At 57.7% G+C, this 182092-nt stretch carries 152 protein-coding genes and 1 tRNA gene; 81 read left to right on the forward strand and 72 right to left on the reverse strand.

Annotated features, from left to right (window positions below):
• Positions 1–281 precede the first annotated feature (281 nt).
• Together G5168_RS09950 and G5168_RS09955 are read left to right on the forward strand one after the other, a co-directional pair.
• Complete coding sequence (locus tag G5168_RS09950) at positions 282–1007, forward strand: MaoC family dehydratase (protein ID WP_204483864.1); 726 nt, start codon at positions 282–284, stop codon at positions 1005–1007.
• A gap of 244 nt (positions 1008–1251) precedes the next feature.
• Positions 1252–2667, forward strand: coding sequence for an SLC13 family permease (locus G5168_RS09955; protein ID WP_421222144.1), 1416 nt, complete (start codon positions 1252–1254; stop codon positions 2665–2667).
• 66 nt (positions 2668–2733) lie between these two features.
• Here G5168_RS09955 and G5168_RS09960 read toward each other — a convergent pair whose 3' ends face one another.
• Both G5168_RS09960 and G5168_RS09965 read right to left on the reverse strand, forming a co-directional pair.
• Complete coding sequence (locus G5168_RS09960) at positions 2734–3723, reverse strand: DUF481 domain-containing protein (RefSeq protein WP_323913161.1); 990 nt, start codon at positions 3721–3723, stop codon at positions 2734–2736.
• A gap of 39 nt (positions 3724–3762) precedes the next feature.
• Positions 3763–4719 carry a L,D-transpeptidase family protein gene (locus G5168_RS09965; RefSeq protein WP_216979181.1) on the reverse strand — a complete coding sequence of 319 codons (957 nt, stop codon included), beginning with the start codon at positions 4717–4719 and terminating at the stop codon, positions 3763–3765.
• A gap of 391 nt (positions 4720–5110) precedes the next feature.
• On the opposite strand from G5168_RS09965, the gene G5168_RS09970 reads away from it, so the two are divergent.
• The 4 genes from G5168_RS09970 (at position 5111) to tsgA (ending at position 8384) form a co-directional block, all read left to right on the forward strand.
• Positions 5111–5200: transfer RNA gene (locus G5168_RS09970), tRNA-Ser, on the forward strand.
• A gap of 365 nt (positions 5201–5565) precedes the next feature.
• Positions 5566–6147 carry a DUF1349 domain-containing protein gene (locus G5168_RS09975; protein ID WP_337072706.1) on the forward strand — a complete coding sequence of 194 codons (582 nt, stop codon included), beginning with the start codon at positions 5566–5568 and terminating at the stop codon, positions 6145–6147.
• A 318-nt stretch (positions 6148–6465) separates the two neighbouring features.
• The gene (gene deoD, locus G5168_RS09980) at positions 6466–7167 is read left to right on the forward strand and encodes a purine-nucleoside phosphorylase (RefSeq protein WP_005303072.1); all 702 of its coding nucleotides are present in this window, start codon (positions 6466–6468) and stop codon (positions 7165–7167) included.
• Positions 7168–7220: 53 nt separating this feature from the next.
• Positions 7221–8384 carry an MFS transporter TsgA gene (gene tsgA, locus G5168_RS09985; protein WP_227340955.1) on the forward strand — a complete coding sequence of 388 codons (1164 nt, stop codon included), beginning with the start codon at positions 7221–7223 and terminating at the stop codon, positions 8382–8384.
• Positions 8385–8481: 97 nt separating this feature from the next.
• On the opposite strand, the gene G5168_RS09990 is transcribed toward tsgA, so the two are convergent.
• Both G5168_RS09990 and rimO read right to left on the reverse strand, forming a co-directional pair.
• Positions 8482–9159, reverse strand: a complete 678-nt coding sequence (locus G5168_RS09990) for a Crp/Fnr family transcriptional regulator (RefSeq protein WP_216951704.1) — start codon at positions 9157–9159, stop codon at positions 8482–8484.
• A gap of 163 nt (positions 9160–9322) precedes the next feature.
• The gene (gene rimO, locus G5168_RS09995; RefSeq protein ID WP_421252153.1) at positions 9323–10651 is read right to left on the reverse strand and encodes a 30S ribosomal protein S12 methylthiotransferase RimO; all 1329 of its coding nucleotides are present in this window, start codon (positions 10649–10651) and stop codon (positions 9323–9325) included.
• Positions 10652–10944: 293 nt separating this feature from the next.
• Here rimO and G5168_RS10000 point away from each other — a divergent pair, with 293 nt between their 5' ends.
• Positions 10945–12069: an HD domain-containing phosphohydrolase gene (locus G5168_RS10000; protein ID WP_216951702.1), complete on the forward strand. Its 1125-nt coding sequence runs from the start codon at positions 10945–10947 to the stop codon at positions 12067–12069.
• Between the two features lie 163 nt (positions 12070–12232).
• Here the strand turns inward: G5168_RS10000 and G5168_RS10005 are convergent, their stop codons facing one another.
• From G5168_RS10005 to G5168_RS10030, 6 genes are all read right to left on the reverse strand, one after another.
• Positions 12233–12418, reverse strand: a complete 186-nt coding sequence (locus G5168_RS10005) for a hypothetical protein (protein ID WP_421207999.1) — start codon at positions 12416–12418, stop codon at positions 12233–12235.
• Positions 12419–12460: 42 nt separating this feature from the next.
• Positions 12461–13036 (reverse strand): NifB/NifX family molybdenum-iron cluster-binding protein, encoded by a 576-nt coding sequence (locus G5168_RS10010; protein WP_421252154.1) that lies wholly within the window; start codon positions 13034–13036, stop codon positions 12461–12463.
• Positions 13033–13347: a DUF134 domain-containing protein gene (locus G5168_RS10015; protein WP_005338107.1), complete on the reverse strand. Its 315-nt coding sequence runs from the start codon at positions 13345–13347 to the stop codon at positions 13033–13035. Before G5168_RS10015 ends, G5168_RS10010 begins: the two co-directional genes overlap by 4 nt.
• A 222-nt stretch (positions 13348–13569) precedes the next feature.
• Positions 13570–14751, reverse strand: a complete 1182-nt coding sequence (locus G5168_RS10020; RefSeq protein ID WP_005359180.1) for a dicarboxylate/amino acid:cation symporter — start codon at positions 14749–14751, stop codon at positions 13570–13572.
• 192 nt (positions 14752–14943) lie between these two features.
• Positions 14944–15507 carry a hypothetical protein gene (locus G5168_RS10025; protein ID WP_337072712.1) on the reverse strand — a complete coding sequence of 188 codons (564 nt, stop codon included), beginning with the start codon at positions 15505–15507 and terminating at the stop codon, positions 14944–14946.
• 105 nt (positions 15508–15612) lie between these two features.
• Entirely contained in the window at positions 15613–16251 is a 639-nt protein-coding gene (locus G5168_RS10030; protein WP_421252155.1) for a TetR family transcriptional regulator, read from the reverse strand.
• 140 nt (positions 16252–16391) lie between these two features.
• Here G5168_RS10030 and G5168_RS10035 point away from each other — a divergent pair, with 140 nt between their 5' ends.
• The 27 genes from G5168_RS10035 to G5168_RS10165 all read left to right on the forward strand — a co-directional run bounded on the left by G5168_RS10035 (position 16392) and on the right by G5168_RS10165 (position 49903).
• Positions 16392–17585 (forward strand): efflux RND transporter periplasmic adaptor subunit, encoded by a 1194-nt coding sequence (locus tag G5168_RS10035; RefSeq protein WP_421252156.1) that lies wholly within the window; start codon positions 16392–16394, stop codon positions 17583–17585.
• A gap of 17 nt (positions 17586–17602) precedes the next feature.
• On the forward strand, positions 17603–20752 hold the full coding sequence (locus G5168_RS10040) for an efflux RND transporter permease subunit (RefSeq protein ID WP_421250512.1): 3150 nt from the start codon (positions 17603–17605) through the stop codon (positions 20750–20752).
• Positions 20753–21341: 589 nt separating this feature from the next.
• Positions 21342–22448 (forward strand): dTDP-glucose 4,6-dehydratase, encoded by a 1107-nt coding sequence (rfbB, locus tag G5168_RS10045; protein ID WP_227340935.1) that lies wholly within the window; start codon positions 21342–21344, stop codon positions 22446–22448.
• The gene (rfbD, locus tag G5168_RS10050; RefSeq protein ID WP_227340934.1) at positions 22448–23335 is read left to right on the forward strand and encodes a dTDP-4-dehydrorhamnose reductase; all 888 of its coding nucleotides are present in this window, start codon (positions 22448–22450) and stop codon (positions 23333–23335) included. Before rfbB ends, rfbD begins: the two co-directional genes overlap by 1 nt.
• A gap of 99 nt (positions 23336–23434) precedes the next feature.
• Positions 23435–24313 (forward strand): glucose-1-phosphate thymidylyltransferase RfbA, encoded by an 879-nt coding sequence (gene rfbA, locus G5168_RS10055; protein ID WP_216954298.1) that lies wholly within the window; start codon positions 23435–23437, stop codon positions 24311–24313.
• Positions 24314–24375: 62 nt separating this feature from the next.
• Positions 24376–24921 carry a dTDP-4-dehydrorhamnose 3,5-epimerase gene (rfbC, locus tag G5168_RS10060; protein ID WP_216954296.1) on the forward strand — a complete coding sequence of 182 codons (546 nt, stop codon included), beginning with the start codon at positions 24376–24378 and terminating at the stop codon, positions 24919–24921.
• A gap of 38 nt (positions 24922–24959) precedes the next feature.
• On the forward strand, positions 24960–26357 hold the full coding sequence (locus G5168_RS10065; protein ID WP_227340933.1) for a mannose-1-phosphate guanylyltransferase/mannose-6-phosphate isomerase: 1398 nt from the start codon (positions 24960–24962) through the stop codon (positions 26355–26357).
• A complete protein-coding gene (locus tag G5168_RS10070) occupies positions 26338–27747 on the forward strand; it encodes a phosphomannomutase CpsG (protein ID WP_302055988.1) in 1410 nt (469 codons plus the stop codon). Before G5168_RS10065 ends, G5168_RS10070 begins: the two co-directional genes overlap by 20 nt.
• Positions 27748–27761: 14 nt before the next feature.
• Positions 27762–28883 carry a GDP-mannose 4,6-dehydratase gene (gmd, locus tag G5168_RS10075; protein WP_227340932.1) on the forward strand — a complete coding sequence of 374 codons (1122 nt, stop codon included), beginning with the start codon at positions 27762–27764 and terminating at the stop codon, positions 28881–28883.
• Between the two features lie 2 nt (positions 28884–28885).
• Complete coding sequence (locus G5168_RS10080) at positions 28886–29974, forward strand: DegT/DnrJ/EryC1/StrS aminotransferase family protein (RefSeq protein ID WP_321537277.1); 1089 nt, start codon at positions 28886–28888, stop codon at positions 29972–29974.
• Between the two features lie 63 nt (positions 29975–30037).
• On the forward strand, positions 30038–30823 hold the full coding sequence (locus tag G5168_RS10085; RefSeq protein ID WP_108539995.1) for an ABC transporter permease: 786 nt from the start codon (positions 30038–30040) through the stop codon (positions 30821–30823).
• A complete protein-coding gene (locus G5168_RS10090; RefSeq protein WP_108539993.1) occupies positions 30820–31578 on the forward strand; it encodes an ABC transporter ATP-binding protein in 759 nt (252 codons plus the stop codon). Before G5168_RS10085 ends, G5168_RS10090 begins: the two co-directional genes overlap by 4 nt.
• Positions 31575–33860 carry a glycosyltransferase gene (locus tag G5168_RS10095; RefSeq protein WP_216954292.1) on the forward strand — a complete coding sequence of 762 codons (2286 nt, stop codon included), beginning with the start codon at positions 31575–31577 and terminating at the stop codon, positions 33858–33860. Before G5168_RS10090 ends, G5168_RS10095 begins: the two co-directional genes overlap by 4 nt.
• Positions 33851–35491 (forward strand): glycosyltransferase, encoded by a 1641-nt coding sequence (locus G5168_RS10100; protein ID WP_421172002.1) that lies wholly within the window; start codon positions 33851–33853, stop codon positions 35489–35491. The genes G5168_RS10095 and G5168_RS10100 overlap by 10 nt, the downstream gene beginning before the upstream one ends.
• Before the next feature lies 1 nt (position 35492).
• Positions 35493–36113, forward strand: a complete 621-nt coding sequence (locus G5168_RS10105; protein ID WP_421252157.1) for an acetyltransferase — start codon at positions 35493–35495, stop codon at positions 36111–36113.
• A gap of 16 nt (positions 36114–36129) precedes the next feature.
• Positions 36130–36618, forward strand: coding sequence for a GDP-mannose mannosyl hydrolase (locus tag G5168_RS10110; protein WP_227340928.1), 489 nt, complete (start codon positions 36130–36132; stop codon positions 36616–36618).
• Complete coding sequence (locus G5168_RS10115) at positions 36596–37720, forward strand: glycosyltransferase family 4 protein (RefSeq protein WP_421208013.1); 1125 nt, start codon at positions 36596–36598, stop codon at positions 37718–37720. Before G5168_RS10110 ends, G5168_RS10115 begins: the two co-directional genes overlap by 23 nt.
• Before the next feature lie 19 nt (positions 37721–37739).
• Positions 37740–38690 (forward strand): UDP-glucose 4-epimerase family protein, encoded by a 951-nt coding sequence (locus G5168_RS10120; protein ID WP_421252190.1) that lies wholly within the window; start codon positions 37740–37742, stop codon positions 38688–38690.
• A complete protein-coding gene (locus G5168_RS10125; RefSeq protein ID WP_421230684.1) occupies positions 38690–39715 on the forward strand; it encodes an MraY family glycosyltransferase in 1026 nt (341 codons plus the stop codon). Before G5168_RS10120 ends, G5168_RS10125 begins: the two co-directional genes overlap by 1 nt.
• Positions 39712–41697, forward strand: coding sequence for a nucleoside-diphosphate sugar epimerase/dehydratase (locus G5168_RS10130; RefSeq protein WP_227340924.1), 1986 nt, complete (start codon positions 39712–39714; stop codon positions 41695–41697). Before G5168_RS10125 ends, G5168_RS10130 begins: the two co-directional genes overlap by 4 nt.
• A 30-nt stretch (positions 41698–41727) precedes the next feature.
• A complete protein-coding gene (locus G5168_RS10135; protein WP_227340923.1) occupies positions 41728–42984 on the forward strand; it encodes a lipopolysaccharide biosynthesis protein in 1257 nt (418 codons plus the stop codon).
• A gap of 8 nt (positions 42985–42992) precedes the next feature.
• Positions 42993–43760, forward strand: a complete 768-nt coding sequence (locus G5168_RS10140; protein WP_421171999.1) for a glycosyltransferase family A protein — start codon at positions 42993–42995, stop codon at positions 43758–43760.
• Position 43761: 1 nt separating this feature from the next.
• Positions 43762–44856 (forward strand): glycosyltransferase, encoded by a 1095-nt coding sequence (locus G5168_RS10145; RefSeq protein ID WP_227340921.1) that lies wholly within the window; start codon positions 43762–43764, stop codon positions 44854–44856.
• On the forward strand, positions 44853–45986 hold the full coding sequence (locus G5168_RS10150) for a glycosyltransferase family 4 protein (RefSeq protein ID WP_227340920.1): 1134 nt from the start codon (positions 44853–44855) through the stop codon (positions 45984–45986). The genes G5168_RS10145 and G5168_RS10150 overlap by 4 nt, the downstream gene beginning before the upstream one ends.
• 18 nt (positions 45987–46004) lie before the next feature.
• Positions 46005–47285, forward strand: a complete 1281-nt coding sequence (locus tag G5168_RS10155; protein WP_421171998.1) for a sugar transferase — start codon at positions 46005–46007, stop codon at positions 47283–47285.
• A gap of 17 nt (positions 47286–47302) precedes the next feature.
• The gene (locus G5168_RS10160) at positions 47303–49030 is read left to right on the forward strand and encodes a PglL family O-oligosaccharyltransferase (protein ID WP_227340918.1); all 1728 of its coding nucleotides are present in this window, start codon (positions 47303–47305) and stop codon (positions 49028–49030) included.
• Positions 49031–49492: 462 nt separating this feature from the next.
• Positions 49493–49903 carry an H-NS family nucleoid-associated regulatory protein gene (locus G5168_RS10165; RefSeq protein WP_216954269.1) on the forward strand — a complete coding sequence of 137 codons (411 nt, stop codon included), beginning with the start codon at positions 49493–49495 and terminating at the stop codon, positions 49901–49903.
• A 562-nt stretch (positions 49904–50465) separates the two neighbouring features.
• Here the strand turns inward: G5168_RS10165 and G5168_RS10170 are convergent.
• From G5168_RS10170 to nadK, 6 genes are all read right to left on the reverse strand, one after another.
• Positions 50466–51830 (reverse strand): efflux transporter outer membrane subunit, encoded by a 1365-nt coding sequence (locus G5168_RS10170; RefSeq protein ID WP_227340917.1) that lies wholly within the window; start codon positions 51828–51830, stop codon positions 50466–50468.
• A 2-nt stretch (positions 51831–51832) separates the two neighbouring features.
• Positions 51833–53806, reverse strand: a complete 1974-nt coding sequence (locus tag G5168_RS10175) for a MacB family efflux pump subunit (protein ID WP_227340916.1) — start codon at positions 53804–53806, stop codon at positions 51833–51835.
• Positions 53803–54966: a macrolide transporter subunit MacA gene (gene macA / locus G5168_RS10180; RefSeq protein ID WP_227340915.1), complete on the reverse strand. Its 1164-nt coding sequence runs from the start codon at positions 54964–54966 to the stop codon at positions 53803–53805. Before macA ends, G5168_RS10175 begins: the two co-directional genes overlap by 4 nt.
• A gap of 250 nt (positions 54967–55216) precedes the next feature.
• On the reverse strand, positions 55217–56107 hold the full coding sequence (locus G5168_RS10185; protein ID WP_227340914.1) for a manganese-dependent inorganic pyrophosphatase: 891 nt from the start codon (positions 56105–56107) through the stop codon (positions 55217–55219).
• Positions 56108–56414: 307 nt separating this feature from the next.
• Positions 56415–58079, reverse strand: a complete 1665-nt coding sequence (gene recN, locus G5168_RS10190; RefSeq protein WP_227340913.1) for a DNA repair protein RecN — start codon at positions 58077–58079, stop codon at positions 56415–56417.
• A 231-nt stretch (positions 58080–58310) separates the two neighbouring features.
• Positions 58311–59195 carry an NAD(+) kinase gene (gene nadK / locus G5168_RS10195; RefSeq protein WP_005338038.1) on the reverse strand — a complete coding sequence of 295 codons (885 nt, stop codon included), beginning with the start codon at positions 59193–59195 and terminating at the stop codon, positions 58311–58313.
• Positions 59196–59486: 291 nt separating this feature from the next.
• Between nadK and grpE the strand changes: the two genes are divergently transcribed.
• The 3 genes from grpE to dnaJ all read left to right on the forward strand — a co-directional run bounded on the left by grpE (position 59487) and on the right by dnaJ (position 63532).
• Positions 59487–60062 carry a nucleotide exchange factor GrpE gene (gene grpE, locus G5168_RS10200; RefSeq protein ID WP_005338036.1) on the forward strand — a complete coding sequence of 192 codons (576 nt, stop codon included), beginning with the start codon at positions 59487–59489 and terminating at the stop codon, positions 60060–60062.
• Positions 60063–60359: 297 nt separating this feature from the next.
• A complete protein-coding gene (gene dnaK / locus G5168_RS10205) occupies positions 60360–62288 on the forward strand; it encodes a molecular chaperone DnaK (protein WP_216979160.1) in 1929 nt (642 codons plus the stop codon).
• A gap of 101 nt (positions 62289–62389) precedes the next feature.
• A complete protein-coding gene (dnaJ, locus tag G5168_RS10210; protein ID WP_421230679.1) occupies positions 62390–63532 on the forward strand; it encodes a molecular chaperone DnaJ in 1143 nt (380 codons plus the stop codon).
• 113 nt (positions 63533–63645) lie between these two features.
• Here dnaJ and mgtE read toward each other — a convergent pair whose 3' ends face one another.
• Positions 63646–65025 (reverse strand): magnesium transporter, encoded by a 1380-nt coding sequence (gene mgtE / locus G5168_RS10215; RefSeq protein WP_216954257.1) that lies wholly within the window; start codon positions 65023–65025, stop codon positions 63646–63648.
• 1192 nt (positions 65026–66217) lie between these two features.
• On the opposite strand from mgtE, the gene G5168_RS10220 reads away from it, so the two are divergent.
• The 5 genes from G5168_RS10220 (at position 66218) to G5168_RS10240 (ending at position 72696) form a co-directional block, all read left to right on the forward strand.
• Positions 66218–67723, forward strand: coding sequence for a carbohydrate porin (locus G5168_RS10220; protein ID WP_421252158.1), 1506 nt, complete (start codon positions 66218–66220; stop codon positions 67721–67723).
• A 115-nt stretch (positions 67724–67838) separates the two neighbouring features.
• The gene (locus G5168_RS10225; RefSeq protein ID WP_421208031.1) at positions 67839–68795 is read left to right on the forward strand and encodes an aminoimidazole riboside kinase; all 957 of its coding nucleotides are present in this window, start codon (positions 67839–67841) and stop codon (positions 68793–68795) included.
• 83 nt (positions 68796–68878) lie between these two features.
• The gene (locus tag G5168_RS10230) at positions 68879–70243 is read left to right on the forward strand and encodes a sucrose-specific PTS transporter subunit IIBC (protein ID WP_421208033.1); all 1365 of its coding nucleotides are present in this window, start codon (positions 68879–68881) and stop codon (positions 70241–70243) included.
• Positions 70243–71658, forward strand: a complete 1416-nt coding sequence (locus G5168_RS10235) for a glycoside hydrolase family 32 protein (RefSeq protein WP_421252159.1) — start codon at positions 70243–70245, stop codon at positions 71656–71658. Before G5168_RS10230 ends, G5168_RS10235 begins: the two co-directional genes overlap by 1 nt.
• 27 nt (positions 71659–71685) lie before the next feature.
• Positions 71686–72696, forward strand: a complete 1011-nt coding sequence (locus G5168_RS10240) for a substrate-binding domain-containing protein (protein ID WP_005359254.1) — start codon at positions 71686–71688, stop codon at positions 72694–72696.
• A 90-nt stretch (positions 72697–72786) separates the two neighbouring features.
• Here G5168_RS10240 and G5168_RS10245 read toward each other — a convergent pair whose 3' ends face one another.
• The 3 genes from G5168_RS10245 to G5168_RS10255 all read right to left on the reverse strand — a co-directional run bounded on the left by G5168_RS10245 (position 72787) and on the right by G5168_RS10255 (position 74756).
• The gene (locus G5168_RS10245) at positions 72787–73515 is read right to left on the reverse strand and encodes an MgtC/SapB family protein (RefSeq protein WP_201990472.1); all 729 of its coding nucleotides are present in this window, start codon (positions 73513–73515) and stop codon (positions 72787–72789) included.
• A 228-nt stretch (positions 73516–73743) separates the two neighbouring features.
• Positions 73744–74148 carry a hypothetical protein gene (locus G5168_RS10250; RefSeq protein WP_227340909.1) on the reverse strand — a complete coding sequence of 135 codons (405 nt, stop codon included), beginning with the start codon at positions 74146–74148 and terminating at the stop codon, positions 73744–73746.
• A 422-nt stretch (positions 74149–74570) separates the two neighbouring features.
• A complete protein-coding gene (locus tag G5168_RS10255) occupies positions 74571–74756 on the reverse strand; it encodes a YgaP family membrane protein (RefSeq protein ID WP_201990468.1) in 186 nt (61 codons plus the stop codon).
• An 88-nt stretch (positions 74757–74844) separates the two neighbouring features.
• On the opposite strand from G5168_RS10255, the gene G5168_RS10260 reads away from it, so the two are divergent.
• From G5168_RS10260 to G5168_RS10300, 9 genes are read left to right on the forward strand one after another with little or no spacing between them, the layout of a single operon-like run.
• Positions 74845–75159, forward strand: a complete 315-nt coding sequence (locus tag G5168_RS10260) for an ArsR/SmtB family transcription factor (protein ID WP_005338008.1) — start codon at positions 74845–74847, stop codon at positions 75157–75159.
• Entirely contained in the window at positions 75159–75572 is a 414-nt protein-coding gene (locus tag G5168_RS10265; protein ID WP_421252160.1) for a YeeE/YedE family protein, read from the forward strand. The genes G5168_RS10260 and G5168_RS10265 overlap by 1 nt, the downstream gene beginning before the upstream one ends.
• A gap of 13 nt (positions 75573–75585) precedes the next feature.
• The gene (locus G5168_RS10270; RefSeq protein ID WP_227340907.1) at positions 75586–76056 is read left to right on the forward strand and encodes a YeeE/YedE family protein; all 471 of its coding nucleotides are present in this window, start codon (positions 75586–75588) and stop codon (positions 76054–76056) included.
• 41 nt (positions 76057–76097) lie between these two features.
• On the forward strand, positions 76098–77132 hold the full coding sequence (locus G5168_RS10275) for an efflux RND transporter periplasmic adaptor subunit (protein ID WP_227343077.1): 1035 nt from the start codon (positions 76098–76100) through the stop codon (positions 77130–77132).
• The gene (locus G5168_RS10280; protein WP_335849298.1) at positions 77125–80289 is read left to right on the forward strand and encodes an efflux RND transporter permease subunit; all 3165 of its coding nucleotides are present in this window, start codon (positions 77125–77127) and stop codon (positions 80287–80289) included. The genes G5168_RS10275 and G5168_RS10280 overlap by 8 nt, the downstream gene beginning before the upstream one ends.
• 27 nt (positions 80290–80316) lie before the next feature.
• The gene (locus G5168_RS10285) at positions 80317–81456 is read left to right on the forward strand and encodes an efflux RND transporter periplasmic adaptor subunit (RefSeq protein ID WP_421252161.1); all 1140 of its coding nucleotides are present in this window, start codon (positions 80317–80319) and stop codon (positions 81454–81456) included.
• Complete coding sequence (locus G5168_RS10290; RefSeq protein WP_421252162.1) at positions 81449–82138, forward strand: ABC transporter ATP-binding protein; 690 nt, start codon at positions 81449–81451, stop codon at positions 82136–82138. Before G5168_RS10285 ends, G5168_RS10290 begins: the two co-directional genes overlap by 8 nt.
• Positions 82139–83353 (forward strand): ABC transporter permease, encoded by a 1215-nt coding sequence (locus G5168_RS10295; RefSeq protein ID WP_106842558.1) that lies wholly within the window; start codon positions 82139–82141, stop codon positions 83351–83353.
• Positions 83353–84552: an ABC transporter permease gene (locus G5168_RS10300; protein WP_106842559.1), complete on the forward strand. Its 1200-nt coding sequence runs from the start codon at positions 83353–83355 to the stop codon at positions 84550–84552. Before G5168_RS10295 ends, G5168_RS10300 begins: the two co-directional genes overlap by 1 nt.
• Positions 84553–84602: 50 nt before the next feature.
• Here G5168_RS10300 and G5168_RS10305 read toward each other — a convergent pair whose 3' ends face one another.
• Positions 84603–87065 (reverse strand): diguanylate cyclase domain-containing protein, encoded by a 2463-nt coding sequence (locus G5168_RS10305; protein WP_421252163.1) that lies wholly within the window; start codon positions 87063–87065, stop codon positions 84603–84605.
• A gap of 430 nt (positions 87066–87495) precedes the next feature.
• Between G5168_RS10305 and G5168_RS10310 the strand changes: the two genes are divergently transcribed.
• Positions 87496–88512 (forward strand): lipoate--protein ligase A, encoded by a 1017-nt coding sequence (locus G5168_RS10310; RefSeq protein ID WP_421235735.1) that lies wholly within the window; start codon positions 87496–87498, stop codon positions 88510–88512.
• 223 nt (positions 88513–88735) lie between these two features.
• Complete coding sequence (locus G5168_RS10315) at positions 88736–90430, forward strand: pyridoxal phosphate-dependent decarboxylase family protein (protein WP_421252164.1); 1695 nt, start codon at positions 88736–88738, stop codon at positions 90428–90430.
• A gap of 144 nt (positions 90431–90574) precedes the next feature.
• Here G5168_RS10315 and G5168_RS10320 read toward each other — a convergent pair whose 3' ends face one another.
• From G5168_RS10320 to yiaY, 3 genes are all read right to left on the reverse strand, one after another.
• Positions 90575–91204 (reverse strand): NAD(P)H-binding protein, encoded by a 630-nt coding sequence (locus tag G5168_RS10320; RefSeq protein ID WP_421252165.1) that lies wholly within the window; start codon positions 91202–91204, stop codon positions 90575–90577.
• 171 nt (positions 91205–91375) lie between these two features.
• On the reverse strand, positions 91376–91714 hold the full coding sequence (gene bamE, locus G5168_RS10325) for an outer membrane protein assembly factor BamE (RefSeq protein ID WP_005337980.1): 339 nt from the start codon (positions 91712–91714) through the stop codon (positions 91376–91378).
• 137 nt (positions 91715–91851) lie between these two features.
• Complete coding sequence (gene yiaY / locus G5168_RS10330; protein WP_071911816.1) at positions 91852–93003, reverse strand: L-threonine dehydrogenase; 1152 nt, start codon at positions 93001–93003, stop codon at positions 91852–91854.
• A gap of 382 nt (positions 93004–93385) precedes the next feature.
• Between yiaY and udp the strand changes: the two genes are divergently transcribed.
• Entirely contained in the window at positions 93386–94141 is a 756-nt protein-coding gene (gene udp, locus G5168_RS10335) for a uridine phosphorylase (RefSeq protein WP_005337975.1), read from the forward strand.
• Positions 94142–94281: 140 nt separating this feature from the next.
• Here udp and G5168_RS10340 read toward each other — a convergent pair whose 3' ends face one another.
• Positions 94282–94977: an RluA family pseudouridine synthase gene (locus G5168_RS10340; RefSeq protein ID WP_421252191.1), complete on the reverse strand. Its 696-nt coding sequence runs from the start codon at positions 94975–94977 to the stop codon at positions 94282–94284.
• Positions 94978–95232: 255 nt separating this feature from the next.
• Between G5168_RS10340 and rihA the strand changes: the two genes are divergently transcribed.
• A complete protein-coding gene (rihA, locus tag G5168_RS10345; RefSeq protein ID WP_421252166.1) occupies positions 95233–96168 on the forward strand; it encodes a pyrimidine-specific ribonucleoside hydrolase RihA in 936 nt (311 codons plus the stop codon).
• 33 nt (positions 96169–96201) lie between these two features.
• Positions 96202–96669, forward strand: a complete 468-nt coding sequence (locus G5168_RS10350) for a hypothetical protein (RefSeq protein WP_421252167.1) — start codon at positions 96202–96204, stop codon at positions 96667–96669.
• Between the two features lie 185 nt (positions 96670–96854).
• Here the strand turns inward: G5168_RS10350 and G5168_RS10355 are convergent, their stop codons facing one another.
• The 3 genes from G5168_RS10355 to G5168_RS10365 form a co-directional block, all read right to left on the reverse strand.
• On the reverse strand, positions 96855–97151 hold the full coding sequence (locus G5168_RS10355; RefSeq protein ID WP_005344341.1) for a winged helix-turn-helix domain-containing protein: 297 nt from the start codon (positions 97149–97151) through the stop codon (positions 96855–96857).
• Entirely contained in the window at positions 97148–97678 is a 531-nt protein-coding gene (locus G5168_RS10360; protein WP_005350438.1) for a DUF1523 family protein, read from the reverse strand. The genes G5168_RS10355 and G5168_RS10360 overlap by 4 nt, the downstream gene beginning before the upstream one ends.
• A gap of 176 nt (positions 97679–97854) precedes the next feature.
• Positions 97855–99477 (reverse strand): methyl-accepting chemotaxis protein, encoded by a 1623-nt coding sequence (locus G5168_RS10365; RefSeq protein ID WP_421252168.1) that lies wholly within the window; start codon positions 99475–99477, stop codon positions 97855–97857.
• Between the two features lie 232 nt (positions 99478–99709).
• On the opposite strand from G5168_RS10365, the gene G5168_RS10370 reads away from it, so the two are divergent.
• Positions 99710–100342, forward strand: coding sequence for a LysE family translocator (locus G5168_RS10370; RefSeq protein WP_216954223.1), 633 nt, complete (start codon positions 99710–99712; stop codon positions 100340–100342).
• A 73-nt stretch (positions 100343–100415) separates the two neighbouring features.
• On the opposite strand, the gene G5168_RS10375 is transcribed toward G5168_RS10370, so the two are convergent.
• The 8 genes from G5168_RS10375 to G5168_RS10410 all read right to left on the reverse strand — a co-directional run bounded on the left by G5168_RS10375 (position 100416) and on the right by G5168_RS10410 (position 107892).
• Positions 100416–101624, reverse strand: a complete 1209-nt coding sequence (locus G5168_RS10375; protein ID WP_421171983.1) for a cation:proton antiporter — start codon at positions 101622–101624, stop codon at positions 100416–100418.
• Positions 101625–101777: 153 nt separating this feature from the next.
• Positions 101778–102881 (reverse strand): beta-N-acetylglucosaminidase domain-containing protein, encoded by a 1104-nt coding sequence (locus tag G5168_RS10380; RefSeq protein WP_421171982.1) that lies wholly within the window; start codon positions 102879–102881, stop codon positions 101778–101780.
• 43 nt (positions 102882–102924) lie between these two features.
• Positions 102925–104652: a potassium/proton antiporter gene (locus tag G5168_RS10385; RefSeq protein WP_421171981.1), complete on the reverse strand. Its 1728-nt coding sequence runs from the start codon at positions 104650–104652 to the stop codon at positions 102925–102927.
• A 280-nt stretch (positions 104653–104932) separates the two neighbouring features.
• Positions 104933–105079: a hypothetical protein gene (locus tag G5168_RS10390; protein ID WP_005337933.1), complete on the reverse strand. Its 147-nt coding sequence runs from the start codon at positions 105077–105079 to the stop codon at positions 104933–104935.
• Positions 105076–105765, reverse strand: coding sequence for a M15 family metallopeptidase (locus G5168_RS10395; protein ID WP_421252169.1), 690 nt, complete (start codon positions 105763–105765; stop codon positions 105076–105078). Before G5168_RS10395 ends, G5168_RS10390 begins: the two co-directional genes overlap by 4 nt.
• Positions 105762–106889, reverse strand: a complete 1128-nt coding sequence (dapE, locus tag G5168_RS10400; RefSeq protein WP_421252170.1) for a succinyl-diaminopimelate desuccinylase — start codon at positions 106887–106889, stop codon at positions 105762–105764. Before dapE ends, G5168_RS10395 begins: the two co-directional genes overlap by 4 nt.
• 19 nt (positions 106890–106908) lie before the next feature.
• The gene (locus G5168_RS10405) at positions 106909–107259 is read right to left on the reverse strand and encodes an ArsC family reductase (protein WP_005337930.1); all 351 of its coding nucleotides are present in this window, start codon (positions 107257–107259) and stop codon (positions 106909–106911) included.
• 318 nt (positions 107260–107577) lie between these two features.
• Positions 107578–107892: a hypothetical protein gene (locus G5168_RS10410; RefSeq protein ID WP_266134434.1), complete on the reverse strand. Its 315-nt coding sequence runs from the start codon at positions 107890–107892 to the stop codon at positions 107578–107580.
• A gap of 285 nt (positions 107893–108177) precedes the next feature.
• Here G5168_RS10410 and dcuC point away from each other — a divergent pair, with 285 nt between their 5' ends.
• Both dcuC and G5168_RS10420 read left to right on the forward strand, forming a co-directional pair.
• Positions 108178–109554 carry a C4-dicarboxylate transporter DcuC gene (gene dcuC / locus G5168_RS10415; RefSeq protein WP_216954209.1) on the forward strand — a complete coding sequence of 459 codons (1377 nt, stop codon included), beginning with the start codon at positions 108178–108180 and terminating at the stop codon, positions 109552–109554.
• Between the two features lie 84 nt (positions 109555–109638).
• The gene (locus tag G5168_RS10420) at positions 109639–110778 is read left to right on the forward strand and encodes a M20 family metallopeptidase (RefSeq protein WP_421171979.1); all 1140 of its coding nucleotides are present in this window, start codon (positions 109639–109641) and stop codon (positions 110776–110778) included.
• 140 nt (positions 110779–110918) lie between these two features.
• Here G5168_RS10420 and G5168_RS10425 read toward each other — a convergent pair whose 3' ends face one another.
• The 4 genes from G5168_RS10425 to asnS form a co-directional block, all read right to left on the reverse strand.
• Positions 110919–111575, reverse strand: a complete 657-nt coding sequence (locus G5168_RS10425; protein WP_421171978.1) for a hypothetical protein — start codon at positions 111573–111575, stop codon at positions 110919–110921.
• A 173-nt stretch (positions 111576–111748) separates the two neighbouring features.
• Entirely contained in the window at positions 111749–113092 is a 1344-nt protein-coding gene (locus G5168_RS10430; protein WP_005337916.1) for an anaerobic C4-dicarboxylate transporter, read from the reverse strand.
• Positions 113093–113465: 373 nt separating this feature from the next.
• A complete protein-coding gene (locus G5168_RS10435) occupies positions 113466–114221 on the reverse strand; it encodes an ABC transporter substrate-binding protein (RefSeq protein ID WP_337073584.1) in 756 nt (251 codons plus the stop codon).
• Positions 114222–114331: 110 nt separating this feature from the next.
• On the reverse strand, positions 114332–115732 hold the full coding sequence (gene asnS, locus G5168_RS10440) for an asparagine--tRNA ligase (protein WP_199416120.1): 1401 nt from the start codon (positions 115730–115732) through the stop codon (positions 114332–114334).
• A gap of 200 nt (positions 115733–115932) precedes the next feature.
• On the opposite strand from asnS, the gene G5168_RS10445 reads away from it, so the two are divergent.
• Positions 115933–116277 (forward strand): hypothetical protein, encoded by a 345-nt coding sequence (locus tag G5168_RS10445; RefSeq protein WP_005359354.1) that lies wholly within the window; start codon positions 115933–115935, stop codon positions 116275–116277.
• 9 nt (positions 116278–116286) lie between these two features.
• Here G5168_RS10445 and G5168_RS10450 read toward each other — a convergent pair whose 3' ends face one another.
• On the reverse strand, positions 116287–117099 hold the full coding sequence (locus G5168_RS10450; RefSeq protein ID WP_005350472.1) for a HAMP domain-containing protein: 813 nt from the start codon (positions 117097–117099) through the stop codon (positions 116287–116289).
• Positions 117100–117275: 176 nt separating this feature from the next.
• Positions 117276–118550: an adenosylmethionine--8-amino-7-oxononanoate transaminase gene (gene bioA, locus G5168_RS10455; RefSeq protein ID WP_421252171.1), complete on the reverse strand. Its 1275-nt coding sequence runs from the start codon at positions 118548–118550 to the stop codon at positions 117276–117278.
• A 208-nt stretch (positions 118551–118758) separates the two neighbouring features.
• Between bioA and bioB the strand changes: the two genes are divergently transcribed.
• The 5 genes from bioB (at position 118759) to htpX (ending at position 123569) form a co-directional block, all read left to right on the forward strand.
• A complete protein-coding gene (gene bioB, locus G5168_RS10460) occupies positions 118759–119847 on the forward strand; it encodes a biotin synthase BioB (RefSeq protein WP_421252172.1) in 1089 nt (362 codons plus the stop codon).
• Positions 119844–121040 carry an 8-amino-7-oxononanoate synthase gene (gene bioF / locus G5168_RS10465; RefSeq protein WP_421252173.1) on the forward strand — a complete coding sequence of 399 codons (1197 nt, stop codon included), beginning with the start codon at positions 119844–119846 and terminating at the stop codon, positions 121038–121040. The genes bioB and bioF overlap by 4 nt, the downstream gene beginning before the upstream one ends.
• The gene (bioC, locus tag G5168_RS10470) at positions 121033–121848 is read left to right on the forward strand and encodes a malonyl-ACP O-methyltransferase BioC (protein ID WP_421252174.1); all 816 of its coding nucleotides are present in this window, start codon (positions 121033–121035) and stop codon (positions 121846–121848) included. Before bioF ends, bioC begins: the two co-directional genes overlap by 8 nt.
• 60 nt (positions 121849–121908) lie before the next feature.
• Positions 121909–122586, forward strand: a complete 678-nt coding sequence (gene bioD / locus G5168_RS10475) for a dethiobiotin synthase (RefSeq protein ID WP_227340888.1) — start codon at positions 121909–121911, stop codon at positions 122584–122586.
• A 110-nt stretch (positions 122587–122696) separates the two neighbouring features.
• Positions 122697–123569 carry a protease HtpX gene (htpX, locus tag G5168_RS10480; protein WP_069527876.1) on the forward strand — a complete coding sequence of 291 codons (873 nt, stop codon included), beginning with the start codon at positions 122697–122699 and terminating at the stop codon, positions 123567–123569.
• Positions 123570–123646: 77 nt separating this feature from the next.
• Here htpX and G5168_RS10485 read toward each other — a convergent pair whose 3' ends face one another.
• Both G5168_RS10485 and G5168_RS10490 read right to left on the reverse strand, forming a co-directional pair.
• The gene (locus G5168_RS10485; RefSeq protein ID WP_421171973.1) at positions 123647–125359 is read right to left on the reverse strand and encodes a methyl-accepting chemotaxis protein; all 1713 of its coding nucleotides are present in this window, start codon (positions 125357–125359) and stop codon (positions 123647–123649) included.
• A 224-nt stretch (positions 125360–125583) separates the two neighbouring features.
• Complete coding sequence (locus tag G5168_RS10490) at positions 125584–127434, reverse strand: MOSC N-terminal beta barrel domain-containing protein (RefSeq protein WP_421252175.1); 1851 nt, start codon at positions 127432–127434, stop codon at positions 125584–125586.
• A gap of 77 nt (positions 127435–127511) precedes the next feature.
• On the opposite strand from G5168_RS10490, the gene G5168_RS10495 reads away from it, so the two are divergent.
• The 6 genes from G5168_RS10495 to yciA all read left to right on the forward strand — a co-directional run bounded on the left by G5168_RS10495 (position 127512) and on the right by yciA (position 136057).
• Complete coding sequence (locus tag G5168_RS10495) at positions 127512–128264, forward strand: substrate-binding periplasmic protein (RefSeq protein ID WP_421235727.1); 753 nt, start codon at positions 127512–127514, stop codon at positions 128262–128264.
• Positions 128265–128440: 176 nt separating this feature from the next.
• Entirely contained in the window at positions 128441–130087 is a 1647-nt protein-coding gene (locus G5168_RS10500) for an NAD(P)-binding protein (protein ID WP_421252176.1), read from the forward strand.
• On the forward strand, positions 130084–133659 hold the full coding sequence (gene nifJ / locus G5168_RS10505; protein WP_421252177.1) for a pyruvate:ferredoxin (flavodoxin) oxidoreductase: 3576 nt from the start codon (positions 130084–130086) through the stop codon (positions 133657–133659). Before G5168_RS10500 ends, nifJ begins: the two co-directional genes overlap by 4 nt.
• A 240-nt stretch (positions 133660–133899) precedes the next feature.
• Complete coding sequence (locus G5168_RS10510) at positions 133900–134550, forward strand: hypothetical protein (RefSeq protein WP_421252178.1); 651 nt, start codon at positions 133900–133902, stop codon at positions 134548–134550.
• A gap of 224 nt (positions 134551–134774) precedes the next feature.
• Complete coding sequence (locus tag G5168_RS10515) at positions 134775–135593, forward strand: NAD-dependent epimerase/dehydratase family protein (protein ID WP_421252179.1); 819 nt, start codon at positions 134775–134777, stop codon at positions 135591–135593.
• A gap of 59 nt (positions 135594–135652) precedes the next feature.
• Positions 135653–136057: an acyl-CoA thioester hydrolase YciA gene (gene yciA, locus G5168_RS10520; RefSeq protein WP_005337875.1), complete on the forward strand. Its 405-nt coding sequence runs from the start codon at positions 135653–135655 to the stop codon at positions 136055–136057.
• On the opposite strand, the gene G5168_RS10525 is transcribed toward yciA, so the two are convergent.
• Entirely contained in the window at positions 136058–136282 is a 225-nt protein-coding gene (locus G5168_RS10525; protein ID WP_005337874.1) for a hypothetical protein, read from the reverse strand.
• Between the two features lie 107 nt (positions 136283–136389).
• Between G5168_RS10525 and G5168_RS10530 the strand changes: the two genes are divergently transcribed.
• Positions 136390–137235, forward strand: coding sequence for an endonuclease/exonuclease/phosphatase family protein (locus G5168_RS10530; RefSeq protein ID WP_005337873.1), 846 nt, complete (start codon positions 136390–136392; stop codon positions 137233–137235).
• A gap of 104 nt (positions 137236–137339) precedes the next feature.
• On the opposite strand, the gene G5168_RS10535 is transcribed toward G5168_RS10530, so the two are convergent.
• The 9 genes from G5168_RS10535 to G5168_RS10575 all read right to left on the reverse strand — a co-directional run bounded on the left by G5168_RS10535 (position 137340) and on the right by G5168_RS10575 (position 148284).
• Positions 137340–137636, reverse strand: coding sequence for a GrxA family glutaredoxin (locus G5168_RS10535; protein ID WP_223849348.1), 297 nt, complete (start codon positions 137634–137636; stop codon positions 137340–137342).
• Between the two features lie 94 nt (positions 137637–137730).
• Positions 137731–139170: a D-alanyl-D-alanine carboxypeptidase/D-alanyl-D-alanine endopeptidase gene (dacB, locus tag G5168_RS10540; RefSeq protein WP_005350510.1), complete on the reverse strand. Its 1440-nt coding sequence runs from the start codon at positions 139168–139170 to the stop codon at positions 137731–137733.
• Between the two features lie 112 nt (positions 139171–139282).
• Entirely contained in the window at positions 139283–141043 is a 1761-nt protein-coding gene (locus tag G5168_RS10545) for a DEAD/DEAH box helicase (RefSeq protein ID WP_421252180.1), read from the reverse strand.
• A 115-nt stretch (positions 141044–141158) separates the two neighbouring features.
• On the reverse strand, positions 141159–142196 hold the full coding sequence (locus tag G5168_RS10550) for an HlyD family secretion protein (protein ID WP_042055557.1): 1038 nt from the start codon (positions 142194–142196) through the stop codon (positions 141159–141161).
• Between the two features lie 3 nt (positions 142197–142199).
• Complete coding sequence (locus tag G5168_RS10555) at positions 142200–142538, reverse strand: DUF3302 domain-containing protein (RefSeq protein ID WP_257124649.1); 339 nt, start codon at positions 142536–142538, stop codon at positions 142200–142202.
• A 223-nt stretch (positions 142539–142761) separates the two neighbouring features.
• On the reverse strand, positions 142762–144183 hold the full coding sequence (locus tag G5168_RS10560; RefSeq protein ID WP_216954174.1) for a carbon starvation protein A: 1422 nt from the start codon (positions 144181–144183) through the stop codon (positions 142762–142764).
• Between the two features lie 140 nt (positions 144184–144323).
• Positions 144324–145028: a two-component system response regulator BtsR gene (gene btsR, locus G5168_RS10565; protein WP_005350523.1), complete on the reverse strand. Its 705-nt coding sequence runs from the start codon at positions 145026–145028 to the stop codon at positions 144324–144326.
• Complete coding sequence (locus G5168_RS10570) at positions 145025–146695, reverse strand: LytS/YhcK type 5TM receptor domain-containing protein (protein ID WP_421252181.1); 1671 nt, start codon at positions 146693–146695, stop codon at positions 145025–145027. The genes btsR and G5168_RS10570 overlap by 4 nt, the downstream gene beginning before the upstream one ends.
• 353 nt (positions 146696–147048) lie before the next feature.
• Complete coding sequence (locus G5168_RS10575; protein ID WP_421171966.1) at positions 147049–148284, reverse strand: HD-GYP domain-containing protein; 1236 nt, start codon at positions 148282–148284, stop codon at positions 147049–147051.
• Positions 148285–148510: 226 nt separating this feature from the next.
• On the opposite strand from G5168_RS10575, the gene G5168_RS10580 reads away from it, so the two are divergent.
• Complete coding sequence (locus tag G5168_RS10580; RefSeq protein WP_421252182.1) at positions 148511–150127, forward strand: phosphoethanolamine transferase; 1617 nt, start codon at positions 148511–148513, stop codon at positions 150125–150127.
• Positions 150128–150198: 71 nt separating this feature from the next.
• Here G5168_RS10580 and nagC read toward each other — a convergent pair whose 3' ends face one another.
• From nagC to nagB, 3 genes are read right to left on the reverse strand one after another with little or no spacing between them, the layout of a single operon-like run.
• Positions 150199–151413, reverse strand: coding sequence for a DNA-binding transcriptional regulator NagC (gene nagC / locus G5168_RS10585; protein ID WP_216954163.1), 1215 nt, complete (start codon positions 151411–151413; stop codon positions 150199–150201).
• A 4-nt stretch (positions 151414–151417) separates the two neighbouring features.
• On the reverse strand, positions 151418–152563 hold the full coding sequence (gene nagA, locus G5168_RS10590) for an N-acetylglucosamine-6-phosphate deacetylase (protein WP_421205779.1): 1146 nt from the start codon (positions 152561–152563) through the stop codon (positions 151418–151420).
• Between the two features lie 9 nt (positions 152564–152572).
• On the reverse strand, positions 152573–153373 hold the full coding sequence (gene nagB, locus G5168_RS10595) for a glucosamine-6-phosphate deaminase (protein WP_005334308.1): 801 nt from the start codon (positions 153371–153373) through the stop codon (positions 152573–152575).
• 273 nt (positions 153374–153646) lie between these two features.
• On the opposite strand from nagB, the gene nagE reads away from it, so the two are divergent.
• The 3 genes from nagE to glnS all read left to right on the forward strand — a co-directional run bounded on the left by nagE (position 153647) and on the right by glnS (position 159927).
• Entirely contained in the window at positions 153647–155125 is a 1479-nt protein-coding gene (gene nagE / locus G5168_RS10600) for an N-acetylglucosamine-specific PTS transporter subunit IIBC (RefSeq protein WP_421252183.1), read from the forward strand.
• 121 nt (positions 155126–155246) lie between these two features.
• Entirely contained in the window at positions 155247–157910 is a 2664-nt protein-coding gene (locus G5168_RS10605; RefSeq protein WP_005334304.1) for a beta-N-acetylhexosaminidase, read from the forward strand.
• A 355-nt stretch (positions 157911–158265) separates the two neighbouring features.
• Positions 158266–159927, forward strand: a complete 1662-nt coding sequence (glnS, locus tag G5168_RS10610; RefSeq protein WP_005350535.1) for a glutamine--tRNA ligase — start codon at positions 158266–158268, stop codon at positions 159925–159927.
• Between the two features lie 115 nt (positions 159928–160042).
• Here glnS and fur read toward each other — a convergent pair whose 3' ends face one another.
• The gene (gene fur / locus G5168_RS10615; RefSeq protein WP_005334301.1) at positions 160043–160471 is read right to left on the reverse strand and encodes a ferric iron uptake transcriptional regulator; all 429 of its coding nucleotides are present in this window, start codon (positions 160469–160471) and stop codon (positions 160043–160045) included.
• Between the two features lie 242 nt (positions 160472–160713).
• Here fur and G5168_RS10620 point away from each other — a divergent pair, with 242 nt between their 5' ends.
• Positions 160714–161187: a DUF4442 domain-containing protein gene (locus tag G5168_RS10620; RefSeq protein ID WP_227340874.1), complete on the forward strand. Its 474-nt coding sequence runs from the start codon at positions 160714–160716 to the stop codon at positions 161185–161187.
• Positions 161188–161277: 90 nt separating this feature from the next.
• Here the strand turns inward: G5168_RS10620 and fldA are convergent, their stop codons facing one another.
• From fldA to G5168_RS10640, 4 genes are read right to left on the reverse strand one after another with little or no spacing between them, the layout of a single operon-like run.
• A complete protein-coding gene (fldA, locus tag G5168_RS10625; RefSeq protein WP_005344430.1) occupies positions 161278–161802 on the reverse strand; it encodes a flavodoxin FldA in 525 nt (174 codons plus the stop codon).
• 39 nt (positions 161803–161841) lie between these two features.
• Positions 161842–162138: a LexA regulated protein gene (ybfE, locus tag G5168_RS10630; RefSeq protein ID WP_005334297.1), complete on the reverse strand. Its 297-nt coding sequence runs from the start codon at positions 162136–162138 to the stop codon at positions 161842–161844.
• Positions 162139–162158: 20 nt separating this feature from the next.
• The gene (locus G5168_RS10635) at positions 162159–162380 is read right to left on the reverse strand and encodes a DUF2788 domain-containing protein (protein WP_005334296.1); all 222 of its coding nucleotides are present in this window, start codon (positions 162378–162380) and stop codon (positions 162159–162161) included.
• A gap of 55 nt (positions 162381–162435) precedes the next feature.
• On the reverse strand, positions 162436–163218 hold the full coding sequence (locus G5168_RS10640; RefSeq protein ID WP_421252184.1) for an alpha/beta fold hydrolase: 783 nt from the start codon (positions 163216–163218) through the stop codon (positions 162436–162438).
• Positions 163219–163492: 274 nt separating this feature from the next.
• Between G5168_RS10640 and seqA the strand changes: the two genes are divergently transcribed.
• Entirely contained in the window at positions 163493–164002 is a 510-nt protein-coding gene (gene seqA, locus G5168_RS10645; protein ID WP_180343400.1) for a replication initiation negative regulator SeqA, read from the forward strand.
• A gap of 58 nt (positions 164003–164060) precedes the next feature.
• Positions 164061–165725: a phosphoglucomutase (alpha-D-glucose-1,6-bisphosphate-dependent) gene (pgm, locus tag G5168_RS10650; protein ID WP_421252185.1), complete on the forward strand. Its 1665-nt coding sequence runs from the start codon at positions 164061–164063 to the stop codon at positions 165723–165725.
• A 102-nt stretch (positions 165726–165827) separates the two neighbouring features.
• Here pgm and mltB read toward each other — a convergent pair whose 3' ends face one another.
• From mltB to G5168_RS10700, 10 genes are all read right to left on the reverse strand, one after another.
• Complete coding sequence (mltB, locus tag G5168_RS10655; RefSeq protein ID WP_058056184.1) at positions 165828–166910, reverse strand: lytic murein transglycosylase B; 1083 nt, start codon at positions 166908–166910, stop codon at positions 165828–165830.
• Positions 166911–167042: 132 nt separating this feature from the next.
• Entirely contained in the window at positions 167043–167657 is a 615-nt protein-coding gene (locus tag G5168_RS10660; RefSeq protein ID WP_421252186.1) for a CDP-alcohol phosphatidyltransferase family protein, read from the reverse strand.
• Between the two features lie 16 nt (positions 167658–167673).
• Positions 167674–168324, reverse strand: coding sequence for an ATP-binding cassette domain-containing protein (locus G5168_RS10665; RefSeq protein ID WP_058056015.1), 651 nt, complete (start codon positions 168322–168324; stop codon positions 167674–167676).
• A gap of 23 nt (positions 168325–168347) precedes the next feature.
• A complete protein-coding gene (locus tag G5168_RS10670) occupies positions 168348–169982 on the reverse strand; it encodes an ABC transporter permease (protein ID WP_141108850.1) in 1635 nt (544 codons plus the stop codon).
• 77 nt (positions 169983–170059) lie between these two features.
• Positions 170060–171280, reverse strand: coding sequence for an ABC transporter substrate-binding protein (locus tag G5168_RS10675; protein WP_421252187.1), 1221 nt, complete (start codon positions 171278–171280; stop codon positions 170060–170062).
• Positions 171281–171297: 17 nt separating this feature from the next.
• Complete coding sequence (locus tag G5168_RS10680; protein ID WP_421252188.1) at positions 171298–173451, reverse strand: FAD-dependent oxidoreductase; 2154 nt, start codon at positions 173449–173451, stop codon at positions 171298–171300.
• Positions 173451–174032, reverse strand: a complete 582-nt coding sequence (locus G5168_RS10685) for a carboxymuconolactone decarboxylase family protein (RefSeq protein WP_021231092.1) — start codon at positions 174030–174032, stop codon at positions 173451–173453. The genes G5168_RS10680 and G5168_RS10685 overlap by 1 nt, the downstream gene beginning before the upstream one ends.
• A gap of 25 nt (positions 174033–174057) precedes the next feature.
• The gene (locus G5168_RS10690; RefSeq protein ID WP_201945503.1) at positions 174058–174732 is read right to left on the reverse strand and encodes a DUF1499 domain-containing protein; all 675 of its coding nucleotides are present in this window, start codon (positions 174730–174732) and stop codon (positions 174058–174060) included.
• Between the two features lie 179 nt (positions 174733–174911).
• The gene (locus G5168_RS10695) at positions 174912–175190 is read right to left on the reverse strand and encodes a peptidylprolyl isomerase (protein ID WP_040066119.1); all 279 of its coding nucleotides are present in this window, start codon (positions 175188–175190) and stop codon (positions 174912–174914) included.
• A gap of 133 nt (positions 175191–175323) precedes the next feature.
• A complete protein-coding gene (locus G5168_RS10700) occupies positions 175324–175698 on the reverse strand; it encodes a hypothetical protein (RefSeq protein ID WP_042052698.1) in 375 nt (124 codons plus the stop codon).
• Between the two features lie 514 nt (positions 175699–176212).
• Here G5168_RS10700 and G5168_RS10705 point away from each other — a divergent pair.
• A complete protein-coding gene (locus tag G5168_RS10705; RefSeq protein ID WP_005334265.1) occupies positions 176213–177988 on the forward strand; it encodes an autotransporter assembly complex protein TamA in 1776 nt (591 codons plus the stop codon).
• Between the two features lie 61 nt (positions 177989–178049).
• Positions 178050–181850 carry a translocation/assembly module TamB domain-containing protein gene (locus G5168_RS10710; RefSeq protein ID WP_421252189.1) on the forward strand — a complete coding sequence of 1267 codons (3801 nt, stop codon included), beginning with the start codon at positions 178050–178052 and terminating at the stop codon, positions 181848–181850.
• Positions 181851–182092: the final 242 nt, after the last annotated feature.

Below are 182092 nucleotides of genomic sequence, written 5' to 3' on the forward strand. Positions count from 1 at the left end.
CCGATGCGGTACATAGGGGGTTCTGAGTAGAAAAATGCTAGTTGAAAATGTGTAAACCTATTTCAGGACTAGACATGAGCCCCGCGAATTTCCCCTGCTGGCGGCATCTTTGGCAATCGATTTCCTCATTGGCAGATCGTGCTGGTTTACATGGTGTAAGTAGTTACTTCCGCCTTGGTACAGGTGTACGCCGAGATTTTTTTGCACTTACAGCTGAAACTTTAATAAAATAGGACTGGTTAGACCTCTTTACAGGCAATGAATCACATAGGGATCGAAACATGAAAGTTGTCGATTTTCTGAAGCGCAAGCGCGAAATTTTGGCGCAGCACCCCTTTGAGCTCAAGGATTGGCTCTCACCGGCGATCCGCGACTACTGGCGTGAGTTTCAGCAAAAGGCACATCTTCACCCTTTGCTGGGTCGTGTACTGGACTTGCAAACCGAGACCCAGAGCGAGCAGCAACAGGATGCAGCAACCGTGGCACGGGTGGCCAACGGTCAGCCTGCCGTGGCTCAGGAACCCGCTGTGGAGCTGGGAGCCGAGGCTGCCGAGCTCTATGCCGCCCTGCAGGCTCGCATTGGTGAAGAGACCCATGTGGGCGAGTGGCTGCACGTCAGCCAGCAGATGATCGATCAGTTTGCTGCCGTGACCGGGGATCATCAGTGGATCCACACCGATCCGGAGCGCGCGGCCGCCGAGTCGCCTTTCAAGACCACCATCGCCCACGGCTTCCTGACCCTGGCGCTGCTGCCGCAGTTGACCGGCTCGGTCGATGAGGCCACCCCCGAGTTCCCGACCGCCCGCATGGTGGTGAACTTCGGGCTGGATCAGGTACGTTTCCCGTACCCCATCAAGGTGGACAGCAACATCCGCGCCCGCACCAAGCTGGCCCGGGTCACCCCCATCAAGGGTGGGCTGGAGCTGCTCAAAGAGATCAAGGTGGAGATCGAAGGGATCCGTCGCCCGGGTTGCGTCATCGAGTCGGTGACCCGCATCTACTTCTGAGCCCCTCATCGGTATGAATGGTGAAACGGGCCCGCTGTCGTGTGCAACGAACAGCGGGCCCGTTTTTTTGCCTGTTTGTTGCAAGGTCTGAGGCGTCAGCCATCGCGCGCCGACCCCAGCTTGATATGACTCACAAAACGGTGCGCCGTGCAGTTAGCCAGCTCTCATTTTGGCGAGTTGGCCGCGTGAGGCGATAGCATGTTATGCCACTATTGGCTTCTTACTCCCGATCCTGGAGACAATAGTGCCCATCAATAACAAGATTATTCTGCCACTGCTGCTGAGCCTCGCCATCCTGCTGATCCCGACCCACTGGATCCCGCTGGAGGGGATCACCGTCATCGAGCAGCGGGTCGTGGCTATTTTCGTGCTGGCCGCCCTCTGCTGGATCCTGGAGCCCATCCCTATCTTCGCCACCTCGGTGCTGATCATCGTGCTGGAGCTGCTGTTGCTCTCCGACAAGGGGCTCTGGTTCATGACTGCCGACAAGGCCGAACCGGGGTTTGGTGAGCTGCTCAAGTCCACCGAGGTGATGGCGACCTTTGCCTCGCCGGTCATCATGCTGTTTCTCGGCGGTTTTTTCCTCGCCATTGCGGCGACCAAATACCATCTGGACGTCAATCTGGCGCGGGTGTTGCTGCGCCCGTTTGGTCAGGATCCCCGGATCGTCATGCTGGGGCTGATGTTGATCACCGCCACCTTCTCCATGTTTATGAGCAATACCGCCACCACCGCCATGATGCTGGCCATCCTTACCCCTGTGCTGGCGGCATTTCCCGACAAGGACCCGGCCAAAGTCGGCTTTGTGCTGGCCATTCCGCTGGCGGCCAACCTCGGCGGGATCGGCACTCCCATCGGTACTCCGCCCAACGCAGTGGCCCTCAAATACCTGACCGGCGAGCATGCCATCTCGTTCGGTCAGTGGATGGGATTTGCGGTGCCCTTTGTGGTGTTGCTGTTGCTGCTTGGCTGGTTCCTGCTGGGGCGCTTCTTCCCGAGTTCCCTCAAGCGGATGGATCTCAAGATTGAGGGGCGCTTTATGCAGACCCCCCGCGCCTGGGTGGTCTACCTCACCTTTATCACCACCATAGTACTCTGGCTGCTGGGGGATCTGCACGGCATGAGCTCCTACGTGGTCGCCATGATCCCGGTGGCAGTGTTCCTGACCACCGGCATCATCACCAAGGACGATCTGCACAAGATCTCCCTCGATGTGCTCTGGCTGGTCTCGGGTGGTATCGCGCTGGGGCTGGCGCTGGAGGACTCCGGGTTGGCCGAGCGGCTCATCACCCACATTCCGTTCCACGAATACTCCACGCTGGCGGTGCTGATTGGTGCCTGTCTGCTGGCAGTGGTGATGGCCAACTTCATGTCCAACACCGCAACCGCCAATCTGTTGCTGCCACTGGTGGCGGCACTGGCGGTCAGCATGCCGGAGCTGGCCGAGTGGGGCGGCAGCCACACCTTGATCCTGGCGGTCACCATTTCGGTTTCGCTCGGGATGTCGCTGCCCATCAGTACCCCGCCCAATGCGCTGGCCCACGCCACCGGTCTGGTGGAGAGTCACCAGATGGTGCGCATCGGCGTCATCATGGGGTTGGTCGGCACCCTGCTGGCGATGGTATGGATCTACCAGATTGCCGCCTGGGGGCTGATCTAGCGAGCCTGTCTGCCTAAAGCAAAGAGGAGCCGAATTGGCTCCTCTTTGCGTGTTGGGGATCCGGGGCTAGAAACTGACGCCAAGGCTGAGCAGGTGTCTTAATTCGCTCTCGCGGGGTTCCGGGCTGCCTGTGTCGACAAGGATGTCAGCATCTTCCCAATTCAGCTCACTCGACCAGGAGAGGCGCAGATGGTCATTGAAGTAGTAGCGCAACCCTATGCTGCCTTTCAGGTCCTGATTACGGGTGACATAGGGGGAGGGTTGTGCCAGATATTTCAGATAGCGCCCCTGGCTGAACAGTTCCATTTTCTCCTGCCAGAGGGAGAAAGGTTGGCGATAATCCCAGTTCAGGCCAGCGAAGGGGTAGTCTATGACCCGTTCACCCAGAAAAACGCCGGTGATCTTGCTATCTTCACGGAAGTAGAGCCGACTTAGCCCCCCTTGGGCCATCAGCTCCAGTCGGCGGCGCTTGTCGTTCCAAAAGCGATAGCCAGGCCCCGAGCCATAGTCCATGTAGAGATAGCGATCTTTATCCAGCATGTCATATTCGGCATCGAGTGAGGTACGCAAGAACCACTGCTGGTTGAAGAAGTAGTCCAGCGTAGGGTTGAGCTGATAATCATGGCTGTCGGTGACGTTGTCAGCGGTCTCATAGGTGTATTCACCGGAGAAGCTGTAACGCCAGTCCAGATTGGCCAGCTCGCTTTTCCACTTGAGGTTGACGTTGTTGGTCTGCTTGTCATTCTGTTTGAGTTTGACATTGAGATCGCCGCTGCCGGTCCAGAGCCAGGCGTTGCGTTCATCCTGGTCATCCTCGAACAGCTTGAGCCCACCCTTTGCCGTCGCCTTGGGTTTGTCCTCTTTATCGATACGCCAGCGTTTGATGGCCTCTCGCTGGACGGTGACTGCGCCGCTGTAGGGAAGGGCGATGCGCACCGACTGTTCGGTCACCTCCTCGATGTTGCCGGTCAGACGATCGCCATTGTTCATCCAGAGAATGTCCTTGGCCCACAAGGAGTGACAGACCAACAGGAGCAGGAGGGGCAGGAATTTCATGAGGTAAGGTGACTCCGGTGCGACTCGGGCGCTGGTGACTTAACCACTGACAAGTTGGCTGCTGATGGGGCGGGGCAGGCCATTTTTGCTCTCCAGCGCCGCCGTCACCTCATCCTGCATCACGTCAGGTGCACTGATAAAGCTCTCTATGGCCGGAGATAGCACCAGCGGGGCGCCATTTTCAAGCTCCTCTTCGGTGCGGGAGAGCGGGGAGTGCACCTCCAGCCAGCGCCTACCATCCGGTTCGATGGCGACCTTGACCGGTTGATTGATGACCCGCACCGGCGTGCCGATCGGCACAATCTTGAACAGGGCCTCAATATCGTCAGGTCGCAGCCGGATGCAGCCTGCACTTACCCGCAGGCCAACGCCAAAATCCTTGTTGGTGCCGTGGATCAGGTAGTCGCGCTTGCCATAGCCAAGGCGCATGGCGAACTTGCCGAGGGGATTCTCCGGGCCGGGGGGCACCACGGCGGGCAGGGTGATCCCTTTTTGCTCCAGCCAGGATTTGCGCACCATGGGGCCGGGAACCCAGGTCGGGTTGGGATTCTTCTCGATGACGGTGGTGGTCATCTCGGGTGTTTCGCGGCCGATATCGCCAATCCCGATGGGCAGCACGATGACCTCGTTCTTCCCTTTGGGGAAGTAGTAGAGGCGCAGTTCGGGCAGATTGATGACGATCCCCTCGCGAGGCACATCAGGCAGCAGCATCTGGGTGGGCAGCGTCAAGCGGGTGCCCGGCTTGGGTAAATAGGGGTCTACACCCGGATTTGCTTCAAGCAGCGCCAAAAATCCAATTTGTGTATTTTTGCCAACCAGCTCCAGATGTTCATTCTGCTGGATGATGTAATCCTCCAGCTCACCGATTAGGCGACTCCCGGCAGGTGGCAGCGGGTAGCGTTTGGCCTCTGCCGGCGTGGCGCAGAGCAGGATCGCTGCCAGCAGCAGGGAAAGGGCGGGCGTTATGGAGAGGGGTATGAGTTTCGGCAATCGCATAAGGAGATCCATCAGTTCAATCGGGGCGGAACATCATCAACACAGCCGCCAGGATGGCGCGATTGTTCCTCAATCAGCCCATGATTACCAGCTTGCCGCGCACCCGCAATGATTTGGGGATACATAGGAAACCAGCCAAAATCGGCATCACCCATAAATTTGAGTGCCAAGCAGGAAAAAGAGGCGCCTCATGGCAATGGGGGAATATCACGACGTGGATAATGGCCGGGTGTGCGAGCGGGTGGATACAGAGCCATACAAGAGTGGCCTCGCAACGCAGGCCGTGCGTGAAGCATTGTGAGCCTGCTCTCAGATAGCTGATTCAGCCATTTGATATATAAGAAATTTATGTTGCATCCTCGGCCCAGCTTGGGTAAAACTCTCTCCCCACGGAGAGATGCCGGAGTGGCCGAACGGGATTGACTCGAAATCAATTGTGGCAGCAATGCCACCCAGGGTTCGAATCCCTGTCTCTCCGCCACATACCAAGCCCAAGCAATTAGATTGCTTGGGCTTTTTCGTTTCGTGTGATGCCTGATATGCCATCTGATGTTGGCTGGCTTGAAGCGTCCCCTCTATCGACCACCTGTTAGTCGACTCGAGCCCATATCGAGATGTCTTATCGTCGTGCAATAGGGGCCCCCTTTTACTTGCCCGATCGCCTATCGGTTGCAAGGTTGGCCCCAACGGCTTGCTCGCCAGTCATGATGGCGACACAATGGAGTCCCTTTGGCTGGCCGCTCGCAGCTGGGGCTCGTGGCCGAATGGCCAGCGATAGTATGAGCGCGCCCGAGTGTTATGGGCCGGTGACAACGGGAAACATGGCGAGAACAGGAGCAAAAGAGGATGAGGGAAGGGCTTGAATGGTGCTGGCTCAATGAACCGGCCGAATGGCACAAAACAAGCGACGGCTTGCTGGTGGTAACGGACAAGCAGACCGATTTTTGGCGCAGCACCTGGTATGGTTTCGAGCGCCACAGTGGGCATCTCTATGGCTGTGAGGTCGAGGGTGAATTTACCTTTCAGGTCTGTGTCGAAGGGGAGTTCACCACCCTCTACGATCAGGCGGGGTTGATGTTGCTGCAAGACGAGGCGCACTGGCTCAAAGCGGGGATAGAGTACAACGATGCCCAACCGATGATCGGCAGCGTGCTCACCAATCTGCGATCTGACTGGGCCACCGGTATTTTCAGCGGCAATCCGCGCCGTTTCTGGCTGCGCCTGACCCGGCTGGCCGATTGTCTGCGTCTGCAATACTCCACCGATGGCGAGGTGTGGCCACTGCTGCGGCTCGCTCCGTTCCCGCCTGGCGAGCGCTGCTTTATCGGAGTGATGTGCTGCACCCCCGAGCGACAGGGGTTGGCGGTGCGTTTTTCGGATCTGCGCCTCACGCCGCCCCTTGGCAAGGCACTGCATGATTTGAGCTAGCCAGCCCATGGCTGGCATTGCGTGTCAACCGGCAGAGTGAACAATGCCATCGGCCCGCAGCGTCAGTTGCAGGGTCTATCGAGCGGGAGGGGCGTTGCCCTCCCGCTTTTTTATGCCGGTAGGTCGGGAATGGCGGGTGGCTGTGATGGGCAAGCCTTGGCAAGCAACGTCGAAAAGCATGCGGTATGCGATGTAGCGACAACAAGTTGCCGGAACTGGGATCTCGATCGGGGCAACAGGACTTTTGTCCTGCAAGGGGCGAGGGGGCGGGGGCTAGGATGCCCTCATCCACACGAGTCAAACTGGAGCACAACAACAATGACCGCTCATATCAATGCCAACCCGGGCGATTTCGCCGAGACCGTCATCATGCCGGGAGACCCGCTGCGGGCCCGCTATATCGCCGAGACCTTTCTGACCGACGCGCGCGAGGTGACCAATGTGCGCAACATGCTGGGCTACACCGGCTACTACAACGGCCAGCGCATCTCGGTGATGGGCCACGGCATGGGGATCCCCTCCATGGTGCTCTACGCCCACGAGCTGGTGAATGACTTCGGCGTCAAGCGCATCATCCGCATCGGCAGTCTGGGGGCGACCCAGCGCCACGTGCAGATGCGTGACGTCATTCTGGCGCAGGCGGCGGGCACCGACTCCCCGACCAACGCCAAGCGCAGCGCCGGTTACCAGATGGCCACCTCGGCCGACTTCGCCCTGCTGCACAAGGCGTTTACCAAGGCGCAGGAGAAGGCCATTCCGGTCAAGGTGGGCAATATTTTCACCGGCGATCTCTATTACGATCCGGACGAAAACCTCATTCCGGCGCTGGAGAAGTTCGGCGTGCTCGGCATCGACATGGAGGTGGCCGGTCTCTACGGGCTGGCCCATCAGCAGGGGATCGAGGCGCTCGCCATCCTGACTGTCTCCGACCACTGCCTGACCGGTGAAGAGACTACCGCAGAAGAGCGGCAACTCTCCTTCAACCAGATGATCGAGCTGGCGCTGCACACCGCGCTGTAAGCGCCGCAGTCCGCCCACCCCTGCACGCACCCTGACCCCAAGAGAGATCCAATATGAACAATAAGCTCTCCCTCACTGCCATCAGCTTCCTGGCCAACTTTGTGATGGCCGGTTTTGCGACCCAGTTCGGCATGCTGATCGACCCCATCGCCGCCAAGTTCGGCGCCGACGTCAATCATGTGGCCTCCATCTTCTCCCTGCTCAACGGCGGGGCGCTGGCGGGCACCATTGCCGCCTTCTTCCTTATCGAGAAGGTGGGGCTCAAGCGGATGACCCTGCTCTGCTACGGCCTGATCGCGCTGGCGGCGGCTTCGCTCCATCTGACCGGCTCGCTCTATGTGGTGATGGCTGCCATGACGGTGATCGGCCTTTGTGGCGGGGTGGGACTCTGCATTGCAGGGACGCTGGTGGTGAGCGTCTGGCAGGCGCGGATGCAGAGCACCATGCTGGTGGTGCAGGATGCCACCTTCAACGTGGCCGGGGTGGTCTTCCCGCTTATCACCACCTACACCCTGACTCACGCCATGGCGTGGAGCTGGAGCTATCTGGCGGTGGGCGTGGTGGCGCTGGCGACCATGCTGGTGGCGGTGCTGACCAACTTCCGCAGCTGCGAGGCGGGTGGCGAGAGCGCAGGCAACGAGCACTCGGAGTGGAACCTCGGCATCATCAGCGGCGGGTTGGGGCTCTTTCTCGGCATGCTGGCGCTCTACACCTTCCTCACCTGGGCGCCCATGTTCGTGAAGAACAAGTTCGGCATCCCCTTCGAGGAGGCGGGCAATATCATCACCCAATACTGGACGGCTGCCCTGCTCGGCGCACTGGTCTCCACCGCCATCGTGACCCGCATTGCGATCCGAACCTTCCTGCTGGTGATCATCACCCTGGCGATGGGGATGACGGCGCTCATCGTTACCACCGATAACCTGAGCCAGTTGCCATACCTCACCTATGGTTACGGCTTTGTCTGCGCGGCGCTCTACAACGCCTTTATCGCCTACGGGGTGTCGTTTGTGCGCCAGGCGTCGAGCAAGAACGTCTCCTACATCCTCATCAGCGGCAGCGCGGGGGCCATGTTCAGCCCGGCCATCAGCGCCATGTTCGAGCAGGTGATCGGCTTGCAGGCGGTGATGTACGCCATCCCGCTTATCTACGCCGTGATCCTCGCCATGCTGGTAGCCTCGCTGCGCATGGCCCGGCCTCAGCCCTGTCTCGCCTGAGCGGGGGAGTAAACAGCAAGAGGGGCGGTATAAACCGCCCCTCTTTTTTGTTGCTGTTCCGCTTGTTGCTGCTCAGTCGGCAACTGAGGCCTGCGACTTATGGCTGCTCCAGAAAGGCCTTGAGCCCCGCCAGATCACGGATCTGCAATCCCTCTTCGCCGCGCTCCACCAGACCCTTCTCCATCAGCTCTTTCACCGCCCGCCGGTAGACCCGGTCGGTCGTGCCGAAGCGTTCCGCCTCCTGATACCCCTTGCGAAAGCCGCTCACCGGGTTGTGGTGGCAGTGGCTGTGATAGAGGTCGAGGGCGATGTTGTAGCTGATGGGGTAGAGCATGCGGCAGGTGAAGATATCCACCGTGTCCTGATAGTCGATGGCAATGGCGGTGGCAAAGAAGAGCGCCACCTTGGGGTGGGCGACCAGCGCCTGCTCCAGCTGCTCGCCGTCGATGCGGGCCACTTCCAGCGGCTCCTCGGCGATGATGTCGAGCTGGCAGCGGTAGCCGGTGAAGAACTCCATCTCGCCAAACAGCTGGTTGTCGCACTCCAGGGTGCCGAGCTGAAAGCGGCGGCCATTCATGGCGGTGTGGCCCATGGCGATGCGGCCGCCCGGTACCAGCACCAGATCCCGCAATAGCTCCCCCTGACGCATCAGGGGCTCCCCCTCGGGGATCAGATGCTGCTCCGTGATGCAGGATTGCACTACCTGCACGATAAGATCATGACTGGCCTGCCAGTGGGGCTGAAAGCGTCCCTTGAGAAGGGGTTTGAGTTGCATGGGATTTCGAGTCGTCGCCAAACAGAAACGACTATTACACACCCTTGCATACGGATATGCCAGTTTTGTACCGCAAAGTGGGGCTTACTGGTGTAGAAGTGCAATCTGGAAGCATAAAAAAGCGCCCGAAGGCGCTTTTTCATTGAGCGGTGGTCAGCAAGGGTTAGCTAATCAGGGTGGCCCACAGGTCATACTCGTCGGATTCGTCGATCCGCACCTTGACCATGTCGCCCGGCTTGAGGCCGGTTTCGCCGTTGAGGTAGACCAGACCATCGATCTCCGGCGCATCGGCGAAGGAGCGGCCAGTGGCACCCTCTTCATCCACTTCGTCGATGATGACGGTCATCTCCTGACCCACTTTGCGGGCCAGCTTGCGGATGGAGACCTGCTGTTGCAGCTCCATAAAGCGCTGGAAGCGCTCTTCCTGAATCGCTTCCGGTACCGGATCCGGCAGCTTGTTGGCCAGCGCCCCTTCGACCGGGCTGTATTTGAAGCAACCGACCCGATCCAGCTCCGCCTTGTCGATAAAGTCCAGCAGCATCTGGAAATCTTCCTCGGTCTCGCCCGGGAAGCCGACGATAAAGGTGGAGCGCAGGGTGATCTGCGGGCAGATCTCGCGCCACTTCTGGATCCGCTCCAGGGTGCGCTCGACCGAACCCGGGCGCTTCATCAGTTTGAGGATGCGCGGGCTGGCGTGCTGCAGCGGGATGTCGAGGTAGGGCAGGATCTTGCCATCACGCATCAGCGGGATGACGTCATCCACGTGCGGGTAGGGGTAGACGTAGTGCAGTCGCACCCAGATATCGAGCTTGGCCAACTCTTCGCACAGGGCGACCATGCTGGTCTTGACCGGCATGCCGTCGTAGAAACCGGTGCGGTGCTTCACATCGACGCCGTAGGCGGAGGTGTCCTGGGAGATCACCAGCAGCTCCTTCACGCCGGCCTCTTTCAGACGCTTGGCTTCGGCCAGCACGTCGCCGATGGGGCGGCTCACCAAATCCCCGCGCATGGAGGGGATGATGCAGAAGGTGCAGCGGTGGTTGCAGCCTTCGGAAATCTTCAGATAGGCGTAGTGGCGCGGGGTCAGCTTGACGCCGTGGGCCGGTACCAGACTGGTGAAGGGGTTGTGCTGCGGCTTCTCCACATATTTGTGGACGTGACCCAGCACCTCTTCATAGGCGTGGGGGCCGGTGATCTCGAGCACCTTGGGGTGGATCTCGCGGATCTGGTTCTCTTTGGCACCCAAGCAGCCGGTGACGATCACCTTGCCGTTCTCGGCTAGTGCTTCGCCGATCGCTTCCAGCGACTCTTGCACCGCGCTGTCGATAAAGCCGCAGGTGTTGACGACGACCAGCTCGGCATCGTCATAGCTGGGCACCACATCGTACCCTTCGGTACGCAGCTGGGTCAGGATGCGTTCTGAATCGACCAGGTTTTTGGGGCAACCCAAGGAGACGAATCCTACTTTGGGGGCCTGTTTTGTGTTGGACATCGCTCAATCACTCTTAGGTGGCTCTTCTTTAAGGGCGCGGATTTTACCGGAATGGTTAACCAAAAACTATACAGCCAGCATGGCAGAACCTAACAATATCTCCGAGTGGGCAGGATTGGGCCGTGCGAATAGCGGCTGATGGTGGAGCCCTGACTGGCGCGCAGTCCCTGCTGCACAGGTTTGTGGCTGGCAATATGCATTGCTGACTTATTAGTCAATTTCGCGGTCTGTGGCTGGGAACCCTGTCACGGGTGCCCCTATACTCCCATCATGGTGATCCGGTGGAGAAGGCAATGGAAAGTTCATTTGGCGAAAGAATGCAGAATCTGCACGCTACGCTACGCGAGCGTTTTGACAAGCTGAGTCGGGTGGCCATTGCGATTTACGATCCCCATACCGATCAGCTCAAGACCTTCGCCCACAGCACCGAGGGGCCCTCGCCGCTGGTGCAGTATGAGGTGAAGCTGAGCGATGTTCCCTCCTTGCGCTATCTGGCGGAGCACAAGCACCCCCGGGTGCTTGGCAATCTCGATGCCCTGCGTGGTTCCGCGTCGGAACACAGCCGCAAGCTGCTGGAGGCGGGCTATGCCTCCAGCTATACCGAGCCGCTGTTGTTCAACAGCAAGCTGTTTGGTTTTCTGTTTTGCGATGCCATGGAGCCGGGCTATTTCGATGAGTCGATCCAAAGCGAGCTGTCGGCCTATGCCCAGATGTTGTCCGCCATCATTGCGGTGGAGTTCTTCTCTATTCAGACCCTCGGCGGCGCGCTGACCACGGCACGGGAGTTCAGTCGCTATCGGGATGAGGAGACCGCCAACCATCTGCATCGGATGTCGGCCTACTCCCGACTGATCGCCAAGACGCTGGCCCCGACTTGCGGGCTGAGCGACGAGGAGGTGGAGTTTGTCTACCTCTTCTCCGAGCTGCACGACATCGGCAAGATCGCGGTGCCGGATGCCATTTTACTCAAGCCGGGCAAGCTGACCCCGGAAGAGTTCGAGATCATGAAGGTTCACACCAGCAAGGGGCGAGAGATGATCAGCCTGATGATCAATGAGTTTGGCCTCGATGGCATTCACCACACCGATATGCTGACCAACATCATCGCAGGCCATCATGAGCGTTTTGATGGCACCGGTTATCCGCTGGGCCTGGCGGGGGAGGCGATCCCGCTGGCGGCGCGTATCGTGACGGTGGCTGATGTTTTTGATGCCCTGACCAGCGAGCGCCCCTACAAGCAGGCCTGGCCGTTCGAGACGGCGTTTGCCTATCTGGAGGAGCATGCCGGCAGCCAGTTTGATCCCACCTGTGTCGCTGCGGCCCTGCACAACAAGGCCGAGTTTTATGCCATCTATCAGCAGTATCAGGATCCCGCCAGTTCATCAGGTGTGGCGGCCAGTGGCGCAGAGCCGGGTTGAGCGCGTGTGATGAGCGTAAGGGGGAAAGAGGCGGTTCAAGCATGACGAGGAATAAATAGAGAGGGGGCACCAGCAGGTGCCCCCTCTCTTTTATGCTCTTCTCGATTTCACGCGCCCTTATTTTGCCGACCTTGTATCTGCGGCTATGGCGTTTGCGCTCAGGTTACTTTTTGGGAGTCGGTTCGCTGATTTGATAGAGGTGATCCGTGCAAGCGCTGGAGCAGCCACAGGGGCGCACCTCTTTATCTTCCCTTTTCTGGGCAAGCTGGTATTGGCGCCACCAGATGATGGAGCCCATAGCCAGGATCAGCACGAATGAGGCGAGCAGGCTCAATAACCAGATGGACATGATCTCTTCTCCCTGATGGTGATGACATGCACGGCGATGGCATCAGTGATGATAGCAGCAACCGCCCTGCTGGTTGGCGCCCTCACTGCCGTGGCAACAAGTATGGCCTTGTCGTGAGCTCTCTGCCTGATTGCCACCACTGGCGCAGCAGTGATCGGAACCACTGTTGCACCCACCGTGACAATGGGGGTGGCCTGCGCCGACGGGCTGGATGGCATGGATAGTCGCCTTGCTCTGATGACGACGAGACGGACGGCCCTGACTTGCCTCGGTAAGAGGTTGCAAATTGGTGGGGGCTAGCAGCGCGGGCAGCGGCAGGCGGGCAGAGCGACACTGCAGCACCCGGATATTGACCGCCAGCAGGCGCCCCAGCATTCGCTCGCCGATATTGCGCACCACCACCTGACCCACCTGATGATGGGCGAGGGCGTCGAGCAGCGCTTGCTTGCCGTGGCAGCCTTCGGCGGCGGCCGGATTGGGCAGGGTGGCGATAACGTTCCCTTCGGGGTTAAGAATTTGCAGCTGCTCGGCACGGGTAAAGTGGCCAGCCAGCAACCCCTGACTCAGCATCAGGGCGCTGTTGCAGAGGGTGGTGGTCATGGTTGTGACAGCATTCATGTCGGCTCTTCTCCACTGGTTGGGTGGTCGGGCTCGGCGGGTTGCATCATCAATGCCTTGCCCAGACTCAGACACTCCACCACCTTGTAGCGCCCTTTTTTCAGGATATTGGCCAGGGTCTGGCGGGAAACCCCCATCACCAGGGCGGCCTCCTGCTGTTGCATTCCTTGAAGGTCGACGAGGCGCAGTGCCTCGAACTCGTCAGGGGCCAGCGTGACCTGTTCCAGCTGATGCATGGGGCGGCCGTTGGGTTTGAAGCAGCTGTTGGCGGGGCGGCCACAGATCTGGCGGGCAATCTTGGGTCTTGGCATGGTGGCTCCTAATTGGCATAAGCCATTTATACGCTCATATGTGGCATATGCCAATAATTTTATCTGATGCAGAGGGTAGCGCCAGTGCTGTTTACGGCAGAGGGGGGTAAAGAGGGGGAGGAGGAATACTAACAAAAGCAGGGAAGGTGGCTGAAACGAATCAGGCCCGAACATGGTTCGGGCCTGCGGTTTTGCAGAGGATGGTCGGGCTATCCGGCGAGCTTACGCCTGTTCGGCCTCGGCCACTGGAGCTGCGCTCTCGCTACCGTTGGCGAAGCGATCCGCCCACAGGGCAATCACGCCGTCACCGGTGACGTTGCAGGCGGTGCCGAAGCTGTCTTGCGCCAGATAGAGGGCGATCATCAGGGCGATGGAGGCCTCACCGAAACCGAGCATGGAGGTGAGCAGGCCCAGCGCCGACATCACGCCACCACCCGGTGCGCCCGGGGCTGCGATCATGATCACCCCCAGCATCATGATGAAGGGGAGCATGGTCTCGATGCCCGGAATGGCCAGATGCTCGGAGAGGAACATCACCGCGGTGGCACAGGTGACCAGGGTAATGGTGGAGCCACAGAGGTGAATGGTGGCACACAGCGGTACGGTAAAGTTGGCGATGCCGTCGCTGACCCCGTTGTTCTTGCTCGACTGCAGCGCGACCGGAATGGTGGCGGCGCTCGACATGGTCCCCAGCGCGGTGAAGTATGCGGGCAGCATGTTCTTGATGAGCTGGGCTGGTGAGCGGCCAAGGGCCAGACCGGTACCCACGAACAGCACGGATAGCCAGATCCAGTGCATCAGGATCGCCATCACCAGCACCACGCCGAAGGTTTTCAGGGTGGCGAATACGGTGCCTTCTACCGTCATCTCGACAAAGACACCGGCGATGTAGAACGGCAGCAGCGGGATGATCACCTTGGCCAGCAGGCGGTCGATGATGTCACGGCCCTGATCGGCGACACGGCGCAGATCGGTGGCCTGGGTGGCGCTGATGCCAATGCCGAACACGAAGGCGGCAGCCAGTGCCGACATCACGCCAAACAGCGGCGGGATCTCGAGATTGACATAGGAGGCGAGCTTGATGGCTGTGGCCGTGGTGGGCTCGGCGGCGGTGGTGAACTGCGGGATCAGGTGGCTCGCCACGGTAAAGGCGAACAGCCCCGCCAGAATGGTAGAGCAGTAGGAGAGGGCCACGGTTTTGCCCAGCAGCTTGCCGGAGTTTTTCGGCAGGCTGGCGATGCCGCTCATGATGAAGAACAGAATGATGAGCGGAATTGTGAAGGTGATCAGCTGACCTATCACTGTCTTGGCCGTAAACAGCACGCGCGCCACCCACTCAGGGGCGTAGAGACCGAGCAAGAGACCGGCAAGGATGCCAGCAATGAGTTTCAGGACAAGTTTCATAAGGAAATCCGGAGTTGGTTGTATTGTCTGTTTTGTTATTAAATTTTGATATTAATCGAACTTTTTAACACGTAAGCCGTGTTATGTCTGCCTTTTATGCGTTAATGCCGAGTTAAATATTGTCGATAGCCAAGATCGCCGACTAGCAGCCGGCTTGGCATTGAATGGGAAAATCCGTGATGAATTAGCCCGTTAGGTGGCCTGATGATCGCCGCGCAGCAACATGACGTACTGGTTGGCATATTGACTTGCGGAGTCTGAGGTGCTGGCTGATACGGCTTCCATCGAAGCCAGTTGCAGCGCTACCCCGGATGAGGTGACGATTTGCTGAAGATGCGGGAGCTGCTGGTCGTGGCTCATTTCGCCGCTTGGCTGTAGGGGGAAACAGAGCGGAGCGCCCGCTTTGAGCAGGGTCGCCAGCTGTTGCAACAGGGGGACAAGAGTGGCCACGTCGCTATCAAGCGGGCGGCTCAGCCAGATGCCATCGTAAGGGAGCACCGAGTGCATCTTCGCCAGCGGGCAGACCCGCACAGCTTGCCCGGATTGCTGCGAGGCGACTTTGGCGTCAGCCAGTACCGCTTCACAGGCGGTGACCACATACCCTTCTGCACGCAGCCAGCACAGATCCTCCCCCATACCGCACTGACCATTGAGCAGGTGAGCGCCGGGTTTGAGGTGTGCCACAAAGGCAGTTCGAACGTGGGCGTGCTGGTCGTTAAATGGCCGGGAAGCGGGGATGGCGTCAGAGTGTGGCACAGGGGTTACCTCAAGCAGGGGGCGCACAGGGTAACAAATCGGGGCCTGACTGCCAAAACGCGCGGTCAGTCCCCGATTTGGATGTGAGGACGTTGCCGGAGCCTGTTAGCGGCCGCAGGCAGGTCCGTGGGGCTGGGCCAGCATGGTAAACATGCTCTCTATCAGGAAGGCTGATTCGCTCTGCAGGTCGATCCGCTCCGGAAAGTGGAGCCAGTTTATGATGTAGCCATCTAGGGTACAGTGGAGCAGGGTGGCTGCACGCTGCAGGTTGAGGTTGGCAGGCAGCTGCCTCCGGCGTACCGCGTTGGCCAGGGTGGTCTCCAGGTCCCGGAAAAAGTTGGCTGACTCGCTGCGGATATGCTCGCGCAGGGAAATGGCTTCCCCCTCCAGCGATTCGAGATTGAACAGGATGGTGAACATCTGCCGCTGGGCCGGATTGTGAATGAAGCTGTGGAGCACCCCTTCGAAGAAGAGGCGCAGTTGTCCCAGCGGATCGGGCTCATCTGGGTTGAGGCAGGCATCGAGCTGGTGGGCGAGGGGGCTGCAGAGTTCCTCCCAGAGCGAAATGAAGAGTTCATCCTTGTTCTTGAAGTGCCAATAGATGGCCCCGCGGGTCAGGTCTGCCGCCCTGGCGATGTCGGTCAGGCTGGTCTTGGCCAGGCCCTGAGAGCAGAACAGATCCAGCGCCGTGCTCATGATGTGGCAGCGGGTTTGCTGCGCCTCTTCTTTGGTTCGTCTGGCCATCGAAATTTGTGCCTCATGCAAGCAAAAAGTCACTTACATACATTTATGAATGTATGTATATTGCCTCATCTTTCGACTATTTACCAACAGGGCCCATGCGGCCCTGATTGTTCATTGACTGGCAAAGGCTCAGGTGTTTCATGCATAAACATATTCTTGCTCGTTCAGTTGGTCTTGCCTTGCTGGCTACAGGCTTGCTGGCAGGTTGTGGTGACAAGGGGGGCGCACCCCAGGGACAGGGCGGCATGCCCCCCGCGGCGGTCAACGTGGTGACCCTGCAGAGCGGCCCGTTGATGTTGACCACCGAGTTGACCGGCCGCAGCGCCCCGTTGCGGGTGGCTGAAGTGCGTCCGCAGGTGAGCGGCATCATCCTCAAGCGCCTCTTTACCGAGGGGAGCGATGTGAAGGCGGGCGACCTGCTCTATCAGATCGATCCGGCTGTCTATCAGGCGGCGGTTGCCAGCGCCAAGGCCAATCTGGCCAAGGCAGAGGCCAACGAGCAGAGTGCCCGTCTCAAGGCACAGCGCTATCAGGAGCTGCTAAAGGTCAAATCCATTAGCCGTCAGGACTATGACGACGCCGACGCCAGCTGGAAGCAGGCCAAGGCCGAGATCATGGCGAGCAAGGCGGCCTTGCGCACTGCAGAGATCAATCTCGGTTACACCCGCATCACCGCCCCCATCAGTGGCCGCATCGGTAAATCCGCGGTGACCGAGGGGGCGCTGGTGACCGCCCAGCAGGCTGACAGCCTGACCGCCATCCAGCAGCTCGATCCCATGTATGTGGATGTGCGTCAGTCCACCGCCGATCTGCTGCGCCTCAAGCGACTGGTCGCCGAGGGCAAGCTGACCCAGGACAAGCAGAAGGGGGCCAGGGTGACCTTCCAGCTGGAAGATGGCTCCACTTATGGCGAAGAGGGCTCGCTGCAGTTCTCCGATGTGACCGTGGATGAGACCTCCGGCATGGTGACCCTGCGGGTGATTGTGCCCAACCCTCACCAGCTGCTGCTGCCCGGCATGTTTATGCGCGCCACCCTGCAAGAGGGAGAGCGGGCACAAGGACTGCTGGTGCCGCAAACTGCGGTGACTCGCACCCCCAATGGCGGCGCCACCGTGATGGTGGTAACCGCTGACAACAAGGTGGAGCTGCGCAACGTGCAGCTGAGCCGTGTCGTCGGCAGCAACTGGGTGGTGGAGTCAGGGCTCACCTCCGGCGAGCGGGTGATCGTGGCTGGCTTGCAGAAAGTGCGACCGGGCGCCGTGGTCAATCCCGCCGAGCAGGGTGCTGATGCACCGTCTGCTCAAGCTGCGTCCAACACCCCGGCCAACAAGTAGGATGGAGTAGTCGCCTCATGGCTCGATTTTTTATAGATAGACCCATTTTTGCCTGGGTGATCGCGCTGGTGATCATGCTGGCGGGCAGCCTGGCCATCATCAAATTGCCGGTCGCCCAGTATCCGAGCATTGCGCCGCCCGCGGTCGGTATTTCCGCCAGCTATCCGGGGGCCTCTGCCAAAACGGTGGAAGACTCGGTCACCCAGATCATCGAACAGAACATGACCGGGCTGGATCACCTGCTCTACATGTCTTCCCAGTCTGACTCTGCGGGACGGGTGTCGGTGACCCTCACCTTCCAGCCGGGGACCGATCCCGACATCGCCCAGGTGCAGGTGCAGAACAAGCTGCAGCAAGCGATGTCGTTGCTGCCGCAAGAGGTGCAGCAGCAAGGGGTTCGGGTACAGAAGACCTCCAGCAGCTTCCTGATGGTCGCGGCGTTCATCTCCAACGATGGCTCGATGAACAACGACGATCTGGCGGACTATGTGGTCTCCAACATCAAGGAGCCCCTGAGTCGTCTGGACGGGGTAGGGGATATCACCTTGTTCGGCAGCCAGTACTCCATGCGGGTCTGGCTCGATCCCAACAAGCTCAACCGGGTGCAGATGACCCCGGGTGATGTGCAGGCGGCCATCAAGGCGCAGAACGCCCAGGTAGCGTTCGGCAAGCTGGGTGGTACTCCGTCGGTGGAAGATCAGCAGTTCACCGCCACCATCATGGGGCAGACCCGTCTCTCTACCGTGGAGCAGTTCAACGACATCCTGCTGCGGGTGAATCAGGATGGCTCCAAGGTACGGCTCAAAGACGTGGCCCGGGTCGAGCTAGCGGGCGAAAGCTATGACGCAGATGCGCTCTACAACGGTCAGTCTACCGCCGCGGTCGCCATCAAGCTGGCTACCGGCGCCAACGCGCTGGATACCGCCGAAAAGGTACGTGCCAAGCTCAATGAGCTGTCGGATTACTTCCCGGCCAACATGGAGATCGTCTACCCCTACGACACCACGCCGTTTGTGAAGATCTCCATCGAGGAGGTGGTGCAGACCCTGATCGAGGCGATCTTCCTGGTGTTCTGCGTCATGTATCTGTTCCTGCAGAACTTCCGCGCCACCCTGATCCCGACCATTGCGGTGCCTGTGGTACTGCTCGGTACCTTCGGGGTGATGGCGGCGTTCGGCTTCTCCATCAACACCCTCACCATGTTCGGTATGGTGCTGGCTATCGGGTTGCTGGTGGATGACGCCATCGTGGTAGTTGAGAACGTGGAGCGGCTGATGAGCGAGGAGGATCTCTCCCCGCTGGAAGCGACCCGCAAGTCGATGACCCAGATCACCGGCGCGTTGGTGGGGATCGCGTTGGTGCTATCCGCCGTGTTCGTGCCGATGGCCTTCTTCGGAGGCTCGACTGGTGCCATCTATCGCCAGTTCTCGCTGACCATCGTCTCGGCCATGGTGCTGTCGGTGCTGGTGGCGTTGATCCTGACCCCGGCCCTCTGTGCCACTCTGCTCAAGCCGATGAAACACGGCGAGTTTGGCGCCCAGCGCGGCTTCTTTGGCTGGTTCAACCGCGCCTTTGATGCCGGTACCCAGCGCTATCAGCGCGGTGTGCGCAAGGTGATCAAGCAGGGCGTGCGTTACAGCATTATCTACGGCGCCATGCTGGCGGTGCTGGCAGTGCTCTTTATGCGGATGCCCACCTCCTTCCTGCCGGAAGAGGATCAGGGGGTCATCATGTCCATGGTGCAACTGCCGGTCGGAGCTACCAAGCAGCGCACCGAGGTGGTGCTGGCCCAGATGCGTGACTACTTCCTGGACAACGAGAAGGATAACGTGGATGCCGTATTGACTGTATCGGGCTTCAGTTTTGCCGGTAGCGGTCAAAATACCGGTATGGCGTTTATCAAACTCAGGGACTGGAGCGAACGCAAGAGTCCTGATCGCAGTGCCAACGCCATTATCGGTCGCGCCATGGGCTATCTGTTCAGCATCAAGGAGGCGCAAGTGTTCGCCTTCAACTTGCCATCTATTCCTGAATTGGGGACGGCGACCGGTTTTGACTTCTTCCTGCAGGATCGTGGCGGTATCGGTCACGACAAGCTGATGGCGGCGCGTAATCAGCTGCTCGGTATGGCGGCGCAGGATCCCACACTGGTGCGGGTACGCCCGAACGGGATGGAAGATACGCCGCAACTCGATATCAAGATCGACTACGAGAAGGCGCTGGCGCAGGGGCTCTCCATCGCGGATATCAACAACACCCTGGCTACTGCCTGGGGTTCCTCCTACGTCAATGACTTCGTGGACCGTGGCCGGGTCAAGAAGGTCTATATGCAGGCGGATGCCCCCTTCCGGATGAACCCGGAAGATCTGAAACTCTGGTATGTGCGCAACAGCGCCGGTCAGATGGTGCCCTTCTCCGCCTTTGCCAGCACCGAGTGGAGCTTCGGCTCGCCGCGTCTTGAGCGTTACAACGGTGTGCCAGCGATGGAGATCGTCGGTGAAGCTGCGCCCGGCAAGAGTACCGGTGATGCAATGGCTGCCATCGAACAGATGGTGAAACAGCTGCCGGAAGGGGTGGGCATCGAGTGGACCGGGCTCTCCTTCCAGGAGCGTCAGGCCGGTTCACAGGCGCCAGCGCTCTACGCCATCTCCTTGCTGGTGGTGTTCCTCTGTCTGGCGGCCCTCTACGAGAGCTGGAGCATTCCGTTCTCGGTGATGCTAGTGGTGCCGCTCGGGGTACTGGGAGCCATTGTGGCCGCCACCCTGCGTGGGCTGGAGAACGACGTCTACTTCCAGGTAGGCCTGCTCACCACCATAGGCTTGTCGGCGAAGAACGCGATTCTGATCGTGGAATTTGCCAAAGAGCTCTATGACAAGGGGATGGGACTGGGTGAAGCCGTAGTGGAGGCGGCGCGCCTGCGCCTGCGTCCGATCCTGATGACTTCGCTCGCCTTTATCCTCGGGGTATTGCCGCTGGTGATCAGCTCCGGTGCCGGTGCCAGCAGCCGTAACGCCATCGGTACCGGCGTAATGGGGGGAATGATCAGTGCCACCGTGCTGGCCATCTTCTTCGTTCCGCTCTTCTTCGTGCTGGTGATGCGCTACTTCACCAGCCACCAGAGCAAAGAGGCGCGCATGGTTGCAGCAGTTGAGTCAAAAGGTGACTGAGCAAAGTAACCCCTGAAGTTCTGGGTGGCAGATCACAATAAGACAAATACATCAGGTATGACTGAGTAATAAATAGAGCGACTTGGAAAGTCGCTCTATTTTTTTTCCGTAAAAACGGTAACTTAAGCGTAATTATTAAGTTAATACTGCTTCTTTTCGAGAAATTATGTCGCCGTGAGGTGGTTTTCTATCGACTCCTTTTCAGAGGTGAGGGGCAAGTCAGTTTCTGCTGTGCAGCTCGGCTGGAAACAAGATAGAATCTGCGTCTTATAGGGTTGGATAGGTAGTGTCCGCTCTTTCTTGGTCTTGGGCCATAAAGCTGTGCTACACACCATCAAGACAGCAAAATGCTGGAGGACATGATGACCAACAGCAGACCTAATTTGGTTAAAAGCAGCAAACTGGGGGCTGTAACCCAAGGGCGGTAGCCTTGAGATTATTCAGCAATTTGCACAAATAATGTTCATCTATTGTTTTGCTGCTGTTTGCGCTGGTTAAATTGCAGTCTATTGGGTGTTTCAATAACGCATCAGTGGATAGCCAGCCTCTCTCTGATGTCATATCAACGCCTCGCAAGAGATACATATTTATGAAAATCCTCGTGACCGGTGGTGCCGGCTTTATCGGCTCTGCCGTGGTGCGCCATATCATCCGTGATACCCAAGATTCCGTTATCAATCTCGATAAACTCACCTATGCCGGTAATCTGGAATCCTTGGCCAATGTATCGACCAGCGATCGTTATGCGTTTGAGCAGGTGGATATCTGCAACCGTGCCGAGCTGGATCGGGTGTTTGCCCTGCACCAGCCGGATGCCGTGATGCATCTGGCGGCTGAAAGCCATGTCGATCGCTCCATTACCGGCCCGGCTGACTTTATCGAGACCAATATCGTCGGCACCTATATGTTGCTGGAAGCGGCTCGCGCTTACTGGAATGGTCTTCATGATCAGCGCAAGGCGGCCTTCCGTTTCCACCATATCTCCACTGACGAGGTATATGGGGATCTGCCCCATCCGGATGAAGTGGCTGCCGGTGAGCCATTGCCGCTCTTTACCGAAACCACCCCCTACGCCCCCAGCAGCCCCTATTCTGCCTCCAAGGCTTCCAGTGACCATCTGGTGCGTGCCTGGCGCCGCACCTACGGCCTGCCCACCATCGTCACCAACTGCTCCAACAACTACGGCCCGTACCACTTCCCCGAGAAGCTAATCCCGTTGGTCATTCTTAACGCGCTGGATGGCAAGCCGTTACCGGTCTATGGCAAGGGCGACCAGGTCCGTGACTGGCTCTACGTGGAAGATCACGCGCGTGCGCTCTACAAGGTAGCGACCACAGGCGTGGTCGGTGAGACCTACAACATCGGCGGTCATAACGAGAAGCAGAATCTGGAGGTGGTACACACCATCTGCGATCTGCTGGACGAGATGGTGCCGAAGGTGGGCTCTTATCGTGAGCAAATCACCTATGTGGCGGATCGCCCTGGCCACGATCGCCGCTATGCCATCGATGCGACCAAGATGAGCGCAGAGCTGGATTGGCAACCGCAAGAGACCTTTGAATCCGGTATTCGCAAAACTGTGCAGTGGTATCTGGATAACCAGCAGTGGGTCAGCAACGTCAAGAGCGGTGCCTACCAGTCCTGGATTGAGCAACACTATTCCTCGATTGCACAGAATGATGGGGTGCGTGCCTGATGCATATTCTGCTGTTTGGCAAAAACGGCCAGGTAGGCTGGGAGCTGCAACGCGCACTGGCGCCGCTGGGGCGCATCACTGCCGTTGATTTTGACTCCACCGACTATTGCGGCGATTTCAGCAACCCGGCAGGGGTGGCCGACACTGTACGTCTGGTCAAGCCGGATGTGATTGTCAACGCTGCGGCCCACACCGCAGTCGACAAGGCGGAGAGCGAGCGTGAATTTGCCGAGCTGCTCAACGCGACCAGCGTGGCAGCGATAGCCAAAGAAGCGGAAGCATTGGGTGCCTGGTTGGTGCATTACTCCACCGACTATGTATTTGATGGCAGCGGTGAGCGCCCCTGGGTGGAAACCGATGCAACCGCCCCGCTCAACGTCTATGGCGAAACCAAGCTTGCGGGTGAGCAAGGGGCCGCACTTTGTTCCCGTCACCTGATCTTCCGCACCAGCTGGGTTTACGCCGCCCGCGGAGCCAATTTTGCCAAGACCATGCTGCGCTTTGGCAAAGAGCGTAGCGAGATGTCAGTGATCAATGACCAGTTTGGCGCTCCGACCGGCGCCGAGTTGCTGGCCGATTGCACCGCCCATGCTCTCCGCGTGGCGCAGCGCAAACCCGAGGTCGCCGGGCTGTACCATCTGATTGCCTCCGGTACCACCACCTGGTTTGACTACGCCCAGCTGGTGTTTGCCAAAGCCAGAGAGGCTGGCGTTGAACTGGCGGTGACACAACTCAATGCGGTGCCGACCAGCGCCTTCCCTACCCCGGCCAAACGCCCCCATAACTCCCGCCTGGATACCGGCAAATTCCAGCGCACCTTCGATCTGGTGCTGCCGGAGTGGACAGTCGGTGTGGAGCGGATGTTGACCGAGATCCTTGGCAAGTAAATTACTGGCTAGGGATGTAGTGACGGCCTCCCTGGCTGGCAGGGATAAAACGGAAAGGTGGCCTAAAGCCATGCTTCCTCTATATAAGAAACAAGCATCATGACCAAACGTAAAGGCATTATTCTGGCCGGCGGCTCAGGCACCCGTCTCTATCCGGTAACCATGGCAGTGAGCAAGCAGCTGTTGCCTATCTATGACAAGCCGATGATCTACTATCCTCTCAGCACCCTGATGCTGGCGGGAATTCGCGATATTTTGATCATCAGCACGCCGCAAGATACCCCCCGTTTTGAGCAATTGCTAGGTGATGGCAGTCAGTGGGGCCTGAGTTTGCAATACAAGGTTCAACCAAGCCCGGACGGGTTGGCACAAGCCTTTATTCTGGGTGCAGAGTTTATCGGTTCAGACCCCTGTGCACTGGTGTTGGGGGACAACATCTTCTACGGCCACGACTTGCAGAAACAGTTGGAGGCGGCAGTGGCCAAAGAGAGCGGTGCTACCGTCTTTGCCTACCATGTGCATGATCCCGAGCGTTATGGGGTGGTTGAATTTGATAAAGAGGGCACCGCGATCTCTCTGGAGGAGAAGCCACTGGAGCCCAAGAGCAACTATGCGGTAACCGGCCTCTATTTCTACGACAACAGCGTGGTCAAGATCGCCAAGAGTCTGACGCCGTCGCCCCGTGGCGAGCTGGAGATAACCGATGTAAACCGTATCTACCTGGAACAAGGTAATCTGTCGGTGGCCATGATGGGCCGTGGTTATGCTTGGCTTGATACCGGTACCCACGAGAGCATGATTGAAGCGAGCAACTTTATTCAGACCATCGAGACCCGTCAGGGGTTGAAAGTCGCTTGTCCTGAAGAGATCGCCTATCGCAAGAAATTCATTGATGCAGAGCAAGTAAAAACGTTGGCGACACCACTTGCGAAAAATGCTTATGGACAATACCTGTTAAAGATGGTTTCGAAAGTATGAGTTGGAGTTAAGGGTATGCACCCGTTCCTGCAAAATAAACTAAATAAAATATGGATATGAAGATGAATGTAATCGAGACCACGATACCTGATGTACTTATTTTTGAGCCAAAAATATTTGGTGATGAGCGTGGCTTTTTCTTTGAGAGTTTCAACCATAAACTGTTCGAAGAAGCAGTAGGATACCCTGTTACTTTTGTTCAAGATAATCATTCTAAATCCTCGAAAAACGTGTTGCGTGGACTGCATTATCAATCATCACCACACGCCCAGGGAAAGCTGGTGCGATGTGTTGTGGGAGAAGTATTTGATGTAGCAGTGGATATTCGTGAAAATTCGCCGACCTTTGGCAAATGGGTCGGTGTTCATCTATCAGCTGAGAATAAGCGGCAATTGTGGATTCCGAAAGGGTTCGCCCATGGTTTTATAACTAGAACAGAAACAGCAGAAGTTTTATATAAAGCAACCAATTATTATAGACCTGATTTTGAACATACAATATGTTGGAATGACCAGCAACTAGGAATAGAGTGGGAGAGTGATATGCTCCCTATATTATCTCTTAAAGATAAAAATGCAAAGCCATTTATGGCAGCTAAACATTTCTGAAAATCATATCAACACATTAAATACATTATGGTGTATCTATGACTGTCTTAATTCCTGCTATTATGTGTGGTGGAAGCGGTTCAAGATTATGGCCTGTTTCACGTGAACAACATCCCAAGCCATTCATTAAACTATCGGATAATCAAAGTTTTTTACAAAAAGCATTTTTACGTGGAGCAAAATTATCAGATGTCAGTGAAGTATTAACTATTACTAATCGAGACCTTTATTTCAAAACACTAGATTCATTTAAAGAAGTTAATAGTAATGAAATTCAGACTTCATTTATTCTTGAACCTTATGGCCGTAACACTGCAGCAGCAGTAGCATCTGCAGCAATTTATGCTCGCGATACATATGGCGATGATGCGGTCTTGTTGGTCTTAGCTGCTGATCACTTGATCACAGAGCAAGTTGCATTCGATGATGCTGTTTCCTGCGCTATTGAATTAGCAAAAGCAGGACGGTTAGTCACATTTGGTATTAAACCCACAATACCTGAAACAGGTTATGGTTACATTGAAGCTCTTGGTACAGAGGTTTTGCGCTTTGTTGAAAAGCCAACATTGGATAAGGCAATTGAGTACTTTGAAAGCGGTCGCTTCTTCTGGAATTCAGGTATGTTTTGCTTTAAAGCAAGTACAATGATTGCAGAGATGGACTTGCATTGTCCGGAAGTATTGATAGCAACAAAAGCTTGCCTTGACAAGTCCGATTCGGTTCAAAGTAAAAAGGTCAAGCATATTGATCTGGACCCTGACACATTTATCCATGTTCCAGACATCTCGATAGATTATGCCGTGATGGAAAAATCAGGAAATGTTTCAGTAGTTCCATGTGACATAGGCTGGAGTGATATTGGGTCTTGGGCTGCAATAAGTGAACTACATCAAGCTGATGACGATGGAAACACCGTTCAGGGGCATGCAATTTTACATGCTACCTCAAATTGTTATATTTCGAGCGAGGATCGGGTTATTGGTGCTGTAGGTGTAGAAAACCTAGTAATTGTTGATACTGCTGATGCTCTATTGGTCGCTCACAAAGAAAGTAGTCAGGATGTAAAATTAATTTATAATCACCTTAAGACGATAAATAATGATGCATATAAAATACATCGTACAGTCTATTGTCCATGGGGACGTTATACGTTACTTGAGGTGGGAGAGCGTTTTAAAATAAAAAGACTTGAAGTTAAACCTGGGGCTAGCTTAACGATGCAAATGCATCATCATAGAAATGAACACTGGGTGGTATTATCTGGTGTTGCAGAGGTTTTCTATGAAGATCAAATTGCCTTGCTAACTGCTAACCAATCTACATATATTCCTGCTGGGCATCGTCACCAATTAAAAAATCCAGGTCTCATCGATTTAGTTATGCTAGAGGTGCAAACGGGTGAATATTTAGGTGAAGATGACATCATTGATTATTGAAAAGGAATTTAATTTAGGGGGCATCATGAATCTTACCTGTTTTAAAGCTTACGATATTCGCGGCAAACTGGGTGATGAGCTGAACACTGAGATTGCATACCGTATTGGCCGTGCAACTGCACAGTATCTAAATGCAACGACAATTGCTGTTGGAGGCGATGTTAGGCTCACGAGCGAAAGCCTAAAGCAAGCACTTGCAAGAGGGATTCTTGATGCCGGTTGTGATGTCATCGACTTAGGGACTACGGGGACTGAAGAAACCTATTTTGCAGCATTTACGTTAGACATTGATGGTGCTATAGAAGTGACGGCCAGTCATAATCCTATGGATTACAATGGCATGAAACTGGTTGGTCGTGATGCTTGTCCAATTAGTGGTGATAGTGGTTTGAATGATATTCGAGCATTGGCTGAAAAGGGTGACTTCATTGCATCCTCCCGGCAAGGAACATTGATTAAAAAATCGATACTAGATGCTTATGTCGATCATTTGCTGACGTATATAAAGCCGCATCAATTACGTCCACTCAAGCTAGTTGTGAATGCCGGTAACGGGGCGGCAGGGCATGTGCTTGATGTTATCGAGCGACGTTTCAATACCCTCAATGTTCCTGTTGAGTTTATAAAAATTCATCATGAGGAAGATGGTAACTTTCCCAATGGTATTCCTAACCCATTGCTTCCTGAAAATAGAAGTGCTACATCGGAAGCGGTAAAGTTCTATCATGCTGATATGGGTATTGCTTGGGATGGTGATTTTGATCGCTGTTTTCTGTTTGATGAAAATGGTGATTTCATCGAAGGATACTATATTGTTGGATTATTAGCAGAGGCATTTTTAGTAGATAATCCTCATGAGAAAATCATTCATGATCCGCGCTTGACATGGAATACTATTGATATCGTTGAAAAGTCTGGTGGTACACCAGTACAAAGCAAAACTGGTCACGCATTTATTAAAGAACGGATGCGCAGTGAGAATGCAATATATGGTGGTGAAATGAGTGCCCATCACTATTTCCGTGACTTTGGCTACTGTGATAGCGGTATGATTCCTTGGTTACTAGTAATTAACTTGCTATCACTAAAAAAATCCACATTGTCTAGTTTAGTTGCTGAACGTGTTAAAGCCTATCCATGCAGTGGTGAGATAAATTATAGAGTTGATAATGCTCTTGAGATAATAAAGAAGCTGGAAGAGGTCTATGCGCCACTTGCTGTCAAGGTAGAATATGTAGATGGTCTTAGTATTGAAATGAATGATTGGCGATTTAATGTTCGCATTTCAAACACAGAACCATTACTAAGGCTTAATGTTGAAAGCAAAAACGATATAAGCAAGTTAACGTCTGGTTTGAATTCATTACATAAAATGATCAACAACTTATAAGGAGAGTACTGAAAATGTCCAAGAAAGTTGCGTTAATTACTGGGGTGACTGGTCAGGATGGTTCATATCTGGCTGAGTTTCTATTAGAGAAGGGGTATGAAGTCCATGGTATTAAGCGCCGTGCATCTCAGTTTAATACACAACGTGTAGACCACATTTATAAAGACCCTCATGAAGAGAACGTTGATTTTAAACTACATTATGGTGACTTAACGGATTCATCAAATCTAACGAGAATTATAGCCGAAGTTCAACCAGATGAAGTTTATAATCTTGGTGCTCAATCTCATGTCGCTGTTAGTTTTGATTCCCCAGAATATACTGCGGATGTTGATGCGATAGGTACTTTACGCTTATTGGAAGCTATTCGTTTCTTGGGACTGACAAAAAAAACTCGTTTTTATCAGGCATCGACATCCGAACTATACGGCCTCGTGCAAGAAATTCCGCAGCGAGAGACAACACCTTTTTATCCGCGCAGCCCTTATGCTGTTGCAAAAATGTATGCGTACTGGATTACGGTGAATTATCGTGAGGCATATGGTATGTATGCTTGTAATGGTATTTTGTTTAATCATGAGTCACCCCGTCGTGGAGAAACATTTGTCACTAGAAAAATTACTCGAGGTTTGTCAAATATTGCTCAAGGCCTCGAAAAGTGCCTGTATATGGGAAACATGGACTCATTGCGTGATTGGGGACATGCAAGAGACTATGTCAAGATGCAATGGATGATGTTGCAACAAGAGCAGCCAGAGGACTTTGTCATTGCAACTGGAGTGCAATATAGTGTCCGTGAATTTATAAAAATGGCCGCTGCTGAGTTAGGTATTGAATTGAACTTTGTTGGAAGCGGCGTCGAGGAAAAAGCTGTCGTTTCGGCGATTTATGGAGATAAGGCGCCGGCATTGAAGGTCGATGATATTATCGTATGTGTTGATCCACGTTATTTCAGACCGGCCGAGGTAGAGACTCTTCTTGGTGACCCATCTAATGCAAAAAATAAGCTGGGTTGGGAGCCGGAAACGACACTCGCAGAAATGGTAAGTGAGATGGTTGCATATGATTTGCAGCAAGCTCGCCAGCATGCCTTGCTGAAATCTCATGGCTTTGATGTTAATGTCAGTGTGGAGTGACTATGATTCCAGTATATCAACCAAGATTATCTGGTAATGAAAAAAAATATGTTAATGAATGCCTTGATTCAACATGGATCTCTTCAAAAGGTGAGTTTATTAACAGATTTGAATCTGCATTTTCAAAGTATATTGGTGCAGAAAATTGTACAACAGTGAGTAATGGTACTGTAGCACTTCATTTGGCGTTGGCTGCTTTAGGTATTGGTCCTGGTGATGAGGTTATTGTTCCTTCATTCACATATATTGCCTCAGTGAATACAATCATTCAGACCGGTGCAAAAGCAGTCTATGTTGACTCGCTACCAGATACATGGAACATCGATGTCAATGATGTAATAGCAAAAATCACAACAAAGACCAAGGCTGTCATGGCTGTGCATCTTTATGGTTTACCATGTGATATGGATGCGTTAGTCGATGTTTGTAAGAAACATGACTTGTTTTTGATAGAAGACTGTGCGGAGGCGTTCGGTACTCTTTATAAGAATAAGCATGTTGGTACATTTGGTGATGTGGCAACATTCAGTTTCTTTGGAAATAAGACAATAACTACCGGCGAAGGTGGCATGGTTGTTTCAAAGGATAAAAATGTCCATGACTTGGCATGCCACTTGAAGAGCCAAGGTGTTTCGAAGGTTAAAGAGTATTGGCATGATGCGTTGGCATTTAATTATCGCATGACAAATATATGTGCTGCGATTGGCCTGGCACAATTAGAGCAAGCAGACGAGATAATTGCAAAAAAAAGAGAGATTGCCAGTTGGTATCAGCGTCGATTAAACCATTTGCCGATAACATTCCACAAAGAGATTGAGAATACCAGGCATTCATTTTGGATGTGCTCGATCCTAGTCGAGAATGCACAAGATAGAGACTTGCTCAGAACTGTTCTAAAGAGTCATGATGTTGAGACAAGGCCATTGTTTCCTTTAGCTAATACGATGCCACATGTATTTACGGAACATAAATTTCCTGTTGCTGAAAATATCAGCTCAAGAGGAATGAATCTACCAAGCTACCCTGAATTATTGGAAAAAGATGTTGATTATATCTGCAACTTAATTTCTGATTTTTATTTAAATAAGTAATGTTAAATAAATAACCCTTCATCTTTCGTTGGTGAAGGGTTATTTTAAGTTGGTGGGAGTTCTATGAGTCTTTATTATGTTAGGGGTATTTGGGATGCTAGATATTTTTGGCAGCATCTCGCTTTATCGGATCTACGCTCTCGTTGGCGGCGGTCTTTTTTCGGTGTATTATGGTCATTTATTCAACCTTTAGGTATGACATTATTAATATCTATAGTTTTTAGTAAAATGTTTAATACGGACATAGTGACGTATGCACCCTATATTTTGTCAGGAATTATAGTCTGGGATTTTGTAGTAGCCAATACCATTGGTGGTTCACTTGCGTTTGTGCAAGCAGATGCCTACATTAAACAATGCAAGCATCCATTAGCAATATATACATTACGAACTGTCTTGAGCAGCATTATAGTACTTGCACTTGCCAGTTTGGCTCTATTTGCTTGGTCAATAGTTGTATTGCCACAAAATATAAATATAACCTGGCTAGCCACCTTAACGGTTTTCCCAATATTGGCACTTATTGCATGGCCATTATCAACATTACTAGCCTATATCGGGGTTAGATTTAGAGATGTACCACATGCGATGGGATTAGTCATGCAAGCGATATGGTTTATCTCTCCGGTATATTTCGAAGAACGTATGTTCCGTTCTGGCGGATTGGATTGGCTAGTCGATTACAATCCTGTGTATCATGTATTGCAAATTATAAGAGCACCACTACTAAAAGGTGAGTGGCCGAGTCTGGAGAACTATACATTTAGTCTGATAACTGCTGCTTTCCTATTTTTGCTTGCGTGGCTGATTGGCCGAAATGCAGAGAAAAAAGTGATCTTCTACCTATGAAAAAGAATAAAATTAAACTTGAGAATGTTAACCTTCATTATGCATCAGTAGCTTACAAAGAGCGGTCACTAAAGTCTCTTTTCTCTGCTGCTTTTAAAAAAGGAAAAGCAGAGCGTTCTGTCTCTGATATTCATGCATTAAAAAATATTACGCTAGAAATAAATAATGGAGAGAGGGTCGGGCTCTTAGGGCATAATGGTGCAGGAAAAAGTACATTTCTTAAAACGGTGGCAGGTCTCTATCCTATATCTAGTGGTAAATTAATTGTTGAAGGGCAAGTTCGTTCTCTTTTTGATTTGAGTCTAGGTTTTGAACCTGATGCAACAGGCCGAGAGAATATTCTCTATCGTGGTCTTCTGCTTGGCCTCTCTCCGACTTTTATGAAAGAGAAAGAAAATGAGATCGTTGAGTTTGCTGGTTTGGGTGAGTTTATTGATTATCCAATTAAAACTTACTCTGCAGGCATGCAGGTAAGACTAGCATTTGCTATATCCACAGCAGTTGGTGGCGATATTTTGCTCCTAGATGAAGTGATTGGTGCTGGTGATGCTCAGTTTATGGCAAAGGCTAAAAGCAGAATAATGAGTTTGATTGAGAATGCTGAAATACTAGTTTTAGCATCACATGATTTCAGCGCATTGAAAAATATTTGTTCAAGAGGGATTGTATTTCATCATGGTGAATACATTTTTGATGGCCCCATTGATGATGCGATCATTGCCTATAAACGAGTCAATAATCTGGATTTAGCATGAAAAATCGAGTGTTGTGGCTGCTTAACCATTCAACATTAAGAAACTTTGAAATACCTCAGCTAATAGAGTTTGGTATTGAAGAAATATATCTTCCAAAAAAGTTTCCATATGATGAGGGAAATTTATCGGCAAGTATTACATTCGATTTTGACGATAAATTGACTATCCCTAGGCATGAACTTGATATTTTAAATGAACAAAATTGGTATGAGTCGCCCAGTAAAAACGCTTGGGATATTGTCAATAAATATTTTGATTATGCGATAATTGGCTTCTTCCCAAAGCAAATTAAGTCAACCATTAAAAATTTTAATGGTGCCGTCATTCTTCGTGTATTTGGATTATCTAAGGGATACAATTATTCTTCTTTACTAAGAAGTGAGTGTGGAGATAATGTAGTATCAACGATTAAATCGATGGGGAAAAGATTCTGGTTTGGTTGTGGCTATGAGCATATTTCCGATGTAGAAATGCCATATTTAGCAAAGCGCTCATGCTATTTGCCTGTTGGTTTAAAAGGTAAATATCAACCTGATAATTGGACTGGAAAAAGAAAGACGATACTATTTGTCTGTCCTAGAATAGGAACATCTCCATACTTTAAAAGTATTTATGAATCCTTTGTTCGTGATTTTAAAGAGTTTGATTATATCATTGGTGGTGCGCAGCCAATAGCTGTTAATGATAAGAAAGTACTCGGCTTTGTATCTAAAGAAGAGCACTCTGATAACATGCAACAATGCAGCGTTATGTTTTATCATTCCACTGAACTAAATCATATACATTATCATCCCTTTGAAGCTATACAAGCTGGTATGCCATTAATATATATGGCTGGGGGAATGCTGGATTTGATGGGTGGCGGGGATTTACCTGGCAGATGTGAAACAATTGCAGAGGCTAAGGCTAAGATTAGAAAAATTTTAAATGGCGATGAACAGTTAATCAATGATATTAGAAAAACACAGCATGTGCTTCTTGAGCAAATGATGCCAGAGTATTGTGCTTCAATATGGAAAAGAAACTTTAGCCTTGTCGTTGATGGATTAAAAGAGCATCGCCTTCAGCAGAAAGCTCGCCCTACATATATCACTAGAAAAAAGCGAATTGGTGTAATTGTTCCGATTGAGTATCGAGGGGGGAGTCTGCGAGGCGCTAAGCTTTTAGCTGATGCCATATTACTTGGTAGTCAACAGGCTAATGAAGAATGTGAGGTCGTTTTTGCGCATCCAACAATTGATGAATTAGAGCATGCTAATGAATTGCGGGATTTAAATCCAAAAATTCAAAGGAGAAGCTTCTATTGGCAACATCTTTCTAAAGATGATGCTACACGTGCTATGCAGTATGCTGGTCATGATGGCTGGTGTGCCGTAGATGAATCATATATGGTGCCCAATGACAGCATCAGTAATTTCTATGATTGTGATATTTGGGTTTTCGTTTCCGACAGGCTGGACAAAACGCTGCTTCCAGTAAGACCGATAGTATTGATGGTATACGATTATTTGCAGCGATATGTTTCAATTTTGCAAGGAGGTGCTGATCATCCCTACTTGAAAGCAGCAACACAAGCTGAGCGAGTCTTGGTTACTACTGAGTTTACTTGCCGAGATGCGCAACAATATGCTGGTATTGAGTCTGACAGAATTGCTAGGTTACCTATGTTGGCACCTGACTTTTCGTTTTCAGATGAGCAGCAAAAAGATGTTGGCGATTATTTCATTTGGACAACTAATCTCAGTCCACATAAGAATCATCTCAATGCTGTCAAAGCATTAGAAATTTATTATAATCAGCTAGCCGGTTCTCTTACATGCTTTATTACTGGAGTTAATACTCAGAGTATAATGGAAAGTAAACTTTCATATTTGAGCGAGTTTGTGAGAACTGTTGATAATAGTAAGTCGTTGAAACGTAAGATAAAATTATGTGGTGAGTTATCCGATTTAGAATATAAAAAAGCACTAAAAAAAGCAGCATTTATATGGCATCCTGCGCGCATTGATAATGGTACTTTTTCGGTTATTGAGGCTGCCTATCTGAATATACCTGCACTCTCCTCTGATTATCCGGCAATGCGTGAAATAGATAGACAGTTTTCACTTAATTTAACATGGTCTGATGCAAACTCGCCGGAGCAAATGGCTTGGCAGCTAAAATATATAGAAGAGCAAGCTTTGCATCTTCGAAAAAATTTGCCTAGTAAAGATATACTGAAAGAACAACGAGTGCAAAATCTGGCTAAGCATTATTGGGGGGTAATACGCGAATGTCTGTGAGAAAATTTGGAATTTATCTTTGCTATGCCCCATCTGTTGATTTACGAAAGGAGGGACTTGGTCGTTACTTGGCTGCCTTTCTTAAAGGTGCTGCAGCACGTGATGATGTAAAGTTTACCTTGGTTTGTCCTAGTTGGTCTACGAAAGATCTATATGACCTTTTTGATAGTGAGAATGTACCACATGACAGTTTTTCGATTCGCTCGCCAGATAAAAGACCACTTTTACTGGATCTTTACCATTGGTACATTAACCGTAAAACGAAAAGACAAAAAAGAAAAACACTCAAATCGTTTTTACTGGAGTTGGTTGCTAGCTTGAAGGAAAATATTTTCCATTATGTGGAAAAGCGTTTGTTAAATGCATACACAAAATTGGATCTGATCCTTTTAGGCATTGAAGGGTGTTTGTTATTTCTGCTGGCTTTAATCATTTTCCCATTATTTTTTATTTTTTCGTTTCCTTTTTTATTGGCGTTCTTTTTTATTCGTAGATTGAAATTAATTGTGCTGGGCAGGTTTTCCAAGTACATAGGCCGTTTCATGAAAATGATTTACTCGCCTAAAGATGATGGATTTGTATTGCGTCTCTACCGTAACATGGAGTTGGTGGAAGGGAAGCGTATAAGCGCATTAATCGATAGTATGCATGATATATCTGCATGGTATTGTCCAACAGCCTATTGGCCTGAGTTTAACAAGATCGATGCCCCTCGATTAATGTGTGTACCTGATGTTGTTTTACGAGAGTTTCCCGTGGCCTTTTCTCAAATTGGTGGTGATAGAACTCTATCGACGTTTAAATTGTTAGAAGAGGCTATCAGAACAGGGGATCACTTTGTAACTTATAGTGAAGTGGTAAAATGGAATACACTTATTGATGGCTATCAAGTATCAATGGACAAGGTGTCTGTAGTACATCACGCCGCTAATAAAGTTGATAGCTTCATTAATATTACTGGTCTACCAGATAATGAAGAGGCAACTACCCATTATGCCAAGTCGTTACTCATGTCCGCTATTCGCAAATCGAATGAGCAGAATTATGTTTCAATATTTAAAAATAAAGATGTAGAGTTTGTTTTTTATGCTAGCCAGATCAGGCCAAATAAAAACATAATAAGTTTATTCAAAGCGTATGAGTATCTTTTACGAAAAAAATTCGTTCAGCACAAACTGATCGTTACCGGCAGTGTTAGTGTTATGCCTGAAGTAAAAGAATTTGTTATTAGTCACAATCTGCAACACGAAATTTTATTTTTGCATGGACTAACAATGCAAGAGCTCGCAGCTTGTTATAAATTGGCAAGTTTGGCAGTTAATCCAAGTCTAAGTGAAGGTGGGTGTCCATTTACATTTACTGAGGCGTTATCTGTTAATACACCAGTTGTTATGGCTCGTATTCCTGTAACTGAAGAAATTCTTACTGACCCTGAGTTACAGGAAATGACATTTTTTGATCCATATGATTGGAGAGATATGGCTAAGAGAATAGAATGGGCACTCCACTATAAGGACATCTTACTACGAAAACAGTTGCAGATATACGATCAGTTATCAATGCGTACATGGTCTGATGTTGTAAATGAGCATATCGATATACTTGAGCGTATTAGTTGCTTGGAGAAATAATGTGGTAGATTCAAAGAAGTTGGCCATTTTAGGATGTGGTGGACATGCAAGAAGTGTGGCTGATATAGCATTATCGTTAGGATTTTCAACGTTATGCTTTATTGATGATAATGCAAAACCTGGCGAGAGTATTTTGGGTTATCCAGTCTTTCCTTCATGGGATGTAATCTCTCCCGATGAGTGGATTTTTTTTTCTGCAGTAGGTGATAATCATAAAAGAAAGTTACAGTTAGAGATATTGGGGAAAATGGGGTGGCAAGTTGCCACCTTGATTTCTGCCACAGCCACGATTGGTATTAACTCTATCATAGGTAAAGGAACATTCGTCGGTCATCATGGGCACATTGGTCCTTCAGTTAAAATTGGTGAGGGATGCATTATCAATTCAGGTGCAATAATTGAACATGACGTCTGTGTTGATGAATTTACGCATGTATCGGTCAACAGTACAGTGGCAGGTTCAGTTAATATTGGGAAGTTATGTTTTATAGGTGCTGGCGCGACTATAATCAACAATATTACTGTTCGCGACGAGATTACTGTTGGTGCCGGTGCGTGTGTTGTAAACACTATAGATCAGCCCGGAATTTATGTGGGTGTGCCAGCAAAGAAATATAAATAACATCTTGGGGCGAGATATGCATCTTACGGATGATGATTTTTTAAAAACAATAAAAAGCACCCCCTTAATCTCGATTGATCTGGTGATTTCAGATAGTTCAGGGAGATATCTTCTCGGTCTCAGAAGAAATAGACCTGCAGCCGATCATTGGTTTGTTTTGGGGGGCAGGATAAAAAAGGGAGAAGCTATATTAGATGCCTTTAAAAGAGTTGCTGAGAATGAGCTTGGTGTGACGTTACAGAGTTCGAAAGCTAAATTTATTGGAGTCTACGAGCATTTTTATAAAGATTCTTTTTATGACGTTATGACTCCAACTCACTATGTTGTTTTAGCGTATTCAATAGAACTAGACCATGATATAAATTCATTCTCTGTTGCTCAGCATTCAAAGTATAAATGGTTTGATATAGTAGACCTTCTTGCATCACCAGATGTTCATCAATACACAAAGAACTATTTTTTAGATAAGGGCTTGGAAGATAATGAAAATTCTTCATTTTTTTAAAACATATTATCCAGATGCTTACGGTGGTGTGCAACAAGTCATATATCAGCTTGCGGAAGGTGCAGTAAAAAGAGGGCATGAGGTTGATGTATTATGTTTAAGTGCTGAGAATGCTGGTCGAAATTTTAACATCGCTAATCATAGTGTGCATGCTGCAAAAGAAGATTTTTATATAGCTTCGACTGGTTTTTCATGGTCTGCGATTGTCGAATTCAGGCGACTGGCTGAGAAAGCTGATATTATTCATTATCATTTTCCGTGGCCCTATATGGATCTTGTTCATTTTTGGGTTAATCCTAAAAAGCCGACGGTGGTCAGTTACCATTCTGACATTGTCAAACAAAAATACCTGCTACAACTTTATAAGCCATTGATGATGTCTTTTCTAAATAAAGTTGATGCTGTGGTCGCTTCTTCACCCAATTATGTCAAGACCAGCCCTGTTCTCTCTAGCCTAAAAAAGGATGTTGAGGTGATACCATTCGGTCTGGAAAAGGTATCTCCAAGTTATGCAGAACTATCGTTATCGAATAAATGGAATGATAAAATAAAAGGGCGTTTTTTTCTTTTTATCGGATTTTTACGATATTATAAGGGGTTGTCATTTGTCCTTGATGCTATGCGTGGACTTGATTATCCTTTGATAATAATTGGTGAAGGCCCATGTGAAAAGGAGTTGAAGTCTCAGGCGGATAAGTTAGGATTAAAAAATACGTTGTTTGTTGGTCCAGTAAGTGACGCTGAAAAGAATATTTTACTGGAGTTATGTTACGCTGTGGTATTTCCATCTCATCTGCGTTCTGAAGCGTTTGGTATGACTTTGTTAGAGGCATCAATGTATGGTAAGCCAATGATTACTTGCGAAATTGGTACAGGCACTACATATATAAATCTGCATGGTGAAACCGGCTTGGCAGTTGAGCCAGCAAATAGTGAGGCTCTCTCATCTGCAATGAAAAAGTTATGGGATGATCAAGATGAAGCTGAGCGTATGGGGAAAAATGCAAAGGCTAGATTTGAACATAACTTTACTGCCGACGTCATGATTGATAAATATATGACGTTATATGAAAAGGTTATCTCAAATTATTATTCATCTTGAAATGCCTATCTCAAACTGTATGTCCATACCTAGAATTCTTGTCACAGGTGCCAACGGATTTGTAGGCAAGGCGGTCTGTGAACACTTGCTGGCTCTGGGGGCGAATGTTAAAGGAGCGGTGCGAAGTCACCCGCTGGCTTCTTACCATCTTCATGCTCCCTCTCTGACTGCGGATGCCAACTGGACAGCCCAATTGCAACAGGTGGATGTGGTTGTTCACTGTGCTGCCAGGGTGCACGTGATGTCGGATACCGCGACAGATCCCCTGGCAGCATTTCGAGCGGTGAATACAGAGGGCACCCTAACGCTTGCTCGACAAGCGGCTGAGGCTGGGGTGAAGCGCTTCATCTTTATCAGCTCGATCAAAGTGAATGGCGAGCAGACCGAGCCAGGCAAGCCATTTGATGAGAATGTGCAAAGTCCGCCAGAAGATCCCTATGGACGCTCGAAGTATGAGGCGGAACAGGGGCTGATGTCACTCGCGAAAGAGTGTGGTATGGCTGTAACCATCATCCGTCCTCCTCTTATTTACGGGGAAGGGGTGAAGGCTAACTTTGCCAGCATGATGACGTGGGTGCGCAAAGGGGTCCCGCTACCCTTTGCCCGTTTGACCAATGCGCGTAGCCTGTTGGCGTTACCTAATTTGTGTGACTTCATTGCCCATGCGATGGAGCACCCTGCCGCAGTGAACCAGGTCTTTTTAGTCGCAGATCCTGTCGCAGTGTCGACGTCTCAGTTGTTGGCGGCGATTGCAGAAGCAGAAGGAGTTAGCTGTCGGCTCTTTTATCTCCCACCAGGAGTAATAAGAGGGCTTGGACGCTGTTTGGGGATTGATGCCAAGCTACAACGGATTTATGGCTCTCTGGAAATGAATACCCGCAAGGCTCAGAGCCGATTACAATGGTCGGCACCCTATTCGCTCTCTCAGACCTTATCTCTGATGGCGTCAATCCATAGTGAGTCGTCTTGATGCTGGCATTTGTTTTGTTGTCGATATTTTGTCTTTTTCTTTCAATTACCATGACCGGCCTGCTCAGGCGCTACGCCCAGACCCGCTTGCTTGACCAACCCAATCATCGCAGTTCGCATCAGGTGCCTACCCCGAGAGGCGGTGGCATGGCTATCGTGGCGACCTTTCTGCTGGCAGCCCCGTTGTTTGTTACCCTAATCCCACTGCCCGCCGGCATATCCCAGAGCAGCTTTGCATTGATATGGGCTGCGGCGCTGGGCATTGCATTGGTTGGTTTTATCGATGACCACATCTCTCTCAAGCCTCGAACCCGCCTGATTGTGCAGAGCATGGCGGCCGCTTTGGTGGTTTCTGCGGTTAATGGTTTGCCAGCGCTGACCTTCTTTGGTTGGCAGCTCGACCTGGCCTGGTTTGGTTACCTGCTGGTCTGGCTGGGGGTGATCTGGTTTATCAATCTCTACAACTTTATGGATGGCATCGATGGCTTGGCGGCAGGTGAAGCCGTTGTCGTCTGTCTGTTCATGACGTTATTTCACTATCTGGTTGGGGGGGAGTGGTCGTCTGCCAGTTTGATCCTGCTACTGGGGATTTCGGCGGCTGGCTTTTTGTGCTGGAATTTTCCACCCGCCATGATCTTTATGGGGGATGGTGGCAGCGGATTTCTTGGCTTGATGCTGGCTTCCCTGATGCTGCTGGATGCCGCTTCTGCGCCTCAATTCCTGTGGGCATGGCTCGTCATGCTCGGAGTCTTTGTGGTTGATGCGACTTGGACGTTACTGAATCGCTATCGTCTGAAATGTCGTCTGAGCGAGGCGCATCGTACTCATGGCTATCAATATCTGGCGAGGCGTTGGCAGAGCCATCGAAACGTGACCTTGGCTGTGCTTCTTATAAATAGCCTCTGGCTTGCGCCGATCGCTGTCATGATTGTATTGGGCCAGCTCGATGGTGTGAGCGGTCTGGTCATTGCCTACTTGCCGTTAGCTTTTCTTGCGTATCACCTGAATGCAGGAGTACCAGAATGAGAAATGAGCTTTTACCCGGTGGGAGCTGGCTACTGACTTGCCTGGGCTCCCTGTCACGAGCCAGCAAGCGTGTCATCTCTGTCGCCGTTGATATGCTCTTGATCACCATGACCTATTGGGGGGCGTACTGGATCCGGCTTGAACACAACTGGCCAATCGATAGCCCGCATCACTGGGCACTGCTTGGCGCAATTATCATTGTCAGCATCAGTTTGTTTGTAAGGCTGGGGCTTTATCGCGCAGTGCTGCGATATGTCAGCTTTCGGGTACTATGGACAATCTCGCTAGGGGCATTTCTTTCAACCTGTTTCTTTGTTCTCTCTGCGTTTTACTTTGATATCTTTCTGCCGAGAACGGTCTCGGTTATCTATCTCTCCTTTTTGGTGTTACTGGTTGGCGGTGTGCGGCTGTTTTTCCGGGCGCTCCTTAATACCACCCGTTTGGCTCGTACCCAGGTGTTGATCTATGGCGCGGGCTCTTCGGGTCGACAACTGCAAATGGCCTTGTTGCAAGGTAATGAGTTTTATCCCGTCGCCTTTATTGATGACGATCCCGCCAAACAGGGATGCGTGATCCAGGGTTGTACCGTTTATCACAGTGCTCAGCTGCCAACTCTGATTGACCACCATGGGGTGCAGAAGATCTTGCTGGCTATGCCGAGCAGCACCAGGGCTCGTCGTCAGGAGGTGATTAATGCACTTGAGCCCCTCTCTTGCGAAGTGCTCTCTATCCCGGGAATGGCTGATCTGGTTAATGGCTCTGCCCGCATAGATCAGCTCAATGAGGTCTCCATCGACGATCTGTTGGGCAGAGATCCGGTAGAGCCTGTGACCACCTTGATGGAAGCCAATATCAAGGGCAAAGCGGTCATGGTGACAGGTGCCGGTGGCTCTATTGGTTCTGAGCTCTGTCGCCAAATCTTGCGGTGCCGTCCATCCACTCTGGTACTGTTCGAACTATCCGAATACGCCCTCTATGTCCTGCACAAGAACCTGCGGGAGCAGTGTCAGCGTGAAGAAATCGAAACGGATCTGGTGCCGTTACTGGGTTCAGTACAGCGCCAGCATCGTCTAAAAACGGTGATGCAGAGCTTCAGGATCCAGACCGTCTACCATACCGCGGCTTACAAACATGTCCCGCTGGTCGAGTTCAATATCATTGAAGGAGTACGTAACAACGTATTCGGCACTCTTTATGCGGCACAGGCGGCCATTGAGGCAGGGGTGGAAACATTCGTGCTGATCTCTACCGATAAAGCCGTGCGGCCAACCAATACCATGGGGGCCAGCAAGCGTCTGGCCGAATTGATCTTGCAAGCCTTGACCCGCGAGAAGCACAGCACCCGTTTTTGTATGGTGCGCTTTGGCAATGTTCTTGGATCTTCCGGCTCAGTGGTGCCGTTATTCAGACAGCAGATAGATAAGGGGGGGCCTATCACCCTGACTCACCCCGATATCATCCGTTACTTCATGACGATACCTGAGGCTGCCCAGTTGGTGATCCAGGCCGGCGCCATGGGGGAGGGGGGCGACGTCTTTGTGCTCGATATGGGGCAACCGGTACGGATCATGGAACTGGCGAAGCGCATGATACGCCTCAGCGGCCTGACACTGCGTGATGAGCAGCGTCCCGATGGTGATATCGCCATAGAGGTGACGGGGTTGCGGCCGGGCGAAAAGCTCTACGAAGAGTTACTGATTGGTGATGATGCCAGAGGAACCGAACACCCCAGGATCATGGTGGCACAAGAGAGCTGGCTGCCCTGGTCCCGACTGCGCCCCTTGCTGGCCTCGCTGGATGATGCTTGTCACCGTTTTGATCAACAGCAAGTGCGCGAGATCCTGATGCATGCTCCTGCTGCATTCGAACCGACGGATGGTATCTGTGATCTGGTGTGGCTAGCGAAGCAGCAGCATACAATAACGGAGAACATCGTGAAGCTACCAGTACACAATGTTAATTTTTTGCTGGCTAGAAATTGAGTTACCTGTTTCTATAATGAGGCAACTTGGATGCGATTAGGCCTGGTTGTGGCATTTTATCGAGAATATGCCGCAATTATTACTAATGTTAGTATTCTATTATTTGAAAAAATGGTGACCATTGGGTTGGTTTTTTTTTGCGAGGGGGTAATTAGTCATCTACTCGGTGTGTCATTATATGGGAAATGGCTATATTCGCTTAATGCCGTCATTTTATTGTCATCAGTTACATTGATTGCCGGCTCGGAAGTTGTTGTTCCGGCATTAGTTCGGCATCCTCATTTGCGTTGGAAGATACTATCTTCAGTATTTGTTTTTCGTCTACTTTTCGCTTTGGTTGCTTTGCTTGTCACATTAATCTACGCAAATTTTATTGTCGCAGATCAAGATGTAAGATTAATGCTAATGCTATTGGCGCTGGCGCTCATTTTTAATGAACCATTTTCAGTAATAGCCAACTACTATCAAGCCACCACAAATATAGGTGTTGTTGTAGCGATTCGTCTTGCAATTTTATTATTAAGGGTGCTTTTGGTAAGCCTCGCTTTTTTACTTTCATCTTATTTCATCATCTATTCAAGCAGGGCAATAGAAGCAATGTTTTTAGCTATGTCACTGAGTTGTGTTATTTATTTTAGAGGTGGCATCTGGGACTGGCATAAAAAAGTGGCAGTGGTAATGTTAAGTCGAGGTGGGGCGCTCTGGGTTCCATTAATGCTGATGCTGATTTATATGAGGATTGATCGCTTTTTCATCGAGCATTACTTAGGGTATGAACAACTAGCCATGTATGGTGTGGCTAGTCAAATGCTAGAGCAGGGCGTACTTGTACTTGGTATAGTTGTGCAGTCTATAGCCCCAATGATGTTATATGGGCGCAGAGTAAAAAAAATACATACGGTTTGTTTAGGGCTGTTATTAGTTGCATGTATCTTGCAATTAATGGGTTGGTTATGGCTACATGAAATTGTCTATTTTATCTTTGGAAAAGATTATGAGTTAGCAGCAGATTTAGCCATTATGATGTTGCCTGCGCTTTCTTTTTTCGCTGTGGATAGCGTTTTAATGCAACGATTATACCGTGACAAAAAATATTTTTTGATAATGTGCAAGTGGTTCTTTCTATTAATTATAAGCATATTCAACTATTGGCTGTTGCTAAAAGTATTTCGTTCCGGTGACATTTACATCGTTTACATAACTAATGCTTTTTTGATGATGGCTGCGACGATGTCGATATACTTCATTCATCAATATAAAGGTTGCGTGTGTAAGGTCGTGCAATGATAACAATAATGACGCCAACTTATAACAGAGCATATGTTTTACCAAGGTTGTATGACAGTTTGTGTCAGCAGACAAGGCGGGACTTTGAATGGCTCGTAATCGATGACGGTAGCACTGATGGTACCGCCGAGCTTATTTTTGATTATAGAGTTAAATCTGACTTTCCAATCAATTATTTTTATAAAGAAAATGGAGGGAAGCATCGCGCTATAAATGAAGGTGTGGTTCATGCGACCGGTGATTGGATTATCATTGTGGATAGTGATGACTTATTAACTGGTGATGCTGTTGCCAAGCTATATGATGTTATGAATCATATTAGCTCGGAATTTGTTGGGATGTGTTTTAGAAGAGCAACATTATCTGGTCATATAATTGGTATCTCCGACACCGCATGGAGCAAGTCAATGGTAATGCAGCCCATCATGGCAGGGCATATATTACAAGGTGACTTGGCTTATGTTTTTCGCACTAATGTTATGCGTGAGTTTCCTTTTCCTCAGTTCCCGGGCGAAAAGTTTGTACCAGAGTTATATATATGGAATAAAATTGCCGATATAGGTAAGATAGTTTTTTATGTAGACCAAGTAATATACTTGTGTGAATATCTTCCTGATGGCTACACCTCAAATTTTAAAAAAAATCTAAGAAGTAATCCATGTGGTTTTGGTTTGTTTTATCGAGACCAGGTGATCCGAGATACTCGATTGTTCGGCAAGGTCAAAGCATGTGTCAGAAGTCTCCAGTGCATTCTTTACTGTTGGTTGAAGAGATAGCATGAAAATTGCGATGGTAATCACAGGCCTTGGTATGGGGGGCGCTGAACGACAAGTGTGCGATTTGGCAGATCAATTTATTAGGTTGGGCCACCATATATTAATTATCTCGATGACCGGTGAAATTAGCAATCGCCCACATTCGACTGCAGCAAACATCGTTTCACTGCAGATGAGGAAAACTCCATTTAGTGTTTTCAAAGCATACTGGCAGGCGATCAGGTTACTTAATCAATATAAACCGGATGTGGTGCATAGCCATATGGTGCATGCAAATATTTTTGCTCGGTTATTACGATTATTTGTATCATTTCCGAAGCTTATCTGCTCTGCACATAGTGTTAATGAGGGAAGAGGGTGGCGGATATTGGCATACCGGCTTACCGAAAGGTTATGTGATCTTAACACAAACGTAAGCCAAGAAGCTGTTGAGGCTTTTATTAAACAAGGTGCGGTATCTGCCGGGCGAATGAAAGTCATGTATAATGGTATTGATACGGAGCGTTTTTATTTTAACGCCACAGTCAGAAATAAATTACGCTCTCAGCTTGGGATTGATGACAATAACATATTGTTAATTTCAGTAGGCAGACTGACCGCTGCCAAGGACTATACAAATTTGCTTGTTGCATTTGCGATGTTATCTTCGAGATCCAATAATGTTAAGTTGGTCATCATAGGTGAGGGTGAGGAAAAAGAATACTTAACCACAATCGCTAGCGCACAAGGGATTAGCGAGCGAGTTCATTTCTTGGGGCTGCGCTATGATGTTGAAGATTGGATGAGTGCAGCAGATATATTTGTGTTGTCATCAGCTTGGGAGGGGTTTGGTTTAGTTGTGGCTGAGGCTATGGCTACTGAGCGGGTAGTGGTTGCCACCGATTGTGGTGGAGTGAGGGAAGTGGTTGGCTCTGCTGGATTGCTTGTCCCCTCTAAAAATAGTCAGCAGCTATTTACCGCGATTGAGCAGGCTATGATGCTTTCGCCGCTTGAGAGAGAGGTGATGACTAGGGAGGCTCGGATTCGGGTTATTAGCCATTATTCAATAGAGACTATCTGTCTGCGTTGGTTAAATTTGTACCAGGACTACACATGAGCAAACATCTTTGTATGGTGAGCAATACAGCGTGGTCAATGTGGAATTTTCGCCGCGGATTATTATCTGCACTTATACAACATGGATATCGCATAACCATTGTTGCTCCACCTGATAATACAGTTTTTTCGCTCTGTGATTTGGGGTGTTCATTTATACCGTTGGCACTATCCCCTAAAGGAGTCAATCCAATTGTTGAACTAAAATTAATATTTGATTTCGTAAGAATATATAGAAAAATTAATGCGGATTTAATTATCCATTATACGGTAAAACCAAATATATATGGTTCTTTTGCTGCACATCTTTGTCGCACACCTGCCTTGGCTATAACCACTGGGTTAGGATATGCCTTTATGAATGATGGTTGGGTGCCCAAAGTAGTAAGGTTGCTTTATAAATTCGCTTTTAAATATCCTAAGCTAGTCATTTTCTTAAATGAAGATGATCGCCTTGAATTTGTATCAAGACAGTTGGTAGATAAAAGAAAGACTCTGTTACTGCCTGGCGAGGGCGTTGATTTGAGTTTTTTTTATCCTTCAGAAAAATTTGCTGAAGATGACTCGGTTAGTTTTTTGCTCATTGCGCGGTTGTTATGGGATAAGGGGATTGGAGAATATGTAGCAGCCGCAAAGCAGATTCATATTCGTCATCCAAACATAAAGTTTAAATTGCTAGGCGATGTTCAGGCTGATAACCCACGAGCGATCGGATATGCACAGTTGCATGAATGGATCAATGACGGTGTGCTGGAATATCTCGGTACTACACATGATGTTAGGCCTATCATAATGGAAAGTGATTGTATTGTGTTACCTTCTTATCGCGAAGGATTGCCAAGAACTATGATCGAAGCTGCTGCAATGGCAAAGCCAATTATTGTTACCGATGTTCCTGGATGTAGAGATGTACTGCTACATGAGAAAACCGGGTTACTCTGTCAAGCTAGAAATGTTTCATCATTGGCTGATGCGATGATGACATTCATACGAATGACTACAGCTCAAAGAACCTTGATGGGTAATGCTGGGAGGCAATTAGTTAGTGCCAGATTCGATGAGAAAAAAATCATTGGCATATATTTTGACATATTGGCTCAGCATATCGATGGCGCTCAGCCCTGTGGTTGATAACTGAATGAGTTTTTCATGATAAATAATAGCTATTATCCATATGGTGGTCGTTGGTATGACCTTGTACGGTTTAATTATACAATAATGTTCTTTTTTACATCCTTGGTATCAACATTATTACCTGCATTTTTGTTTTGGGGCGAGGACTTTTGGAATTTCCTTGATGATGTAAAAATAAATTCACTTTTAGGAATCTTTATAACATGTATTACTGCTGGTTTTTTCCTGAGTCGAGTGCTTTGCTATCCTGGAGTTAATGCTTTATCTTATATGATTCCAACAGTAACCGCTGTGTATGGAATATTATTCGGTGTGTTGCTGCTGTTTCGTCTTGAGTATAGTAGGCCAGTAATTATAAGCTCGTATATATTGGTTTTAGTATCTTGCTGGCTTATTTATTACTTAGGGGCACGATCTGGCAAGGTTAAGTATTCTATCATCCCGGTTGGTAATTATCAGAAACTGTGTGCCTTGACTGCTGTTGAATGGAATATTCTTCACAAACCCGATTTTTCTCTGTTTTGTGGTAATGCCGTAGTTGCTGACTTTCACTCATCTGATTTGACGAGTGAATGGCAAAGGTTATTAACTGATTTCGTTTTGTTAGGGATACCAATCTATCACAGCAAAACTATATATGCATCATTAACAGGCCGAGTGAGCGTTGAGCAATTATATGAAAATGACTTGGGTTCCGCTATTCCCTCGTTGTTTTATTTCTTTTTAAAAAGACTAGCTGATCTTTTGGTTGTTATAATTGCACTCCCCTTTTTTATGCCGGTGTTACTTATAACAGCAATATTAATAAAGCTGGAAAGCCCTGGCCCTGTTTTCTTTAAGCAAAAGAGAGTTGGGCTGGGTAATAAAGATTTTGTAATATATAAATTTCGTAGTATGCATGACAGTTCATCATCAGACAATGCATATTTTGCTCAGGAGGTTGACAAACGGATTACTCGTGTTGGTCATTTTATTCGTAAATATAGAATTGATGAGCTCCCGCAATTCTTTAATGTTCTTAAAGGGGATATGAGCTTGATTGGTCCACGGCCTGAACAGCGTTTTTTTGTGGAGAGGTTTGAGTCTGAATTACCATTCTATATGTATCGTCATATGGTTCGTCCTGGTATAAGTGGATGGGCTCAGGTGATGCATGGCTACTCAGCTGATACAGATAGTACTCGTATAAAATTAGAATATGATTTTTATTATATTAGAAACTTTTCGCTTTGGCTTGATCTATTAATAGTAATCAAAACTATTAAAACAATGCTGACAGGGTTTGGGGCTCGTTGAGTATACGGAAATAATATATGAGCAGCTTGTATTGGATTTTATCTTCATTATACTGGTTACTTGGAGTGCATTTTTTTATGCACAACCCGGGAGGAGCAGGGCTATATCTGCCCTTTAACGCATGGGGATGGGTGTTTGCCTCGCTGGCTATTGGATTAGGATTGTGGCAAGTGACGTTACGCCAGCGTCTGCTCTTTTCTCCATTACAAGCGGGCTTATGGATAGGGGCACTCTTGCTACTGCTGCCGATGTTCTATCCAGGTTTTGCACTCAGGGATTATGCCATTCCCAGATTATTGGGGCTTTTTGCTGGTCTGCTGTTTTTATTCGGGCTCTATCAATGGCGCTTCAATCGGTTGCAGCGAGATCGCTTGCTATATATCGTCCTGATAGCGATCGCGATGGAGGCTTTGCTCGGTCTGATACAGTTCTATCTGTTGACACCCGGTAACTGGATTGGCTACGACACTAAAACCAATCGTCCTTACGGGATCTTTCAACAGCCAAACGTGATGGCAACCTTTATGGCAACTGGTCTTGCCCTTGCTATCTGGCTGGAATTACGCCGAGAGGGTGGTCGTTTGCTGATGGCTCTGCGCTATGGCGTCATTCTATCAGCAACACTGTTGCTGGTTGTTTTGCAATCCCGAGTGGGTCAACTTGGCGGTCTGCTAGCTCTGTTTTTATTGATACCGCAACTCCATCGCCATCGATTGCTATGGCGTATGTTGGCGCTGGTTATTTTTGCGGTGGCCCTTGGCCTGCTATCACAGTACTGGATGGCAGGAGCAAAGCGCGGGTTGGAGATTTATCAATCTGGTGGTATGCGATCTATTTATTGGCCTTATGCAGCCAAGCTGATTGCCGAAGCACCATGGAGTGGTTGGGGATACGGCAGTTTTGAATCTGTTTTTCTCCATCACTACATGGCTGATAAGGCGCTGAATCCATCTATGGTGCAGATTGAGTACAATCTTGACCATCCCCACAACGAATTCCTTTATTGGGCTGTTGAGGGAGGGGTGGCTCCCATGGTTGGTATGGTGATCATGGGGGGCGCATTATTGTGGTGCCTGACGAAGGTGCGTTGGGTAAATGCCATGGCACTGCTTGCCCTGGTGACACCGATATTGCTCCATACTCAGACGGAATATCCCCTTTACCATGCAATCGTGTTGTGGTGGTTGTTGCTGACGCTGATCTATGTCGTTGACACCGAGATTGAAGAAACCCGTTTCGTGAGTTGCGGTAGCCCATCGTGGTTGGACATTGAGTATCGCCCCTGGTTGTTGCTCCGATTTATGGCAATAGCTATCCCTCTATTGGTTGTCCCATTTATGATGACAGCCCTTCATACTGCCTGGGTCGTCACCAAATACGAGCGGGGAGGTTATAAGGAGCCGACGCTCTTGCTGGAGATTATCAATCCTATGGCATGGCTGACACGAGTTGAATTTGATGTGAACTCGGTTCGTCTGATGGTCGGTTTGCAGACAAACAACAAGGCTGAACTGGAAGCTTATCTGGAGTGGGGGCAGGACTTCGTACTTCATACACCACGAGCTAATATATACGCCAATATGGTGACAGCACTTAACGCTCTGGGTCGCAAAGAGGCAGCCGATGCGATGCGTCTGGAAGCGCTCAGACTCTATCCTGCGGAACCTCTGCTGAGTGGCTCTGTAGCTATACCGGTGATCAGTGGTGTTGATCAATCTGCACAAAGTAATGCTCGCGCAAATTAGCGTAATTTAACAACCGGGTAAGATCGGTTATGTTAAAAAACAGATTGTTTATTTGTCTTTAGATATATGGATTGGTGTTGTAAGCTCTTGATTTTTATGGATAAAAATTATGGCTTTTTAAGTCGTCGTTGCTGAGGAATTGCTTTGTGGCTTTTTTATTTCACCTTGCTTGATGGGTAACTGGGCGGGGGGGAGGGCATATCGGGTGTCACTATAAAGAGAATCTTCTGACTGCATGTAGTGGGATATTAATGAGCCCTGTAATATCTGAGATCATCATCTGTCAGATTGTATAGCAATCACAACTGAGCATTGATTTGTTATCACGCTTCGCGTCAAGAGAGTATGGTGAGTGAAAAATAAAAAAAAAGGAGTGTAAATACAGAAAACGGTATGTTGTTATCAATTGTCCATGCTATTCTGACACGGTAATCCCTGTGACCGACTTTTTGTGAGGAAATAATGAACGAGTTTCTGAAAGTTCTGCTGAACATTCGCAGTCTGCGTGCGGCTGTTCGTGAGCTGCCGTTTGAGCAACTGCTGGAAGCTAAAGAGAAGTTTGACCTGGTTTACCAAGAGCGCGCCGATTCTGTTGAACAGGAGCGTGCTGAACAGGAAGAGCGTCAGCGCAAGCTGAATGAATTCACCGAAATGCTGCAGCAGGCTGGTATTGATCCTCGTGAGCTACTGGCGACTGCCGCTGCTCCGGCTGCTGCAACTGGCGCTGCCAAGAGCAAGCGAGCTCCGCGTCCGGCTAAATACAAGTACGAAGAAGATGGCCAGGAAAAAACCTGGACCGGTCAAGGCCGTATGCCGAAAGCCATTGCTGCTCAAGTAGCATTGGGTAAAGACCTGAACGATTTCCTGATCTAATTCGTCAGGTTCAGAGATTGAATAATGCCGCCCTCGGGCGGCATTATTTTTGCCGTTTTACTCGTGGTTATCCAACCAGTATTTCCACCTCATTGTTATCTGCATTCCTCGTTTGTATCCTTTCTCTCTCGCCTTACCCGCAGTTCCTTTACTCAATATCATTCGTTGTTTACGATTAATTTTGTCCTGTGGCTCACCAACGCGATATCGCTATTTGTATGCGTTGTGCTGATACGAGCTTCGGATATGTTTCTCACGATTCACGATTCACGATTCACGATTCACGATTCACGGTGCGTCGCTCGGCAAGAGTAGAGCTCTCTGCTGATGGAATATCCGGTAATCGTTATCTCCGGTCAGGGAGCGTTAGGTATAGAGAGAGCCGCAAGGTATGGCCGGTATATTCAGGGTCGCCGATGCATGTAATTGGCTGCGCTGCCATACCTGCCCCTGATGATGGGCAATGGAGTTCGGCTGCCGTGTGGGAGAGGAAATTCTGTATGGTCTATGGCGATGATATTCCCCACTCTGTAGGCAGAGTGGGGGATAGCCAGGTGAAGCGCTATCGGGGCGTCACGCTATCGCTGCCACCCAGGGCGCGATAGATTTTGGCTGTGGTGGTGAGCTGCTCTTTTTGCTGTGCCAGCAGGCTCTGCTGGGCATCCCACAGTCGGTTCTGCTCATCAAGCCAAGCCTGTACACCGGTCGCACCCGCCTGGAAGCGAGCCTTGGCCAGTCGTTCGGCCTCCCGGGCATAACTCAGTTGTTCCTGCAGATAATCGAGTCGCTGCTGGCCATAGTGGCGGGCGGCCAGATTGTCTTCCACTTCCACCAGTGCAGTGTAGAGCTGCTTGCGAAACTCGGTTTCGGCGATCTGGTAATCCAGCTCCGAGCTTTCAATGGCGAGCTGGGTGCGGTTGTATTCAAGGAAGGGGAGGGCAAGGCTGGCTCCCAGCGTACCAACCGGATTTTGCAGCACTTGCGCCAATCTATCGGATGCGGTGCTGGCGCTGCCGGTCAGGGTCAGGCTGGGGTAGAAGCTGGTGCGGATCTCATCCCCTTTAGCCAGCGTCTTGCTCAGCCGCAATTCGGCCGCTTTGACATCGGGGCGGCGGGCCAGCACATCGGCCGGAATACCCACCGCAAGTTCAGGAATGGCCTGCTTTGCAAGGGAAGCGGGTGCATACTCCAGCGGCCCGCTGCTGCGGCCCAGCAACAGAAGCAGGGCATTGCGAGCCTGTTCCTGCTGCGCCTTGAGGGAGGCCAGCTCAGCCTGCTTGCCTGCCAGTTGCTGGCGTGCCTGCGCCAGATCGAGTCGGGTGATGGCGCCTGCCTGGTATTTGGTTTGGGTCAGCAGCTCGGTTCGCGTCAGGTTGGCCAGCTGCTGTTCTCCGAGTGTGATGGCAGAGCCGAGATAGCCGAGCTGCCAATACTGCTCCAGAGTATTGCCAATCAGCAGGAGTCGGGTGCTGGCGAGATCCTGCTCGCTTGCCGCCGCCTCCCAGCTTGCCTGATCTCGCACCGAGGCAAGCTTGCCCCACAAATCCACTTCGTAACTGAGGCTCAGCGAGGGGCCCAGACTGTTGGTGCCTTTGCCGCTTTTCAGATCCTTGTTGCCACTGGCTGCGATAGTGCCATTGACCGAGGGGGTGAGGTTGGTATCGGCCTGCTCGGCGCCCAGTCTGGCGCTTTTGAGCTTGAGGGCCGCCACATGCATGTCCGGGTTGGCGGCTAGAACCGCCTCGACCAATTTGTCGAGTTGGGGATCATGAAATTCCCGCCACCAGAGGCCAGCCTGCGCAGCCAGTTGGGCGCCCTCGGCCTGTTGCCATGCAGGGGCGATCGCCAGCTCGGGTCTTTGATAGCTGCTGTGCTGACTACAGCCGCTGAGGGCCATGCAGAGAGCCAGCCAGGAGAGTTTGTACATTGTTATTCCCTCGCCAGTGCGACAACAGGGTCGAGCCGCGCCGCATTGCGTGCCGGCAAGTAACCAAACAGGATCCCGATGAGTGACGAGCAGCCAAAGGCCATCAGGATGGAGAAGAGCGAGAACTGCATCTTGATGGAGTCCACCAGCAGTGAAAAGAGCGCGCCAATACCGAGCGAGATGCCGACGCCAAATATCCCCCCCAGCAGGCTCACCATCACAGCTTCAATCAGGAATTGCTGCAGGATATCCGACTGGCGGGCGCCCACGGCCATGCGAATGCCGATCTCGCGGGTGCGCTCGACCACCGACACCAGCATGATGTTCATCACGCCCACCCCGCCGACGATCAGCGAGATCACCGCGATGGCCGAGACCATCAGGGTCATGGTGGCGGTGGTTTTTTCCACCGATTTGATGATGCTGTCGCTGCTGAAGGTGAAGAAATCCTTCACCCCGTGGCGCTTGGTGATCAGCTCGATCACCGCCTGCTCGGCCAGTGCTGGTTGTACCCCGTCTTTGACCCGGATGGTGATCTGGCTGAAGTGGTGCTGCGAGATGAGGCGACTCATCACCGCGCTGTAGGGTAGCCAGATATTGACCGACTGGCTGGTGGGGCCAAAGCCGGTCTCCTGCGAGACCACACCGACAATCCGCACCGGCAAGGTGCCGACCAGTACCACCTTGCCGACCGGATCCTCCTTGCCAAGCAGGCTGGTGATGCTCTTCTTGTCCACTACGGCGACGGCGGCACGCTGCTGGATATCTTGCCACTCCAGTAAGCGACCACTGACCAGCGTCATCCCCTTCACCTTGAAATAGTCGTTACCGACCCCGGTCACGTTGCCGCTGTTGGTCTTGTTGCGATAGCGCAACTGGCCTGAGCTGCCTATCTCGGGGCTGGCGCCCGCAAGATAGGGTTGCCCCAACAGGGCATCGAGATCCCCCTTGTTGAGGGTCTGGATGCTGGCCATCTTCTCATCGCCCCATCCTTTACCCGGGAAGATTTCGATGGTGTTGGTGCCCATCGCATTGATCTGGTCGATCACCTTGGCGCGCGCGCCCTGACCAAGAGCAACCACGCTCACCACGGCGGCGATGCCGATGATGATGCCGAGCATGGTGAGGAAGGTGCGCATCCGGTGGGCGAGCATGGCATGCATCGCCATCCGTCCCGCTTCCCGATAACGATCCCAGTCGTGACCCATGGCGCCTGTAGTGGGCGCTACTTTTTGAGAGGCTACAGCGGTGGCTGGAGCCAACACGGCCGTTTGGCAGGGGCCGCTATCTTGTTCAATCCGACCATCCTTGAGAGTGATGATCCGGTCGGCATGGCTGGCCACGTTCATATCGTGGGTGACCAGAATGATGGTGTGGCCCTGAGCATGCAGCTCCTTGAGGATCGCCATCACCTCCTTGCCGCTCTGGCTATCCAGTGCGCCGGTCGGTTCATCGGCGAGGATCACTTCGCCGCCATTGGCCAGCGCCCGGGCGATACTGACCCGCTGCTGCTGACCGCCGGAGAGCTGGCCCGGGGTATGGTGACTGCGATCGGCCAGTCCCAGTCTGCCCAGCAGCTGACGCGCACGTGCCTGGCGATCCGGGCGGCTGGTGCCGGCATAGACGGCCGGGATCTCCACGTTGGCGGCGGCATCGAGATGGGGCAGCAGGTGGTAGCGCTGAAAGATAAAACCGAAGTGGTGGCAGCGCAGCCGGGCCAGCGCCAACGCATCCATGGTGGCGGTGTCTTGACCGCGAAACAGATACTGGCCGCCGCTCGGGCTATCGAGACAACCCAGCAGGTTCATCAGGGTCGACTTGCCAGAGCCGGACGCGCCGACAATGGCGATCATCTCTCCTGCCGTGATGGTGAGGTCAAGAGGGTGGAGCACGGTGACTTCGCTGTCGCCGCTCTGGTAGCGTCGCTCGACCCCTTTCAGCTGGATCAACGGCAGCTGGTTCAGGGGCTCACTCATAGCATCACCGCCATCTCATCATTGTCGGCGGGGGCACTGTGATTGAGCTGCACCTCCTCCTTCTCACTCAGCCCGCTGATCACCTCAATGCGGATCTCGTCCTTCATACCGGTCTTGATATGACGGGTTTCGGTTGTCTCATCGTCCTTGATCACGGTGACTTCATACTCGTTGTCACCCAGCGACTTGCCGAGGGCGGTTTGCGGCACAGTGAGCACCTGCTTGCGCTCGCCGAGCACAATGGTCACCTGGGTGGTCATTGCGACCCGCAGGGTATGGTCGGGATTGGGTACATCGAACAGGGCGTAGTAGTAGACAGCCGCATTGCTGGTGGTGGTGCCGGTGGTGGCCTGATCGTTGATGTTGGTGGGCGCTAACTCCACGGCGCGAAGCGTACCTTGATAGCGGGTATCCGGATCGCCAATGAGGGTGAAGTAGACTGGCATGCCAGCTTTGACCTTGGTGACATCAGCTTCGGAGATCTGCGCCTTGACCGTCATAGTCTCGAGGTTGGCCAGCTTGAGCACGGTCGGCACCGTCTGGCTGGCTGCCAGGGTTTGGCCCTGACGGGTCACAATGCTGATAACGGTGCCATCCATCGGCGCCAGGATCTTGGTGTAGCCCAGCTCGGTCTTGGCCCGATCAACCTTGATCAGGGCGTTGTCGATATTGGCCTGGCTATTTTGTAGTTCGGCGCGGGTGACCGCCAGCAGTGCCTCGGCACTCTCCAGATCGGCCCTTGAGCTCGCCTCCTGCTTGAACATCTGCTGCTGGCGCCGCCAGGCGAGCTCGTTCTGTTTGAGTTGTGCCTGCTTGATCTTGAGCTGGGCGCGGTTGCTGGCAAGTTCCGCCTCGGCCGTCTTGAGGTTGTTCTGGGCAATCAGGGGATCGATCTCGGCCAGCAGGTCTCCCTGCTTGACCTGATCTCCGGCCTCGACGGCCAGCTTGGTAACCTGACCGGAGACCTGGGCCCCCACATCCACCTGCTCCACGGCCTGCAGCACGCCACTGGCCAGTACGGTCTGGGCGATATCCTCGCGGGTCACTTGAGCGGTCAGCATCGCCTTGGGTGGTTGACTGGGCCAGAGCAGCCAGCCGAGGAGCACCATGGCGATCAGCATGGTGATGGCCAGGGTTCTCTGCTTGGGGGTTATGTTCATCGATCACCTGAATGGAAACGGAAAAGGTTGTGCGCGGCGATTATCCTGCAGCAAAGCCCTGATAAATAACAGCCGCAAATATGTAAGCAAAGTTATGGCGTTAACTGTCAATAAGCCGTGAAAGGAGTAAGCGAGAGACCGCAGTGGTGAGCAAGATGGTCAGCAAGAGGGTGGGGAGTGCGGCTGGCGGTGGCGATGATAAAGCCCTGCGCAGAGGCAGGGCTTTGGAATAGGTAATGGCGAGTGAGGATCAGGCCTTGGCCAGCAGATCCATTACCCAGGGCAGACCCTGCTTCTTGCGGCTGACAAAGCCCGGGTGGTAGCTGGACTCTGCCGGTACTTTGGCGTGCTCGGTAAAGTAGATACGGCTGGCAGCCGCAGTCAGGTCAGTCACCATCAACACGAAGAAGTCGAGCCCTTCACTCGCCACGCGCTGGGCCATCTCCTGCTGTAGGGCTGGCAGGTGCTCGGCCAGCTGCTGCTCGCTGCCCACTTCGATCTGGCTCATGATGAAGTTGCAACCTTCCGCCTGGAACGCTTTCTCATCCTGCTGCAGCAACTGCGCAGGAGTGAGGCCGCTCAGATCGGTTTTCGCCATCAGCAGCTGTTGACCAAACTCGGCCAGCGACACCTCGGCCAGCGGTGCAAGACGCTCGCAGGCGATCTTGTCCTGCTCGGTGGTGGTGGGCGAGGTGAGACAGAGGGTGTCGCTCATGATGGCACCCAGCATCAGGCGAGCCTGGCTGCGGGTCACGGTACCTTGCTGGCTCAGCAGATCGAAGGCGATGGTGCAGGTGCAGCCGACGGCCCGGATCCACGCATCCAGCGGAGATTGGGTGACCAGAGTGCCGAGACGGTGGTGATCCACCAGGCCCAGTACATTGGCTTGTGCCAGTGTGGCAGGGCCCTGTTCCAGATCACTGAAATCCACCAGCCAGACATTTTCACCGGTCATATCTTTGGTCAGCAACTCGGGTTCGCTGACGCCAGCCTGCTCCAGAATAAAACGGGTTTCGGTGCGCAGGTCACCCAGACGCCATGGGGTGGCCTGACGGCCCTGGCCATTGAGCCAGTCGGTGATAACCAGCGCACTGCAGATACTGTCGCTATCAGGATTCTTGTGACCAAAAACGTGGATCATAGACAAAGCCTCACAATTGGATACCCATAAAGGGGGGCAACACTATGCGAAATCCGCTACATGAAGGCAACCGGATCCACGCTCATGTTGCTGCCAGCTTCGCCTAACTCGCCATTTTATTGATCTGGGTCGGTAATCCTGACGTGAGTTCGGTGCTCACAGTTGGCTATTGGCTATTGGCTATTGGCTATTGGCTATTGGCTATTACTGACTGCGCAGGCCATAGCTCTCTCCTGTGCCTGCGCAGTCAGCATGTTCGGTCAGCCCTGTCAGTCGCCATCGCTGCAAATCGGCGTTTTGGCCTGATTCAACGGCGCAGCAGCTCGCGAGCATTGGCCAGGGTGTTGTCGGTGATCTGGTCGCCACCGAGCAGACGTGCCAGCTCATTGAGGCGGGCATTCTGGTCGAGCGAATCCATCCGAGTTTCGGTGGTTTTGCCATCGGTATGCTTGCTCACCACCATATGCTGGTGGCCGTTGCCTGCCACCTGAGGCAAGTGAGTGACCACCATCACCTGAGTGGACTCCCCGAGCTGGCGCAGCAGGCGACCCACCACGGCGGCAGTCGGGCCGCTGATCCCCACATCCACTTCGTCGAAAATCAGAGTCGGGGTTGAGACCTTGCGGGCGCTGATCACCACGATGGCGAGACTGATGCGCGACAGTTCACCGCCTGAGGCCACCTTGCCAAGCGGCTGGATCGGTTGGCCAGGGTTGGTGGTGACCATAAATTCCACCCGATCTATACCCAGCGGAGAGAGGCTGCTCTGGGCATCGGGGCGCACCTCGATGGCAAAGCGGCCATCGGGCATCGCCAGTTCGTGCATGCTGCTGGTTACCTTGGCGCCCAGCTCCTGGGCGTAACGCTGACGGCTCTGACTCAGGGCTTCGGCGGCCTGGACAAAAGCCTGACGGGCCTCGGCCAGCTCATCTTCCATCCCCTCTAACCGCTCTTCATCGGAGTTGAGGCGAGCAAGATCAGAGGCCAGCTCCTGATGGTACTGAGCCAGATCTGCCGGTTTGACGTGGTGCTTGCGGGCCAGATTGATCGCCTTGGAGAGGCGAGCTTCCAGCTCGTTGAACCGCTCGGGATCCAGCTCCAGCCGATCGAGATAGCTGCGCAGCTCGCTGTGGCTCTCCTGCACCCCGATCAGTGCTTCGTTCAGCATCTCCAGTACCGGGGTGAGGCGGCTGTCCATGCTGACCAGCCCCTCGGCCCGATCGACGGCTGATTGCAGCAGCCCAGCGATAGTGGTCTCTTCGTTGTCATAGAGCAGGTCGAGGCAAGCCCCGCACTCTTGCATCAGCTCTGTGCCGTTGGCCAGACGCTGGTGCTCCTCTTCTATTTCTTCAAACTCCCCCGGCTGCAGGGCAAATTCGTCCAGCTCTTGCACCTGATACTCGATCAGCTGGCGGCGGGCTTCCCGCTGCTGCTGCTCGGCCTTGAGCCGGTTCAGCTCGTTTTGTAGTTGACGCCACTGCTGATAGTGCTGGCGCACCTCATCGAGCAGCAGATGGTGGCCGGCGTAGCCGTCGAGCAGGGCGAGCTGGTAGTCGGGTTTGAGCAGCATCTGGTGGGCATGCTGACCGTGTACGTTGACCAGCAGCTGACCCAGATTCTTGAGCTGGGTGAGGGGGACGGGCACGCCGTTGATATAGCTGCGTGAGCGACCCTCGGCGGAGATGACTCGCCGCACGATACACTCCCCTTCGTTTTCCAGTTCGTTGGTGGCGAGCCAGGCGCGGGCGGCCGGGTTGTTGTCCAGCAGGAAGCGGGCGCTGACCTCGCTTTTGTCGCTATCGGGTCGCACCATGCCGGCTTCGGCCCGCTCTCCGAGGCAGAGACCGAGAGCATCGATGGCGATGGATTTACCGGCACCGGTCTCACCTGTGATGCAGGTCATGCCCGGTTGCAGATCGAGTTCGAGAAACTTGACGATGGCGAAGTTGTTGACGGTCAGCTGGGTCAGCATGGTCTCATCCTGTATAGGTCAACATTACTGTGTATGCATCCAGTATATACTGGTCTTATATACAGTAAAGAGGGCGCCGCCATTTTTAACACAGGAAAGCCGCGCCAGTGCGCCATGGCTATGAAAATGCGGTACTGATATGAGGGTGCAGGGGAAGTTGCAATGAAAGAAAAGAGAAGGGCGCCAATTCAGGCGCCCTTCTCTGGTAATGCCGTTGTCGGTCAAAGCTGATTAGAACAGCTTGCTGCCCCAGCCGAGCTTGTTGCGCAGCACATGGAAATAGCTGTAGTCGAGGGGATGCACCAGATGAAGCTGGTGGTGGCTCTTCTTGATCAGGATCTCGTCCCCCGGGTGGACCGCCAGCGTCACCTGGCCGTCACAGCTCACCTGCATGGCATCGTCCTGATTGTCCGGCGAGACCAGCAGCCGCACTTCGCTGTCGGCATCGAGCACGATGGGGCGACTGCTGAGGGTATGCGGGAACATTGGCACCAGCGTGATGGCGTTGAGCTTGGGGGTGAGGATGGCGCCACCTGCTGACAGGGAGTAGGCGGTCGAGCCGGTCGGTGTGGCGACGATGATGCCGTCCGAACGCTGGCTATACATAAAGCTGCCATCGATATAGACCTCGAACTCGATCATATGGGCGATCTTGCCCGGGTGCAGCACCGCCTCGTTGACCGCAAGATTACTCGACTTGCGCTCGCCGTGGCGATAGACCGAGGCCTCAAGCAGGAAGCGGTGTTCGCTCTTGTAGTGGCCGGAGAGCACCTGCTCCAATGGCAGCAGGTAATCCTGCGGCGAGAGATCGGTCAGAAAGCCGAGGTTACCCCGGTTGACCCCGATCACTGCTACATCGAAGCGTGACAGCACTCGCGCCGCCCCCAGCATGTTGCCGTCACCGCCGACCACGATGGCGAGATCGGCCTGCTGGCCCAGTTGTACCAGATCCATCACGTTTTCATCGAGGATGCTCAGGGTCTGGGCGACCCGGCTCTCCACCAGTACCCGAAAGCCGCGGGCGGTCAGGTATTGATGCAGGCCGGTCAGCGTCTGGTTGGCCCCCTCATGGTGGGGTTTGCCAATCAGGGCGATGGTTTTGAACGGAGAATCCATAGTCAGTCAGATCTGGGATGGGTATTGCGGGCCAGTATACAGTGCTTTGCTCCGCTTGTGACGCTCTCCCGTGTGACGGGGCTGGCTATCCCCTTGAGGCTACTGGTTAAACGATGAGCGGTAACCCGGATAAACCGACGGTTGCGGCTATTCAGCAACCCAGATTGCCCTTTACCCCTTGAAAGCCGGGGATGCATCCCCATAATAGCGCCAACATAGTCGGTCTGTTGTCGTCCGGTCGCTCAACCAGACGTCAGGGCCCTCATAAGTAACCCCGGAATTGGAGATGTCATGAACCACGAAGAGCAAAAGGTTGAAGCGATGGAGCAAGTGGAAGCCCAGCCAGTCGAGCCGACCGATGTAGACAGTGAAGTGACAGCCGAGCAGGCCCGCATTGCCGAACTGGAAGCGCAGCTGGAAACCGCCATCCAAAAAGCGGCGGAAGAGCGTGAACGCGCCCTGCGTACCGCCGCCGAGATGGAGAACCTGCGTCGTCGTACCGAGCTGGATGTGGAGAAGGCGCACAAGTTCGCTCTGGAGAAGTTCGCCAATGAACTGCTGCCGGTGCTGGACAACCTTGAGCGAGCCATCGAACTGGCCGACAAGGAGAACGAAGCCCTCAAGCCGATGATCGAAGGTGTCGAGCTGACCCTGAAATCCATGCAGAGCGGCGTGGCCAAGTTTGGTCTGGTAGCGCTCGACCCGATCAACCAGCCGTTTGACCCCAACGCCCATCAGGCGATGAGCATGGTGCCGAGTGCCGATGTGGCCCCGAACACCGTCATTGCAGTGATGCAGAAGGGCTATGACCTCAACGGTCGGGTGATCCGTCCGGCCATGGTGATGATCGCCAAAGCGGTCGACTGATTGGCTGTGGGTGCCCGAGCCCGCCCTGTGGCGGGCTTTTTGTTTCGCAGTGCAGCACCTGTTCATCTTGCCCGGTTTACGGCTCAACGTGATCGCGCAACCATGACAAAGGGTGTGGTTTTTTTAGGTTGGGGCTTGAAGCTGCGTCTGGCGACCCCATATAGGTAGCAAGGCCGCGGCGGCACAAAAAATTTGATGCCGGGAGCTTGAAAGCCAGATTGGCAGCCCCCACCTAGCCGTTAACGCATTAAGGCGAGTTCCTCGCCAGTTTATTCAAAGTATTTGGAGATTCGTCAAATGGGTAAAATCATCGGTATTGACCTGGGTACTACCAACTCCTGCGTCGCTATTCTGGATGGCGACACTGCTCGCGTGATCGAGAACGCAGAAGGCGATCGTACTACTCCGTCCATCATTGCCTATGCCGATGATGGCGAGATCCTGGTTGGTCAGCCGGCCAAGCGTCAGGCAATCACCAACCCGAAAAACACCCTGTTCGCCATCAAGCGTCTGATCGGTCGTCGTTTTGAAGATGAAGAAGTGCAGCGTGACCTGAAAATCATGCCGTACGCCATTGCCAAAGCTGACAACGGTGACGCCTGGGTTGAAGTGAAGGGCAAGAAAATGGCACCGCCGCAGATCTCTGCCGAAGTGCTGAAAAAGATGAAGAAGACCGCCGAAGACTACCTGGGTGAGCCGGTCACCGAAGCCGTTATCACTGTTCCGGCCTACTTCAACGACGCCCAGCGTCAGGCTACCAAGGATGCCGGTCGCATCGCTGGTCTGGATGTAAAACGCATCATCAACGAACCGACTGCAGCTGCTTTCGCCTATGGCGTAAACAAGGTCAAGGGCGAGCGCAAGGTTGCCGTATATGACCTGGGTGGTGGTACTTTCGATATCTCCATCATCGAGATCGACGAAGTGGAAGGTGAAACCACCTTCGAAGTACTGGCGACCAACGGTAACACCCACCTGGGTGGTGAAGACTTTGACAACCGCGTCATCAACTATCTGGTAGACGAGTTCAAGCGTGAGCAGGGTATCGACCTGCGCAACGACCAGCTGGCTCTGCAGCGTCTGAAAGATGCCGCCGAGAAGGCCAAGATCGAGCTATCTTCTGCCCAGCAGACCGACGTCAACCTGCCGTACATCACTGCAGATGCCACCGGTCCGAAGCACATGAACATCAAGGTGACCCGCGCCAAGCTGGAATCCCTGGTAGAAGACATGGTGAAAGATTCTCTGGAGCCGGTTCGTGTCGCCCTGAAAGACTCCGGTCTGGCAGTTGGCGAGATCGACGACGTGATTCTGGTTGGTGGTCAGACCCGTATGCCACTGGTTCAGAAGACCGTTGCCGAGTTCTTTGGCAAAGAGCCGCGTAAAGACGTCAACCCGGACGAAGCCGTGGCCATGGGTGCTGCCATCCAGGGGGCCGTACTGTCCGGTGACAAGACCGACGTACTGCTGCTGGACGTTACCCCGCTCTCTCTGGGTATCGAAACCATGGGCAGCGTGATGACTGCGTTGATCGAGAAGAACACCACCATCCCGACCAAGAAGTCCCAGGTGTTCTCCACTGCCGAAGACAACCAGTCTGCCGTGACCATTCACGTGCTGCAGGGTGAGCGCAAGCGCGCCAGCGACAACAAGTCTCTGGGCCAGTTCAACCTGGAAGGCATCCGTCCGGCTCCGCGTGGTCTGCCGCAGATCGAAGTGACCTTCGACATCGATGCCAACGGTATCCTGCACGTCTCTGCGAAGGACAAAGAGACCAACAAAGAGCAGAAGATCACCATCCAGGCCTCCTCTGGCCTGTCTGATGAGGAGATCGAACGTATGGTACGCGAAGCCGAAGCCAACGCGGCCGAGGACAAGAAGTTTGAAGAGCTGGTACAGGCTCGCAACCAGGCTGATGGTCTGGTCCACTCCGTACGCAAGCAGATCACCGAAGCCGGTGAAGCCCTGCCTGCCGACGACAAGACCAAGATCGAAGCCGCTCTGAGCGAGCTGGAAACCGCCATCAAGGGTGACGACAAGGCTGCTATCGAAGCCAAACAGCAGGCTCTGCTGGAAGCGTCCCAGAAGCTGATGGAGATTGCCCAGCAGCAGGCTCAGGCCCAGGGTGCAGCCGGTGCTGATGCCGGTCAGTCCTCCTCTTCTGCCAAGGCTGACGACGACGTTGTCGACGCCGAGTTCGAAGAAGTGAAAGACGACAAGAAGTAAGCCCGACCCAGATGGGCGAAGCAGGCTTCGCTCATCGGCTTAGTCAATGAATTTACGGGCGTTGGGTGACCAACGCCCGTCTGCGTAACCACAGGATGAGTATGTCGAAGCGCGATTTCTACGAAGTGCTCGGGGTGTCAAAAGGTGCCGACGAGCGCGAGATCAAGAAGGCGTACAAGCGTCTGGCCATGAAGTATCACCCTGACCGCAATCAGGGCGATGCCAGTGCCGAAGAGAAGTTCAAAGAGGTCAAAGAGGCCTACGAGGTGCTGACTGATGCCAACCTGCGCGCCCGCTACGATCAGTACGGTCATGCCGGTGTCGACCCGAGCCAGGGTGGCGGTGGCCACGGTGGCTTTGGCGGCGGTGCCGACTTCGCCGACATGTTTGGTGACGTATTCGGTGACATCTTCGGCGGTGGCCGTGGTGGTGCCCGTCGTGGCCCGGCCCGTGGCTCCGACCTGCGTTATACCATGGAGCTGACGCTTGAAGAGGCGGTGCGCGGGGTCTCCAAGGAGATCAAGGTGCCGACTCTGGTCCACTGCGAAGTCTGTAACGGCTCCGGTGCCCACACCGGCAGCAGCGCCCAGACTTGCCCGACCTGCCACGGCTCCGGCCAGGTGCAGATGCGTCAGGGCTTCTTCGCGGTTCAGCAGGCGTGTCCGCACTGTCACGGTCGCGGCAAGATCATCAAGGATCCGTGCCGCAAGTGCCACGGTGAAGGTCGCTACCAGCGCACCAAGACCCTGTCGGTGAAAATTCCGGCGGGTGTCGATACCGGCGACCGCATCCGTCTCTCCGGTGAAGGGGAAGCGGGGGAAGCGGGAGCTCCGGCAGGGGATCTCTACGTACAGGTGCACGTCAAAGAGCACGAGATCTTCGTGCGTGACGGCAACAACCTCTACTGCGAAGTGCCCATCAGCTTCACCGCAGCTGCCCTGGGTGGCGAGATTGAAGTGCCGACCCTGGATGGCCGCGTCAAGCTCAAGGTCACTCCGGAGACCCAGACCGGCAAGATGTTCCGCATGCGTGGCAAGGGCGTGAAGTCAGTACGCTCCGGTCAGGTAGGGGATCTGATGTGCAAGGTGGTGATCGAGACTCCGGTCAACCTCACTGAGCAGCAGAAAGAGCTGCTGCGCCAGCTGGACGAATCCTTCAGCGGTGCCGCTGCCAAGACTCACAAGCCGAAATCGGAAGGCTTCTTCGAAGGGGTGAAACGCTTCTTCGACGATCTGACCAAGTGATGGCATAGACCCGTGTCGATATAAAGAGAGAGGGAGGCGTGATGCCTCCCTCTCTTTTATCTTGAACTATCGGAGATGGCGGTGGTTTGGCTGCCCCCATCTGCTGTGCGCTGTCAGGCAGCAGCCAGTGACCCACCGAGGAAGGCATAGGCGAAACCAAAATAGATCAGCACGCCCAACAGATCCATGATCGAGGTGAGCATGGGGGAGCTGAGGGTTGCCGGATCAGTCCCCATCTTCCGTGCGGCAAACGGCAGGACCAGACCAAGCAGGCTGCCAACCACAGTCACCGTCATGGCAGAGAGGCTGACAATCATGACGATGTCCCAGCCGATGCTCTTGCTCCAGAATGCCATCACCCCTTCCAGCAGGGCGACACCCAGCCCCAGAGCCATTGCGACGGGCAGATCGCGCCGCAGCACGAAAAAGAAGTCACGCATGCTCAGCTTGATCTGACCCATGCCCATTGCCCGGATCACCAAGGTGGCCGACTGGCTGCCCGAGTTGCCCCCCATGTCGATAATAGGGGCAATAAAGGCTGCGAGGATCAGTACTTCGCTGATGAGTTCTTCCTGAGCGGCGACCAGATTGCTGGTCAGTATGCCGAATACGGTCAAGACCGCCAGCCAGAAGAATCGGGCGCTGAACATGTTAAAGGTGCTGGATGCGCGAAGATCAAGTTCGGGACCTCCCAGCGCAGCCGTACCACCGAAGCGGGCAATCCGGTTGGCATCTTCCTCTTCGGCAACATCCATTGCATCATCCACGGTCACCATGCCGAGCAACTGCTGATCCTGATTCAATACGGGGAGGGCCAGCAGGTTGTAACGGGCGATCATCTCCGCGGCTTCGCCTTTGGGGGCATCGGCCTGAATACTCACCAGCTCGCGCTGCATAATGGCCGAGATGGGGGTTTTGCTGTCGGCGAGAAACAGTTCGCGCAGGGAGACAACCCCGATGAGGCGGCGCATTTCATCCACGACATACAGGGTATAGATGCTCTCCCTGTCGGCAGCAGTGCTGCGCAGCCGTTGCAGCCCCTCTCCCACAGTGATGTCAGCCGTCAGGCTGGCACAATCCGAGCTCATGATGGAGCCGACGAGGTTTTCCGGGTAAGAGGCCAACCGTTGCGTATCCTCACGTTCTTCATCTGTCATCGCATCGAGCAGGGTCTGGCGCAAGGCTGCGGGCAGACGATTGTAGAGATCGGCTCTGTCATCGGGGGATAGGCGGGTACACAACTCCTCCAATTGGGGCTTGGCCATGGAACGTACCAGGCTGGCCTGAATATCGCTGGGCAGATGGCGGAAGATGCGTGCGGCACGCAATGCAGGAACCAGATTGAGAAAGGTATGAATATGTTTATCTGTCAGGCGGTTTATCGCTTGTGCCAGATCGACCTCATGAATATTCAGGCTGAGGCTCTGGATCCCCATACGATCCTTGTTTTGCAGCAGTACATACAGTTGTTGGTGAATATCTTGGTATTGCATTTATATATCCTTTAATACATCAGCCTGGAAAATAGAAAATAGAATTCCGACTGACATCACATCAGCAAAAATAGATAAGGAAATAACGCCCGAAAATTAATCCGGACTAGTCGCCGATACCGGCTCCAGGGTCAGGGTCCATGACACACCTCCTGATTGATGTAAAGAATCGTCATATGCTTACCCGTCAATAGCCACGCATGGGGAATGAACAGGTGTTGCACTCGGCACAAGTAAATGAAGGTGGAGCGGATCGCGGGACGGTCGTCGCCCGGCTAGCGGCTGTTGCCATCTCCCATGCCACCTTGTCAAAAGCCATGTGGCTACTGACCTGCAGCGATAGAGGCTCGCCATCGTTGACGCACGCCAGAGGCGGAAAAACATGGCGTGATGAGGTAACAGTGGTAATGACATGGTGACCCTGATATCAGGAGAAGACCCATGCAGGCATTATTTACGCATCCAGTCTGTAGCATTGGATGGCGTCAGTAACAGACATCGAGTGAATACAGGGAAGGAATTGCACTCAGGTGCAAATAAACCGCTCTCCGCATAGTGCGAGATAGCGGCAGAACAATCTGCGGGGATCTCGCGACTCAGGTATTGGCTGACGAGCTCAACAACCTACTGTCATCTGATGAATTGCCCACTGATGGTCTCCGTTATTAATCAATGCTGCGATGCTACTGGAATGGTTCTTATTGGTAAATAATTAATCCACCGCCAGAAACATTTAGAAACATCTTTATTGATATTTTGGTAATTGAACGACAGGAATGTCGCGTATTCAGCCATATCGCATGCGTGATCGGTATTATTTACGCTGCTTTGTAGCCGAACCTGATGGTGTAATGCGTGTAACAATCTCCACCAACAGAATGACGCATAGGGTATGCCGATACCTGGCAGACCCATCGCCAGCACCCTGATCCGGTTGGTGGTGAGGTGCCCCCCTTCCTATTCACATTGTCAGGGTCGCTGCTCGCAGAATCGGGATCCGCCTTATTGAGTGGATCCTGATGAGGGATCCTCCTCACAACTCCCGCCAATTCCTGCTGTACAAATGTTATCCCGCTCACACTGTTGCTGAAACGGTTTAGTTGTCATATTGAGTTAGCTAAATTGGTTTAGCTATGCTCTGGCTGTCAATAACAACAGCGCCCGTCCGGGCCACAGATGACAGGTGAGGAAGATGATGATGTTCAAGAGCAAGTTGGCGCTGGCGGTAGCGCTGGGATTGGGGATGAGCAGCCCGCTGTGGGCGGCGCAGGCGAGTATTGCAGGTGAGAGTGTCGAGGCCAGATTGGCGGCGCTGGAGGCGCGGGTACAGGCAGCCGAAGCGAGAGCCGAGGCGGCAGAGAGCCGTGCCAGTCAGGCGGAAGTGAAGGCGAGCGCGGCGAGCGAGCAGGCTCAGGTGGCCGACAACCGCAGCCAGCAGGTGGATGAGAAGACCGCAGGTGCCCAGGGCTTCGAGTTTCACGGCTACGCCCGCTCGGGCCTGTTGGTCAACGGCAATGGCAACGGCGGGCGCGGCGGCCCCTACATCACGCCAGCCGGTTCGGTGGGCGGGGCCGTCGGTCGCCTTGGCAATGAGGATGACACCTATATGGAGGCCAACCTGCTGAAAACCCAGACCTTCGAGGATGGCAGCTGGGCCCGCTACAAGCTGATGCTGGCAGACGGGGTGGAGACCAGCAACGACTGGACCGCCAGCGATTCGAGCCTCAATACCCGTCAGGTGTTTGCCGAGATCGGCAATCTGGCGAGCTTCGACGGCCCCTTCAAGAATGCGGTGCTCTGGGCGGGCAAGCGCTTTGATCGCGACAACTTTGACATCCACTGGCTCGATTCCGACGTGGTGTTCCTGGCCGGTACCGGCGGCGGTGTCTACGACGTGCAGCTGGCCGATAGCTGGAAGGCCAATTTCTCCCTCTATGGCCGCGATTACGGCGACATCAGCGCCAGCGGTCTTTCCGATATCGAGAGCTACATCCTCACCATGAACAACCGCGTCGGCAACTGGCAGTGGATGGTGAACGGTCTCTCGGCCAAGGACAATGACGCCCGCATCAATGACAAGGGGGCGGGCAGCGAGGCGGCGGACAAGGGGGCACACACCCTGCTGGCCTACCACGGCGAGAGCTTCTTTGGCCTCAACCCCGGTTTTGCCAGGGCGGCGGTGTTGTATGGTCATGGGCTGGGGGCCGAGGTCAAGGGGCTGGGCTCTGACAGCGAGCTGTTGCCGGACGCCGATGCGGTGCGGGTCGCCGTGTTTGGCGCCACCGATCTCAACTCGCGCTGGCGTTTTGCCCCGGCCCTGCTGGCCGAGCAGAGTCAGGATCGCTACGTGAAAGGGGATGAGTACCGCTGGCTTACCTTCAATACCCGGGTGGCGCAGGTGCTGAGCCAGAACGTCGAGCTGGTCTACGAGGCGGCCTGGCAGTACATGGATCTCGATCCCAAGGGTTACAAGGGACGCCAGGCGGTGAACGGCAACTTCACCAAGCTCACCTTCGCCCCCACCTTCAAGGCGCAGACCGCCGGTTTCTTCGAGCGGCCCGAACTGCGGGTGTTCGCCAGCTGGATGGACTGGTCCTCCGAGCTCGACAACTACGCCAGCGACGATGCCATGGGCCAGAGCAACTTCACCGCCGGTGGCGAGTGGAACTTTGGTGTGCAGATGGAAACCTGGTTCTAGTTCGTTATCCCGATCACAAAAATGGCAGCCGGTGCCGAGATCTGTTGGTTGGCTAAAACGGTTTAGCTGATAATGCCAGCCAACAGAACAGAGTTCGGGTTTGACCGTGGATCCGATGCAGCAGTGGAGTAGCAAGGTGACGAATCGTGTGTGGGTAATGGGGGATGCGGTGGTGGACTTGATCCCGGAAGGGGCGTTGCACTACCTCAAGTGTCCGGGTGGTGCGCCCGCCAATGTGGCGGTTGGCGTGGCACGGCTGGGTGGCGATGCGGCCTTTATCGGCCGGGTTGGTGCTGACCCGTTCGGCCGCTTTATGGCCGATACCCTGAGTGGGGAGGGGGTGGATATCGGTGCGCTGCGGCTCGATCCTGACCATCGCACCTCTACCGTGCTGGTAGAACTGGATGACGAGGGGGAGCGCAGCTTCACCTTTATGGTGCGCCCCAGCGCCGACCAGTTTCTCACCCCAAATGAGTTGCCCCGCTTCAAGGCCGGTCAGTGGCTGCTGACCTGCTCCATCGCGCTCGCCAACGAGCCGGTACGCATCAGCTGCCTGCAGGCCATGGCGGACATCAAGGCGGCAGGCGGGCGGGTCTGCTTCGACCCCAACCTGCGCCCCGAGGTGTGGGGCAACCCCGCCGAGATGTTGTCTCTGGTGCGTCAGGCAATTGCACAGGCGGATGTGATCAAGCTCTCCATCGAGGAGCTGCAACTGCTGAGCGGTGAGGATGATCTGGCTGCCGGGCTTGATACGCTCTCGGGCCCGGCGCTGGTGCTGGTGACCCGGGGCGCGGCCGGGGTGGTGGCGCGTCTGGGTGGCGAGCTGTTGGAGTGGGTGGGGCAGAAAGTGACCCCGCTCGACACCACGGGGGCGGGGGATGCCTTCGTCGCCGGGCTGCTGGCGGCCCTGGCCGGGCGCTCGTCGCTGCCGACTCTGGCCGAGCTGTCCGTCATCCTGGCTCAGGCTCACGGCTGCGGGGCGCTCGCCACCACCGCCAAGGGGGCGATGACGGCGCTGCCGACCCGCTCCGAACTGGATGCCTTTATGCGATCAGGCGCAAGCGGCTGTTGAGCTGCGGCTAGAAGCCCGGCTCGACAGCCCCTACTCTCATGTGACAAGGGCCCGCCAGCGTGGCGGGTCATAAGAGGAAGAATATGAATATCAGTGCGATAGCCAAGGATCTGGTGCCCCTGCTCGGGGGCAAGGAGAACATCGTCAGCGCTGCCCACTGCGCCACCCGGCTGCGGTTGGTGCTGGCCGATGACAGCAAGGTAAACAAGGCCGCCATCGACAAGCTGGAGGGGGTCAAAGGGTGCTTTAGCAACGCGGGCCAAATTCAGGTGATCTTCGGCACCGGTCTGGTCAACAAGGTCTATGCGGAGTTTGTGGCGCTGACCGGTACCGGCACCGCCAGCAAGGCTGAGCTGACCGACATGGCGGCGGCCAAGCTCAACGTGGCCCAGCGGTTGGCGCGAACCCTCTCCAACATCTTCGTGCCGATCATTCCGGCCATCGTCGCCTCAGGTCTGCTGATGGGGCTGCTGGGCATGGTGCGCACCTACGGCTGGGCCAATGCCGACAGCGCCCTGTTTGTGATGCTCGACATGTTCAGCTCGGCGGCCTTTATCATACTGCCGATCCTCATCGGCTTTACGGCGGCGCGGGAATTTGGCGGCAACCCCTATCTCGGGGCGACCCTTGGCGGCATCCTCACCCACCCGGCGTTGACTAACGCCTGGGGCGTGGCCGGTGGTTTCAAGACCATGGACTTTTTCGGGCTGGATGTGGCGATGATCGGCTATCAGGGCACCGTCTTCCCGGTGCTCTTGGCAGTCTGGTTTATGTCCCATCTGGAGAAACAGCTGCGCAAGCGCATTCCGGATGCGCTGGATCTAATCCTCACGCCGTTCCTCACCGTCATCATCACCGGTTTCGTGGCGCTGCTCTTTATCGGCCCAGCGGGTCGGGTATTGGGGGATGGCATCTCGTTCGGTCTGAGCGCCCTCTATGAGCAGGCTGGCTGGTTGGCGGGGCTGGTGTTTGGCGGCACTTACTCGCTTATCGTCATCACCGGTATCCACCACAGCTTCCATGCCATCGAGGCGGGGCTGCTGGCCAATCCGCAAATTGGCGTCAACTTCCTGCTGCCCATCTGGGCCATGGCCAACGTGGCACAGGGTGGGGCTTGCCTCGCGGTCTACTTCAAGACTCGCGACGTGAAGATCAAGGCCATTACCGTGCCGGCTGCCATGTCCTGCCTGCTGGGTATCACGGAAGCGGCGATCTTCGGGGTGAACCTGCGCTACATCAAACCCTTCCTCGCCGGTCTGTTTGGCGGGGCCTGCGGCGGCGCCTACGTGGTGGCGGCCAAGGTGGGGATGACGGCGGTGGGGCTGACCGGTATTCCCGGCATGGCCATCGTCCAGCCCATGAGCCTTGTTCATTACATCATCGGGCTGGTGATCGCCTTTGGCGCCGCCTTCGCCGCTTCCTACCTGCTCAAATACAAGGTGGAGTGATGAAGGAAAGCGATCTTCTCAACCAGATTGTCCGGTCGCTGCTGGCCGGACAGCTCAAGGCGGCGGCCGATCCCCATCGGCCCCGCTGGCATCTGGCAGCCCCGGTGGGGCTGCTCAACGATCCCAACGGCTTTATCGAGCACGACGGGCGCTACCACCTCTTCTACCAGTGGAATCCGCTGGGCTGCGAGCACCGCAACAAGGGCTGGGGCCATGTCACCTCCACCGATCTGCTGCATTGGCAGCACGAGCCGGTGGCGCTGTTGCCCACCGAAGCCTATGAGAGCCACGGCTGCTATTCGGGCTCTGCGGTGAGCGACGAGCAGGGGCGTCTGACCCTTATCTACACCGGCAATGTCAAATACCCGGATGGCAGCCGCACCGCCTATCAGTGTCTGGCCCGCGCCGACGGTGAGGGCGGTTTTGCCAAGCTGGGGCCTGTGCTGGATCTGCCCGCAGGCTACAGCGGCCATGTGCGCGACCCCAAGGTGTGGCACGACGGCCAGCAGTGGCTAATGGTGCTGGGGGCCCGCACCCTGGATGACAAGGGCGAAGTGCTGCTCTATCGCGGCGACACCCTGCAAAGCTGGCAGCGGGTGGGGCCCATCGCCGGTAGCGGGCGCGGGGGGCTGGGTGAGTTTGGCTATATGTGGGAGTGCCCGGATCTCTTCCCGCTGGGGGAGCGCCATGTGCTGATCAGCTGCCCGCAGGGGATTGCCCCGGCAGGCGAGCATTATCGCAACCTCTACCAGTGCGGCTGGCTTTCTGGCAACTTCGACGGCGAGCGCTTCGAGCACGGGGCTTTCCACGAGCTGGACCGGGGCTTCGAGTTCTATGCGCCGCAAACCACCCGAGACAGTCAGGGGCGCCGCCTCCTGTTCGGCTGGCTGGGGCTGCCGGAGGAGAACGAGATGAGCCAGCCTACGATCGCTCACGGCTGGATCCACCAGATGAGCTGCCCGCGGGAGCTGTTCTGGCAGGATGAGTGGCTCTGCCAGCGGCCAGTGGCGGAGCTTGCGGCGCTCAAGGGAGAACTGACCCGTTTCGAGGGGACGCTTGGCGAGTTTCCGGGGCTGGCCATCGACTCGGCCTGGCTCGATATGGAGCTCTGCGATGAGGGGAGCCTCTGGTTCGGTGCCGTGGCCGAGCTGGTGTGGCAGCCGGGGCGCATCACCTTACGGCGCCAGAACTGGCAGAGCGGAGCGTGGGAGACCCGCAGCAGCCCATGGGCTGGCGGGCGGATCACCGTCCTGTGCGATCGCTCCAGTCTCGAGTGTTTCATCGATGAGGGGCGGCACAGCCTGTCGGCGCGCTACTTCCCCGGGGAAAAGCCGCAACTTTCATCAGGTAACGGCGATGATGGCTGCAAAATTTGCCTCAATCACTGGTCGCTGTCGGCGTGCCTAGTACAATAGCCCGGTTCTAGTCAGCCGGGAGGCCAGGTGGAGAAGAAGAAACGGATCACGATTGCCCAGATCGCCGAACTGGCGGGGGTGTCCAAGGCGACCGCCAGTCTGGTGCTCAACGGGAAGAGTGCGGAGTACCGGATTGCCGACGATACCCGCAAGCGCATTCAGGCGGTGGCGGAGGAGTGTCACTACCTGCCGAGCTTTCACGCCCGCTCCCTGCGCGAGACCCGCAGCTACACCTGGGGGTTGGTGATCCCCGATCTCACCAACTTCGGTTTTGCCCGCATTGCCCGTGCCCTCGAGGCCTACTGCCGGGAGGCGGGCATCCAGCTGCTGATCGCCTGCTCCGAGGATGATCCCGCCCTCGAGCAGCGGGTGGTGGACAACCTCATCAGCCGTCAGGTGGATGGGCTTATTGTCGCCTCCAGCGGCCACAGCGATGACATCTATGCCCGCATCCACGACCGCCTGCCGGTAGTACAGCTCGACCGCCATATTGGCGAGTCGCGCCTGCCCATGGTGATCTCCGATGCCTGCAAGGCGACAGCCGAGCTGGTGCGGGACATGGCCAGCGAGTGCGGAGAGGAGATCTACTACTTCGGCGGTTTGCTGGATCTCTCCCCCAGCCGTCACCGGCTGGCGGGCTATGAGCTGGGGCTCCATCGCGCCGGTTTTGAAGCCGATGCCGCCCGGGTGCGCCATCGCGACTACCAGCCGAGCTCCGGTTATCAGCTGATGGCTGAGCTGGTGGCCGAGCTGGGAGCGCCCCCCAAGGGGCTCTTTACCGCCTCCTTTACCCTGCTGGAAGGGGTACTGCGCTACCTCAACGAGGCGGGGTTGATGGAGACAGGGATGCGGCTGTGCACCTTCGACGATCACGACCTGCTCGACTGCATTCCCATGCGAATCGACTCGGTGGCGCAGGATTGTCCGGCGCTGGCCCTCGCCGCTTTCGAGCTGATGCAGCAACTGATAGCGGGCAGTCCTCCCGCACAGACCGCCCAGGTGATCACCCCCAGGGTGCGCTGGCGCAGCCGCCGCTAGCCACTCTTCGCTCATCCATATGAAAAAGCCCCGCCATTGCTGGCGGGGCTTTTTGCTGTGGGCGGGTGGCTCGTTCCTCTGGCCGGCAGCTCAGTCGGTGGTACTGGCGCGCCAGAATATCTGCTTGATATGGGGATGAATGCCGAGTTTCACCATCAGGGCATCCAGTTCGTCGCCATCAATGGAGGTGGCCAGCAGCACCGCCGAGATCTCCAGATCCCTCTCGCCAAATGGCTCGATGTCGAGCTCGCTCATGGGATAGTTGGCCTGCTCCAGCATCTCCTCGAGCCAGTGCAGCACCTCCTTTTGATGCTCACGGGGGGTCAGGGCAGTCACCTTGTAGGTGACTTCAGTATCCAGATTGTCTACCGGGCGACGGTTGATCTGGTTGACCAGCGGTCTCAGCAGGGTGTTGGCGGCCAGCACGAACAGGGCGCCCAGAATGGCCTCCATGGCGAGCCCGGCGCCACAGGCGGCGCCGACCGCAGCGACACCCCACAGGGTGGCGGCGGTGTTGATGCCACGGATATTGCCCGACTCGCGCATGATGACGCCGGCGCCGAGAAAGCCGATGCCGGAGACAATATAGGCCACCACATGGACCACGTTGTAGTTGCCGCCGTGCAGGTCATAGATTCGCTGGGCCAGGCTGACGAACAGGGCGGCTCCCACGGCGACCAGCACGTTGGTGCGCAGGCCCGCGGTACGTTGGCGGTACTGGCGCTCCAGCCCGACCAGACTGCCGAGCACAAAGGCGAGCAGCAGGCTGGCCAGAGTGTCGAGCAGTGAGAGCATGTCTAGTTGTTGCCACATCTTCATGGCGTACTCCTTCTTATGAAAGCTGGCTTGGCACAATCCATGATGAAACGCCGGGTGGCGGATGGATCAGAGGGGGATTGAGCGGATGGCCAGCAGAAAAACGCAGCGTCCCGGGTTTAGCTTCCGGGGCGCGAGCATCATCAGATGCCCTGACGCTCGGAGAGGACGCAACAAGTGGGGCCAGCGTGGCTGGCCCCTTGAACGGTCGTTAGTGCAGCAGGATGCGCGTCAGTTGAGTTCGGGAGTCGTGTCGATGCGCGGACGCAGCTCCCAGCGCACCGGATGCGCTACTCCGACCTGATGAACAAACTGCACCAGATAGCGGCGCTGGGGTGGAGTGCAGTGCACATTGAGCACCAGCTCTCGCCCGCCGCTGCGACCCGGTTTCATCGATTGCATCGGTTGCAGTCCGGCCGGTTGCAGGGTGTGGCTCACCATATCCAGCACCTGCTCCATATCGGCGCGATCCTCGCAGCGGATCTGCAGCCTATAGTGGTGCTGGCGCGGTTTGCCGCCCAGCCAGCGTGGCAACATGCCGCGCCCCAGCTTGCTCAGCAGGGGGTGAGCCCGGGGTGCAACAGAACCTGTTGCGACCGCGCGATCCGCAGCCGGTTTGATTGAGATAAAACGCATAGCAGCCTCCTTGTGGGAAGCAGAAACTATGCAGGCAAGGTGTCATGGCAAAGCCAGATCACCTGACGTCAAGTGTAAAAAGGGAGAAGAGGGGAGTGGATTTCCGCTTCTCGCAGGGTTGCGAGCATGCGGCAGAGAAAGACCTGCGGCTAGCTCGCGACCTTGGTACCGACGATGAGGGTCGGTCTACAACTGTCACTTGATGAGTTGCCCACTGATGGTCTCCGCTGTGTTAAGAACGGCAAAATGGTACTCATCCAGAGCGGTGAGGTAAAGCCTTATCGGCCTTCCAGCAACATTTAGATACAAGTTTGTCAATAATGGGGCCGACTGGCTACCTCCATAAGCATCAGGGAGCGACGATAGCCATCGCCGCGCGATGACGCCCCGCTAGCAGGACCGCCCCTGTCTTGCGCGACCTGTTACTTCAGCCCCAGGCGCTTGAGGAGCATGGCGGCCGGGCAGAAACCGGTGAATGCGCTCTGGATCAGGTTGACCCCGACAAAGGCACTCAACCAGACAAAGCCCGGATGAACCCAGGTGGTAAGGATCAGCGAGAGCAGCAACATGCAACCCGCGACGATTCTGACGCCGTTATCTACTGTCATGGTCTTTCTCCTTATCTACTTTAGATGTTGCTAATTTAGTGTTGTTTTATACAATAGAACAAATATCAGCAATTGCTAATTTACTCTTATGAGCCAATTCGACGAGATGAACAGACATGCGACAGCCGCCGCCTCCCTGCTCAAGGCGTTGGCTCATCCCGAACGCCTGATGGTGCTCTGCCAGCTGGTGGAGGGGGAGAAGGGGGTCGGGGAGCTGCTGGCCCATAGCCAACTCGGGCAGTCGGCCTTCTCCCAGCAACTGTCGGTATTGAAGCGCTACGGCCTGATCCGTTCGCGCAAGGTCTCCCAGCAGATCTACTACTCGCTGGTGAGCGAGGCGGCCGCCGATGTGTTGGGCGCGCTGCAAACCCATTTTTGTCACTCAGAAAATAAGGAATCTTGATGATGGAAAGCCAATGGCTGCTCTCTTTGGGCGGTGGCATGCTGGCGGGGCTGTCGGCCCTGATCCTGATGTTGTTCAACGGCCTGGTGGCCGGGATCAGCGGTATTCTGGCCGGTGCGCTGCAACACCGTGCGCCGTGGCGGGTGCTGTTTCTGCTGGGGCTCGGGGCGGGTGCCTGGTTGGCGCTGAACCTGGGCTGGGCCCGCATGCCCACATTCACCACGCTGCCCGGCTGGCCCGTTGTGCTGCTGGCCGGTCTGCTGGTCGGCATCGGTACCCGTCTTGGCAATGGCTGCACCAGCGGCCACGGCATCTGTGGCATGGGGCGGCTCTCCCTGCGCTCCATCGTCGCCACCCTCACCTTTATGGCGGCAGGCTTTATCACCGTCTTCGTCACTCATCATCTGCTGTAAGGGGCTGATCGCCATGAAGTTGCTGACAAGTTTGTTTGCGGGCCTGCTGTTTGGACTGGGGATGGCCATCTCCGACATGGTGGATCCCGCCCGGGTCACCGGTTTTCTCGATCTGGCAGGCACTTGGGATCCCAGCCTTGCCTTCGTGATGGGGGGCGCCCTGCTGGTCTTTATGCCGGGTTATTTTCTGCTGGTGAAACCCCGTCCCCTGAGCCTGCTGGGGGAACCAATGGCCCGGGTTCCCGCTCCCGTGCTGGATCGCCGCCTGATTGGCGGGGCTGCGCTGTTTGGTATCGGCTGGGGATTGGTGGGCATCTGTCCTGGGCCTGCTCTGAGTCTCATTTCCAGCGGGCAGCCCATGATAATGTTGTTTATCGCGGCCATGGTGGCCGGGATCTTGCTGTTTGACAGAGGGCTGGCCAGGGTGCTGACCAAGGCGCCAGCTCGGGGAAAGGATAAGGTGCGCCAGTCCCATACCGCCTGATCCCGTGAAGTGACTGATGATGCCAGGGAAGGAGAGTAATGATGGAAAAGATCCGGTTGCTGGGGATCACCTTGTTGGTGATGACATCGCAGGCCATGACATCCGCCCTGGCCGCGGAAGGGGAGCCAGAGCCCTTGCTGACAGTGGCGCCACTGCCGGTGACCGACTGGCTGACGCTGGATGGCACCGTCAGTGCCATCCATCAGGGGACGGTGGCGGCCCAGACCAGCGGCCGGGTCTCCCGCATGCTGGTGGATGTAAACGATCAGGTGCAGGCGGGGCAACCGCTGCTGGAGATCAGCGGCAAGGAGCAGTTTGCCGCCGTCACGGGGGCGCAGGCACGGCTGGCGCGGGCGCAGGCCCAGCAGGTGGAGGCAGAGCGCCAGCTCGCCCGCTTTCAGGCGCTGATTGCCAAAGGGGTGATCACCCGCGCCCAGCTCGACAATGCCCAGGCGACTGATCGCGCCGCCCGCGCCGAGGTCAATGCGGCCGATGCGGCCCTCACTCAGGCCCGCGAGGCCTACGGTTATACCCGTATTCTGGCCCCTTACGCCGGAGTGGTGACCAAACGGCTGGTAGAGCTGGGGGAGACTGTCGCCCCCGGCACCCCTCTGCTCTCCGGCTTCTCCCTAGACACACTGCGGGTGGAGGTGGAATTGCCCCAATCCGCCCTGACGCTCGCTCGGTCACCTGCTGATGTGCAGGTGCTGCTGCCGGATGGCAAGTCTGTTATCCCGGTCAAATTGACCCGCTTCAACTATGCCGACAGCCAGAGCCACGCCTTCAGGTTGCGCCTCGACTTGCCGCCGCAAACCACCGGGGTATTGCCCGGCATGTGGCTCAAGGTGCAGCTCAAGCAGGGTGAACGTCAGGTGTTGCAGGTGCCGGATCGCGCCCTGCTGCGGCAAGGGGAGTTCAACGGTGTCTATCTGCAACAGCCCGCTGGCTGGGCCCTGACGCCGGTGCGGGTAGGCCATTGCTTTGAAGGGCAGTGCGAGATCCTGGCCGGTCTGCAAGCCGGTGACAAGCTGGCCCCCGATGGCTGGGCGCAGCAGCAGGAGATGGCCCATGAGTAGCGAACTGAACAGCAACAAGGAGAGGCTGGGGCCTGCCGGTCGGCTGGCTGCGCTGTTTCAGGGCTCGGCCATCACTCCGCTGCTGGCACTGGTGGGGCTGCTGCTCGGCCTGTTTGCAGTGCTGGTGACTCCCAAGGAGGAGGAGCCGCAGATCGATGTCACCTTCGCCGATGTCTACATTCCCTTCCCGGGGGCCAGCCCGGCTGAAGTGGCCTCTCTCGTCACCACCCCTGCCGAGCAGGTGGTTTCCCAGATAAAGGGAATTGATACCCTCTACTCTTTTTCCCAACCCGATGGCGCCCTGCTGGTGGTGGTATTCAAGGTAGGGGTGAGCCGCGAACAGGCCATCGTCGATCTCAACAACCAGCTCGACTCCAACCGCGACTGGTTGCCACAGGGGATCGGAGTCGGTCAGCCGCTGGTGAAACCCCGGGGGATCGATGATGTCCCTATCGTCAGTTTGACCTTATGGAGCAAAGAGGGGAGCAAGCAACTGGGGGCTCCCGAGTTGACCCAGGTCGCCCATGAGCTGGAGACCGAACTCAAGCGCATTCCCGGTACCCGCGATATTTACACGCTGGGCAGCCAGAGCGCCGTGTTGCGGGTGATGCCGGATCCGGCGGCCCTCAGCGCCCACGGCATCAGCTGGGGCGATCTGAGCCAGCGACTTGCGGCCGCCAATCAGGTGGGCCCGACACAGGCCATCGAGCAAGATAACCGGGAGATCAAGGTGCAGGTCGGGCAGTTCCTGCAAAGTGAGCAGGAGGCTAGAGAACTGGTGGTGGGGCTGCACGACGGCAAGCCGGTCTATCTGGGAGAGGTGGCCAAGGTCTCTCTGGGTCAGGAGACTCCGACCAAGCGCAGCTGGATGGGGCTGGGGCAGGCCAGTTATCCGGCGGTGACCCTGGCCATCGGCAAACAGCCGGGCCAGAACGCGGTTGATGTGGCCAAGCGGGTGGAGGCGCGGGTCGAGAGTTTGCAGAACCGACTGATCCCTGCCGGGGTCAAGGTGACGGTGACCCGGGACTACGGCGTTACCGCCGAGACCAAATCCAACACCCTGATCGGCAAGCTGATTTTTGCCACCACGGCGGTGGTGCTGCTGGTACTGGTGAGCATGGGTTGGCGCGAGGCGCTGGTAGTTGGCGTTGCCATCGTCATCACCCTGGCGCTGACCCTGTTTGCCAGCTGGGCCTGGGGCTTTACCCTCAACCGGGTGTCGCTGTTTGCGCTGATCTTCTCCATCGGCATTCTGGTGGATGACGCCATTGTGGTGGTGGAGAACATCCACCGCCATCGCGGTTTGGGCAAGGGGGCGCTCAAGGATCTGATTCCGGGGGCGGTGGACGAGGTGGGGGGGCCGACCATACTGGCGACCCTGACCGTCATCGCGGCCCTGTTGCCGATGGCCTTTGTCAGTGGCCTGATGGGCCCCTACATGAGCCCCATCCCCATCAATGCCAGCATGGGGATGCTTATCTCCCTGCTGGTGGCCTTTATCTTCTCCCCCTGGCTGGCGAGCCATTTGCTCAAGGATTCGGCGCACGGTGCCCACGGCGAGGCCAAGGCGGGTCTTTTTCACCGGCTGATGACCCCTTTCCTGATCGGTGATGGCGCCAAGCGCGCCAGACGCAAGCTCTGGCTGGCGGTGTTGCTGCTGGTCGGGGCGGCTACCGCCATGCCGGTGGTGCAGTGGGTGGTGCTCAAGATGCTCCCCTTTGACAACAAGTCGGAATTTCAGCTGGTGCTCGATATGCCGGAGGGGGCGACCCTGGAGCAGACCGAGCGCACCCTGCTGGCGGTCGGGCGGGAGCTTGCCAAGGTGCCCGAGGTGAAGGATTACCAGATCTATGCCGGTACCGCGGCCCCCATCAACTTCAACGGGTTGGTGCGTCACTACTTTATCCGCAGCGGCGCCAACGTGGGGGATATTCAGGTCAATCTGGTGGACAAGCATGAGCGGGATCGCAGCAGTCACCAGATTGCCCAGTCGGTTCGGGAGCCGCTGCAGGCCATCGCCAGTGCGGCAGGGGGTAACCTGAAAGTCGTTGAGGTGCCGCCCGGCCCGCCGGTCTGGTCCCCCATCGTTGCCGAGATCTATGGCCCGACTCAGGCCGCCCGCGAAGCGGCGGCGCGCGCCGTACAGGCCCGTTTTGTGGCCACGGCGGATCTGGTGGATGTGGATATCTATCTGACCGACCCGCAGCCCAAGTGGCGGCTGGTGGTGGATCGCAGCAAGGCGACCCTGCTCGGGGTCGATCTCGGGGATCTGGTGAATACCCTCAATGGCGGGGTGGGTTATCAGGATGCCAGCTGGCTGCAGGGGCACGGCGCCAAGTATCCGGTGCCGATCCGCATCGAACTGGCTCCCGGTGACAAACGGGATCTGGCGGGCGTACTGGCCCTCAAGGTGCGCAGCCAGAGCGGCCAGCTGGTGCGGGTCTCCGAGCTGGTGAGTCGCCGTGATGAGGTGGCCCCCAGCTATATCATGCACAAGAACATGCAGCCCATGGTGATGGTGGTGGCCGACATGGGCGGCCATACCGACAGTCCGCTCTACGGCATGTTTGCCGCCAGTGCCGATATCGACCTGCCCCAGTATTACGTGCAGCAGCCCGACAAGTTGGGAGAGGTGGCGCTGTTGTGGGACGGGGAGTGGAGGATCACCTACGAGACCTTCCGCGACATGGGGCTAGCCTACGGGGTGGGGATGATCCTCATCTACCTGCTGGTGGTGGCCCAGTTCCGCTCCTATCTGGTGCCGCTCATCATCATGGCCCCCATTCCGCTCACCCTCATCGGGGTGATGCCGGGCCACGCCCTGCTGGGGGCCCAGTTTACCGCCACCTCGATGATCGGGATGATTGCTCTGGCCGGGATCATCGTGCGCAACAGCATCCTGCTGGTGGACTTTATCGAGCAGCAGCGCAGCGCCGGAGTGGCGTTCGAGCAGGCGGTGATCGAAGCGGCACAGGTGCGGGCCAAACCCATCATGCTGACGGCGCTGGCGGCGATGATCGGGGCCCTGTTTATCCTCGATGATCCCATCTTCAACGGACTGGCCATCAGCCTGATTTTCGGGATCCTGGTCTCCACTTTGCTCACCCTGGTGGTGATACCCTTGCTCTATTATGCCCTGCTCTCCCGACGCTCATGACGGGAGTCACTAGCGAAAGGATGCGCGATGAAGAGAGGTTGGTTGTGGTGGGGAAGTGGCGCCGTGGTGGCGGTGGCGGCTGTGGCATGGTGGTGGCGACCGCAGCCGACGCCGATCAGGCTGGCTGAGGTCGGGCGGGGGGATGTGCTGGTCACCGTGGTCAACACCCGGGCTGGCACCATCAAGTCGTGTCAGCGGGCCGGACTCAGTCTGCCCGGTGGCGGCGTGGTGGAGCAGATCGCCGTCAAGGCTGGGGAGCGGGTAGCCCGGGGAGATCTGCTGCTGACCCTCTGGAGTGACGACATTCACGCCGATCTTGCCCGTGCCCGTGCCCAGCAGGCCCTTGGCAAGACCCAGCGCGAGGAGCGTTGCAGCGAGGCGGCCTACTACGAGCGGGAGGCCAACCGGCTGGCCACCTTGCTGGCCAAAAATCTCACCTCCCGCACCCTCGCTGAGCAGGCCCAGAATCTGGCCGATACCCGCCGCTATGTCTGTCAGGCATCCCGTCAGCAGGAGCGGGTCGACGAGGCGCAGGTCGCCCAGGTGGAGGCTCGCTTGAGCGAGCGTCGCCTGCTGGCGCCGTTTGCCGGCGTGGTGGCGGAGGTCAACAGCAAGCTGGGCGAATACATGACCCCCTCACCGCCCGGAGTGGCCATGCCTCCGGTGATCGATCTTATCGATGATAAGTGTCTGTATGTCTCAGCCCCCATCGATGAGGTGGATGCCGCCCGCCTCAAGGTGGGCCAGTCTGCCCGGGTACTGCTCGATGCCATGCCCGGGCGCGATTTTGCCGCTACCGTCACCCGTATCGCCCCCTATGTGAAGGAGCTGGAGAAGCAGGCCCGCACCGTCGAGGTGGAGGCATCGCTCACTGCCCTGCCCACCGATGTGCCCCTGCTTATCGGCTACAGCGCCGATCTTGAGGTCGAGGTGACCCGCGCCACCGATGTGCTGCGGGTAGCGGCCAGCAGCCGGGCCGACGATGGCAGCGTGCTGCGGCTGGAAGGGGATACGCTGGTGCGGGTGGTGCCCCGCTGGGGCGTGGAAAACTGGAACTGGATTGAGGTGGCCGAGGGGCTCGCTGCCGGTGATCGGCTGGCAGCCCAGCCCGGACTGATTGTCGGGGAGGGCCCTTTCAGCGCCGCCACGGAGCAGACGGATGAGTGATCTCATTCGCCTTGATGCCGTCAGCCGTCGTTTCACTCTGGGGGGGAGCGAGGTGGCTGCCCTCGACCGCGTTTCCCTGCGGGTTGCCGAGGGGGAGTATCTGGCGGTGATGGGCCCCTCGGGATCCGGCAAATCGACCCTGCTCAATGTGCTGGGGCTGCTGGATCGGCCCGATGAGGGGCGTTACTGGCTGGGAGGGGAGGATACCGCCACCCTGTCAGAGCCGGCGCTGGCCCAGCTGCGCGGCCATCGCATCGGTTTCGTGTTCCAGTCGTTTCACCTCATCTCCCGCCTCACCGCCCGTGAAAACGTCGAGCTGCCGCTGATGCTGTGCGGGATCGCCCCCGCCGAGCGCCATCACCGAAGCCAGCAGTTGCTGGGAGAGCTGGGGCTGGAGAACCGGGCCGGACACCGCCCTGCCGAGCTTTCCGGCGGTCAGCGTCAGCGGGTAGCCATCGCCCGGGCCATGGCAATGGCGCCGCGGCTGATCCTGGCCGACGAGCCCACCGGCAATCTCGACTCCCGCTCCGGGGAGGAGGTGATTACCCTGCTGGAGGGGCTCAACCGGGAGCAGGGGATCACGCTGGTGGTAGTGACCCACGATCCGCGCCTTGGTGAGCGGGCGGGCAGGCGGATCCTGATGAACGATGGCCGCATCAACATTGATAGCGGCGGTGGCTGAATGCGGCGCCCCGATGTGATCCGCTTTGCCGCCGTGGCCCTGCTGCGCCAGCGCTCACGGGCGCTGGTCTTGATCCTGGCGGTCAGCTTGAGCGTCACCTCTGTGCTGCTGCTCACCGCGCTGGGGGAGGGGGCGAGGCGCTATGTGGCCGACCAGTTCAGCTCCCTTGGCAAGGATCTGCTGGTGATGTTCCCCGGCCGCAAGGAGACCACCGGCGGGCTGCCGCCGGTCACCGGCAACAGTCTGCGGCAGATCACTCTCGATGATATGCACTACCTTGGCCAGCACCAGCCAAACGTGCGGCTGGTGCCGCTGGTGATGGGCTTTGCCGAGGCCAAACAAGGGGCACGGCTGCGCCAGACCATGCTGCTTGGCAGCAGCAACGGGCTGCGCGATACCCACGGGCTGGAGCTGCTCTCCGGCCGCTGGTTGCCGGGGGATGCCGCAGAGGATCGACCGGCCGTCCTGCTCGGGGCCAAGGTGGCCCGTGAGCTGTTCGGTCAGGTCGATCCGGTCGGTCAGTGGCTGCGTTTTGACAATCGCCGCTTTCGGGTGGTGGGGGTATTCACCAGCCAGAGCAGCAATCTGGGGATGGACATGGCCGAGGCCGCGCTGATCCCGGTCGGTAGCGCCATGCGGCTGTTCAACACCGAGGGGCTGTTTCGGCTGCTGATCCAGCCGCTGGCGGGGCAAGCGGTGCCGCCGCTGGTCAAGCGACTGGAGCAGCTGATGCAATCGCGCCACGGGGTGCTCGATGTGACCGTGGTGCGCCGCGACGCCATGCTGGCTACCTTCTCCACCATTCTCTCGACCCTCACCCTGGCAGTTGCCGGCATCGGCGCCATCAGCCTGCTGGTCTCCGGCATCATGATGATGAATCTTGCGCTGATCAGCACTCGCCAGCGCACCGGCGAGATCGGCCTGCTCAAGGCGCTGGGGGCTGACAGTCGCCAGATCCGCCAGCTGTTTTTGTGGGAGGCGCTGCTGCTGAGCGGCAGTGGCGCGCTGTTTGGCACTGTGTTGGGCTATGCCCTGGTTGCCCTCGCCGGAGTGATTTGGCCCGGATTTCCGGCGGCTGTCCCTCTGCTCGCGACCCTCTGCACCATACCGGCGGCCCTGCTGACCGGGCTGTTTTTTAGCTGGCTGCCCGCCTCCCGTGCAGCACGGCAAGATCCGGTCAGCAGCCTGCGCAGCGGGCAGTGGAGCGGTGGCTGATGCGCGCCGCTGATCTGCTGTTCTGGCTCTGGCACGCCTTGCTGGCGGGGCGCAGCCGCAGTCTGCTGTCGGCGCTGGGGATCGCCATCGGGATCGCCTCGGTGACCCTGCTCACCGGCATCGGCGAGGGGCTCAGGCTCTATCTGCTCGACAGCTTCTCCCAATTTGGCACCCGGTTGATCGCCGTGACCCCGGGTAAGACCGAAACCGCAGGCGGCCCGCCAGGCATCCTCTCCAGCAGCCGTCCCCTGCTGCTGGAGGATGCCGATGCCCTCGCCAGATTGGCAGGGGTAGAGGCGGCGCTCCCTGTGGTGCAGGGGCAGGGGGAGGTGCGCAGCCGCGGGCTCACCCGCAGCACCGCTATTTTGGGCACAGGCTCGGCGGCGCTCTCAGGCTGGCGACTCACCCTGGTGCAGGGGCGTTTTCTGCCCGCGGACGACAGTGCCATGCCCCGCGCCTATGCGGTGCTGGGTGCCAAGGTGGCAGCAGAGCTGTTCCCCGGTGGCGATGCACCGGGGAACCTGCTGCGCGCCGGTGATCGCCGTTTTCGGGTGGCCGGGGTTTTGGCCCCCAAGGGGCAATTTCTCGGCTTTGATCTGGACGACATGATCTATCTGCCCGCCGCTCACGCCCAGGCGCTGTTCAACAAGGAGGGGTTGCAGGAGATCGACGTCATCTATCGCGCCGGACAGACGGAAGCCGAGATCACCGCCCAGATCCGGCGCGTGCTGATCGCCCGCCACGGCGCCGAGGATTTCACCCTCACCTCCCAGCAGGACATGCTGACCAGCCTCGACAAGATACTCTCCATCATCAAGCTGGCGGTTGGCGGGCTCGGCATTATCTCACTGCTGATCGGGGCGGTCGGCATCTTCAGCATCATGAGCATCGCCCAGCAGGAGCGGATCCCCGAAGTGGGCTTGCTGATGGCGTTGGGTTGTCCACGGCGGCGCATTCTATTGCTGTTCCTGCTCGAAGCCGTGGTGCTGGCGCTGCTGGGCGGAGCCATGGGGTTGGCCCTGCTCGGCGGGCTCAAGCTGCTGCTCACCCTGCTGGCGGCCGGCTTGCCGCTCACCCTCCATCCTCTCTATCTGCTGCTGGCGCTCGGTTGCAGCGCCCTGGTGGGCCTGCTGGCCGGGGTCGCTCCTGCGCTGCGGGCAGTGCGTCTCGACCCAGTAGTTGCCCTGCGCGGTGACTAGGTCGCCCCTTTCGCAAGAGGCGCGTTACGCTCGGGTCTGAACAGGGGGGACTAGGTGACCACCTCCGCAACCGACAGGCTGCGCTCAGATCTGAACAGAGGGAAGTAGCGGCGATCGGCCTGACTCATGTGGCCGACCACCAGCTCCTGAATGATGAAGTTGAGCAGCTCGTCGTTGCCCAGAGTCCCCGCTTTGGCGGCGTGCAGCAGCTGGCCTGCCTTGTTGAGCAGGCGCTGGTGATCCTGACGGTGGCTGACGAGTTCCCGATAGTCGATCTCCGCCAGCATCTGCTCTTCAAAGGCGAAGTGATGGCGGGCCATGTCGAACAGGCTCTCCAGACTCTCCAGAAACGGGGCCGGATCCTCGTGCTGATCTTTCATCCGCTCCAGCAGCCGGTTGGTCAATACGAAGAGCTGGCGATGCTCGGCATCGATGCGCGGGTGACCGCACTCGTGGCCGGGTTGCCACAGCAGTGCGCCCTGCTCGGGATCAAGGCCTTCGGTATAGAGGCAGACCCGGCCGCGGCCGCGATTCTTCGCCTGATACATGGCCTGATCGGCGTGGTGCATCAGGGTTTTGGCATCCTCCCCGTGCTCGGGATAGAGCGCCAGCCCGATACTGCTGGAGATGAGCAGCTCCTGTCCCTCCAGCTGGAACGGATGACGCAGCTGCTGGTGCAGCTTGTCGGCCACCGCCAGCACTTCGTCGCCGGTCTCCGGCAGCAAGATAACGAACTCGTCGCCCCCCAGCCGTGCCACCAGATCCTGTTTGCGCACGCAGTGGCTCATCCGCTCGGCCACCATATTGAGCAGAATATCCCCGGTTTCATGGCCGAAGGTGTCGTTGATCGGCTTGAAGTGATCGAGATCGATAAACATCAGCGCCAGCGGACGGGGTGCCTCCTGCTCCATCAGCTCCTTGAGCCGTTGCTGCAGCAAGCGGCGATTGGGCAGCCCGGTGAGGGGGTCGTAGAAGGCGAGGCGGCGCATCATCTCCTCTCGCGCTGCCCGCTCGGTGATATCCCGGGTGACCCCGAGGATCGCCTCCGGCTGGGCATTGTGGTTGCCATGGAGGGTGGTGATGGTTTCGGTCGCCACCAGATGGCCATCCTTGTGGCGCAGCTGGGTGCGAATGACCCGGCGAGTCTGGTCATGTTCCCCCCGCTGCCAGGCCTCCAGGGTGGCGGAGATCTCCTCGCGCAGCAGTTGCCTTGAGGCATCCGGCAGCAGCTGTTTGAGGGGCAGGGCAAACAGCTCTGTAGCCTCGTAGCCGCTCAGAGGAGTGATGGCCGGGCTGACGTAGCGAAAGCGCAAGCTGGCGGCATCCATGGTCCAGATCACATCGGCACTGTTCTCCGCCACGAAGCGATAGTGCTGTTCGCTCTGGGCCAGTTCACGGGTCAGCCGCTGGCGATCCCGCGCCTCCTCGCGCAGGCGCAGATAGAGGTGCAAGAAGATGCCGAGCAGGGTCATCAGGGTAAAGGTGATAAGCATGGCCACCGCCACGCTCTTGTCGAGCAGCAGCCGTTGCTGGCGCAGCCGCTCCTGAGCCGGGTCGTAGATAAAGCGGTCGAGGTTGGGCAATACCGTGAGCATGCCCGCTTCCAGATAGGTTTTGGCGATCTGCAGCCAGCGCTCCTGCTGCATGTAGCCGGGTTCGATCAGATCTGGCTGCATCAGCGCTCTGGTTTCGCGAGCTTCGAACTCCAGCTGTTCACGGCCAGCCCCGGTCGGGTACTGCTCCATGATCAGGTTGATCATCTCTTCGGGGTGGTCCATCGCATAGCGCCACCCCTTGAGGCTGGCCTGCTGGAAGGCGTAGACCCGATCCTGTCGAGTGATCAGCTCCCGCTCGGAGGTAAACAGGTTGTCGCCGTAGAAGTCAAAGTCGATGGTGCGCGGACTGAAGACCCGATAGGGGATGCCTCTTTGCTGCAGATAGAAGGGCTCGGTAGTGCTGTAGGCGCTGATGGCATCCACCTTGCCCGCCAGCAGTGCCTCTATCCCCTGTTTGTAGGGAAGGGTGACCCAGTCGCGGCTGCGGGTCTGGTGAGAAAGGTAGGTCAGCAGCTCGTTGGAGCCAGGCTCCAGCATCAGTCGCTTGTTGGCCAGATCGGCCGGGTTGCGAATATCTGGCCGATCCAGCGTGAGCAGAACCAGCGGCGAGTGCTGCAGCAGGGCGGCGAGCACCACCACCGGACGACCGGCAGCCCGATCCAGCAGCAGATCACTGCCGCTGATGCCAAACTGGGCCTTTCCCGAGATCACCTCGCTGACCACATCGGTGCGGGAGTCCGCTTCACGCAAGGTCACATGCAGACCGGCCTCCCGATAAAACCCTTTGGCGATGGCTGCGTAGTAACCGGCAAACTGGAACTGGTGCTGCCACGGCAACTGGACGATGACCTGCTCGCCGGCTCGCACGGGGGAAGAGGTCAGGGTCGTGATGACCATACCGACCAGCATTGGCAGAAACCAGCTCAGGGGCTGGCGGGGGGCTGCGTTCTCCGTCATACAACGTTTCTCTCGGGAGCGGTGTCTAGGCTAGATTCAAGCAATTTTGTGTCACCTGCAAGGGGAGAAAAGGCGTTTGCAATGGGGTATAGGGGGGTTGGAAAGTCATTTTTGTGTCGTTCATCACACGGGATGGATACATGCCGTTTTTTTGCAAGTTATGTGACCAATAAGAGAGTCATATGGCCTATCGAAGTGGTCGCATTCTAGCCACTTTTTCCCGTTTTTATCGTTGGCATTGTGGCTTGACTGCATTTTTTCCGTGGTTGCACGTCAAGCTGTGTCGTTATATCAATAGATACTTTTATGGGGCAGTCAGGTGTGACGCAAATGTATCGCGGCTGCTGCGCACCGGTTAATGTGCGATGGCTCAGTGATGGTACCCCGTCAGTGTTATCATGCTGCCCCCAGTTCCGGATAAGGTCTTTTTATGTCCCGCTTGCGTCTGCTTGTCTCCGACTCTCACGATCCCCTGTTCAATCTGGCCGTTGAGGAGTGCATCTTCCGCCAGATGGACCCCGGCCAGCGGGTGCTGTTCCTCTGGCGCAACGCCAATACCGTGGTGATTGGTCGTGCCCAGAACCCGTGGAAGGAGTGCAATACCCGCCGCATGCAAGAGGATGGGGTGACCCTGGCGCGCCGCAGCAGTGGCGGTGGCGCCGTGTTCCACGACCTTGGCAACAGCTGCTTCACCTTCATGGCGGGCAAGCCGGAGTATGACAAGAGCGTCTCCACCGCCATAGTGCTGGACGGGCTCAAACGATTGGGGATCGAGGCCTTTGCCTCCGGTCGCAACGATCTGCTGGTGGCCACCCTGGATGGGGAGCGCAAAGTGTCCGGGTCGGCCTATCGGGAGACCCTGGATCGGGGTTTTCACCACGGCACCCTGCTGCTGGACGCCGCTCTCGGCCGCCTTGCCAACTACCTCAACCCCGACCCCAAGAAGCTGGCGGCCAAGGGGATCACCTCGGTGCGCAGCCGGGTGGCCAATCTGTGCGAACTGCAGCCGGGGATCGACCATCAACAGGTGAGCGAGGCGCTGCAGGAGGCCTTTTTCCATCATTACGGCGCGCGAGTTGAGCCCGAGCATATCTCCCCCGAGCAGATGCCGGATCTGCCGGGCTTTGCCGAGACCTTCGCCCGTCAGCGCAGTTGGGAGTGGAACTATGGTCATGCCCCGGCGTTCAGCCATCTGCTGGAGGAGCGGTTCAGCTGGGGCGGGGTGGAGCTGCACTTTGATGTGGAGAAGGGGGTCATCACCCGGGCACAGCTCTTTAGCGATACTCTGGAGCCGGCCCCGTTTGATCTGCTGGCGGCCGAACTGGCGGGTTGCGGCTATCGACCGGAGGCGGTTTCCGCGCGCCTGCAGCCCTGGCTGGCGGCCTTCCCGCAGCAGCAGAGCGAGCTGGCGGAGTTTGCCGAGTGGCTGTTGGCCTCCCTGCGTTGAGGGGGACGCTGCGCTGATGGTGGTCTGGTAGTAAGGACTCTGTCAGCCTGGATGGGAGCAAGATCACGAAATATAAAGAGGCGCCTCAAAGGCGCCTTTTTGCCAGCCCTTGTGATGACTGATACATGACAAAAAGTAGGGTAGACCATTAGATATTGTCACTGTCGGCCCCGCTGCCTCAGGGGTATAACGGCCGCACATTTGCTGTACTAATGGTATAAAAATGAGTGACTTAGTTTATCTGCAAGACGAAAGCGTCAATGCCGTCCACCCCGATTTTTCCGCCCGTTTCGCCACCGTCAAAGCCAACTTTTTCTCGCGCAATCCCGATCTCTGGCCCGTTTTTCGCGAACCCGGATTTGCCACCCTCAATGAATTTCGGGCCCGTGGCCTGGCCCCCGATGCCCGTTTGAATGCCTGGCCTGATGGCCGTGCCCGCCTGGCCGATCTCTGCGAGACCATGCCGGTGCCCGCCACCATGCGCACCCCGGGCGAGCCCATGGTCGAGCTGTTGTTTGCCGCCGCGTTGTCGAAGGATTGGGAGAACCCCTCCAGCGTCGAGAACGTCATCACCATGTCGGCAGATCCCGCCATCTACGGCGCCCAGCTGGGCATTCTGGCCAACCCCAATCTGGTCTACTCCGAATACGCCGGGGTGGCCGAGGAGCTGGAGAAGAAGGTGGTGCGCCAGATTGCGCTGCTGGCAGGTTACGACCCGGCTCGTGCCACCGGCATCTTCACCCAGGGGGGGACCTTCTGTAACCTCTATGGCTACCTGCTCGGCATTCGCAAAAGCCTGCCCGAGGCCAAGCACAAGGGGCTCGGCCACTATCAGGATTACCGCATCATCAACTCCCAGGGCGGTCACTACTCCAACATCACCAACCTCTCCCTGCTCGGGGTCGACATCGAGAACAAGACCATCCGCATTCAGGTCGGCGAGAACAATGACATCGATCTCGACCACCTCGAGCGCACCCTGACCGCCTGTTTTGCACTGAAACACGTGGTGCCCACCATCATGCTCACCATGGGCACTACCGACACCTTCGGGGTGGATCAGGTGAAACCCGTTTTCGAGCTGCGCAATCGCCTCTGCGAGCAGTTCGAGGTGGCGGTCAAACCTCACATCCACGTCGATGCCGCCATCGGCTGGTCGATGATCTTCTTCCTGGGTTACGACTTTGCCGCCAACCCGCTCGCCATCAACAGCGCCACTCTGGCGGGGATCGAGCGCAACGTGGTGCGCTTTGCCGAGCTCAAATATGCCGACTCCTTCACCGTCGACTTCCAGAAGTGGGGCTATGTGCCCTACACCTCCAGTCTGGTGATGATCAAGGAGCAGGATGATCTCAAAGCGATGGAGAATGACCCGGAGAACTTCTCCTACTTCGAGCGGGACATTCAGGGCCAGACCCATCTGCAATCCACCATCGAGTGCTCCCGCGGCGCGAGCGGCCTGTTCGGTGCCTATGCGGCGCTCAACTACATGGGGGTCGAGGGATATCGCACCGTGCTGGCCCACTGCCTGCAAAATGCCAACTACTTCCGCTATCGCCTGAGTCAGCTTGGCAACGTCAAGCTGGTGGCGCAGGAGAATCAGGGGCCGAGCGTCGGCTTCAAGATCTACAATCCCGAGTGGGTGAGTGACCCGGAAGCCGAATTCGCCTTCGAGCTGGCCCGCTCCAGCGACCCTGCCTACAAGGCGCGACTGCAGCGCAATACCGACTATCACCGCAGCCTGTTCAAGGGGCGTGGCAAGGTGGGGCTCTACACCAACTGGGTGGAGGCGGTGGCTCACTCCGACTATGACGCCCGCGGCAAGTACTCCTACATCGCCGGGGAGAAGGCGGTATTTATGAACCCTGCCTGCACTCGCGAGCAGATCGACGCCTTTATCGACCATATTCGCGGTTGATGGATGTTGCCCTGACAGTCGAGCGCGGCCTGTGATGGCAAGAGGCTGTCAGGGTACCTCGCCAACAGATAAACAAAGGGCAAGCCAATTGGCTTGCTCTTTTGTTTTTGCAGCACTGTGCGTAAGTAGTGGGGAAGGCCGGGTTCAGAGGGCCAGCAACTGCTCGTTTTCGACAATCTCGCACCCGGCGGGCAGTTTCGAGAGGGCGATCATGGCGCGGGCCACCTGACGGGCCTCGATGGCGCGCCAACGGACGAGCTTGCCCACCAGCAGCGGCCGAAACAGCGGGTAGATGGTCTGAAAGATCTGCTCGGAGAGACGCGGTGACTGGCGATCTCCGAGCAGCATAGCGGGCCGCACGATGGCGAGCCGTGGCCAGGATTGGGCCAGCAGGGCCTGCTCCATCTCCCCCTTGGTACGCGGATAGAGAGCCGGGGACGATGCGCTGGCCCCCATGCTCGAGACCACGATCAGCCGTTGACAACCGTGGCGGCGGGCCAGCTCGGCAAAGGCGACCACATAGTCGAGATCGACCCGGCGAAACGCCTCGGCAGAGCCCGCCTCCTTGCGGGTGGTGCCGAGGGCACAGAAGGCGATATCTACCGGGCGGGAGAGGGTGACGCTGGCCAGATCATCAAAATTGACCGGCAGCCAGTGGTGCGCCTCCTTGCCTGGCTTGCGACAGAGCAGGGTCAGTTCATGTTCGGCAGGCAGTTGCTGCAGCAGTTCGCGACCGATCAGGCCGCTGGCTCCGGCAATCAGGATCCGGCTCATGGGGATTCTCCCTGTGTCATTCGATGGTGTTGATGCCATGGTGGCTGCTCATCAGCATCAGGCAATTTGCGGGCAGCTGCAATGGGGAGAAATGACTCAGTGTTGTCGGGCAAGATGAATTACGCGGGACTGGATAAAACAAAACCGGCGCGAGGCCGGTTTTGCGGGATATCAGAGCGGGGTATTGAAAGCTGCTGGCAGCGGGAAGTCACCCGTTACCGTGGTGAGCCTGTCGTTGGCGAAGGTGACGGTGAGCTCTTTGCGCTCTTTGTCGCCGTGGCCCGGCTGGAATTCATAGAGGTAGTACCAGGTGTTGGGGTCAAAGCCGTCACGCAGCATGGGGGTCCCCAGTACATAGCTGACCTGCTCGCGGGTCATCCCCTGGCGCAGTTTGTCGACCTGTTTTTGTTCCACATAGTTGCCTTGTGGAATATCGATACGATAGACCAGGCTGCAACCGGAGAGGGTGAGGGCGGTCAGGGCCGCGGCAATCAGGTGTTTCATCCGCATAACGAGTTCAGATCATCCATACAGTCTTTTTTGGCTCGGCAAATCATACCGACTCCCTCCACGGAAGTAAAAAGCCATTGATCCATCAGCCAATAAAAAGGGCCGCACTGCGACCCTTTCTGGCAATCCGGCAGCCGTTACATGGCGGCGCGGAAGATGGCGACGATCTCTTCGTGGCTCGCCTGTTTCGGGTTGGTGAAGCCGCAGGCATCTTTCAGGGCGTTGCTGGCCAGGGTATCGAAGTCATCGGCCTTGACGCCGAGCTGCTCCAGACCTGCCGGGATCTTCACATCCAGCGCCAACTGCTTGATGGCGGCAATGGCAGCGGCGGCGCCCTGCTCGTCGCTCATGGCGCTCACGTCAACACCCATGTAGCGGGCCACATCCTTCAGACGAGCCGCGCTCACCTGGGCGTTGAATGCCTGAACGTGGGGCAGCAGCACGGCGTTGCAGACGCCATGGGGCAGGTCATAGAAGCCGCCCAGCTGGTGGGCCATGGCGTGCACATAGCCCAGGCTTGCGTTGTTGAAGGCCATGCCGGCCAGGAACTGGGCATAGGCCATCTGCTCGCGGGCATGCAGGTCGTCACCGTGGTTGACGGCGGTGCGCAGGTGCTTGGCAATCAGCTCGATGGCCATCACGGCGCTGGCATCGGTCACCGGGGTGGCGATGGTGGAGACATAGGCCTCGATGGCGTGGGTCAGGGCATCCATGCCGGTGGCGGCGGTCAGACCGGCCGGCTTGGCCAGCATCAGTTCGGGATCGTTGACCGACATCAGCGGGGTAACGTGCTTGTCGATGATGGCCATTTTCACGTGGCGCGCTTCGTCGGTGATGATGCAGAAGCGGGTCATCTCGGAGGCGGTACCGGCGGTGGTGTTGATGGCGATAAGCGGCAGTTGCGGTTTGGCGGAGCGATCCACCCCTTCGTAATCCTTGATGTTGCCACCGTTGGCGGCCACCAGCGCGATGCCCTTGGCACAGTCGTGGGGCGAGCCGCCACCCAGCGAGATGACGCAGTCGCAGCCGTTGGCCTTGATCATCGCCAGACCCGCTTCGACGTTGCTGGTGGTGGGGTTGGGTTTGGTCTCATCGAAAACTGCGCTTTCAATGCCATGTTCAGCCAGCAGGGTGGTGAGCTTGGCGACCACGCCGATCTGGTTGAGAATTTTGTCGGTGACGATCAGCGCCTTGCGGTAGCCGTAACCCTTGATATCAGCGGCAGCCTCTTGCAGGCAGCCGGCACCCATCAGGTTGATTGCAGGAATATAGAACTTGAATGTAGCCATGATGGACTTCCTATAGTTAGCCATTAAGTGGTAGTTGAGAGCTAGGCTACCATCTAGAAAGGGATACAAAAGCATCTTGTTTACAACTTTACGGGGTCGATCACGAGTCGTTAATTAAGCGCTGAACCAGGCTTGACTTTCCCGCATCTGACTCGATTTGCGGAAAAACGTTTGTCAATTATTTCATTGAGTTAGCAAACGTTTTGCGCAATGTTTGTCACTGTCAATGCGTGGAAGTGTGAGGCGCTTCAAGGAATTGGAAAGCGCTTTCGACCATAGTTGGCGCCTCCCCGAAGAGGGGGGTAAAGGCTTGAAAGTATCATAAAGAATCATCTTAACTTGTGCCCTGACCATGCTGGCAGGGGGCAACCAGGAGTCCAATATGTCTGATGTATTTCACTTGGGTTTGAAGAAAGCGGATCTGCAAGGCGCCACCCTGGCGATCGTCCCCGGTGACCCCGAGCGCGTGAAGCGTATCGCAGAGCTGTTGGATAACCCGGTGCACCTGGCCAGCCATCGTGAATTCACTACCTGGCGCGGCGAGATGGACGGCAAGGCCGTGATCATCTGCTCTACCGGTATCGGTGGCCCGTCCACCTCCATCGCGGTAGAAGAGCTGGCCCAGCTGGGCATCCGCACCTTCCTGCGTATCGGCACCACTGGCGCCATCCAGCCGCACTTGAACGTGGGTGACGTGATCGTGACCACCGGTTCCGTGCGCCTCGACGGTGCCAGCCTGCACTTCGCACCGATGGAGTTCCCGGCTGTTGCCGACTTCGACTGCACCACTGCGCTGGTGAACACCGCCAAAGAGATGGGCTCCAAGCTGCACATCGGTGTGACTGCCTCCTCTGACACCTTCTACCCTGGTCAGGAGCGTTACGACACCGTATCCGGCCGCGTAGTGAGCCGTTTCCAGGGTTCCATGAAAGAGTGGCAAGCCATGGGCGTGCTGAACTATGAGATGGAGTCCGCAACCCTGCTGACCATGTGCTCCAGCCAGGGCCTGCGTGCCGGTATGGTGGCTGGCGTTATCGTCAACCGTACCCAGCAGGAAATCCCGAACGCCGAGACCATGGCGAAGACCGAATCTGATGCCATCAAGATCGTACTGGGCGCTGCCCGCAAGCTGATCTGATAGCACCACAAAGAGTGGGGGGTGGGGGCCGTTGCGAAAGCGCGGCCCCTATCTTTATCCGCCGTTTACCGCTTTTCCTCTCCCGTCACGCCTTTCACTGATCCCGTCGCACTCGCACTTGTTGTCTCTACCCATTGCTTCTAAAACGGCGCTGGACAGCGCACTTGCATCGGCTCGCCGCTCACCGGATGAGCAAAATCCAGCTCGCTGGCATGCAGCATCAGCTGCGGCGCCTGTTCGCAGCCGGGCGGCAGCAAACCGCCATAGAGATCGCAACCGAGAATGGGATGACCCAGCAGCTGACTGTGGATGCGCAGCTGATGGGTGCGACCGGTCTCCGGCACCAGTCGTACCCGGGTCAAAGGCACGGTCTGTCCCTGCATCTGCAACTCCAGCCGCTCAATCACCTGATAGTGGGAGCGGGCGGGTTTGCCACTGGCGGCGCAGATCTTCATCAGCGGAAAGAGGGCCGGATCCTTGGCGATGGGGGCGTCGATAAGCCCTTCGCTGTCAACCAGATGGCCACACAGCAGGGCGCTGTAGGCCTTGCTCACCGCCCGCTGGCTGAACTGCTGGCAGAGCAGGGCATTGATGGTCTTGTTTCTGGCCACCACCATGATGCCTGAGGTACCAAAATCTAGGCGGTGCGCCAGGGTACAGCCGGGGTAATCCTGCACCAAGCGATAGTGCACCGAGTCGAGGTTCTGCGGATTCTTGCCCGAGAGGCTCAGCAGGCCGCTCGGCTTGTTGATGAGCAGCAGGTGCTCATCTTCGAACAGGATCTCGATGGCGGCCTTGCAGGGCGGAGCAATGAAGGTATCGACGATAACGGACATAGGGGGCACGGGCAGAAAACGGGGGGCGATCATACCCGAACCGGCGCGGCCGGGCGAATGGGTGGTGCGCTGCCTCGGAAAATGAACGGGATGACGTCATGCAACCTCTTGATAATGAGCCGCGTTGAGCGAGGTGGCGTGCCGTGCAAACCGCCCAGGTCAGCAACAAGGCCCCGTTTTGTGACCCCTTCCCGAGTTCATCCGAGGCTTGCTTGTTAAGGTATGGCTCCCTGTTATGTTGTAAGGACTCATCCCATGACACTGCCCGTTATTCTCGATTGTGATCCCGGCCACGACGACGCCATCGCCCTCATTCTGGCGCTGGCCAGCCCTGAACTGAAGGTGCTGGCGGTCACCACCAGCGCGGGCAACCAGACACCGGACAAGACCCTCAACAATGCCCTGCGCATCCTCACCTTGCTGGGGCGCGACGATATTCCGGTGGCGGCGGGGGCGCCGAAACCGCTGGCCCGCGAGTTGATCATCGCCGACAACGTCCATGGCGAATCGGGTCTCGATGGCCCCAAACTGCCTGATCCTGCCTTTGCGCCACAGGCCATGACTGGGCTTGAATTGATGGCCAAATGTCTGCGCGAGAGCCTAGAACCTGTGACCCTGGTGCCGACCGGGCCGCTGACCAATATCGCCCTGCTGCTGGCGGCGCATCCCGAGCTCAAACCCAAGATTGCCCGCATTGTCTTGATGGGGGGCACCGCAGGGGCCGGCAACTGGACCCCGGCCGCGGAATTCAATATTTATGTGGACCCGGAAGCTGCCGATATGGTGTTCAAGTCGGGTATCCCCATCACCATGTGTGGCCTCGATGTGACCCATGAGGCGCAGGTGATGGATGAGGATATCGAGCGGGTGCGCGCCATCACCAATCCGGTGGCCCAGTGCGTGGCCGGGCTGCTCGACTTTTTCATGATCTACCATCGGGATCCCAAGTGGGGATTTGCTGGTGCACCGCTCCACGACCCCTGTACCATTGCCTGGTTGCTGGCTCCCGAGCTGTTCCACGGGGTCGAGTGCCGGGTCGATATCGAGACCCGGGGTGAGCATACAGTGGGGATGACGGTGGTGGATCGTTATGGTCTGACCGGCAAGCCAGCCAATGCGCTGGTATTGTTGGGGCTGGATCGTCCGGGCTTTATCGATCTGCTGGTGACGCGGCTGCGGGCGTTTGACTGAGCGCCGGTTCATTTTTGCAAGAAGGGGCGGGGAATGTGGAAGAGAGGCTTGGTGCTGCTGGCCGGGTTGCAACTGACAGGCTGTGCGACGCCATTCGAGCGGATGTGGCAGGGGCTGGCGACCTGTGAATTTACCGATCTCTATGTGGATGAGACGGGCAGGCCCGCCAATCTACAACTGGCCAACTACACCCCCTACAAGGTGAGTGATGGCTTTGCCTGGTACAAGGTGCACGAGGAGCTGCACGGCTTGCCGGTGGTCGGCTTTATCGTGCCCGCTTCCAGCTTCGAAGTGCATGCCCTGTTTGTTGATACCCCCATCGCCAACGCCCGCCGCTTGACCCATAACGCCTACGGCAGCGAGTTTGGCGACAAGCAGAAGCATGACGAGGGCTCAGCCCCTCTGCTTTTGCGCGATCCCAACAACCCCAAGCGCTCCATCATCGATTGCACCCGCGGCGAGTCTGATGGGGAACTTGAGGATTCGGCCATGCCTGAGTAGGACTACCTGTCATGCTATCGGCCTGAAATAGAGGGGCCAGCCTTGCCGGCTGGCCCCTCTTTTTTATTGTTGCTTAGCGCCCTGATCAGGGATAGCTCAGCGTCTCCTTGATAAGAGGCAGCTGGGCCTTGATCCATGCCGGATTGCAATAGGTTCCCCAGTCGCAGGCCTGACTCGACATCATTTCAGGGATAGCTCAAAGTCTCTTTGATAAGCGGCAGTTGAGCCTTGATCCACGCTGGGTTGATGGGGCCCCAGTCGCTGATGCGGTAGTGTCCCTGCAGGTGGCGAGCCCCCTCGGTCTGCTCGAAGGCGCAGCTGATGTCGAGCTCGGCCAGCGCGCTCAGGGTATCCTGCGCTGTGCGGCGCGGCATGCCGGTCGCCTCCATAATGGCAGGCACCGTATCTGTGCCCTGGCTGATCAGCCAGGCCACGTAGAGCCGCCGGTAGAAGCTGGTGCGGGTCTTGCTCGGCTCACTCATAGCTCGTCCTCAAGGCGATCGAAGTAGCGCCAGGTCGCGATGGCGGCTTTGCCCATCACCAGCGCCCAGAGGCCGAACCAGAACCAGCGGAAGAAGCTCCAGGTGGAGGCGTCAGGCTCGGTACTCTCAATCTTGGTGACGTTGGGGAACATGGAGAACATGTTCACGCGCCATCCGTAGGAGGTAATGATGGCCAGGCGTTTCTCGAACTCCATGGACTTGGCCTTGGCCTGGACGTCGGCGGCGTTGAACTTGAAGTAGAAGGGCCAGCCCCACTCGGTATCTTCATTGCGAAACACCCGGATCTTCTCGCCGGGGCGCTCGGTGTAGATGTAATAGACGTCGGTGGTGGGGCCGTCAGCCGGGTTCTTCTGGCTGATGGGGCCATCCTTGTCGGTGCGCTTCACCTCGACCCCTGTGATGGTGGCGATGGTGTGCTCCGGCAGGTAGTAGTCGAGCCAGGCGGCGGAAATGAGGGCGATGAGCCCCAGGGCGATAAAAGCGGGTTTCTTGAATCTCAGGCTCATGGTGTGCTCACGTGAGGGGGGAGTAACGTGCCTCTACCATACCGATATTTGACAGGGCAGCCCAGCCCCTTATGGCACCAACGGCCAAAAAATGGCGTTTAAAACAGAGACAAAGCCATTGCTCCATCAACCAGAAAGGCCCTTGCGGGCCTTTTTGTCTGGTTCACGTCGTGCGCTTACAGCTGGAATTGGGCCAGCTGTTTGCGTTGCTGCTCGGCGAGCTGGGAGAGTTCGTTGCTGGCACTGGCGCTCTGGCTGATGCCGGCGGAACTCTGGCTCACGATCTCGTGAATATTGGTGATGTTGCGATTGATGTCGGCAGTGACGCAGGACTGCTCCTCGGCTGCGGTGGCGACCTGGGCGTTGGCGTCGTTGATCTGGCGTACGGCACCGGTAATGCCACTCAGCAGATCCTGCACCTGAGCTGACAGGCGTTGGTTATGGCTGAGGATCTCCAGGGTCTCCTGCACGCCGTTGTTGGCGGATTGGGACTGGCTCTGCAGCCGCTCGATGATGGCCTGGATCTCCTTGGTGGAGTCCTGGGTACGGGCTGCCAGCATTCTCACCTCGTCGGCCACCACCGCAAAACCACGACCCGTTTCGCCGGCACGGGCCGCTTCGATGGCGGCATTGAGCGCCAGCAGGTTGGTCTGCTCGGAGATCCCCTGGATCACTTCAATTACCTTGCCGATCTGCTCGGACTGGGATTTGAGCTGAGCCACGATGGCGGCAGCATCTTCCAGACTGCCTGCCATCCGGCTATTGGCGGCGATGCTTTCGGTAAAGAGGGCGAGCCCCTGTTCGACCCGGCCATTGGCATCCCGCGCCAGCTCGTCGGCGATGGCGGCGTTGTGGTTGACGTTGTCTGCTGTGCTGGAGAGTTCGGTCACGGCGGAGGCGACCTGTTCGATCTCGCTGTGCTGCTGCTTTGCATTGGCCTCGGACTGGGTCATCACGGCGGCCAGCTCGGTGGCGGCGGAGGCGACGCTGTTGCTGATCCCGGTCAGGTTCTCGATGGTGCTACCAAGTTGCCCCAGAGTGAGGTTGATATCTTTGGCCAGACGGGTCAGCTCGTTGTTGCCATCCGCTTTGGCGCGCACGTTGAAGCGCCCTTGCGCCACGGCGTGCATCACCTCTTGCAACTGACCGATGGGGCTGACGATGCGACCGGAGAGGACCCAGCCACAGATCAGCGCCGCCAGTAGGGTACCGGCGGTGAGCAGCAGGGTACGCAGCAGGGTTGCGTCGTAGTGAGCCTGCTCGTCGGCCAGCTCTTGCTGGATCAGCTGGTTGATGTGGGCCGACATGCTGTCGATCTGTTTGATCAGCTGTTCACCCAGCTCGCGGAAATGGAGGCGGGCCGCCTCGTAGGCGACCGGATCGCCGCCACCCTGATGTTTTTGCGCCAGCAGCGGCAGCATGTTGCTGCGGGTATGGCTGAGGTAGGCCTGCAGGGCGGCAGCGACCTGCCGGTTATCCTGCTCGGCACCGGGGAGCACCAGACGGCCGAGGATTGCGTTGATCTCCTGCTCGGCGCTGTTGAGGTTTGCGGGCAGTGCGGCAAACAGCTTGGCATCGTAGAGGCCATAGATGGCGCTGGTGCGCAGCCGGTAGGTGGCGTGGATCAGTTTGGCAATATCGTCCTTGTTTTGGACCACGCTCTGGGTCGTCTCATCTATGTCATTGATGGCTTCATCCAGCCCCTGTTTACTGATGGCAATCATCACCATCATCAGCAGGCTGGCCAGCAGCAGCGGTATCAGGACCTGGACACGTATTGATAGATTATTCAATGACATAAATGGCTCTAATCCGAAATGGGAGGAGCCGACATATTACACACCTACGTCAGGAGCTGTCACAGGCTTTTATTGCTGAAATTTGCTGAAGAAAAGGTTTTTCCTTGTGAAAAAGGCGCCATATATGCATGATTGAACGCTTGATCCCCTGAATATGTGGTACAACTGGCCGGATTGAGTCAATCCTGTCCCGTTTTCGTGATTCCCCGCTCTTGGCGTATGGAGGTGTGTAGTGTCCAGCTGGATCGATCCGGCCATTCTGGCTCTGTTTATCCCGACCTTTTTCTTTGTCTCGGTGACCCCCGGCATGTGCATGACCCTGTCGATGACGTTGGGGATGAGCCTGGGGGTGCGCCGTACCCTGCACATGATGTGGGGGGAGCTGATCGGAGTCGGGTTGGTCTCGGTGCTGTCGGTGATCGGGGTGGCTGCCATCATGCTCAACTATCCGGGGATCTTTGCCGCCTTCAAATATGTGGGGGGCGCCTATCTGGTGTGGCTCGGTATCCAGATGTGGCAGGCCAAGGGGAAGATGGCCATTCCGGCGGATCTTTCGTCCGGTCAGCAGACCAGCGCCATGGGACTGGCGGTGCAGGGTTTCGTCACCGCCATTGCCAACCCCAAGGGGTGGGCCTTCATGATCTCCCTGCTGCCACCGTTTATTTCGGCCAGCAAGCCGATGGTGCCGCAGATCACTGCGCTGGTGGCGCTTATTCTGGTCATCGAATTCTCCTGCCTGCTGCTCTACGCCAGTGGTGGCCGAACTCTGCGCCACTTCCTCGCCAAGAGCGGCAACGTCACCCTGATGAACCGCATCGCCGGTACTCTGATGCTGGGGGTGGGAGTCTGGCTGGCGCTTGGTTAAGCGCTGTCAGTGACCCCCACCAGACAAGAAAAATGCCACCGGTCGGTGGCATTTTTTATGAGTGCCAAGTGGTTCAGCGGGGTTTGAAACGTGCGACCCAGGGGTTGGCGGTGATGCCATGCAGCAGCACGCTCAATATGATGGTGCAGAGCACAGTGGCGATGATGGGGCGCTGGCCAATCAGGGCAGGCTGGTTTTGCAGCACCATCACTGCAAAGACGATGCTGGCAAGGCCCCGCGGGCCGAACCAGCCGATAAAGAGCTTGAGCTCTGGCTTGAGGCCGGTGCCGAGCAGGCTCAGCCAGACCGGCACCATCCGCAGCAGGGTGAGGCTGGCAATGGCATAGAGCCAGTATTGCCAGTGCATCAGCTCCGACAACATGGGGAGCAGAGTTGCGCCAAACACCATCCAGATCACCACGGAGAGCAGGTCGCCGTAGCCTTCGCAACTGTCCATATAGGCGTGCTTGTGTTCACCGAGTCTGCGCCCGATAAAGAGACCGCCGACAAAGGCGGCGATAAAGCCGCTCCCCCCCAGACTCTGGGCCAGCGCAAAGCAGAGCAGGGCCAGTCCCGGCATGGTGAGCTGGCGCCAGAGCGGCAGTTGCCAGCCGTTGAGATAAGAGATTTTCAGCAGCCGTATGGTTAGGCTGGTCAGCACGAAGGCGACCAGCAGGCCAATGCCGATCTCCTCCAGCATCAGGGTGATGGCCAGCGTGGCTGTGCCTGCGTGCTGCTCTGTGGGGGCGATAAGGGCCAGCAGCAGAAGCAGCACAGGCACACAGATGCCGTCGTTGAGGCCGCTCTCCTGATTGAGCCCTTCGCGCAGTGGCGCCGGTACGGCCGGGTTGCTCACCACCGCCTTGCCGAGCGCCGCATCCGTGGGGGCAAGAATGGTGGAGAGGATGGCCATCTCCAGCAGTGGCAGGTCGGGGAAGATCCAGTGACCAAACAGGGCTCCGGCGATGAGCGTCAGTGGCAGGCCGATCATTAGCAGCCGGATGGGCAGCTGCCGGTTGGCCAGCAATACTTGCCAGTTGGTGTTGGCGGCATCGTTGAACAGCACGATAACCAGAGTCAGCTCGGCCAGCAGCTTGATGCCGGCGCTGTCGATAGAGAGGGAGAGCAGCTCCAGCCCGCCAGGCCCCAGCAACCAGCCGGTCAGTAGAAAGAGCAGGGGGCCGTTGACCAGCTTTGATTCGAAGCGCCCCGCGATCAGGCTGTAGATCAGCAAGAAGGCAGCGATCACCGCCAGATTCTGGTAAAGCAGATGTGTATCCATACAAGCTCCCTTGAAACCATCTTGTCAGGGCTGTTTAACTGCCATCCTGGCCCCGGGTTATGCCCGATATTCTCAGTGATTAACTCTTTGTTGCCGTAACTGTGCGCACACCTTGTCCAGAGTGGCTGTGCCCATCACGCCTGCCGAGGCAGATCAATCGGTCAGGCAGTCGGGGTCGAACACATACTCCCCATCCAGCCAGCGCACGATTTCGTCGACGCAGGCTTGATCCCGAAACGGCAGGTAGCGCGCCTTGAGGGCTGCAATCTTCTCTGGGGTGAGCTGGGCCAGCCCCAGATCCTGAAACAGCGGCAGGTCGGCCTCGATCATCGCGGAGATCTGCGGGCCGCAGGTGGCGTTGAGGGCGGCATGCAGCGCCTTGTCGGGGTCGTACTGCTTGCCGAGGCGGTAGCTCATCGGCAGGGTGGCGAGGGGTAGGGCGGAGAGCGCTGCCTGCTTCATCGGGTTGACCGCGTGGCCACAGACCAGCTCTGCCAGCTCGGCAGGGCGATTCTCGAAGGCGCGCAGGTGCAGGTAGCTGCTCGCCTTGCTGCCATCGTTAACCGGGTAGTTGTCCCACAGGAAGGGCTTGCGGCCGAGCAGTTCGGTCACCTGCTTGAGGTGGCTGGCCGGATATTCGCTGGAGCAGACCTTGGGGCCGGTCCAGAAGATCTCGAAACGGCGATCGAGCTGCTCGCCAAGCTCCTCCAGATAGCGGGGAGGCATGGCGCCAAACACCTTCTCCAGCACCGGATCGGTCGAGTAGTAGCTGGGGCAGAAGATGAGGCGGGTCGCCTTGCTGTGGGCCGCGATATCGTGGGCGATGGTGAGCTGGTGACGGGCCAGATCCGGGGTATCCCCCTTCATATCGTCAAACAGCACCGCCAGAATATCGGGCTGGAGCATCTCGTCGATGAGGCGCACTTTCTCAAGCAGCGCCGGGCGCTGCCGCTTATAGTCGTGATGCGCCCCCATGGGGCTCAAGCCCACCCCGAAGGCGAGTCCGTTGGCGCGGCACTGGCGCGCCAGCTCGGCGAGATCCGCCAGCTGCTGCTCGGGCCAGGGGAGGGCCCAGTGCTTGCGCAGATAGCCATCCTCTTTCGGTGCATAGATATAGAAACCGTAGCCGTGGCGTGGCAGCCACTGGGCGTAGCGGGCACGGGCCTGCCAGCTCCATCCCTTGCCAAAAAAGCCTTCAATCACCCCCAGATTGGCAGCGGGGGGCAGGGGGCCGGACAGCAAACTTTGATATGGCATAACGCTCTCCCTTCTTGCTGGGGACTTGATACGGAACGGTCGGTCAGACCGGGTCCTCTTCCTGAAAACGCACCCCGATCTTGCTCGGCACGCTCTCGTCCATTTCGGCCACGGTCCAGATCAGGCCCTGCCATTCGATGTTGTCACCGACAACCAGATTATCGCCCAACTGGCTGGCAATAAAATCGCCCAGTGTCTGATCCGCCACCTCGCTCACATCCAGCCCGTAAAGAGGGGCGAGATCCACCAGCCGTGCCGCCGCTTCCAGCAGGAAGTCACCGAAGAAGCGGGGGCCGAGATCCTGCTCCGGAGCCTGACTGAACAGCTGGCCGAGGGCAGGGAGGTCACGTTCGTGACCGATCACGCAGAGGATGTCATCGGCCTGTAGACAGGTACTACCCGAGGGGTGGAGCAGCTCGCGGCCTCGAAACAGGGCGCAGATCCGGGTGCCGGTGGGCATCTGCAGATCCCGCAGTGGCGAGCCGATGCACCACTTCTCCTCCCCCAGCTGGTAGACGAAGGTCTCCCACTGGCTGTCGAGATCGATCTCGAGCCCCGAGCGGTTGATGGGCGACGGCGGTGCCGGCACCTCCACTCGCGCCAGCCTTGATGCCAGCGGTAGCGAGCTGCCCTGCAAAATCAGCGAAACCAGCACCACGAAGAAGGCGACGTTGAAGTAGAGCTGGGCGTTGGGCAGCCCCGCCATCATGGGGAACACCGCCAGAATGATGGGCACGGCGCCGCGCAGGCCAACCCAGGAGATAAACCAGCGCTCGCGGGGGGCGAAGTTCTTGAACGGTAGCAGCCCGATCCAGACCGACACCGGGCGGGCAAACAGGATCATCCACATCGCCAGCGCCAGCGCGGGCAGGGCGATAGGCAGCAGGTTGCTCGGGGTAGCGAGCAGCCCCAGCACCAGGAACATGCCGATTTGGCTGAGCCAGGTCAGACCGTCCAGCACCGACAATGTGGTGCTGCGGCTGCGCAGGGCGAGGTTACCGAGCAACAGACCGGTGAGATAGATGGCGAGAATGCCGCTGCCACCGACCGCCGTGGTGAGGGCGAAGATCAGCAGACCGCCGCTGACGGTGAGCAGCGGATAGAGCCCCGGCGCCAAGCGGGCTGTGTTGATGAGGCGCCACAGCAGCCAGCCGCCGCCAAGGCCGATCCCGGCGCCAAGACCAAACTGCTTGACCAGTTGCAGCAGCAGGAAGCCCCCATCCAGCCCTTGCTGGGCGGTGGCGAGCACCTCGATCAGGGTGACGGTAAGAAACACTGCCATAGGATCGTTGCTGCCCGACTCTATCTCCAGCGTCGCGCTCACCCGCTCGTTGAGGCTGCGCCCGCCGAGCAGGGAGAAGACCGCCGCCGCATCGGTGGAGCCGACAATGGCGCCGATCAGCATCCCCTGCATCAGGTTGAGGTCAAACAGCCAGGCTGCGGCAAGCCCCGTCAGGCCGGTGGTGATAGCCACCCCGACTGTCGCCAGCGACAAGGCAGGCCAGAGTGCAACCCGAAACGAGGAGACCCGGGTGCGCATGCCACCGTCGAGCAGAATGATGGCAAGCGCCAGGTTGCCCACCAGATAGGCGATGGAGTAGTCGGCGAAGTGGATGCCACCAGGGCCATCCTCACCGGCCAGCATGCCGACGGCGAGGAAGATAACCAGAATGGGAATACCGAGGCGGGAAGAGAGGGCGCTCAACAGTACGCTGGCTCCCACCAACAGGGCAGCGACAAAAAAGAAACTGTTGATGGTAGCGGCATCCAAGGGCGAACTCCTTCCTGGTAATGTGCAAAGTAGGCACATTATATGCAGTTAGGCCCCCCTTGTGTGGCTTATTTGTGCATCAATTTTCACTTTCTTACATTTTTCATCCCTTTTTTCAGCATGGCCGCGCCATATTCTGACTGTGACGGGGTTAACGAAAGCGGAGTCAAAGGAGCGTCGATTTCAGGATGCGCAGGGAGGAGAGGGCGGGGAAAAGCGAAACGGCACAGCAGAGGGAGAGGGGAGCACAAGGGCGCTCCCCACGGGATGGGGGCGGGATTCAGTCGTCCTCGTCATCCTTTACTTCGCGGATCTTGTCCTTGTAGTTGGGCAACTGCTTCTCCAGCCGTTTCATGTCTTTGATGGCATTGAGAAACAGCCCGAGCAGGAACAGCAGCGGCAACCCTATCCACAGCCAGAGATTCATGGGATTTTCCTTTCGTCAGGACAGGTGGTGACATAACAGGCCAAAATTTCATCAAGGTTGGCCAATATGGTCGACTTGCCTTCAATATCCGCCTGTTGCAGGCAAAGCGCCAGTGCCGCGGGATCAAGTCGCTGCTCGTCGGACTCCAGCGAGAAGCTAATATGCCAGGGCTCGTAGGCGACCCCGCTCTCTGCCCCGACCGGCTTGGCATAAGGGAGGAAGAAGCCGAAGTCGCTCATATGGTCGCTGAGCCACTCGCTCAAGCCTGCAAACCAGCCCCTGGCTTCATACTCCCACGGCTCCAGTGCCAGTTTGGTATTGGCGGGCAGGCAGTCCGGGTCGTAGATATCGAGATCGGTCCCCCAGTGGTGACGGCTGGTGCCGGGCAGGGCGCTCCAGCGCAGGATAGCGTGGAGGCGCTCCTCGTCGCTCAGTTGCAGGGCGTCGATGGGCTGGCTGTGGGCATCGAGCAGTGGCCGTTCGCCGCGCCACTTGCCATTCCAGATGGCGAGTTGGCGCTCGAAGCTGCGCCAGCTGGAGGCCGCCTGCAGGTTGAACCCCTCGTAGGCGGCCGCCACCTGCATGTCGTTGAAGGCCGCCGCGGTGGCGGCGGTCAGCCGATGGGGGCCGCGCCCCACCAGAATAAGGTGGCTCTCGTCGAGCCCCAGCAGTTGTTCCTGCGTCATGCCAGCAATCTCTCGAGCACCCCTTGGTACATGTCGGCCAGCAGATCCAGATCGTCCGCCTTCACGCACTCGTTCACCTTGTGAATGGTGGCGTTGACCGGCCCGAGCTCAATCACCTCGGCGCCGGTGGGGGCGATAAAGCGCCCGTCGGAGGTGCCACCAGTGGTGAGCAGGGCCGGTCGCTGACCGTTCACCGCCTCGATGGCCGCCACGGCCGCATCAAGCAGCGCGCCGGTATCGGTGAGGAAAGGTTGGCCGGAGAGGGTCCAGCTCAGCTGATAATCGAGGCCATGTTTATCCAGCAGCGCCTCGACCCGCTCGCGGATATCCAGGTCGGTCAGTTCGGTGCTGAAGCGGAAGTTGAACTGGACGTGCAATTCGCCCGGAATGACGTTGGAAGCGCCGGTGCCGGCCGAGATGTTGGCAATCTGGAAGCTGGTGGGGGGGAAGTAGGCGTTGCCCTCATCCCACACGGTGGCGGCAAGTTCGGCCAGCGCTGGCGCCGCCTTGTGGATCGGGTTGTCAGCCAGATGGGGATAAGCCACATGGCCCTGCACCCCGCGTACCAGCAGATCGCCGGTGATGGAGCCGCGGCGGCCGTTCTTCACTACATCCCCTACCACGGCGGTAGAGGAGGGCTCGCCGACGATGCACCAGCGGATCTTCTCGTTGCGGGCCTCCAGGGTGTCGATCACCCGGGTGGTGCCATTGATAAAGGGCCCCTCCTCATCGGAGGTGATGAGAAAGGCGATGGACCCGGTGTGATCCGGATGCTCGGCCACGAAGCGCTCTACCGCCACCACCATGGCAGCCAGCGAGCCCTTCATGTCGGCGGCGCCGCGTCCGTAGAGCACGCCATCCTTGATGGTCGGCTCGAACGGCGGGGTGTGCCATTTGTCCAGCGGCCCGGCGGGCACCACGTCGGTGTGACCGGCGAAGCAGAACAGTGGCCCCTCGCTGCCACGACGGGCCCAGAGGTTGGTGGTGTCCTCAAACACCATGGGCTCGATGACAAACCCGAGCTTGGCGAGGCGCTCCGTCATCAGGGTCTGGCACCCTTCATCGAGGGGGGTAACGGAGGGGCGGCGGATCAGATCCTTGGCCAGTGCGATGACATCCGACATCAGTTGTCCTTAGTTGTCCTTAACGGGAAAAGAGGGATTGGTAGTGATCAGCCTTGAAACCCAGGGTCAGTTCGCCGTCACGGTCGAGCAGCGGGCGCTTGATCATGGCCGGATGTTCCAGCAGCAGGGCGCGCGCCTTGGCGGTGTCGAGCCCCTGTTTGGCCTCATCCGGCAGGGCGCGGAAGGTGGTGCCGCGGCTGTTGAGCAGGGCTTCCCAGCCGAGTTTTGCCAGCCAGCTGTCCAGATCGTCCGGGTTCAGGCCGTCGGCGCGGTGGTCGTGAAAGCGGTAGTCGATACCGGCCTCATCCAGCCACTTGCGGGCTTTCTTGATGGTGTCGCAGTTCTTGATGCCATAGAGGGTGATGGCCATGGGGAGTCCTTCTCTTGTGGGCGCTGGCCGTGGCCGCGCCCGAAAATCCGAATCAACAGAGTGCAAGGGCCCGATTCTGGCATTGTGGCAATCCCATGGCAACGCCGATGGTCCGGCTCGCGGGTTTTACCGGAACTGGTCACACCTGAACGGCGATTTTGAGCACAAAGTCAGAAGCAGTGGGGCTGGCGTGCCCGATGGGGTTGGGTATTGCGGGAGAAGATCGACTATTGCAGGAGAAAAAGAGAAGGGGGCAAACGCCAGATAGCCAAAACGCGCCAGTGGGCGCGTTTTGGTCGGCATCATCAAGTACCTCAATCAGTGCAGGGTGGTCCACTCATGGTCAAAGACCCGGGCCCGTTCCCAGGGTGCATCAGGCAGGCTGGAAGAGAGGCCAGTGTATTTGCCCACGTCGTCCACCACGATGGCGGAGAGGATCGGCAGGTTGTTTTCGGTGCAGTACATGCGGATGCGTTGCAGCAGGGTGCGCAGTTCATCCTGGCACTGCTCCAGCCCGGCCTGCTTGGCCAGTTTGGAATAACGAATGGTAGTGCGTTCCTTTGCAGACTCGACGAGGATGTCCCACAGCTTGTAGTCGCAGGTCGAGACACCTGCGGTGGCTTGGCTTGTCATAACTCTCTCCGGCGCGAAATGGTCGCTATATGTCGAAGCGCATCTTCGCCACTTCGGCGCTGTCGTATGTTGATCCAACGCAAAAAAGAGGGGAGTCGCGTCAGACAATTCTCTTTCCGAGAATGGTAAAGGTTTTTCTGTGGGTGAAAAAACGAAAATTTGGCACTTGGCTAACATATTGTGCTGTCAAAGCCCAATGTCGTCACCTTTATTGATGGGGATCAAAGGCAAACAGTAGTCAGATCACTAGATTTCGCTCCTCGATAAATTTATCAGGAGTGAATATTGGAACTTTTATTCGTCTTGCTCGTTCTGGTCGCCGTGGTCTACGGCATCATCAAGGATTACAACCCGCAGGCGGTGCTGGCGCTGGCGGGCATGGCCATTTTTGCAGTGGCCTACTGGTTGGGGCTGCACCCCATTCTCCCCGCTGACAAGAGCACCGGCTTCGCCCTGTTCGACCTGTTCGAAGTGTTCAAGGGGATCTTCTCCTACCGCGCGGCGGGCCTCGGCCTCACCATCATGGCGGTGGCGGGTTTTGCCACTTACATGTCCCATATCGGGGCCTCCCAGGCGCTGGTGCGGGTGGCGGTCAAGCCGGTGGCGGGCATCCAGTCCAGCTACCTGATGCTCGCCATCTGTTATCTGGTGGCGGTCTTTGTCTCCCTGTTCGTCACCTCCGCCACCGGCCTTGGCCTGTTGTTGATGGTCACCATGTATCCGGTGATGCGCAACCTCGGCATCAGCCCGGCCTCCGCCTGTGGTGTCATCGCCACCTCCCAGGCGTTTGAAATTGGCCCGACCCAGACCAACGCCATCTTCTCCGCCGGTCAATCCGGCATGGATCCGACCAGCTATTTCGTCGACTACCAGATCTGGCTGGTGGCCCCCATGCTGCTGGTGACCATGGTGCTGCACTTCTTCTGGCAGCGTCACTGCGATCGCAAGGATGGCTGGGATCCTGCGCTCCATCGCGGCGATCACGCCGAGCTGGACGAGCAGGGCACCGAGAGCGTGCAGGCGCCCACCTGGTATGCCCTGCTGCCGATAATCCCCTTCGTGCTGATGATGACCTTCTCCAAGCTGCTGGTGAGCGACATCAAGATGAGCGTGGAGGTGGCCATGCTGCTGTCGGTCTTTATCGGCATGCTGTGCGAGCTGCTGCGTAGCCGCTCGGTGCGAACCGCATTCGCGGGGCTGTCGAGCTTCCTCGATGGCATGGGCAAGGTGTTTGGCCCTGTGGTGGCGCTCATCGTCTGTGCCGAGCTGTTTGCCGAATCTCTCAAGGCCATCGGCGCCATCGATACCCTGCTGCACTCTGCCAGCAATGCCGGTATCGGCAGCGGCCTGATGACCCTGGTGATGGTGGGCCTCATCATGGTGGCGGCGGTCATCATGGGCTCCGGCAACGCGGCGTTCCTGAGCTTCTCGACCCTGGCACCGGCGGTGGCGGCCAAGTTTGGCGTGCCTGCGGTGACCATGTTGCTGCCGATGCAGCTCGCTTCCAGTATCGGCCGCACCATCTCTCCCATCGCGGCGGTGCTGATCGCCTGTGCGGGGATTGCCAAGGTGTCGCCCTTTACCGTGGTCAAACGCACCAGCGTGCCGATGGCGGGGGCGCTGGTGACGGCGCTGACCCTCAACTATCTGCTGTTTATGTAAGCGGGTGGCGGACGGCACGAGCTGTCCGCCCCTTTCACTCGGCTGTCGGACGGGAGGCCTGCCCTCCCGTCCCAGGAGATGACAATGACAGACTCTCGCAACGCTTTTTCTCTGGATGCCTACCTGGCAGATCTGGCCCCGCTCATCAACCTCGATTGCGGTACTCGCACCCCGGCCGGGGTGGCCAAAGTGGCCGACATCATGACCGAGAAATATGAGGCCATCGGCTGGCAGGTGACCCGCCACCAGTTTGCTGCCGAGTGCGGCCCCTGCCTCGAGGCAACCAATGCACCGGGTGCCGCTCACTACGACGTGATGCTGGTGGGCCACATGGACACCGTCTTCCCCGAGGGAACAGCGGCCAAGCGCCCGTTGAAAATCGAAGGCAATCAAGCCTTTGGCCCCGGTGTCTCGGACATGAAGAGTGGCCTGCTCTCTATCTGGTATGCACTTAAAGAGATGGATCCGGTGCAGCTGGCCAAGCTCAAGGTGCTGGTCTGCTGCAACTGCGACGAAGAGATTGGCTCCCCCTGGTCGAAAGATTGGCTGGTGGAGAAGGCCAAACAGAGCGGCTGCGTGCTGGTGGCCGAAGCGGCGCGCCCCAACGGGGATCTCATCAGCGCCCGCAAGGGCAATGCCAAGTACCGCATCACCTTTCACGGCAAGGCGTCCCACGCCGGTTCGGCCCTGACCGAAGGGATCTCCGCCATCACCGAGCTGGCGCATTGGGTGCTGGCCATTAACGAGCAGGTCAACATGACCACGGGCACCACCATGAACGTCGGCGTGGTACAGGGCGGCACCGGCGTTAACGTGGTGCCCGACTTTGCCGAGGCAATCGTCGATCTGCGTTTCTGGAGTAACGAAGAGGCCGCTGCGGTGCACGAGCGGCTCACCTTTATGGCCAACAACCCCTTCCTTGCGGGCTGTCGGGTCGAGGTGGATCGCCAGACCTTCAAGCCGGCGATGCGCCCGAGCGGCGATACAGAAGCTGTGATGGCGCTGGTGGAGGCGGCTGCGAAAGAGGAGGGGATCTCCTTCAACTGGCTGGAGGCCGGTGGCGGTTCGGATGCCAACTTTACCGCCGCCGCGGGGGTGCCGTCCCTCGATGGTTTCGGCCCCATGGGGGGCGGTTTTCACTCGGAGGCGGAATTCCTGCTGCTGGACAGCATCGAGCCGCGCATCCGCCTGCTGCAGCGGGTGCTGGGCAAGCTGGCGAAATAAGCCGGTTTATCCCTTGTTCGGGTCATCATGGCCCGCTCAAAATTGGTCCGCTCCACTCCAAACGGGAGGCTGTTGCCTCCCTTTTTTTATCTCGATTTTTCGCGCGTCCCTGAACGAGCGCGCCAGATGGCTTGAGGCCGTTACCCCTGTGGCTCAGCCAGATAGGCCAGATGATCCTGCCGTGCTACCTGCCAGCCATCGAGGCGCAGCGGGGCGGCAAAGCCCGGGCCGTCAGTCACCATGGTGTGGTACTCCCCCTGCTCGCCGCAGGCATCGAAGCCCTCGCGCTCGGCCAGTTGTTGTAGCTCGCAGAGGGTGGCGGCATCGAGGGGGCGTCCAGTCCACTCGGGGGCCAGCACCCGGGTATCGATGCAGGAGAGGTGGGCGACGATGCCGCGGGCCAGCATATCCGCCAGCAAGGCTTGGCGAGATTGCTGCCAGAGCGGGGTATGGACGGTGAGCCCGAGCGGGCGGCAGCGTTCGCGGATCCAGTTTGGTGCGCCCCCCACGCTGTCGATATCGCCGGTGACTACGCCATCGAGTTGCCACTCCTCCTTGAGCCGTGCCAGTTCCCGCTCATAACCGAGATCGAACGGCGCTTCTATGGTGACCAGCAGATGGGGCAGCCCGAGGGCTTCCGCCTGACGGCGCACCAGCGGCAAGGGGTGAGCGAGAAATCGGGGCTCTGGCGGCGCAAAGGTGGCCAGTGCCACCACCTGATGGCCCGCTTGACGGGCATGACAGAGAGCCAGCATGGCATCTTTGCCACCGCTCCAGAGCAGGATGACGCGAGACATGGATGAGATTCCGGTGGTGAACGAGGGGGCATGCTACCCAGCGGCGGGGGCAGAGGTAAAGGCATAGTGTCCGGAAATGGCGGCGGGGAAGTGGTTGAGGTAACGGAGCTGGAAAAAAGCAGGCCCCCGAAGCGGGGGCCTGTATTGCAATAGCGTGGTAAACACCGCTGCGATTAGAGCAGGATGCTGGTGAGGATAAAGCCCAGCGAGCAGGAGGTCACCACCCCGATCAGCCCTGGAATGATGAAGCTGTGGTTGATGATGAACTTGCCGATGCGGGTGGTGCCGGAGCGGTCGAAACCGATACAGGCCAGATCGCTCGGGTAGGTCGGCAGCACGAAGTAGCCGTAGCTCGCTGGCAGGAAGGCAATCAGCAGCTTGGGCTCGACACCCAGCGCCAGACCCATGGGGGCGATAGCGGTGAGGGCTGCGGCTTGGCTGTTCACCAGCTTGGAGATAAGGAACAGCACCAGGGCGTAGGTCCAGGGCTGGGCCTGTACCACGTGGGCCAGGGTTTCTTTGAGCAGCGGCATGTGAGCTTGGAAGAAGGTCTCACTCATCCATGCCACCCCGAATACGGAGAAGATGGCGACCATACCCGCCTTGAAGACGGCACCGTTGGCGATCTCGCCCGGCTTGACCTTGCAGCGCATCAGTATGATGGCACCGGCGATCAGCATCATCATCTGGATCACCAGGTTCATGGAGAGCGGGCCAGTTTTGTCCTTGATGGTGAACACCGGACGCAGACCTTCGTTGGCACCGAGCAATACCACGGCGGCGATGGCGGCGAAGAAGATCCAGGTAGACCAGTAGGCCTCTTTCGGGAACTTGGTGTTGAGCAGGGTTTCACCACCGCCGTAGATGAAGGCGCGCTGCTCTGGGTCTTTGATCTTGGCCTGGAACTCTTCGTCCTTGTCCAGATCCTTGCCGCGACGCAGGCTCCACAGGGCTGCCACGATGACACCGGTCAGGGAGGAGGGGATGGCGATCATCAGGATGTCGAGCAGGCCGTAAGCCTGACCGATACCGTGACCAGCCGCCAGAATGGAGACCATGGAGACCACGGCAACGGAGACCGGGGAGGCGCAGATGGCCATCTGGGAGGCAACGGAGGCGACAGCCATCGGGCGCTCGGGACGGATGTTCTTCTGCAGCGCAATGTCAGCGATGATGGGGAACATGGTGTAGACCACGTGGCCGGTACCGCATAGGAAGGTGAGGGTCCAGGTGGTGAGCGGCGCCAGGATAGTGATGTATTGCGGGTGACGGCGCAGCAGGCGCTCGGCCACTTGCATCATCAGGTTGAGGCCACCGGCAGTCTGCAGGGTGGCGGCACAGCCGATCACCGCCAGAATGGTCAGCATTACCTGAACAGGCGGTTCGCCCGGCACCAGGCCGAAGACGAAGGTCAGCAGGAAGAGACCGATACCACTGATGAGACCGAGTCCCATGCCCCCAAAGCGGGTACCCAGCAGCAAGCAGCCGAGTACCACTAAAAATTCCATCAAGATCATTCCGTTACCTCGTGTGATTCAACCCATATTGCCGCGGGTAGCCTGAACCATGAATTGTCATTGTCTGTTTTATTTAGCCCAAAAGGGTTAGTTGCTATTCTGCTCCCCTGAAAAAGTGAAAAAATTGAGTTACTTCAATAACTCGATGAATTTTTGATTAAACCACTTAAAAACCACGTACTAACAAAAACATTATTTTTGTCAACAAGTGGTATCACTCGGGGCCAGCCCATCAGAGTGCAACCAGAGGAGTTGTGATGGGGAATGCGTTGGTAAGGAAGTTGTGGAAAAAGGCCCGGGTCAGGGGAGAAGAGGCTTAAAAACACGGGTTAAAGATATCTTTTTTGGCAAATGGGGTGTTCTGCGACTCTGCTCATCGGGGGGCGGGTGCTGATAGCAGATAGCGACGCTGATACTGTTCGCTCAGCTCCTTGATATCGAGTCTGGCTAGCGCATTGTTCACTCGCTGTTGCAGTTGCTGTTGATCGGGACGGAACATGATGTGCAGGCTCTTGTACCCGAGGATCTTCGGGTTGAACTGCAGCTGTTCGGGGTGGAGTTTGTCATCGTGATAGGTGAGCCAGTAGAAAACATCCCGGTCGATCACAGCCAGATCGAGCCGGTCGCGCTGCAATTTTCGCAGGTTGAGGTGATCGTCGTCCACGGCAAAGGTGTTGAGGCGCTTGCTGGCCATCAGGGCATCAAATTCACGGGTATTGATATAACCTGCGACGACCCCAATCCGGTAGGAAGCGAGATCTTCGAGTCGCTGCCAGTGGATAGGGGGGCCGGCTTGCTGCGCCATGCCCAGCACACTACTGCCCACGCTGGTGGAGATATGCCACCGTTTATCCAGATCATCGGCGAAGTATTTGGGGAAGTAGCCGCTGTAGTGCTGGGCGGGATCGGATGCCAGCAACATGGCTCGATGCCAGGGGTAGAAGTCAAACTGAACCTCCAGCCCCGCTTCGGCAAATGCACGCTTGACGATATGGCCGGTAAGGCCACCATCAGGGAGATGCTGGCTGGTATAGGGGGGCCACTCCAGGGTGGTCAGGTGCACGGGTTCTGCCCGCAATTGCAGGGGGAGCCAGAGCAGCAAGAGTGTCAGAAGCCGACGATATCCCATGAACGACCCATTCCTTGTGTCGATTGGTTCTGAGTATTACCCATAACGGGGGTAATAAAAAAGCCGACCCTGAGGACGGCTTTTGCAATGTAGTGGCAATATGCCGCTGATCAGAACTCGGCGGTACGCGGAGTTCGCGGGAACGGGATCACGTCGCGGACGTTGCCCATACCGGTCACGTAAACCACCAGACGCTCGAAGCCCAGACCGAAGCCGGAGTGCGGCACGGTACCGAAGCGACGCAGGTCGCGATACCACCAGTAATCTTCCTTGTTCAGGCCCATCTCGGCCAGACGGGCATCCAGCACGTCCAGACGCTCTTCACGCTGGGAACCACCGATGATCTCGCCGATGCCCGGTGCCAGTACGTCCATCGCGGCAACGGTCTTGCCGTCGTCGTTGAGGCGCATGTAGAAGGCCTTGATATCTTTCGGGTAGTTCTTTACCACCACCGGAGACTTGAAGTGCTCCTCGGCCAGATAGCGCTCGTGCTCGGAGGAGAGATCGATACCCCAGGAGACCGGGAACTCGAACTTTTTGCCGCAGTTTTTCAGCACTTCGATGGCGTCGGTGTAGTCGATCTGGGCGAAGTCGGAGGAGACGAAACGCTCCAGACGGCCGATGGCATCCTTGTCCACGTGCTGGGCGAAGAACTCCAGATCGTCGCGACGCTCGGTCAGTACGGCGTTGAAGACATACTTCAGCATGGCTTCGGCCAGTGCGGCGTTATCTTCCAGATCGTTGAAGGCCACTTCCGGCTCAACCATCCAGAACTCGGCCAGGTGGCGGCTGGTGTTGGAGTTTTCAGCGCGGAAGGTCGGGCCGAAGGTGTAGACCTTGGAGAGGGCGCAGGCATAGGTTTCGGCGTTCAGCTGGCCGGATACGGTCAGGAAAGCCTCTTTGCCAAAGAAATCTTCGTTGTAGTCCACCTTGCCGGCGTCGGTGCGCGGCAGGTTTTCCAGATCCAGAGTGGAGACGCGGAACATCTCGCCGGCACCTTCGGTGTCAGAAGCGGTGATGAGCGGGGTCGCAACCCAGAGGAAACCCTCTTCGTGGAAGAAGCGGTGGATGGCTTGCGCCAGGCAGTGACGAACGCGGGTCACGGCGCCAACGATGTTGGTGCGCGGGCGCAGGTGGGCCTGTTCACGCAGGTATTCGATGCTGTGGCGCTTGGCAGCCATCGGGTAGGTGTCCGGATCTTCGACCCAACCGACTACCTTCACCTCGGTCGCCTGCAGTTCGAAAGCCTGGCCGCTGCCCTGAGAGGCGGCAACCACGCCGGTCACTTCCACGGAGCAGGCAGTGGTCAGACGCAGCACTTCATTCTCGTAATTGGCCAGGGTATTGGGGACAACTGCCTGTACCGGATGGAAACAGGAGCCATCGGAAATGGCCAAAAATGAGATCCCCGCCTTGGAATCACGGCGAGTCCGGATCCACCCTTTGACAGTTTGGGTGGTGCCGACCGGATACTTACCGGCCAGCACATCTACTACGGATGCGTGCGTCATCGAAATATTGTCTCCAGCTTGTTCTTGCAGCGCTATTTGCAACACTAGGGAGTCTGGCCCGGGCACAGATGGCCCACCATGGCAGACTAAGCCGTCAATCTTACCCGCGCGGGTTTGATAAACAAGCAAAAATGTCGGACTCTGGTGGGGTTTTCGGCATGGTTCACTCAACAAGAGTGTCACGGGCGCAGGAGAGGTGGGTGAAAGATCGGCGGCATGGGCCAGATTGGCTGACGCGGGTGTTGCAGGGGCTGGTGATGCTCTGCTGGGGCGGCTTTATCGTGCTGCTCTCCCTTTACCACTATGCCCGTCCCGAAATTGCCTACGGTTTTCTGGTCTATGGCGGGATCGAGGTGCGCGATTATTGGGACCCGGCCCTTACCCCCTGGCTGGTCTACGGGCTCTGGAGCTGCTGCGCCCTGACGCTGGCGGTGTTGCTGCTGGAGCGCAAGCGCAGCCGCCGTCAGGATGACTCCCGGCATGTCAATCTGGCCATCCTGCTATTGGTGCTGATCGCCAGCTTGCTCTTCTACTACGTCGGTTAAGCGCCCGCCTCAGCGGGGCTGATCCGGCTCCTGCCTGCTGGCCTTGGTGCGCTTGCCGAGCTGGCGCTCCACACTGTCGAGCATCTGGTTGTAGGCCACCGCCACCCGGCCAATCTCGTCGCCGTCATCTCCCTCCAGCCGGTGGCCGAAGTCGTGCAGGTCGGTGGCCTCTTCCATGGAGCGGGTCAACTGGTTGAGAGGGCGCACGATCCAGGTGCGGATGACCCAGAGGGTCAGCAGCAGTCCCATCCCGAAGATGCCGGTGAGAATGAGCGCCGAGGTGAGAATATTCTGCTCGACCCGGGTAAACAGCGAATCGAGGGAGTAGTCAAAGCGCACCGCACCAAGCACGGTGTTCTCCGGCACCAGATGACAGCTGGTGCAGTCGGTGCCGCGAAAATCCTTCTTGGCCAGCAGCGGTCGGGTGACCACCAGACGGCTGTGCATGCCGTTGTGCACCACCTCCAGGCTCCCTTTGCCCGCCAGTGCCAGCTCATCAAACTCATCTTTTACCTGTTCTGTCTCCCGTCCCGGCCCGAACTGTTTGCTCACCGCGTCGCCACGAACGATGCGTGCATCCTCCACATGGGCGTGGTCGAGAAACTTGCCGCGCAGGGTATCGCGGGCATCCATCTTGCCGGTCAGCATCAGCATGTTGAGGCCGTCGAAATAGGCTTCGGTCTGCTCGCGGCTCTGCTCCTTGATGAGCGTCAGGATGAGATCGCGCTCGCGCACCGCCTGATAGGCTGCGGAGAAGACCAGTACCATGGAGAAGATGAAGAGCAGGAAAAAGTTGATTTTGGCAGCAATGGAGAGGCGCATGAGCAGTCTTTCTTGATGGTAAAACCGCAGCAGTTTACCCCTCTTGGGGCCTCAGGTCTGGTGTTTTGCTCACATTACGGCAAGTGAAACTGCACTGAAGTGGATAAAGTTGCCCTCTTTATATATCAAATGCCGGTAGTCAAACGGGCGGCTGCGATGGCCGCCCGCTGCATGCCTTAAAACTCGCCTTCGGAAATGGCCTGACGGATGGCGCCGGTCAATACCCGCAGCTCTTCAGGGGTGATGACGAACGGGGGCATCAGGTAGACCAGCTTGCCAAAGGGGCGGATCCAGGCGCCCAGTTCGACAAACTTGCGCTGGATGCGCGCTACATCCACCCGCTCTTTCATCTCCACCACCCCGATGGCGCCGAGCACTCGCACATCCGCGACCGCCGGGTGCAGGGTCAGCTCTACCAGTTCTGTTCGCAGCTGATGCTCGATGGTGCGCACCCGCTCCTGCCACGGTGAGGCCAGCAGCAACTCGATGGAGGCGTTGGCCACCGCGCAGGCGAGCGGGTTGCCCATAAAAGTGGGGCCGTGCATAAAGACCCCCGCCTTGCCGTCACAGATGGTGCGGGCGACATGCTCGGTGGTCAGGGTCGCCGAGAGGGTGAGGTAGCCGCCGGTCAGCGCCTTGCCCAGACACATGATGTCGGGGCTGATCCCCGCCCAGTCGCAGGCAAACAGCTGGCCGGTGCGGCCAAAGCCGGTGGCAATCTCGTCGGCAATCAGCAGCACGCCGAACTCGTCGCACAGGGCGCGTACCCACTGCAGATAGCGGGGGTGATAGAAGCGCATGCCGCCAGCGCCTTGCACTATGGGCTCAAGCACGATGGCGGCGATCTCCTCGTGGTTATCGGCCATGAGTGTGGCCAGCTCCACCACGCACTGCTCGTCCCACTCGGCGTGGAAGCGACAGCTGGGCGCATCGACAAAATGGTGCTCCGGCAGGAATCCCTTGTAGAGCTCATGCATGCCGCCATCGGGATCGCAGACGCTCATGGCGCCAAAGGTGTCGCCGTGATAGCCGCTGCGCAGGGCGACAAACTTGGCTCTGGGCGTCCCCTTGGCGTGCCAGTATTGCTGCGCCATCTTGAGTGCTACTTCCACCGCTACCGAGCCGGAATCGGCCAGAAAGACCCGATCAAGCCCCTTCGGAGTGATCTCCACCAGCTTGCGGCAGAGCTCGACCGCCGGAGCGTGGGTTAGGCCGCCAAACATCACGTGAGACATCTTGCCGAGCTGGGCGGTGGCGGCGGCGTCCAGTTCCGGCACCTGATAGCCGTGCACGCAAGCCCACCAGGAGCTCATGCCATCCACCAGTTCACGGCCGTCGCTGAGGGTGATGGTCACCCCTTTGGCGCTGGCCACTTCATAGCAGGGCAGGGGGTGAGTGAGGGAGGTATAGGGGTGCCAGATGTGGTGCAGGTCGAATTCTTGGTTGGTCATTTGTTGTTCTGTTGTCAATTGGTTTTATCTGGTCGGTGTTGACAGTCTACGCGTGCTCTCTACACTAGCCAACAATTTCAGCCACTTGGCACTGCGCATCACCTTGAGCGCGCGGGCCCGGCGGCGGGTTTTACGCTCACGCTCTTGCAAAAACCTTTTGCAAGGATGGCGGGCGCAGGATCCCACCAATAACAACCGGAAGCCATGTATGAATGCTCTCACCACGGGCGGTCACGCCCTTCGTCATGACTGGACCCTCGCCGAGGTTCAGGCCCTGTTTGCCCTGCCATTCAACGATCTGCTGTTTCAGGCCCAGAGTGTCCACCGCGCCCACTTTGACCCGAACGAAGTGCAGGTGAGCACCCTGCTCTCCATCAAGACCGGCGCCTGCCCGGAGGATTGCAAATACTGCCCCCAGAGTGCCCGTTATCACACCGGCCTTGAGGCCGAACGGCTGATTGAGGTGGAGAAGGTGCTGGAGCGGGCCCGCGAAGCCAAGGCCAACGGCTCGTCCCGTTTCTGCATGGGGGCCGCCTGGCGCAACCCCAAAGAGAAGGACATGCCCTACATCATCCGGATGATCGAGGAGGTGCGCGGGCTGGGGATGGAGACCTGCATGACGCTGGGGATGCTCACCGCCGATCAGGCGGCGCGTCTGGGGGCTGCGGGGCTCGATTACTACAACCACAACCTCGACACCTCGCCGGAGTTTTACGGCGAGATCATCTCGACCCGTACCTATCAGGACCGGCTCGATACGCTGGAACATGTACGCAGTGCTGGCATGAAGGTCTGCTCCGGTGGCATCGTCGGCATGGGTGAGCAGGCGAAAGATCGGGCGGGCCTCTTGATGGCGCTGGCCAACCTGCCGCGCCACCCGGAGAGTGTGCCCATCAACATGCTGGTCAAGGTGAAGGGGACGCCGCTGGAGGATCAGGAGAACCTCGATCCGTTCGAATTTATCCGCACCATCGCCGTGGCGCGGATCATGATGCCGGCCTCCCATGTACGCCTCTCCGCCGGGCGGGAGAAGATGAACGAGCAGATGCAGGCGATGTGCTTTATGGCTGGGGCCAACTCCATCTTCTATGGCTGCAAGCTGCTGACCACCCCCAACCCGGACGAAAACAGCGATATGCAGATGTTCAAGCGGCTCGGCATTCGTCCCGCCCAGCGGGCCCAGAAGCCGGATCAGGTACAAGAAGAGGAGTTGCTGGCCGAGGTGAGCCGCCAGAGCGAACCTGCCGAGATGTTTTATGACGCTACCCGCCCCCGTGCAGAGACTGCGCGGTCATGACTGGCCCAGCAGTAACAGGCCCTTTTGCATTGGGCGCAGCGCTGGCCGAGCGCGAGCAGGCGGGCCTGCTGCGCAACCGCATCGCGACCGATGGGGCGAGTGGCGGGCGGCTCAGGGTTGCAGGGCGCGAATACTTCAACTTTTCCGCCAACGACTATCTGGGACTGGCGGATCACGGCGCCATCAAGGCCGCCTTCAACGCGGGGATTGAGCGTTATGGCACGGGCTCCGGCGCCTCGCCGCTGGTGACCGGTTACAGCCGTGCCCACCAACAGCTTGAGGAGACCCTGGCCGAGTGGCTCGGGGTGGAGGCGGTGCTGCTGTTCAACTGCGGTTTTTCGGCCAATCAGGCGGTGCTCAAAGCGCTGCTCGGCAAGGAGCATCTGCTGTGGCAGGACAAACTCAACCACGCCTCTTTGCAGGAGATGGGCAGTCAGCTCCCCTGTAAGATGAAGCGCTTTGCCCACAACGATATGGCTGCCCTTGAACGGCAGCTTGAGCCAAATCGCGGATTGATTGTCTCGGAAGGGGTGTTCAGCATGGACGGGGATCAGGCCCCCTGGGGTGAGCTCGCAACCCTCGCCGCCCGGAGCGGCAACTGGCTGATGATCGACGATGCCCATGGTCTCGGCGTGATGGGGCCCGAGGGGAGCGGCACTCTGGCGGCGCAGGAGGTAGATCCGGCCAGCGTACACATCCAGATGGGCACTTTTGGCAAGGCGCTTGGTGTGGCTGGCGCTTTTGTCGGCGGCAGCCGCGAGCTGGTGGAGTATTTGGTCAACTTCGCCCGCCACTATGTCTACAGCACCCATATGCCGGCGGCGCAGGCTTGCGCAGTCAGCAAGAGCATCGAGCTGGTGCGTGCCGCCGATGAGGCCCGCTCCCATCTTGGTAAGCTCATCGCCCGCTTCCGGCAAGGGGCAGAGGCGTTGGGTTGGCAACTCGGTGCGAGCGATACCCCCATCCAGCCGCTGCTGGTGGGGGAGAGCAGCACCGCTCTGCAACTGGCTGAACGGCTGCGGGAGCGCGGCGTCTGGGTGAGCGCCATCCGCCCGCCCACTGTGCCGGTCGGTACGGCCCGGCTGCGCATTACTCTGAGTGCAGCCCACCGCGAGCGGGATGTGGATCGCCTGCTCGATGCCTTGGGGGTCAGCCCTTCAGTTACAACGCTTGGGGAGGCTCACTATGGCTGAGCGTTTTCAAACGGTCGACAAGGCGCAGCTTGCTCGCCGTTTCGGCGCCGCCGCTCGTCATTACGATGCCCATGCCCGCTTTCAGCAGGAGGTGGGTCAGACGCTGCTGGAATGGATGCCAGACAGGCTGGTTGGCACTGATCTGACGGTGAGCGGGCTGGATCTGGGCTGCGGCACCGGCTTTTTCTTGCCCCAACTGGCGAACCGTTGTCAGCAGCTGGTGGGGCTTGATCTCGCCCCCGGCATGCTGGCGCAGGCCGCCTTGCGTGGCAGCGGTGCTCGCCTGCTCTGCGGCGATGCGGAGCAGCTTCCTTTCGCCGATAACTCGTTCGACTGGGTTTTCTCCAGTCTGGCGTTGCAGTGGTGCGAGCGTCCGGCCCAGGCTTTTGGCGAGCTGCTTCGGGTGGTCAAACCGGGCGGCCAGATCTTTTTCTCGACCCTGCTCGATGAGTCGCTCTGGCAGTTGCGAGCCGCCTGGCAGCAGCTTGATGGTCGCGCCCATGTCAATCGCTTCCTCAGCCTGCCACAATTGGAGCAGGCGCTGGCTAGCGCCGGGGTATCTGCTCCCGAGCTGCGTTGTATCACCTGGGATCTCGCCTATCTTGAATTGCCGCAGTTGTTGCGCGATCTCAAGGGGATTGGGGCCAATCAGATCAACGACAATCAAGGGGGCGCCGCCCCAGCCGGTCTGAGCGGTCGCGCCAGATTGCAGCAGCTGGCTCAGGCATATGAAGCATTTCGCCAGCCCGGTGGCAGGTTGGTCGCCAGTTATCGGGTGTGTCTCGGTCGCCTCAGCAAGCCTCGCTGAGCGCCGGGAATTGCAGTGTGTGCAGGGCAGTGAGCCACTCCCTGCCAAGGAGAGAACCATATGAAATCATTCTTTATCACCGGCACAGATACCGATGCGGGCAAGACGCTGGTGGCACGCACTCTGCTGCGCGAATTCAGCGCACAGGGGATCCGCTGTGCCGGCTACAAGCCTATCTCGGCAGGGTGTGCCCGAACACCCGATGGATTGCGCAACCTCGACGCTGTTCTGTTGCAGGAGGCGGCGAGTGTTCAGCTGCCTTATGAGGTGGTCAATCCCTTTGCCTATGAGCCGCCGATTGCGCCCCATATCGCTGCCAGCGAGGCGCGCCAGCCCATTACCATGCAGGGGCTGAGCGAGGGGCTGCGCAAGATTGAACAGGCAGGGGCCGAGCTTGCAGTAGTGGAAGGGGCGGGGGGCTGGTATCTGCCGCTGGATCGCAAGCATCTGCTGTCGGATTGGGTGAAGCAGGAGAACATGCCGGTGATTTTGGTGGTGGGGGCCAAACTGGGCTGTCTCAACCATGCACTGCTCACCTTTGCTGCCATTCGCAACGATCGGTTGCCAGTGGCGGGATGGGTTATTAATCGCCTTCACAGTGCCATGAGCCACTATCAGGAAAATCTGGACACCCTGAGGGGGATGTTACCGGCCCCGTTTCTGGGGGAAATTCCCTTTATAAACAATCCATTTGAGGCTGATTTGCAGGGGCGGCTTGATATCTCTCCGCTCTTGTGACGTCACATTCAGCGAACATTCATCGAGTCTCCCTAAAATTCATCCATAACATGGAGATAGGGAGGTCGAGTGATCTATCTCCGTGTCTTTAATTCTCACAAGGAGTCTATATGAAGCGAATTATGCTATTCCTGGTGACCAACCTGGCCGTCATGCTGGTGCTGGGGGTGGTACTCAATATCCTGTTCTCGGTTCTGGGGATCAACAAGTCCAGCATTTCCGGGCTGTTGATGTTCTGTGCCGTGTTCGGTTTTGGGGGTTCCTTTATCTCCTTGCTGATGTCCAAGTGGATGGCCAAGCGCAGCTATGGCGTCCAGGTCATCGAGCAACCTCGTAACGAGACCGAGCACTGGCTGGTGAGCACTGTTGCCCGTCAGGCCCGCGAAGCGGGTATCAAGATGCCGGAAGTGGGGATCTACGACTCTCCCGAGATGAACGCCTTTGCGACCGGCGCCCGCCGAGATGATTCGCTGGTGGCGGTCTCCTCCGGCCTGCTCTACAGCATGAGCCGTGACGAGGCGGAAGCGGTACTGGCCCACGAGGTGAGCCACGTTGCCAACGGCGACATGGTGACCCTGACCCTGATCCAGGGGGTGGTGAACACCTTCGTGATGTTCTTCGCCCGCATCGTGGCTGGCGTCATCAGCAACTTCTTCAGTTCCAACAACGAGGAAGAGAGCAGCAGCACCGGTGGTTTTGCCTACATGATCACCGTGTTTGTGCTGGAGATGTTGTTCGGCATTCTGGCCTCCATCATCGTCATGTGGTTCAGCCGTCAGCGCGAGTTCCGTGCCGATGCCGGTGCCGCCAAGCTGGCCGGTCGCGACAAGATGATTGCCGCCCTTGAGCGCCTCTCCCGCGGTGCCGAGCCGCAGCTGGAAGGCTCCATGATGGCCTTTGGCATCAACGGCAAGCGCTCCATGAGCGAACTGTTCATGAGCCACCCGCCCATCGAGCAGCGTATCGCCGCCCTGCGTGGTTGATAGATACTGAATGACAGGGGATAACCCCGAATAAAAAACGGCTGCCTTGGGGCAGCCGTTTTGTTTTGCAGCCTTCTTTAAAGCTTGAAGTGCCCCATCTCCTGGCGCAGCACCCGTGACAGCTGCTTGAGCTTGGCTGCCTCTTGGGACACGTGGCGGGCTGCGTCCCCCGATTGTTCCGAGAGGGAGGTGATGTTGCCGACGGTAGAGACCACCTCGTTGGCGGCGGTGGACTGCTCGCGCAGGGTGTGGCTGATCTCTCCCATCAGACCGGTGAGATTGGAGGCGTGGCTCTGGATGCTGGCGATTGCCTGCCCGGTCTGGTTGGCCAGTGTGACCCCGCGGGAGACGTTGTTGACCGTGTTCTCCATGCTGCGGATAGAGGCATCCGCCCCGCTCTGGATCTTGCTGATCATCCCGGTGATCTGCTGGGTCGAGGCCGCCGAGCGGCTGGCCAGATTGCGTACTTCGTCGGCAACCACCGCAAAGCCACGTCCCTGCTCACCGGCCCGCGCCGCCTCGATAGCCGCGTTGAGGGCCAGCAGGTTGGTCTGATCGGCGATGCCGCGGATCACGCCGATGATCTCCGAGATCTGCTGGGTATGGCTGTTGAGTTCTGCGATGGTGCTGGCTGCATCCCCCACAGTGGTGGAGATATTCTCGATGCTGCCAAGCGTCTCCTTGATGACCCCGGAGCCCTCCTCCAGCGTGTCGGCTGAGACCTTGCTGAGCTCGTCTGCATGGCTGGCATTGTCGGAGAGGTGGCTGATGCTCACCACCAGCTCTTCGATGGCGGCGGCCATGGTCTGGGTACTGGTTTGCTGATCGGTGGCGAACTGGGCGGTCTGCTCCGCTATCTGGGCGATGCTGTCGGCCGAATTGGACAACTCCTCGGTGGAGTGGGATACCTTGCCGATGATCCCCTTGAGGGTGCTCTGTGTGGTGCCAAGCAGGCCGATCAGACTCTCTTTCGAGCCTTGGGGCACCTTGATGGGGCGGGAGAAATCCCCTTCCGCCAGCAGATGGAGATCGGTCTTGAGCTGTTCGACCGAGGTGCCCACCAGATCGAGCAGGGAGCGATATGTGCGCCAGAGGAAGAACATCAATACCAGACCGAGGGCGATAAAGAGATAGCGCAGCATGTCGGTATTGGTGGTGGCACTCTCGACCGCCTCCTGGTTGCGCCCCTCCATCATCACGTAGAAATCGTCGATGGGTGACATGATGCGACCCTTGTTCTGGTGATAGGCCTTGTCATGCATCATGGCGATGGCCTTCTGCTGGTTGGCGGCCAGATCACCGTCCGTCTGCTGCACCAGTTTGAAGGCAGCCACCTCGGTGTTGACCAGTGCATCCGAGTTGTTCTTGGCCTCGTTGAGCTTGGCGAGTTCAGCATCGGTGAAACCGGCATCCTTCATCAGATCGATCAGGCCGCGGCGAACATTGCTGTCGGGGCGAGGATTCTGGCCGTTGGCCGCGACAAAATCCCAATAGATACGGTTGTAGCCATCCGGTCTCGGCTGTTCGCCGTTGCGAATGGCCAGGATCCGCATGTACTGCTGCTCGTAGGCTGGATCCTTGGTGATGACGTAGGTGCGACCGAGTCGGGTCAGGTCATCGGAGGATTGGCGCAGCTCGTCGGCCAGCAGGTAGGAGAGATATTGTTGTCGATAACTCTCTTCCAGTTGTTTACCCGCCCAGCTGTAGGCGAAAAACACCAGTGACAGCAGGATCAGGGTGATCACGGAGAGCAAGAGGTTGAGTTGAAAGGCGGGTTTGTTCTGTTCCATGGTTTGAGCGTCCTTATTCTCACCGGGTAACCCCCTTGGTCAGACGGCAAAGGCCGCTACGTCGGAGGGGTTTTGTTGTTATTGCTGTGAGTATAGAAGTCATCGTCGGCATGGTTGCGCAGGCGGGGCGAGAAAGAGACGAGAATGGAGGAACCGCGGGTCGACAGGGGGGAAAAGGTCGGCCAGGATCGGGGCCCAGCCAGCCTTTTCGTGGCTCGATCACCTTATTTGATGACGATGTCTGTGAGCGGCACGGCGCAGCAGGCAAGGATCTTGCCCTCTGCCCGCTCGGCGGCGGTGATGGCGGGGGCGTCGGGGTGATCCACCTCGCCCGAGATCAGCGTCTGTTTGCAACTGCCGCAGATGCCGGCGCGGCAGCTCCATGGCAGCTCTACACCTTGCTTGTTGGCCTGATCCAGCACAGCGCCCTGATTGTTGCCGGTAAAGGCTTGGGCGCCGATACGCAGTTGCACCGCCTGATGGGGGCGGGCCACCGAGAGAATGGTGCCGCCAAAACTCTCCTGTTTGATACGCGCGGCCGGAACGCCGAGGGCTGCCACTTTCGCCGCCGCATCGGTCATAAAACCGTGGGGGCCGCAGATAAAGATCTCTTTTTCGGCCAGCCCTTTGACCAGTTGCAGATGCTCATCATTGAGTCGCCCTTGCAGCCGCTGCCAGTGATTGTCCGGCTGGCTCAGGATCAGGGTGAGGGTCATCCCCTGCTGTGCCATGGCGTGCAGTTCGCTAGCGGCGGGAATGTCCGCTTCGCTGCGGCACAGGTGCATAAAGTGAACCTCTTCCAGCTCCCCGCGTAGCGCCAGGGTGCGGGCTATCGCCAGCATGGGGGTGACGCCGGAGCCTGCGGAGAGCAACAGGAGGTTGCGCTCGGACCCTAAGTGAAACTCGCCTGCGGGGTTGGCGGCCAGCAGCCGGTCGCCCACCTGCAACTGCTGGTGCAACCAGTGCGAGATGCGGCCACCCTCCACCTTTTTGACGCTGATGCCGTAACGCTCCGGGTGATCCGGTGTGGAGCTCAGGGTATAGCGTCGTTGAATCCTCTCGTTTTTGATATCGAGGCTGATGGGCAGATGCTGGCCCGGCAGGTAGTCGGGCAGGGGCTCGCCATCGGCGGCTTCGAACCAGAAGGTCTCCAGATCCCGCGCCAGCGGTTCGCGGGCCACGCAGACCAGCTCCCGCTTCTTCGGTGCGGCGGCGGGATAGACCACCGGACGGGTGCGCTCCAGCACCTCGATCTCGCTGCCTGCCTCAATCCATCCCTCGTTCAGGGCGATCAGGTTTTGGCCGAAGTAGACCTCGCCATCCTCGCCACGGCGGTAGCGGGTGAGGGTGGCCAGCGGCTCTTTCAGGGCGTTGAAGCGATCGGTGCCCGCTTCCACCGTGGTCATGATGCAGCGGCTGCAGGGCTTGACCACTTTAAACTCCACTTCGCCGATGCGGATACGCACCCAACTGTCCTCCTCGAAGGGCTGGGTGTTGCTTGCCACCAGATTGGTGCGGAACTGGCTCATCTGGTGCAGGGCATCGGAGCGCAGATTGAGATCCTCAAGGGAAGCCTGGCTTATCAGCAGCAGCGGATAACCGTCGGCAAAGCTGACCCGGGTGCCGGTCTTTTCACGAAAGCGATCAGAGGTTTCACCCAGCCAGAGCAGTTGCACCGTTTCCCCTGCCACCCGGCTCAGCCATCCATCGGCTTTGGGGTCGGTGTACAGGGCGGTGAAGCGGTCGCTCCAGACTCCGGTAGCTTGCGGGGCGCGGCTGAAGTCGACCTCTTGCAGGGTGAGCGGTTCAAAGCCCGGATAGCGCAGTTGCAAGCCCCCTTCGATGGGGGTGGCCACGATCTGTTGCAGTTGGGGATGGGTTCGGGCGGTGATAAAGGTGCCGTCCGGTTTGACCACCATGTAGCGGCGATCCCCTGCCAGTCCCTCTTCGGTCACCCGGGCGCGAGCCAGCGGCATACCTGCAGTCGATTTGATGGGGTAGAGGTGAATGCTGTCTAGCCTGGGCATCTTCATATCCTTGTGACGCGGCGAGATCGCCTGGAGAAAGGGGAACATAACGGTTCCCCGGCGATCCGGCAATCCTTTCAAGGGGGCGGTCTATAGTTGGGAAAACAGAACAAGAGGGCATCGGGATGAAAATAAGCTGGTTGCTGGCGGGGAGCCTTTTTTGCCAAGGGCTCTGGGCGCAGGAGCTGACCCTGACCACGGGAGAGTATCCCCCTTACTGCTCCGAGACGCTGAAATATCAGGGGCTAATCCCTCATGTGGTGAGCGAGGCATTCAAGAGTGAGGGGGTGAGCGTCAAGTTCCAGTTTCTGCCCTGGAAACGGGCCTTTCGCTTGTCGGAGGAGGGCGTAGTGGATGGCACAGTCCACTGGTATGAGTCGAGCGAGCGGCGCAAAACCCATCTCTACAGCGATCCCATCCTGAGCGAGACCTACGTCTGGTTCTATCTCAAGTCCGATCCGCTGGAATGGCGTGGCTATCAGGATCTGGCGGATCGCAAGCTGGCTGCGGTCAGTGGCTATACCTACAATGCAGATTTTTTTGCAGCCATCGCGCAGGTGCCGCTGCAGGTGCAGTTCGTCACCCGGCTGCGCCAGAGCTTTGATCTGCTGCTCTCCGGCCGCGCCGACCTGACCCTGGAGAACATAGATGTCGGCTACTACTCCCTGCGTCAGTTCTACCCGGCCAGCACGGTCGATCTCTTTGCAACCCATTCAAAACCCGTGATGAAAGTTGAAGGTCATCTGTTGATCAGCCGCAAGCGCGCCAACGCTGAAGAGCTGATCAAAACCTTCAATCGGGGGCTCGCCAAACTGAAAGCCAGCGGTCAGCTGGAGAAGATGTTACTTGAGTCACGTTCTGGTCTCTATGAACCATAAAGTGCAACATTTTTTGATCCTGATTCGCTAATCAGTACAAAAAAGCGGCCATTATCGACTCAGTTCCCAGTTTCTAACGCTTTCGCTTCTTCCCCATCCGGCCACCGTCCGCCTCGGCTACACGGTATCAAGCGCCATCGGGTGGGGCCTGTCACACAAAAAGAAGAAAGCAATGTATGAGCAAACAACTGGACATGACCCCATTGCCGGATCTCTCCCTGAAAACGGGAACAGGCCCGGTGCGTACCCGGCTACCCGTCTGGCGGCCGGCCCTGCCACCCTGCAATCACGCCTGCCCGGCTGGAGAAAATATCCAGGCCTGGCTCTCTTTGGCGCAGGCCGGCCGTTTTGAGGCGGCCTGGCAGACCCTGATCGAAGAGAACCCTTTGCCCGCCATTCATGGCCGGGTCTGTTATCACCCCTGCGAGAGCGCCTGCAATCGCGGGCAGGTGGATGAATCCGTCTCCATCCATGCCATCGAGCGTTTCCTCGGCGACGAGGCGCTGGCCCGTGGCTGGCAGCCTGCGCCACCTGCCCCTGCCAGCGGCAAGAAGGTGCTGGTAATTGGCGCTGGCCCCTCCGGTCTCTCCTGCGCCTGGCACCTCAACCGGCTCGGCCATCAGGTGGAGATCCGCGAAGCGGGGCCGCTTGCTGGCGGCATGCTGCGTTTCGGTATTCCCGCCTACCGTTTGCCCCGCGATGTGCTGGATCAGGAGGTAGCCCGTATCGTGGCGGCCGGGGTGACCCTGACCCTCAACCACAAGGTGGAGGATGTGCTGCGCGAGCGTGACGAGGGGGGCTTTGATGCCGTCTTTATGGCCATCGGCGCCCATCTGGCCAAGCGGGTCGATATTCCGGCCCGTGAAGCGGGCAAGATCCTCGATGCGGTGAGCTTCCTCGAACAAGCCAGTCTGGCCGAAGAGCAGGGCTTGCCGCCACCCAAACTGGGACGGCGGGTGGCCATCTATGGCGGCGGCAACACCGCCATGGACGCGGCCCGCACCGCCCGCCGCCTCGGGGTCGAGGAGGCGATGATCATCTACCGCCGCGACCGGGATCATATGCCCGCTCACGCCTTCGAAGCCGACGAGGCCGAGGAGGAGGGGATCAAGATCAACTGGCTGCGCAGCATTCGCCAGCTCGACAACACCAGCATCGAAGTGGAAGTGATGGCGCTGGATGCCGAGGGCAAGCCGGTGCCGACCGGCAAGTTTGAAATCCTGGAAGCGGACTCCCTTATTCTGGCGCTCGGTCAGGAGGTCGATCTCTCGGTGCTTGAGAGCATCCCCGGCGTGCGGGTCAACAAGGAGGGAGTGGTGCAGGTAGCGGGTAACCTGATGACGGATGTGCCGGGCCTGTTTGCCGGTGGCGACATGGTGCCCTCCGAGCGCACCGTCACCATCGCCACCGGCCACGGCAAGAAGGCGGCGCGCCATATGGATGCCTGGCTGCGCGGTCGCCACTACCACAAACCGCTCTCCTACCCGCTGGTGGGGCCGGAACAGCTGCAACTCTGGTTCCAGACCCACGCGCCGGCCAGCAGTCAGCCGGTCAAACCGGCGTGGGCGCGAGATGACTTTGGCGAGATCATCGGCGGGCTGGATGAGGTGGCCGCCCGCTACGAGGCTGCGCGCTGCTACTCCTGCGGCAACTGCTTCGAGTGCGACGGCTGCTATGGCAGCTGCCCCGAGCAGGCCATCGCCAAGCTGGGGCCGGGCAAGGGGTATCAGGTGGATGCCGAGCGCTGCACCGGCTGCGGTGCCTGCCACGACCAGTGCCCTTGTCACGCCATCGAGCTGCGCCAACCGGAGGAGTCCCAATGAAACATGAACTGATCATGGTCGATGGCAACGAAGCCGCGGCCCGGGTGGCGTACCAGCTGAGTGAAGTGTGTGCCATCTACCCCATCACCCCGAGCTCGACCATGGCCGAACTGGCCGATGCCTGGGCGGCGGAGGGGCAGACCAACCTGTGGGGCAACATTCCCACCGTAGTGGAGATGCAGAGCGAAGGGGGGGCGGCCGGCACGGTACACGGCGCCCTGCAGGCGGGGGCGCTCGCCACCACCTTCACCGCCAGTCAGGGGCTGATGCTGATGCTGCCCAACATGTACAAGATCGCAGGTGAATTGACCTCGGCGGTGTTCCATGTGGCGGCCCGCTCGCTGGCGGCGCAGGGGCTGTCGATTTTTGGCGACCATCAGGATGTGATGGCGGCGCGCAGCACTGGCTTTGCCATGCTCGCCTCCGGCTCGGTGCAGGAGGCGCAGGACCTGGCCTTGGTTGCCCACAGCGTCACCTTGCAATGCCGGGTGCCCTTTATCCACTTCTTCGACGGTTTCCGTACCTCCCACGAGGTGAACAAGATAGTCGCGTTGCATAAAGATGAGATCCGGGCCCTTATCGACAACGACTGGGTACGCGCCCACCGTGCCCGGGCCCTCAACCCGGATCATCCGGTGATGCGCGGCACCGCCCAGAACCCGGATACCTATTTCCAGTCCCGCGAGAGCGTCAACCCCTTCTACGAGGCGGTACCGGCGAGGGTGCAGCAGTGCATGGACAACTTGGGCGAGCTGACCGGCCGCCACTATCGGCTGGTGGAGTATCACGGCGCGCCCGATGCCACCGACGTCATCGTGCTGATGGGCTCGGGAGCGGCCACCGCCCGCACTACCGTGGATTGGCTCAACCGGCAGGATCGCAAGACCGGGGTACTGGTCATTCGCCTCTATCGCCCCTTCCCGGTACAGGCGCTGCTCGATGCGTTGCCCGAGAGCGTGCGGCGCATGGCTGTGCTGGATCGTACCAAGGAGCCGGGGGCGGGCGGTGAGCCGCTGCTGCTGGATGTACAGAGCGCGCTGATCGACGGCTTGCAGCGCGGCCTTATCAAGCGGTTGCCGTGGCTCAGTGGCGGTCGCTACGGCCTCTCTTCCAAAGAGTTCACCCCCGCCATGTGCGCGGCTGTGTTCGAGGAGCTGGCATCCGATGTGCCGCGCCCGCGCTTTACCGTGGGGATCGTCGATGATGTGTCGGGCCTCAGTCTGGCCTGGCACCCCATCGGTGATCTTGAGCCCGCCAGTCGGGTGCGGGCGCTCTTTTTCGGCCTCGGTGCCGACGGCACCGTGGGCGCCAACAAGAACAGCATCAAGATCATCGGTGAGCTGGAGGGGTTCCACGCCCAGGGCTACTTCGTCTACGACTCCAAGAAGTCGGGCTCGCGCACCGTCTCCCACCTGCGCTTTGGCCCCGAGCCCATCGACGCCCCCTGGCTTATCGAGCAGGCGAGCTTTATCGGTTGCCACCAGTGGGGCTTTGTCGAGTCGGTGGATCTGCTGGAACATGCCGCGGAAGGGGCGACCCTGCTGCTTAATGCCCCCCATGAGGCGGACAAGGTGTGGGACCAGCTGCCCGAGCGGCTGCGTGCCCGTATTCGCGCTCTCGATATTCGCCTCTACTGCATCGACGGCGATCGGGTGGCCGAGCGCAACGGCATGGGCAATCGCATCAACACCATTATGCAGACCTGCTTCTTCGCGTTGGCTGGCATCTTGCCGCGGGATGAGGCGATTGCGCTGATCAAGGAGAGCATCGAGAAGAGCTATGCCCGCAAGGGGCCCGAGGTGGTCGAGCGCAACTTCGCGGCGGTGGATGACACCCTGGCTCATCTGCACCGGGTGGCCATCCCGGCCGGTGAGGAGCAGATCAGCGACTATCCGTTGCCATTGGCTCCCGGCGGCAGCGAGTTTGTCCAGCGGGTCACTGGCGAGATGCTGGCGGGGCGCGGCGATCTGATCCCCGTCTCCATGCTGCCGGTGGATGGCACTTACCCCACCGCCACCAGCCGCTTCGAGAAGCGGGATATCGCCCGCGAGATCCCGATCTGGCACTCCGATATCTGCATCCAGTGTGGCAACTGCGTCTTTGTCTGCCCCCACGCGGCGCTGCGGGCCAAGTTCTACCATCAGGACTGGCTGGCGACCGCCCCCGAGGCCGCTCAGTCGGTGCCCGTCACCGCCAAGGGCTTCCCCGACAGCCGCTACACCTTGCAGCTCTATCCGGAAGATTGTACCGGCTGCGGCCAGTGCGTGCAGGCCTGTCCGGTGCGGGCCGGAGCGGATGAGAGCCATGAAGGCGAGCGGGCCATCGCCATGATGGACAAGGCCCCCCATCTGGCTGGTCAGAAGCAGGCACTGCGCTGGTTCGAAAGCCTGCCCTGGCCTGCCCGCGAGCGGGTGGACTTCTCCACGGTGCGCGGCACCCAGTTCCTCGAACCCCTGTTCGAGTTCTCCGGCGCCTGCGCCGGCTGTGGCGAGACCCCCTATCTCAAGCTGCTGACCCAGTTGTTTGGCGACCGCATGCTGGTGGCCAACGCCACCGGCTGCTCCTCCATCTACGGCGGCAACCTGCCGACCACGCCGTGGGCCAAGAACGGCGAAGGGAAGGGGCCAGCCTGGTCGAACTCCCTGTTTGAGGACAACGCCGAGTTTGGCTTTGGTTTTCGTCTCACCGCCGATCAGCATCACGGTCAGGCGGTGGCGGCCTTGCAGGCGATGAAGGGGGAGCTGGGCGCAGAGCTGGTCGATACCCTGATTAGCGCCCCGCAGCGGCTGGAGTCGGAGATCCGTGCCCAGCGCACCCGGGTCGCGCAAGTGCGCGAGCGGCTGGAGGAGGTGAAATCCGGCAAGGCTCGCGAGCTGCTCTCCTTGATCGATCAGCTGGTGCGCCGTTCGGTCTGGATCATCGGCGGCGATGGCTGGGCCTATGACATCGGCTCGGCGGGGCTCGACCATGTACTCGCCTCCGGCCGCGATGTGAACGTGCTGGTGATGGATACCGAGGTCTACTCCAACACCGGCGGCCAGATGTCGAAATCGACGCCGCTCGGTGCCGTCGCCAAGTTCGCGGCGGGGGGCAAGACGCTGGCCAAGAAGGATGTGGCGTTGCAGGCCATCTCCTACGGCAACGTCTATGTTGCCCGCATCGCCTTTGGTGCCAACCCGCAGCAGGCGCTGCAAGCCTTGCGTGAGGCCGAAGCCTATCCGGGGCCGTCGCTAATCATCGCCTACAGCCACTGTATCGCCCACGGCATCGATATGGAGTTTGGCCTGACCCAGCAAAAACGCGCTGTGGCTTCCGGTCACTGGCCGCTGATGCGCTACAACCCGGTATTGCGCAGATCGGGGCAGAACCCCTTCAGTCTCGACAGCCTGCGCCCCTCCATCCCCCTTGCTACATATCGGCAGGAGGAGACCCGTTATCGGGTGCTGGCCCAGAGCCATCCGGAGGAGGCCGAACGGCTGATGCAGGTGGCACAAAAAGTGGCGTGGCAGAAGTGGGCCACCTACGAGGAGATGGCCACCCGCGAGGCCAGCCAGTTCCATCCGCCGGTGTGATAATGGGGGAGTGAAATATAACCAAGCGGGCCATTGGCCCGCTTTTTATACCGGGCGACAATTGGATGTCACTACTCACTATCTGATAGCAACTACAGGCGTAGCCGTGGTGATATCATGAAAACCAAAGTGATGTGTTGATATGTTAGGATAAGCTGGACAGGATATATGACATATTATGTGATATATGAACAGTTTTCGTATATTGAATAGTCCGCTTTGCTTTATTTTGGAGGCAGTTTGAGATTTTTAAGTTACACGATGGTGTTTTTATTAGGAGTAATCATAGATGCTCCTGATTATCAATTTTTAATAAAGGAAGTAAAATGGACTGATGTTATTACTACGTTCGCCACCGTTGTGGCGACAATTATCGTATATAGGACTTATTCAAGATGGCTAGACTCAAAGAAAAGAGAAGATGCCTATCAGACTTCAAAGGATTATATATCCTGTTTGGTGGACATATCAGAGTCGCTTTATGAACTAATGTCCCCTTTTGAACAATGTGTCCCACAAGCTGGCTGCATACCAATTAATCGTGAGCAGAGTGATTCATTGCTAGCTGGTCGTAACGAAGCTCGTCATAAACTGATGGCAAAGGCTAATAAGTTGGCAAGGACAAAATCAGAGTTGAGCTTTTGGGGGGTAAGCCTAGTTCCGGAATTCGAAAAAAACCATGAGAGCATATTGAAAGAAGTATCTAATGCTTTTGTTGTCGCGGGGGCACTTCAAAGCCAAGTATATTGGTATTACAACGTTGATAAGAGTAAGCAAGCTAGTATGTTTGACGAGTTCTCCAAGTTAAAAGTCAGAGTGTTAAATACTCAAAAGTTTTTAGATTTGAGATATAGACGAAAGTACGCAGGCTTTTTTGTTCACCCAAAATAGAACGGACTATGTAGAAATAATGTTTTTTTGGTGAAAAATATATTGGGTGGTCGGTATTAGAAAAATGTGTAGATAAGAAGGAACGTTAGACAAGGAATGCCTCCAAAGCACGACACAATATACCGCCACTTTGGCATAATCCTCCTATCTACAGCATCAGGCTTCCTTTTCCTACCAAGGCAGGTAAGCTGCGGGGCAAATAGCGTCAAGCAGGAGAAGGGACAATGACAGAACAACATTTCGCCGGGACGATCGGCATTCTGGGGGCGGGGTGGCTCGGGTTGCCGCTGGCGCGGGCTCTGCTGGCGGCAGGCAAGCAGGTCGCGGTGACGGTCAGCAGCGCCGAGAAGGCGGTACGTCTGCGGGGGGAGGGGATCGCTGCCCATCCGCTGACGATTTCTGCCCATATGTCGGATGCGTGGCCCATCCCCTGCGAATCGCTGGTTATCTGCGTACCGCCTAGCAAGACCGATGACTATCCGCAGGCGGTAGCAAAGGCCTGTCAGCTTGCCAAAGCGAGCGGCACCCGGCGAGTGCTGTTTGTCAGCGCCACCTCGGTATGGGGCGCAGGGCAGCAGGAGGGGGAAGAACCCCAACCCCGCCATGCCCGTGGCGAGCGGATGCTGGCAGCGGAGCGGGCGGTGCTGGCGGCCGGTTTCGAGTCGGTGATGATAGTGCGCCCCTCCGGCCTTTATGGCCCGGATCGCCATCCCGGCCGTTTCCTCGCGGGCAAGACCCTGGATGGCGGCGCCCAGTCGGTCAATCTGGTCCATCTGGACGATGTGGTGGCGGCTTGCATGCTGCTGCTGGAGCGGGGCAAGGACGGGGATGTCTTCAACCTGAGCGCGCCGGTGCACCCGCGCCGCGAGCAGTTCTACCCCTTTGCGGCGCGTCAGCAGGGGCTGCCTGTGCCGGTCTTTATCGAGCCTGCCGGTGAATTTCAGCCCATCGACGGCCAGCTGATTTGCCAGCAGATGGGATTCAACTATCGCTGGCCCGATCCGGCCCACTGGTTTGCCGAGCTTGCCGCCTCGGGCAATTGAGGTTTGCCAAGGGGGTGATCGCCCCCTATCATGCCGCCATCCATGAGAGAGAGGCGGTAATGATGGTAGATACAAAACGTCACCCCGATGGGGAGTTGTTGCTGAGAACCCTGGCAATGCCAGCCGATACCAACCCCAATGGTGACATCTTTGGTGGCTGGATCATGTCCCAGATGGATATAGGTGGGGGCATTATGGCCAAGGAGCTGGCAAAAGGACGTATTTGTACCGTATCCGTCGAAGGCATGACCTTCCACAGTCCGGTCAAGGTGGGCGATGTGGTCTGCTGCTACGGCCGCTGCATGAAGATCGGGCGCAGCTCCATGAAGCTCAAGCTGGAGGTGTGGGTCAAGCCGGTACTGCGGGAGAACGATGCCCAGCGTTACTGTGTGACCGAGGGGATCTTCACCTATGTCGCCATCGACGAACAGGGCAAATCCCGCCCGGTTCCGGTGAGTGCCTGATTAAATCAGCCGGGCATTGATGATGGATATTTCCTGCTCAAGCCCGGTTTTTTGCCGTATCATGCGTTCCAGCATCTCTTCCGAGCCCACATATTGCAGGGTGTCAAACAGGCAGAGATCGCATTGAGGGTCCCGTCTTATCTGATAGACGGTGGCCAGCTCCACTTGATGACAATTTCCTTGTTGATCATAAAACGTCACGTTGTACCGAAGTTCTTTCGCCATGAGACAGCGTCCTTCTGGTTGGGTGGAACAGGGACTATCAGCTTAGTCGGCGTGGATGACGTTTGTGATGGTCGCAACAAAAAGCAAAGGCGGGCGGTTGTTAGCCAATGAAAAATAGTTATCGCATTCTTGGCACCTCCCTGCTGACCCTGGGGTTGGTAGGCTGTTTTGAGGTGCCGGATCAGAACCATCTGGTCACTGCTCAAGGGATTGTGCCGGGACTCGACTGCCAGCGTCCGCCGCTGGTAGCGTTGGCGACCACGGCGCTGCCTCGTGAATTCGGGGTGACGGTGTGGAATCTCTACAAGGGCCAGCGCAAAAACTGGCGCGAAGGGATGGACAGTTATGCCAAGGGGCAGGATCTGGTGCTGCTGCAAGAGTCGGCCACCCGTCCCGATATGCTCGACTGGCTGCGGGCCGGTGATTTCCAGTGGCAACAGCTGCAAGCCTTCACCCAGGGCGGCGTGTCGTTCGGGGTGATGACGGTGGCCAAGACCCCGCAGGCGTTCGTCTGTGGCGTGCGCTCCCCCGAGCCCTTGCTGCGCATCCCCAAATCCGGGCTGGTGAGCCTCTATCCGCTGCAGGGCGATCCTGACGGCGTCATGGTCATCAATATCCATGCGGTCAATTTCGAGCTGGGGATGGCCACATTCCGCGAGCAGCTCAACGATCTGACTGCCTTGGTGCGTCGTCATCAGGGGCCGGTGATCCTGGCCGGTGATTTCAACACCTGGAGTGACAAACGTCAGTTCTGGCTGAACAAGCTGGTGGACGAGCTGGGTCTGCAAGAGGCCGTGCCGGTGCCTGACTTGCGTCGCACCGCCTTCGGTCGTCCGCTGGATCACCTCTACTACCGCAATCTGGATTTGGTCGAGGTGAGTTCACCGGCGACCGACAGTTCGGATCACAACCCCATCATTGCGCGCTTTGCCGCCCAGTCTGTGACTCCCTGACAAGAGATGGTGCAATTTCCGCTCATAAAAAAATCCGGCGCCTGATAGCGCCGGATTTTTTTATACGATCTGGCGGTCAACCCGCTCGGGATGACCCGCTGGCATTACTGGTAGAGACCCAGATTCGCTTTGGCGTAGGCTTCGAAATCGGTGCAGCCACCGATGTGCTGCTCATCCAGGAAGATCTGCGGCACGGTATTGACCGGCTTGCCGGCGCTCTTGGCCAGATCTTCTTTGGTGATCCCTTCGGCATGGATATCCACGTAGCGGAATTTGAAGTCATCGCGCTGTTCGGTCAGCTGCTCGGCGATCTGTACGGCACGGACACAGTAGGGGCAACCCGGGCGACCAAAAATCACTGCAAACATATTTTCTCTCCGTTTTTTAAGCCGTTTATGTATGGCCGTTGATATGAGGCAGGCAACAGCATAGCCCTGCCTCGTGGCGACTTGAAGCCGAAATTATCGATACCGTGATTCGAGTGGGCCTATTGGCTCAGCTCTCATCGGCGATCTGGATCGGCTGCTGCTGATAGATGCTCTCCAGCACCCCCTTCTCGAATACAGTCCAGGGCCACGGCGCCTTGCTGGCACGGTAGCGCTCATGGGTGGCCGGATCTTGGGACAGGCCGCGCTGGAACATCACGAACGCCTTGCGCTGGCCGCCCGCAGTGTCGATAAAGCCCACCAGATTGGAGGTGCCGGTGATGGTGCCGGTCTTGGCGTGCACCTTGTTCTTCATCATGGGGGCGGTGACACTGCGCCGCCACGCCAGGGTGCCATCCACCTGGGAGCTTGGCAGCAGCTTGATCAGGCCAAGCTCGGCATCATTTTTCTGGATGAAGTTCAGCACCGACATCATCTGACGGGCGCTGATGAGATTGTGAGCGGAGAGACCGGAGCCGTCAGCCAGGGTGGCATTGCCCAGATCGATCCCGTTCTTGGTCAGGATGGCGCGCACTGCCATGGTGCCGCTGCGATAGCTGCCCGGCTTGTTGTAGTAGTGACGGCCCACGGTTTTAAGGAAGGTGTCGGCATAGAGGTTGTCCGATTTCTTCAGCATCTTGGCGAGCATCACCGGCAGGGAGACCGAGTAGTGGGTACCGAGGGTCTCAGCCCCTTCAGGGGCCTTGTGGGTGACCCGCAGCAGGCCATCATGCTTGATACCGGCACGGTTCATCGCCCAGCGGATGTTGTCCCAGCCCCAGGCTTCCACGTCGTGAATGGCGAAACGCAGACCCTGCGGCTCCTTGTTCGGGGTGATGCAGCCCTTGAGCTCGTAGAAGTTGCCCTTGGCCATGTCCACTTCCAGTGCGCAGAACTGGCGCGCCATATCGCCATAGCTCATCACCTCCACGTTGTCGGCACCGATGCCGATGGGGACGCCGGTAGCTACATTGCCGACCGCCGGTTTGCCAATCTGGGTGGCAGTGATGGTGCCGTAGGCGCAGTTCTTGTCGATGATGACCGAGGAGACGGGAGCGGCGAAGCAGAGGGTCTGATCCCCCCACGACCAGCCGTTGCCGCGTTCGTAGCCGTTGTAGGCGCCGGTGTTGACGTAGACATTGCCCTTGATGCTGGTGACGCCGAGCTGTTTGAACAGGGCCAGCAGATCCATGCGGGAGAGGGTGGGGTCGCCGACGAAGTTGATCCAGATATCGCCGTTGATGGTGTCACCCTGTTTGGCACCGGGTTGGGCCTGAATATCGGTGGCGAAGCGGAAATCGGCACCCAGCTCGAGGCGAGCTGCCAGCGCGGTGAGCACCTTCATGGTGGAGGCGGGGGCGATCATCTGATCCGCGTGGCGGGCGAACTCGACGCCGTTATTGCCCTGCACCATGATGGCGTACTGGCCACCCTGAGGTGGCGTCAGCGGGGCGGCGTGAGCAGCCAGAGAAGAAAAGAGAGCACAAAAACCAATCAACAGCCGCTGCATAACATCCTCTAACGTGACGAAGGGCCCGGCAGTGGTGCCGACCCTGATAATTCAACCCGCCGATGCGGGATCGACGGGATAACGCAATTCATGCCATGTATGCCGGTCGCCATCATGCCATCGAGTTGGCGGTACGATAGCGGCCCTCATAATCAAAAATTTTCTCTTTTATCTGCCAGAAGCGACCCGATTTGCGGGCGATGACAAAATCCGGATGACGGAACTGGCTTTGCGCGGCCAGCACGCTCGCCAGGGTGGCAAATTCAGGCTCCAGCCCCGGGGCGGGCCAATGATGACGCACAAAGTGCTGTTGAAACAAGCGCCGTGCGCCCGGGGAGTGAAATCCGAAGTATTCACTGAGGGTCAGCCCATCCTCATCGTGGTAGGTCACCTCCAGCCGCTCCCCCTGTTTGCCGCGCCCGGCTGTGAGGGTTAGCCCGGCGCAGCGGATCACCATGCAATCCTTGAGATTGAGCGCCTCTTTGAGCTTGTCGTCAGGGTCCACCAGCAGCTGATCGCAGCTCTGGCAGCGGCGGGCGGCGATGTCGTTCTCCGCACCGCAGCCGGGGCAGATCTTGGCGCGAAAGCGGTAGTCGCACTCCTCGCGGTTGCCCTCATCATCTTCAAACAGCCCCTGACAGCGGCGACCGTAGTGCTCGATCACCTTGCCATCCTCGTCGGTTTTGCCCCAGAAGGTGTTGGCAAAGCCGCAGGCGGGGCAGGGCACCTGTACCGGCTCGGTACCGGCGTGGGGGCGGGGCTCCCCCACTTCGGGGGCGAACAGGTTGAAGTTGTTGCCCGCATAGTCGAGCACCAGACAATCGCTCTTGCCCGGCGAGAGACGCAGGCCCCGCCCGACGATCTGCTGGTAGAGGGAGACCGACTCAGTGGGCCTGAGCATCACGATAAGATCGACATGGGGGGCATCAAAGCCGGTGGTGAGCACCGCCACGTTGACCAGAAACTTGAGCTCGCGCGCCTTGAAGGCGTTGATGAGGGCATCGCGCTCCGGCCCCGGCGTTTCGCCGGTGATAAGGGCCGCCTGCTGGCCTCTGGCGCCCAGCAGGCCGTGAATTTCGCGGGCGTGCTCGACGGTGGCGGCGAAGATCATCACCCCCTGCCGGTCGGCGGCATACTCCAGCACCTGACTCAGGATATGGGGGGTGACCCGCTGCTGGCGTTTGAGCTCGCCGTTGAGATCCGCCTCGCTAAAGAGGCCATTCTCCCGCGCCACCAGCTTGCTGAAGTCGTAGTGGACGATGGGGGCATCCACCATGCGCGGCGGCGTCAGGTAGCCGTTTTTGACCATAAAACGCAAGGGCAGCTCGAACACGCAGTCGCCAAACAGCCGCTCGCCGTGGCTTTTGACCATGCCGTGGTAGTGGCGCCGGTAGATCCAGCCCAGCCCGAGCCGATAGGGGGTCGCGGTGAGGCCGAGGATCTTGAGGGCCGGATTGGCAGCCTTGAGATGGTCGATCACCTGATGGTACTGGCTGTCGTCATCGAGCGAGACCCGATGGCACTCGTCGATGATCAGCAGCGAAAACGCCCCGTCGAAGGCAGCCAGATTGCGCGCTACCGACTGCACCGAGCCAAACACCACCTGGGCGCTTGCCTCCTTGCGATCCAGACCGGCGGCGAAGATGTCGGCCTTGAGCCCCCACGCCTCGTACTTGGCATGGTTCTGCTCCACCAGCTCCTTGACGTGGGCCAGCACCAGCACCCGACCGCGCGCCTTGCGGGCCAGCTCGGCAATCACCAGACTCTTGCCGGCACCAGTTGGCAGCACTACCACGGCGGGATCCGGGTGTTGGCGAAAGTGGCTGATCACGGCATTGACGGCGTCGGTCTGATAGGGTCTGAGAACGAACATGCAGGCTTGGGTATGTCGATGTGGGGTGGTGCAAGATGGCGCCATTATAGGGTGCTTGCCGTCACAAAAACAGCGGGCCGGCATGATGCCGGCCCGCAGGGTGCTTGGGTGCTGATCAATGGAACGGGAAGATGTAGTTCATCCAGCTTGCCATGCGCAGCAGTACTTTGCGCATCACAGATACATGGTGGAAGTAGTGGGTATAGATGGCAGCCTGCCCGCTGGAGCCTGCTATTACCTGATACTTGGCCCACTCGGGGTCGGTGATGGAGATAACCACCGGCAGACGACCCGGGCGCACCGCAGTGGTTTGATCCAGCAGACCGGCGTTGGCCTGCACGTTACCGGCGGCAATGGCCGGAACCACGGCGGTTACCTTGCCTTTGAAGATCTTGCCGGGTACGCCATCGATCACCACTTCGGCCTCATCGCCCACCGCCAGTCGCTGCATGCTGTTCTGCCAGAACCAGCCGACGTAGGCGGTGTCATCCTTGTGGATGAAGGTCATCACCGGACGATACATGAAGGGGGTGGCGATCATGCCGGGGCGCAGGGCCAATTGCACCACATGACCATCGCTCGGGGCATAGACCACGGTTTGGGACTGCTGGTACTTGGCTTCCATCAGCTGGGCCTGCAGATCGTTCAGGGTGGCTTTCTGCTGGTCAATTTGGGCCACGATGTCGTCCACGTTGGCTTGGGTGACGTCGAGGTCACGCTGCTTGCCCACGCCACGGCGCATCAGGTCGCTGGCACGATCCCGATCCAGTCTGGCGGAGCGCAGTCTCGCCTCGATGGACTTGAGGTGCTCGCGGTTGGATTCGACCCGTGCGGTGAGGCTCTCCACTTTCAGGCGGAACGGCTCGTCATCAAGGCGAAACAGCACATCCCCTTTTTTCACCGGCTGGTTGGCCTGTACCGGCACCTCAACCACCCGGCCCTTGACCAGCGGCACTATGGGGGTGGAGACGTAGTAGTTGCGCGCCATCTCGGAGTAGGGGTGGTTGTAGTTCATCAGCATGATCAGGGTGCCGATGAGCAGCACGCCGCCCAGTGCTGCGGTGGGGACGGTCCACTTGTTGAGCGGGATGCGGAAGATTTTGAATATAGCGACACACAGTGCCGTGTAGGTCAGGATCAGTAGCAGGTCCATGGTTTATCCCTGTTGCTCACTCTGTTCGATAGTGTTGATACGGCTCTTCAGATCCGCCAACTCCTGCTTGAGGGCCGCCAGCTCCTCTTCATCTTCTTGCAGCCGCTGGCTAAAGCCCCAGCCGCGATCGGGGCGATAGAGGGTTGCCCAGATCCAGAGGAAGGGCCACAGCACATGCAGGGTAAACAGGCTGACCCAACCTGCCACGTGAATGGCATCCTGATGAGGGTGATTCCGATGTTTGGCAATCTCGTAAGGAATATCATGGATAACGATGACGCCATAAAAAATGACTAGCCCGACAAAGACGAGCAGACCAAGGGCAAAATAATCAAGGGCCATTTATAACCTCCACTGGCATGACGCACAGCTTAATCATGGGGTCCAACAAGCACTAAAGCAATTAAGAATCACACATTTATCGTCAGTTTGCCCGGAATCTTAAAGCTATTCGCTGTATTAAAGCTGAAGCCGTTCGACAGTTGTCTTATTAGTCTTTTTGTCATTAAAAAAGGCGCCATCAGGCGCCTTTTTTGTGCTGCTTTCGCAGCAATTTTTTGCTGTTTTACCCTTCGCTGGTACTGCTGACCAAGGGCTGGCGGAACTTCATCAGGAAGGCCACGGTAATGGCCGCCGTTGCCGTCAGGCCGATGATGGTGGAGGTTCCCATCTCCAGCCCGAACCCGATGGGGGCGTTGGCCAGATAGGTGATCACGACAGCAGTCATGAACATGGCGGGAATGGTGCAGACCCAGTGCAGCTTGCCCTCTTTGATGAGGTAGGCAGCCGCAGCCCACAGCATGATGACAGCGGTGGTCTGGTTGGCCCAGCCAAAGTAGCGCCAGATCACCCCGAATTCAGCCTTGGAGATGATGAAGCCAAGGATAAACATGGGGATGGCGATCAGCAGACGCTTGGCCAGCGGCTTCTGGGTCATCTTCAGGAAGTCCGCCACGATCAGGCGAGCACTGCGAAACGCGGTGTCACCGGAGGTGATGGGCAGGATCACCACGCCGAGGATGGCCAGAATACCGCCCACGGTGCCGAGCAGGCTGGTGGATACTTCGTGTACCACGGCTGCCGGGCCGCCGTTGGCCATGGTGGCGTTGAGTGCTTCGGTGCTGTCGTAGAAGGAGAGACCCAGGGTGCACCAGATAAGGGCGATGATCCCTTCACCGATCATTGCACCGTAGAAGATGAAGCGGCCGGATTTTTCGTTCTGCATGCAGCGCGCCATCAGCGGTGACTGGGTGGCGTGGAAGCCGGATACCGCGCCACAGGCGATGGTGATGAAGAGCAGCGGCCAGAGCGGCAGTTCGGTCGGGTGCAGGTTGGAGAAGTCCATCCCGGTGTTGTAGAAGCCTTTGCCGGAGGCGATCAGGCCAACGATGAGGCCGACCGACATGAAGACCAGCAGGGCGCCGAAGATGGGGTAGAAGCGGCCGATGATCTTGTCGATGGGGACTATGGTCGCGAGGATGTAGTAGGCAAAGATTGCCACGATCCAGTAGACCAGATCGGTGGAGGTGAGGTTGGCGAGCAGCCCTGCCGGGCTCAGCACGAATACCACGCCCACCAGCATCAGCAGCACCACGGCAAACAGGTTCATGAAGTGCTTGGCGGCGGTGCCAAGATGCTCACCGACCACGGTTGGCACCGAGGCCCCCTTGGCGCGTACCGATAGCATGCCGGAGAAGTAGTCATGTACTGCACCGGCGAAGATGCAGCCAAAGACGATCCACAGCATGGCGACCGGGCCGTAGAGGGCACCCAGGATGGGGCCGAAGATAGGGCCGACACCTGCGATGTTGAGCAGTTGAACCAGATAGACTTTCTTGTCCGACATCGGGACATAGTCCACCCCGTCAGCCATGGTGATGGCGGGGGTTTTCAGCTCGGGTTTCGGGCTGAATATCCGTTCGATGAATTTGCCGTATATGAAGTAGCCGGCCACAAGTAAGCCGACACAGAGGAAGAACCAGATCATTGCTACGCTCCTGCATTGTTATTTTTTAGTGTGCAGAGCGAGTCTAAAACGGTTGCGCCTGTCTGGCAGGTGAAACTCCCCGAGCGGCGCTTTGGCGCGCCGAGCGGTCGGCGGCTGTGATCAGGCGCACACTCCGTGGCTCAGTCCAGCCCCAGCTGATCTTTGAGCTCCTTGAGATAGCGACGACTGACCGGCACCCGGGCGCCGCTCGGGGTGACAATCTCTGCCAGCTGGTTATCCAGCAGCCGGATCTCGAAGATGGCGTTGGGGGAGACCAGATACTGGCGGTGGCAGCGCAGCAGCGGGCTCTTTTCTTCCAGCGATTTGAGGGTGAGCTGGGTGTGGAACAGCTCGCCCTGACAGGCCACATGGACCCCGCCCAGATCGGAGAAGGCATACTCCACCTGCGCGATGGGCAGCAGCCTGACCCGATTGTGCAGATAGCCCGGAATATGTTCGATAGTCGGGGCCAGCCGCTCGATGGGCTGCGGGGAGATATCCTGCTTGAGGCGAGCGAGGGTCTTGGCGAGCCGAGCGGGCTCCACCGGTTTGAGCAGGTAGTCGAAGGCGTTCTCTTCAAAGGCCTGAATGGCATATTCGTCAAAAGCGGTGACAAAGACGATGCGGGGCAGGGGGTCGAGCATGGCGACCAGCTCCATGCCGCTCAGCTTGGGCATCTGGATATCGAGGAACACCACATCGGGCTTGAGGCGCTGAATAAGCGGCAGCGCCTCGATGGCGTTGGCCGCTTCCCCCACGATCTCGATGGCAGGATCGCAGGCCAGCTGCTGCCTCAGCTCTTCGCGGGCATAGTGTTCGTCATCGACTATCAGGGTGCGGATCATGGTTGCTCCTTGGGGATGGTGAACGAGACCCGGGTCCACTGTTCCGGCTCGCAGGCAATAGTCACGCCATAGCGCTCGCCAAAGGCGCTTTTCAGTCGCCGATCGACAATGGTCATGCCCAGGCCGTCGCCAGCGGGGTGCGCTTGCCAGGTGCCTGCATTATCTTCCACATGGATGGTGACACTGGTGGGATGCTCATCGGTATAAAGGCGAATGCGCCCTTGCTCCAGAAGGGTCGAGATGCCGTGCTTGATGGCATTCTCGATCAGCGGTTGCAGGGTGAAGCTGGGCAGTCGCAGTGTGGCCACGTGGGGCGGGATCTCGTTTATCACCGTCAGCCGATCGCCAAAGCGGGCCAGCTCGATCTCCAGATAGGATTGGCAGTGCTCCTGCTCTTCCTGCAGGGTCGCAAGGCTGCTCTGGCGCTTGAGGTTCTTGCGAAAAAAGAGCGAAAGATGCAGCAGCAGATCCCGCGCCTTGTCCGGATCGCGCCGGGTGATGGCACTGATGGTGTTGAGGGTGTTGAACAGAAAGTGGGGGTTGATCTGGGCCTGGATAAGTTTCAACTCGGACTGCACCAGCAGCCGCTGATGCTGCTCCAGCCGACCGGCCAGCAACTGCTGTGACAGCAGGTTGGCAATCCCTTCCCCCAGGGTGTGGTTGATCTTGAGAAACAGCCGCTTCTTCGGCTCGTAGAGCTTGATGGTGCCGATCACTCCTTTGTCCCCCTGCAGCGGGATCACCAGCACCGAACCCAGCTGGCATGCGGAGGAGAGGCTGCAGCGATAGGGCTGGCTGTTGCCATCGGCAAACAGCACCTTGTTCTGGGCGATGGCCTGCATGGTGATGGCTGACGCGATGGGGGTACCCGGCAGATGGTGATCTTCGCCGGTGCCGATAAAGGCGAGGATCTGCTCGGTGTCCGTGATGGCGACCGCCCCCACGCCTGTCTCCTCCTGAATGATGCGGGCAATCTTGTTGCTCGCCTCCGGGGTAAAGCCCTGACTCATGATCCCCACTGTGCGGTTGGCGATATTGAGCGCCTTGGCGGAGAAGACCCGGGAGAACTTCTCATACATCCGCTGCTGGTCGCGGATCATGCTGATAAAGAGCGCCGCGCCGCAGGAGTTGGCCAGAATCATCGGGGTGGCGATGGTGCGCACCAGCAGCAGGGATTTGTCGAACGGGGTCGCCACCAGCAGGATGATGACCATCTGCATGATCTCGGCGTAGAGGGTGGTAAAAAAGGCGATGCGCGGTTCAAACAGGGCATCCGTTCGTCCCGAGCGCATCAGGCGCCAGTGCACCATGCCCCCGAGCAACCCCTCGCAGGTGGTGGAGATGGCGCAGGCGAGATCGGTAAATCCCCCCAGCGTATAGCGGTGCAGACCGCCGGTCAGCCCCACCAGAAAGCCCACCAGCGGTCCCCCCAATAATCCCCCCAAGACGGCGCCTACCGCCCGGGTGTTGGCGATGGCATCGTCGATATCGAGGCCTACATAGGTGCCGAGGATACAAAAGCTAGAAAAGATGATGTATATCAGTATCTTGTGAGGTAGTCTCACTGAATAGTTGGCAAGCGGGCGCAGCAGCGGGCTTTTCGAGAAGAGATAGGCGATCACCAGGCTGACGCTCATCTGTTGCAGCAAGGAGAGGACCAACTGCATAAAAAACGCTCCTCATAAGCCAGCTGAAAAAATAGCCAGCCCGTGAATAAGTGTGATCAGGATCTTGTTCTGTTGGCCCAACTGGGCGCAACGGGCCGTCAGTTTGCCAGAACAAGTGGATAAAACCATATTAAATCAGCATGTTAAATTGATATTTGTGTAAGCGGCAGCGGGTTGATATTGATGGATGGAGCATGAATGTATCCGCTGGATACGCCACACGGAGGTGGCATGCTCCGCCCGGCCCCTTGGCTGGGCGTTTTTTATACATGGTCAGTTGGCAACCTTCTGATGGGGGTTTGAGCAATTATTCCGGTTTGTCCAATGAGTTATCCCCAGCTTCTGGGGATAACTCAGAATGCAAAGTAGTAGCAGAAGCGGCGGGTCAGGTTGAAGAACTGCCGTTGTCCCTCATCCAGCTCTTCCTGTTTGATAAAAGCAGTGATGGTGCGTTCATCTTCCCGCAGATCGATCATGGCGACGGCTTCTGGCCGCTGGGCCTTGATATAGGGCAGGATCTTCGGCTTGAGGGGCATGGTGGGTTCGGTAGAGAGCACCAGCGCGATGCTCTCGTCCGAGAGTTTCACCAGTGATCCCGGCGGATAGACCCCCAGTACTTTGACCAGCAACTTGACCAGATTCTGGTCGAACTTCTTCTGGGATAACTTGTAGAGCTGGCTGATGGCCTGACTCGGCGCGGCCGGGTTGCCGCTGTTGCGGGGATGGAGCAGCTCATCGTAGAAGTCGACCAGCCCGATCAACCGCGCCAGCGGCGGGATCTCCCCGCCCTTGATCCCGAGCGGATACCCGCTGCCATCGAGCCGCTCGTGGTGCAGATGGGCGACCTGACGGATTTTCGGTTCAAAGGCGTTGAGCTGGGTCAGCATGTCAAATCCGTACTGGGGATGCATATTGAGGAAGTTCTGCTCGGCCTTGTTGAGATCCCCGCGTTTTTGGGTGATCTGGCTCGGGATCTTCAGTTCACCGATATCGTGGATAAGTCCCGCAAGTCCCGTCTCTTCCAGTTCTATAGGATTCATCCCCAATTCGCGTGCCATCAGCATGGCAATGAAAGCCACATTGAGGCTGTGTTGCAGCAGGATATCGGTGTGGGGGCTGCGAATAAGGTGGAGCCCGAGAGGCCCTTCATGCTGACTGAGGGTGAAGGCGGCATTGCGGACGATCTGGGCGGTATTGGCCAGCCCCTCATCCGGTTTGAGGTTGAGCGCCCCGAGTGCATCGCGCAGCTCACTCATGGACTGGCCAAAGGCCTTGTCGGCGGCGCGCATGGAGCGGCGAAAGGCTTTCTCGTCAAAGGGGGGCGGGCCCGAGGCAATCAGCTCTTCCAGTTCATCAAGATCAGGCCCGGCATCGGGGATATCGCCACGCAACAGTGGCTCGATAGGCAGATCGCTCTTGTCCGGATCCACCATCATCAGGCTCAGATCAAGGTGGCGGATGATATCCAGCTGCTGCTGATCTTTGATTTTGAAGGCATTGAACATAAACGGGTGGTTGGTCCATCCGGTGGGGAGATGGATATAGTGGCCTACCCGCAACTGTTCTATGGAGGCTTGGATCAGTGCCATCGGTTAACCTGCATTTCTGGAATGCCTACTCAACAAGCTAGCAAAATCCGATGGATAGACAACTAAAAATCCATTAAGGGGAGTGGGATCCCCCGCGCTGTGATAAAGCGCACTAGCATCAGAGGGCTCTTAATTTGCTCTTAAGTTTTACTTCCTACGCTGGCCCCGTAGTTTTTGTTGGCTTGACCGGCCCCCTGTACTGCAGGCCGGTATGTAGGAGTTGTTTATGCGTGTAACCCTCGGTGTACTGCAGACCAATCTGCTGCTTGTTCTCTTTTTCGCGCTGGTTCTCAACTGGCCAATCCTGTTGCACTTTTACACGGCGCTCAGTGAGCTGAGTCACGTCAAAGCCGGATTTGTCATTTCGATCCCGCTGGTGCTGATTGCGGCGCTAAATACAGTGTTTATTCCCTTCACGTTCCGGTTTGTGCTCAAGCCGTTTTTTACCGTGCTGATCCTGAGTGGCTCCATCGTCAGTTACGCCATGCTCAAATACGGCGTCATCTTTGATGCCGGCATGATCCAGAACATAGTAGAGACTAACAGCGGTGAGGCGGGGGCCTATTTGAATGGTTCGGTTGCGCTCTGGTTTCTGCTGACCGGGCTGCTGCCTGTTATGGTGCTCTGGTCACTGCGGATCCGCTATCCGGCTCGCTGGTATCAGGGGTTGGCGTTGCGGACGGGTGCACTGGCTATCTCTCTGCTGTTTATCGGGGGCGTCGCGTCACTTTACTATCAGGATTACGCCTCGGTCGGGCGCAACAACAAGTCGCTGGCCAAAGAGATTGTGCCAGCCAACTATGTGCACGGCCTCTACAAGTATGGGCGGGATGTGCTGTTTGCCACGCCGATCCCTTACCAGTATTTGGGGACAGATGCCAGGGTGGTGGCACGGGGAAGCAAGCCGACTTTGATGTTCCTGGTGGTGGGTGAGACGGCGCGCAGCCAGAACTACTCCCTTAACGGGTATGGCAAGGCGACCAACAGCTTTACGGCAAAAGAGCAGGGGGTGGTGTCGTTCAGAGATGTGCGTTCCTGCGGTACGGCCACTGCGGTCTCGGTGCCCTGCATGTTCTCCAACCTCACTCGCCGCGGTTACGATGAACAGCTTGCCAGCTCCCGTGACGGCCTGCTCGATGTGCTGCAACATGCCGGTGTATCTGTGCTGTGGAAAGAGAACGATGGCGGCTGCAAAGGGGTGTGCCGCAATGTACCGACCATCGAGATCCTCCCCAAATCCTATCCTGCGCTCTGTCAGGGGGAGTCCTGCTATGACGAGGTGCTGCTTGAGGGGCTGGATCAGCAGATTGCCGGCATGAAGGGCAACAAGCTGGTGGCTTTTCACCTGATGGGTAGCCATGGCCCGACCTACTATCGCCGCTATCCTGCCACTGATCGGGTATTCGTGCCCGACTGCCCGCGCAGCGACATCGAAAACTGCAGCAACGAAGAGCTGGTCAACACCTATGACAACACCATCCGCTACACCGACAAGGTGGTGGGGCTGCTGATAGACAAGCTCAAGTTGCTGGAGAGCCAGTACGATGTGGGACTGGTCTATCTCTCCGATCACGGCGAATCCCTTGGGGCTATGGGGCTCTATCTGCACGGCACGCCCTACAAGTTTGCGCCGGATGATCAGACCCGGGTGCCGCTGCTGACCTGGTTCTCGCCCCAGTTACAGGCCGATCGCCAGCTTGATATGGGTTGCCTGGCGGCGGAGGCGAGCAGTCAGCGCTTCTCCCATGACAACCTCTTTCACTCCATGCTGGGGATCATGGATGTGCAGACGAGTGTTTACGACAACAAGCTGGATCTGTTCAAGCCATGTCGGGCGGGCTAAACCGCTAGCAAGCACACAATAGAAAACGGCAGCCACTGGCTGCCGTTTTGTTATCTCGCAAGATCAGTGTCTTACTTCTGCTCCATGATGATCTGCAGCAGATCTCCCTCCAGCAGGGCGCGCTTGACCAGCGCAAAGCCGCCATAGGTCGGCTGGTTCTGGAAGCGGGCCTTCACGATGGGCAGGCCACGGTGGAAGCTCGGCAGGGATTGATGCTCGACACAGCGACGAATGGCCGGGAAGAGGAGCTCTTCGGCGGCGGTGATTTCTCCGGCGATCAGCACCTTCTGCGGATTGAACAGGTTGACCGTAATCGCCACCGCCCGTCCCAGATGCTCACCCACGTTCTCGATGACGCTGCGGGCCAGTTCATCGCCCGCCAGCGCCGCCTTGCACACCTCCTGAATGGTGATGTGCTTCTCTTGCAGCACGCTCTGGTGACCGCGGCTGATAAGCTCCTTCACCTTGTCGACAATGGCCTCGTTGGAGGCGATGGTCTCGAGGCAGCCGAAGTTGCCGCAGTGGCAGCGCTTGCCGAGCGGTTCGACCTGGATATGGCCGATCTCGCCGACGTTGCGGTTCTGACCGAGGAACACCTGACCCTTGGTGATGATCCCCGAGCCCGTCCCCTGGTGAACACTCACCAGAATGGAGTCCATGCAGTCGCGGGACTCACCGAAGAAGTGTTCGGCCAGCGCGAGGGAACGGGTGTCGTTACCCACGTAGCAGGGAAGGTTGAAGTGGTTCTCAAGCAGCTTCGCCAGCCCCAGATTGCGGATCTGGTACTTGGGGGTGTAGATGACCATACCGGATTCCGGGTTGACCAGACCCGGCATGGTCAGCGCGATGCTGATGAGGTTGCGACAGCGTTCGCTGTTGGCATCGATGAAGGCGCCAATCTCCCGCAGTAGCATGTCGACCACGGGTTGCTGATCGATCTCGGTCACCTGAATGACGTGCTGGTCGAGCTCCTTGCCATCGAGGTCATAGAGACTCAGTTGCAGGTAGCCGCGGCCCAGCTTGGCAGAGACAAACTGAAAGCGATGTTTGATGGTGGTCAGGGAGATGGCACGCCGCCCGCCTGTTGAGGCTTGCGGAGAGGTCTCCTTGATCAGGCCATGCTCGATCAGTTGCCGGGTTATTTTGGTCACGCTGGCCGGTGCCAGCTGACTCAACTCGGCAATCTTGACCCGGGAGATGGGGCCTTGCAGGTCGATGAGCCGATACACGGCTGCACTGTTGACCTGCTTGATAAGATCTACGTTTGCTATTTGTCCGCCAGTCATGATGTCACTGTTGTGTGTAGTGTCCGTTAACCACGGTCCCACGGACCGTGAAGTCCTGATCGAAGACAGTGAGGTTGGCTACTTTACCGACCTGGATACTACCGAGACATGAGTCCCATCCAATGGCGCGAGCGGGGTAGAGGCTGGCCATTCTCAGTGCTTCATCGAGCGGTAATCCGACCTGCTTGACCAGATTTTCCACCCCCTCAATCATGGTGAGGGAGGAACCGCCGAGTGTACCATTCTCGTCGACACACTGACCATCGCGTAAAAAGACGGTGGTGCCACAAAAATCAAATTTCTCAAAGCCTTCCGGCGCTCCGGCTGCTGCGGTGGCATCGGTGACCAGCACCAGTCGCTCCCCCAGCGCCTTGTGAGCAAGACGCACGTTGGCCCAGTGCACATGGTGGCCATCGACGATGATGCCCGCGTAGACATCCTTGCGATCATAGATGGCGCCCACGACGCCCGGTTCGCGACCGTTGAGGGTCGGGGTCATGGCGTTGTAGAGGTGGGTCGCAAAGCGAATACCGTTATCGAACCCGGCCATGGCCTGATCGTAACTGGCGGCAGTGTGACCGGCCGAGACCAGAATGCCCGCTTCCACCAGACGGCGGATATGGGCCGGTTCGTTGCGCTCCGGAGCCAGGGTGATTTTGGTGATGGCATCCGCGTTGGCGCAGAAGAAGTCGATCATCTCGTCCGCTGGCTGGCGAATTTGCGCGGCAGGGTGGATCCCCTTGCGCTTGAGGTTGGTGTAAGGCCCTTCCAGATGGACGCCCAGCACCTCGTTGGGGTGTGCAGCCATGTAGTCACGGGTCACCGCAACGGCCTGCTTCATATCCGCATCCGGACTGGTGATCAGGGTCGGCAGGAAGCTGGTGGTACCGGATTTGAGGTTGGCCGCCTGCATGGTTGCCAGGGTCTCGACCGTGATGTCTGTGTTGAACATCACCCCGCCACAGCCGTTGAGCTGCACATCGATAAAACCGGCGGTCAGGTTGGCGCCTTTGAGGTCAATCTGCTCGATGCCCGCAGGCAGTTCGGCCAGGTGAGAGATGGCGACAATCTTGTCGCCCTCGATAAGCACCCCGTAGCCGGTCAGCACGCAGCTGCCGGTGTAGAGGGTGCAGTTGGTCAATGCGTACATGACGACTCCTTACAGACGGCCGATGTTGGCGGCTTCCAGCTGCTGGAAGTAGCGAACGGTCTTGACCTTGAGCTCCATGGTGGAGGGCTCGTCACACACCATCATTCCCTTCGGATGCAGTTGCAGGGTGGAGATGGTCCACATGTGGTTGACGCTGCCTTCCACGGCGGCCTGCAGGGCCAGTGCCTTGCCGTGACCGGTGACCAGGATCATGATCTCTTCCGCATCCATCAGGGTGCCTACACCCACGGTCAGGGCCAGCTTGGGCACCTGCTCCATGTCGCCACCGAAGAAGCGGGAGTTGGCGATACGGGTATCTTCGGTCAGGGTCTTGACCCGGGTGCGGGAGGAGAGGGAAGAGGCCGGCTCGTTGAATGCGATGTGGCCGTCGTTACCCACGCCACCCATGAACAGGTGGATCTTGCCGTAGGACTTGATCTTGTCTTCGTAGCGCTTGCACTCGGCCACCAGATCCTCTGCATTGCCGTTGAGGATGTTGATGTTCTCGGGACGAATGTCGATGTGGCTGAAGAAGTTGTTGTGCATGAAGCTGTGGTAGCTCTCCGGGTGATCTTCCGGCAGGCCGACGTACTCGTCCATGTTGAAGGTGACCACGTTCTGGAAGCTCACTTCACCGGCTTTGTGCAACTCGATCAGGCGCTTGTAGGTGTTGAGCGGGGTGCCACCGGTGGGCAGGCCCAGTACGAAAGGGCGATCGCTGGTCGGCTTGAACGCGTTGATGCGGTCAACGATGTAACGAGCAGACCACAGGCCTACTTGGCTGGCAGATTTCAACGGGATCAGGCGCATATGGGATACCTCTGTGTCGGGTTGCGACCGGTTTGGCGGTGGCAATTGGCTAAGACGGATTCAAGTTGTTTTATAGCGTAAATAAAGATTGCGAACTAAGCCACATCTATCCACCACCTTTATCTTGTTTGGGTGATAACGATCACGATTATCGGTTTATTAATTTGCGCAGCGAAATAAAAGCCCTAGACTGCCAATCAAGCCTTGATGGCTTATGCGTCAAACGTGATAAGCACTTAATTTCTAGAAAAACATTAACTAAGGAGAGGAACCGTGAACATTCTCGGTTATTTGCAAAAGATCGGCCGTGCCCTGATGGTGCCGGTAGCGGTATTGCCTGCCGCCGCGATCCTGATGGGGGTTGGCTACTGGATTGACCCGAATGGTTGGGGTGGTGACAGTGCGCTGGCTGCCTTCCTGATCAAGGCGGGCGCAGCCATTATCGACAACATGTCCGTACTGTTCGCAGTCGGTGTCGCCTACGGTATGTCCAAGGATAAAGACGGTTCTGCTGCTCTGGCAGGTCTGGTCGGCTTCCTGGTCGTTACCACCCTGCTGAGCCCGGGTGCCGTGGCCCAGATCAAGAGCATCCCGGTGGAGCAGGTTCCTGCCGCGTTTGCCAAGATCAGCAACCAGTTCGTGGGTATCCTGTGTGGTGTTATCGCCGCTGAGCTGTACAACCGCTTCAGCAACGTCGAGCTGCACAAGGCACTCTCCTTCTTCTCCGGTCGTCGTCTGGTACCGATCGTAACCTCCGTGGTGATGATCGTCGTATCATTCATCCTGATGGCCGTATGGCCGGCAATCTACGGTGGTCTGGTCTCCTTCGGTGAGTCCATCGTGAGCCTGGGCTCTACCGGTGCCGGTATCTACGCCTTCTTCAACCGTCTGCTGATCCCGATCGGTCTGCACCACGCCCTGAACTCCGTGTTCTGGTTCAACGTGGCCGGAATCAACGACATCCCGAACTTCCTGGGTGGTCAGGCTACCATCGATGCCGCTCTGGCCGCTGGCAAGAGCCTGGATCAGGTGAAAGGCGTGGTCGGTATGTACCAGGCTGGCTTCTTCCCCATCATGATGTTCGGTCTGCCGGGTGCCGCTCTGGCCATCTACCACTCCGCCAAGAAAGAGAACAAAGAGAAAGTTGCTTCCATCATGATCGCAGCTGCCTTTGCCTCCTTCTTCACCGGTGTTACCGAGCCGCTCGAGTTCTCCTTCATGTTCGTGGCGCCGGTACTGTATGTCATCCACGCCGTACTGACTGGTATCTCCGTGTTCATCGCTGCCTCCATGCAGTGGATGGCCGGTTTCGGTTTCAGTGCCGGTCTGGTGGATATGGTGCTCTCCAGCCGTAACCCGCTGGCGACCAACTGGTACATGCTGATCCCTCAGGGTCTGGTCTTCTTCGGCCTCTACTACACAGTGTTCCGCGTAGTGATTGCCAAGCTGAACCTGAAAACCCCGGGTCGTGAAGATGACGAAGAGACTGCTCCGGCTGCCGCTCAATCTACCAACCGTACCGAGCTGGCCAAGCAATACCTGGAAGTGTTGGGTGGTCAAGAGAACCTGGTCTCCATCGATGCCTGCATCACCCGTCTGCGTCTGACTCTGAAAGACCGCAGCATCGTCGATGAGCGCAAGCTGAAAGCCCTGGGTGCGGCCGGTGTGGTCAAACTCGGTGAGCAGAACCTGCAGGTGATTCTGGGCCCATTGGCCGAAATCATCGCCGGTGAGATGAAAGCCCTGCGTTAATCGAGCGACTCGCTCACCTCAAGTCTAAGTCCATTGTTGACATAACTAAGGGCCCCGCTCAGGGGCCCCATATAAAAAAGCCAAGAAAATCCAACCTTTACTTCAAATGAGAGCAGCAGTTATGAACTTGAAACATTCTCTGTTAGCCATTGCCATGTCTACCGTTTTTGTCAGCCAGGTCCAGGCAGCCGATGCTGCCAAGCAGGCTGTGGTCGACTCCCTCGCCAACAACCTGGTGGTCAAGTATGAAGTGGTCACCAACGACGGTGCCGGTGCCGGCCTCGATTGCCAGGCGCTCGGTTCCGAGTGGGCGAGCTGTGGCGTTGCCAAGCTGCACCTGACCAATACCGGTGCGGACGTGACCTCCAAAGACTGGAGCATCTACGTCTCCTCCATCCGTCGTATCCAGCGTGTGGATAACGACCAGTTCACCATCACTCACCTGACCGGCGATCTCTATCGTTTGACGCCAACCGAGAAGTTCCAGGGCTTTGCCAAGGATGCCACGGTCGAAGTGCCGCTGGTGGTGGAATACTGGGTACTGTTCGAATCTGACATCATGCCGAACTGGTATGTCGCCAGCGAAGGTGCCGAGCCGAAAGTACTGGCCAGCATGAGCAACATCAATGATGCCAGCACCTACGAGAAGCCGATGCCGGCTGATGGCTGGAAGCGTACCAAGGATGACAAGAACATCCTGATGAACAGCGAGACCCGTTTCGCGGCCAACCAGACCAGCACCCTGCTGCCGGCTGGCAAGATTGACAACCAGATCCTGCCGACCCCGATGAAGCAGGTAGTCAAAGCTGGTCCGCAGGTTGACTTCTCCACCATCAAACTCAATGCCTTGGACTTGCCGAGCGATCGCGCCGAGGCCCTGAAGGCTCAACTGACCAAGCTGGGTGTTACCCTCTCCGACACCGGCTACCCGGTGACCATCAAGCTCGGCAGCAAGCTCAAGCAGGCTGAAGGCTATGACATGACCATCGGTCAGAAGGGCACCGTGATCCAGGGTCGCGATATCGACGGGGCATTCTGGGGTGCACAATCCCTGATCTCCCTGCTGGGTGTTGATGACAAGCTGGTGAGCCCGATGACCGTCGAGGATGCGCCGCGCTTTGAATACCGTGGCATGCAGACCGACGTGGCCCGCCACTTCCGCAGTCTGGATACCATGAAGAAGCTGGTTGACCAGATGTCTGCCATGAAGCTCAACGTGCTGCACCTTGGCCTGACTAACGATGAAGGCTGGCGTCTGGAGATCCCGGGTCTGCCGGAGCTGACCCAGGTCGGTAGCCAGCGTTGCCACGACGAGTCCGAAACCAAGTGCCTGATGCCGCAACTGGGTTCCGGCCCGACCAGCGACAACCAGGGTTCCGGTTTCTACAGCAAGTCTGACTACGTGGATCTGGTGCGTTATGCCAAGGCCCGCGGTGTAACCGTGATCCCCGAGATCAACATGCCGGCCCACGCTCGTGCTGCCGTGGTCTCCATGGAAGCGCGCTACAAGCGTCTGATGGCGGAAGGCAAAGAAGCGGAAGCCAACCAGTTCCGTCTGACTGATCCGGCTGACACCTCCAATGTCACCTCCGTCCAGTTCTACGACAAGATGTCCTTCATCAACCCTTGCCAGCCGGGTGCTGCCACCTTCGTGGCCAAGGTAATGGATGAAGTTGCCCAGATGCACCAGGCCGCTGGTCAGCCGCTGACCGCATGGCACTACGGTGGTGATGAGGCGAAGAACATCATGCAGGGCGGTGGCTATCAGGATCCGGCCGTCACCAAGAAAGAAGAGCTGGTCGCCTGGAAAGGTAACGTCGACTCCAGCAAGCAGGACAAGCCGTTTGGCAAGTCACCGATGTGCCAGAAGATGATCGACGAAGGCAAGATCAAGGAAGTGGGCGAGCTGCCGGTTTACTTCGCCAAGGAAGTGGGCCAGATGGTCAAAGACCGCGGCTTCTCTACCCTGCAGGCGTGGGAAGATGGTCTGAAGTACGCCAGTGGTGCCAAGGACTTCGCCACCGACAACACCCGTGTCAACTTCTGGGAAACCCTCTACTGGGGTGGCTTCAACGAAGCGATGAAGTGGGCCCACAAGGGTTACCAAGTGGTGCTGTCCAACCCGGATTACCTCTACTTCGACTTCCCGAACGAAGTACACCCGGCCGAGCGTGGCTACTACTGGGCAACCCGTTTCAACGACACCCGCAAGGTGTTCGCCTTCGCCCCGGAAAACCTGCCGCAGAACGCCGAGACCTCGGTTGACCGCGACGGCAATGCCTTCGTGGCCAAGGGTGACCAGGATCCGGTCAAGTTCAAGGGGATCTCCGGTCAGCAGTGGAGTGAAACTGTGCGTACCGATGCTCAGTACGAGTACATGGTCTACCCGCGTATCTTCTCTGTGGCCGAGCGTGCCTGGCACAAAGGTGGCTTTGAGCTGAACTATGTGAAGGGTCGCGAGTTCTCCGGCGAGACCAAGTTCGTCAACAAGGCCACCCTCAACAAAGAGTGGAACCAGTTTGCCAACGTACTGGGTCAGCGCGTGCTGCCGAAGCTGGATCAGGCCGGTGTTGAATACCGCCTCTCCGTACCGGGTGCCAAGGTAGTGAACGGTGTGCTGGAAGCGAACGTGGATCTGCCGGGTCTGCCCATCCAGTACAGCCTGGACGGTACCAACTGGAGTGCCTATGACGCCGCGGCCAAGCCGAGCGTGAACGGCAAGGTCTACCTGCGTACCACCAGCTTCGATGGCAAACGCACCAGCCGTGTCACCGAACTGAACTGATAGCAGTCAACCGTTAACATGAGGTGGGTCGCAAGACCCGCCTTTCCCAAGGGCGATGGCGCATCGGATTTGGGAAAGGTTGACTGTGCGTGTGAGCCTTTGTTGTGTGTAATTGTCTGTTTTGTGTTTTTCATCACTTTCGGCCCCGCCTAGTGCGGGGCTTTTTTATGCATTTGGGGCGCAATGTGCAAAGCCACGCCGTTTTTAGCGGAGCAATGGCCGGGAAATGGCCCGGAAGTGCCAAATTCAGGTTGAGACAGCGCCCGTAATAAGGGATCATACCCGGCTTGACGGCGGGGGGATGAGGGTGCCAGCCGGCACAACTTCCGCCAGTGACGCTTTTTTGAGGTGAGCCATGAGTCAGGCGAACAGCCCAACTAACTTTATTCGTCAGATCATTGATGAAGATCTGGCCAGCGGTAAGCACAGCAGCGTGCATACCCGTTTTCCGCCCGAGCCGAACGGTTATCTCCATATCGGCCACGCCAAATCCATCTGCCTGAACTTCGGCATCGCCCGCGACTATCAGGGCCAGTGCAACCTGCGTTTCGATGACACCAACCCGGTGAAGGAAGATATCGAGTACGTAGAGTCCATCAAGCAGGACGTACAGTGGCTCGGCTTCCAGTGGAACGGCGAGATTTGCTACTCCTCCGACTATTTCGACAAGCTGCACGGCTACGCCATAGAGCTGATTGAAAAGGGTCTGGCCTATGTGGACGAGCTGACGCCCGAGCAGATGCGCGAGTACCGTGGCACCCTGACTGAAGCTGGCAAGAACAGCCCGTTCCGCGATCGCAGCGTGGAAGAGAACCTGGCGCTGTTTGCCAAGATGAAGAACGGCGAGTTCGCCGAAGGCACCGCCTGCCTGCGCGCCAAGATCGACATGGCATCTCCCTTCATGGTGATGCGTGATCCGGTTATTTACCGCATCAAGTTTGCCCACCACCACCAGACCGGTGACAAGTGGTGCATCTACCCGATGTATGACTTCACCCACTGCATCTCGGACGCGCTGGAAGGGATCACCCACTCCATCTGTACCCTGGAGTTCCAGGACAACCGTCGTCTGTACGACTGGGTGCTGGACAACATCACCATCGACTGCCACCCGCGTCAGTACGAGTTCTCTCGTCTGAACCTCGAATACACCGTCATGTCCAAGCGCAAGCTGAACCTGCTGGTGACCGAGAAGCACGTCGATGGTTGGGATGACCCGCGCATGCTGACCGTCTCCGGTCTGCGTCGCCGTGGTTACACTCCGGCCTCCATTCGCGAGTTCTGCAAGCGCATCGGCGTGACCAAGCAGGACAACATCGTCGAGATGAGCATGCTGGAAGCCTGCATCCGTGAAGACCTCAACGAGAATGCGCCGCGCGCCATGGCCGTGCTGCATCCGGTGAAAGTGGTCATCGAGAATCTGGCTGCCGACGAAGTGCTGACTGCCCCGGCCCACCCGAGCAATGCCGAGATGGGGACCCGCGAGCTGAACTTTACCCGTGAAATCTTCATCGACGAAGCGGACTTCAAAGAAGAGGCGAACAAGCAGTTCAAGCGTCTGGTGCTGGGCAAGGAAGTGCGTCTGCGCAATGCCTATGTGATCAAGGCCGAGCGCATCGAGAAAGATGCCGATGGCAAAGTCACCTGCATCTACTGCTCCTACGACCCCGAGACTCTGGGCAAGGATCCGGCCGATGGCCGCAAGGTGAAAGGGGTGATCCACTGGGTCAGCGCCACTCACTCCCTGCCAGCGGAAGTGCGTCTCTACGACCGTCTGTTCAAGGTGCCGAACCCGGGCGCCGAGGATGACTTCGAAGCCGCGCTGAACCCGGAATCTCTGGTGATCATCGAGGGGGCCCGTGTCGAGGCTTCGCTCAAGAACGCCAAGCCGGAGCAAGCTTACCAGTTCGAGCGTGAAGGTTACTTCTGCGCCGACAACAAGCTCTCCAGCCCGGAGCATCTGGTGTTCAACCGCACCGTTGCCCTGCGCGACTCCTGGGGCAAAGTCGAAGGCTAACTCAGTAGGGCAGGGGAGACCCTGCCCTGTGCGATGCCACGGCCTGCGCCGGACAATAAAAAAGCCAGCTGATGCTGGCTTTTTTATTGTCCATTATCTGCAAGTCGCAGGCGACTTATTCGTCGTGCTTGCACTCACCGGTAGCACAGTGACCGTAGAGGTAGAGGCTGTGATTGGTGAGACGGATATTGAATTTCTTGGCGATCTCGCGCTGACGCTGTTCGATCACCTCGTCGGAGAACTCGATCACCTTGCCGCAGTCGAGGCAAACCAGGTGGTCGTGGTGCTCCTGAGTGGCCAGCTCGAATACCGACTTGCCACCTTCGAAGTGGTGACGGGTAACGATACCGGCATCATCAAACTGGTTGAGAACGCGATAGACGGTAGCGAGACCAATCTCTTCACCCAGGTCGATCAGTCGTTTATAGAGATCTTCGGCGCTGGTGTGCTGGCAGTCCGGCTGTTGCAGGATTTCCAGGATTTTGACCCGGGGCAAGGTGATCTTGAGCCCGGCCTTTTTTAACGCTTGGTTGTTGTCTGCCATATTCTACTTATTCGCATTCTCGAAGGTGGGGTTATTCTGATGGACTGCCGCAGGAATGGCAACCTTGAACTCGCTTGGCCTGTCATTATAGGTCGTAGCCTCCCTAAAAATAAACCCAGCAATTCAAGGGGTTTAGCCATAAATGGCCGGTTGGATTGAAATAATCAATCGTGTCGTCCGACTTGCTGGCATGGCAGATGTTGATAAGATGTAACTTTCATATTTCTGGTCGGATGAGATCCATGGATTGGCTTTTTGACAATGCGGCCTGGGTGCGCCGCGCACTCAACGCTTGGCCCCCCTTCTGGGGCGCCGGTATCAAGATAGAGACCCTGAGCGATGACTTTCGCTACTGTCGGGTGACCCTGAAATCCCGCTGGTGGAACAAGAACGCCAACCGCACTCAGTTTGGCGGCAGCATGTTTGCCATGACGGACCCCATCTATCCGCTGATGCTTATGGGCTACTTCAAGAATCGCTATTACGTCTGGGACAAGGCGGGCAGCATCAACTACATCAAGCCGGGCAAGGGCAAGCTGGTGGCCGAGTTCAACCTGACCGAGGGCAAGTTGGCCGAAATCGTGGCGGCGACTGAAGGTGGCACCAAACACTTCCCCGAATTCGAGGTCACGGTACAGGACAAGAGCGGCGAACTGGTGGCGCAGGTCAAGCGTACCCTCTATGTGCGAGCCAAACCGGAGCACAGAGGTGAATAACAGGAGAGAATAAAGGCCGGTATCGCAACAAGCAGATACAACAAGGGCCCCGTCGGGGCCCTTGTTGTCAGAGGTATGAGGGGAAGCGGATTACTCCAGCTCGCCCAGGCACATCTCTTCGTGCAGCTGCTTGCACCAGCCCTTGACGCGCTCGGCGGTCAGCTCCGGCTGGCGATCTTCATCGATACCCAGACCGACAAAGTGCTTGTCATCGACCAGTGCCTTGGAGGCTTCGAACTCGTAGCCGGCAGTCGGCCAGTGACCGATGATGATGGCGCCTTTGGCTTCAACGATGTCGCGCAGGGTGCCCATGGCGTCGAGGAAGTACTCGGAATAGTCTTCCTGATCACCGCAACCGAAGATGGCGACCAGCTTGTTGGTGAAGTCGATTTCGCCCAGATCGGGGAAGAAGTCGTCCCAGTCGGCCTGTGCTTCGCCGTAGTACCAGGTCGGGATGCCGAACATCAGCAGATCGAAGTTCTCGATGTCGGCCTTGCTGCTCTTGGCGATGTCACGGACTTCAATCAGATTCTTGCCCAGCTCTTTCTGGATCATCTTGGCGACAGCTTCGGTGTTACCGGTATCGCTGCCAAAAAACAGACCTACACTTGCCATAGTGTTTAGTTACCCGTATTTGGTGTTAATGCTTGACGCTCAGACTGCAATATCCACCGCAAAGGCGGATTCAATCTGTTGCTTCAGGATAGATTGGATCAGCTCGGCTCGGCTGATGTTCTGTTGCAACGCAAGTTGGTTCAGGCGCTCCAGCAACTCGGCCTCTACCTTTAACTCTACCCGTTTCAGACCATTCTCCCGATCGCGCTTAAGCTGGTTACGCTTGTTGATCTTGAGCTGGGTCTCGCGGGGGAGTGGGTTGGTCTTTGGCCTGCCGGGGCGCTTCTCGTTTGCGAACAGATCCAGTGTTGTTCGATCAGTTTGCTGTTTGGCCATACATCACAGATGAAAATAAGTTAGCCGAGTCCTGAGCCTTCCCAGCCCAGTTCGATCAGCCCCTTGGCGACAAAACCCGCACAACCCAGAAACAGTACCAACCAGACGATAAAACGACCGAAACGGGGCACGTTGCCGCGTTTGAGCACGTCCTGAATGGCCAGGCCAATCAATATGAAAATGGCCACAAAGAATAACTTGAGGCCCAAACTTTCGATCAGGTCGATATGTTCACTTAGCATGGATTGCGCACACTCCTTATGACGGGCGCACTATATCACAAAGGATTTGAAACTGTTAACCGCCTGTCGACAGGAAATCCACAACCAATTTGTTGAACAGAGCCGGTTTTTCCGCGTGCAACCAGTGGCCGGTACCCGCGATGACACGCACCTTTGCCGCCGGGAATTGGGCCTGTGCCGTCTCGCTGTATTGGGGCTGCATATAGTCAGAATCCCCCCCTTTGATAAAGAGCACCGGCCCTTCGAAGCGATGCTCATCCGCTGGCCAGCCCATGATGTTGGCGTAGTTCCCCTCAAGAGCAGGCACATTGAAGCGCCAACCCCAGCCATGCTCGCCTCTGGCGAACGATTTGAGCAGGAACTGGCGTACCCCGGCGATCTCGATATGCTGCGCCAGCATGGCTTCCGCTTCACTGCGGCTTTGCGGCGGCGTGCGCAGTGTGGCGTTGAGTCCGGCAAAGACATTCTGGTGGCGGGAGTGGGGATAGGCGACCGGCGCCATGTCGGCCACCACCAGCTTGGTCACCCGCTCTGGCGCCAGCTTGGCGACCTGCATCGCCACCTTGCCGCCCATCGAGTGGCCAATCAGGGTCGCTTCGGCAATATTCAGCCGATCCATCAGGGTGAGGATATCGGCCGCTTGCGCCGGATAGCTCATCTCGCTGCTATGAAAGGAGGCGCCGTGGTTGCGCAGATCGACGCTGATGACCCGATAGTGTTCGCAGAGGGCTCGGGCCAGCAGGCCGAGGTTGTCGAGGCTGCCAAACAGGCCGTGGATCAGAATGACCGCCGGGCCCTGACCCTGCTCCTTGAAGTTCAATATGCTGTTTTGTTGCAAAATGACACCTTGTCGGTCGTGGGTGCGTATCGCTGTTTTATTTAACGCACTGGAAAGAAAAGGATTTCGTCCAATGGATTGGGATTTTATGTGGTTTTTTTTCTAAAAAATCCTGTCCGGATTGGCTATCAGTGCGGCTGATCACACACTTGGCCCGCTATTATGCCGTATTCTCGATGAGATTCATGTACATCTGCCAGCCCCTTGCTTGGGCTGTCGGGTTTGCCTATGTATAATCGCCGCATCCGAATTTCGACGAGTCCAGCGCATCCCTATGAAAACCATCGAGCTTGATGACGATCTCTACTTCTATATCGCCAGCCAGACCCGGCACATTGGTGAAAGTGCCTCCGATATCCTGCGCCGTCTGCTGGAACAGCCTGCTCACCAAGGTGTGCCGGTTGCTGAGCCTGTTGCCGTCGCGCAGCCCAGTGCGGTAGCCACCCGGCAAGGGCTGCAAGCCCTGCTCGATTCCGGTGAGCTGCAAAAGGAAGAGAAGTCCATCAACCGCTTTATGCTGGTGCTGAGTACCCTCTACCGGGATAACCCGGAAGGTTTTACCCAGGCCACCGAAATCAAGGGGCGCAAGCGCGTCTATTTCTCGCAGGATCCCGAGGCTCTGCGCGCCAGTGGCAGCACCACCAAGCCCAAGCCGGTACCGGAGACCCCGTTCTGGGTGATCACCAACACCAACACCAGCCGCAAGCAGAACATGGTGGCCCAGCTGATGGCCAGCATGGGCTATGGCGAAGAGGTGATCGCGCAGGTGTGTGGCGCCATTTAACGATTCTTCAAGACTCAGGCCTTGCCCGGCAAGGCCGCCATTACGCAAGGAAAACGCCATGGCTCAGCATTCCCACGCCGGTCAACCGGCCCGTTTAAGCGATCTGACCAACATCCCCCGTCTGGTCAGCGCCTACTACCTCAACAAGCCGGACATGAGCCGCCCCGAGCAGCGAGTTGCCTTCGGTACCTCCGGCCACCGTGGCAGTGCCTTGCACAGCGCCTTTACCGAATCCCATATTCTGGCGGTGACCCAGGCCCTGGTGGAGTATCGCCAGCAGGCCGGCATCACTGGCCCGCTGTTTGTCGGTATGGATACCCACGCCCTGTCCGAATCCGCTTTTGCCAGCGCCGTCGAAGTGCTGGCGGCCAACGGCGTCGAGACCCGCATTCAGGCTGGCCTCGGTTTTACCCCGACCCCGGTCATCTCTCACGCCATCTTGCGCTACAACTCTGGCAAAGAAGGGGCCAGCAAGCCTGTTGCCCGTGCCGACGGCGTGGTGATCACGCCGTCCCACAACCCGCCGGAAGATGGTGGCTTCAAGTACAACCCGCCCCATGGTGGCCCTGCCGAAGGGGAGATCACCAAGTGGGTGGAGGACCGCGCCAACGCCATTCTGGAAGCAGGTCTGGCCGGCGTGAAACGGATGCCGTTCGCCGAGGCCCTCAAGAGCCCGTTCGTGGTCGAGCACGACTATGTCACCCCCTATGTGGATGATCTGAAGAACGTGCTGGACATGGACGCCATCAAGAACGCGGGTATCAAGATCGGTGTCGATCCGCTGGGCGGCTCCGGCGTTGCTTACTGGGACGTTATCGCCAAGACCTACGGCCTGAACATCGAGGTGGTGAACTACAAGGTCGACCCGACCTTCTCCTTCATGACCCTGGATAAAGACGGCAAGATCCGGATGGACTGCTCCAGCCCGTTCGCCATGGCGAGCCTGATTGCCCTTAAAGACAAGTTCGACATCGCCCTTGGCAACGACCCTGACTACGACCGTCACGGTATCGTCACCAAGTCCGGCCTGATGAACCCGAACCACTATCTGGCGGTGGCGATCCAGTATCTGTTTACCCATCGCACCGGCTGGTCTGCCGATGCAGCCGTTGGCAAGACGCTGGTCTCCTCTTCCATGATCGACCGGGTTGCTGGCGAGATTGGCCGCACCCTGAAAGAGGTGCCGGTCGGCTTCAAGTGGTTCGTGGATGGCCTCTACAGCGGCGAGTTCGGCTTTGGCGGCGAGGAGAGCGCGGGCGCCTCCTTCCTGCGCAAAGATGGCACCGTCTGGACCACCGACAAGGATGGTTTCATTCTGGCGCTGCTGGCGGTGGAAATTCTGGCGGTGACCGGCAAGGATCCGCAGGCTCACTACGACGCACTGGAGGCGAAATTCGGCCGCTCCAGCTATCGCCGTATCGACGCCCCGGCCAACAGCGCCCAGAAAGCGGTGCTCTCCAAGCTGGATCCGGCACTGGTAGAAGCCTCCACCCTGGCGGGTGAGCCCATCATCGCCAAGCTGACCAAGGCGCCGGGCAACGATGCCGCCATCGGTGGTCTCAAGGTTGTCACCGAGAACGGCTGGTTCGCGGCGCGCCCCTCCGGCACCGAGTCCATCTACAAGATCTATATGGAGAGCTTCAAGGGCGACGCGCACCTCGACCTCATCCAGCAAGAGGCCCAGCAGATCGTCTCTGCTGCGCTGGCCAAAGCAGGCGTCTAAAACAGGTAGCCACCCTTGAGCCCCTGATGGGGTTGAACGTTGGATATAACAAAGGAGCCATGATGGCTCCTTTTTCATTGTCTGTTTTATGCCAGCGAGTTGTCAGCGTGCTGCCTTCACCGCCAGACCCAGCTGCCACACCGCCATGGCGTAGTGGGTGCTGTGGTTGTAGCGGGTGATGGTGTAGAAGTTGGGCAGGCCGTACCAGTATTGGTAGCCGGTGCCCACATCGAGGCGCAGCAGGCTCGACTCGCTGTGGTTGCCGAGGGTGCTGGTGGGCGTCAGCCCCGCGCGGCGCAGGGTGGCGACCGGGTAGCGGGTCTGAAAGCCATGCTCATAGCCGGGCAGTTGGCCCTGACCGCGCACCGCAACCGGTTGGCCTTTCTCCCAGCCGTGGGCCTTGAAGTAGTTGGCGACGCTGCCGATGGCATCCACCGGGTCCCACAGGTTGGTGTGGCCGTTGCCGTCAAAGTCCACCGCATAGCGCTGGAAGCTGGAGGGCATAAACTGGCCGTAGCCCATGGCGCCCGCATAGGAGCCCTTGGGTTCGGTGGGATCCATCCCCTCATCGCGGGTCATCACCAGGAAGGCTTCCAATTCGCTCGTGAAGAACTCGGCCCGGCGCGGGTAATCAAACGCCAGCGTGGCCAGTGCATCCAGAATGCGGGTCTTGCCCATCACTCGGCCCCAGCGGGTCTCGACCCCGATAATGCCGACGATGATCTCCGGCGGCACCCCGTAGATCTGCTCCGCCCGGTTCAGCTCGCTTGCGTATTCACGCCAGAAGTTGACGCCGTTCTGTACGTTGTCGGGGGTGATGAACTTGGCGCGATAGCGGTTCCAGGCACCGGTCGGGCCGGTGGGTTTGGCGGTGGTCGGTGCCTGGGCATCCATCAGGCGGATGATCCAGTCGTAACGCTCTGCCTGTGCCAGCACCTGATGCAGCTGGGCGTTGTCAAAACCGTGCTTCTCGACCATTTTCTGGACGAACCGGTCCACGTTGGGGCGATTGGCGAAGTCCCCCTTGCTAACCCCTTGTGTATAAACGGGTTTGCTCGATGGCGCCTGATTGATAAAGGCGCTCTTGGGTTGGGGGACGACCACGGGTTTTGGCGCGGGGGCGCTGCTGCAGCCACCGAGCAGGGGGAATAATGACAGAGTGAGAAGAGAGGCAAGGCGACGCATAGGGTTCTCAAAGAGACTGATAAAAGTGTCGCAATGGTAAAACATTGTCATCCCCGTGCAAGTGTTCCGTGCGCCTTGTTTGCCGCCACTTCATCGTGCGATGGATTAGCCCTCCGGTGAGGGCTGTGCTGTTTAGGGCTGGGGGGGACGCAGGGTGTGGTAGCCGCTCCAGAGTCGGGTCAGGGTGGTGATGGCGCAGAGCAGGGCAAAGCCGTAGGCGAGCGGGGCGAAGGCGGCGGGCCACAGGCACATCAGCACAAAGAGGGCGATGGTCTCGCTCCCCTCGGTGAGGCCGCCCAGATAGTAGAGGGATTTGTGGTGGTAGACCGGATTGTCGATCCCCCGCTTGCCCGCCATGATGGCAAACGCCAGAAAGCTCGAGCCGGTGCCCATAAAGGCAAACAGCAGGGTGGCGGCGGGCAGCGCATTGGCAGGGGCGGCGAGGGCAAAGCCCAGCACCACGGCGGCGTAGAAGATAAAATCCAGCGTGATGTCGAGAAAGCCGCCGCAGTCGGTGATGCCGGTTTCCCGTGCCACGGCGCCGTCGAGCCCGTCCAGCAGCCGGTTGAGCAGGATGGCCACAAGCGCCCATGAATAACAGCCAAAGGCCAGCAGCGGCAGCGCCAGCATGCCGATGGCAAAGCCGGTGAGGCTCACCTGATTGGCACTGATCCTGGCGCGACAGAGCGGCTTGGCAAGCTGGGTGAGGGGGCTGCGGATCACGGGGATCAGATGGCGATCAAACAAGGTGAACACTCCTCGGTTAACAGTGGCATTCGGTGAGGTTGAGTATGGTGCCCGGCGCGTCTTCCGCATCGTGGGTCACCAGAATGGCGGGAATGGCCAGCGCCTTGATCTGGGCGAACACCAGCTGGCGAAAGGCGGCCCGCAGCGGCTTGTCGAGGCGGGAGAAGGGCTCGTCCAGCAGCAGGGCGTCGGGTTCCGCCAACAGCGCCCGCAGCAGACTGACCCGCGCCCGCTGACCCCCTGACAGCAACTGCGGCAGCTTGTCAGCCTGATCCGCCAGCGCGACTTGTGCCAATGCGGTCAGTGCCTTTTCCCGCCGTGCGTGTTTTCCCTTGATGGTCGCAGGCATACCGAACATCAGGTTCTCCGCCACCGTCAAATGGTCGAACAGCAGGTCATCCTGAAACAGCATGCCGATGCGCCTCGCTTGCGCAGGCAAGGTGTTGAGTGGCCGCTCGCCGAGCCTTATCTCCCCCTCAAGCCGGATCGGGCCATTTTCTGTCTGCGCGCCCGGCAGTACTCCGGCCAGCCCTGCCAGTAGGGAACTTTTACCGCAACCGCTCGGCCCCATCAGGGTCAATACCTCGCCGGGGGCCACCTGCAGGGCAGGGAGCGAAAGCAGCAGATTTTCATCAAGGTAAAGTCGAAGAGGCGTGGTGCTCAGCATATGGCTGTTTCCATCATCAGAGTTCATCGTGAGCCGCCCCCCTTGAGCGCCGGATTGATCCGCGCCGGCAGCCAGAGTGCCAGCAGGTAGATAATGAGTGGCAACAGCAGTTGCAGCAGGCCGTATAGACCCGCCAGCCGCCGATTGAGGCCGCTGCCGATGGCCACCGCTTCGGTGGTGATGGTGACCACTCTGCCTGCGCCAAAGAGCAGGGTCGGCAGATACTGGGCCAGACTCACCGCCGCCCCGACGCCGAAGGCAAACAGCAGCGGGCGCGCCAGCAGCGGCGCTTTCACTTGCCACCAGGCTCGCCATGGCGTTGCCCCCAGCAGCAGGGCGCTCTGGGTGATCCGTGGATCGAACTGGCGATAGGGGCCGTGCAGACACAAATAGGCATAGGGAAAGACAAACAGCAGCTGGCTCCAGAGCACCCAGCCCCAGCCAATGCCGCTGCTTATCGAGTCATGTGCAAGCCAGTCCAGCCCGAGCCGGATGCCAAACAGCAGGCTCGCCTGCGGCAGCAACAGCGGCAGGCAGATAAGCCAGAGCGGCCAGGGGCGGCGGCCGGCTTGTGCCTCCAGACTCAGCACCGTCATCACCAGTGCAAGGATCCCGCTCGCCAGCGCCAGCAGTGCGCTGGTTGTCAGCAGCGGCGATAGAGTCGGCAGCAGTTCGAGCCAATAGCGGCCGCTCCACTGGCTGGGCCAGAGGGCGGGAAAGGGCCAGCGGCGCGCCAGCGACCAGAGCAGCAGGGCCGCCAGCACCGCCAGATTGAGGGTGATCAGAGTGAATGCAAAGCCCGCTGCGAGCCGGTTGGCAAAGGAATGGGGCGCCGACCGTTTGCCATCGAGCCAGCAGCCTTTGCCCACCTCTTGATGACACCACTCCAGTAATCTGAGCAGGGCGATCAACAGCGCGGTGATGGCTAGCAGCAGCAGGGCGCCGCTGGCGGTGGCGCCGCGCCAGAGCAGATCCGGGTCCTGATACCAGAGCCACAACCGCACCGCCAGCGGGGCGGGGGCATCGGGCCCGAGCAGTTGGGCGAGATCCACCACCGCCACACCGTAGGCCGCCACCGCATAGATGGGCAGGCGCAGGGCAGGCCAGAGCGCCGGCAGCAGCAGGCGCCACCAGGTCTGGGGGGCGCTAAAACCGAGGCTCGCCCCTAGCCACTGCTGGCGTGCCAGCAGGATGGGTTGCTGCGCGGCCATCGCCATCAGCAGCAAAAAGGGGGTCTCCTTGAAAACGAGCAGTGCAATCAGCCCGAGCCCCCAAGGGTCGCGGATGGTCTGCCAATCGGGGGGGAAATCAAACCCCGTCAGCGCTGGCGAGACGAGCCGCAGCAGCCAGCCAGAGGGGGCGAGCAGAAAGGCAAAGCCGATGGCAAAGGCGACGTGGGGCATGGCCAGCATGGGCGAGAGCAGGCGACGGAGCAGCCCGAAAGCCCGGCTGTTGCTGTGGGCCAGCAGCAGGGCGGTCAACAGCAGGCTACCGAGGGTCGAGGCGGCGCCAATCCACAGGCTCAGCGCAGCGGAGTGCCACAGGCCAGGCTGGGCCAGCAGCAAGGCAAGATGAGAGGTGGTCATCCCCTCCATCAGCAGTTGCCACAGCCCCGCCAGCAGAGGGATGACGAAGATCGCCAGATAAATGACCGCCATCCCAATACTCATAATGGGGTGGCGTGTCAACCGGCGCCACGGTCGGGAGCGGGAAAGCGGGTGACCAGCGGCACTCATCAGTGACCGTAACGCTCGGCCCAGGCCGCTTCCAGTTTGAGCTGCCAGCTGGGGTGAGGTTCGGCCACCGCTTTGAAGCGCAGCGCCGGTTGCCCTTTGGCGGAGTCAGGCAGCACATCGGCCCGCAGCACGCTGGGATCACCCCAGAAGGCCGGATTGGCCTTGCGCGCCTGCGCCGCCGGGCTCAGCAGGAAGTTGGCCACCACCTTGGCCCCCGCGCGGGCGTTGGCGTTAAAGGGGATGGCGAGAAAGTGGCTGTTGGTGAGCGCGCCTTTGCTCATGGCGACCGCCTCCACGCTGGGGGGCAGGGCGCCAATCTGGGCGGCACTTTGCGCCTCCTGCGGATTGAAGCTGATGGCCATGGCCAGTTCGCCATCATCGAGCAGTTGGCGGGTTTCGGCGGCGCTGGTGGGGAACAGTTTGCCCTTGCGCCAGAGCGCCGGGTGCAACTCATCGAGCCAGACCCAGAGCGGGGCGGTGAGCTTGGCAAAGTCGCTCTCGGTCGCCTCCCGATAGAGGGGGGCGGGATCCGGGGTCAACTCCAGCAAGATCTGTTTGAGAAAGCTGGAGCCATGAAACTGGGGCGGCTTGGGATAGGTGAAGCGACCGGGATGGGCCTTGGCCCACGCCAGCAGGGCTGCTGCCGAGGTGGGCGCTCTGGCGACCTCTTCGGTGTCGACCATCAGATTGAGCTGGCCGATGCCCCAGGGGGCTTCCAGCCCTTCAACCGGCAGGGTGAAGTCCTCACTCACCGGCAGGCTGCTGTCGACCAGTGCCATGTTGGGCAGCTCGGTGGTAAAGGGAGCGCCGAGCAGCCCCTGCTCCTTGAGCGCCTTGAAGTTCTCGCCGTTGACCCAGAGCAGATCGATGGGGCCGCCAGCCTGCTTGCCCGCCTGCTTGTTGGCCAGCAGCTGGCTGACGCTCTGGGCAATGTCATCCACCTTCACCTGCACCAGCTTGACCTGATAGTCGCGCGCCAGCTCCTGCCCGGCCCACACCAGATAGGCGTTGATCTCCGGGCTGCCGCCCCAGGCGTTGAAGTAGACGGTCTGCCCCTTCGCCTCCTCAAGGGTCCGTTGCCAGTTGTCAGCAGGAGTGGCTAACAGCGGGCCGCTGGCCAGCAGTGGCAGGGCGCACAGCAGGGCGTTTAGCCGCTGTTTGAGCCAAGAGTTGCGGTGCGAGTTGAGGTGTGAGCCGAGCAGTGAGAATGGCTTGAGCATAAACGTTTCCCTGATTGTCAGGCGCCACGGCGCCAGCGGTGATAACGGGCCAGCAACGCCAGCACCCGGGTGGGCTGGTGGGCCCGTTTCCATTCACCCGCCACATATTTGTTCCCCTCCATCAGGGTGGGGTAGGCGTGAATGGTGCCGAGGATCTTGCCAAGACCGAGGCGGTGACGCATGGCGAGCACAAATTCGGCGATCCGTTCACCGGCGTGAGTGCCCACTATGGTGGCGCCAAGGATAGTATCCTTGCCCGGCACGGTCAGCACCTCGACAAAACCGTGGCGCTCCCCATCGGCAATGGCTCTGTCCAGCTCAGCCAGCTCGAAGCGGGTCGCCTCGAAGGGAATCCCCTGCGCCTCGGCCTCCTTGCGATTGAGGCCGACCCGGGCAATCTCCGGCATGGTGTAGGTGGCCGCCGGAATGACCCGATAGTCGGCCCGAAAGCGTTTGAACTGGCCAAACAGGGCATTGACCGCCGCATACCAGGCCTGATGGGCGGCGAAGTGGGTGAACTGGTAAGGGCCCGCTACGTCTCCCACCGCCAGTATGCTGGGGAAGTTGGTGGCGAGGAAGCCATCGACCGCTATGGTGCCGCGGGGGGCAAGCTCGACTCCCAACTCTTCGAGCCCGAAGCCGCTCACATTGGCGATCCGACCCAGTGCCAGCAGCAGTTGATCCCCTTCCACCACCTGTGTCTCATCGCCCCGGCGCAGTTGCAGCCGGATGGGCAGATCCCCCTCGGTTGCGGGCAGATAGTCGGCTCGTTCGGCGCGCCAGCCGGTGAGTAGCTGCACGCCATCGCGGCTCATCTGCGCGGCCAGCGCATCGGCGACCGCTCGATCTTCGCGGGGCAGCAGTTGCTCCGAGAGTTCCACCAAGGTCACGGGAATGCCGAGCAGGGCGAAGCTCTGGGCCAGCTCGCAGCCGATAGGGCCACCGCCCAGCACCAGTAGGCGGCGCGGCGGGGTGCGCAGTTGCCAGAGGCTATCCGAGGTGAGGTAAGGCACCTGATCCAGCCCCGGCAGCTTGGGCACCAGCGGCCGGGCGCCGGTGGCGATAACGATATGGCGGCTGGCAAGGCGCTGGCCGTTAACCTCCACCTCCCAGGGAGAGACCAGCCGCGCCTCCCCTTCGATGCATTCCACTCCAAGCCCCTGATAGCGCTCTATGGAGTCGTGGGGCTCGACCTCCTTGATAACCTCAGCCACCCGCTCCATCACGGCGGCAAAATCGGCGCGGGAGTGGCTTGGGCTAAAGCCCAGCTCGTCGGCTTTACGCTGCTCTGCGGCAAAGCGGGCGCTTCGGATCAATGCCTTGGAGGGGACACAGCCGCTGTTGAGGCAATCGCCCCCCATCTTGTGTTTCTCGATGAGCGCCACCTTGGCCTTCACCGCTGCCGCGATATAGCTGGTGACCAGCCCACCTGCACCGGCACCGATCACCAGCAGGTTGTAGTCGTAGCGAGCGGGTTTGCGGTAGGGGGAGAGCAAGCGGCGCAGCGCGAGCTTGTCGGTCAATTTCTTGACCAGCCAGGGCATCAGCCCCAGCAGGGTCAACGCGACCATCAGGCCGGGGGAGAGGATATTGCCGGTGCTGGTTAACTGGCCAAGCTCGCTGCCCGCCAGCACATAGACGAAGGTGCCGGGCAGCATGCCAAGCTGGCTGACCCAGTAGTAGGTGCTGACTCTGATGGGGGTGAGCCCCATCAGCAGATTGACCAAAAAGAAGGGGAAGATGGGGATGAGGCGCAGGCTAAGCAGATAGAAGGCCCCCTCCTTCGCCATGCCGGACTGAAAGGTGGCCAGCTTGTCGCCAAAGCGCCGCTCGACCCAGTCGCGCAGCAGAAAGCGGGCGCTGAGAAAAGCCAGGGTTGCGCCTAGGGTGCTGGCGAAAGAGACCAGCAGTAGCCCCCAGCCGACGCCGAACACAGCGCTGCCACCCAGTGTGAGCAAGCTGGCGCCGGGTAGGGAGAGGGCGGTGCTCAGCACATAGATAAGCACGAACAGCAGGCTGGCCGAGACAAAGTGGCCGTCGACCCATTGCGCCACTGCCGCCTGCTGGGCCTGCAAGGCGTCCAGAGTGAGGTAACGGCCAAGATCGAGGGCAAAAAAGGTGCCGATAAGGCTCCCCATCACCAGTGCAAGCAGCAGGCGGGTCCGGTTCATCAGGCGTCCTTGCTGTCTGGCTGGGCAGGGCGTTCCGGTTGCACCGGCAGCTGGCAGAAGCCCTGCGGGGCGATATCGAGGGCGGCGTTGAACTTGGCCGACATGTTCTGGAAGGCGATGAGGCCGGTCAGCTCCACCATGGCGTCGTCGTCAAACCAGGGCTTGAGGCGGGCGGCCTGCTCATCGCTGACCCCATCGAGGCCAGTCATCGCTTCGGTATAGTCGAGCACCGCTTTTTCCCGCTCGTCAAACAAGGGGCTTTCGCGCCAGTTGGCCAGCGCCTCCACTTTCTCGCTGGAACCGGCTCTCTTTACCAAGGTCATGGCGTTGATGTCGACGCAAAAACGGCACCAGTTGAGCTGGGAGACCCGCACCGTCACCAGCGAGCGCAGCACGGGATCTATGGGGGAGCGCTTGCGGTTGATGACGCCATAGAGGGTGGCGACGGCGGCAAAGAGGCGCGGCGAGCGGCCCCAGCACTTGCCCGGAATAAGCACCTGACCATAGTTGCGCTTTTGCAGCCAGAAAAAGGGGCGGATAAACCAGGCATATTCCCGGTCGGGTTTGACCTCAACGCGCATCAGTTACCTTCTTGTTGTTTCACTCTTACGGTTTCAAATTGGGTTTGTAGGCCTGGCCGAGGCGCTCGTTCAGGCGGGTCAGGAAATCCTCGATCCGCGCCCGGTTGGTGCCCAGATCGCTTTGCCCCTGACGGGAGGCTGATCGCATATCGATGCGGGTCTCTTTGGGGCCGGCAAAGACCCGCAGCGCCACATCATCCTGAAAGCCGAACCAGCCGGTGGTAACCACTGCATCCAGACCGTCGGGGCTGGGTCGTACCTGCCAGCCCAGCTCCTGCATCAGCTCCTCAGCCTCAATAACCACCTCTTCGGGGGCAGTATGGGTAAAGAGAGGACCGGGATTTCTTTCAAATGCTTTCAGCGGGGCGTTATTAATTGGCAGCTCCTGCGCTGTTCTGAGCTCTGCCGCCCAGCGTAGCTGGGGGGGATTGTAGGGATCTGTGCTCACATCGTTGATCAGCGGCATGCGCAGCGCCTGTGCCACAAATGTCAGCGGCAGCAGCAGTGGCAAGACGCCAAGGCCGCTGGCGAAGCGGTTGCGGCTCCAGGGCAGGCGCACCAGCAAGATCAGGGAGACAAGGGCTCCGACGAGACAGATCGCAAAACCGATCCACCAGGGCCAGAGATGAAAGCGGCTGCCGAGGGCGCCAGCGAGCGGGAGTAACCAGGCCAGCAGGGGCCACAAGCAAGAGCGGGGCATAGCACGGGATCCATCGTCGAATGTGGACAATGCCGAGAAGGATAAACTTAATTACCTGATAACGTTAGTAAATTGATGAGAGTTTGGCGTGGTTTTGGTCAGTTTTGCGAGGGAGATGCAGAGGTCGGTGAAGCCCGCCTGAGGTGAGCTTCACCGAGAAGATGGTCAGTTGCGATGACTTAGTTGCGATAGAGCACTTTGATCAGATGAAAGCCGAACTTGGTGCGCACCGGCCCCAGCACCTTGAGCAGTTCACCCTTGAAGACGGCATCGTCAAATGCTTTCACCATATCTCCCTTGGAAAATTCTCCCAAATCGCCAAAACGCTTGCCTGAGGGACAGGTAGAGAAGCGCTTGGCCATCTGGCCGAAGTCGGCTCCCTTCTCGATCTTCTCCTTGATCTCCAGACACTGTTTTTCGGTCTTGACCAGAATGTGCTGGGCACAGGCTTTTTTCATCGGGGCGCTCCTGGGAGTGATGGCGAAGGTTGTTAACGCCAAGGGTGGTAGCAAATCGGGGCGCAAGAGTACCCCAATTTGCCACCGGCGTCAGCCATCACAGCCCGCCATTTACCGGCGCTCGTCAGCCCTGTTATTGGCGAGCGCGGGTGGCCAGCATGGCGCGGGGGCGCGCTTGCCAGATGATCTCCAGCCCGAGCAGGGCGTAGAGGCTCCAGATGGCCAGCGGATTGAGCCATTCACCCCCCAGTTGCAGGGTCATCAGGGCGCAACCTGCCAGCAGCAAGGTGATGCCCGGCAGCCGCAAGTGGACGGGCAGGGGGGCCAGCAGCGCCATCGCCAGCAAAATGCCGAGGCCAAACGGCAGGTTCAGGGCGGTAAAGGCCAGCGCCTGCTGGCCACTCATGCCGGTCAGCAGGGCCAGCAGGGCGCTGCAACAGGCGAGGAAGGTGATGAACTCGAGACGATCGGCAATATAGTCAGCCATCTGTTCGCTACGTGCATGCATGATGTGTCTCCTTCAGTTGATGGTTCAAGTGTGAGGGAGGGACGTTCGCAAAGGCAGCGGGATAATTCGATTGTGCTGAACGAGCAATTCTTAATCATCCGCTACGGCGGGCTTTGGCGTGTGCCGGGCCTGTTAAACGGTGAGGGTGGGGCTATGCCGACAAACTCTGTCGTGGTGGGTTTCTGGTTGCAAAGAGAGGAGGAGAGGTGACAAATGGTGCCTGATGGTGGGGTGAGCCTTATTCAGGGCAGATCAATTCGCTTCCATCGGGAAAGCGGGCGGCGTCATTGCCAGCAAAATGTGTGATTTGTGGTCAACCTCTTAAAAGATATGGTGAATTTGCCAATGGCGCCGCGCTGTCGCTGGCCGATGCCTATGTTAGGATAAGGTTCGCCATTTTTCTGGCGCGCATTTTTGTGTCACGGCCATGCACGGCATGGCGTGCTGCGCCGCATTCGGGGTTGGCCCGAAAGGGCGCTGGTTTCCTTCACCACAGATTCAGGAATATTGACCTTTGACAGGATGCATTTCATCCCTGCTGGCAGGGCGTTCACTGTCCGGCCCTGCGTTTCGCCGCGGCCTGCGGGTACTGGGTGTGGGCCTGTTGCTGTCGCTGCTGGCTTCGCCCGCGTTTGCCGCCAAGCTCACCTATCAGGTCAAGGGGTTGAAAGGGGAGAACAAGGATAACGTTGAAGCCTACCTCAATGCCCTGCCGGTCTATCAGGAGCGGCAATACCGCCCGGCCCGTGCAAAAATTACCGAGAGCGTGCAAAAGGCGCTGCAGGTTTATGGCTACTACCAGCCGAAAATCACCCTGAGTCGCGACAAGAAAACCCCGTCCAAAGTGGTGATTGAGGTGGACAAGGGGGAGCCGGTCATCGTCTCCCGCCTCGATATTCTGCTGGAGGGGGATGCGGGCAGCGACGAGCTTTACAGCGCCCTGCTGGACAAGTTGCCCCTCAAAGAGGGGGAGCCCCTCAATCACGCCAAATATGAATCCATCAAGGCGGATCTGGGCAGCCTCGGGCTGGCCCGCGGTTACTTTGATGCCAAGCTGAGCAAGAGTCAGGTCAAGGTGTTCCCGGACAAGGGGACGGCGGAGATCTTTATTCTGTTCGAATCGGGCCATCGCTACCGTTTTGGCGAGATCCGCTACGATGCCACCCCCGAAGCGCTTCACCTTATTCGCCCGCTTATCAACATCAAGAGCGGCGATCCCTATCTTGCCATCCGTCTGGCCGAGATGTCGCAGGATGTCTCCTCCACCAAGCTGTTCCGTCAGGTCGATATCAAGCCGGTATTGAGCGAGGCGAGCAACTATCGGGTGCCCATCGCGGTGACGCTGGATAACCGGGTCGATCACGAAATCGAGACCGGTATCGGTTATGCCACCGACGTAGGGCCGCGGATGAGTGCCACCTGGGAGAAGCCCTGGGTCAACCGCTACGGCCACCGCCTGTTTGCCACCGCCAAGGTGTCGGCGCCGGAGGCAGAGCTCAGCTTCGACTATCAGATCCCGGTGGGCAACCCGCTGCGGGACTACTACTCCATCCAGACCGGCTACCAGTACAAGGACAACAACGATACCCGCTCCGATCTCACTACCATCGGTGTGCACCGCTGGACGCGGCGGCCGGAGAGCTGGGATCGGGACGTCTTTATCCGCCTGGAGAACGAGATCTATACCCAGGGCGCCGACGAGGGGAACAGCTTGCTGCTGATCCCCGGGGTCTCCTGGTCCCGACTGCGGGTGCGCGGCACCCTGGTGCCCGATTGGGGGGATCGCCAGCAGCTGACGCTGGAGTTCTCCGATCCCAGATGGGGTTCCGACATCAGCTTTATGCGGGTGTGGGGGCGCAGCAAGTGGCTGCGTACCCTCGGCGATAACCACAGATTCCTGATGCGGGCAGAGCAGGGGGCCATTATAGGTGACAGCTTCTCGCTGGTGCCGCCGTCTTTGCGCTTCTTTACCGGTGGCGATCAGACAGTGCGCGGCTTTGGTTACGAGAGCATCTCCCCCACCGGGCCGGATGGCAAGCTGACCGGTGGCCGCTACACCAGCGTGGCCAGTCTGGAATACAACTACCGCTTCAGCGAGAAGTGGCTGGGGGCCATGTTTGTGGATGGCGGTACCTCCACCACCGATTACAGCGAGCCCTGGAAAATAGGTACCGGCGTCGGTGTGCGCTGGGTCACCCCCATCGGTCAGGTCAGGCTGGATCTGGCGGTCGGGGTATCGGAGGAGGACAAGCCCTTGCGGCTGCATTTCGCATTGGGGCCTGAATTATGATGTTGTCTAAACGCTTTTTTCTTTGGCCGCTGCGGCTGTATCTTGCGCGGGGGTCTGCATTGTGATCTGGCTAAAACGCATCTTTCTCTGGCTGATGGGGCTGGTGTTCCTGCTGCTCATCGGCGTCAGCCTGCTGGGCTTTACCCATCAGGGCAACAAGTGGTTGTGGCAACAGGCCAAGGGGGCGCTGCCTTCTCTCAAGGGGGAGCTGGTGGCCGGTCAGCTTGGCTATGGCTGGACCCTGGAAGGGGTGGGCTGGCAGGATGAGCTGGTGGATGTCACGGTGGATCGCGCCGTGCTCGACTGGGATCTCGGCAAGTTGCTGCAGGGCAAACTCTGGATCAAATCGCTTGAAGTGACTCATCCGGTGGTGAAGGTGGCCGACTCGGAGCCTGCACCGGAAGAGCCTTCCGAACCCTTTGTCTGGCGCCCGCTGCCACTCAAAATTCAGGTCGACAGCCTCAAGGTGGCCGATCTCGATCTGGCGGTGCCCGGTGTTGCCGTGACCCTGGGGTCCCTCGATATCGGCGCCACCCTCAACCGCAAGGGGCTGATTGTACGCGGCCCGGTGCTTGATAACCTGACGGTGACGCTGGATGACGCGGCACCCGCCAGCGCAGCCAAATCTGCCAAGCAGCCAGCCGCTAACGAGAAGCAAGCCGGTGCTGCGGTGGCGCGCAACGACAAGGCCAGCGCCGAGACAGCCAAACAGGGCAAAGGGGCGCCAGCTGCAAATACGGCAAAGGCTGCCCCCATTCTCCTGCCCGCCATTCATCTTCCTTTCCCCATCAAGCTGGAAGGGGTCAGCGCGACCCGGGTGCAATATAAGCAGGGCGAGTTGATCGAAGGGCTCGACAGGTTGCTGCTGTCGGCCACTGCTGCCGACGATCGCATCGAGGTGCGCGAGCTCTCGCTGCGCCACGCCATGGCCGATCTGGCGCTCAATGGCCACATTCAGCTAAGTGATGACTACCCGCTGGCGGTGACGCTGGATGCCAAGGCCCGCAAGGGACTGCTGGATGGCGAGCTGCAAGGGGAGCAGGCCACGCTGGCGCTGAGCGGTTCGGTCGGCAAGCTGGGGTTGGCGTTGTCGGCCAAGGGGCCGGTCGCCGCCAATCTCAGGGGCTCGCTGGCCGCCCTCGACCCGGATCTCCCTTTTGATCTGGCCCTCGACTGGAAGAGCCTCGGCTGGCCATTTCATAAGCCTGCCAAAGATGAGCCGAGCTATCGGCTGGACAAAGGGAGCCTGACTGCCAAGGGCAAGCTCTCCGGCTACCAGTTTGCCCTCAATACCTCCGGCAAGGGGACCGATGTGCCCCCCTTCAAGCTTGCGCTGGACGGGAAGGGGGATCTGGAGCGGCTCAGCAAGATCGCCTTGCAGCTCAATGCCCTCAAGGGGGAGCTCAAGCTCGATGGCAAGCTCGCCTGGAACAAGGGGATCGAGTGGCAGGGAACCACCATGTTCAAGGGGATCAATCCGGCCGAGCTGCTGCCCGAGCTGAAAGGGACGCTGGCCGGTGAGCTGGAGAGCCGTTTCGTGATGAACGAAGCGGGCCACTGGGAGCTGAAACTGCCCAAGCTCAAGGTGGATGGCAAACTCAACCAGTACCCGCTGGCCCTCAAGGGGGAGCTTAGCGGCAACGACAAGATGGAGTGGCTGATCCCGGCGCTCTCGCTGCAAAGTGGCCCCAACCAGTTGCAGGCCAAGGGCAGTATCAGCAGCGCCCAGTGGAGGCTCGATGCCAACCTGCAGGCTCCCCAGCTGGGGGGCATCTATCCTGGCCTGAAAGGGGATATCAAGGGACAGGTGAAGGTCAGTGGCAATCAGCAGACGCCAAAAATCGATGCGGATCTGGCCTCCGACCGGCTCTACTATGCCGGCACCGACCTGAAGGGCATTAGTCTCAAGGGCAATGCGGTGATCGGCGCCAAACCGGCCGGTGAGCTCGCGTTGTTGGTGGCGCAGCTGAAACAGGGGGATACCAAGCTCAGCCAGCTGGCCCTGAACCTCAGCGGCGATATCAGTCAGCATCTGTTGACCCTGACCATGAAGGGTGACCCTGTTGCCGCCAACCTCAAACTGGGTGGCGGCGTGCGCGGGGATCACTGGCGCGGGGCGCTCTCCGAGTTGCGGCTGAAAACCCCGCTGCGCCGTTGGGACTTGAGCTCCCCCTGGGCACTGGATCTCGATCTGCCGCGTCAGCGGCTGGCGATGGGGGATCTCTGCCTCGGCTCCCAGGGGGCCAGCCTCTGCGTCAAGGGGAGTCAGGTTTCCGCTTCCCAGGGGACTCTGGAGTTTGCCCTGAGCGAGTTTGATCTCAAGCGGCTGCGCCCCTGGTTGCCTGACAACTTCCGCTGGCAGGCGATGCTCTCGGCCGATGGCCGCGCCAGCTGGCGTGGCAATCAGCCGACCCTGCATGCGGTGGTGCGTACCACACCGGGCACTTTTGTGGCAGATGGTCTCAAGACTGATTATCAGCAGCTGGCTCTGGCCCTGGATTTCGAGCGGCAGCAGGCGGCCATTCGCCTCGATTTTGCCTCCAAGCAGATCGGCAATATCGATACCGATCTGCTGATCAGGGAGCCTGCCGGTCGCGGTCTGCTCGGCGGTCAGCTCAAGTTTGACGACCTCAAGCTTAATACCTTTGCGCCGCTCATCCCTGAGGTGCGCTCCCTGCAAGGGATCATCTCCGCCGATGCCCGCTTCGACGGCACCCTGGCGGCGCCCCTGCTGTTTGGCCAGCTCAACCTGCGTGACGGTGAAGTGCAGACTCACTCCGACATGGTGACCCTGACCAAGCTGGTGACCCGCCTCAAGATCGAGGGCAACCGCGCCGAGCTCGATGGCTCCATGCTGGTGGGCAAGGGGCCGCTGGCGTTGGGCGGCTGGCTCAGTTGGGCCAAGATGCCGGTCAGCGGCAGTCTCACCATTCAGGGTAAGGATCTGGAGGCGCAATATCCGGGCATGGGCCGGGTCAGAGTCTCGCCCGATATCGCGGTGTCGCTGGGGGAGGAGACCCGGATTACCGGTCAGGTGGATATTCCCTGGGCGCGCATTCTGGTCAAGAGTCTGCCGGATTCGGCGGTGGCGGTCTCCGACGATGTGACTGTGGTCTATGACGATCTGCCCCCTGCTCCCAAGCAGGCAAGTCTGCCGCTGGCGATGAAGGTGGCGATCCGCCTTGGCAACGATGTTAAGCTCGATGCCATGGGGTTGAAGACAGATGTCTCCGGCGGTCTCAATATCCGTCAGGATCCCGAGAAACCGCTGGCAGGCAACGGCCAGCTGGTGCTGACCAACGGCCGCTTCAAGGCCTATGGTCAGAACCTCATCATCAAGGAGGGGCGGATCCTCTTCTCCGGTCCGCTGGATCGGCCCTTCCTCAACATCGAGGCCAACCGGGATCCCGATACCATAGAAGGTCAGGTGACGGTCGGGGTGCGGGTGACCGGCCCTGCCAGCAAGCCTGAAATCACTGTCTACTCCGAGCCGCAGATGGCGCAGTCGGAACAGCTCTCCTATCTGCTGCGCGGCAAAGGGTTGCAGACCGGCGGTGAGGATGGCGGTTTCAACGGCCTGCTGGTGGCCGGTGCGGTGAGTCAGGCCAACGGCGTGGTGTCGAGCATCGGCGAGTCGCTCGGGATGAGCGATGTCTCCCTCGATACCGCGGGCAGTGGTGACAACACCCAGGTGACGCTGTCGGCCTATCTGCTGCCGGGCTTGCAGTTCCAGTACGGGGTCGGGGTCTTCAGCCCCATCGCCGAATTCAAGCTGCGCTACGAGGTATTGCCACGGCTCTATCTGCAGGCGATGAGCGGGGTGGCTCAGGCGGTCGATATCTTCTATCGCTTTACTCTGTAACGCTTTATCCCGTAACAGGGCTGATATGAACGTAAACGGGAGGCGCATGCCTCCCGTTTTTTTATTGCGCGATCGGCTGCAGGTAAATGGCGATAAGGGACTGGAGGGCAGAGGAATTACGGACTAGGCAGACCAGAAATGCGAAAACCCGGCGCTAGGCCGGGTTTTCTGAATGATGGTGGAGGGAGAAGGATTCGAACCTTCGAAGGCAGAGCCGTCAGATTTACAGTCTGATCCCTTTG

The organism is Aeromonas sp. 600724, assembly GCF_049175135.1.
Taxonomy (GTDB): domain Bacteria; phylum Pseudomonadota; class Gammaproteobacteria; order Enterobacterales; family Aeromonadaceae; genus Aeromonas; species Aeromonas veronii_A.

What these genes read in the sequence shown, in the direction of transcription:
- dacB (WP_005350510.1), bottom strand. Translation starts at nt 139,170, where the DNA reads ATGCAGCGGCTGTTGATTGGTTTTTGTGCTCTCTTTTCTTCTCTGGCT.
- G5168_RS09950 (WP_204483864.1), top strand. Translation starts at nt 282, where the DNA reads ATGAAAGTTGTCGATTTTCTGAAGCGCAAGCGCGAAATTTTGGCGCAG.
- G5168_RS10380 (WP_421171982.1), bottom strand. Translation starts at nt 102,881, where the DNA reads ATGCCATATCAAAGTTTGCTGTCCGGCCCCCTGCCCCCCGCTGCCAAT.
- btsR (WP_005350523.1), bottom strand. Translation starts at nt 145,028, where the DNA reads ATGATCCGCACCCTGATAGTCGATGACGAACACTATGCCCGCGAAGAG.
- rfbD (WP_227340934.1), top strand. Translation starts at nt 22,448, where the DNA reads ATGCATATTCTGCTGTTTGGCAAAAACGGCCAGGTAGGCTGGGAGCTG.
- G5168_RS10405 (WP_005337930.1), bottom strand. Translation starts at nt 107,259, where the DNA reads ATGGCCATCACCCTCTATGGCATCAAGAACTGCGACACCATCAAGAAA.
- G5168_RS10265 (WP_421252160.1), top strand. Translation starts at nt 75,159, where the DNA reads ATGATGGAAAGCCAATGGCTGCTCTCTTTGGGCGGTGGCATGCTGGCG.
- G5168_RS10015 (WP_005338107.1), bottom strand. Translation starts at nt 13,347, where the DNA reads ATGCCAAGACCCAAGATTGCCCGCCAGATCTGTGGCCGCCCCGCCAAC.
- G5168_RS10485 (WP_421171973.1), bottom strand. Translation starts at nt 125,359, where the DNA reads ATGGAACAGAACAAACCCGCCTTTCAACTCAACCTCTTGCTCTCCGTG.
- G5168_RS10420 (WP_421171979.1), top strand. Translation starts at nt 109,639, where the DNA reads ATGACAGACTCTCGCAACGCTTTTTCTCTGGATGCCTACCTGGCAGAT.
- G5168_RS10125 (WP_421230684.1), top strand. Translation starts at nt 38,690, where the DNA reads ATGCTGGCATTTGTTTTGTTGTCGATATTTTGTCTTTTTCTTTCAATT.
- G5168_RS10245 (WP_201990472.1), bottom strand. Translation starts at nt 73,515, where the DNA reads ATGAAGATGTGGCAACAACTAGACATGCTCTCACTGCTCGACACTCTG.
- fldA (WP_005344430.1), bottom strand. Translation starts at nt 161,802, where the DNA reads ATGGCAAGTGTAGGTCTGTTTTTTGGCAGCGATACCGGTAACACCGAA.
- G5168_RS10255 (WP_201990468.1), bottom strand. Translation starts at nt 74,756, where the DNA reads ATGACAGTAGATAACGGCGTCAGAATCGTCGCGGGTTGCATGTTGCTG.
- htpX (WP_069527876.1), top strand. Translation starts at nt 122,697, where the DNA reads ATGAAGCGAATTATGCTATTCCTGGTGACCAACCTGGCCGTCATGCTG.
- G5168_RS10080 (WP_321537277.1), top strand. Translation starts at nt 28,886, where the DNA reads ATGATTCCAGTATATCAACCAAGATTATCTGGTAATGAAAAAAAATAT.
- G5168_RS10305 (WP_421252163.1), bottom strand. Translation starts at nt 87,065, where the DNA reads ATGACGGAGAACGCAGCCCCCCGCCAGCCCCTGAGCTGGTTTCTGCCA.
- G5168_RS10355 (WP_005344341.1), bottom strand. Translation starts at nt 97,151, where the DNA reads ATGAGTGAGCCGAGCAAGACCCGCACCAGCTTCTACCGGCGGCTCTAC.
- G5168_RS10090 (WP_108539993.1), top strand. Translation starts at nt 30,820, where the DNA reads ATGAAAAAGAATAAAATTAAACTTGAGAATGTTAACCTTCATTATGCA.
- G5168_RS10495 (WP_421235727.1), top strand. Translation starts at nt 127,512, where the DNA reads ATGAAAATAAGCTGGTTGCTGGCGGGGAGCCTTTTTTGCCAAGGGCTC.
- seqA (WP_180343400.1), top strand. Translation starts at nt 163,493, where the DNA reads ATGAAAACCATCGAGCTTGATGACGATCTCTACTTCTATATCGCCAGC.
- G5168_RS10435 (WP_337073584.1), bottom strand. Translation starts at nt 114,221, where the DNA reads ATGGGATATCGTCGGCTTCTGACACTCTTGCTGCTCTGGCTCCCCCTG.
- G5168_RS10170 (WP_227340917.1), bottom strand. Translation starts at nt 51,830, where the DNA reads ATGTACAAACTCTCCTGGCTGGCTCTCTGCATGGCCCTCAGCGGCTGT.
- G5168_RS10340 (WP_421252191.1), bottom strand. Translation starts at nt 94,977, where the DNA reads ATGTCCGTTATCGTCGATACCTTCATTGCTCCGCCCTGCAAGGCCGCC.
- G5168_RS10120 (WP_421252190.1), top strand. Translation starts at nt 37,740, where the DNA reads ATGTCCATACCTAGAATTCTTGTCACAGGTGCCAACGGATTTGTAGGC.
- G5168_RS10100 (WP_421172002.1), top strand. Translation starts at nt 33,851, where the DNA reads ATGTCTGTGAGAAAATTTGGAATTTATCTTTGCTATGCCCCATCTGTT.
- yciA (WP_005337875.1), top strand. Translation starts at nt 135,653, where the DNA reads ATGATGGTAGATACAAAACGTCACCCCGATGGGGAGTTGTTGCTGAGA.
- G5168_RS10365 (WP_421252168.1), bottom strand. Translation starts at nt 99,477, where the DNA reads ATGTCATTGAATAATCTATCAATACGTGTCCAGGTCCTGATACCGCTG.
- udp (WP_005337975.1), top strand. Translation starts at nt 93,386, where the DNA reads ATGTCTGATGTATTTCACTTGGGTTTGAAGAAAGCGGATCTGCAAGGC.
- bamE (WP_005337980.1), bottom strand. Translation starts at nt 91,714, where the DNA reads ATGCGGATGAAACACCTGATTGCCGCGGCCCTGACCGCCCTCACCCTC.
- G5168_RS10530 (WP_005337873.1), top strand. Translation starts at nt 136,390, where the DNA reads ATGAAAAATAGTTATCGCATTCTTGGCACCTCCCTGCTGACCCTGGGG.
- deoD (WP_005303072.1), top strand. Translation starts at nt 6,466, where the DNA reads ATGACCGCTCATATCAATGCCAACCCGGGCGATTTCGCCGAGACCGTC.
- G5168_RS10020 (WP_005359180.1), bottom strand. Translation starts at nt 14,751, where the DNA reads ATGAAACTTGTCCTGAAACTCATTGCTGGCATCCTTGCCGGTCTCTTG.
- G5168_RS09960 (WP_323913161.1), bottom strand. Translation starts at nt 3,723, where the DNA reads ATGAAATTCCTGCCCCTCCTGCTCCTGTTGGTCTGTCACTCCTTGTGG.
- dapE (WP_421252170.1), bottom strand. Translation starts at nt 106,889, where the DNA reads ATGTCGGATGTCATCGCACTGGCCAAGGATCTGATCCGCCGCCCCTCC.
- rihA (WP_421252166.1), top strand. Translation starts at nt 95,233, where the DNA reads ATGACACTGCCCGTTATTCTCGATTGTGATCCCGGCCACGACGACGCC.
- bioA (WP_421252171.1), bottom strand. Translation starts at nt 118,550, where the DNA reads ATGACCAACCAAGAATTCGACCTGCACCACATCTGGCACCCCTATACC.
- rimO (WP_421252153.1), bottom strand. Translation starts at nt 10,651, where the DNA reads ATGTCCAACACAAAACAGGCCCCCAAAGTAGGATTCGTCTCCTTGGGT.
- rfbA (WP_216954298.1), top strand. Translation starts at nt 23,435, where the DNA reads ATGACCAAACGTAAAGGCATTATTCTGGCCGGCGGCTCAGGCACCCGT.
- G5168_RS10150 (WP_227340920.1), top strand. Translation starts at nt 44,853, where the DNA reads ATGAGCAAACATCTTTGTATGGTGAGCAATACAGCGTGGTCAATGTGG.
- G5168_RS10690 (WP_201945503.1), bottom strand. Translation starts at nt 174,732, where the DNA reads ATGCCCCGCTCTTGCTTGTGGCCCCTGCTGGCCTGGTTACTCCCGCTC.
- G5168_RS10290 (WP_421252162.1), top strand. Translation starts at nt 81,449, where the DNA reads ATGAGTGATCTCATTCGCCTTGATGCCGTCAGCCGTCGTTTCACTCTG.
- recN (WP_227340913.1), bottom strand. Translation starts at nt 58,079, where the DNA reads ATGCTGACCCAGCTGACCGTCAACAACTTCGCCATCGTCAAGTTTCTC.
- bioD (WP_227340888.1), top strand. Translation starts at nt 121,909, where the DNA reads ATGAAATCATTCTTTATCACCGGCACAGATACCGATGCGGGCAAGACG.
- G5168_RS10155 (WP_421171998.1), top strand. Translation starts at nt 46,005, where the DNA reads ATGATAAATAATAGCTATTATCCATATGGTGGTCGTTGGTATGACCTT.
- G5168_RS10030 (WP_421252155.1), bottom strand. Translation starts at nt 16,251, where the DNA reads ATGGCCAGACGAACCAAAGAAGAGGCGCAGCAAACCCGCTGCCACATC.
- G5168_RS10270 (WP_227340907.1), top strand. Translation starts at nt 75,586, where the DNA reads ATGAAGTTGCTGACAAGTTTGTTTGCGGGCCTGCTGTTTGGACTGGGG.
- G5168_RS10260 (WP_005338008.1), top strand. Translation starts at nt 74,845, where the DNA reads ATGAGCCAATTCGACGAGATGAACAGACATGCGACAGCCGCCGCCTCC.
- nagA (WP_421205779.1), bottom strand. Translation starts at nt 152,563, where the DNA reads ATGTACGCATTGACCAACTGCACCCTCTACACCGGCAGCTGCGTGCTG.
- dnaJ (WP_421230679.1), top strand. Translation starts at nt 62,390, where the DNA reads ATGTCGAAGCGCGATTTCTACGAAGTGCTCGGGGTGTCAAAAGGTGCC.
- G5168_RS10430 (WP_005337916.1), bottom strand. Translation starts at nt 113,092, where the DNA reads ATGATCTTGATGGAATTTTTAGTGGTACTCGGCTGCTTGCTGCTGGGT.
- G5168_RS10115 (WP_421208013.1), top strand. Translation starts at nt 36,596, where the DNA reads ATGAAAATTCTTCATTTTTTTAAAACATATTATCCAGATGCTTACGGT.
- nagC (WP_216954163.1), bottom strand. Translation starts at nt 151,413, where the DNA reads ATGACTGGCGGACAAATAGCAAACGTAGATCTTATCAAGCAGGTCAAC.
- G5168_RS10605 (WP_005334304.1), top strand. Translation starts at nt 155,247, where the DNA reads ATGAACTTGAAACATTCTCTGTTAGCCATTGCCATGTCTACCGTTTTT.
- tsgA (WP_227340955.1), top strand. Translation starts at nt 7,221, where the DNA reads ATGAACAATAAGCTCTCCCTCACTGCCATCAGCTTCCTGGCCAACTTT.
- G5168_RS10550 (WP_042055557.1), bottom strand. Translation starts at nt 142,196, where the DNA reads ATGGACCTGCTACTGATCCTGACCTACACGGCACTGTGTGTCGCTATA.
- nagB (WP_005334308.1), bottom strand. Translation starts at nt 153,373, where the DNA reads ATGCGCCTGATCCCGTTGAAATCTGCCAGCCAAGTAGGCCTGTGGTCT.
- yiaY (WP_071911816.1), bottom strand. Translation starts at nt 93,003, where the DNA reads ATGGCTACATTCAAGTTCTATATTCCTGCAATCAACCTGATGGGTGCC.
- G5168_RS10235 (WP_421252159.1), top strand. Translation starts at nt 70,243, where the DNA reads ATGAAGGAAAGCGATCTTCTCAACCAGATTGTCCGGTCGCTGCTGGCC.
- G5168_RS10225 (WP_421208031.1), top strand. Translation starts at nt 67,839, where the DNA reads ATGCAGCAGTGGAGTAGCAAGGTGACGAATCGTGTGTGGGTAATGGGG.
- G5168_RS10375 (WP_421171983.1), bottom strand. Translation starts at nt 101,624, where the DNA reads ATGGATACACATCTGCTTTACCAGAATCTGGCGGTGATCGCTGCCTTC.
- G5168_RS10160 (WP_227340918.1), top strand. Translation starts at nt 47,303, where the DNA reads ATGAGCAGCTTGTATTGGATTTTATCTTCATTATACTGGTTACTTGGA.
- nadK (WP_005338038.1), bottom strand. Translation starts at nt 59,195, where the DNA reads ATGGATTCTCCGTTCAAAACCATCGCCCTGATTGGCAAACCCCACCAT.
- ybfE (WP_005334297.1), bottom strand. Translation starts at nt 162,138, where the DNA reads ATGGCCAAACAGCAAACTGATCGAACAACACTGGATCTGTTCGCAAAC.
- G5168_RS10280 (WP_335849298.1), top strand. Translation starts at nt 77,125, where the DNA reads ATGAGTAGCGAACTGAACAGCAACAAGGAGAGGCTGGGGCCTGCCGGT.
- G5168_RS10145 (WP_227340921.1), top strand. Translation starts at nt 43,762, where the DNA reads ATGAAAATTGCGATGGTAATCACAGGCCTTGGTATGGGGGGCGCTGAA.
- G5168_RS10410 (WP_266134434.1), bottom strand. Translation starts at nt 107,892, where the DNA reads ATGACAAGCCAAGCCACCGCAGGTGTCTCGACCTGCGACTACAAGCTG.
- G5168_RS10010 (WP_421252154.1), bottom strand. Translation starts at nt 13,036, where the DNA reads ATGAATGCTGTCACAACCATGACCACCACCCTCTGCAACAGCGCCCTG.
- G5168_RS10275 (WP_227343077.1), top strand. Translation starts at nt 76,098, where the DNA reads ATGGAAAAGATCCGGTTGCTGGGGATCACCTTGTTGGTGATGACATCG.
- G5168_RS10700 (WP_042052698.1), bottom strand. Translation starts at nt 175,698, where the DNA reads ATGCATGCACGTAGCGAACAGATGGCTGACTATATTGCCGATCGTCTC.
- G5168_RS10515 (WP_421252179.1), top strand. Translation starts at nt 134,775, where the DNA reads ATGACAGAACAACATTTCGCCGGGACGATCGGCATTCTGGGGGCGGGG.
- G5168_RS10665 (WP_058056015.1), bottom strand. Translation starts at nt 168,324, where the DNA reads ATGCTGAGCACCACGCCTCTTCGACTTTACCTTGATGAAAATCTGCTG.
- dnaK (WP_216979160.1), top strand. Translation starts at nt 60,360, where the DNA reads ATGGGTAAAATCATCGGTATTGACCTGGGTACTACCAACTCCTGCGTC.
- G5168_RS10670 (WP_141108850.1), bottom strand. Translation starts at nt 169,982, where the DNA reads ATGGCGGTCATTTATCTGGCGATCTTCGTCATCCCTCTGCTGGCGGGG.
- rfbB (WP_227340935.1), top strand. Translation starts at nt 21,342, where the DNA reads ATGAAAATCCTCGTGACCGGTGGTGCCGGCTTTATCGGCTCTGCCGTG.
- G5168_RS10300 (WP_106842559.1), top strand. Translation starts at nt 83,353, where the DNA reads ATGCGCGCCGCTGATCTGCTGTTCTGGCTCTGGCACGCCTTGCTGGCG.
- glnS (WP_005350535.1), top strand. Translation starts at nt 158,266, where the DNA reads ATGAGTCAGGCGAACAGCCCAACTAACTTTATTCGTCAGATCATTGAT.
- G5168_RS10040 (WP_421250512.1), top strand. Translation starts at nt 17,603, where the DNA reads ATGGCTCGATTTTTTATAGATAGACCCATTTTTGCCTGGGTGATCGCG.
- G5168_RS10560 (WP_216954174.1), bottom strand. Translation starts at nt 144,183, where the DNA reads ATGATCTGGTTCTTCCTCTGTGTCGGCTTACTTGTGGCCGGCTACTTC.
- G5168_RS10350 (WP_421252167.1), top strand. Translation starts at nt 96,202, where the DNA reads ATGTGGAAGAGAGGCTTGGTGCTGCTGGCCGGGTTGCAACTGACAGGC.
- nifJ (WP_421252177.1), top strand. Translation starts at nt 130,084, where the DNA reads ATGAAACATGAACTGATCATGGTCGATGGCAACGAAGCCGCGGCCCGG.
- G5168_RS10135 (WP_227340923.1), top strand. Translation starts at nt 41,728, where the DNA reads ATGCGATTAGGCCTGGTTGTGGCATTTTATCGAGAATATGCCGCAATT.
- G5168_RS10635 (WP_005334296.1), bottom strand. Translation starts at nt 162,380, where the DNA reads ATGCTAAGTGAACATATCGACCTGATCGAAAGTTTGGGCCTCAAGTTA.
- mgtE (WP_216954257.1), bottom strand. Translation starts at nt 65,025, where the DNA reads ATGCAATACCAAGATATTCACCAACAACTGTATGTACTGCTGCAAAAC.
- G5168_RS10320 (WP_421252165.1), bottom strand. Translation starts at nt 91,204, where the DNA reads ATGAGCCGGATCCTGATTGCCGGAGCCAGCGGCCTGATCGGTCGCGAA.
- G5168_RS09965 (WP_216979181.1), bottom strand. Translation starts at nt 4,719, where the DNA reads ATGCGATTGCCGAAACTCATACCCCTCTCCATAACGCCCGCCCTTTCC.
- fur (WP_005334301.1), bottom strand. Translation starts at nt 160,471, where the DNA reads ATGGCAGACAACAACCAAGCGTTAAAAAAGGCCGGGCTCAAGATCACC.
- G5168_RS10310 (WP_421235735.1), top strand. Translation starts at nt 87,496, where the DNA reads ATGTCCCGCTTGCGTCTGCTTGTCTCCGACTCTCACGATCCCCTGTTC.
- G5168_RS10165 (WP_216954269.1), top strand. Translation starts at nt 49,493, where the DNA reads ATGAACGAGTTTCTGAAAGTTCTGCTGAACATTCGCAGTCTGCGTGCG.
- pgm (WP_421252185.1), top strand. Translation starts at nt 164,061, where the DNA reads ATGGCTCAGCATTCCCACGCCGGTCAACCGGCCCGTTTAAGCGATCTG.
- macA (WP_227340915.1), bottom strand. Translation starts at nt 54,966, where the DNA reads ATGAACATAACCCCCAAGCAGAGAACCCTGGCCATCACCATGCTGATC.
- G5168_RS10525 (WP_005337874.1), bottom strand. Translation starts at nt 136,282, where the DNA reads ATGGCGAAAGAACTTCGGTACAACGTGACGTTTTATGATCAACAAGGA.
- G5168_RS10230 (WP_421208033.1), top strand. Translation starts at nt 68,879, where the DNA reads ATGAATATCAGTGCGATAGCCAAGGATCTGGTGCCCCTGCTCGGGGGC.
- G5168_RS10065 (WP_227340933.1), top strand. Translation starts at nt 24,960, where the DNA reads ATGACTGTCTTAATTCCTGCTATTATGTGTGGTGGAAGCGGTTCAAGA.
- G5168_RS10070 (WP_302055988.1), top strand. Translation starts at nt 26,338, where the DNA reads ATGACATCATTGATTATTGAAAAGGAATTTAATTTAGGGGGCATCATG.
- G5168_RS10425 (WP_421171978.1), bottom strand. Translation starts at nt 111,575, where the DNA reads ATGTCTCGCGTCATCCTGCTCTGGAGCGGTGGCAAAGATGCCATGCTG.
- G5168_RS10575 (WP_421171966.1), bottom strand. Translation starts at nt 148,284, where the DNA reads ATGGCACTGATCCAAGCCTCCATAGAACAGTTGCGGGTAGGCCACTAT.
- grpE (WP_005338036.1), top strand. Translation starts at nt 59,487, where the DNA reads ATGAACCACGAAGAGCAAAAGGTTGAAGCGATGGAGCAAGTGGAAGCC.
- asnS (WP_199416120.1), bottom strand. Translation starts at nt 115,732, where the DNA reads ATGACGCACGCATCCGTAGTAGATGTGCTGGCCGGTAAGTATCCGGTC.
- G5168_RS10580 (WP_421252182.1), top strand. Translation starts at nt 148,511, where the DNA reads ATGCGTGTAACCCTCGGTGTACTGCAGACCAATCTGCTGCTTGTTCTC.
- mltB (WP_058056184.1), bottom strand. Translation starts at nt 166,910, where the DNA reads ATGCGTCGCCTTGCCTCTCTTCTCACTCTGTCATTATTCCCCCTGCTC.
- bioB (WP_421252172.1), top strand. Translation starts at nt 118,759, where the DNA reads ATGAATGCTCTCACCACGGGCGGTCACGCCCTTCGTCATGACTGGACC.
- G5168_RS10500 (WP_421252176.1), top strand. Translation starts at nt 128,441, where the DNA reads ATGAGCAAACAACTGGACATGACCCCATTGCCGGATCTCTCCCTGAAA.
- G5168_RS10220 (WP_421252158.1), top strand. Translation starts at nt 66,218, where the DNA reads ATGATGATGTTCAAGAGCAAGTTGGCGCTGGCGGTAGCGCTGGGATTG.
- G5168_RS10545 (WP_421252180.1), bottom strand. Translation starts at nt 141,043, where the DNA reads ATGTTCGTTCTCAGACCCTATCAGACCGACGCCGTCAATGCCGTGATC.
- G5168_RS10175 (WP_227340916.1), bottom strand. Translation starts at nt 53,806, where the DNA reads ATGAGTGAGCCCCTGAACCAGCTGCCGTTGATCCAGCTGAAAGGGGTC.
- G5168_RS10085 (WP_108539995.1), top strand. Translation starts at nt 30,038, where the DNA reads ATGAGTCTTTATTATGTTAGGGGTATTTGGGATGCTAGATATTTTTGG.
- G5168_RS10295 (WP_106842558.1), top strand. Translation starts at nt 82,139, where the DNA reads ATGCGGCGCCCCGATGTGATCCGCTTTGCCGCCGTGGCCCTGCTGCGC.
- G5168_RS10620 (WP_227340874.1), top strand. Translation starts at nt 160,714, where the DNA reads ATGGATTGGCTTTTTGACAATGCGGCCTGGGTGCGCCGCGCACTCAAC.
- G5168_RS10185 (WP_227340914.1), bottom strand. Translation starts at nt 56,107, where the DNA reads ATGATCCACGTTTTTGGTCACAAGAATCCTGATAGCGACAGTATCTGC.
- G5168_RS10555 (WP_257124649.1), bottom strand. Translation starts at nt 142,538, where the DNA reads ATGGCCCTTGATTATTTTGCCCTTGGTCTGCTCGTCTTTGTCGGGCTA.
- G5168_RS10095 (WP_216954292.1), top strand. Translation starts at nt 31,575, where the DNA reads ATGAAAAATCGAGTGTTGTGGCTGCTTAACCATTCAACATTAAGAAAC.
- G5168_RS10570 (WP_421252181.1), bottom strand. Translation starts at nt 146,695, where the DNA reads ATGCAGTTGGTCCTCTCCTTGCTGCAACAGATGAGCGTCAGCCTGGTG.
- G5168_RS10490 (WP_421252175.1), bottom strand. Translation starts at nt 127,434, where the DNA reads ATGTTCCCCTTTCTCCAGGCGATCTCGCCGCGTCACAAGGATATGAAG.
- G5168_RS10360 (WP_005350438.1), bottom strand. Translation starts at nt 97,678, where the DNA reads ATGAGCCTGAGATTCAAGAAACCCGCTTTTATCGCCCTGGGGCTCATC.
- G5168_RS10005 (WP_421207999.1), bottom strand. Translation starts at nt 12,418, where the DNA reads ATGTCCATCTGGTTATTGAGCCTGCTCGCCTCATTCGTGCTGATCCTG.
- rfbC (WP_216954296.1), top strand. Translation starts at nt 24,376, where the DNA reads ATGAATGTAATCGAGACCACGATACCTGATGTACTTATTTTTGAGCCA.
- gmd (WP_227340932.1), top strand. Translation starts at nt 27,762, where the DNA reads ATGTCCAAGAAAGTTGCGTTAATTACTGGGGTGACTGGTCAGGATGGT.
- G5168_RS10685 (WP_021231092.1), bottom strand. Translation starts at nt 174,032, where the DNA reads ATGCGCGTTGAGGTCAAACCCGACCGGGAATATGCCTGGTTTATCCGC.
- bioF (WP_421252173.1), top strand. Translation starts at nt 119,844, where the DNA reads ATGACTGGCCCAGCAGTAACAGGCCCTTTTGCATTGGGCGCAGCGCTG.
- G5168_RS10250 (WP_227340909.1), bottom strand. Translation starts at nt 74,148, where the DNA reads ATGCGTTTTATCTCAATCAAACCGGCTGCGGATCGCGCGGTCGCAACA.
- G5168_RS10675 (WP_421252187.1), bottom strand. Translation starts at nt 171,280, where the DNA reads ATGCTCAAGCCATTCTCACTGCTCGGCTCACACCTCAACTCGCACCGC.
- G5168_RS10680 (WP_421252188.1), bottom strand. Translation starts at nt 173,451, where the DNA reads ATGAACCGGACCCGCCTGCTGCTTGCACTGGTGATGGGGAGCCTTATC.
- G5168_RS10695 (WP_040066119.1), bottom strand. Translation starts at nt 175,190, where the DNA reads ATGAAAAAAGCCTGTGCCCAGCACATTCTGGTCAAGACCGAAAAACAG.
- G5168_RS10140 (WP_421171999.1), top strand. Translation starts at nt 42,993, where the DNA reads ATGACGCCAACTTATAACAGAGCATATGTTTTACCAAGGTTGTATGAC.
- G5168_RS10285 (WP_421252161.1), top strand. Translation starts at nt 80,317, where the DNA reads ATGAAGAGAGGTTGGTTGTGGTGGGGAAGTGGCGCCGTGGTGGCGGTG.
- G5168_RS10035 (WP_421252156.1), top strand. Translation starts at nt 16,392, where the DNA reads ATGCATAAACATATTCTTGCTCGTTCAGTTGGTCTTGCCTTGCTGGCT.
- G5168_RS10395 (WP_421252169.1), bottom strand. Translation starts at nt 105,765, where the DNA reads ATGACGCAGGAACAACTGCTGGGGCTCGACGAGAGCCACCTTATTCTG.
- bioC (WP_421252174.1), top strand. Translation starts at nt 121,033, where the DNA reads ATGGCTGAGCGTTTTCAAACGGTCGACAAGGCGCAGCTTGCTCGCCGT.
- G5168_RS10130 (WP_227340924.1), top strand. Translation starts at nt 39,712, where the DNA reads ATGAGAAATGAGCTTTTACCCGGTGGGAGCTGGCTACTGACTTGCCTG.
- G5168_RS09975 (WP_337072706.1), top strand. Translation starts at nt 5,566, where the DNA reads ATGAGGGAAGGGCTTGAATGGTGCTGGCTCAATGAACCGGCCGAATGG.
- G5168_RS10110 (WP_227340928.1), top strand. Translation starts at nt 36,130, where the DNA reads ATGCATCTTACGGATGATGATTTTTTAAAAACAATAAAAAGCACCCCC.
- G5168_RS10000 (WP_216951702.1), top strand. Translation starts at nt 10,945, where the DNA reads ATGGAAAGTTCATTTGGCGAAAGAATGCAGAATCTGCACGCTACGCTA.
- G5168_RS10390 (WP_005337933.1), bottom strand. Translation starts at nt 105,079, where the DNA reads ATGAATCTCTGGCTGTGGATAGGGTTGCCGCTGCTGTTCCTGCTCGGG.
- G5168_RS10450 (WP_005350472.1), bottom strand. Translation starts at nt 117,099, where the DNA reads ATGCGCCTCTCCATTGCTGCCAAAATCAACTTTTTCCTGCTCTTCATC.
- G5168_RS10315 (WP_421252164.1), top strand. Translation starts at nt 88,736, where the DNA reads ATGAGTGACTTAGTTTATCTGCAAGACGAAAGCGTCAATGCCGTCCAC.
- G5168_RS09990 (WP_216951704.1), bottom strand. Translation starts at nt 9,159, where the DNA reads ATGCAACTCAAACCCCTTCTCAAGGGACGCTTTCAGCCCCACTGGCAG.